The organism is Tepidicaulis sp. (assembly GCF_965222285.1).
Taxonomy (GTDB): Bacteria; Pseudomonadota; Alphaproteobacteria; order Parvibaculales; family Parvibaculaceae; genus Tepidicaulis.
Genome location: NZ_OZ244942.1, coordinates 343,132 through 563,643 on the forward strand (window position 1 = coordinate 343,132; position 220,512 = coordinate 563,643).

The following is a 220,512-nucleotide window of genomic DNA, read 5'->3' on the forward strand; positions in this document are numbered from 1 at the left end:
AATATCTGGAGCTTAGGCGACCGTCGTGGTCGAGGCGCTGGGCTCGGTCAGAAGCGCATAGAGCGCTTCGTTGCTTTCCGTCGCCCGCAGCTTTTCCACCATCTTCTGATTGCGCAGCAGACGCGAAATGCGCGCCAGAGCTTTGAGATGGTCGGCGCCCGCGCTTTCCGGCGCCAGCAGCAGGAAGATCAGATCGACCGGCTTTTCATCCACGGAATCGAAATCGATGGGATGATCGAGCCGGGCGAAAAGACCGTGCAGCTTGTCGAGCGAGGCGAGCTTGCCATGGGGAATGGCAATGCCCTGGCCGACGCCGGTAGAGCCCAGCCGTTCGCGCTCGAGCAACGTCTCGAAAATTTTCCGCTCATCCAGTTCGGTAACCTGCGCAGCCTTGGCGGCAAGTTCCTGAAGAGCCTGCTTTTTGCTGGTGACTTTCAGATGGGCGATAACGCCTTCCGGTACCACCAGGTCCTGCAGATCCATGATCCGATTCCTGTTCTGTCCTTGTGTCCGGCGTTGATGATGCCGGGCGGTTACAAGCTGTTCGGCGGCGCCGCGGGAAACCGCATGCCTTGCCGGGAGAAGAGACATCTTCAGCTTAGTCCTCGTTCGGTTTCCGGCTGGCATCTATCCAACCGACATGACCATCGTCGCGCCGGTAAACAAGGTTGATGCCGCCATCCCCATTCCGGAAAATCACGAAAGGAGATTCGGAAATATCCATTTGCATGACCGCGTCGCTGACCGAGAGCACCGGCACTTTCGTGGTGCCTTCGGCAATGACGATCGGGTCCGTCTGATCCGAATGGTTTTCTTGTTCTTCTTCTTCGCGCTCCGCAGCCAGAACGAAAGTCGGCGCGTCATAAGCGGGAAGAGGTGATTTCTGTGTGTTGTGGTGGTCTTTCAGCCGGCGCTTGTAGCGGCGCAGCCGTTTATCGAGCCGTTCCACGGCGCCGTCGAAGGCGGCATAAACTTCCGAGGCATCGTTCTGCGTATTCAAAGTCATGCCCGAGCTCAAATGCACGGTGCATTCGGCGCGGAAACCATGGCCTTCGCGCTGGAAGGTCACATGCGCATCGACGGGCCGGTCGAAATACTTGCCGACACTTGCTTCCATGCGTTCGGAAACATGAACGCGCAGCGCATCGCCCACATCGATATGGATGCCGGTTACTTGAAGCTGCATGGTGACCTTTCCGGGCAAATTTCGTTCATCCGGCCCAACACTTGTTTACGTTTCGAAGGGCTTGCGCCCCCTGCGTCAGAACCGGATTTTGACCCCGCCCCGTGTGGAGCGGAAGGGACACTAGTGAGAGGTCTGCCGGGTGTCAACAAAAGTACCTCCCAAGGTTAATTTCCTTTTTGGTACAATAGCTTACGTATCTTTGGCGCCTATGCGAAGGCCTTCTTTTCCCGCCTGCGCTGGACTGAGGATGGAATGCGTAGCGCCTCGCGGTATTTGGCCACCGTGCGCCGGGCAATGTCCATCCCCTCGCTTTTCAGAATATCCACGATCGCATCGTCGGAAAGCACGGCATTCGGTGCTTCCGCATCGATGAGTTCCTTGATGCGGTGGCGTACCGCCTCGGCCGAGTGCGCCTCGCCGCCGGAGCTTGAGGCGATGGACGAGGTGAAGAAATATTTCAGCTCGAAAATGCCGCGCGGGGTCGCCGCATATTTGTTCGAGGTGACGCGGCTGACCGTCGATTCGTGCATGGAAATCGCATCGGCCACGGTTTTCAGATTGAGCGGCTTGAGATGGCTGACGCCATACATCAAAAAGCCGTCCTGCTGCCGGACGATCTCGCTCGCCACTTTCAAAATCGTGCGGGCCCGCTGGTCGAGGCTTTTGACGAGCCAATTGGCATCGTTGAAGCATTCGCTGAGATAGGTTTTCGATTTCTCATCCGCCGACGCGGCCTTTGAGACTTCATTGTAATATTGCGTGTTCACGAGCACGCGCGGCAGCGTTTCGGCATTGAGCTCGATTGCCCAGCCGCCATCGCTCTTCTGGCGGATAAAGACATCCGGAATGACGGGCGAAGACGGCGTGTCGCCGAAAGCATGGCCCGGCTTCGGGTCGCAGCTTTTGATGTCATCGATGAGACACTGAATGTCGTCTTTGTCGATGCCGCAAACCTTCATCAACTGGGCGAAATCGCGTTTGGCGAAGAGCTCGAGATTTTCGAGGAAGCTCTGCATGATCGGATCGAGCCGGTCTTTTTCCGCAAGCTGCAGCGACAGACATTCGGCGAGATTACGGGCGAAAACACCGGTCGGCTCGAACGTCTGCAAAACCTTGAGAACGGTTTCGGCTTCTTCCATGTCGATGCCGAGCCGCTCCGCCGTATCTTCCAGGCTTTCCTGCAGATAACCCGCTTCGTTTACCTGATCGATCAGATAGGCGCCGATGAAACGCTCGCGCGCATTGAGCGCGCTCATGTTGAGCTGTTCGCTCAAATATTCTTGCAGGCTTTGCTCGCGCGTCAGGCGGCTTTCGAAATCGTCTTCGCCGTCGAAACCGCCGCCGGCGCTTTTGACCTGATGCCAATCGGAGCTTTGCTGGCCTTCCGCCGAGGCGGTTTTGTCGGCCACGGCTTCATCCGCATAGACATTGTCATAATCGGTATCGAGGTCGGAATTATTCGTCGGCAGCGCATTGTCTTCGCTGAGCGTCAGGGAGGCGGGATCGGGCGTGTCCCAATCATTGTCGGGGGTAATCTCGTCGGGCTCGTAATCGTCCGAGGCCCGTTCCGGTTCGCCTTCCTCGCGCGCTTCTTCCAGAAGCGGATTGCGCTCCAGCTCCTGTTCCACATATTCGGTAAGTTCGAGATTGGACAGTTGCAGCAGCTTGATGGCCTGCTGCAGTTGCGGCGTCATTACAAGCCCTTGGGCTTGCCGCATTTCGAGCCGTGGTTTCAGTGCCATGGTGCCCCGTCCCTACGCCCGCTCACCGCTACAAACTGAACCTGTCCCCGAGATAAAGCCGGCGCACATCTTCGTTCCCGACGATCTCGGAGGGTTTACCTTCCATGAGCACCATACCGTCGTGAATGATGATGGCGCGGTCGATGAGTTCCAATGTCTCGCGCACATTGTGATCCGTGATCAGTACGCCGATCCCTCTGTCTTTCAGATGCGCAACGAGTTCGCGGATATCGCCGATGGCGATGGGGTCGATCCCCGCGAAAGGTTCGTCGAGCAGCATGAAGGAGGGATGGGTTGCCAGCGCCCGGGCAATTTCCACACGCCGCCGCTCGCCGCCCGAAAGGGCGATGGAGGGCGTGCGCCGCAGATGCGTGATCGAAAATTCGGCGAGCAGGTCGTCGAGCATCTGCTCGCGCCTGTCGCGGTCCTTTTCCACTACCTCGAGCACGGCGCGGATATTCTCCTCCACCGTCAGGCCCCGGAAAATGGAGGCCTCCTGCGGCAGGTAGCCGATCCCCAGCCGGGCACGGCGATACATCGGCAGGGCGGTAACGTTCTGCCCGTCGAGTTCGATCATGCCGTAATCGGGGGAGATCAGCCCCGTGATCATGTAGAAGACGGTGGTTTTGCCAGCGCCGTTCGGACCAAGAAGACCGACCGCTTCACCCCGGTTCACGCCAAAGCTGACCCCCCGCACGACCGGGCGGCGTTTGAAGCTTTTGCCGATTTTACCGACCACAAGGCCGGAAGTGCTGGCGACGAGACGCGGCCCGGTCTCTTTTTCGAGGCCTGGCCGGGCGCCGCCAGAGGCGGGTGATATGTCGGTTCTTGAACTCATCCGCCCCCATCAAACGGCAGTTGGCATTAAAATTGTATGAAATATAAAATTAACCAAGAGAAAATCACGGATTGGAGGGCTGAAACAACCCCTTAACCCGTCCGGAGCCGCCTTCTTCGCCGCTTGCAGCGCCCGCATCGACCCGCGCTTGACCGGTGTTGAGGTCGATAAAGAGTTTTTTGCCACGGATGACATTAGGCCCCTGCCGCAGCACCACATCGTCGCCCATATTGATGACGCGCTTGGCGGTATAGTAAATCGCCCAGTTCCCGTCGGCCGATTGGTCGTTTTCGGAGAGAATATGGACATTGCCGCGGGCATTGATCTGCGTGATCTCGTTGCCGCCGCCGGCCTTGTCCGCATAAGTCACGATCAGCCGGTCGGAGGTGAGCTGCATCGTGTCCTGAACCGCATGAACCGAGCCGATAAAGGTTGCGGTTTTCTGATTCTGCTCCACTTCCAGCGAATCGGCCTCGATTTCGATGGGGGCGTCCGGATTGTTGGAAAATCCGCCGAGAAGTCCGCCGCTTTCCTGCGCCTCGCCCTCTTGGGCTGCGCCTTCTTGCGCCAGTGCATCAGGGACGGGCAGGGCGAGCGCCAAGGAAAGTGCCAGGCTGAGGGCAGCCGTGCCCATCGTGAAAGCGGGAATGAGCCGGTTTTCCGCAGCTTTGCCGGTCTGGGCGCTGCCTTGCGCTTTTTTCATGCTGTCCTGCCCCATAAGTGTCATTCCCCGCCGCTGAAGATGACCATTTTTACCCCGCCCGTAAAGCGGATGGTCTTGCCGTTATTTTCCGCTTCCATGCCGTTCGACTGCAAAGTGCCGAGGGGGCCCTGGCCATAGACCGGCGTGTCGCTCTTCAAGGTGCCGTGTTTGAGATCGATGGTGGCCGTTGCCGCGCGCACCCGGTAGCCGAGATCGGAAAAGACCCGGATATTTTCCCAAAGCTCGATCTCTTCCATATCCGTGTTGAGAAGCCCGTAGCGGGAAGAAAGAGACAGCCATTCGCCGTCTTCATTCAGAAGGAGATCGGCCTCGACTTTTTCGAGGGTGATGCGGTTCGGGTTGTCGGGCGCCTGGGTCGCCGTCTCCGCGATCACCGTATAGGGCCGGCCTTTATTGTCGACGCCGGTCATGCGCGGGCTGACCATGCGCCTGTCATCGTCCACCGTCTCGATTTCCTTGAAGGTGATGGCGAGCTTGTCGCGGCTGTCGAAAGTGCCGGAGGCGACGAAGACCGAAATCACGATCAGCACCGCGCCGATAGGCAAGAGCCATTTCATCAGCGAGACGAAGCGGCTGTAGCGGCTGCGGGGCAGATGGTAGGAAGAGGTGGTCATATTGCTCATCGAAAAAGCCCGTTCCGCATCCCAATAGGCGCCGGTAAAGCTGAACGGAAGCTGAGAGCGCCTTTATTAATGAGCAAAAATATCCTCATCCGGCCAGCCCGCCAAATCCAGCGATGCGCGCACGGGCAGAAAAGCAAAGCAGGCCTTCGCATATTCCATGCGTCCCTCGCGCTGCAGCATCATATCGAGCTTTTCCTTCAGCGCATGCAGGTGCAAAACGTCGGAGGCGGCATAGGCAAGCTGCGCCTCGCTCAGCTCGTCCGCGCCCCAGTCGGAGCTTTGCTGCTGTTTGGAAATCTCAACGCCTGTGAGCTCGCGCGTCAGGTCTTTCAGCCCATGCCGGTCCGTATAGGTGCGCACCAGTTTCGAGGCGATTTTCGTGCAATAGATCGGCGCCGTCACGACCCCGAGATAGCGCTGCATCACCGCCACGTCGAAACGGGCGAAATGGAAAATCTTTAAGACCGAGGGATCGTTCAGCAGCCGGCGCAGATTAGGGCAGTCATAGCGCTCCCGGTCCATCTGCACCACATGGGCGGTGCCGTCACCGGCGGAAAGTTGCACGACGCAGAGCGGATCGCGGTGAGGATTGAGGCCGAGCGTTTCGGTATCGATGGCGACCGAGCCCTGAAACGTGACGCTGTCCGGAAGGTCGCCTTTGTGGAGTGTAATGCTCATAAAGTCCCAGATGCTGGAAATGTGCGCGTTGGCGCGAATTCTATAGGGGCAGGATGCAACCTGCCGGAAAGCCCGAACTTAATACGCTTCGCGGCCCGATGCCATAAGCAAGCCGGGATTAATGCCGCCGGAAATGTCTGAAGACCGGTATTCGGGGAGGCCGGTTCATGACCGGCCGGATGGTGCCCAGGAGAAGACTCGAACTTCCACGCCCTTACGGGCACTAGCACCTGAAGCTAGCGCGTCTACCAATTCCGCCACCTGGGCTTAACCGGGGCACTGTTAGAGCCAGTTTCAGGTCTTGTCAATGGAGTGATTGGGCAAAGCGGCGAATTTGCGGGTGAAGGGGGAGCGGCGCCTGCCTGCGGCTTTTCAGGCAAATGACGCGGCGCGCACGCGGCCTCTGTACCGCGCCCGCCCCTTGCGCTATCAAGGGCAAGAATAGCTGCCCGGAAGGGCCGAATGCGCGTAGCAAGCAAACACGTATCCAGCAAAGAAGAGACAAGGCATGCGACAGGTTGAGCCCAATAAATTGATCACCGTATTCGGCGGGTCGGGTTTTATCGGCCGCTATGTGGTGCAGCTTCTGGCGCAAAAGGGATACCGGGTCCGCGTTGCCGTGCGCCGCCCCAATCTGGCGCTTTATCTGAAGCCGCTGGGCGATGTCGGCCAGATCCAGCTTTTCCAGGCTAATATCCGCGATGCCGTCTCTTGCCGCGCGGCGCTTGAAGGGGCCGACGGCGTGGTCAATCTCGTCGGCATCTTGCAGGAAGGCGGCGCGCAGCGTTTTGCCAGCGTCCAGGCCGCCGGCGCCGGCCTCATCGCCAAGCTGGCGGGCGAGGCGGGCATCACGCGCTTTGCCCATGTCTCGGCCATCGGTGCGGATGAGGAAAGCGCCTCGGAATATGCCCGCACCAAGGCGCTGGGTGAGGAAGCGGTGCTGAAAGCGGTGCCGACGGCAACGATCCTGCGCCCTTCCATTGTCTTCGGCCCGGAAGATGATTTCTTCAACCGCTTTGCTGCCATGGCGCGCCTCAGCCCGGCGCTGCCTTTGATCGGTGGCGGCGAAACGCGCTTCCAGCCCGTCTATGTAAAAGACGTGGCGGCGGCGATCCTGGCGGCGCTGGAAAATGACGGCGCCCGCGGCAAGATTTATGAACTGGGCGGCCCGGAAGTTTTCAGCTTCAAGGAGCTGATGGAGCGCATGCTGGAGGAAATTCGCCGCAAGCGCGTGCTCGTGAGCCTGCCGTTCGCACTCGCCAAGCTGATGGGCCATGTGGCTGGCATTCTGCCCAATGCGCCGCTGACCGCCGATCAGGTGGAGCTGTTGAAGACCGACAATGTCGTCTCTGACGAAGCGCGCGAAGAAGAGCGCACGCTGGCGGCGCTCGGCGTGCCCGCAACCGGTCTTGATTCGGTGCTCAGCACCTATCTCTACCGTTTCCGCCGTACCGGCCAGTTCGAGCGCCGGGAAGCCTGACGGGCTTAATAATAGATCCAGCCAAGCAGGACCGCGCCGAGCAGCAGCCGGTAAATGACGAAGGGTGTCAGCGTCATATGCTCGAGCAGGCGCATGAAGGCGGCGATCGTGGCGAAGGCGGCGATCGCGGCAAGCCCCGCGGCAATGCCCATGTCATAGCCGAGCGCCACATCGCCGAGCTGCACCACTTCATAAATGCTGGCAGCAGCCGCGCCGATAATGGTGGGAATGGACAGCAGCATGGAAAACCGCGCCGCATCTTTGCGCTCATAGCCCAAAAACCGCGCCATGGACATGGTGACGCCCGCCCGGCTGGCGCCCGGAATGAGCGAGAAAACCTGCGCGATGCCGATGGCGAGCGCGCCGCCCGTTTCCATATGTTCCAGGCGCTTGACGGTCATCCCGATCTTGTCCGTCGCATAAAGGATGACGGCAAAGAAAAGATTGGCCCAGGCGACGATCTCCGCCCCGCGCAGCGAGCCGACAATGCCCGAGCGCAGCACGAAAAAACCGGCAATGACGGCGGGCAGCGTGGCAATGATCAGAAAAAGTGCAAGGCGGCCGTCCGGCGTCACGCGCCCGCGCAGCAACAAAAGAAAGCCTACAATCATCTGCCAGACTTCCCGCCGGAAATAGGCGATGACCGCCAGAAGCGTGCCCATATGAACGGCAATGTCGATGAGAATACCCTGGTCGGACCAGGAGGTCAGCTCGCCGATCAGATTGAGATGGCCGGAAGAGCTGATCGGCAAAAACTCCGTAATGCCCTGCACAAGGGCAAGAACGATAAGCTGCTCAATGGACATGAAAAAGGGTGTTCCGGAGGTGGACAGATGCGCCAGCATATACCAACTGCCTCGTGCTTGGCCATGCAGGAAAACCCAAGGGCGGGCTAAGATTAATGACGGCCATGGCCGAGAGGACGCAGGGCGCGCTATATATTCTCCTGTCGCATAGCCGTTATGAATGCGAAGGCGGAGGCATCGGCCCCCGCGCATAGATCGAAGGGTGAGGGGTCATGAATATCGGTAAGGTTGCAGAGCTCTCGGGCGTTCCGGCCAAGACCATCCGCTATTATGAAAGCATCGGCCTGACGCTGCCGCCCGCCCGCTCTGAAAGCGGCTACCGTACGTATGCAGAAGAAGACGTGCATATGCTCAAATTCGTGGCGCGGGCCCGCTCGCTCGGTTTTTCTATCGACGATTGCCGGGGGCTTCTGGCGCTCTACCGGGACAGGGGCCGGGCGAGTGCCGACGTGAAGCGTATTGCCGAGGAGCATATCGGCGAAATCGAGCGAAAAATTGCCGAACTGCAATCGATGCGCACGGTCTTGCGCCGGCTTGCCGAAAAATGCCATGGCGATGACCGGCCCGATTGCCCCATTCTGGACGAGCTTTCCGGCTGACAGGCGCCTGAAACGCGCCCGAAATGCTCTTGGCTTCCGGCCTGCGCGGGGGCGGTGTACAAGGGCGCGCCCACAAGGTATGCCGGAACGGTAGCGATGCGGTTTTGAGGTGAGTTTTTATGGATCAGCTTTTTCATCTTCCCATTTCCCCGGCCTGCCGGAAGGTGCGCCTGGCGCTTGGTGAAAAGGGCCATGAAGTGGAACTGGTGGAAGAGCGCGACTGGGAAGGCCGGCGCGAGTTTCTGGCGCTCAATCCGGCAGGCGAGGTGCCGGTGCTGCTGGAGGAAGGTGGCCGGGCGATCTGCGGGGCAACGCCGATCGTGGAATTTCTCGAAGACAGCGTGCCCGACCGCCCGCTTTTGCCGGGCGATGCTTATGCCCGCGCCGAAGCGCGCCGGCTTGCCGAGTGGTTCGACAAAAAATTCGCCGAAGAAGTGAGCCTGCCGCTCATCCATGAAAAAGTGACGAAGCGTTTCATGAGCGCGGTGGAAGGCGGCGGCTCACCCGACATGGCGGTGGTGCGCGCCACGCTTTATAATGTGCGCTATCACCTCGATTATATTTCTTATTTGATGGAGGACCGGCGCTGGCTGGCGGGCGAGGCGATGAGCCTTGCCGATATTACCGCCGCTGCGCATCTGTCCTGCCTCGATTATATCGGCGATGTGCCCTGGTCGCAGTTTCCCCAAGCCAAGGAATGGTATGTGCGGCTGAAATCGCGCCCCTCTTTCCGCGCGCTGCTGGCCGACCATGTACCCGGCATGCCGCCGCCGCGCGTTTATGCCAATCTCGATTTTTGACGAATGCCATGACGACGCCCGTCCGCCCCGAAACGACCGCAGAAATGACCGGCGAAAAGAGCGCCGAACTTGTCCGGCGGATCGGGGAAGCGGCGCGCGAGGCAGGTTTCGATGCGGTGCGCCTGGTGCGCGCGGCCGACGTGCCCGACCGGACGGCCTTTTTGCGGGGCTGGGTCGGCGCGGGCCGGCATGGGGAAATGGGCTGGATGGAAGAAACGGCGATCCGCCGCGGCCATCCTTCATCGCTCTGGCCGGATGTCAAAAGCATCATCGTGCTCGGCCAGAATTACGGGCCAGAAGAAAACCCGCTCCCCGATCTTGAGAAGAAAGAGCAGGGGACGGTCTCCGTCTATGCCCGCCATAAAGATTATCACGATCTCATCAAGAAGCGGTTGAAGCGCATCGCCCGCTGGCTTGTCGCGGAGACGGGCTGCGAGCTGAAAGTCTTCGTGGATACCGCCCCAGTGATGGAAAAGCCCTTGGCGGAAGCGGCAGGGCTCGGCTGGCAGGGCAAGCACACCAATCTCGTCTCGCGGGAATTCGGCTCCTGGCTCTTTTTAGGCTCGATCTTCACGACGCTGGACCTGCCCGCCGATGTCCCGGAAAAAGATCATTGCGGTTCCTGCCGCGCCTGTCTCGACATTTGCCCGACAAAGGCGTTTCCCGCCCCTTACGAGCTCGATGCGCGCCGCTGTATTTCCTATCTGACGATCGAGCATAAGGGGTCTATTCCGCTCGAATTCCGCAAAGCCATGGGCAACAGGATCTATGGCTGCGATGATTGCCTTGCTGTCTGTCCCTGGAACAAGTTTGCCGCGCAGACCGGCGAGGCCGCGTTTCATCCGCGTGAAGCGCTCAAAGCGCCGCTCCTTAGCGAGCTGATGGAACTGGACGATACTTCTTTTCGGGAAATGTTTTCCGGCTCGCCCATCAAGCGCATCGGGCGGAACCGTTTCTTGCGCAATGTGCTGATCGCGGCGGGCAATTCAGGTGCGCCGTCTTTGCTCGCCCCTGTCCGCGCGCGGCTTGAAGATGACGCAAGCGAGGTGCGCGCCATGGCGGTCTGGGCGCTGGGGGAGCTCGCTCCGGCAGAAGAAATAAAGGCGCTGAAAACGCGCTACTTGCCGCGCGAAAAAGAAGAGACGGTGCGCGCGGAATGGGCGCTGCTTGATTGATCAGTTCGCGCCGGTCGCGGCGCTTTCTTGTGTCACATCCATCTGTGCGAGATAGGCGCGGGCAGCTTCTGCCTCCGCGCTGTCTTCTTGCGCATTGGCTTGCACATAAAGCCAGTCTTCCCGCGCGCCGTCCTTGTCGCCCATTTCCTCGGCAATCAGCCCGCGTTCGAGCCTGAGGAGCAGGGGGGCGGCACCTGCGCTTTCGGCAGCGGCAATATCGCGCCGGGCCGCTTCAAGCGCGCCTGTCTGACGTCCGGCTCTTGCCCGCAGGAGATAAATTTCCCCTTCTTCCGGGGCAAGCTCGGCGGCGCGGCTAAGATCGGTAATGGCAAGCTCCGCCTCGCCGCCCAGAAGATAGGCCCGCCCGCGTGCGGTCAGAAGGGCCGCATTTTGAGGATCAAGATCGATACCGGCGCTATAAGCGGCAATGGCGCGTTTGACGTCGCCATGTTTCAGCCAGCTCGCGCCCGCCTGCTGCAGAATGAGCGCGCGCTCTTGCGCCCCGCCCGCATCCGAGCGCGCGGCAAGCTGTTCGAGCCGCGTGGCCGCCGCGTCGTAAAGTTCGAGCTTGGTAAGCGCCAGAATGCCGCAATGAAGCGCTGCCGCCCCGCCACCTTCGTCGCCCCAGCGCAGGGCGTGGTCATAGGCCGTATCGGCATCGCGCGCCACAAGCTCGACGCAAGCCTCATAAGGCCCGGCGTGAGCGGCGCTGACGGTAAAAAGCAGGAACATGGCTGGAAGAAAAGGCAAAGAACGCATAGGTCTGGTATCGTTGTTCGAGCAAAGCCCGGATGGGCAAGGAGAGTGGATGCCGCAAAAACGGCTTTTCTGTGTTGGCTTCGGTTTCAGCGCCGCGCATCTGGCGGGTCTCTTATTGGAAGAAGGCTGGAGTGTAGCAGGCACCTGCCGGTCGCAGGAAAAGAAAGCGCGTCTTGAGAAAGACGGCATCGAGGCTTTTGTCTTTTCCCCCGATGAGCCGCTCAAGGCAGGCGCACTGGAAGGCGCGACGCATCTTCTGGCCTCCGCCCCGCCGGAAGAGGCGGGCGATCCTTTTTTGCGCCGCCATGAAGAGATGGCGCTTGAGGCCGCGCAGAGCCTTGAATGGGCAGGCTATCTTTCCACCACCGGCGTTTACGGCGACCGGCAGGGAGGCTGGGTGGATGAGGAAAGCGCGCTCATGCCCGATACCGCGCGGGGCAAGAAGCGCCTTGCGGCGGAGAAAGACTGGCTGGCTTTCGGGGAAAAGAGCGGCATGCCGGTGCAGCTCTTCCGCCTTGCCGGTATTTACGGGCCCGGCCGCAATCAGCTGACCTCGCTGAAAGAGGGAAAGGCCCGGCGCATCGTCAAACCCGGCCAGGTCTTCTCGCGCATTCATGTGGAAGACATTGCGCGTATCCTCAAAGCCTCCATCGCCGCGCCGCACGCGGGCGCCGCTTATAATGTCTGCGATGATGAAGCCGCCCCGCCGCAGGATGTCATTGCTTATGCCGCAGAGCTTCTGGGCCGGGCGCCGCCGCCCGAAATTCCTTTCGAGGAAGCCGCCCTCTCGCCCATGGCGCGCAGTTTTTATGAAGACAGCAAACGCGTCTCCAACCGGCGCATCAAGGAAGCGCTGGGCGTCACGCTGCGCTATCCCACCTACCGGGAAGGGTTGAAGGCGCTTCTGGATGCCGGGGCCTACTAGCCCGCCTTCTCCAAGGTGCCGAGAATGTCATCGAGGGTGCGTTCCAGCCGGGCAAGGTCAGCAGGTTCGGAAAGCCGGTGATCGCCGCTTTTCGACAGCGTCAGCACCACGTCCTCGCTTTCCAGCCTGTCCATGAGCTGCAGTACATGCGCATAAGGTACATCCGGGTCCGCCATGCCTTGCAGGATGCGGATAGGGAAGGTGAGCGGAATGGGCTTGTCCAGCAGAAGATGATTGCGGCCTTCCTCGATCAGCTTCAGCGTGATTTCGTTGGGCTCATCCGCATAAGGGGTGGGCTCGAGATAGATGCCTTCCTCCAGCAGCGTCTTTTGCACCTCGGCCGGAAAGCCTTTCCACATCAGCTCTTCGGTGAAGTCGGGCGCGGGCGCGATCAGCACCAGGCCCTTGACCTTTTCCGGGCGGGCCAGCGCGGCGAGAAGCGCGATCCAACCGCCCATGCTCGAGCCGATCAGCACTTGCGGACCTTCCGACAGCGCATCGATGGCGGCCAGCGCATCTTCCTTCCAGCGCCCGATCGTGCCCTCGCGGAAGACGCCGCTTGAGGCGCCATGGGCGAAATAATCGAACCGGAGATAATGCCGCCCGCGTGCCCTGGCATAAGCGGCAATCGCTTCGGCCTTGGTGCCCGTCATGTCCGATTTGAAACCGCCGAGCCAGGTGAGCCCGATGCGCCTCGGCGCAGGCGTTTTCGGCGCCTCGATGAGATAAGCGATTTCCTCGCCATCAGGCCGGGCAAGCTTGCGGGGCTGGGGAAGTTCGGTCATGGTGCACTCGTTTTGGAGGATTGTTGCGGGCCGCCTCTTTGATCCTGAGGCTCTTCACTTAAATGAGAATAGAGGCGGGGATCAAGCCGCGCGCGCCCGCGTGAAGGAAAACCCCGTGAAGGGAAACGCTGTGTCATCTGTCTTTGAGGGGATCAAGCCGCCAACCGTCTTGCAAGTCGTGCCCGCGCTGGAAACGGGCGGCGCCGAGCGCACGGCGGTGGATATTGCCCGCGCGCTCGTCGAGGCCGGGGCAAAGGCGCTGGTCGCCAGCCGCGGCGGGCGCATGGTGGCGGAGCTCGAAGCGGCGGGCGCTACTCATATCGAGCTTGCCGTCCATTCCAAGAACCCTGTCGTCATGGCGCTGAATGTGGAGCGGCTGACCCGTCTTGCCGCCAAGCATGGCGCGGACATTATTCACGCCCGCTCGCGCGCGCCCGCCTGGAGCGCCCTTGCCGCGGCGCGCCGTCTCCATCTTCCTTTCGTCACCACCTATCACAACAAGGTGCATGAAAGCCCGCGCCTCAAGGTCTTCTATAATTCCGTCATGACGCGCGGCGCGGTGGTGATCGCCAATTCCCATTTCACCGCCGAGCGCATCCGCAAGGTGCATGGCGAGGATCGCGCCCGCATCGTCACGGTGCCGCGCGGCATCGATATGGCCCGCTTCAATCCAGACCGGATCGACCAAGAAAGGATCAAGGCTATGCGTCTTTCCTGGCGCGTGGCGGAAGATGACACGGTCTTTCTGCTGCCCGCACGCCTTACGCGTTGGAAGGGGCAGACAGTGGCGCTGGAAGCGCTGGAAAAACTGAAGAACATGTCCGATGCCCCCTTCCGTCTCGTTCTTGTGGGCGATGCGCAGGGGCGCGATGCCTATGAGGCGGAGCTGAGCGCCATGATCTCGCGGCTCGGGCTGCAGGATCATGCCCGCCTGGCCGGCCACTGCGAGGCGATGGAAGAGGCTTATGCGGCGGCCGATTTCGTCATCGCCCCCTCGCTTGAGGCCGAGCCTTTCGGGCGCACCCCTGTTGAGGCGCAGGCTATGGGCCGCCCGCCCATCGTGGCCGATCATGGCGGGGCGCGCGAAACGGTCATCACGGCGGATGAAGATGCGCCGACGGGCTGGCGCGTGCCGCCCGGCGATGATGTGGCGCTGGCCGGTGCCATGCTGGAAGCGCTCTCGCTCGATGCCAAAAGCCGGGCGGAAATGGCGGCGCGCGGCAAGGCGCATGTGGCTGCTCATTTCTCCCTCACCGCCATGGCGGCGGCGACGCTGAAAATCTATGCCGACCTGATGCGGCGGCAAAAGCCTGAATGAGAGCGCCTGTCCTTTTGATCCGTCTTCGCCCCTGGGAGGAGGCGCAGTGGGAGGCGGTGCGCCAAAAGCTGGAGGCGGCCCATCCTGGCGTGTCCATCTGGCTTCTCAGTGCCGGGCAGCCGCTTCCCCCTTGGGCCGGGTCTTTCTTCCATGAAATCTGGCAGGATGGGCGCCCGCGCGGTCCCGGCCGCTGGCTCTCTTTGATGCGGCGGCTTTCCTGGGGAAGCTTTGCCGTGATCTATGACGGGGAGGGCGAGGGCGGCGCCGCGCAAATAAAACTCTGGCGCATTCTCGTGCGCCCGGCGCCCGAATGGCGGCGTTTCACGCTTCAAAACGGCGCAGATTAGGTCTTTTCGGGCACAGAGCGGCGGAAATCGGCGGCGCGCCTGCCGTTAACCTCTTGATATCTTGACTTGCACTGACGAGCTCTTAATCCTAAAGACGGTCAACGACGGGCTCTCGGGGCACGCCGGGGTTTGGCGTTTTTCAAATGCGCCGCCCATTCCGGCCATCTGCCCCTCAAAGGTAAGACCCGCAAAACGAAGGAGGTTTTCATAGCTCGCAGACCCCTACCCGCGCAGCCGGCCCAGCAAGGTCCTCGTGTAAACGATGCGATCAAGGTTCCGGACGTAATGCTCATTGGCGCCGAGGGCGAAAAGCTCGGTGTCGTTCCCGTGGAAGAAGCGCTGAGACTGGCAGATGAAGCTGGCCTCGATCTCGTTGAGGTCGCGCCGACTTCGAAACCGCCTGTATGCAAGCTGCTGGACTACGGCAAGTTCAAGTTCCAGGCACAAAAGAAGGCTGCCGAAGCCCGCAAAAAACAGAAGACCGTCGAAGTCAAAGAAGTGAAGATGCGTCCGAACATCGACACCCATGACTATGAAGTGAAGATGCGCAACGTGAAGCGGTTCTTCGATGAAGGCGACAAGGTCAAGGTCACGCTGCGTTTCCGCGGCCGTGAAATGGCGCACCAGGATCTGGGCATGGCGCTGATGAACCGGGTGAAGGACGATGTGGAAGAGATCGCCAAGGTCGAGCTGCATCCCAAACTCGAAGGCCGCCAGATGATCATGGTGCTGGCGCCGCGCTAAGACGCGCCAAAGCGTAGTTAAGAACGGAAGGGCCCGGCATTGCCGGGCCTTTGTGTTTTTGGGGGTGGAAAGCCTTAAACGAGGCGGGCCAGCCGGTCGGGCCGGTCCGTCAATATGGCATCGACGCCGAGCGCCAGAAGCCGCTCCATCTCTTTTTCTTCGTCCACCGTCCAGCACGACACTTCAAGGCCGAGCGAGCGGGCAATGCCCATCGTCTCATCGGTTACATCGCCGTGCCAGGCAAACCAGCCATCGGCATTGCCGCGGGCAATGGCCTTGAGCAGCTTTTCCGCAAAACTTTTCCCCTCTTCTTGGCGCCAGTCGCAGGCACCGAAGAAATGCGCGCCTCTGGCCGAGGCTTCCCGGAACCAGCGGTCCTCCGGCGTGTCATTGGCGCGGGAGGGGTGTTCCGGGTCGATGCGGAAAAAGGGAATGGTGGTAAAGGCGGTGCGGGACGGGCTGATCTCCTGCGCCCGCAAGAGCCCCGGCCAGTCGAAGGAGACATAGGTCACCTGCGCCTCAAGTCCGTACTCTTTCACGAGCGCACAGGCCGCATCGGCAAGAACGCGCGGATCGGCGCCGTTATCCGGCTCTTCAAGCTCAGTCTTGAGCTCGATATAAAGCCGAAAGCCGGGCGCCGCTGCCGTTTTGACCAGCTCCAAAAGCTCCGCAAGGGCGGGAATTTTTTCACCGTCCAGAGCTTCCTGCTCAGGGTAGTGGGCGCCGTAGGTTGAGCCGGGGCGCAGCCGGCCGACATCGAAGGCCTGCAGCTCTTCAAAGCTCAAATCTTTCAGCCGCGGGGTAGGGCGCGTCAGCCAATTACCGTCCGCCCCCCGCGCTATCGCCGGTTTCAGCGCGCCGTCATGATGGATGACCAGAACATTGTCGCGGGTCAGATGCACATCAAGCTCGAAGCCGTCCACCCTATCAAGCGCACGGGTAAAAGCGCCCATCGTGTTTTCCGGCCATAGCCCGCTGCCTCCGCGATGCGCGATCTTGAGCATGTTCTCTCCTGCCTCGTCAGGTATTTGTCTAAAATCCGGGCAAGACTACTGCAGGTGCAAAGCTCTGTCTTGCGGGTTTCGTGAAGATGAGTTTCGCGCCTAAGCTGCTATACTTGTCGCTCAATAAAGAAAGGCGGAGCGGGATGTCGGATATGGGAATTCTTCTGCTGGTGCTTCTGGCGGGCGCGGGCCTCGCTTATCTCTGGTACACGAAAATCATTGGCCGGCGGAACACGGCGCTTGAGGCGCTCTCGTCCATCGATGTGCAATTGCGCAAACGCCACGATCTCATTCCCAATCTCGTCGCCATGGCCAAAAGGTTCATGACCCATGAGCGCGAACTTTTGGACCGGCTGACGGAGCAGCGCGCGAAAGCCGCCGAACCTTACTCGAGGCACGATCCGCGCGCCGTGGAGCAGCATCTGGCCGACGAGCAGGCGCTGCAATCCTCGCTCGTGCGGGTGCTGGCGGTGGCGGAAAACTATCCCGACCTCAAATCCGACCGCACCGTGATGGAAGTGCAGGAGGGGCTGGAAGAAGTGGAAGGCCATATCGCCGCCGCCCGCCGCTTCTACAACTCTGCCGTCACCGAGCTGAATAATTCCGTGCAGATTTTCCCCGGCAACATCATTGCCGGCTGGGCCAAGGTCGAACCCATGCCCTATTTCGAGCTTGAAGACAGCGCCATGCGCGCGCCGGTCGATGTCGGCGCCCTGATGGACAAGCCGTAAGAGATCGAGGCGCATGTCGGACGTCGCAGAACTTGCAGAACTCGATGCGTTTTACGAAGCGGAGCTGCGCCCCTGGCTGATGGGGTTCGAAAAAAAGCGCCGTCTTTTTCTCGCCATTGCCGTGGGCGGCATTTTGCTGGCCGCGCTCCCCATCGCCGGGCTCATCTGGCTTGGCTGGCAGGAATATGTGCTCTTTATTTCTTTCGTCACATTCGTTGCGGCCATCGCACCGCTCGTTTTTCTCGGCAAGAAAATCGAAAAGGAATTGCTTGCCCGGATTTGCGAGAAGCTGGACTTCGCCCTCGATCCCAAAGCCGGCGCCATGTCCATCCAGTCTTTCTCCTCGCTCTCGCTTGTCCCTTCTTACGATACGTGCAGTCTCGACAATGCGATCCAGGGGAAGATCGATGAGGTGCCCTTCGAGCTTTGCGAAAGCCATTTGCAGGAGCAAAGACGCAATTCCAAAGGCCGCACCTATTACGTCACCGTTTTTCAGGGTCTTGTGGGGAGCGCGCAATTTCCCAAACGCTTTCACGGCACGACGATCGTGCGCCGGGATGGCGGCTTTCTCGCCTCGCTCTTTTCCTCCGGCAAGGGCGACAGGGTGAAACTGGAAGATCCGGATTTCGAAAAACGCTTCGATGTTTTCTCCGACGATCAGGTCGAAGCGCGCTATCTGCTCACCCCCGGTTTCATGGAACGGGTAAAACGGCTCGATGATCTGTCGGACGGGGCGGCGCGTCTTGCCTTTCAAGGCGGCCGGCTTCTTTTTGCGATTGGCGGCGGCGACCGTTTCACCGTCTCGCTTTTCAAGAATATGGGTGAGATCACGCATTTCCGGCGGATGATGGCGGATTTCGCGCTGATTTTCGGCATTGTCCGCGAGCTCAATCTCGCCGCGAAAACCCGCCTTTAAGCCCGCTGCGCGCCAAGATGGTTGCGAAGCCGTACCCCTTTGCTAGGCTTCTTCTCATAAAAAAATAAAGAGGTCACAAAAATAACAAGGGAGGAGAGGCCGATGAGATTCGGTGTGTTTTACGAGCTGCAATTGCCCAAGCCCTGGAAAGAAGGCGATGAGCACCGTCTGTTCCATGAAGCGCTCGACCAGGTGGTGCTCGCGGACAAGCTGGGCTTCGATTATGCCTGGGAAGTCGAGCATCACTTTCTCGATGAATATTCCCATTCCAGTGCGCCAGAAGTTTTTCTCGCCTGCGCGGCGGCGAAGACGGAAAACATCCGCCTTGGTCACGGCATCCGTCAGGTGATCCCGAATTACAATCATCCCGCCCGCACCGCCGAAAGCGTGGCGACGCTCGATCTCATGTCGAGCGGGCGCGTGCAGCTCGGCATCGGCGAAGGGGCGACGCGGCTGGAGCTGGGCGGCTTCGGCATTCCGGCCAAGGAAAAGCGCGCCATGTCGCTGGAGGCGGCCGAGCAGATCGCCAATATGATGGTGCATGACCCCTATCCCGGTTTCGAGGGCAAGTATTTCTCCATGCCCTGCCGCAATGTGCTGCCGAAGCCTTATCAAAAACCGCACCCGCCCATGTGGATGGCCTGCACGAACCGCGACACGATCCGCGTGGCCGCCTCCCTCGGTCTCGGCGCGCTTGCCTTCTCCTTCGTCGATCCGGAAGAGGCGAAACATTGGGCCGACATTTATTACGGCATCATCAAGTCCGAAGAGTGCGTGCCGCTCGGCCATACGGTGAATGCCAATATCGCGCTTGTCTCCAATTTCTCGCTCCATCATGACCGCGCCGAAGCGATCCGCCGGGGCCATGAAGGGTTCGAATTTTTCGGCTACGCGCTTGCCGCCCTCGTGACGCAGGACTGCAAGCCTGGCCGCACCGATATGTGGGGCGATTATCTCAAGCAGCGCGGCAACCGCACCGAAGAGGTGATCGAGGCCGCTACGGGCAGTGTGGAGGCGAACGGCATCGGCACGCCGGAGGACATGCGCGCCCATTTGAAAGCGCTTCAGGAGGCCGGCGTCGATCAGGTGATCTTCATGCAGCAGGCCGGGCGCAACCAGCATGCCCATATCTGCGAATCGCTGGAGCTCTTCGCTGCCGAAGTGATGCCAGAGTTCCAGGCGGAGCGGGCGGCCCGCGAGCAGGCAAAGCAAGAAGAGCTTGCCCCTTACATCGAGGCGGCCCTGAAACGGAAAAACTGGATGAAGCCGCTCTCCGACGAGGAAATCCCCATCGTGCCCGCCGCCGTGCCGCGCCCGATGGTCAATCAGACCAAAGCGGCGGAATAACCCTCCGAGGTAAAGGGATAAAACCTCAAGGCTTTTCCGGCCTTGAGGGCCCTTTGCCGCCGGAGCCCGCTTGACCTTTGGGGCGGAATGCGTATAACGCATGTCTTTCTTGGGGCCGTCCGGCGTAAAGGGCATGCCGTGTCGGTCCAAAATGCCAAAAGAGCTGCATCTACAGGTGCTTAGGTGCCTTTTCTTCAGCGGATGCAGCCGGCCACACGACCAAGGAGAGCAAAATGCCCAAGTTGAAGACGAAGTCTGGCGCCAAAAAGCGCTTCAAGCTGACGGGTTCGGGCAAGGTTGTCCGCACCCAGGCCGGCAAACAGCACGGCATGATCAAGCGTTCCAACACTCAAATCCGCAACCAGCGTGGCACGGCGATCGCCGACGACACGAACTCGCGGATGATCAAAAAATTCTTGCCCTACGGCTAAGGTGAAGGAGCTCTGACATGTCACGTGTGAAAAGAGGCGTTACGGCGCATGCGCGCCACCGCAAAATCGTAAAAGCCGCGAAGGGCTATTATGGCCGCCGGAAGAATACCTTCCGCACTGCCAACCAGGCTGTCGAAAAAGCCGGGCAATACGCCTATCGCGACCGGCGCACCCGCAAGCGCAATTTCCGTGCGCTCTGGATCCAGCGCATCAACGCGGCCGTCCGCGAGCATGGCATGACCTATGGCCGATTTATCAACGGTCTCGGGAAAGCCGGTGTCGAGGTTGACCGCAAGGTTCTGTCCGACCTCGCCATCCGCGAGCCCGAGGCTTTCAAGGCACTGGTCGATCAGGCGGCAGCGGCGCTGAAGTAAGCGCACCAATTCGAACGACGCGAAACCCCGCGGCGTCTCCCGCCAGGCCTTCGGCCGGCGAAGATGCGTGCGGGGTTTTGTGTTTTGAGCGAGCGCGAAAGCAGAGTGTGACATGAGCGATCTGAAAAAGCTTGAAGATGAGATTCTGGCAAGCGTGGCGGCGGCTGAGAGCGAAAAGGCTCTCGAGGATGTGCGCGTCGCGGCCTTGGGCAAAAAGGGCACCATTTCCGAGCAGCTGAAAGGCCTCGGCAAGATGAGCCCGGAAGAGCGCAAGGAAATGGGCCCGGCGCTGAACGGGCTGAAAGACCGGGTGGGCGAGGCGATCGCCCAGCGCAAGGAAGCCCTTCATGAAGCAGCGCTCGAAGCGCGCCTTGCCTCCGAAGAGGTGGATGTCACGCTGCCGGTGCGCGAAAGCGCGCTCGGCGCCGGGCGTATTCATCCGATTTCCCAGGTCTTCGATGAGATCACCGCGATCTTCGGCGATATGGGCTTTTCCGTCGAAGAAGGCCCGGACATCGAAACCGACTATTACAATTTCGAGGCGCTGAATTTCCCCGAAGGGCACCCGGCGCGCGAAATGCACGACACGTTCTATTTTCATGAGAAGGAAGACGGCTCGCGCCCGCTTCTGCGCACGCATACAAGCCCCGTGCAGGTGCGCACGATGGAGAAGGGTAAGCCGCCTTTCCGCTTCATCGCGCCGGGCCGCACCTTCCGCTGTGACAGCGACCAGACCCATACGCCGCAATTCCACCAGGTCGAAGGGCTCGTCATCGACGAGGAAACCAATCTCGGTCATTTGAAATGGACGCTGGAAACATTCCTCGGCGCCTTTTTCGAAACCGACAAGGTGGAGCTGCGCTTCCGCCCGTCCTTCTTCCCGTTCACCGAGCCTTCCATGGAAGTCGATGTGCGCTGCGCGCGTTCCGGCGGGGAAATCCGCATCGGGGAAGGGGAGGATTGGCTGGAAATTCTCGGCTGCGGCATAGTTCACCCCAATGTGCTCAGCGCTTCCGGCATCGATCCGGAGCGCTATCAGGGCTTTGCTTTCGGCATGGGGATCGACCGCCTTGCCATGCTCAAATACGGCATTCCGGACCTGCGCGCCTTTTTCGAGGCCGATCTGCGCTGGCTGAAACATTACGGATTTGCCGCACTCGATGTGCCTACACTCGACGGGGGGGTCTCGTCATGAAGTTCACGCTTTCCTGGCTGAAAGATCATCTGGAAACGGAGGCGAGCCTCGAAGAGATCGTCGAAAAGCTCACCATGATCGGCCTTGAGGTCGAAGGGGTGGACGATCCGGCCGAGCGCCTTGCGCCTTTCTCCGTCGCGCGCATTCTGGAAGCGGGCCCGCATCCGGATGCCGATAAGCTGAAGCTCTGCAAAGTCGAAGCGCTGGTCGGCGGTAAGCGCGACGTCTTGCAGGTTGTTTGCGGCGCGCCTAATGCCAAGACCGGCCTTCTCGGTATTTTCGCTCCGCCCGGCGCCACTATTCCGGCGAACGGCATGGTGCTGAAGCCGACGAAAATCCGCGGCGTGGAATCGAACGGCATGATGTGTTCGGAGCGCGAGTTGGAACTCTCCGACGAGCATTCCGGCATTATCGAGCTTGAAGGCGAATTCGAGATCGGCACGCCGGCAGCGGATGTGCTCGGGCAGAACGATCCCGTAATCGAAATCGCGATCACGCCGAACCGTCCCGACTGCCTCGGCGTTTACGGCGTGGCGCGCGATCTTGCCGCCGCCGGTCTTGGCACGTTGAAGACGCCGGAAGCGCCCCGCATCGAAGGGGCTTTCGAAAGCCCGGTGAAGATCGAAATCGATGCGCCCGAAGCCTGCCCTCATTTCACGGGGCGCATGGTGCGCGGCGTGAAGAACGGTGCCTCGCCCGCGTGGATGCAAAAGCGCCTCGGCGCCATCGGTCTGCGCCCCATCAACGCGCTGGTCGATATCACCAATTATATTTCCTATGACCGGGGCCGCCCGCTCCATGTTTATGACGCGGCAAAACTCACCGGCAATATCCGCGCCCGGCTTGGTCAGGGGGAAACTTTCCTCGCGCTCGACGGCAAGGAATATGAAGCCGGCACGGCCATGTGCGTCATCGCCGATGACAAGGCGGTGCTCGGCTTCGGCGGCATCATGGGCGGCGAGCATTCCGGCTCGACGGAGGAAACAACCGACGTCTTCATCGAAAGCGCCTATTTCGATCCGATGCGCACCGCCTCGACGGGCCGCAAGACCGGCATCAATTCCGATGCCCGCTACCGTTTCGAGCGCGGCGTCGATCCGGCTTTCGTGGAAGAAGGCTGCGACCTGGCCGCAAAAATGATCGTGGAGATTTGCGGCGGCGAGGTCTCGAAGCTGGAAAGCGCAGGTGCGCCCGCAACCGAAGAAAAGACGATCACCTTCAACCCCGCGCGGGTGGAACGGCTTACGGGTTTGAAGCTCGAAGAAGCCGAGATCAAAACCATTCTGGAAAAACTCGGCTTCAAGGTGGCAGGTGCGGCGTCTACGCTTTCCGTTGCTGTGCCTTCCTGGCGGCCCGATATTTTCGGCGAAGCGGACCTTGTGGAAGAAGTGGTGCGTATCCATGGGCTGAATGAAGTGCGCTCGCAGGCTCTGCCGCGCCGCTTCGATGTGGCCCCTGCCGTGCTCACCATCGGCCAGAAGCGCACGCGCCAGGCGCGCCGGGCACTGGCGGCCCGCGGGCTCGTGGAAGCTGTCACCTGGTCTTTCATTCCCAAGGAACAGGCGCTGATTTTCGGCGGCGGGGCAAAGGCGCTCGAGCTTGCCAATCCCATCTCGAGCGAGATGAGCGACATGCGCCCGAGCCTCTTACCGGGCCTCATTGCCGCTGCTGGGCGCAATCTTGCCCGCGGGCTTGGCGCGGCGGCGCTTTTCGAAGTCGGCCAGCATTATGAAGGCGAAGCGCCGTCCGATCAGAAGCGTGTCGCCGCCGGTATCCGCCAGGGCACGATGAAGCCGGCAGGCGGCGGGCGGCACTGGCAGGGCGGTGCCGGCAAGGTCGATGTCTTCGACGCCAAGGCCGATGCGCTGGCGCTGCTTGAAGCCTTGGGCGCGCCTGCGGCCAATCTGCAGGTCTTTGCCGAAGCCCCGCTCTGGTATCACCCGGGCCGCTCCGGCGAGCTGCGTCTTGGGCCGAAAAACGTCATTGCCCGTTTCGGCGAGCTGCATCCGCGTGTCCTCGACAAGATGGATGTGGCCGGTCCCATCGTCGGCTTCGAGGTCTTTTTGGATGCGATCCCGCAGCCCAAGGCCAAGCCCACCAAGACGAAACCGGCTCTGGCGCTCTCCGACCTTCAGCCGCTCACCCGCGACTTTGCCTTTGTGGTGGACAGGGGCGTGAGCGCGGACAGCCTGATCAAGGCGGCGCGCGGCGCGGAAAAGGCGCTGATCACGGAGGTGACGCTGTTCGATGTGTTCGAAGGCGGCAATCTGGGCGAGGAGAAAAAATCACTCGCCATCGAAGTGACCTTGCAGCCGAAAGACAAGACGCTGACGGACGAGGAAATCGAGGCGGTGAGCGCCCGCATCATCGCCTCGGTGGAAAAGGCGACAGGCGGCGCTTTGCGCGGCTAAGTCTCAGGCGTTTGCGAAAACAAAACCCCGGCTCTCAAGGCCGGGGTTTTTCATCTTTTAGGGCCGTCTTAGTAAGGCGCTTTTTTGAGGCCGGGAACGGTCTCCCGTTCTTCCTCATCGCCCAGGCGCTCGAGCCCATATTCGTCTTCACGTTCTTTCGGGTCGTCGAAATCGAAACGGAAGGTCGGCTCGTCCGGGCGCTCGGCATATTTATCGTCGAGCTTGCCGGGCCGGATGGAGCGGTATTCCTCTTCCACCCAGCGCGGTTCCTTTTTGGGCTTCTCCGCACTGGGCTCGGCAAGCGCGGGCGCCGCCCAGAAAGCGGCGGTGAAGCAGAAGGCGGCGATTAGCGAAAGCTTTGCGGGTCTCATTCCGGCCTCCATTTAAAATGGGTAATTCCCGCGCAGCATAGGCGATTGGCGCCATTGCGCAATCGCTTGCGTTACTTTCAGCTGCGCGCCGCGTCTTGACGCCGCGCCCAATGCCTGCCCTTCTTGAGGAAAAGAAATCGCACGGCGCGGGGAGAGGCTTATGGAACTGAAAACCGTCAAATACGAGCTGAAGGACGGGATCGCGACCATCACGCTCTCCCGCCCGCACCGGCGCAATGCCTGGACCGGGCGCATGCATATGGAATACCGCCATGTGCTTGAAAAGGCGGACAAGGATGGTGGCGTGCGCGTCATCGTCGTGACCGGCGATCCGGAGGGCAAGGCCTTTTGCGCGGGCGCCGATACCGCTGCCCTCGAAGGCCATTCGGAAAAAGGCAAATATGATGCGGGCACCACCTCCGATATCGCCAAGCCGGGCTTCGGGGTGCGGGAAGAATTCGATGCCACTTTTGCCTATCATTTCGGCCTGACGAAGCCCGTCATCGCGGCCATCAACGGGGCGGCCGCCGGTATCGGCCTGGTGCTCGCGGCCTATGCGGATCTGCGCTTTGCCGCGCGGGGTGCAAAATTCACCGCCGCCCATGGCAGGTTCAATTTTCCCGCCGAATTCGGCCTTTCCTGGGTCCTGCCCCGCATCATGGGGCTCGGCCATGCCAATGACATTCTGCTCTCCAGCCGGGTCTTTACCGCCGAAGAAGCCAAGGAAATGGGGCTTCTCAACCGGCTCTGCGCGCCGGAGGAGCTGATGGACGCGGTTTATGACTATGCGCGTGCCCTCGCCGCTGGTGTGGCGCCGGGCTCGCTCCGGGAGACGAAATGGCAGATTTACGGCGATCAGCACCGCCCGGCGGCAGAGGCCGTGCGGGCTTCCGAAGCGCTGCTCGAGGCCATGGTCACCCATCCCGACTATAAAGAAGGCATCAAGGCCTGGATGGAAAAGCGTCCGGCGGCCTGGAAGAGCGGTAAGGGCTAGCGCCGGAAGGAAAAGGCAGCGGGAGCGGCAAAAGCACCAGTTGGCGGCAGCCCCGGCTGATGATAAAAGCGCCGCCATGACCGACCTTGCCCATATTCGCAATTTCTCCATCGTGGCGCATATCGACCACGGCAAATCCACGCTGGCCGACCGGCTCATCCAGCTATGCGGCGGGCTGACCCAGCGCGAGATGAAGGAGCAGGTGCTCGATAGCATGGATATCGAGCGCGAGCGCGGCATCACGATCAAGGCGCAGACCGTGCGCCTGTCCTATCAGGCGGCGGATGGGGAAACCTATCAGCTCAACCTGATCGACACGCCGGGCCATGTCGACTTTGCCTATGAGGTGAACCGCTCGCTCGCCGCCTGCGAAGGCTCGCTCCTTGTGGTGGATGCGAGCCAGGGCGTGGAAGCGCAGACGCTCGCCAATGTCTATCAGGCGATCGAGGTCAATCATGAGATCGTGCCCGTCCTGAACAAGATCGATCTGCCCGCCGCCGAACCTGAGCGCGTTAAAGAGCAGATCGAGGACGTGATTGGTCTCGATGCCTCGGACGCGGTGGAAATTTCCGCAAAATCCGGCCTCGGCATCGACAAGGTGCTGGAGGCGATCGTTCGCCGCCTGCCCCCGCCGCGGGGCGACCGGGAAGCGCCGCTCAAAGCCATGCTGGTCGATAGCTGGTACGACCCCTATCTCGGCGTTGTCGTGCTGGTGCGCGTCGTGGACGGCGTGATGAAGAAGGGCCAGAAGATCAAGATGATGCAGGCCGGGGCCTCTTACACGGTCGATCAGGTCGGGATCTTCAAGCCGAAGAAAGAGAACGTGAAAGAACTTGCCGCGGGCGAAATCGGTTTCTTCACCGCCTCCATCAAGGAAGTGGCCGATACCGCCGTCGGCGACACGGTGACGGACGAAAAGCGCCCTTGCGCAAAACCGCTGCCGGGCTTCAAGCCTGCGCAGCCCGTCGTTTTCTGCGGGCTCTTTCCCATCGACAGTTCCCAGTTCGAGGATCTGCGCGAGGCGATCGGCAAGCTGCGGCTCAACGATGCAAGCTTCCATTATGAAATGGAAACGAGCGCGGCGCTTGGCTTCGGTTTCCGCTGCGGCTTCCTCGGCCTTCTGCATCTGGAAATCGTGCGGGAGCGGATCGAACGCGAGTTCAATATCGAGCTCATCACCACGGCGCCGAGCGTGATCTATCACGTCTATCTGACGAATGGCGACATGGTGGAGATGCACAACCCCGCCGATATGCCGGACCCGGTAAAGATCGACCGCATCGAAGAGCCGTGGATCAAGGCCACGATCCTGGTGCCGGATGAATATCTCGGCGCGGTGCTGAAGCTGTGCGAAGACCGGCGCGGCATTCAGCAGGACCTGACCTATGCGGGTGCCCGGGCCATGGTCGTGTACCGCCTGCCGCTCAATGAAGTGGTGTTCGATTTCTATGACCGGCTGAAATCCATCACCCGCGGCTATGCCAGCTTCGATTATCAGATCGAGAATTACGAGGCGAACGACCTCGTGAAAATGTCGATCCTGGTGAACGAAGAGCCGGTGGATGCATTGGCGACGGTCGTGCACCGGGCGCGTGCGGAATCGCGTGGCCGGGCCATGTGCGAAAAACTGAAAGACCTCATTCCTCGGCATCTTTTCAAGATCCCGGTCCAGGCGGCCATTGGCGGGCGTGTTATCGCGCGTGAGACGATCGCGGCCATGCGCAAGGACGTGACCGCCAAATGTTATGGCGGCGACGTTTCGCGTAAGCGCAAGCTTTTGGAAAAGCAGAAAGAGGGGAAGAAAAAGATGCGCCAGTTCGGCCGCGTCGAAATCCCTCAGGAAGCTTTTATCGCCGCGCTCAAGATGGACGACAATTAAGGCGCTTCGCCTGAGCGTTTCTTCTAGCGCTTCATGGCGCTTATCAGCGCGAAAAAGGCGGCGGGCAGGGCAAAGACGGCAAGGGCCGGCTGCACAAGCAGCCAGGTCATGCCGGGGTCCCAAAGCGGCGGCCATAAATAGCGCTGCGTGACGGCCTGCAGAAGATTGAGGCTGCCCGGCGACAGCGCGAACCAAATCTCGCCCAGTCCGTGCAGGCGCGGGGCTTCTCCGTCAAGCGCGGGGCTAAGGTCGTAAAGCCCGGCGGCAAGCGCCAGAAGAATGAAAATCAAAGCGGCAAGGCGGCTGAGGCGCATGGCGGCGGTCTCCTTTTGCGTGTGCGTGCCCAAAGAAAAACCCCATGGACAGATCATGCCCATGGGGTTTTGCAGGAAGCAAGCAGTCAGCCCCCCAGCCCTGCTACTTCCGCTGAAACGCGTTAGTCGCGGCGGCGGAACAGCAGCGCGATGATGATGCCGATCACGCCGAAGGTCGCCCAGCTGGGTGCGCCCATAATCGTGGACAGGACGGGGTCCTGCGCAGCCGGCGGCAGGGTTTCTCCCGACCAGGCCATAAAGCTTTCCATGGAAGACGGATGCAGCAGCGTCCAGACTTCGGAAAGAGAGCGAATGCTGACTTCCCCGGATTCCAGTGTCTGGATCCCGTCCGCGCCCAAAAGCATCAATGCGATAGCGATAAAAATCAGCCCGATCAGCCGAAACACAATCATTACTTTGGCCCCCCAGCCATTTCTAAAACACCCCGTTATGCAGGATGAAAACCGTAACCTAATTTTAACCCGGATCACAAGACGTCTCAGTTCGGGACATCCGCTCAGAAGCAGTTGATTTGAGGGATTGAGTAGGTATAGTGCGCGCCATCTGAGCGCCTTATGGGCGCTTTTCCCGGAGGGATGGCCGAGTGGTCGAAGGCGCACGCCTGGAACGCGTGTAGGCGGGCAACCGTCTCGTGGGTTCGAATCCCACTCCCTCCGCCAGAATCTTCCTGACATAACAGTAGGTTGGCGCATGCCCCTTCGGGGCAGGCGGGATTTTGGCATGGACCCGGGACCGCCCGTTCCCTCCGCCGCGCCATTCATGCCGCAGTGCAGCGCAATGCGGGTGCGGCAGGAATGCTACACCTCATTCGGAAACGTGGTTAACGGCTTTGAGGCGGGGTGCGGCGCCCTTGAGAGGACGCTGGGCGAGAGAGGGGCGCTTAGCTGCGGGAGACCTGCAGCACGCGGCGCGGGCGCAGATAGAAGCGGTCTTGAAGCTCGATCCCGCCGGACAGGAACTGCGTGAAGGGGGAGGTGTAGGTGTAGCTCACTTCCGCCAGGATGACGCTGGAGCCGGGTTCCGTCAGCCCTTCGGGTAGGGTGATGTTGGAGCCGGTTCCGCGCGGCGAGGTATTCTTGGCATCCGACCAGGCAACGGTCGTGTTGTTGTCGCTATCGGCGACGACGGAGGAAACGACGAGGCGCAGCGGATTGGGGGAATAGGGCGCGACGATGGCGGCGCTTGCCGCCAGAATATCGTTCATTTCCGCATCCGTGATGCCATTGTCCTGGGCGACGAGGTCGGCAAGCGCGCTTGCCGTATGGGTGAGCTTGCGGTCGAGGGTCAGCGCATTCGAAAATTCGATGAGCCCGACATAGAGCGCGATCATCACCGGTGCGATCAGCGCGAACTCGATGGCCGCGACACCTTTCTGGTTGGTGCGGAAATGCCGCCCGAAGCGGCGCAGGGCAGATGCCATCATCATTGCGGGCTCCTTTGGCGTTTGCTTTCCATCAGAAAGGTTCATTGCGGAAAGCCGTGCTCGTCAAAAGCAGGCGGCTGCCATTTTCAAGGTTCTGCAGCCCGATGCCGACGGGGCTTGAGACCGGCCACTCGTAATAGGCGCGCATAAGAACGATGTCCCCGGCGCTGCCCGGCTGGAACTGAAAGTTACCGGCCAGATTTCCGTCCATGATCGGGTCCGGGAAACTCACATTGTTGAAACTGTCGAAGGTGCGCACGTCGATATGCAGATTGGCCATGCAATTGGGCAAAAAGTCGAGCCGGTCGCAAATATATTGTTCGATGCTTTGCTGGGTCAGCGAGCCGTTCTGTGCCTGGCCCGTGCGGATCAGCCGGGCGGCATCCGTCGTTGCGCCTTCGATGGAGGCGGCGGCAAAGAAGATCGCGCCGGTTTCCACCGTTGCATAAAGGATGAGGAAAAACGGCAGGCCGATCAGCGCGAATTCCACCGCCGCGCTGCCTTTCTTGTTCCGCCGGAAACGGGAAAGAAAGGGGCGGCGCTTTTTGTCCGCGCTCACGGCCGGCATATGCTGGATGTCATCGGGCATCGGTCAACTCTACTTGTGCCGCTTTGGCCGCGTGTTTCCTTGAAACGCGCATGCCTCTTACCTGCCCCAAGTGTGCCTTCCTATCCTTACCAATTCATGGAGAAGATCTTAAAAAATCGAACGAGCACGCCTTGTCCGGCGCAATGGCTGAGAGGACACCTTTTCCGTTTACGAAACATTATCCTTAATAAAGAGAAGCGCCTATTCTTTCGAATTCGGGCCGAACTCTTTAACAAGCATTAAGGCTGTTTCACGCACCATGGGGAACGTCTAACCACCAGGTGATGCCGTGAGCAGTTCTGCGTTCCCATATGCCCGGCCCGTTAAGCGGCTGCGGCGTTTTTGCGCCACCTTCCGCAAGGCGACGCGCGGCAACGTCGCGATTATTTTCGCGCTGGCGCTGGTGCCAGTTCTCGCGGGGATTGCAGGCGCAATCGACTTTTCCCGCGCTTATATTGTGCGCGAGCGGCTGACAAGCGCGCTCGATGCCGCCGGTCTTGCCATCGGCTCGCTCCCCGAAGGGCTTTCCCAGGAAGAGTTGCAACTGCGTGCCGGCAAATTTTTCGACGCCAATTATCCCGCTTACGAGCTTGGCGTGCCCGGCGAGTTGCAGGTCACCGAAAGCGATGGGCACATCTATCTGACGGCAAGCGCCAGCCTGCCGACGGCGCTACTGAATATTCTGGGGATCGACGAACTCGATATCGATGCGCAGGTGCGTATCGTGCGCGAGTCCTCCAAGATCGAGCTTGTGATGGTGCTGGACAATACCGGCTCCATGTCCGGCAGTAAGCTGAGAGCGCTGAAAACGTCTGCCGCCGAAATGATCAATATCCTTTTTGGCGACGAGGCGAATCCGGATCATGTGAAAGTGGGGCTCGTGCCTTTCGCCGCCGCGGTGAATGTGGGCTCGGACAAGATCAACTCGCCCTGGATCGACCGCAATGCGCAGTCCAGCATTCACGGTGAAAACTTCGTGCCCGGCACGAATATCTTCGATCTTTATGATGACATAAGGAACCGGAGCTGGAACGGCTGCCTGGAAACGCGCCCTGCGCCTTTGGATGAAACGGATGCAACGCCCGTGGCCGTAGACGGCGATACGCTCTTCGTGCCTTGGTTTGCCCCCGATGAGCCCGACCGGGACAGCTGGTGGGATCCGAACTATCCGAACAATTATCTCGACGACGAAAATAATGGCACGCCGGAACAGCGCCAGGCTTCTATAGGCAAATATAACAATGCCTGGGTGAGTTCTTCGTCGCGCGGTCCGCAGAACGGTTGCAATGTGCGCACCATCACGCCGCTCACCAATGACAAGAATCGGCTTCTGGCCGAAATCGATGACATGATTGCCGATGGCATGACCCATATCCCGCTCGGCCTTGCCTGGGGCTGGCGCGTCATCTCGCCGACCTCGCCCTATACGGAAGGGGCGGCCTATACCAACCGCGACTACAAGAAGGCGATCATCCTTCTGACCGACGGGGAGAACACGATCCCGGGCCAGGGCTGGGGCAATATCAACGGCTCGAGCTATACCGCCTATGGGTATCTGTCCAAACAGCGGCTGGGGACGTCGAGCTCTTCGCAGGCCGAGGCCGAGCTCGACGCGAAGACGCTGCGCATCTGTAACAATGTGAAGCAGGCCAATATCCGCCTCTACACGATTACCTTCCAGGTGAGCTCATCCAGCACGCGCAACATGATGCGGTCTTGCGCGACGAGCCCGGCCATGTATTACGACTCGCCCAGCATCTCGACCCTGCAGGAAGTCTTCCAGCAGATTGCAGGCGAGCTCAATGCGCTGCGGATCGCCGAATAAGACAAAGCTGAAATACGCATAAGAAAAAGGCCGCCCGGAAGAGCGGCCTTTTGTTTTTCGGATCTGCTTCCTTGAAAAGCGGAATGCTTAGTTGCCGCCGGCAGGCGGGGCGCCGCCATTGGCGACGGAATCGATATAGCCCGTATGCGCTGTGGTGTTCTTCATCTGCGCATCGAACTCTTCTTGCGCGTCATTGGGATCGAGCACCCGCTCGCAGCGCGGCGTGCAGTTGAAGCTGCGCTGGGCGCGCCCGGCATTCAGCGTTACGATACCGCCCGCATTCACCACATTGACGTCCATGTCGAGAATGATCTCGCCGGCCGGATCGACCGCGATCATGTTCGTGCGCCCGTAGGTGCGCCCGAGGATGAAGACCCGCTCGTGGCTGTCCACCGTCACATTGGCGACGGCCGGATTACCGACGATGATCGTCTCGGCGGCGCGGGGCAGTTTGAAGGGTTTCGTCTGGTTCACTTCCACATCGATCGACGCGGCCAGCGAAACGCCGGCCTGCATCAGGCTCAGGGAGAGTGCCAATGCGCCAGCCGCAGCTTTGGCGGTGGCGGAACGGGCCTGGCGGAGCGTCATGAAAGCTTCCTTCCGATCAAAATGATCCATCGATTGCAGAAAGAATAAAGGGGAAACCATAAACGCCCTCCTAATGCACAGGCGGTGGCGGGGGCTTTCGCGGCGTTTTTTGCATTTTTCGGGACAGGCCTCGATGTCTTCGCATTAACCGGATTTGTTCTATGCTGTATCGAAGTATTAACCAGTCTTCTTTATCAGTATTTTAAATAGCCGCAATTCAATGGAATTTTAATCACAAAAACTTGCAAGTAATAGATCTGCAAAAAAGAGCTTAGTGAAGAATAGAACAAGTTTTTTAACGGGGTAGTAAGCAGGCTCTGGCTAGATTGGGGCGAGTTCACGGGGGGTGTAGTGACAAGTACCCGTGAGCTGGTGCTGTCCAGTTAAGAGTAAGGAGGCTTGTAATGAGCCAGTTCGTGACGAAGTTTTTCAAAGATGAGTCGGGTGCAACCGCCATCGAGTACAGCTTGCTTGCAGCCGGCATGGCCGTGGCCGTGATTGCTGCCGTGGGCGCTTTCGGTGACTCGCTCGCAACGTTCTTCGGCCAGATCGCCGGTAAGCTTCAGCTTGCTGAATAAGATCGGTCGCAGTGCGACAATGAAGACCGGCCGCCTTTGCGCGGCCGGTTTTTTTATGTCTCGCGAAGGGGCCGGGCGCGCCAGGCGGTGTTTACCCGGTCTTTACGCCGTTTCGTCATGCTTGGGGCCTGCTCTTCTTGGGCGAACCCATTGATTTAGCGTGTCCTTTTCGGAAATTCGTGATGGAACACCTGCTTTTGCTGATCTTTCCCGCCGCCATGGTGCTGGCCGCCGTGCTCGATATCGGCACGCTGACCATCCCCAACCGGCTGACCGGTGCGCTGGCGCTGGCTTTTGTGCCTGCCGCGCTTTTCATGGGTATGGGCTGGGGCGAGCTCGGGCTGCATCTGGCGGTCGGCGCGGGCGTGCTCTTGATCGGCATGGCGCTTTTTGCAGGTGGCTATATGGGCGGGGGGGACGCCAAGCTCATGGCCGCCGCGGCCCTTTGGATCGAATGGCAGAGCCTTGCCGCCTTCGCGCTGACGGCGGCGCTCGCAGGCGCGGTGCTCGGCGTTTCGCTCTGGCTCTTCCGGTCTTTCCCGCTGCCGGTCTTCCTCGCGCAGCAGGGCTGGGTGATGCGGCTGCATGACAAGGATGAGGGGATCCCTTACGCCGTGGCGCTCTGTGCCGGGGCGCTTCTGGTCTTCCCCGAAACCCGGTGGATTGCGCTGGCTGTTTAGGAAAATCCGGTCCCAAGGGCGGGCGAAAGCTGCAAATTGGGACAGAAGGGCCGAATTTGCAGGCGGAAATTAACGTTAAATTGATTGAAAACCGCTTGGATAGGGTGAGATCGCAAAGGGCCTCCCTTGAGGCCGGATGAAGGATGGGGCAAGTGAACGCGGTACGGATAGGCATTTTGGCAGTAGCGTTGGTCGCGGCAATCGCCGCCGCCTTCCTGGTGCGCGCCCTGATTTCCTCGGAACCCTCCCAGAAAAATGCGGAGCTGAAAGTCGTCGAAGCGCCGAGCACGGAAGTTCTCGTGGCAGGCGATGATATCGAGCTCGGCCACCGGATGGGCCGCTCGGATCTGCGCTGGCAGAAATGGCCGCTGGATGCGGTGGCGGGCGCTTATGTGACGCGCGATGCGGAGCCGAACGCGCTCGACACTTATGCCGGCACCATCGCCCGCGCGCCGCTTCTTGAAGGCGAGCCCGTGACGTCCGGCAAGCTCGTAAGCTTTGAAAATGCCGGCTTCATGTCGGCGCTGATTTCGCCGGGCCTGCGCGCTGTCTCTCTGCCCATTTCGCCGGAAACGAGCGCGGGCGGCTTTATTCTGCCTAACGACCGGGTGGATGTGATCATGACCGCCCAGCGCCGCAACGAGCGCACGGGCGAGGCGCAATATTCCAGCGAAACGCTGCTCAACAATATCCGCGTTCTGGCCATCGACCAGACCTTCCGCGAGCTTGAGGGCGAGCAGGTGGTGGTTGGTAAGACGGCGACCTTGGAAATGACTCCGGCCGACGCGGAAACCTTCGCCCTTGCTCAGCAGCGCGGCCAGGTTTCCCTGTCCTTGCGCAGCCTCGCCGATTCCAACCCGCAGCTCATCGGCGCGCAAAACGATCTGCGCGGCAACAAGAAGCCGCGGGCAGCCTCAGGCGCCGTCAATGTTATCCGCTATGGCCGGGCAACCTCTGTACAGCCCAATTCCTCGGGGGCGCGGTAAATGATGTCTCTTAAGTTCATGCATATGGCGCTGCGCTCTCTGGCGGTTCTGGCAACCGCATTGGTGCTGTCCGCTTCCCAGGATGTGGGCCGCGCGATTGCCGCGCCCGACGCGCAATTGGTAAAAATCGATGCCGGCGGTCTCGGCCCTCAGGCCCGCCGCCTTGTGCTGCCGCTTCATAAAGCTGCCATCGTCGAATTGCCGGTCGGCGCACGCGATGTGCTCGTCTCCAACCCCGCCGTGGTCGATGCCGTCGTGCGCACGCCGAAGCGGACCTATCTCATCGGCATGGAAACGGGGCAGACCAACGCCTTCTTCTTCGATGGTAAGGGCGACCAGATCCTCAATCTTGAAATCGTCGTCGAACGGGATGTGAAGAACCTTTCGAATGCGCTGGAAAAATACCTGCCGAGCGCCCGTATCAAGGTCGAGGCGATCAATAATCACATTGTGCTTTCGGGTTCCGTGCCGAACGCTTCTCAATCGTCCCAGGCGCGCGAAATCGCCGCCCGTTTCGTCGGCGATGAAAAGAACGTGCTGAACATGCTCGCCATCGAATCGAAAGAGCAGGTCATGCTCAAGGTGACGGTGGCGGAGATGCAGCGCACGCTTATCAAGCAGCTCGGCATCGATGTGACCTCGCAGGTCGAGCTCGGCGATCTTCTTTTGAGCTGGGCGACGCAGAACAACTTCTCCCTGCAGGGCCAGTCGCTTGGCGGCCTGACCTCGACGCCGCCCGGCCTTTCGCCGACCGGCGCCTCCGACGGCGGGGCGACATTCGACAGCTATCTCGTGCAGCTTGGCTTGCAGGCGCTGGAACGCGCCGGTCTCCTGCGCACATTGGCTGAACCGACCCTGACGGCGATTTCCGGTGAAAGCGCGAAGTTTCTTGCGGGCGGTGAGTTTCCGGTGCCCACCTCGCGCGACCGCGACGGCAATATTACGCTCGAGTTTAAGCCCTTCGGTGTCGGCCTCGGTTTCACGCCGGTGGTTCTGAGCGAAGGCCGGATCAGCATGAAGATTTCCACCGAAGTCAGCGAGCTGACCTCGGAAGGCGCCTTCGTCTCGCAAGGCGGCACGGTGACGGATGAAGACGGCAACGTCATTCAGGTGCAGGGCGTTACCATTCCAGCGCTGCGTGTGCGCCGCGCGGAAACGACGATGGAACTGCCGAGCGGCGGCTCGCTCGTCATGGCCGGCCTGATTTCCGAAAGCACCCGCCAGAACCTCGACGGCGTGCCAGGCGTTAAGGACGTGCCGGTGCTCGGCACGCTTTTCCGCAGCCGCGACTATCTGAACAACGAAACCGAGCTTGTGGTGATCGTGACGCCCTATCTCGTCGATGCAACGAGCCGCGACAAGCTCGCCCTGCCGACGGACGGGTTCACGCCTGCCTCCGACGCCGACACGATCCTGATGGGCCGCCTCAATGCGACCTACGGTGTGGAAGGGGCGGAAGGCGTGAGCGAAGGCAAGCTTGAGGGGCCGGTCGGCTTCGTGCTGGATTAGGAATGATCGCGATGATGAAACAGCTTACCGGTGCGCTTCTTCTGCCGCTTCTTCTGGCGGCCTGCGGCGGCTTTAACGGTGTCGAGCAGGCGCAATATGATGCCGCGCGGCGCCATCCCATTGCCGTCGATCCGCAGATCATGACTTTCGAAATTCCCGCGGCTCCCGACAAGATCGCGCTGACACTGGATGACAAGGCGGCACTGCGCGCGCTTGCCCGCGCCTATAAGGAGCGCGGCCATGGCTCGCTGAATATCGCAGCGCCTTCAGGCTCGCCCAATACCGGCGTGGCGCTCAATCTTTCCTCCGAGATCGACAAGGTGCTGCATGAAGAAGGTCTGGCTCATAGCGATATCAGCCATGGCACCTACCGCGCCTCTGCTGCGAACAGCGCCGCGCCGCTGATCCTTTCCTACCGGCGTTATGTGGCAACGCCCAGCCCCTGCGGGAACTGGAGCGATTATGCCTATAACCCCAAAAACGTGACCTCGGCCAATCTGGGCTGCGCGACGCAGAGCAATATGGCAGCCATTCTGGCAGACCCGGCGGACCTCAAAGGCCCGCGCGGCACGAGCCCGGCTTATGCGCCGCGCCGCGACGAGGTGCTGGAGAAATACCGCAAGGGCGAAAGCACGGCGACCGAGCGCGTGGAAGAAGAATCCGGCGCCGTCAGCGAAGTTTCGAAATAAGGGCGAAGAGAGATGACTGAAGCCATGCCCGTTTATGATGACTTTGAGGATGAGGGACCCTCGCTGGTGCTCAAGCCGGTGCCCCGCATCACCATCGAAGCTTTTTGCGAGATGCCGGAAACCGGCAGCATGATTCAGCGCGGCGCCGAAGACCGGCGCCTGGCGAAAGCGCATCTGACAGTTCATATGGGCGGCGTGCCCGCCGCCATTGCCTATTTCCGCGACACGGCAACACCCAATCTCATTCTGGTTGAAACCCACCAGTCGGGTGAAGAGCTCTTTGGCGAGCTGATGCAGCTTGCCGAGGTGTGCGATGCCGGTACGAAAGTCATCATCATCGGCCATGTCAACGATGTGGCGCTCTACCGGGAAATGATCCGCCAGGGCGTGAACGATTATCTTGTGGCGCCGTTCTCGCCGCTGCAGCTCATCGAATCCGTTTCGCGGCTCTATATCGATCCCGATGCGCCGCCCATCGGCCGCTCGGTTGCCTTTATCGGCGCGCGCGGCGGGGCGGGCTCTTCGACGCTTGCCCATAATGTCGGCTGGTGCATTGCCGAGGCGATGCGCGAGGATACGACCATTATCGATTTCGACTTGCCGTTCGGCACCGCCGGGCTCGATTTCAATCAGGACCCGGTGCAGGGCATTGCCGATGCGCTGGTGCAGCCCGACCGCCTTGACGATGTCATGCTCGACCGGCTGATGGTGAAATACACGAACCGGCTTTCGCTTTTCACCGCGCCGGGCACGCTCGACCGGGACGGCGATCTCGACCCGGATGCCTGTGAATCGATCATCGAGATCGTCCGCCAGACCTGCCCGGTTGTCGTGGTGGATCTGCCCCATATCTGGGCGCCCTGGACGAAGCGCGTGCTGCTCGGTGCAGACGATGTGGTGATTTCCACCACACCCGACCTTGCCGGCCTGCGCAATACGAAGAACATCGTCGATCTTTTGAAGCAGACCCGCACGAACGACACGCTGCCCCATGTCGTGCTCAATCAGGTCGGTGTGTCCAAGCGCCCGGAAATTCCGGTGAAGGATTTCGCCGAGGCGATCGAAGTGGAACCGACTTTGGTGCTCCCCTTCAATCCGCAGCTTTTCGGCACCGCGGCCAATAACGGTCAAATGCTGGATGAAGTAGACCCGAAGAGCAAAACCGTGCTTGGCCTGAAGCACCTTGCCAGCGTCGTGATCGGGCGTAAGGAAGTGCAGCAGCGCTCCAAATCCATTCTCCCCTTCCTTAGCCGCCTGACGGGCAAGAAGGAGGGCTAATCCTTGTTCGGTAAGAGGCAAGACGGCATCACGCAGAAGCGGCCGGCGGCGCCAGCGTCCAAGCCGCCGCAAGAACCTGCGCGCGCACCTGCCGCAGGCGAAGCACCGCCGCCGCCGCCCCTGCCGGGCGATGCGCCGGCGGCCCCTGCTGCTGCCGCGCCGCCGCCCGCCGCGCCCAAACCTGCGCCCGCCGCACCGCCCGTAAAACCGGCGGCTCCGGTAAAGGCCAAACCTGCCGTGCCGGTGGCAAAGGCCGAGCCCTTCCAGCGCGAAAAATCGGCGGACTATTATCAGATCAAGACATCGATCTTTAATGCGCTGATCGACACGATCGATCTGACGCAGCTTGCCCAGCTCGACCGGGAAAGCGCGCGCGATGAAATCCGCGATATCGTCAACGAAATCATCGCGATCAAAAGTGTCGTCATGTCCATCGCCGAGCAGGAAGAACTGCTCGAGGATATTTGTAACGACGTTCTGGGCTATGGGCCGCTCGAGCCGCTTCTGGCGCGTGACGATATTGCCGACATCATGGTCAACGGGGCGGGCCGCACTTTCATCGAAGTGAACGGCAAGGTGCAGCTGACCAATGTGCGCTTCCGCGACAATGCGCAGCTTCTCAACATCTGCCAGCGCATCGTGAGCCAGGTGGGCCGCCGCGTCGACGAATCGAGCCCGATCTGTGACGCGCGCCTTTCCGATGGCTCCCGTGTCAACGTCATCGCGCCGCCGCTTTCCATCGACGGCGCCGCCCTTACCATCCGTAAGTTCCGCCGCGACCGGCTGCGTCTGGAGGATCTCGTTAAATTCGGCTCGATCTCGCCGGAAGGGGCGACGATCCTGGAAGTGATCGGCCGGGTGCGCTGTAACATTCTGATTTCCGGCGGTACGGGCTCGGGTAAGACGACGCTGCTCAACTGTATGACCGCCTTTATCGATCAGGATGAGCGCGTCATCACCTGCGAAGACGCGGCCGAATTGCAGCTGCAGCAGCCGCACGTGGTGCGTCTTGAAACGCGCCCGCCGAACCTAGAAGGCACCGGCGAGATCACCATGCGCGATCTCGTGAAGAACTGCCTGCGTATGCGCCCTGAACGTATCATCGTGGGCGAGGTGCGTGGCCCGGAAGCTTTCGACCTTCTTCAGGCCATGAATACCGGCCATGACGGCTCCATGGGCACCTTGCACGCGAACTCCCCGCGTGAAGCGCTGAGCCGTCTTGAAAGCATGATCACGATGGGCGGTTTTGCGCTGCCCTCGAAAACCATCCGCGAGATGATTTGCGGTTCCATCGACATCGTCATTCAGGCCGCGCGCCTGCGTGACGGCTCGCGCCGTATCACCCATATTACGGAAGTCCTGGGACAGGAAGGCGATGTCATCATCACGCAGGACCTGATGACCTATGACATCGAAGGGGAAGATGCGAACGGGCGTCTTCTCGGCAAGCACAAGTCCACCGGTATCGCGCGCCCGGCTTTCTGGGATAAGGCGAAATATTACAACGAACATAACCGCCTGGCCGCCGCCCTCGATGCGTCCCAGGATTAGGGGCGCGGATGGATCAGGCAACTCTCATCACACTCGCCGTCGCGCTTCTCTCCGCTCTTTGCATCGGAGGGGTGGGCTTCGTTCTGTTCGGCTCGGGCGAGAACGCCGCCGCCAAGCGCGTTGCCCGCGTCACGTCGGCCAATGAACGCGCCAAAAACGCTTCGAAGAAAATGAGCCGCGAGGACGGCCAGCGGCGCAAGCAGATCCAGGATTCGCTGAAAGATCTGGAAGAAAAACAAAAAGAACAGAAAAAGAGCCTGACGATCAAATTGCGGATCGAGCGGGCCGGGCTCGAAATCAGTCTGCGCACTTTTTATCTGGCTAGTGTCGGGGCGGGATTTGTGGTGATGCTGACGATCCTCATCACCGGCATGTCGCCTATCGCCGCGCTGCTCGCCGGCTTTGCCGCCGGTTTCGGCGTGCCGCGCTGGTTCCTGGGTTTCCTCATCAAGCGCCGTCAGTCTGCTTTCTCCGAAGAGTTCGCCAACGCTATCGATGTGATCGTGCGCGGCGTAAAAGCGGGCCTGCCCGTCAATGACTGTCTGCGCATCGTCGCCCAGGAAAGCGCACCGGTTGTCGCCGCCGAGTTCCGCGAGGTTGTGGAAGGCCAGAAAGTCGGCGTCTCGCTGGAAGAGGGTTTGAAGAAAGTTTACGAGCGCATGCCGCTGCAGGAAGTGAACTTCTTCATGATCACCCTCGCCATTCAGGCAAAATCGGGCGGTAACCTCTCCGAAGCCTTGGGCAATCTCTCGCGTGTGCTGCGCGACCGCAAGAAGATGCGCGGCAAGATCACCGCCATGTCGCAGGAAGCAAAGTCCTCCGCCGCGATCATCGGCGCCTTGCCGCCCGGTGTTGCCGTCATTCTTTATCTCGTCTCGCCCGATTATATCGGGCTGCTTTTCACCACCACGCTCGGGCAATTGATCATTGCGGCCGGTGTGACCTGGATGCTGATCGGCATTCTCGTCATGCGCAAAATGATCAATTTCGATTTTTAAGGAGGCGGATATGGATTTTCTCTTGAGCCTCGCTAAGCCTGAAAACGCCATCATGCTGCTGGCCGGCCTTGCCGCCTTCGCCACCATCGTGACGCTTGCTATGCCGCTGCTCGTCTCCGACAAGCTGGGCCAGCGGATGAAATATGTCGCCACCGAGCGCGAGGCGCTGCGCCGCCAGTTCCGCGAGGATATGGCCCGCCAACGCACGGACCGCCTGCGCCATGACCCGCGCGGTTTCGTGAAGAAAGTGGTGGACCGGCTCAATCTGCATGAGCTCCTGGAAGGCGAGGAGATCAAAGGCAAACTGAAGCAGGCGGGCCTGCGCGGTCAGGCGCCGCTTTATACGTTCCTGTTCTTCCGCTTCGTCGCGCCCATCATTCTAGGACTTCTGACGCTGCTTTATCTCTTTCTCATCGACGATTTCGATATGCGCGGCACGGCCCGCATTGCCGTTGCCTTCGGTGCGACGATCATCGGCTTCTATCTGCCCAATATCGTGCTGCAGAACATGGTGCAGCGCCGCCAGGAGTCTATCCAGCGCGCTTTCCCTGACGCGCTCGACCTGCTGCTCATCTGCGTTGAGTCCGGTATGTCCATCGAGGCAGCCTTTGCCAAGGTTTCCGCGGAAGTCGGTAACAGCTCCATCGAGCTGATGGAAGAAATGACATTGACGACCGCCGAGCTTTCCTATTTGCAGGACCGGCGCGTTGCTTATGAAAACCTCGCCTCCCGGACCGGTCTTCCCGGCGTTAAAGGCCTTTGCATGAGCCTTATTCAGGCGGAGCGTTACGGCACGCCGCTCGGCCAAGCGCTGCGCGTCATGGCGCAGGAGAACCGCGATATCCGCATGGCGGCGGCGGAAAAGAAGGCAGCCGCTCTGCCGCCGAAGCTCACCGTGCCGATGATCGCCTTCTTTCTGCCCGCACTCTTTGCGGTCATTCTGGGCCCGGCCGCCATTCAGTTCATGAACTAGGCGGGGCCCTCCGCTTACAGGTAAAAAGAAAAGCCGCGCTGGCAAAGCGCGGCTTTTTCCGTTTTGGGATAAGTTCGGGCTTACTGGATCTGCGTGTCGATCGGCGCGTCGAGTTGTTCCATCTGCTTCCAAAGCGCCGGCTGCACCAGCATGGAGCGGATGTAATCGATATTGTTGTTGACGACGGCAGGCGGCAGATCGGCCTTGGCAAGGCGTGCCGCTTCGTCGAATTCGCCTTTAAGACCGAGCACGAGAGCAAGGTTCTGGCGCGCTTTTGCCCCGGCGGAAGGATTGGACACGGCGCCGCGCAAAGTCTGCTCGGCTTCGACAAGCTCGCCCGCCAGCGCTTCGGAAAGACCGAGATTGGTCAGAATGCTGGGATGGTCCGGGGCGAGCTTCAGCGCGCTGCGGTATTTCATCTGCGCTTCGGCATGCTGGCCCTGCTGGTCATAAGCAACGCCCTGCGCGGTCAGCACGCGCCAGTCGCTCGGGTTGAGCGTGGCGGCTTTCACGAGCACGGGAATGGCTTTCTCGCTCTGACCGGCGGCCACCAGCACTTTGCCGTATTCGGCCATGATGCCGGCATGATCCGGATGCTGGCGCGCGGCGACGGAGAGCACCGTCATCGCCTGCTCGAAGGATTTAAGCTGGCGCAGGGCCTCGCCATATTTGGCGGCGGTTTCCGCATCGCCCGGATTCTGTTCGTATTGGCCGCCCCAATAGGCCGCATCGGCAATGGGGTTGCCGCTTTCACCGGCGCTGACGCCGAGGCTTGCCGGATTGACGGTGGATTGCGGGCCCTCGCTCGTCGCACAGGCGCCGAGCAGAAGGGCTGAGGCCAGCACTGGCATCAGTCTGGCACGTCCTTTAAACTTGGGTTGCGCCGGTTTCCCCATGATCCGATCCTTGAAAGCATACGTGACCGGGCCGCAAAACGGCCTTTCTGTCCCTTATTCTGCGCCAGAGGTCTCAAGAAAGGCTTAAACATAAAGCCCTCTTGCGCTGCCCATCGCTGCCAAGGCTTTTGAAACCGGCAATTATGAAGTAAACGGAACGTAAACACCCCGTCCAAGGCCCCGCGCCGGAGAAACAATAAGAATATGTCCGATCCAAGCGAGAACGATACGCCCAAAACCGGTTTCTCTCTTTCGCGGGTTCTGCGCCAGGGCTGGGAGCGCATGTCGAGCTGGGACAAGGAGCGGGTGGCTTATGTGCTGCTGGGCGCCGTCGTCTTCGGTGTGCTGGCTTTGGGCGTTGTGCGCTCGGGAGCTTGGACGTCGGATGAAGCGGGCAAGGTCACTTTCTTCCGCATTGCCACGGGCGCGACGGGCGGGACCTATTTCCGCATGGGCGAGGTGCTGGCCGGGGTGATCAGCCGCCCGCCCGGCGGCGACCCGTGCGAACTTGGCGGGCGCTGCGGTGTCGACGGGCTGATTGCGGTGGTCAAAAGCTCGCCGGGCTCCGTCGCCAATGTGCGCAATGTCGCGACCGGCATTTTCGAAAGCGGGCTTGTGCAGGCAAATGTCCTCGATGCCGCCTTCAAGGGCGAGGGGATTTTCAAGGGCGAGGCGCCGCGCGAGAACCTGCGCGTCATCGCCAATCTTTATCCCGAAGCGCTGCATCTCGTTGCCGCAATGGAAAGTGAGATCGAGACCGTTGCCGATCTGAAAGGCAAGCGCGTCGCCATCGGCTCCAAGGGCTCGGGCACCTGGGTCGATGCCCATGCGATCATGGACGCGTTCGGCATCCGCAAACGCAGCCTGACGCTGGTCGAGGAAGATGCGAACCGCGCCGCCGATCTGCTGCTGTCAGGCGAGATCGATGCCTTCTTCATGATCACCGGCGCGCCCGCCCCATTGATCCGCACCCTCATCCTGCGTGATGCAGGCCGGCTCGTGCCCATCGAAGGGGCGCCTGCCGAAGGGTTGCGCATCAAGAACGCGCATTACGAGGGCTATACGATAGAGGAAGGGGTCTATCCCGGCACCGGCGCCATAGATACGATTGCGGTTGGCGCCATGTGGGTGACGCGGGCCGACATGCCCGAAGAACTGGTGCATGATATTACCCGCGCGCTTTTCGATGATCGCAACAAGGAAACGCTCGCCCTTTCCCATCCCGAAGGTGCGCAAATCGCGCCGGACACGGCGGTGCGCGGCGTGCCGATTTTTTTGCATCCGGGCGCCGAGCGCTATTATTTCGAAAAAGGCATCCTTGCCCGCTGAGCGCGCGCCTTTATGCGATATCGCCCGGGTCTTTGATCACGGCCTGAGCCGCGATCACGCGTTCGCCATTGAAAGTGAGGCTGGGCGAGCCATAAAGCCGGTAGCCGTTTTCCAGCGCCTCGCTCACCTTTTCGCAAAAGGCTCTGTCGTCGGGACCGGTCAAAAGCCTGTAGCGCAGTTCGGACATGTGGTTTACTCCCGCTTCATCGCCCTCATTGCGCAAAAACCGGCCTCTCTATAAGGTCTGGCGGCAATGACGGCTTCCATCTGTGTGAGACGATTGTGCGCGATTTACTGATCAGCGAAAGCGAAAACAAGGCCATTCCGGTCTGGGCTCTGAAAAAAGACGGGCTCGATGCCTGGAAGGGCGAGCATGCGGGTGCGCGGGCTCATTGGGCCGAAACCCAGCGCTTTGAAGCCGAGGCCGGGCGCGTGCTTATGCTGCCTGCCGATGATGGCGGCATTGCCGGTGTGCTTTTGGGGCTCGGCAATGGCGAGGACGCTTATGCTTTCGGCGCGTTGACGCAGGCGCTGCCGCTCGGCGATTACCGGATTTGCGAGTTCTCAGGCGCCGATCCTTATCATGCCGCGCTGTCCTGGGTGCTGGGTGCTTACCGGTTCACCCGCTATGCCGGCAAGGCAAAGGAACTGCCGCGCCTCGTGCTGCCCGACGGGGTGGAAAAGGCGGGTGTTTTGCGCGATGCGGGCGCGGTCTTCCTCGTGCGCGATCTCGTCAATACGCCGGCGGGCGATTTGGGGCCCGCCGAGCTTGAAGAAGCGGCCCGCCAGCTTGCCAAGGCGCATGGCGCTGAGATCGAGGTTATCACCGGCGATGCGCTGCTCGGCGCGAATTACCCCATGGTCCATGCCGTGGGCCGGGCGGCAGGCGCGGGCGCCGAGCCCCGCCTCATCGACATCCGCTGGGGCAACCCGGAAGGGCGCAAGGTGACGCTGGTCGGCAAAGGTGTCTGCTTCGACACGGGCGGGCTCAACCTCAAACCCGGCAATTCCATGGGGCTGATGAAGAAAGACATGGGCGGCGCGGCCCATGTGCTCGCTCTCGGGCAGATGATCATGGAGCGGGGGCTTGATATTTGCCTGCGCATTCTTGTGCCCGCCGTTGAAAACGCGGTGGCGGGCAATGCCTTCCGGCCCGGCGATGTGCTGCAAAGCCGCAAGGGTCTGACCGTGGAAATCGGCAATACCGATGCCGAAGGCCGGCTTATTCTGGCCGATGCTTTGGCCGAAGCCGATGGTGAGGCGCCGGAACTTCTGATCGACATGGCGACGCTGACGGGCGCGGCCCGCGTGGCGCTCGGCCCGGACCTGCCGCCTTACTATACGAAGGACGATGCCTTTGCCGGGGAGCTGCAGGCGCTTGCCGAAGCCCATGCCGATCCCATGTGGCGCTTGCCGCTTTGGGGGCCATACGACAAATGGCTCGACTCGCAGATCGCGGATGTGAACCACATTACCGAAAACGGGTTTGCAGGCTCGGTAACGGCGGCGCTTTTCCTCGCCCGTTTCGTGGAAAAGGCGAAGACCCACGTCCATTTCGACATTTACGCCTGGAACCCGGCGGCAAAGCCGGGCCGGCCTCAGGGCGGGGCGGCGCAGACGATCCTTGCCCTCGACCGCTATATCGCCCGCCATTTCGGCTGATATGGGTCGGCGGGGCGTATTTTCCGCACTTTCGGGAAGGGCTGACCAAGGCGCTTTATTTTAACCCTCGGCCCCGTTAGGATGAAACGCATCCGAAACGGATAAGGCAGCCGGGGGGATTTGCCGATGACACTGGAGCTCAAGCCGCTGCATGCGCTCAAGCTCTGGCATGATGTAATGGTCGATATGGTGCGGGATGAGGGCCCGGATCTGTCGGCCCGCCAGATATCCATTTTGCTGACGGTCTATCTCGAGCCGCCGCCGCATACGGTGCGCGGCCTTGCCGCCAAGCTGGGCGTCTCCAAACCGGCCATTACCCGCGCGCTCGACACGATGGGCCGGCTGGATCTTTTAAGGCGCAAGCGCGACGAGCAGGACAAACGCAACGTGCTCGTCCAGCGCACGGTGAAAGGCTCCGTGTTTCTGACCGATTTCGCCGATTCCATTATCGAGAAGGCAAAGGTCATTCAGCCGTGACGCAGTCCAATGAGAGTAAAAGCCCCGACCGGCGTCTCAATCCTTACCGGTCGGACCTTGCGGCGGCGCATTTGCGCGGCGAGGTGGAGGCGGCGCGCTTCGAAGAAGGCGAGGATCATTCGGTGATCATCGGGGCGGCGGCTTTGCGCCGCAAGCCCGCGCCCGATGGGGCCATGGACACGCAAATCTTGTTCGGCGAAACCTTCCGCGTTTACGAGGAAAAGAACGGCTGGGCCTGGGGCCAGTCTGCTTTCGATGATTATGTGGGCTATGTGGATGCGACCCATCTTCTGCCCAAGCGCGCCGAGCCCGAACACCGGGTGGTGGCGCTGCGCACCTTCATCTATCCGCGCCCGGATATGAAAACCCAGCCCGTCGTCCCGCTTCCGATGAATGCCAAGGTCAAGGTGACGGGCGCGGCCGGCCGTTTTAGCGAGATTGAAGGGGGCGGCTTTGTTTTCTCCGCTCATCTCGCGCCCATCGGCGCCTATGTCGATGATTATGTTGCCATTGCCGAAAGTTTTCTCGGTACGCCTTATCTATGGGGCGGGCGGGGCAGCATGGGAGTGGATTGCTCGGGCCTTGTGCAAATGGCGCTGGAGCGGGCGGGCATTCATTCCCTGCGCGATACGGATATGCAGGAGGCTGCGCTCGGCGAGCGGCTGGACGAACCTTACGATCTGACGGGTTTGAGGCGCGGCGATCTTGTGTTCTGGCGCGGCCATGTCGGCATCATGTGCGATGAAAAAACGATGCTCCACGCCAATGCCACTTTCATGGCGGTAACGCGTGAGCCGTTGGAAGATGCGGCAGGGCGCATTGCCCGTACGGACGGGCCCATCACTTCGATCAAGCGCCTCACAAATGGTATCTGACGGGCGGTATTTAAAACCGTCTATTGGCGCACCGCCTTGTTGCCCGCCGCTTCCAGATCGAAGGCTGCGGCCATCAGCGCTTTTGTATAATCGGTTTTCGGCGCATCGAAGATCGTGTCGGCGGAACCGGCTTCCACCACCTTGCCGTCTTTCATCACCAGCACATTATGGGCAAGCGCGCGTACCACCTTCAAGTCATGGCTGATGAAGAGATAAGCGAGCTTGCGCCGCTCCTGAAGATCGCGCAGCAATTCCACGATCTGCGCCTGCACCGACATATCGAGCGCCGAGGTCGGTTCATCCAGCATCAGGAAGCGCGGGGAGAGAACGAGCGCGCGGGCGATGGCGACGCGCTGGCGCTGCCCGCCGGAAAATTCATGCGGGTAGCGGTCCTGCACTTGCGGGTCGAGCCCGACTTCGCGCAAAACCTCTGAGACGATCTCGCGCCGCTCATCATAGGAAAGCCCGCGCTGCTGCACGAGAAGCCCTTCCTCGATGACCTGGCTGATGGAAAGGCGCGGCGAGAGCGAGCCGTAAGGGTCCTGAAAGACCACCTGCATGTTCCGCCGCAAGGGCCGCATCTCCTTGGCGCTGAGCCCTTGAATGTTGCGCGTGTCGAAATGAATGTCGCCTTCCGACGATAAAAGCCGCATCAGCGCAAGACCGAGCGTCGTTTTGCCGGAACCCGATTCGCCCACAATGCCGAGCGTCTCTCCTTCCCGGAGCGTGAGCGACACGCCGTCCACGGCTTTGATGTGGCCGACGGTTTTGCGCAGGAAGCCTTTCTTGATCGGAAACCAGACTTTGAGGTTTTCCGTTTCCATGATCTGCGGCGCGCTTTCCGGGTAAGGCCCGGGCCTCCCCTTGGGTTCGGAGGCAAGAAGGTGGCGCGTATAGGCATGGGCGGGCGCGGAGAAAATCTCTGCCGTCTTGCCGCTTTCCACCACCTCGCCTTTGGTCATCACGTAAACGCGGCCGGCCATTTTCCGCACGATGCCGAGATCATGGGTGATGAGCAAAAGCGCCATGCCCATTTCCCGCTGCAGCTTCTGCAGGAGTTCCAGGATTTGTGCCTGCACCGTTACGTCGAGCGCGGTGGTCGGCTCGTCGGCAATCAGAAGATCGGGTTCATTGGCAAGCGCCATGGCGATCATCACGCGCTGGCGCTGGCCGCCGGAAAGCTGGTGGGGGTAGGCGCTGAGCCGCTGGGCGGCATTTTGAATGCCGACTTTTTCCAGAAGCTCGAGCACCCGCGCGCGCGCCGCCTCCGGCTTCATGTTCTTGTGACGGATTAGCATTTCCCCGACCTGCCGCTCGATCGTATGGAGCGGGTTGAGCGAGGTCATGGGCTCCTGAAAGATCATGGAAATGCGGTTGCCGCGCACTTCCTGCAGGTCCGCCTCGCCCGCCTGCATCAGGTCTTCCCCTGAAAAGAGGATCTTGCCGCCCGGATGAAAGGCTTGCGGGTAGGGGAGCAGTTTGAGGATCGAGAGCGCGGTGACGGATTTGCCCGAGCCGGATTCACCCACCAGCGCGACGGTCTCGCCCTTCTCGATATGCAGCGAAACGCCTTTCACCGCCTCCGTCACGGTTTCCCCGGAACGGAAGGAGACGCGCAGGTCCTGAATGTCGATCAGCGAAGTCATGCGGTCTTCTTTCTCATGTCAGCGTCTTGCGGGGATCGAAGGCATCGCGCACCGCCTCACCGATAAAGATGAGGAGCGAGAGCATGATGGCGATGGAGAAGAACCCGGCAAAGCCGAGCCACGGCGCCTGCAGATTGGCTTTACCCTGCGCCAGAAGTTCGCCGAGGGAGGGCGAGCCCGGCGGCAGGCCGAAGCCTAAAAAGTCGAGCGAGGTAAGCGTCGTGATAGACGAGTTCAAAATGAAGGGCAGGAAGGTCAGCGTCGCGACCATCGCATTGGGCAGCAGATGCTTGAACATGATCACGATATTGGAAACGCCGAGCGCGCGCGCCGCCTTCACATATTCGAAATTGCGCGCGCGAAGAAATTCCGCCCGCACGACGCCGACCAGCGCCACCCAGCTGAAGAGCAACAGGATGCCGAGCAATATCCAGAAATTGGGCTCGATGATCGCGGCGATGATAATGAGAAGATAAAGCGCGGGAATAGCGTTCCAGATTTCGATGAAGCGCTGGAAGATAAGGTCCGTCCAGCCGCCGAAATAACCCTGCACCGCGCCGGCCGCCACTCCGATGATGGAGGAAAGCAGCGTCAGCACGAGGCCGAAAATCACCGAAAGGCGGAAGCCGTAGATGAGCCTTGCCACCACGTCGCGGCCCTGGTCGTCCGTGCCGAGCCAGTTTTCCGCGCTGGGCGGGGCGGGGGCGGGCACCGGCAGATCGCGGTTGATCGTTTGATAGGAATAGGGAATGAGCGGCCAGATGATCGTGCCATCCCCTTCTTTCTCGATCAGCTCCTGCACGTAAGGGTCGCGGTAATCGGCGGCGGTGGCGAAAAAGCCGCCGAATTCCGTTTCCGGGTAATCGACGAACACCGGGAAATAGAGTTCGTCGTTATAGGTAACGAGGAGCGGGCGATCGTTCGCGATAAATTCGGCGAACATCGAAAAAACGAAAAGCACCGCAAAGAGCCAGAGGCTCCAATAACCCCGGCGGTTGTTTTTGAAATTGACCCAGCGGCGCTGATTGAGCGGGCTGACGCGGATCGGGCGGCGCAGAAGGGTTTCAAGAACGCGCATGCTCACACCTCCCGCGTTTCGAAATCGATCCGGGGATCGATCCAGGTGTACGTCAGATCGGAAATCAGCGTCACCACCATGCCGATCAGCGAAAAGATATAAAGCGTCGCAAAGACCACCGGGTAATCCCGGTTGACAATGGACTCGAAGGAAAGGAGCCCCAGCCCGTCGAGCGAGAAAATCGTCTCGATGAGGATGGAGCCGGCAAAGAACGCCCCGACGAAGGCGCCGGGGAAGCCCGCCACCACGATCAGCATGGCATTGCGGAAGACATGGCCGTAAAGCACCTGGCGTTCTTTCAGCCCCTTGGCGCGGGCGGTGACGACATAATGCTTTTTGATTTCATCGAGAAAGGAGTTCTTCGTCAAAAGCGTGGTCGTCGCAAAAGCCCCAATCACCATGGAAAGAACGGGCAGGGCGATATGCCAGAAGTAATCGAGAATCTGCGCATACCAGGGAAGCTGCGACCAGTTTTCCGAGGTGAGCCCCCGGAGCGGGAATATCTGGAAATAATTCCCCCCGGCAAAAACGACGATGAGGAAAACGGCGAAGAGGAAGCCGGGCACCGCATAGCCCACGATGATCGCCCCGCTCGTCCAGACATCGAAGCGGCTGCCGTCCCGCACGGCCTTGGCGATGCCGAGCGGAATGGAGATGAGATAAGTGATGAGCGTCGTCCAGAGCCCGAGGGAAATGGAGACCGGCATCTTTTCCAGTACCAGATCGACCACGGCGACATCGCGGAAATAACTCTCGCCGAAATCGAAACGCATATAGTTCCAGATCATCAGGCCGAAGCGCTCATGCACCGGCTTGTCGAAGCCGAACTGCTTTTCCAGTTCCTTGATGAATTCCGGATCGAGCCCCTGCGCGCCGCGGTATTTGCTCGTCACGTCCCCGCCCGAGCCGCCGGATGTGCCCTGATTGGCGCCGAAATCGCCGCTGCCGCCGCCGACGCGGGCGGTGGCCGAGACCTCCGTGCCGGTAAGCTGCGCGATGACGCGCTCCACCGGCCCGCCGGGAGCAAATTGCACCACGATGAAACTGACAAGCATGATCCCGAAAAGCGTCGGGATCATGAGCAATAAGCGCCGCAGAATATAGGCTGCCATGGACGGTCCGTTTTTCCCTGCTGTTAGCCCCAGCCTATAGGAGGCCGCGCCCTTCCCCAAGGGCCTCAAGCTTATACGTCTATTCGTCTTTTATGCCGGTGGACCACCAGGTGTCGATGGCGCCGAGCCGGTAAGCCGGCTTCGACGCCGGCCGGCCGAAACGGTCCCAGAACGCCAGATGGTGGCTTGCCTTATACCATTGCGGCACCCAGTAATGCCCGGCGCGCAAAACCCGGTCGAGGGCGCGGGCCGCCGTCTCCTGCTCTTCCCGGCTCGCCGCTTCGATCACCTTGTCGATAAGCATATCGATCACCGGATCGGAAATGCCCGAGAGATTGCGGCTGCCGGGCTGCGCGGCAAAGGAAGAGCCCCAATAGGAGCGCATCTCGATGCCCGGCGTCAGCGCCATGGAATAACGCATGGTGGTCAGATCGAAATCATAGGTGTCGAGCCGGCGCTGATATTGCGCGGAATCGACGACGCGGAGTTTCGCGTCGATGCCGAGAAATTGCAGATTGCGGATATAGGGCGCGTTGATCCGCTCCCAGGTCGGCTCGTTCGTCAGAAACTCGATGGAAAGCACCTGGCCTTCCGCGTTGACGCGCTTGCCGTCCTCGATGCGCCAGCCGGCTTCCTCCAGAAGCTCGGCGGCTTTGCGCAGGAGCTTGCGGTCCCGGCCAGACCCGTCGGAGACGGGCGGGCGCACCGGCTTACCGAAAACCTCTTCCGGCAGCCTGTTGCGGTAAGGCTCGAGCAGCGCAAGCTCGCCTTCGCTGGGCATTCCTTCCGCTTTCATCGGCGAGTTTTCGAAGAAACTCTCCGTGCGCTTATAGAGCCCGTAAAACTGATTGCGGTTCGTCCATTCGAAATCGAACGCATAAGAAAGCGCCTCGCGCAGGCGCGGATCGGCGAATTTCTCCCGCCGCGTATTGATGAACCAGCCTTGCGCGCCGGACGGGCTTTCATCGGGCAGCACGAGCTGTTTGACACGGCCTTCTTTAAGCGCCGGGAAATTATATTCCGTCGCCCAGACCTTGGAGGTGAACTCCTCGCGGAAAAGGTATTGCCCCGCCTTAAAGGCTTCGAACTGCGCCGTGCGGTCGCGGAAATACTCGAAACGGATTTCGCCGAAATTCCACCGGCCTTTATTTACATTCAGATCGCGCGCCCAATAATCTTTCACCCGCTCATAGGTGATGGCGCGGCCGGGCTCCGCCTTCTTGACCTTGTAAGGCCCGGAGCCGAGTGGCGGCTCCAGCGTCGTGCGGTCGAATTCATGTTCCGTGTAATAGGCTTTGGAAAAGACCGGGAGCTGCGCCAGAAAGAGCGGCAGGTCCCGTGTCTGCTTGCCGGTAAATTCGATCACCAGCGTGGCCGCATCCGGCGCGGAAACGGAGGCAATCTCGCGCATGTTCTGCGCGATCAGGGGATGGCCTTTTTCCTTGAGAAGCTCGAGAGTGAAAGCCGCATCTTCAGCCGTCAGCGGCGAGCCGTCATGAAAATAGGCTCCGCCGCGCAAATGAAAGGTGAGGCGGTTGCCGTCTTCCGACAGCGCAGCGCTCTCGGCTACGAGCCCGTAAAGCGCATCCGGCTCGTTGAAATTTCGCACCATGAGCGTGTCGAACGTCATCTCCATGCCTTGCGCCGCCGTGCCGCGCAGGATGAAGCTGTTGAGCGAATCGAAGCTCATGAAGCCTTGATTATAAAGAACCGTCGGGCCGATCAGCGAAAGCGTACCGCCCTTGGGCGCCTCGGGATTGGCATAGGAGAAATGCGAAAAGCCTTTCTCATACTCGAAGTCACCGAAAATCGAGAGCCCGTGCTGCGCTTCGCCTGCATAGGCACCCGAAACCCCGGCGCTCAAAGAAAGGGAAAGACCGAGCGCGGCGGCGGTGCGGAAAAAGGTTCTGCTCATTCGCTCGGTCATTCACTGGCCGCCCGCGCGTCCCACCAGATATTCGGAAAACCGATCGCATATTCAGGTGTCGGTTCGGGATGTTTGATATAGGCCCAGCGCGCCACGCGCGTCACCGGCGAATGCCATTGCGGAATGATGTAATGGTTCCAGAGCAGCACCCGGTCGAGCGCTTTCGTGGCGGCGACAAGTTCGGCGCGGTCCTTGGCGAAGATGACCTTGTCGATCAGCGCTTCGACGACAGGGTTGCAAATCCCCATCAGGTTGCGCCCGCCCGGCGCCTTGCCTGCCTCGCAGCCCCAGAAATCGCGCTGCTCGTTGCCGGGCGAAAGCGATTGCGGGAAACTGCCCACCACCACATCGAAATTATAATTGTCGGTGCGGTTTTGGTATTGCGCGGTATCGACGAGGCGGATGCTGCTTTGGATGCCGAGCCGCTCCAGGGAGCGCGCGAAAGGCTGCACCACCCGCTCGAAGGTCGGGCTGACGAGCAGAAATTCGATTTCGAGCGGCTTGCCGGTTTCCTTGTTCACAAGCTGGTTGTCTTTGACCGTCCAGCCCGCTTCTTCCAACAGCATCACCGCTTTGCGCAAGTTGTCCCGGTTGTTGCCGGACCCGTCCGTAACCGGGTTCTCGTAAGGCTCGGTGAAAACTTCTTCCGGCAGGCTCTCGCGGTGTTCTTCCAGAAGTTCCTTTTCCCTTCCTTCCGGCAGCCCGGTGGCGGCGAGTTCGGAATTTTCGAAATAACTGTCCGTGCGCGTGTACTGGCCGTAAAAGATGTTCTTATTCATCCATTCGAAATCGAAGGCATAGTTCAGCGCCTCGCGCACGCGCGGGTCCTGGAACTTTTCCCGGCGCAGGTTGAAGACGAAGGCCTGCATGCCCTCGCCCTGGCCGGTTTCAAGCTCGTCACGCACGATGCGCCCGTCTTTCACCGCCGGCACGTCATAGCCGGTCGCCCAGTTCTTGGCGCTGTTTTCAAGACGCACATCCACATTGCCGGCCTTGAAGGCTTCGAGCGCAATGGTCGGATCGCCGAAATAGATGAATTCCATTTCTCCGAAATTATTCGCGCCGACATTCACGTTGAGATCTTGCGCCCAATAATCCTCCACCCGCTCATAGGTGATGGACTGGCCGGGCTTGACTTCCTTGACGCGGTAAGGGCCGGACCCCAGCGGCGGCTCCAGCGTCGTCGCGTTGAACTCGCGCTCCGCCCAATAATGTTTTGGCAGCACGGGAAGCTGGCTGACGATTTGCGGCAGTTCCCGGTTGCCGGAGACGGCGAAGGTGAACTTCACCTCGAGCGGCGAGAGCTTTTCCGCCTTCACCACATCGGCGTAATAGGCGTTATAGAAGGGGTGGTTGGCTTTCAGCGTTTCGAAGGTCCAGACCACATCTTCCGGCTTGATGCGCGTGCCGTCCTGAAAGGTCGCCCGCGCATTCAAGGTGAAGGTGACGGAAGAGAAGTCTTCGGGATAGGTCACGCTTTCCGCGATCAGTCCGTATTCGCTGGACGGCTCATCCAGCGAGAGCGTCATCAGCGTATCGTAGATGAGCTGAATGCCGGCGGCCGGGCGGCCTTTGACGATGTAAGGATTGAGCGTGTCGAAACTGCCGATCGCCCCGTAGCGCAGCTTGCCGCCTTTGGGCGCCTCCGGGTTCACATAATCGAACCGCTCGAAGTCTTTTTCGTATTTGACCGAGCCGAAAAGCGAAAGACCATGGGCGGTGACGGGCTCGGCCGCTGCAGGCGCCGCCGAAACGAGAGCGCCGGCCAGGAGAGCTTGGATGAAAAGAGCGGCGCTGCGCCGCTTGGTCAGGCCTCTGGTCACTGTCACGCCGTCCTCTCCCTTGTCCCTTTGTCCCTTTGTCCCTTGGCTTTGTGATGCGCCCCATCGGGCCATACAATTAAGGCCATTCTGGGCCATTATTTGCGTCTTGCAACCGTGCCCGCCTCATTAGACCGGTAAGCGGGGGCCGGTAAGCGGGCGGCAGTAGCGGGTGATGCAGCCGCAAAGAAAAACGCGCCCGGTTTCCCGGACGCGTCATTCAAACCGATCCTGGCGGCGATTCCGCCTGAATTTTTCGTAAGGTCTTATTCGGCTGCCGGCTCGCCTGCTGCCTCTTCGGCTTCAGGCGCAGCAGCTTCCGGTGCAGCTTCCGGTTCCGGCAGCGGCTGGTTGCTGCCCAGCGAGTTCAGATAGACCAGAAGGTCCGCCCGGTCGCTTTCCTTGCGGATGCCGGCAAAGGCCATGGCGGTGCCGGAGGCAAAGCCGCTCGGCTTTTCGATGAAATGGTCGAGCTTGGCGAAGGTCCAGCCGCCGTCGAGGCCCTGCAGCGCGTCGGAATAACCGAAGCCGGCATGACTTGCGATATCGCGGCCGACAACACCGTAAAGGTTCGGGCCGATCTTGTTCGCGCCGCCTTCCTCGAAGGTGTGGCAGGCTGCGCATTTCTTCGCCACTTTTTCGCCGTCGCTGACAGAGGCGTTCGCCAGAAGTTCGGCAAGCGAGGGGCCCTGCTCCTCGGCTTCCGCGTCGCCGCCTGTAGCAGCGCCTTCATTCTCGGCCACCGCAATCTCGAAAGCCTTCGGATCGGCTTCTTCGGTGTGATAGAGCACACCGGCGAAATTGGCGACGCCCAGCACGACCAGTACCGAGAAAAGCACCGCGCCGGCGATTTTGTTGAGTTCGAAACTATCCATTGACCCCGAGCCTCCGCCCGTTTCTGCTTGGGGCGCGGCGGGTCCGCCTGCATCCCCTCGTGAAACGTAAATTGTGCGCGAGCGGCGGCCCCTTGGAGGGCCCCGCCCAGTTGGCGCGGAGATTAGCCGCTTCCCCCCGCGCGCCGCAAGCCGTATAAGTCCCGCCAGGCAAGGAAAAACAACGGGATAGGGGCCTGAGTGCGCCGGATTCGGCATTTGCGGCGATCCGTCGCAGGTTTTCTCCCGCAAGAGACGCAGTTCAGGGCCGTTCCGCCCTAAAGCACGACCAGGACCGAACCAGACATGGCCGAGGCAGCTACAAACCCCATCATCATCATTCCGGCGCGCCTCGCATCGACGCGCCTGCCGGGCAAGCCGCTGGCCGATATCGCGGGCGCGCCCATGATCGTGCAGGTCTGGGCCCGCGCGCAGGAAGCGGGCATCGGTCGCGTCGTCGTTGCGGCAGCGGAAAAAGAGATCGCCGAGGCGGTGGAGGCGGCAGGCGGCGAGGCAGTTTTGACCGATCCCGCCCTTCCTTCAGGCTCCGACCGCGTCTGGCAGGCGCTGGAGCGGGTGGACCCGGAAGGCGCTCACGACATCATTTTGAATGTGCAGGGCGATCTGCCGACGCTCGATCCGGCGCTTATCCGCATTGCCGGCGACCTTCTGACAGAAAGCGAAGCGGATATGTCGACGCTGATCGCCGCGATTACCCTGGAAGAAGAAAAAACGAGCCCGGATGTGGTCAAAGCCGTGGTCTCGCTCGCCCCCGGCACGCGCACGGGCCGCGCGCTTTATTTCACCCGCGCCACGGCGCCTTCGGGCGAAGGGCCGCTTTATCACCATATCGGGCTTTACGGCTTCCGCCGCGCCGCTCTCAAGCGCTTCGTGACGCTGCCGCCCTCTCCGCTCGAGCAGCGCGAGCGGCTCGAGCAATTGCGCGCGCTGGAAAACGGCATGCGCATCGATGCGGCGCTGGTCGACACCGTGCCGCTCGGCGTCGATACGCAGGAGCACCTTGAAAAGGCCCGTGCTATATTAAGCGCAAAGGGATAAGAGGGGCACATGGCCGCAGAAGATACATCGCAGGATAGGGCGCCGGAGAACACCATTGCCTTCCAGGGCGAACTGGGGGCGAATTCGCACATTGCCTGCCGCGAAGTCTATCCCGATATGACACCGCTGCCCTGCGACACGTTCGAGGACACGTTCGCCGCGCTCGCCGAGGGGCGCGCCGGCCTCGCCATGATTCCGATCGAAAATTCCGTCGCCGGCCGCGTGGCAGATATCCACCACCTGCTACCCGATTCGCGCTGCTATATCGTGGGCGAATATTTTCTGCGCATCCGTCATCAGCTTCTGGGCGTGAAAGGCGCGGCGCTCTCCGGCCTCAAATCCGTGCAAAGCCATGTCATGGCGCTCGGCCAGTGCCGCAACGTCATTCGCGAGCTCGGCCTGAAAGCGGTGATCGGGGCGGATACGGCAGGCTCGGCCCGCCAGATCGCGGAATTGAACGATCCATCGCGCGGCGCCATTGCCTCATCGCTGGCGGCGGACGTTTACGGCCTTGATGTTCTCAAAGCCGATATCGAGGATGCCGAGCACAATACGACGCGCTTCCTCATCATGGCGATGGAGCCGGACGATGCCGAGCCCGAAGACGAGCCGGTCATCACGAGTTTCATCTTCCGCGTGCGCAACGTGCCCGCCGCGCTTTACAAGGCCATGGGCGGCTTTGCGACGAACGGCGTCAACATGACGAAGCTTGAAAGCTATCAGCTCGGCGGCGCTTTCACGGCAACGCAGTTCTATGCCGATATCGAAGGCCACCCCGCCTCGCGCCATGTGCGCCTGGCGCTGGAAGAGCTGGAATTCTTCTGCTCGGAGCTGAAAATTCTCGGCGTCTACAAAGCCTCACCTTTCCGCGCGACGCTGGAAACGCATATCGCGGATTAGGAGCCCTCTTCTCTACGCGTCACCCTCGGGCTTGACCCGAGGGGCCATTGGGCCGCGCCGCTTGTCCCGCGAACTTACCAGCCTTCGACGAACGCTTTCACTAGATGGTGCGCAATGGCGAAGGGCGGGGGCACGAAGAAGCCTTTGCCCTCTCCGCGCAGCGCGGCGGCGAGCTCGTCGCGGGTGAACCATTTGCCGCCGGAAAGTTCCACCCCGTCGATCTCGAAGTCTTCCGATTCGGCCTCGGCGATACAGCCAATCATCAGCGATGAGGGAAACGGCCAGGGCTGGGTGGAATGATAGCGCACGGATTTAACGGCGATCTTGGCTTCTTCGTCGAGCTCGCGGGCCACCGCTTCCTCGATCGATTCGCCCGGCTCCATGAAGCCTGCCAGCGCCGAATACATGCCTTTCGGGAAGATTTTCTGGCGCCCCAGAAAGGCCTTGTCGCCATAGGTCGCCATCATGATGACGACGGGGTCGGTGCGCGGAAAATGCTCTGCATTGCAAGAAGGGCAGGTGCGCTTGTAGCCTGCCTCGGCCAGCTCCGTCTTCGCCCCGCAGGCCGAGCAGAAGCCGTGGCGCAAATGCCAGTCGATCATGGCTTTAGCCTGGGCAAGGATCGCAAGCTCGCTCGCCGTGATCTCGCCTTTCATGGCAAGGCCGCGAATTTCCTCAAAAGCGCCGAAGCCTTTCAAGGGGCCCTCGGCCTCCGGATTGGGCGCGGCGGAAATGTCTATGGCAAAGAGTGCCTTGCCGCGCCGGTTGATGCCGAGAAAAACCTCGATGGCGCCGGGGCCTGCCAGCGGCTCGACGGCGGCGGCGGGCACCCAGCCCACATCCTTGCCTTGAGAGGGCACTTCTTCGGGCAGCACCAGCGGGTTGAGGTTCCAGAGCGGCACAAAGAGCGAGGAAGGGTCTTTGCGCTTTTCCGCCAGCCATTCGGGATTGCCGCGCAAATGGCCTGCCCGGTCGATGGGGTTATTGGCGAAAATATTGGGATTGGGAGAAAGTGCCATGCCTGCCTCGCTGCGCTTGAAGCGCCTATTTTTCTTCTGAAAAGTTGGGCGGAGGGTGGCACAAGCCTTTCCGACGCGCAACGGCCCGGCATCATGCCCCCGCGCCCGCGGGAAGCGCCGCCGCCTTTCGCGGAAAAGGCGGGAAACTGCCGATTCGCGGGCTATGAGGCGGCCGCTGCCGGGCCGCCGCCGCTTTTCTCCCGCGCCCCCTTGCTTTTCGCCCCTGAGGGCGTGATATAAGCCCCTCGGGAGGCTGGCGGTGGACGAGTTCCTCGCCAACCCGGTCAGATCCGGAAGGAAGCAGCCGTAACGAGTTTCGCTCGGGTCGCTGTCCAGTCTCCCACCTTTGCCCTTTGGCGCGGGTTTGAAGCGCCCCCGCCGGGCTTTTGCCGGACTGTTCACAGAGAACCGGACTATCCCCGGACTATCCACAAAGAAAAAACGACGCCGGGGATGCAGGCGCCAGCCCCAGGCTCTACACTGTGCTGAACCCGCAAAGGCAGGCGAGCAGGAAGGTCATGGACGAGTCCGTCAACGAGACAGAAGAACGCTGGGACGCGGCGCCGGAAGAAAGCGCGCCGGCGGACCCCGCGTCCGAGCCCGGCCTGGGTCTTCTGGGCGGGGAGGGGCAGGCTCCTTCTTCGCCTAAAGCCTCCGACTACCGGGTGCTGGCGCGCAAATACCGCCCGGCCACGTTCGAGGACATGATCGGCCAGGAAGCCATGGTGCGCACCCTCTCGAATGCGTTCGAGAAAGGCCGGATCGCCCATGCTTTCATGCTGACCGGCGTGCGCGGTGTGGGCAAGACGACGACCGCGCGCATTCTCGCCCGCGCCCTCAATTATATGAGCGAAGACGGCAAGGGCGGGCCGACCATTCATCTGGAAGAGCCGGGCGTGCATTGCCAGTCGATCATGGAATCGCGTCATCCCGACATTCTGGAAATGGACGCCGCCTCGCGCACCGGCATCGACGATATCCGCGAGATTATCGAAAGCGTGCGCTACTTGCCCGTGTCCGCCCGCTACAAAGTCTACATCATCGACGAAGTGCACATGCTCTCCAAGGCCGCCTTCAACGGCCTCTTGAAGACGCTGGAAGAGCCGCCGGAACATGTGAAATTCATTTTCGCCACGACCGAAATCCGCAAAGTGCCGGTGACGGTGCTTTCCCGCTGTCAGCGCTTCGATTTGCGCCGCCTGACCTCGGAAGAACTGGTGCGCCTTCTCTCCCGGGTCTGCGAAAAAGAAGAGGTGAAGATCGAAGCACCTGCTTTGACGCTGCTTGCCCGCGCCGCCGAAGGCTCGGCCCGCGATGCGCTTTCCATTCTCGACCAGGCGATCTCCCACGGGGTGGGCGATACGGGGGACGGAGAAATCAAGGAAGCCGATATCCGCGATATGCTCGGCCTTGCCGACCGCGGGCGGATTTTCGATCTTTATGACCTCATCATGAAAGGCGATGCGGCGGCGGCCTTGGGCGAACTGCGCGCGCAATATGATGCAGGCGCCGACCCGGCGGTGGTGCTCTCCGATCTTGCCGAGCTCACTCACTGGCTCACCCGCCTCAAGCTAGTGGAAAGCGCGAGCGATGATATCGCCGCCACCGAAGCCGAGCGCGAGCGCGGCAAGGAAATGTCCGGCCAATTGCCGATCCGCGTGCTCTCGCGCGTCTGGCAGATGCTGTTGAAAGGCATCGGCGAAGTGGCGCAGGCGGCAAAGCCCATCGTGGCGGCGGAAATGGTCGTGGTCCGGCTCTGTCATGCCGCCGACCTGCCCGCGCCGGAAGACCTCATCGCGCAGCTTAAAAATTCCGGCGCCGGGGCGCCCGCGCGCGGGCCCGCTCCCAATGGAAACGGTGGCGGCGGGAATGGCGGCGCCCAGGCCGTCAGCCGCTCCGCGCAAGGCGGCGGCATGTCATCGCCCGCCGGCGCGCCGCAGATGCAGCAAAACGCGCAAGCCGCCATCATGCTGCACTCCTTTGAGGATGTGGTGGCGCTTGCCGAAGAAAAACGCGACATCCAGCTTCAGCATGTGCTCAAAACCGGCGTACGTCTTGTCAGCTTTCAGCCCGGCCAGATCGAGATCGGCGCCTCGGAAGATGCCAAACAGACCATGCAGGTGCTGTCCGAGCGTCTGCGCCACTGGACCGGCACGCGCTGGCTGATTTCCGTTTCCAATGAAGCCAAGGCCGCGCCCACCTTGCGCGAGCAGGAGCAAAGCGAGACGGAAGCGTTGAAAGAGGAAGTATCCACCCATCCGCTCGTCAAAGCGGCGATGGAAGCTTTTCCCGGCGCGAAGATTGTCGACATCCGCGACCCTTTGAAAGAAGCGGCGCAGGAAATTCAGGAGATGAGCGAAGCCGAAGGCGGCGATCATCTCGATGCCTTTTTCGATGACGAGGATATGTACGAGTGAAAAACCTCACGGATATGATGAAGCAGGCCCGCCAGTTGCAGTCGAAACTGGCCGAGGCGCAGGAAGAACTTGAAAAGCTGGAAGTGGAAGGCGTGTCGGGCGGCGGCATGGTGCGCGTTACGCTGACGGGCAAGGGCACGATGGCCGGCATCAAGATCGACCCGTCGCTCTTGAAAGCCGAAGAAGGCGAGATCCTCGAAGACCTGATCGTGGCCGCGCATAATGATGCGAAGGTCAAAGCGGAATCTGCGACGGCGGAGAAAATGAAAGCGCTGACCGGCGGGTTGCCGCTGCCGCCCGGCTTCAATCTCGGCTGAACCCGCAGCCCCTCACGCAACCGGAATAGACCATGGCATCGCCCCTTACGGGACCGGAAATCGAGCGGCTGATCGATCTGCTCGCCAAGCTGCCCGGGCTCGGGCCCCGCTCGGCGCGCCGCGCGGTGCTGCATCTCATCAAGAAAAAAGAAGCGCTCCTCGTTCCCCTTGCCCGCGCCGTTTCCGAGGCGGCGGAAAAGGCGATGATCTGCTCGACCTGCGGCAATGTCGATACGCGCGATCCCTGCACCGTCTGCTGCGATCAGCGCCGCGATCCGTCCTCCATCTGCGTCATCGAGGATGTGGGCGACCTTTGGGCGCTGGAACGGGCGGGCGCCCATAAGGGCTATTATCATGTGCTGGGCGGCACGCTCTCCGCGCTCGACGGCATCGGCCCGGACGATCTTTCCATCGGCAAGCTTGTCGAGCGCTGCCATGCGCCTGAAGTAAAAGAAGTCATCCTTGCGATGAACGCGACGGTGGATGGCCAGGCAACCGCCCATTACATCACCGATCAGCTGGAAAGCGCGGGCGTTGCCGTTTACCGCCTCGCCCACGGCGTGCCGGTGGGCGGCGAGCTCGATTATCTCGATGACGGCACGCTTTCCGCTGCCATGCGGGCGAAGCGGCCGGTTTGAGTTTGTCGCAGCTGTCACCCCGGGTTTATCCCGGGGTCCATAAAGCACCTGCAACAAGGGCATGGACCCTCGGGTCAAGCCCGAGGGTGACGAGGAGGGGGGGAACCCCCTCCCTACTTCTTCGCGCGCCAATAGTCCCGTGTCAGGCGGAAAACCATCGGCCCCAGAATGAGCAGCCCGATCAGGTTCGGAATGGCCATCATGGCGTTCAGCGTATCGGCAAGGAGCCAGATGAATTCCAGCTTGATGACGGCCCCGACCGGGATCGCCAGCACCCAGAGTACCCGGTAAACCGGAATGGCCTTTTCCCCGAAAAGATATTCGACGCTCCGCTCACCGTAATATGACCAGCCGATAATGGTGGTGAAGGCGAAGACGGAAAGCGCGACCGCCACGATCTTGTCGCCATGCGGCAGGACGGATGCAAAGCCCGCGCTTGTCAGCTCCGCGCCGGTCAGCCCGCTCGTCCAAAGCCCGCTCGTAATAATGACGAGGCCGGTCATGGTGCAGACGATGATCGTGTCGAGGAACGTGCCGAGCATGGCGATATTACCTTGCTGCACCGGATCGTTGGTCTTGGCCGCCGCATGGGCGATGGCCGCCGAGCCGAGGCCCGCCTCGTTGGAAAAAATGCCGCGTGCCACACCGAACTGAATGGCCGCTGCAACGCCTGCCCCGGCAAAGCCGCCTGCCGCTGCCGCAGGTTCGAAGGCGTGGTGGAAGATCAGCGCAAAAGCATCCGGAATGACCGCTGCGTTGACGGTGAGGATGGCAACGCAGGAGCCCACATAAAGCACGATCATGGCGGGCACGAGCGCGCCTGCCACATCGCCGATGCGCTTGATGCCGCCGATAATGACGAAGCCGACGATCGCGGCGATGACGATGCCGGTGGCGAGCGGCGGCACGCCGAAGCTCGTCTCCATCGCAGCAGCGACGGAATTCGACTGCGTGCCGTTGCCGATGCCGAACCCGGCGGCGGCGGCGAAGAACGCAAAGAGCGGGGCCAGCAGTGCGCCGAGCCAGGGAATTTTCTTACCGACGCCGTTTTTCAAATAATACATCGGCCCGCCGACATGCCGCCCGCTTTCATCCGTTTCGCGGAACTGGATGGCGAGCACGGCTTCGGAATATTTCGTCGCCATGCCGACAAGCGCGATCATCCACATATAAAAAAGCGCGCCCGGCCCGCCGAGAAAGATTGCCGTGGCGACCCCTGCGATATTACCGGTGCCGACCGTGGCCGACAGCGCCGTCATCAGCGCCTTGAAAGGCACGATGTCGCCTTCGCCCTCGTGCTTTTTGAAAAGCAGTGAAAAGCCGTAGGGAATTTTCCGGATCGGAAAGAGCCGGAGCCCCACCGTCAGATAAAGCCCTGTGGCTGCCAGCAGCACCAGCATGGGCGGGCCCCAGACGATGCCATTGATATAGGAAACCCAGCTATTGATCAGTTCCATCAAGCCCCCCTCGCATGATGCGGATTATTCCCCGGCCAGAAGATCCCTCTGGCTGCGTGCCTCGCGCGGGCGCGCTTCTTCCAGCGCGTCGCGTTTGGCGTCTTCCAACTCGACCTCGGCAATCTGCTCGCCCTTGCGCACGATCTTCGCCGTCGAGGTCTCGATATCCTTGATGTCTTTCTCCGCCTGGCCGAAATGCTTTTTCAGATTGTCGACGCGGCTGTCCAGCCGCTCGACGTCTTTGAGCATCTTGGCGACCTCGTGCTGGATGATATGGGCATGCTCGCGCATCTCCGCGTCTTTCAGCACGGCGCGCACGGTGTTGAGCGTCGCCATCAGCGTGGTGGGTGAGACGATCCAGACTTTCTGTTTGAAACTCTGGTCCACCACATCGGCAAAGCTGGCGTGAAGCTCGGCATAAACGGCTTCGGAGGGCATGAACATCAGCGCGGAATCCGCCGTCTCGCCCGGCACGATATATTTCTCGGCAATGTCTTTGACGTGTTTGAGCACATCGCGCTTGAACTGGGCGGCGGCCTGTTTCTGCGTATGGGCATCGCTCGCATTGCGGATCGCGCGGTAACCGTCGAGCGGGAATTTCGCATCGATGACGATGGAGCCCGGCGGATTCGGCAAATGCAGGAGACAGTCCGCCCGCACGCCCGAGCGCAGCGTCGTTTGAAAGGCATAGGCATTGGGGGGCAGTGCATTGACGATAATATCGTTGAGCTGAATTTCCCCGAAAGCCCCGCGCGCCTGTTTGTTCGCCAGAATGTCCTGAAGGCCCACGACCTGGGTCGAGAGCTCGTTGAGGTTTTTCTGCGCCTGGTCGATCAGCGCCAGGCGCTCTTGAAGCTGGCCGAGGCTTTCCTGCGTCTTCTGGCTGGAATCGGTCAGGCTCTGGCCCATGCGCTGGCTGACCTGATCGAGCCGCTCGTTCAGCGTGCGGGTCAGGCTCTCCTGCGTGGCGTGCTGGCCCTCGGCCAGGCTTTGCAAGCGGCCGGTCAGCTCGGACTGAGCCTGGGCAAGGCGGGTCAGCTCGGCTTCCATCAATGCTTTAAGCGCTGCGCCTTCTTCCCTGCCGCCTTTGCCGAAAAAGCGCGCGGCAAAGAACCCGGCCAACACGGCAATGAGCACGGCGATCAGCGCAATCAAGATGTCAGGGCTGGAAAAATCCATGGATACCTCGAATTTCCGCCGACTATACATGATTCCGCCCGGCCCGCGCCTCTGCTGATATGCCGGGGCCCTTCCCATCAAAAAGCCGTGCGAAATGGCAAAACCCCAAGGAATAAAGGCAGTTAACCCTTAACGGGCCGGGCCCGCGCTTGACGGGGCGGGGCGGGGCGATTATTTCACCCTTATGGCCATCAGAGAAATCATCACCGCGCCCGACCCCCGCCTGAAGCAGGTCTCCAAGCCTGTCGAAAAGGTGGATGACGCCTTGCGCGCGCTGATGGACGACATGCTGGAGACCATGTATGCCGCGCCCGGCATCGGTCTTGCCGCCATTCAGGTGGGCGAGCCTTTGCGCGTCATCGTCATGGACCTTGCCCGCGAGGATGAAGAGCCGCAGCCGCGCTATTTCGTCAATCCAGAGATCACCTGGCGCTCGGAAGACAAAGCCGTTTACGAAGAAGGCTGCCTTTCCGTGCCCGAATATTACGAGGAAGTGGAGCGGCCCGCCGAGGCGACCGTGAAATTCCTCGATTATGACGGCAAGGAACAGGTGCTGGAATGCGACGGGCTGCTTGCCACCTGCATCCAGCATGAGATGGACCATCTGGAAGGGGTGCTGTTCATCGACTATCTCTCCCGCCTCAAGCGCGACCGGGCCATCAAAAAGGTCCAGAAACTGAAGCGCCACAAGGAACTGGCCTAAAGCCGCCTGGCCTTTGGGGGCCGCAGGCTTGCGGAGAGGCCCCGCCCGCGCTACTCACCTTTCATGAGCGCACTTCGTATCGCCTTTATGGGCACACCCGATTTTTCCGTCCCGGTGCTGGGCGAGCTTCTGGCCGCCGGTCATGAGGTCGTGGCCGTCTATTCCCAGCCGCCGCGCAAGGCCGGCCGGGGCATGGAAGAAAAGAAATCCCCCGTCCACCTCTTTGCCGAGGAAAACGGCATTGAGGTGCGCACGCCCCGTTCCCTGAAAGAGGCGGCCGAGCAGGAGGCGTTTGCCGCGCTTAATCTCGATGTGGCGGTGGTCGTCGCCTATGGGCTCATTCTGCCGCAAAAGGTGCTGGAGGCCCCGCGCCTCGGCTGTCTCAATCTCCATGCCTCGCTTTTGCCGCGCTGGCGGGGCGCCGCGCCCATTCAGCGCGCCATCATGGCGGGGGACGCGGAGACCGGCGTTATGGTCATGCAGATGGAAGCGGGCCTCGACACCGGCCCTGTGCTGCTGGCCGAGCATGTGCCCATCGGGCCGGAAGAGACGGCTGGCAGCCTTCATGACGAGCTTTCCCGCCGGGGCGCCGATTTGATGGTGCGCGCCCTTGCCGCCCTTTCAAGGGGTACGCTGGAAGCCACACCCCAGGCAGAAGAAGGCGTGACCTATGCCCATAAGATCGAAAAAGCCGAGGCGCGCATCGACTGGCAGCGCCCGGCCCGCGAACTCGATGCGCATATCAGGGGCCTGACGCCTTTCCCCGGCGCCTTTTTCGAGATGGCCCGCAAGGGCAAGAGCGAGCGGGTGAAAGTTTTGAGAGCCCGGCCCCTGGAAGACCTAAGTAGCGGCAAGGGCGAGCCCGGCACGGTGCTGGAGGGGCTCACCATTGCCTGCGGCGAGGGCGCATTGCGGCTCCTTGAAGTCCAGCGGGCGGGCAAGGGCGCGGTGAGCGCGGAAGAGTTTCTGCGCGGCTTTCCCTTGCAAAAAGGCGAAAGGCTCGCCTGATGCCCCGCTATAAGCTCACCGTTGAATATGACGGCACGCATTTTAACGGCTGGCAGTCCCAGGCGGACCGGCGCGCGGTGCAGGATGCGCTGAGCGCGGCCATCGAAGGCTTTTGCGGCGAAAAGGTTACGGTCTTCGGGGCGGGGCGCACGGATTCAGGTGTCCATGCCCTGGGCCAGGTCGCCCATATCGATCTTGAAAAAGAGGCGCCCCCGGACAAGCTGCGCGATGCGGTGAACTTTCATTTAAAGCCCCATGCGGTGGCGGTGCTTGCTGCGGAACAAGTCGGCGAGGATTTCGATGCCCGCTTTTCCGCAAGGCGGCGGCATTACAGCTACCGCATCATCAACCGCCGCGCACCCTTGACCGTGGATAAAGACCGCGCCTGGCTCGTCCATGCGCCGCTCGATGCAGGCGCCATGCATGAGGCGGGGCAGGTGCTCATCGGCAAACATGACTTTACGACCTTCCGCTCCGCCCATTGCCAGGCGAAATCGCCGGTCAAGACGATGGACGAGGTGTCGGTCTCCCGCTATGGCGAAGAAATCGAGATCGTCTGCCGGGCGCGCTCGTTCCTGCACAATCAGGTCCGCTCGATTGTGGGCTCACTGAAACAGGTCGGCGAGGGGCGCTGGAGCGCGGCGGATATGCGCCGGGCATTGGAGGCAGCCGACCGGGCCGCCTGCGGGCCCGTCGCCCCGCCCCAAGGGCTTTATCTTTTTCAGGTCGATTACGAAGATTGAGGCGGCTTAGGCGGGCGCCGGTTTCAGATCCACCAGCTCGACATTTTCCGGCTCGATCGCCTCTCCGAAAAAGACGCTGCCCACCCGGGCGAAACGTTCGGGCGAATCCGTCGCCATGAAGCGCACAATGCTTTTCTCGTCCGCTGGCGCATGGGCAAGGCCCTTGTCCTCAAGCGTGGCGGCAACGGCGCGCGCGGTGGTGGCGGCGGAATCGACCAGCGTAACTTTATCGCCCAGCACCTGGCCGATGGCCGGCGCCAGAACGGGAAAATGCGTGCAGCCGAGCACCAGCGTGTCCGGCACTTCACCGCCGTCAGGGAAAAGCGGCAGGAGATAGCGCTTCACCGCGCCTTCGGTAACCTCGCCGTCCGTCCAGCCTTCCTCGGCCAGCGCCACGAAAAGCGGGCAGGCAAGCTGCGTGACTTCCGCATCCTTGTTCAGTGCGTGGATGGCGCGCTCATATGCCCCGCCTTTGACGGTGCTTTCCGTGGCGATAACGGCGATATGCCCGTTCTTCGTTGCCGCGCAGCCGGCCTCGGCGCCCGGTTCCACCACGCCGATAACGGGGAGGGGGCGGAGCGCGCCTGAAAGGGGTTCGAGCGCGACGGAGGAGGCGGTATTGCAGGCGATCACCACGAGCTTCACATCGTGGCTCATGAGGAGCTGCACGGCTTGCAGCGCATAAGCGCGCACGGTCTCCGCGCTCTTGGTGCCATAGGGAAGGCGGGCCGTGTCGCCGAGATAAACGAGGTCTTCACCCGGCAGCGCCGCGCGCAAGGCTTTAAGGACGGTGAGCCCGCCCATGCCGGAATCGAAAACGCCGATCGGCCTGTTATCACTCATGAAGCCCGTCCCCCGGAATGCTTTAGAAGGAAGCCTTAAAAGAATGCCGCGCCTATGGCGAACTCGACCATGATTTCGGTCCCGATATCAAGCAGGACGATGCCTGCCGCAAGCCCCGCGCCCCGGCCAAGAGCGGTCAGCGCAATTTTCCAGCGGTACCAGAGAACGCCGAGCAAGAGGAAGAGATGAATGAAGGTCACCCCTTCCTTCGGCAGCATGCCGACGCTGAAAAGAAGGAAGGGAAAGGAAATCGCGGCCAGCACCGGCAGGCTCGCCCAATTATAGGCGATGATGTATTGGGCGTAGCTGCGCGTGATGGCGAAGGGCCGCGCTAGAATGCCAAGCACCACCGGAAAGACGATCCAGGAAAGCGCCGCGCTTAAAAATTGGGAGATGAGAAAGCCGTTTTTATCGAGCGCCAGCGTCACTTCCGGCGTTTCGGAAATGATGCGCCATTCCGCCGTCGTGATCAGCAGGTAGAAGGGCAGGGCGGGAATGAACGCGAAGAAGGAGCGGAAAAAAGCCTCGGTGCTCACCTCGAAATGGCGCATGGCGTTTTCATCGCCAAGGGCAATGCCGATGGCACCGCGCAGCGCTTGAAGCATTTCATCGAGGCTTGGCATGGGTCATGTTCCGAAATAGCCGCGCAGCACCGCTTCGTAAATATCGGTCAGCTGCTCGATATCTTTGACCGCAATGTGCTCGTCCACCTTGTGCATGCTCTGGCTGACAAGGCCGAATTCGATGACCCGCGCATGGTTCTTGATAAACCGCGCATCCGACGTTCCGCCGGAGGTGGAAAGCTCAGGCGCCCGGCCTGTGACTTTTTCGACGGCGCCGGCAACGATATCGGACAGCCTGCCCGGCGCGGTGAGGAACGCATCGCCGCTTTTCTTGAAGACGAGATCGTAGCTGCCGCCCATCTCCTGACACACTTTGTCGAGGACGCCGCGCACCAGCACTTCAAGCCCTTCGGCGGTTTGCAGATCGTTGAAGCGGATATTGAAATGGGCGCGCACTTCCGCCGGAATGACGTTGGTCGCGCTGTTGCCGACATCGACCGTGGTGATTTCCAGATTGGAGGGCTGGAAATGCTCGGTGCCTTCATCGAGCTTGAGGCCGGCCAAAGCCGAGAGCATCGCCGCCATGCGCGGCACGGGATTGTCGGCAAGGTGCGGGTAAGCGACATGGCCCTGCGCGCCGTAAGCGGTGAGCCAGCCATTGACCGAGCCGCGCCGGCCGATCTTGATCATATCGCCAAGGGCGCGCGGGTTTGTCGGCTCACCGACCAGACAGTCGTCGATCACCTCGCCATGGGCCGCACACCAGTCCAGCATCTTCTGCGTGCCGTTGACGGCCGGGCCTTCCTCATCGCCGGTGATGAGAAAGGAAATCGAGCCTTTGGGCGCGCCCTCTTTCAAAACACGCTCGGCGGCGGCGGCAAAAGCGGCAATCGCGCTTTTCATATCCGTGGCCCCGCGCCCGAAAAGCACGCCGTCCCGGATTTCCCCGCCGAAGGGATCGGCGCTCCAGGCCGCTTCATCGCCGACCGGCACCACATCCGTGTGTCCGGCAAAACAGAAATTCGGGCCTTCCGTGCCGATGCGGGCATAAAGATTGTCTACATCCGGCGTCCCCTCGTCGGAAAAGGGCAGGCGCGTACAGATAAAGCCCAGCGCCTCAAGGCGCGCCTGCAATAAATCGAGCGCGCCGCCTTCTTCAGGGGTGACGGAGGGGCAGCGGATCAGTTCGGCGGCAAAAGCGACCGGATCGAGGGGCTGCGAAGGGGAAGATGCCTGTGCCATGCCCTCGGATGTAGCCGGTGGCAGGCGGGGCGTCAATTCAGGCGTTGGGGTGGCAGCTGCAAATGAATGGTGTCACCCCGGGCTTGTCCCGGGGTCCATAAGGCCTTTCAGCGCCCACAGGCTTTTGTGGATCCCGGCACGGGGGCCGGGATGACAGCCGGATGTGATGCGGCTTTGCGCCGGATGGGAACGGCGGTTCCCCCCTAAGTTCCTAGTGCCTCAGTCGCGCAGAAGCTCGTTCGGGGAGGTTTTGGCGCGGGTTTTCTCGTCCACTGTCTTCACGATGACGGCGCAGTAAAGGCTGGGGCCCGGCGTGCCGTCGGGAAGCGGTTTGCCCGGCAGCGAGCCCGGCACCACGACGGAGAAGGGCGGCACTTCGCCCATATGCACTTCGCCCGTCTCGCGGTTGATGATCTTCGTCGAGGCGGTGATGAAAACGCCCATGGAAAGCACCGAGCCTTCGCGCACCACCACGCCTTCGGCGACTTCCGAGCGCGCGCCGATGAAGCAATTGTCCTCGATGATCACGGGGCCAGCCTGCAGCGGCTCCAGGACGCCGCCAATGCCCGCGCCGCCGGAAATATGCACATGCTTGCCGATCTGCGCGCAGGAGCCGACCGTCGCCCAGGTGTCGACCATCGTGCCTTCATCCACATAGGCGCCGAGATTGACGAAGGAGGGCATCAAAACGACGCCGGGCGCGATATAGGCCGAGCGGCGCACGACGCAGTTCGGCACGGCGCGGAAACCGGCGGCCGTGAACTGATTGGCGCCCCAGCCTTCGAATTTGGAGGGGACTTTGTCCCACCAGGTTGTGTTCTCGCCGGGCCCGCCCTTGATGGGCTCCATCGCGTTGAGGCGGAAGGAGAGCAGCACGGCCTTTTTCAGCCACTGATTGACGGTCCAGTCCTTGCCGGATTTTTCCGCAACGCGCGCCTCGCCTTTGTCGAGCAGATTGAGCGCTTCTTCTACCGCCTCGCGCACCTCGCCTTGCGTGGAGGTCGAAATCGTGTCGCGGGCTTCGAAAGCCTCTTCGATGACGGATTTAAGGTCGGCGCTCATGAAGATGTCCTTTGCTCGGCATGGGGATCGGCGGGCAAGATAGCGGCCTGCCCCGATCTGTCAACAAAGGAGGAAAAGGGTGGGCGCGCCGCGGGAGAGCGGGCCTCAAAGCGTTTCTCACAGCGTTTCGAGGAAATCTTCCAGCGCGTCGGTGACGTGATGGACATGGGGGCCGTCCGCCCCTTCGTGGGCGAGCTTTTCATGGCGGGCGGCTTCCGGGTGAAGCGGCGGGCGCACCCAGACCGTCGTCATGCCGAGCGTGTGGGGCACTTCGAGATTGCGGGCGATATCCTCGAACATCGCCGCGCGCAGGGGCTCGGTGCCGCTCAGTTCTAAAAACCGGTCATAGGCGGCGGCATGGGGTTTGGGCGCATAGCCGAGCGCCTCGATCCCGTAAAACTCGTCGAAATGGTCCGTGAGCCCGAGCTGGCCCGTCACATTCAGCGCATGGCCGCGGCTGCCATTGGTCAGGACGAGCTTGCGTCCCTTCAGCCGGTCGATGGCTTTGGAAAGGCGCTTATTGGCCTCCAGCATCGAAACGTCGATATCATGCACATAATCGAGAAAAGCTTCCGGCTTCATGCCGTGCTCTTTCATCAGCCCGTTCAGGGTCGTGCCGTGCTCGACGTAATAAAGCTTCTGGATGCGGCGCGCTTCCACGCGGTCGACCTGCAGATAATCGGCAATGAAGGCGCTCATGCGCTGATCGACCTGCGCGAAAAGATTGCAGCGCGAGGGATAAAGCGTGTTGTCGAGATCGAAAATCCAGGTATCGACATGGGAAAAGTCCGGGCTCGCTTGCCGGTTTTCCAGAACGCTTTCAGGCTCGTTCAACATGTCGCTCACTTAAATCTCCAGACGGGAGGCTTAAAAGAAAAATGGGGCGTGGGCGGGGCGTTGCAAGCCCCGCGCTTTCAAGGCACAGGTTTTAAGGCGCAGGGGCCGTCAGCGTTTCCTGCCAGATCAGCTTTTCGCCCGTATCGATCCGTTTGAAACCCGTCGTGTCGAGCCCGCGCTCCACGCAGCGCTCGCGGCCCTGGATTTGAAAGCGGGTCGGTTTGGTGCAGAAGGGCGCATCGCCGCCCCAGATCAGCTCGCGCCCGCCGATAACGGGAATGAGCCCGTTTTCATCCACCGCTTCCGCATAAGTGAAATAGTCGCGTTTCTTGAGCTGGCCTTTGATCGCTTTCTCGCAGGCGCCCGGCTCCACGCGGATCCAGCCGCTCGATTCCGGCCCCCGGTCGGTCTCGTAGCCGACCGCCGCCCAGACGAGATATTCGGTCTGATTGCAGAAGGAGAGTCCTGCTTTGCGCTGGTTCTGCTCGGCCCCGGCGATGAGCTGGTCGAAAAGCGCATCGGAAATATCGCCGTCCGGCTTCACATTGATCGAGCGCTGAAACGACATGATGGCGCGGGTCGTGTTGCGCCCGTCATAACCGTCCACCCGGTTCAGCTTGTACTCATTGTCGATGAGAAGGCGCTGAGTGCCTGCGATCTTCGCCTGTTTGATGGAATAATCGCGCGGCTCGGAGAAGGTCGTCGTCCAGTCCTTGCCCGGTTTCGTGTCCACCTTGGTGAAGTGATGGGCGTCATAGCCCCGCGCCACGCAGGTCTCCCGTCCCTCGATCAGAAAATCGCCGGGCACGGTGCAGAAGCGCTCATTGCCGCTGAAATATTTCGTGCCGCCTTTATGTGCCGCGATGGAGCGGGCAAAGACGTAATACATGTCCTCGGTAATGTCGCCGCGCAGCACCGGCGCGCAATTGCCGGGCAGGATCTGGTGCCAGCCCTGGCTTTTCCATTCCCCGTCCGACTGATAGGCGATGGCGCTTTTGAGCACATAGCTCGTCGCATTGCAGAATTTGTAATCGGCCTTGGCGGGTGCGGCGGCAAGAAAGAGAAAGGAAACGGCAAGCGCGAAGGCCGCAGCAATAGAGCCCGCCAAAGAAAGGCGGGGCCGTGCTGCGCTTTCATTCGGATATGCCGCCGATCTTCCCATGCCGTTTGCCACCCTTTACGCGGTTTATTCGATCAGCGTGCCGGCGCCATGCTCGGTCAGGAGCTCGAGCAACACCACATGAGGCACGCGCCCATCGACGATCACGACCGCTTCCACACCCTTTTCCACGGATTCGATGCAGGTTTCGAGTTTCGGAATCATGCCGCCGGAAATCGTGCCGTCTTTCATCAGGGCCTCGGCCTCGGCAACGGTCAGGCGCTGAATGAGCTTGCCGTCCTTGCCGAGCACGCCGCGCACATCCGTCAGCAGCAAGAGCCGCTTGGCGTTCATGGCGCCGGCAATGGCGCCCGCCGCCGTGTCGGCGTTGATGTTATAGGTGTCGCCTTCCTCGCTCACCCCGATGGGGGCGATGACGGGAATGATATCCGAGGCGATGATGGTCTGCAGGATTTCCGGATTGACCCGGTGCGGCTCGCCCACGAAACCGAGATCGAGAATCTTTTCGATATTCGATTCGGGATCGTGGATTTTGTGGTCGAGCTTGCGCGCGACGATCAGGTTGCCGTCCTTGCCGCAAAGCCCCACGGCCTTGCCGCCTGCCTGATTGAGCGCGCCGACGATCTGCTTGTTGATGGAGCCGGCCAGCACCATTTCCACGATCTCGACCGTGCTCTTGTCGGTGATCCTGAGGCCGCTCGCAAATTCGCTTTCGATATTGAGCCGCTTCAGCATGGAGCCGATCTGCGGTCCCCCGCCATGAACGACGATGGGGTTCACGCCGGCCTGCTTCAAAAGCACGATGTCGCGAGCGAATTTCGCGGCGAGACCGGCATCCCCCATGGCATGGCCGCCATATTTCACGACCACGGTGCGCTTGTCATAGCGCTGCATGTAGGGAAGCGCTTCGGAGAGAATGCGGGCCCGGTCGAGCCAGGCCTCGCTGAGAGCTTCCGTCGTGTCTTTGATCTTCTCGCCCATGCGCGCTCTGCCTTGTTCGTTCGAACTTGCCTACCCTTATAACCGAGCCGTCAGCGCTCTGCCAGCGCCGAGCCCATATCCAGATCCGGCACGAGCGCGGTGATATGCGCGCGCAGTTCCGCGATCCCGTCCTTGGTGACGGAGGAGGTGGCAATGACTTCCGGGTGGGCGGCCGGGTGCTTTTTCAGCTCGGCGGCCGTCGCCTCCACAACCTTTTTCAGCTCGGAGGGTTTCAGCTTGTCGGTCTTGGTCAGCACCGCAAGATAGGAAACGGCTGCTTTGTCGAGCAGGCTCATCACTTCCCGGTCGTTGGGTTTGACGCCGTGGCGGGAATCGATGAGCAGGATGACCCGGTGCAAATTCGCCCGGCCCTGAAGGTAGGACATGACAAGGTCGGTCCAGGCTTCCACGCGGGTTTTCGTTTCGCGCGCATAGCCATAGCCCGGCAGGTCGACGAGATAGAGCGCCGGGCCCTCGCCGCTTTCGGTATGGGGTCCGAGGCGGAAATAATTGAGCTCTTTCGTGCGCCCCGGCGTGTTGGAGGTGCGTGCCAGCGTCTTGCGCCCGGTCAGCGCATTTACAAGGCTCGACTTGCCGACATTGGAGCGCCCCGCAAAAGCGACTTCGGGCAAGTCCATGGGCGGCAATTGCTTCATGGACACAACGCCCAGAAGAAAGTCGCAGGCCTGGGCAAAGAGCCAGCGGCCCTGTTCCAGATAGGCGGCGTGTGCCGCCTTGTCTTCCGGGCCGCCTTCCCCTTCCATCGCTCTAGCTCTTCGTCTGATCGTCGGCTTCTTTCTTGCCGAGCAGTTTTTCGAGGCCGAGATTGTTGAACAGCTCGATCTTCACACCGTTGCGCCGCATGATCACACCCTGCTGCAGGACCGAGAGGAAGTTGTTCCAGGCCCAGTAGATGACGAGACCAGCCGGGAAACCCGCAAGCACGAAGGTAAAGATGATCGGCATCCAGGCGAAGATCTTCTGCTGCATGGGATCGGCAGGGGCCGGGTTCATCTTCATCTGAACGAACATGGTAATGCCCATCAGGATCGGCCAGACGCCGAGCATGAGGAAGCTGGGCGGGTCCCAAGGGATAAGGCCGAAGAGATTGAAGATCGTCGTCGGGTCCGGTGCGGACAGGTCCTGAATCCAGCCGAAGAAAGGCGCGTGCCGCATTTCGATCGTCACGAACAGCACTTTGTAGAGTGAGAAGAAGACCGGGATCTGAATGAGGATCGGCAGGCAGCCGGCCAGCGGATTGACCTTCTCTTTCTTGTAAAGCTCCATCAGCTCCTGCTGCTGCTTCATCTTGTCGTCTTTGTACTTCTCGCGCAGGTTTTCCATTTCCGGCTGAAGTTTCTTCATCTTGCTCATCGCTTCATAGGAGCGGTTGGCAAGCGGGAAGAAAACGAGCTTGATGAGCACGGTGATGATGAGAATGGAGATGCCGAAATTGCCCGTGAGGCCGGCAAAGAAATCGAGACCGATAAAGAGCGGCTTGGTGAGGAAGTAGAACCAGCCCCAGTCGATCAGAAGATCGAGCTTGAAGATGCCCGCTGCGTCATAAGCATCGACGATGCTCACCACCTTGGCGCCCGCGAAAATTTGCGAGCTGACCGAGGAAGAGCCGCCGGCGGGGATGGTCACGCCGTCCAGAAGATAATCGGCCTGGAAGGTTTCCGAACCCCCGGACTTGTTTTCGCTGAACCGGCCCTTGAAGGCGGCATCCTGCGGCGGCACGAGCACGGCGGCCCAATATTTGTCGGTAATGCCGAGCCAGCCGCCGGCTTTGGCTTCCTGCGAGACGTCGCCGTCTTCAATCAGGTCGTCATAATCGACTTCCGAAAGACCGTCCTGGCCGAAAACGCCGATCAGGCCTTCATGCAGAATGTAATAGCCTGAGGTTTCCGGCAGGCCGTAGCGGCGCACGAGGCCGTAAGGGTAAAGCGTGACCGGCTGGCTGCCCGCGTTGGCGACCGACTGCGTGACGGTAAAGAGGTAGTTCTCATCGACGCTGATGGTGCGGCGGAAGGTGAGGCCCTGGCCGTTTTTCCAGACAAGCGTGACCGGGCTTTCCGGGGTCAGCGTGCCGCCTTCTTCCAGCGACCAGACCGTGTCTTTGTTGGGGAGGGCAATGCCTGCGCCGCCCGCTGCCGTCCAGCCTTGCTCGGCGAAATAGGCGCCCGGCGTGCCCAGCGGGCTGAAGAGCACGATCTCGTCGGAAGAAGTGTCCACCGTCTCGTGGTAATTGCGCAAAAGCAAATCATCGAAGCGCGCGCCTTTCAGCAGGATCGAGCCGCCGAGCTTCGGCGTGTCGATGGCAACGCGCGGCCCGCTTGTTACGGCCGTGGCGCGGTCCACCTCGCCGGTAATGCCGCCGCTGCCCGGCAGGCCCGGCGTGCCCGTGCCTTGAACGGCGGGCAGGTTGCCGCTTTCGCTTGCCCCTTCCTGAGCCTGCAGCGCTTCCTGGCGGGCCTGCTCTTCGGCGACCCGCGGCTCGACAATGAAATATTGCCAGGCCAGCAAAACACCCATCGACAAGGCGATAGCAATGATGAGGTTGCGATTGTCGGACATGGAAACGCCTACTCTTTGGGTTGCGGCTTGGATGGTGTAGCGGCTTGGCTTTCGACAGCTTCGGCCTGAACGTGAACAGGGCGCGTCCCGCGCGGGGAGGCCCCCCGTTTTGCCCCGTGGACCCGGGCAAGCGCAAGGTGCAAATCGTTCAGCAGCGCGCTATAGGGCCGGGTAATCGTTCCCTTGCGCCCGATCAGCACATAATCGAAGCCGTTTTTCCCCGCTGTGGGCAAAACGTCGCGCGCCGCAGCCCGCAGCCGGCGCTTGGCCCGGTTCCGGATCACGGCATTGCCGACTTTTTTTGTAACGGTAAATCCGACGCGCATGTCTTCGCGCTTTTCGCCGCTTTCATCCAGCTCTTGGCGGGCCAGTTCATGGCGAGACCGCGCGCGTGCCTGCAGGACAAGGCCGGGAGCGGCCCATTTGTGCCCTTTGGCGGCGCTTAGAAAGTCGCGGCGTTTCCTGAGACGGTCCATGAGGCACCTCTCGGAGGCCGCGCCGGCCGATTAGGCTGACAGGCGCTTGCGGCCTTTGGCGCGGCGGGAGGCCAGGACCTTGCGGCCGTTCTTCGTGGCCATGCGGGCCCGGAAACCATGACGGCGCTTGCGGACAAGGCGGCTAGGTTGATACGTCCGTTTCACGGCTCTTCTCCGGCATGTTGGGGCCCGCCTTTACCGGCGGCTGCCCGGATACCGCCACCGGCTTTCCGGCGGGCATCCTGAATAGAAAAAACAAGCCGCAGACGGATGTCGCGGCAAGACTGGGGCGGTGTATAGGCAAATGTGCGGGGGAAGTCAACGGGAGGCCGGCACGCGCGCCAAAAATTCGGCGAAAAGCGGCATTGGGCGGAAAGGCCTCGCCCAAACCAACGTCAAAAGGTTAGGGGCCTTTCCCAAGGACGGCGGCGCTCTACCGTTCACTCCTGGTGAAATCAAGTCACGTATCCGTGAGACGGCGGTGGATTCTGTCCCCGGCGCTGTATGTATGCCTCAAGATGGCGTATTTGCCCCGAAAGCGTAAGCAGGTTCCCAATATGAGCAAAAACCGATATTTCCCTTATGGCCGCTTATCCGGCGCGCTTATGGGGTTCTTCGCGGCGGCGCTGCTGGTATCCGCGCCCGCCCGCGCAGAAGAGGCCTGGCAGGAATGGACGGCATTTGAGGAGGCAAGCCAGATGAGTGTCGACCATGGGGCTTGGGCGAAACTGCTCAAGAAATACGTCAAATCCCGCAAAAAAGGCCCGAATCTGGTCGATTATGCCGGGCTGAAGGCGAATGAGGCCGATAAAGCCGCGCTCGATGCCTATGTGGCGGGGCTGGAGGCCGTTACCGTCTCTGAGTTGAACCGGGATGAGCAATACGCCTATTGGGCGAATCTCTACAACGCGCTGACCGTCAAAGTTGTAACCGAGCATTATCCGGTGGAGAGCATCAAGGATATCGGGATCTCGCCCGGTTTCTTCTCGACCGGGCCCTGGAAGGCGAAGCTTCTGACCATCGAAGGGCGCAAAGTGTCGCTCGACGATATCGAGCACCGCATTTTGCGGCCGATCTGGAAGGACCCGCGCACTCACTACGTCCTGAACTGCGCCTCGATCGGCTGCCCGGACCTGCCTCTTACGCCGCTCGACCCGGCAAAGCTGGGCAAGCAGCTCGACGCGGCGGCCAAGGCCTATATCTCGGCGGAGCGCGGCGCGCGCTTTGAGGAGGGGCGGCTCATCCTTTCCAGCATCTATGACTGGTATGGCAGCGATTTCGGCGGCAAGCCCGCCGCCATCATCGCGCATCTGAAGGAATTCGCGCCGGCGGCGCTGAAAGCTAAGCTCGAAGCAACAAGCCGGATCTATGATTATGAATATGACTGGTCGCTCAATGAATGGCGCGGCGATGACAAAGAGGCAGATGAATGAGCGGCGCACCTGAAACCATCCCGGAAGAGCCTTCCGCCCCGCAGGTCAAGAAATCGGTTTTCAAAAGGCTCCTGCCTTTGCTCATTCTGGGCGCAGGGCTTGCGGCTTTCTTCGGCCTCGGGCTGAACGACTATGTCAGCCTCGATACGCTGCGCGATAACCGCGAGGCGCTGGGCGCCTGGGTCGCGGCCAATCTGGCACTGGCCGTTGGCATCTATGTGCTGGCTTACGCCCTCTCCACCGCCTTTTCGCTGCCCACGGGCGCGCTTCTGACGCTGACGGGCGGCTTCCTCTTCGGCACCTGGCTCGGCGGCTTTCTGACCGTGATCGGCGCAACGATCGGCGCGAGCGTGGTCTTCCTTGCCGCGAAAACCGCGCTTGGCGATGTGCTTCGAGCAAAAGCGGGCGGCGCGATCCGCAAGATGGAGGAAGGCTTCCGCGAGAACGCCTTCAATTATCTTCTTGTGCTGCGCCTTGTGCCGCTCTTTCCCTTCTTCGTGGTCAATCTCGCCCCGGCCTTTCTCGGCGTGCCGCTGCGCACTTATGTGGCCGCGACCTTTATCGGCATCATTCCGGGCACTTTCGTCTATGCCAGCGTCGGCAACGGGCTCGGCGCGATTTTCGCCGCGGGCCAGGAACCCGATCTCGGCATCATTTTCAAGCCGGAAGTGCTGGGCCCCATCGTGGCGCTGGCCGCGCTCTCGCTGGTGCCGGTCTTCTATAAAAAGATCAAGGCGCGCAGTGCGGGCAAGGCCGGAGCCTGAACGCCTGCCTTTGCTTTCTTCACGATATTCTCCGTAAACGAATAGTTCTGGAAAAGGTCTGGGAATGACGGAAACGATCAAGACGGATATTTGCGTGATCGGCGCGGGCTCGGGCGGCCTTTCGGTGGCCGCGGGCGCGGTGCAGATGGGCATGGGCGTGGTGCTGATCGAGCGCGGCAAAATGGGCGGTGATTGCCTGAACTATGGCTGCGTGCCCTCCAAGGCCCTGCTTGCCGCCGGCAAACAGGCGCATGCGATGGGCAAGGGCGAGGTTTTCGGCATCAAGCCGGTAGTGCCCGAGATCGACTTCGCCAAAGTGCATGATCATGTGCACGGCGTGATCGGCGCCATCGAGCCTAATGATTCCGTCGAACGGTTCGAAGGGCTGGGCGTCAATGTCATCCAGGGCGCGGCCCGTTTCATCGACGAAAAGACGGTGGAGGCGGATGGCAAGCGTGTGAGCGCGCGCCGTTTCGTGGTGGCGACGGGGTCTTCCGCTGCGGTGCCGCCGATCCCCGGCCTTGAAAGCGTGCCCTATCTGACGAACGAGACGATTTTCGAGCGCAAGGAAGCGCCGGAGCATCTGCTCATCATCGGCGGCGGGCCCATTGGCATGGAAATGGCGCAGGCCCACCGGCGTCTCGGCGCCGAGGTGACGGTGATCGAAGCCTTTAAGGTACTCGGCAAGGACGATCCGGAACTGGCCGCCATCGTCGTTGCGCAGCTGCGCAAGGAAGGTATTGCGATCCGCGAAGGCATCGGCATCGAGCGGGTGGAAAAAGACGGTGAGGGCATTGCCGTCCTCCTGAAAGGTGAAGAGGGCAAACCGGGCGAACGTCTCACCGGCTCGCATCTTCTGGTCGCCGCGGGCCGAAAGCCCAATGTGGACGAGCTCGATCTTGAAAATGCCGGTATCGAGTTCGACAAGCGCGGCATCAAGGTCGATGCGCGGCTGCGCACCTCCAACAAGAAGATCTTTGCGATTGGCGATGTGACGGGCGGTCTGCAATTTACCCATGTCGCGGGCTATCATGCAGGCATCGTCATCCGGAACGCGCTCTTTAAGATTCCGGCCAAGGCCGATCACTCCAATGTGCCCTGGGTGACTTATACGGACCCGGAACTTGCCCATATCGGGCTGACGGAAGAAGAGGCGCGCGGCAAATACGGCAAGGTTGAAGTGCTGCGCTGGCCGCTTGCCGAAAACGACCGGGCGCAAGCCGAGCGGCGCATCGAAGGCATGGCGAAACTCATCGCCGATTCCCATGGGCGCATTCTGGGCGCGAGCATTGTAGGGCCGAATGCGGGCGATCTGCTGCAGCCATTGGTGCTGGCCAAAGCGAACGGGCTGAAAATCTCGGCGCTCGCCAGCGTCATCGCGCCTTATCCGACCATGACCGAAGTGAGCAAGCGGGCGGCGGGCAGTTTCTACACCCCGACGCTTTACAGCACGAAGACGCGTCTTCTCGTCCGTTTCCTCAAGCTCTTCGGTTAAATTGTCCTGCCGGAAGACGCGTCAGTCTTTTGGCAAAAGGCGCGCAATCGCTGTATAAGAGGGGGCCGGGCATTGGGCGCCGGCAGGCAAGTGGGCGCGGCATGGGGACAGAGGACCCGGAAAAAAAGCCAGAAAAGACGACCGGCGGGAGCAAGAGCTTTGCCGGTCCGGGCGGCTTTGCGGCGCGTTATTCGCGGTCCCTCTCTTCCCAGCTTCTGCTTTTGACCGTCATTTTCGTGATGGCGGCGGAAGTGCTGATCTTTTTTCCCTCCATCGCCAATTTCCGGTTGAACTGGCTCGAGCAGCGCCTCGCCAATGCTCAGATCGCGACGCTGGCGCTGGAGGCGACGCCGGACAACATGGTCTCGAGCGCGCTGCAGCTTGAGCTTCTTAAAAATGCCGAAGCCTATGCCATCGTCCTGCACCGCGATGCCACGCGCCGTCTCATTCTGACAAAAGATAACCTGCCGGAAATCGATGCGGGCTATGACACACGCGAGCGCTTTGCCCCGGTGCTGATCTGGGATGCGCTGGAGGTGCTCTTTGCCGGAGACGGGCGTACGATCCGCGTCATCGGCGAGCCGCGTTTTATGGGCGGTGATGTGATCGATCTGGTGATCGATGAAACACCGCTGCGCCAAGCGATGATCGGCTACGGCATCAATATTTTCACGCTTTCGCTGGTGATTTCCGTCATCACGGCGGGGCTTCTCTTCTTTGCGCTCAACCGCTTTCTGGTGCGCCCGCTCCGGCGGATTTCGGAAAACATGGTGGCTTTCCGCGAAAAGCCCGAAGACATTCGCCGCGTCATCACCGCTTCGGGGCGGCGCGATGAGATCGGGGTGGCCGAAAGCGAGCTTGAAGCGATGCAGCGGCAGATCCGCTCCACGCTGAACCAGCAGGCGCGCCTTGCCGCGCTCGGCGGCGCGGTGAGCAAGATCAATCACGACCTGCGCAATATTTTGACCAATGCGCAGCTCATTTCCGACCGTATTGCCGGGGTGAGCGATCCGACGGTGCAAAAGCTCGGGCCCCGGCTTTTCGGCTCCATCGACCGGGCGATCGATCTTTGCGAAAAGACGCTGAAATTCGGCAAGGCCGAAGAAGACCCGCCGGAGCGGCGTTTCTTCCTGCTCGCCAATCTCATGGAAGAGCTCAGAAGCGCTTCCGGGCTCGATGATGAAGCGCGCATTGCCTTTGTCTGTGACGTGCCGAAGGATTTGCGCATCCATGCGGACCCCGATCAGCTTTTCCGTATCTTGCTCAATCTCGTGCGCAACGCTGCTCAGGCGCTGCAAGGCGGCGACGGCGAGATCAAGGTGCGGGCCTGGCTCGAGGAAGACGACAAAGTCGAGATCGAAGTCTGGGACAATGGGCCCGGCTTGCCGGAGCGGGCGCGCAAACATCTCTTCCAGGCCTTTGCGGGTTCGGCGCGCGCGGGCGGCACGGGGCTCGGTCTGGCCATTTGCGCCGAACTGGCCGAGGCGCATGGCGGCAAGCTGATGCTGATGGAAAGCGTGCCGGGCAAGACGGTGTTCCGCGTCTGCATTCCCCAGGACACCGCCGCAATCAAGCTGGCCGCCCAGTGATGGAGCGCGTGTGAGCGGCAAGGGCATATCCGGCGATCTTATTCTGGGAGATATTGGCGGCACCTATGCGCGGCTCCTGCGCGTGCCTGCGGACTTTCAGGATGAGGCGGGCGAGTTGCCCGCGCCTGCACTTTTCGAGCTTTCCAATTTCAAAGATGCCGAGGCATTGCTCGGCGCGTTTCTGGAAAGCGTGCCGAAGGAAGGACCGCTTGCCGCCATCGCGCTTTGCGCGGCAGGTCCGCTGGAAGGGGAAGGCTGGGCGGCCTCCATCCACATGACGAACACGCCCTGGTCGCTTTCGGCGGAAGCGATGGGCACGCGCTTCGGCGCGCCGGTGCTGCTGCTCAACGATTTCACGGCCTGCGTGCTCGGCCTGCCGGATCTGCGCCCCGGTGATCTGGAGCCGATTGGGGACGGGGTGCCAGAAAAAGGGCGCCCGCTGGCCGCCATGGGCCCCGGCACCGGGCTCGGCACGGCGGCGCTTTTGCCGCAAGGGGAAAACTGGGTGGCGCTGCCCGGCGAGGGCGGGCAAACCAGTCTGTGCGCGGTCAGCGAGGAAGAACGCGCGCTTCTCGATCATCTATCCCGCGAGGGGACGGGGCCGGGCGGGCATGTTGCCGCCGAACATATTCTCTCAGGTTCCGGCATCGTGCGGCTTTATAAAGCGCTTGCGGCATTGGCAGGTGCCGCCGCCCCGCTTGCCAGCGCGGCCGAGATTGCGGCATCGGCGGAAGAGGGTGATGCGCTGGCCGTGCACACGCTTTCCTGTTTTTCAGGCTGGCTTGGCGCCATGGCGGGCGATCTCGCGCTTACTTATTGGGCGGCAGGCGGTTTTTATTTGGCAGGCGGGGTCTTGCCGAAGCTTGGCCGCCATTTCGACCGGGCGCTCTTTCGCGCGCGCTTCGAGGCGAAGGGCGTCTTCACGCCGCATCTGGCGCGCATGCCCGTCTATCTCATCAAGGGGCAAAACCCTGCATTCTCCGGGCTCGCCCGCGCCGCCCGCATGGGGCTTGCCGCGCGCGCAGATTAAGGGCGCCCTTCAAGCACAATGCCCTCGCGCCGGGGATCGGCGGCGCCTTCCAGGCCTTGCGGCGTTTTGCGGATACCGTGTAGCCCGCTTGTCAGCTCGCGTACCAGCACCCGGTGCCCGAGATTTTGAAGGTCTGCCTCGATCCCCTCGAGCGGCGTTCCTTCTTCCAGTTCCGTCGCCCCGTTGCGGTTCACATGGCGGGGCAGCGCGATGGCCGCTTGCATGTCCATCTCCCAATCGAGCAGCGCGATCAGCGACTGCGTCACATAGGTGATGATGCGGCTGCCGCCGGGCGAGCCGATGGCGGCATAGAACGCGCCCTCCCGGTCGAAAACCATGGAAGGGGACATGGATGAGCGCGGGCGCTTGCCGGGCGCTACGGCATTGGCGACGGGCACCCCGTCGATTTCCGGCAGGAAGGAAAAGTCGGTGAGCTCGTTATTGAGAAAGAAACCGCCCGCCATCAGATGGCTGCCGAAGGGCCCTTCGATGGAAGCGGTCATGGAGACGACATTGCCCCAGCGGTCCGTCAGGCTGAAATGGGTGGTGGAAGGCCGGGAGACGGACTGGTTGGGCGCGAGGGAGGCGCTCGCCTGCGGCGGTGTGCCCGCTACCGCCTTGCCCATGGAAGCGGACATGTCGATAAGTTTTGCCCGCTCGGCGAGATAGTTTTTATCGAGCATGCCGGTGACGGGCACATCGACGAAGGCCGGATCGCCGATATAGGTGTCGCGGTCGGCATAAGCAAGGCGCGAGGCTTCGGAGATGAGGTGCACGGCTTCCACGCTGCCGGGCTCTAGCGCGGCCACATCGAAATTTTCAAGAATACCGAGAATCTGAAGGCTGGTGAGCCCGCCCGAGGTGCTGGGCCCCATGCCGCAAACTTTATAGATGCGGTAGGCAAGGCAGACCGGATCGCGCTTGATGGGTTTATAGGCGCGCAGATCGCTCATCGAAAGCGTGCCGGCGCGGGTGGGCGCGCCGCGCACGGCAAGCACGATCTCCTGCGCGACATCGCCGCTGTAAAAAGTTTGCGGGTCCTTTTGCACAAGGCGCAGGGTTTTCGCATAGGCCGGGTTTTTGAGAAGCGTTCCTGCGGGATGCGGCACCAGCTCTCCGGCGCCGTTTTGCGTAAAGAAATAATCCCGCGCGGCGGGAATGTTCGGCAAGGCAGGCGACCAGTCGATCAGCGCGGCAAGGCGCGGGGAGACGATGAAACCTTCTTCGGCAAGTTTGAGCGCCGGTTCGAAAAGCCGCGCCCAGGGCAGGCGTCCGTGATCCTTGTGCGCCATATGCAGCATGGCAACGACGCCCGGCACACCGACCGATTCCCCGCTCACCACCGCTTCGATGAAGGGGCGCGGATTGCCGCCCGCATCGACAAAGACATCCGGCGTGATGCCGGCAGGCGCGGTTTCGCGTCCGTCATAGGTTTCGAGCCTTTCGGCGCGCGCGTCCCAATGAAGCAGATAGGCCCCGCCGCCGAGCCCGGAGGATTGCGGCTCGACCAAGGTGAGCACGGCTTCGACGGCGATGGCCGCATCGATGGCGCTGCCGCCTTCTTCCAGAATCTCGATGGCCGCTTTTGTCGCGTAAGGATTGGCGGTGCTTGCCATGAAGGGCTGTTCTTCGGCCCGCAGCAAAAACCAGCCGGCAACAGCCAGAACAAGGGCGGCAAGAATGGCCGCGGCGGGAATGATTTTTTGTTGCTGCATGAATGTGCCCCTGCTTGCCCTTTTCGGGTGTGCCGTGCGCCGTGCGGGAAAACTATACGCCATATAAGAAGTGCCGTCGAAACCGCCAGACTAATGTGCCGATCAATTCTGCAAACCTGGCCGAAAGTTCGGTAATAAGGCGCCTCTTCTTGTAATTGACCTCTTGGAAGGCGCTCTTTAGCGTGCCCTTTCACCTGAAGGAGGCGATATGCCGGACGGAAACGAGGCGGAAAAGAGCCGGCAGGTCATCAAGCCGGGACCGCGCAATCTGATTACCGATATCAAGGGCCTTGCTGTCGGCCAGGCGGAAGATGCGCGCGTGCGTACCGGCGTTACCGTGATCTTGCCAGACAGGCGCGTGACGGCCGGCGTCAGCGTGATGGGCGGCGGGCCGGGCACGCGGGAGACCGATGCGCTCGATCCCGACCGGCTGGTGGAGGAAGTGGACGGGGTTGTCCTTTCCGGCGGCTCTTCTTACGGGCTTGATGCGGCGGGCGGCGCGGCGAACTGGCTGGGCGCGCGCGGGCGCGGCTTTCAGATGGGCGCCTCGCCGAAAGTTTCTCCCGTTGTGCCTGCCGCGATCCTGTTCGATCTGACGAATGGCGGCGACAAGGAGTGGGGCGAGGAGCCGCCCTATCATGCGCTGGGGCGGGCGGCCTGCCAGAACGCTGAAGAGAATGCGGCAAAAGGGCAGAGCCAGACCTTTACGCTGGGCGCGGCGGGGCGGGGGCGGGGCTCGGCGCGCTTGCCGGTTCCGCGCGCGGCGGCATCGGCTCCGTATCCGCGGTAACCCCTGATGGGCTGCAGGTCGGCGCGCTGATCGCGGTCAATGCTTTCGGCTCTGCTTTCATTCCCGGCACGCAGCAGTTCTGGGCTGCGCCCTATGAGCTTGGCGGCGAGTTCGGCGGGCGGGGCTGGCCCCGCAACATGGCGCCCCTCTCGGCGCTGCATCCTTTCGAGGCGACAAAGGCGGCGGGCGCGGTGCCGCCCGCGCCTGGAACCAACACGACCATTGGCGTGATCGCCACGAATGCGCGCCTGACCCAGGCCGAATGCAAACGGGTTGCCTTGATGGGCCAGGACGGCATGGCGCGCGCGCTGCGCCCCATTCATACACCTGTCGACGGCGACACGCTTTTCGTGCTGGCGACGGGCGAGCATGAATTGCCGGAGGAGATGCGCCCGCTGGCGCTTGCCGCGCTCGGCTCCATTGCCGCCGACTGCGTGGCCCGCGCCATTGCCCGCGGGGTTTATGAGGCAAATAAATAAGCGGCAATAAAAAAGGCCGGTGCGGGCACCGGCCTTTCTTCAACTCATGTCTTTCGCCTTAGCGCACGAAGATGCGCACTTCGTTGGTGCTGACATCGGCGCTGGTGGTCGAGGAAATCTGCACCCGGTCGGCGGGCAGGCCCATATCGCTCATGGACTGGAAAACTTTCTCTGCGTTCTTGCGGCTTTGCGACTGGGCAAGCTGCGTATTCGCCGCCGTGCCGCCGCCGGCCGCCACGGCAAGCACCGTGAACTCGGAAGCCGGGCGCCGTTCGAGCGCCTGAGAAAGCGCGGTATATAGCGCGCGCTCATATTCCACATCCGGGCGGTCGAAACGGATCACCACAAGCGGCGGTGTGCCGGAGGGAATGGCGTTGCTGCGACCGGCGGAAACCGGCTGGGCCGTGACATTGCTGACGCCGGAGGCGAGCGGGCGGCCGAAGAGCTGGCCGCGCTTGATGGCGTTGGAGAGTGTCGTCAGGTTCGAGCGCTCATTCGCCAGATAGGTCGTCTGGCGGGCGATATCCTGGCGCAGCTCGCTCAGCAATTTGTTGATGAGCACGACGGTCTGGTTCGTGTCCACCTGCAGCCGTTCCAGCTGGCGGTGGTCCTGATCGACGGCGCCGGAAAGGCCGAATGTCGCCTGCGTCGTGTCGAGCAGATAATTGGAGGTCGCGGCATCGCCGGCAATCTCGTTCGACAGTGAAGTCATGTTGTTGACGTCACGGGCGATCTGGTCGAGCTGCGACTGGGAAAGGTTCCAGGCCTGCACGAGCTGCGGGTTGCCGGGCGTGGTGCCGACCTGCAGTTTGGCTTCGATGCCGGCTTTGGTGGTGTGATAGGCCTCGGCATGGGCGCGGGTTTCGGCGCGCACCTGCTCGAGACGGGCGCTATGGGCCTCGATCTGCGATTGCAGAGAGGCAAGTTCGGAGCGGATCTGGCCGACTTTCTGGCCGACGGCGGTGTTGCTCGTCGCGCCGGTGCCGACGGATAGGCCGGAAATCTGGGTATCGCCGAGCGGCGGCGGGTTTTGCGTCTGCGTCTGGCTGGTTTCCACGTCATCGCCGGAAACGGCCGGCCAGAGCACTTCATCGGCAAAGGAACAGCCGCCAAGCGCGAGGAAAGAACTCGCTGCCAGAACCTTTAGGCTTGTCATGACCCGGTGGCCGAAAGAAGGGCCGTAAGAGGAGGGGCCGTGGGGGGAGGTCTGCCTCGACATATTTTTTAAACCCGCATCTTGAGTGACTGCCTTGCTCCACAAGCGGCCCGGCCCGTCTTCAAAGCAGCATCTCCTGCAAGGAGCGCTGCCTTTAAACCGGCCCGGAACGCGCGCATGGGCGCATCGGTGGCGCATCGGTTCGGCGCATCTGTTTTAGCCTTTACGGGGAAAACGCTTCCAAGGAAAACCGGATAAATGCCCCTCACCCGATCTCACCCTCGAATCGTGGCCCCCGCGCATGCCAAGTGACTTTACCTAAAGGGGTTTTGCGCCACAAGCTCTTATAAGACAAAGAAAAAGTGTCATCGAGGCTAGGTTGCGGGCCCTTTCCGATCTCTTAATGAGGCCCACATAAAGGCGCATGCCGGGGCGGGCGCGTGCTAGCCGTCCATGCCGCAAACAGGCCGAAAGGAAGACAGATGCAGAAAATAGGACGGAAAATGACGCTCTTGGCGGCGGTTACGCTGGGACTGTGCGGGGTGCAGGCCGGGTTTTGGATGCCGGGCGCGCTCGCCGATGAGGCGGGCAAGGCGGGTGCCGATGCGCTTTTTGAGACATATACACGCGAGGAAACGAAAGCGCTGGGTCTGCCTTTTTCCGAGGCGGTGCGTGCGGGCAACATTCTTTATCTTTCCGGCCAGATCGGCGTGAAACCCGGCACGATGGAGCTCGTGCCCGGCGGCATGGAAGCCGAGGCGCGCCAGACGATGGAAAATATCGGTGAGGTGCTCGCCCATTACGGCGCGGATTTTTCCAATATCGCCAAATGCACGGTGATGCTGGCCGATATGGGCGAATGGGCCGATTTCAACAAAGTCTATGTGACCTATTTCGGTGACGGCCCGTTCCCGGCCCGTTCCGCCTTCGGGGCCTCGGGCCTGGCGCTGGGCGGTAAACTGGAAGTGGAATGTATGGCAGTGCTGCCGGAGAAGAGTTGAGGGCAGAGCCTGAAGCGGTTGTGAACGATGCGGCCTGAAAAGCCTGTGAAAAGACATGTGAAAAAAGGCTGGGATAAAGCCCGCAGGGCTCTTGCCATCCGCTTTTCTAGGCATTAAGAGTACGCACCTCTTGAGGCGGGGCCGCTTGTCAAGCCGCCCGCCGCCTCACCTTGCGCCGGTAGCTCAGCTGGATAGAGCACCAGACTACGAATCTGGGGGTCGGGAGTTCGAATCTTCCCCGGCGCGCCACTTCCCTCCGAAATCCTGATAAATGATACCGCCTTAGCGGCGGGTGTTTGGCTGCCTCTCGGGCGCCGCGGTTAGGGGCGCCAGAATTCGGGATCGAGAAGCAGGAGAAGGGTGAAAATCTCCAGCCGGCCGAAAAGCATGGCGAGCGAGAGAAGCCATTTGGCGCCATCGGGCAGCGGGGCGAAGTTGCCGGCCGGGCCGATGATCTCGCCGAGCCCGGGGCCGACATTGGTGATGGCCGTGGCGCTGGCGGTGAGCGCTGTAATGAGGTCGAGCCCCATCAGGGAGAGGGCGAAGGTAAAGACGGCGACCGTTCCTAAAAACGCAGTGAGGAAAGCAAGCACGGCTTCCGGCACGTCGCTCGGAATGCTGCGCGAGCCATAGCGCATGGAAACGATGCGGTGCGGGCTCATAAGCTGCCGCAATTTGGCGCGCAAGACGATCCAGAGAACTTGAAAGCGGTAGATCTTGATGCCGCCGGAGGTCGAGCCCGCGCAGCCGCCGACAAAGGTCAAAAACAGAAAACCGCCCAGCGCCGCCGGGCCCCAGAGCGAATAATCGGTGCTGGCAAAGCCCGTGGTGGTAACGACGGAGGTGACGTTGAAGGCCGCTTCTGTCAGCGCCGTGAAAGGCTCCGCATCGGCCGAGGCTACGCGCCAGACCGTGAGGATCAAAATGATGCTCGTTAAAAACCGTATCAGCCCGCGGATTTGCACGTCGTCCCAGATCTTGCGCTCGTCGCCCCGCAGCATGCGGATGTAGGCCACGAAGGGCACGGCGCCGGAAATCATGAAAAGCGTGGCGATCCATTGCATCAGGCGGCTGTCGAAAAAGCCGAACGAGGCATCGTGATTTGAATAGCCGCCAGTCGAAAGCGTCGTCATGGCATGGCAGATGGCATCGAACCCGCTCATGCCGGCAATCGCGAAACTGAGCGCGCAAAGCGCGGTGAGCGAGGTATAGGCGGCGGCGATATAGGCGACGAAGTGAAAGGCTTTCGGAATGATCTTTTCGGATTGCTCCGAACTTTCCGTGCGGAAAAGCTGCATGCCGCCGACCCGCAGGAACGGCAGCAGCACGATCGCCATGACGATGATTCCGATGCCGCCGATCCATTGCAAAAGCGCGCGCCAGAACAAGATGCCGTATGGCAGCGTGTCGAGCCCCGTCATCACTGTGGAGCCGGTTGTCGTCAATCCCGAGACGGCTTCGAAAAAAGCATCCGTATAGGAAACACCAACGCCGATCAGCGGCAGCGCGGCAAAGGCGGGCAGCACGACCCAGCTGCTTGCGGTGAGCAGGAAAGACTGGCGCAGATCGAGCTCTACCGGCTCGGGACTGTAAGTGATGATGGCGAGAAGGGCGCCGACACCGCCCGTCACACCGGCCGAAATGACGAAGCTTTTCCAATCCGGATGAGCGACAAGCGCATCGAGCCCGGCAGGCAGCAGCATGACCGCCGCAAGACCGCAGAGCAGAAGGCCGAGAATATAAAGGACGGGCGGGGTGTGCATGAAACCTGCTCTAAAGGCCGCGTGGCGGGCTGGCGGTACCCTTTTCTCACGTCCGGTCTTTTAGACCTTGGCGGTGAAAGACGAAAGTGCAAAGGGCGCGCGCCGCTAAGTTCAAGCCATGGTTGCGGAAATTAAACAGGAGCGCGGTCTTTCGCCCCGCAAGGTCTCATCATCCAGGTGAAAATAGGATAGAGTATCATGCCCGTTCCGCCCCCGCTTTGTTGTGCGGGCGCGCAGGTTACAAGATGCCGGCCATAAGGAGCACCTGATGCGCAAAAGAATAAACAGCCGCTCGCATGTGACCCTGAAAAAACAGCGGCGCTTTTCCGTAAAGACGGGGATGGGGATTATCTTTGCCGGGCTCATAGCGCTTGGCCTTGCAGCTTGCGAGGAGGGCGGCAATCAAGGCCCGCCGCCGCCCACCGTGACGGTGGTGCATCCCACGCTGAAGGAAATCGTGGAGTGGGAAATCTATACGGGCCGCTTTGTGCCCGTTTCCCAAGTAGATATCCGCGCGCGGGTGTCGGGCTATCTTGATTCGGTGCTTTTTGAAGACGGGCAGATCGTCGAGAAAGGCGATCTGCTTTTCGTCATCGATCAGCGTCCTTTCAAAGTGGCATTGGAAGAAGCCGAGGCGCGCGTGGCGAGTGCCGAGGCGAGCCTCAATCTTGCCGAGCGTGAGCTTGCCCGCGCGTCCAAACTGCTTAAAAGCTCCAATGTCTCCCGCTCGACATACGATCAGCGGCTTTTGGAGCGCAAAGTGGCCGATGCATCGCTTGCGGGAGCGAAAGCCGAGCGCGATCAGGCGCAGCTCGAGTTCGATTTTACCGAAATCCGCGCGCCCATTCGCGGGCGCATTTCCGACAGCAAGGTGGATGTCGGCAATCTCGTCACTCAAGGCAGCGATGTGCTCACCCGCATCGTCTCGCTGGACCCGGTGCTTTTCGAATTCGATGTGTCGGAAGCCGATTATCTGAAATATCAGCGCCTGAACGATGAGGGCCGGCTGAATGCCCGCTCCAGTTCGGTTGCCGTGTCCGTAAAGCTGCTGGATGAAAAAGAATTCAGCCATGGCGGCAGCATGGTCTTTGTCGATAACGCGCTCGACACCGCTTCGGGCACGATCCGAGGCCAGGCGCAATTCGGCAATGCGGACGGGTTTTTGACGCCCGGCCTGTTCGGTCAGGTGCGGGTGCCGGGCTCGGAAGAATATGAAGCCATTCTGGTGCCCGAAGTCGCCATCAATTCCGACCAGTCGCGCAAATTCGTTTATGTGCTGGGCGAGGAAGGCAAAGCCGCCGCGCGCTATCTGGAGCTTGGCCCTGTTATCGAGGATATGCGCGTGGTGCGCGCCGGGCTCGCGCCGGATGACTGGGTGATCATCGACGGGCTGACGAAAATCCGCAACGGCGCGCCGGTTAATGCGGACAAGCAGGGCGAGGGTGCCCCTGAACAAAACGCACCCGAGGCGGATGAAGCCGGAGGGAAGACGGAATGAAGTTTTCCCATTTCTTCGTCGACCGGCCGATCTTCGCGGCCGTTATCGCCATCCTGATCACGCTGATCGGCGGCATGTCGTATGTCGGTCTGCCCATCCAGCAATATCCGGAGGTTGCTCCGCCCACCATTCAGGTGTCCGCCTCCTATCCCGGCGCGTCTGCGGAAGTCGTGGCCGATACCGTGGCAACGCCGCTCGAGCAGGAAATCAACGGCGTCGAGAACATGCTTTACATGTCCTCGCAATCGACCGGGGACGGGCGTGTGTCCATCACCGTTACGTTCGCGCTCGGCACCGATCTCGATGCCGCGCAGGTGCTGGTGCAGAACCGCGTGGCGGTGGCCGAAAGCCGCCTGCCCGAAGAAGTGCGCCGCCTCGGCGTGACGACCGTCAAGCGGTCGCCCGACATGCTGATGGTCGTCAACATGAACTCGCCGGACGAATCCGTCGATCAGCTTTATCTCTCGAACTACACCAAGCTCAACATCACCGATGTGCTCTCGCGCCTTGGCGGGGTGGGCAATGTGATCGTGTTCGGCAGCGCCGATTATTCCATGCGCATCTGGCTCGACCCGCCGCGTCTGGAAGCGCGCCGTATGACGGTCTCGGACGTTCTGGCGGCGCTGCGCGCGCAAAACGTTCAGGTTTCTTCCGGGGTGCTCAATACCTCGCCCATGCCCGACCAGGGCGCCTTTGAAGTAGCGGTGCAGACCCTTGGCCGGTTGATCGAACCCGAGCAATTCGGCGATGTGGTGGTGAAGACGGATGAGGAAGGGCGCGTCACGCGCCTTGCCGATGTGGCGCGCATCGAGCTTGGCGCGCAGAACTATGTCTCCAATTCCTATCTCGACGGCAAGAAGGGCGTCGCGCTCGGTATTTTCCAGCGCCCGGGCTCGAACGCGCTCGCCACGGCAGAAGAAGTGAAGGCGACGCTGGAGCGGCTTTCGAAAGATTTCCCGCCCGGCATCGCCTATGCCATTCCCTATAACCCGACGCAATTCGTCGAAGAATCGGTCTCCGAGCTGACGCGTACGATTTTCGAGGCGGTGGCGCTCGTCATCGTCGTGATTATCCTCTTCCTGCAAAGCTGGCGTGCGGCGATCATTCCCATCGTCGCTATTCCGGTTTCGCTGATCGGCACGTTCGGCGTCATGGCCGCGCTCGGCTTTTCGCTCAATACGCTTTCGCTTTTCGGGCTTGTGCTGGCCATCGGCATTGTGGTGGATGACGCGATTGTCGTTGTTGAGAATGTCGAGCGGCATTTGCGCGAAGGGCTCTCGCCTTACGATGCCGCGCATAAGACGATGGATGAGGTGGGCTCGGCGCTTGTCTCCATCGTGCTTGTGCTCAGCGCCGTTTTCATCCCGACCGCTTTCATTCCCGGCATCTCGGGCGCTTTTTACCAGCAATTCGCCGTGACGATCGCAACAGCGGTGGCGATCTCAGGGCTGATTTCGCTCACGTTAAGCCCGGCACTCGCCCGGCTGCTCCTGCGCAAGGAGGAAGCGGAAGAGGGCGGCGGACCGCTGCGCAGTGCGGCGAACCGGTTTTTCACGCGCTTCAACAGTTCTTTTGAAGCGCTGTCGGGCTGGTATAGCGATGTCGTGGCGCGGGCCGTGCGCGTCAGCGCCATGATGCTCCTTATCTATGGCGGCCTTATCGGCCTGACCGTTCTGGAATTTGCCAAGACGCCGACCGGCTTCATTCCCGAACAGGACCAGGGCTATTTCATCGGCGTCGTGCAATTGCCGCCGGGCTCGGCGCTGTCGCGCACCGACGATGTGGTGCGCCGCGCCTCGCGCATGGCGGTGGAGACGCCCGGCGTCAACCGCGTGACGGGTTATGCCGGTTTCGACGGGGCGACATTTACCAATGCGCCCAACACCGGCGCGATGTTCATTTCGCTGCGCTCTTTCGACGAGCGCGCCGACATCGGTGTCGGCTGGCAGGATGTTCTGCAAGACCTGCAGCGCCGCTTTTCTTCCATCCGCGAGGCGACGATCTTCGTCGTCGTGCCGCCGCCGGTGCGCGGCGTGGGCACGGGCGGCGGTTTCAAGATGATGGTGGAGGACCGCCAGGGCCGCGGGCTGCCGGCGCTGGAAGCCGCCGCGCAGAATCTTGCCATGGCTGCGAACGGCTTGCCCGAGGCAACGCGGGTCTTCACGCTCTTCAATACGAAGACGCCGCAGATCTATGCCGATATCGACCGGGTAAAGGCGGAAAAGCTGGGCGTGCCCGTCTCGCGCGTCTTTGAAACGCTCGGTGTTTATATCGGCTCGTCTTACGTCAATGATTTCAATTTCCTGGGCCGGACCTTCCAGGTGCGCGCGCAGGCCGACGGCCCGCACCGGCGCGATGTGGACGATGTGGCCGCTCTGCGCACCCGCTCTCAATCGGGCGCCATGGTGCCGCTCGGCTCCATCGCCACATTCCGTGACATTACGGGACCTTACCGCGTGGCCCGCTACAATCTTTACCCGGCAGCCGCCGTACAGGGGAACACCAATCCCGGCTTTTCCACCGGCCAGACTTTGAGCGCCATGGAAGGGCTCGCCGATCAGGTGCTGCCCGACGGTTTTGCTTATGAATGGACGGAGCTTTCCTTTCAGGAAAAGCAGGTGGGCAACACGGCGATCTATATTTTCATGGCCGCCGTCGTCTTCGTCTTTCTGGTGCTTGCCGCGCAATATGAAAGCTGGCTCCTGCCGCTCGCCATCATTCTTATCGTGCCCATGTGTTTGCTGGCGGCGATGAGCGGGGTGCTTTTGCGCGGGCTCGACAACAACATTCTCGTCCAGATCGGCCTTGTGGTGCTGATCGGCCTTGCGGCGAAGAACGCAATCCTGATCGTGGAATTTGCCCGCCAGGGCGAGGCCGAAGGGCTCAGCCGTTTCGATGCGGCGGCGCAGGCGGCGCGCACGCGTTTGCGCCCCATTCTCATGACCTCCTTTGCCTTCATTCTGGGAGTCGTGCCGCTCGTCATTGCGGCGGGCGCGGGCGCCGAACAGCGCCAGGCGCTCGGCACGGCGGTTTTTTCCGGCATGATCGGGGTGACGCTTTTCGGGTTGCTATTCACGCCGGTCTTTTATGTGGCAACGCGGGCGCTCGCACGCCGCCGCGAAGGGGAGTGATCCTTCAGGCAGGCGGGCGCTGGCGAAAGCCCGGCAGCGTCAAATCAAAGGTAAGGGCCGCCGCCCGCAAGGCGAAGGCTGCTGCGATGGCGATAAGCGTTCGGGCCGTTTCACTTAAAAAGTCGAGCGGGCCGAGCGCCGCATAAAGCGCGGCGCCGGTAAAGGCGGCAGTGATGTAGATCTCCTTGCGCAGGATGGGCGAATCCTCCCGGCAAATGACATCGCGGATGATGCCGCCGAATGTGGCCGTGATGACGCCGAGAAGCACGGCGGCGCTTGGATCGATCCCGGCGCCGAGCGCGCGTTTCGCTCCTTCCACGGCAAAAAGCGACAGGCCGATGGCGTCCGCCCAGAGCACCGCGCGGTAGCGCGAATTCACCATATGATGGAAGAAGAAGACGAAGACCGCGCCTGCGATGCAGAGATATAGATAGAAAGACTTATCGAGCCAGAAAACCTCGATGGTGCCGGCCTTGACCGTGCCGAGCAGCAAATCGCGGATCGTGCCGCCGCCGAGCCCCGTGACGATGCCGATGAGGCAGAAGCCGACAATATCGAGCTGCTTGCGCGCGGCGACAAGCGCGCCGGACATGGCGAAGACGAGAACGCCTGCAATATCGATGAAAAATAAAAGGCTCGCGTAATTCAGGCTCATCTCATCCCTCAGGCCGCAGCATTCCTCTCTCCGTGTGAGGCTAAAGCGGGCAAAGCTTAAAACCCAGCTTAAACATCCCCGCCTAGCGTTTAGCTCATGGAAATGGCCCGCCGCCCGCATCCCGCTGGGCGGCCTGCGGGCCCAAGGAGGCTTGAAAAGATGCAGCAAGTGAGCGCGTATCTTGAAACGAAACAGCAGATTGTCGACCCGCGCCAATCCGAAAGCCTGATTTTCAGGCGCGTGACCGATCAACTGAAAGATGTGGTGGAAGCGGAGCGGCGCGATGAGATGTATCACCGCGCGGTGCTGGACAATCGCCGGCTCTGGACGGCGCTTGCCGCCGACGTGTCCGACCCCAGCAACATGCTGCCCGATGAGCTGAAATCCAATCTTCTCTCGCTTGCCATCTGGGTGGAGCGGGAATCGGGCGCCGCCCATTCCGGCGGGGCGGATATCCGCTCCATGATCGAAATCAACGAGGCGATTATCGCCGGGCTGAACGCGCGCCAGTAAAGCGCCGCGGCCTCGCTCGAGAAGGAGCAGACAATGGGTTTGAACATCCGCCTTTTGCATGGCGATAAATGCGTGATCAACGGCGCGGTGATTACCTGTAAATCCCAGCGCACGACCTTGAGTGTGGAAAACTTCGCGCAGGTGATCCGCGCACCGGAAATTCTTGATGAAAAAGATGTCAGCACGCCGACCGAGCGGGTCTATTTCGCCGTTCAGCTGATGCTGCTGGAGCCGGCGCGGCATGACCATCACCGTATTTTCTTCAATACCGTGATGGCGCAGCTTCTCTATGCCTTCGAGAACGGGGAAGTTTTGCAGCTTCTGCATGAGGCCATTGCCTTTGTGGAAGAAGAAGATTTCTACCAGGCGCTGAAACGGCTCAAACGCGTGCTCGATTACGAAAAAGATCTCTTGGGTCAAATGCCGGCGCTGGAAGTGGCGGGCTAAGCCCCGCCCTCCGCTGCCCGGGCCACGGCTGAAAGGAAGGACACCATGTCCACGCTCACCGAATATGCCCAGGTCGGGCGCACTTATAGCCAGCAGCTTGGTGCGATTGCCAAGGAAGGTTTCGTGCAGCGGGAAGTGGAATATTTCCGCGCCAATATTTCCAAAATTTCGACCGGTGACGGGCTGATCGACGATTACCGGCTCTATACTTTTGCCATGAAAGCCTTCGGCCTTGAAAGCCAGACCTATGCGAAAGGTCTGATGCGCAAGGTGTTCGATGAAGGGGTGGTAAACGATAGGGCGATCGCTAACCGCCTGCAGGACGGCGCTTTCCGGGAAATTGCCGAAGCCTTCGGCTTTGCCGAGACGGGCAATCTCAACATGCTGATCCACAAGAATGTGGACGCGGTGGTCGAAAAATACCTCAAACTCGAGCTTGAAGAGCGCATCGGCGAGAGCAATCAGGGGGTGCGGCTCGCCATCTATTTCGAGCGCAAGATTGCCGAAGTCGATAATTGGTATGAGATCATCGGCGATGCCGCGCTTTATGAAACCGTACGCACGATGATGGGCCTGCCGCAGGAATTCGTGAGCACCAATATCGACCGGCAGGTGGAATATTTCGAAAACCGCATTCCGCTTGAAGATCTGAAAGACCCTAAGAAGCTCGACAAATGGATGCAGCGTTTCACCGCCATGTGGGATGTGGTGCAAGGTCCGCAATCGGGCATCGATCTGGCGGCGAACGGTATTGCGCCGATCCAGCCTTTGGGCAGCGCGCCCGCGATCGTTTCCATCGATCCTTCTTTGCTCGCGGATCTCAGCAAGTACCGGCTTTAAAACACGGCTTTCGAGAAGATGAAGGCGCCCGCCCCGAAAGGAGCGGGTGTTTTCTTTTAGAGCGTATCGGCGAGATGGATGAGCTTGCCCGTCTCATCGAGAAGGCGGCGCACTTTCTCAGGCGCCGTCAACTCCTCCGGCAGGGGCGTGCCCGGTATCGCGGCCATGGCGGCAAGCGGCGGGCGGGCCTCGTTTTTCTTGTCCTTGCCCAGGAGCCGGGCAGCTTCCGCCTCATGGCCGGAAAGCAGCGCGGCAGCGGCAAAGAGATCGTAATAGTTGCCGGGAAGTGCCGCCTCGCGGGCGCCCTCGCCAGCCTCCGCTATCGGGGCTTTGAGGAGATGGAATGCCTGCTCCCAATCGGCGCTCTTGCCATAGGCTTGGGCAAGCTGCAGCGCCTGCGCAGGGGTGAGCGCCGCGCCAAGCTCCACATTCGCCTCATCGAGACGGCCAAGGGCGATAAGCGCGGCGAGTTTTGCGCCCGTTACCTCGTGGGCAAGGCCGGTATCGACCGCGTCCGGCAGCGCGGCAAGGGCGGCGAGCGCGGCTTCAGCATCATCTGCGGCAAGATCGGTCTCGGCTTTCTTGACGATCAGTGCCTGATGGCGCGGGGTGCCGGGCGCTTCTTTTTCTATCTCGCGGATAAGCCCAGCGAGAATAGCGCCCGCTTTGTCATGCGCGCCGGCGGCCAGGAGCGCCCCGGCGTAAGATTCCGCTTCCTGACGGCGGATCGCATCATCTTTAAGAAAGCCAAGATAGGCGAGGCGGTCGCGCCGCCAATGATGAAGGTTCGTTTCCTGTCCCTCTGCAAGACCGCCGAAGAGCCTCGCGGCCAGACGCGCGGCCGATTGGGAAAGACCGGGATCGTCAAGGCTCGCGGGAAAGCGGTCGGCCAGGAGGCGCAGCCAGTGGAGCGCCGCGCGCGGGTCTTCTTCTTCCCGGTCGATCAGGGCAAGCGCCCGGAGTGCGCCTTCCTCGATCGTGTCGCCCTTCCAGGCTTCCTGCAGCGCCATCATATCGGCGCGCACCGTTTTGTGCGCTTTAGTGCCCGCCATCAGATCGAGCAGAGCAAGGCGGAGCCTGCCATGGGCGGCGCAGCGGTCGGCGGTTAAGGAGAGGCGCGCATAGCGGGCGCGGGCGGCTTGCGGAAAGCCTTCATATTCGGCAAGGCGCGCGGAAATCCATTGCTGGCAGGTGGTGGGCAAAAGCGCAGGCGCTCTTCGGGCAAAGAGCGTTGCAAAATGCCGGAGAAATTCCCCGTCGCTTCCCGATGCTGCCGCTTCCGCCAGAAGCGGGGCGAGCTCTTCCTGCGCTGTGGTGGGGAAAGCAAAAAATCCTTCAAGGCTTGCCAGCGCTTTTCGGGAAGAAAGTCCTTCGGGCGGCACGGTTTCGCCTTTCAGCGCGGCGGTGATAAGCCGCTCGAGCGGAGAGGGGGCGGGGGCTGTCTCCTCATATGCCCATGCACCCCGGCTGCGCCCATGGCTGGCGATCAGGGAGATGAGTGTCAGTTTTTCCTGTAAGGCGCTGTCTGCAAGCGCGCTGTCGCCCGGCTTTAAGGCACGGCCAAGCTCGAGGGCTGCTTCGGGGTAAAGCCCGCGCTCGATGTAAAAATCGGCTGTCATATGTGCGGCTGCGATGCGCGCCTTTCCTGTCGCGGCATCGAGCATGCCGTGTAGCGCCGCACGTTGGGTAAGGTAAGAGGCGGCGCGCAGCGGCAGCACGGTTTCTGCCGCGCTGGCTGTTTCGCTCTCGCTTTCCGCGAATGCCGGAAAGGCACTTGCGCTAACGAGCGCGCTCGTGCTCATGCAAAAAGCCAGTGTTCTAGCCGCAAATCCGCTGAACTTACGCGTCTTCCGCATTGCCATATCGCGTCAAATCCCCTGCTCAGATGCCGCTCTCGAAGCGGAGCAAAACCGAAACTCGCGTTTAACCTCCCCGTTCCAGGTTAAACCTGCGTTCAAAACGGCGCGCTTTGCACTTCGTCAGGAAATGAAACGATGCAGACGCAGATTTATGTAGGTCTTTCCGGGCAATTGGCGCTGCGCCGCCAGCTCGATGTTGTGGCGAACAATATCGCCAATATGAACACCGCCGGTTTCCGCGCCGAAAAAGTGCTTTTCGATGCGCATATGGAAAAGGCGCAGGAAGGCCGCTCGGTGTCTTTCGTTGTGGACCGCAACAGCTATACCGATATGCGTGCAGGCAAGATGGAGCGCACCGGCAACCCGCTCGATGTGGCGATCAATGGCGATGCCTGGCTGCAGGTGGGAACGCCCGAGGGCCTGCGCTATACGCGCGACGGGCGCCTCAATCTCGATGCAGATGGCCGCCTTGTGACGATGGACGGCAATCCGGTGCTGGATAATGGCGGCGGAGAGATCACTATCCCGCAGGATGCCGCCCGCGTTGAAATTCTCAAAGACGGCACGATCGGTGACGGCGAGCGGGTTTTTGGCCAGATCGGCCGGGTGCGCCCCGCCGACAATCAGACCATGACGCGTGAGGCAAACGGTCTTTACAGCGCGCCGGGCCGGCCGGAAGCAGCCGAAGATGCCGAGTTTCAGCAAGGCATGATCGAAGGTTCGAATGTGCAGCCAGTACTCGCCATGACCGAGCTCGTGGCGATCTCGCGCGCTTATGAGCAGACGAAAACCATGGTGGAAGGCGGCGATGAAACATTGCGCGGCGCCATTCGCACCATTGGCAGGATCGACTAGACCCCGGCCCGCTGAAACGGGCGAAAGACATGAAAGTGTTTGATGTAAGGAGAGCAGCATGAGAGCGCTCGGTATCGCCGCCACCGGCATGATGGCCCAGCAGACGAATGTCGAGGTCATCTCGAACAATATCGCAAACATGAACACGACCGCCTTTCAGCGCGCGCGGGCCGAGTTCACCGATCTTTTCTATATGAACCAGCGCCGCCAGGGTGTGCAGTCGACTGATGAGGGCAATATCGTGCCCGCCGGTATCCAGGTCGGTCTCGGCGTGAAAACCGCTGCCGTGCGCCGCGTGTCGCTGCAGGGCAATCTCGCCAATACCGGCAACACCTATGACCTGGCGCTTCAAGGGCGCGGCTATTTCATGGTCGATCTGCCGGGCGGGGAGACGGGCTATACGCGCGACGGCGCCTTCCAGAAATCCCCGGACGGCCAGCTTGTGACCGCCGATGGTTATGTGCTGCAGCCCGGCCTTGCCATCCCCGACAATGCGGTGGATGTGACGGTTAATCAGAGCGGTGAAGTGCTTGCCTATGTGGACGGGGAAGCCGAGCCGCTCAATCTCGGTCAGATCGAGCTTGCGGTCTTTCCGAATGAAGCGGGCCTGAGCAGCGTCGGTGACAATATGCTCAAAGAAACGCTTGCCTCGGGCCCGGCCATCGTCGGCGTGCCGGGGGAAGTGGGCTTCGGCTCCATCCGCCAGAAGTTTCTGGAAAGCTCCAACGTCAATCCGGTGCAGGAAATCACCGATCTCATTTCCGCCCAGCGGGCCTATGAAATGAACTCGAAGGTGATCGAGACGGCGGATCAGATGTTCAGCACCGTCACGCGGATGAGGTAAGCCCATGCGTACGCTTCTTCTCGCTTTGAGCTTTCTGTTCGTCCTGCCGGCTGGGCCGCTTTTTGCCGACGAAGAAGCGGAAACGCCCGTGCCCGCGCGGCGGATCGAGCGCGGCGAGGTCATTCGCGAGGCGGATTTGCGCCTTGCCGCGGTGGAAACGCGCCAGCTGCGCCCCGACAGTCTTTTGGATGAAGGCGCGATTGTCGGCATGGAAGCGCGCCGCACCTTGCTGCCCGGCCGCGTCATTTCCTCCCTCGCATTGCGCGCGCCGCTCATGGTGGAAAAGAACTCGCAAGTCTCCGCCCTTTACCGGGACGGCACGCTGGAGCTCAACCTTCTGGCGCTTGCCCAGGATGACGGCATGAAAGGCGACACGGTGCGCCTCACCAATCCTTCCACCGGCAACACGGTCTATGCCGTGGTCACCGGCCCCTCCCGGGCCCGGATCACCCATTAAGGGAGCCTGCCCATGCGCCGCCTCTTCATTATTTGCTGTGCTCTTCTTCTTGCTGCCGGCTGTTCGCGGCTGGAGCGCGTGGGTCAGGCACCGGACTTTTCTCCCATGGTGGTGGGTGAGCACGGAGAAGGCGCGCCGCGCCAGATTTCCTTTCCCATGCCCGGCGATATGACGAAGAAGCGCAATTACGCCTCGCTCTGGCAAACGGGCGAGCGGGAATTTTTCGCCGATGTGCGCGCCAAGAAGATCGGCGATATCGTGACCGTGCTCATCGATATCGATGACAAAGCGCAGCTGCGCAATTCCTCCGAGCGCTCGCGGGAAAATTCCGAAAACGCCTCGCTCGATGCAGGTCTCGGCCTGCAGCAGGTGGTGGAAGATAAAATCCGCGAACTCGATTTCGACCAGGGCGTCGATCTCGGCAGTTCCAGTCTGTCGCGCGGGCGCGGTGACATCAACCGCAACGAACAGATCAATCTGCGCATTGCCGCCGTGGTGACGGATGTGCTGCCCAACGGCAATCTGGCCATTGCCGGGCGGCAGGAAGTGCTGGTGAATTACGAAATGCGCGATCTGCGCATCACCGGTGTCATCCGGCCCATCGATATCGATGCGGAAAACCAGATCGAATACAAGGACGTGGCCGAGGCGCGCGTTGCCTATGGCGGGCGCGGCATGCTCTCGGACGTGCAGCAGCCGCGCTATGGCCAGCAGGTCTACGACATTCTGATGCCCTGGTAAGGCCCCACAGTCGAAAGAAAAAGAGGCCGCAATGGCGCGTATGGCAGAAACCCCGCAGGAAGTCGTGATCGTCCGTGTGAAGCGGCACGACCATGAGCTGGAAGGCGCCCATGGCGGCGTCTGGAAACTGGCTTATGCCGATTTCGTCACCGCGATGATGGCGTTCTTTTTGCTGATGTGGCTCGTCAACGCGACGACGGAAGAACAGCGCGACGGGATTTCCGCTTATTTCAACCCCATGGCCGTTGCGACCGGCGCGTCCGGCACGGACGGGTTGATGGCGGGGCGCACCGCCGATACCGAAGGCTCGATGACCGCGCCGAACGGGGAAGGCGAGCGCCCGCACCCGGTTTCCGCACCGCCCTCCGTTTCCACCATCGGCACGGAAAAACGACGTCCTCAAGGGGCGGAAGAAGGCCGCGGGGTGAGCGCGTTCAAAGATTCCGCTGCTCAGCACGAGCCGCCGCTCACCGCGCAGCTTCCCTCCGAGCCCATGAAAATCGGCGAGACGGCGCCCGTTGCCGTTGCCGCCTTCAACGACCCCTTTGCCGAGCCGAGCGAAAAGATGGCGCAGCTTTATCAGGATGCGCGCGCGCCCGCCGAGCTCGATGCCGCGGCCTTCGAAGAGCATGAAGGCGAAAAGTCAGCTCAGAAAATCGAACCTTTCGATGGACCGGAAGCGGGCGCGCCCGGCAAGGCCGCGCTCAGCGAAAGCGAACTTCTGGCGCATCTGGAACAGGGCGAGCAGCTGGAAGGGCTGAAGCAGAAGCTCCTGGAGAACCTGCGCGAGTTGATGGAGAAAAAGGGCCTCAATGAGAATATCCGCCTCAATATCGAGGAGGAGGGCCTGCGCATCCAGATCATGGATGACAATAAATTTTCCATGTTCGCGGTCGGTTCCTCGGATGTGACGGCGGAAACGGCTGCGATCATGCAGGCCGTGGCCGAAGTGCTGGAAGACGTGCCGAACGGGCTGATGATCACCGGTCACACGGACGCATTGCCTTACAAGGGTACGCGGAACTATTCCAACTGGGAACTTTCTGCGGATCGGGCGAATGCCGCCCGCCGCCAGCTTCTTCTCAACGGGCTGGCGCCCGAGCGTGTCCTGCGTGTCGAAGGGCATGGCGACCGGCGCCCGCTCATCGAGGAAGATACGTTCGATCCGCGTAACCGCCGGATTTCCATTCTGGTTCTGGCGAAATGAATGCGAAGGGCGCGATTTTTTATTCCCAGCTTAAACATCGCGCTCTAGCGTCAATCTGCGCCGGTTAGACGGCGCGGCATCCCAAGAAGGGCTCTGCGTCCCCAAGAAAAGGCGGGGCATGCTTGCGAGAGTAACAGGAGCTTGCAATGAGCCTTTTGGGTGCCATGCGCGCCGGCGTTGCCGGGTTGAAAGCGCAGTCGATCAAATTCGGCGCGATCGCCGACAATATTTCCAATTCCAGTACCGAAGGGTACAAGCGCGCCAGCGTCGAGTTTACGACCATGGTCACGCAGTCGCCGAGCCGCACGAATTATACCGCAGGCGGTGTGCTGCCGTCCGTGCGCACCGAAATCGGTAAATCCGGCAGCCTCATCACCTCGACGAGTGCCACGGATATGGCGATCGGCGGGCGCGGTTTCTTCACGGTCTCCAAAAATCCGGGCGATCCGAACCGCACTTTCTCGCTGACCCGCGCAGGCTCCTTCATTCCCGACAAGAACGGCAATCTCGTCAACCGGGCGGGCTATTATCTGGAAGGCTTTGCACTGAACCCGGACGGCACTTCCGTCATTCCCTCTCCCTCGCGCGATACGTTCGGCGATATGGAGACCGTGAATATCGCCAATCTCGGTTTTGCCGGCCAGGCGACGGCGAATATCGACTTTGCCGCGAACCTGCCCCAGCAATTGACGGGCACGGGCACGCCCACGGCGCCGGTCGAAACCTCCATGACTTATTTCGATCCCCTCGGCGCGTCCCGCCGCCTGACGCTCGAATGGCAGCCGGATATCGCAACGCCCAACCAGTGGACGCTGAACGTCATCGACTATGACGGCACGAATATCGGCTCCGTCGACTACACGTTCCACAATGCCGGCGCGCTGGCCGGGGCACCGCAGACCATCACGACGGCGCTGCCGTTTGCGAACGGCACGGCGACGCTTACCACCGTGGACGGGCAGAATATCGACCTCAAACTCGGCGCCGTGGACAGTTTCAACGGCGTGGTGCAGTTCGTCGGCGATTATGCGCCGAACCGCATCAACGCGGACGGCTCGCAGATCGGCCAGCTCCAGAAAGTGGAGATCGACAAGGACGGTACGATGTTCGCGATCTTCAATAACGGTCAGCGCACACCGGTCTACCAGATCCCGCTCGCCGATGTACCCAATACGGACGGGCTCGTCTCCGAAGACGGCAACGTTTTCCAGCTTTCCCAGGCCTCGGGTGCCGTGCGTCTCTGGGATGCCTTGAGCGGGCCGACGGGCGAGGTGATCGCCAATGCGCTGGAAGCTTCCAACGTCGATATCGCCGAAGAGCTGACCGAACTCATTCAAACCCAGCGCGCCTATTCCTCGAACGCCAAAATCTTCCAGGCGGGCGATGAAATGCTGACGGAGCTGAGCAGGCTCAAACGCTAGGCGTATTTTGAGGAAGCTGCCTGAGTAAAAAAACTCAGGCGGGGAAACGGAAAGACGATGAGTATTTCACAGGCCATTCAATCCGCCTTGAGCGGGCTGAACGCAACCCAGACCCAGGCGGCGATTGTCAGCCGCAACATCTCAAACGCGCAGACCGAAGGCTATGTGCGCAAGGATGTAGAGCTGGGCAGTCTCGTCGTCGGCGGCTCCGGGGCGGGCGTTTCGGTGCTCTCCATCTCACGGACGGTGGACGAATTCCTCATCCGCGATGTGCGCACCGCCGCCTCCCGTGTCGGCTATCAGGAAACCTTGAGCGCCGCGCTTTCCCTTTATACCGATCTCGTCGGCCAGCCGCAGGACGAGCGCTCGCTCGCCTCGGCGCTGGGCGAGTTTCAGCGCGAGCTGGCGCTTCTGGGTGAGAATCCGGAAGACGTGGCACTGCAGCAGGCCGTTGCCGCCAAGGCGCGGGATCTGACGGGTGTTTTCAAGAACACCGACAGCGCCATCCGCCAGCTGCGTGAAGACGCCGATGCACAGATTTCCGGTACGGTGATCAATATCAACCGGGACCTGAGTGAAATTCACCGGCTGAATCTCGAAATTCAAGGCCGGGGGCGTGACGGCGATATTGGTGATCTGCTCGATCAGCGCGACAGGTTGATCGATAAGCTGTCGCAGGAAATCCCGATCAATGTGCTGCCTTCCAATAATGGCGTGACAATCCTGACACGGGGCGGGGTGACGCTGCTCGATAGCGAAGTGCATCCTCTTTCTTTCGCCGCCTCGCCGGTTATCCCGCCGAATGCCGCCTATACACCGCCTCCCGGCCCCTCCGCTTTGAGCGGGCTGACCGTGGACGGGGTGGATATTGCACCGGGCAGCAATTATCCAGGCGCGCTCGATGGCGGCAAACTCGCCGCGCATTTTGAAATCCGCGACCGGCTGATGCCGCGCTTTCAGCGCCAGGTTGATGAACTGGCAAGTCAGCTCACCGCCGCCTTTCAGAATGCGGATGCGACGGTAACGGGTGTGGCGCCGAACGATACCGGCCTCTTTACCGATGCGGGCGCGGCGCACGACCCGCTGGCCTATGCGCCGGGTCTTGCCGGGCGCATAGGACTCAATGCTCTGGTTGACCCGCTGGCGGGCGGCGATCCTTCACGTATCCGCGATGGGGTGCACGCGGCCGTACCAGGCGCGGCGGGCGATCCGACACAGATCCAGGCCTTCAGCTCGGTCTTCACGCAAACCTTCGGTTTCGATCCGGCGGCAGGCATTCAAACCTCCGCGACGCTGCTCAATTACGCCTCAAATGCTTCCTCGGACGCGCACACATTGCGCAGCACGGCGCAGAATAATGCGAAGTCGGAAACCATTGCCTTTGACAGCCTGTCCAATTCGCGCCTCAGCAAGGACGGGGTCAATATCGACGATGAAATGCAGAAAATGCTGAGCATCGAACGCAGCTATGCCGCCAGCGCGCAGGTCATCTCTGCCGCCAACCGCATGCTCGATCAGCTGCTGGCCTCGTTCTAAGCGGGAGAGAAAAGATGAATATCGGCTCCGTATCCACGCTCGCCATGTCCCTGCAGGCCCGCAAAAGCGTTGCCGACACGCAGCGCGAGCTTTTGCATCTGCAAGGTGAGCAGGCGACCGGCAAGAAGCGTGATGTGGCAGGCGATCTCGGCGCCTTGACCTCCCGCGACATTCTGCTGCGCGAGGCCTTCAGCGAGGCCGAAGGCTTCATCACCTCCAACAAGACGCTGGCCTCACGCCTTGAAATTACCCAGGCGAGCCTGACGGGTGCGCGGGACAATGCCAATTCGTTCATTTCCAATATCGTGGCGGCATTGCACGGCGAGGTCGCCATCGAGCTTATTCCGGACGCTGCGCTCGATCTCATCGGCAATCTGGAAGGCGCGCTCAATACATCCTTCGGCGGGCGCTCGATTTTCGCGGGCACCGCGGTCGACCAGCAGGCATTGCAGCTCAACGATCAGGTGAATGGCGGGACGGGCTTTGCGCCCATGCAAGTCATTCAGGACGTAATTGCGGCCAAGCCGCCGGTCACGGACGCGGCCACGCTGAACGACCTTCTGACCGGACCCGATGGTATTTCGACCGTTTTCGACAGCACGCATACCAATGCTGCCTACCGTTTCAACACCACCTTCTATAATGGCAACACCCAGGGCGTGACCGCGCGGATCGATGCGGAAACGACGGTGAATGCCGGTGCGCGGGCGGATGATCCGGGCGCCCGGCTGATCATGGAAGCCGCCTATGCGCTGGCCGCCATCGATCCTGCCTCCATGCCGAGTGTGGAATACCGCACGGTGCTGGAAAGCGCGCTCGACAAGGTGCAGCGCGGCATCGGCCTTCTGGAGCAGACCCAGGCCATCTTGGGTCTTTCCGAACAGGCCATCGAGCGGGCACAGACGCGCCACGATCTCACCTTGAATGTCGCCACCCGCCAGATCAACGAGCTGGAAGGCGCAGACCCGTATGAAACGGCGGTGCGTCTTTCCAATGCGACGACGCAGATCGAGGCGACGTTCTCCATCACCGCGCGTCTCAGCCGCCTGTCGCTGATGAATTATCTTTAAGGGCGTAAAACCGAAACCCGGGTTTAAAGCCGCGCCTCTAGGCTGAACTTAGTCAAAAGGAGACGGACGGATGGAACCTTTCGGTATCTCGCTTTTCGGTCTTGCCAGCGACCGCATGTCGTATCTTGCGATGCGCCATCAGCTGGTGGCGGAAAATGTCGCCAATGCGAACACGCCGGGCTATGCGGCGCGCGACCTCAAGCCCTTCGATCAGGAATTGAGCGCGGCGGAAGTGCGCCTTGCTCAGACCCGGAAGGGGCATTTGGAACTTGCGAGCACGGCAAGCGGCAATCTGAAAGTCGATGCGAAAACCAAGACCTGGGAAATCGTGCCCTCCGGCAACAGCGTCTCGCTGGAACAGGAAATGCTGAAAGCCTCGGAAGTCGTCACCTCTCATGCGCTGGTCTCCAACGTCTATAAAAGCAGCTTCAACATGCTGAGCACGGCGCTCGCAGGGCCGCGGTAAGGGAAGGGAATAATCTCATGTTCGATCCTTTAAGCGCGGCCATGTCGATCGCGAGCTCTGGCCTGAAAGCTCAAAGCCAGCGCCTGCGCGTTGTGTCGGAAAACGTCGCCAACGCCAATTCCACGGCGCAGGTGCCGGGCGGCGATCCTTACCGGCGCAAGACCATCACCTTCGATGCCGAACTCGACCGGGCGCTCGGCGCGTCCAAAGTACAGGTGAAGTCCATCGGCGTCGATAAATCCGATTTCAAACTCATCCACGACCCAAGCCACCCGGCGGCGGCTGAGGATGGATATGTGAAACTACCCAATGTCTCCGCGCTGGTCGAAATGGCCGATATGCGCGAGGCGACGCGGTCTTATGAAGCCAATCTCAACATCATCGATCAGGCCCGCAAAATGGTGATGCGGACCACCGATCTGATGCGCCGGGGTTAAGGAGAACGATCATGGCGGCTGTCGGTTTCGTCGGTCAGGCGGCAAAACTCTACGAAGAGGCAAAAACCTTCGGCACAGGCGTAACCAATGGCCCGGCCAAGGTGAAAGAGCCGAGCAAGGCGGATGCGGCCGAGTTTTCTAATTTTGTGGAAAACATGGTTTCCCAGTCCGTGGGCACGCTGCGCCAGGCGGAAAGCGTGTCGGCAGCCGGCATCAGCGGCAAGGCAAGCGCCCAGCAGGTGGCCGAAGGCGTGATGGCGGCGGAACTAACGCTGCAATCGGCTGTCGCCATCCGCGACAAGCTCGTCTCCGCCTATCAGGAAATCATGCGCATGCCGGTTTGACGGCGGATAAGTTTGGGGCAGTCATGAACGAAGCAGATGCCATTGACCTGATCCGCGATGCGGTGTGGACGGCTTTTCTCGTCACCTCGCCCATGCTGGTGGTGGGCATGCTGGTAGGCATCGTCATCGCGCTCTTGCAGGCGCTGACCCAGGTGCAGGAAATGACGCTCACCTTCGTGCCCAAGATCGGCGCCATTCTGGCCGTCGGCGTGATTTCCGCGCCCTTCATCTATCAGGGGCTTTCCCGTTTTGCGTTCGACCTTTTCGAGCGCGTCGCCACAGGATTTTAGGAGAGCTCATGCCCGCGCCCATGTATCACGCAACGCTTGCGAGCCCCGGCCCGATGAAGGCGGACCGGGCGGGCGCCGTGCAAAAGGGCGGCGGCGATCTCGATTTCGGCGATTTTCTCGATGCCATCAACCCGCTGCAGCATTTGCCGGGCATTTCCACGCTTTATCGGGAAGTGACGGGAGACACGATCAAAGCACCGATGAAAATTCTGGGCTCGGCCATTATGGGCGGCCCGCTCGGCGTGATCGGCGCGATTGTCGACACTGTAATCGAGGAAGTGACGGGCAAGGATATGGGCGCCCATGTCATGGCTTTTTTGACGGGTGAGGATGAAGGCCCGCAATCCCCGGTAACTGTTGCCGGGGCGCAGGCGCCGGAAGAAAGAGCTCGCGTCACCATCGATATTGCAAGCGCCCGGCCTGTGCCCGGCGCCGAGGAGGCCCGGCTCGATCTCGCTGCGGCACCCCCGCCGCCGGCTCCGGCTGCAAGCGTGAGGGAGCCGGAAGCTATGCCGGCACCCGGCAAGGTCGCGCCGCTTCAGCTCGCCTCCGTGACCGAGAGCAGCGCCTATGAAGGCACGCAAATCCCCCGCGAGCTGATGGAAGCGCTTTACCGCATGCACCAGCAGCAATACCAGGACGCCCATTATGAGCGCCCCGGCATGGACACCCGGTTTTAGGTGTCCCTTTTCAGGCCGCAGAACTTATACCCCCGTTTAAACGCCGCTCTTTAGCGTTGCCTAAGGCCGGAAACGGCTCTCTTTTTGGCAATGGCAGGTATCATGCGGCGGCTCGAACAATTTCAGACAGTGCTGGAGCAGCTTCCCGGGCCCGTTTACCGCGGCACGGTGACGGCCTGCAGCGGCCAGACGATGCGGGTGCGCGGGCTGGAGCGTAAGCTCTCGGCGGGCGACCGCTGCGATATCCTGGCGCAGGACGGGCGGCGCATCGCCTCCGAGGTGATCGGTTTTGATGGGGAAAGCAGCCTTCTCATGCCGTTCGAGGCAGCAGAAGGCATTGCCCTTGGCGCCCGGGTGGAAACCCAAGGCACGGGCGCAAGCGTCAAGCCGCATCCGGGCTGGATCGGCCGGGTGGTGAACGGGCTCGGCGAGCCGGTGGACGGTAAAGGCCCGCTGCCGCAGGGCGAGATTGCCCGGCGCCTGCGCGGCGTGCCGCCCTCGCCTTATGGCCGCCGGCGGCTCGGGCCGAAGCTTGAAACGGGTGTGCGTGCGCTCAATGTCTTCGCGCCGCTGTGCCGGGGTCAGCGCATCGGCGTTTTCTCCGGTTCCGGTGTCGGCAAATCCACCCTGCTTTCCATGCTGGCCCGGGGCGGCGGCGCGGACGTCGCCGTTATCGGCCTCATTGGCGAGCGCGGGCGCGAGGTGCAGGAATTCCTGCAGGAAACATTGGGCGCCGAGGGGCTGAAGCGCGCGGTCATGGTGGTCTCCACCTCCGATGAAAGCCCGCAAATGCGCCGCCAGGCGACTTACCTGACGCTGACCGTCGCAGAAACCTTCCGCGACCAGGGCATGCAGGTCGTCTGCCTGGTCGATTCCATTACCCGCTTTGCCATGGCCCAGCGCGAGATCGGCCTGACGGCGGGCGAGCCTCCGGCCTCCAAAGGCTATCCGCCCAGCGTCTTCAGTGAAATGGCACGGCTTCTGGAACGGGCCGGCCCCGGCATGGAAGGCCAGGGCGACATTACCGGCATTTTCACGGTGCTTGCGGAAGGGGACGATCACAACGATCCCATCGCCGATGCCGCCCGCTCGATCCTTGACGGGCATATCGTGCTGGAGCGGGCGATTGCCGAGCGCGGCCGCTTTCCCGCCATCGACATTCTCAAAAGCGTTTCGCGCGCGCTGCCTGCCTGCCATGCGCCCGAAGAAGAAGCGATCTGCCGCGAAGCGCGCCGCTATCTCGCTGCCTTTGAAGAAATGCGCGAGCTCATTCAGCTCGGTGCCTATAAGGCCGGCGCCGACCCGCTGGTGGACCGGGCGATCGAACTTGAGCCGGCGCTCGAAGCCTTTCTGGCGCAAAAGGCCGATTGCCGCGCTTCGCTGGAAGAAAGTTTTGCCGAACTTGCCGAGTTACTCGGCCATGCCGGCGCGGGCGAGTTGCCGGAAGAAGAGGCGGCGGAGCTTACCCCGGTGCCGGAACCGGCATTTGAGCATGAGCTGCCGCCCGAACTTCTCGCCGATCTGAGAGCTATGGAAGAAGACGGCGGCATCGTCATTGAAGAACCGATCATGAAAGAGGCGCGCTCGTGAGCGAAACATTCGTCCAGAAATTCCCCGCCCTCGATCAGTTCACGCGCGGCGGATTGCAGCACCGGGATATCTGGTTTGCGGCGGGCATCATCTTCATGCTCACCATCCTCTTTTTGCCGGTCCCTTCCTGGGGGCTCGATATCGGTCTTGCAATCTCCGTTGCCTTTTCCGTGCTGGTCTTGATGGTGGCGCTCTGGATCCATAAGCCGCTCGATTTTTCTTCCTTTCCGACGATCTTGCTGGTCGCAACCATGTTGCGCCTTTCCCTCAACATCGCCTCGACGCGGCTCATTCTTTCCGAAGGGCATGAGGGACCGACGGCGGCAGGGCATGTGATTTCCGGCTTCTCGCATTTCGTCATCGGCGGGAATTTCGTCATCGGGATGATCGTCTTCGCCATTCTCGTGACGGTGAACTTCCTCGTGATCACGAAGGGCGCGACCCGTGTTGCCGAGGTTGCGGCCCGCTTTACCCTTGATGCCATTCCCGGCAAGCAGATGGCCATCGATGCCGATCTTTCCGCCGGGCTCATTGACGACAAGCAGGCCCAGCAGCGCCGCTCGGAGCTGGAACAGGAAAGTTCGTTCTTCGGGTCTATGGACGGGGCCTCGAAATTCGTGCGCGGCGATGCCATTGCCGGTCTCATCATCACCTTCATCAATCTCGTCGGCGGCATTCTGATCGGCGTTGCGCAAAAAGACCTCAGCTTCTCCGAAGCAGCCCACGTCTATTCGATCCTTTCCGTGGGGGACGGGCTTGTCTCGCAGATCCCGGCGCTCATCGTCTCGCTCGCCGCCGGTCTTCTTGTTACCAAAGGCGGCAACCAAGGCTCGGCCGATCAGGCTTTACTCCGCCAGCTCGGTGCTTACCCGAAAGCTTTGCTGCTTGCCGCGATCCTGATGGGGCTGCTCGCCATCACGCCGGGCATGCCGTTCTTCCCCTTCCTGCTGCTCGGCGGCTTCTTCGGCGGCATCGCCTGGTGGTTGCCCCGGCTTTTCGAAGAGAAGGAACGCGAGCGCCAGCGCGAGGAACTTGCCGCGGCGCAGCCCAAAGTTTCCGAGGAAACGCCCATCGAAGAGCTTTTGCGCATCGAGGATATTCAGCTTGAAGTCGGCAGCCAGCTCGTCCCGCTGATTGTCGGCGAGAATACGGGGCTGACCGCCAAGGTCTCGCTCCTGCGCCGGCGCTTTGCCAAGCAGTATGGGTTCTACCTGCCAAAGATCCGCGTGAAAGATAGCGGCTTTCTGGAGCCTAAAGCCTATGAGATTTCTGTGCAGGGCGTGATTGTCGGCAAGGGCGAGGTCTGGCCGAAATATATGCTCGCCATCGACCCGAGCGGTTCCGCCGAGCCCATCGAAGGCCAGGAAACGCGAGAGCCAACATTCGGCCTGCCGGCCCGCTGGATTTCCCGCTCCATGGCCGAGCGGGCGGAAAGCAAGGGTTATACGGTGGTGGATGAGGAAAGTGTTGTCATCACGCACCTGACCGAAGTCATCAAAGATAATCTGAGCTCGCTTCTGACTTATGCAGCGCTGCAGAAGCTCCTGGATGGGCTCGATGGGGACTATCAAAAACTCATCGCCGATCTCGTGCCGGCGCAGGTCACCATGGCGGCGCTGCAAAACGTGCTGCAAAGCCTGCTGGCCGAACAGGTCTCGATCCGCAATCTGCCGCTTATTCTGGAAGCGGTGGCGGAAGCGGCACCCCATTCGCGCAATGTCGGGCTCATCGTCGAGCATGTGCGCGCCCGCCTTGCTCAGCAGATTTGCCAGACGCTTGCCGGGAACGACGGCTTCCTGCGCGCCGTCACGCTGCAGCCGAAATGGGAGCAGGCTTTCATGGACCATATCGAGCAGCAGGGCGAGGACCGCGTCTTCACCATGCCGCCTTCCATGGTGCATGACTTCGTGCTGGCCGCCCGGCCCGCCATTCAGCAGCAGATCGGCGCGGGCGATCCTTTCGCCATTCTCGTCGGCCAGGAAATCCGCACCTTTGTCCGGTCCCTGCTTGAGCGGGTGAGCGCGGCGACGCCGGTGATCAGCCATGCCGAACTGCACCGCAAGGCGCCGGTCAAAGTAGTGGCGCAGATATGAGCGGGGGCGGCATGAAGGAGAAACCGGAAAACGATGCACTGAGCCTTGCCGATGAAATCGTTGCGCTGGCGCGGGAAAGCGGGCGGCAGGTTTCCGCCGATACCGACCTTGCGCTGCTGCTGGAGGATATGGCCGGCGACATGCAGATCAATGTGCCGGTGCTGCTTGCCCTCTCCGAAATCGCCACGCCGCTTTTCCGTTACGAGATGACGGAAAACCTTCCAGCGCCCCGCCCGGATGATGGGCACGGCGACTGAATTTTGACGTAGAACTGATCAACCCGACGGGAAAGACCCATGGAAAAGCAAATTCGCCTGAGAGAAGACGTCACCAGCCTGACGGGACCGGAACGGGCCGCCGTCATTCTCTTCGCGCTGGGCAAGGACCGCGGCGCCAAGCTGATGGAACAGCTCGATGAAGACGAGATCCGCATGGTCTCGCGCTCCATGGCGCAGCTCGGCAGCATTACCTCGACGGTCTGCGAGCATCTCTTGCGGGACTTCACGGACTATTTCGTCAATAGCGCCAGTGTCGTGGGTACCTATGACAGCACCGAGCGCATGCTCTCCCAGTTCCTGCCCGAAGAGCGGGTGATGGAGATCATGGGCGACATTCGCGGTGCGGCAGGGCGCAGCATGTGGGAAAAACTGTCCACGGTGAACGAGCAGATCCTTGCAAGCTATTTGCAGAGCGAGCATCCGCAAACCGCAGCCGTGATCCTTTCCAAAATCCGCTCTGCGCACGCCGCCCGCGTGGTGGCGGCGCTGCCCAGCGAGTTCCGTGCCGATGTCATGCGCCGGATGATCGAGATGGATTATGTGCAAAAAGATGTGCTCAAAGACATCGAAGAGACGCTCCATTCCGAATTCATGGTCAATTATGCCCGCATGCTCGGCAATGACAGTCATATGCGCATCGCCGACATTCTTAACCAGGTGGACCGTGCGCGCCTGCCGGAGATCATGGGCGAAATCGAGCAGGAAGTGCCGGACTCCGCCGATGCGATCAAGGCGCTGATGTTCACCTTCGACGATCTTTTGAAACTCGATGGCCGCTCCATCCAGGTGATCGTCCAGGCGGTGGAGATCGACACGCTTATTCTGGCGCTGAAGGGCCTGAAGGACGAAGCGCGCGAGATCGTCTTCCAGAATATGTCCGAGCGTGCCCGCGCCATCGTCAAGGGCGAGCTGGAATTGATGGGCGCGATCCGCGCGAGCGATGTGGACGAAGCCCAGAGCCGGGTGCTGCGTCTTGCCAAGGAGCTGGAAGCGCGCGGCGAGATCATTCTCAACCAGCAGGGCAAATCCTCTCCCCGCCGCATGATCGCCTAAGCGGCCGGGTCATTTCTCAAAAGAAAGGCGGCGCTTTCGGGCGCCGCCTTTTCTGTGGGATGGGTGGAACGGCTCAGTTCTTTCGGCGGGCCGGCGTCTTCTGGCCGAGGACATAGGAGATGATTTCGGCAACCGCCTTGTAGAACTCGCTCGAGATCGGATGGCCGACCTCCATGGAAGCGTGGAGCGCGCGGGCAAGCGGGGGCTCTTCCACCACGGGCACGCCGTGTTTTTCCGCTGTCTCGCGGATTTTAAGCGCAACGAGATCGAGCCCCTTGGCAACACAGACCGGCACCGCATCGACGCCGCGCTCATAGCGCAAGGCGACAGCATAGTGGGTCGGGTTCATCACCACCACAGACGCGTTCGGCACCGCCTCCAGCATCCGCCGGCGCGCCCGGCTCTGGCGGATTTCGCGCAGGCGGCGCTTGACCATGGGATCGCCTTCCACCTGCTTCATCTCGTCTTTGATTTCCTTATGCGACATGCGCAGGTTGCGCCGCCAGTCGAAGCGGCGCCAAAGAATGTCCACGGCGGCGATCAGCGTCATGGAGGAAGCGACGGCCACGAGAAGCCGCATGGTGAATTCCCGTATCATGGAAGGCAGGGAGGTCACATCCTTGAAGACGAAGGATTCCGCCTGCGCGATGGCAGGCCAGAGCACGAACGTGGTGATGGAGCCGATCAGGGTCAGTTTGATGAGCCCGAAGGAGAATTCCACCAGCGCCGCCCGGCCGAAAATGCGCTCCGCCCCTTTTTTGGGGGAGATGCGTTCCAGTTTCGGCTGAATGCGGTCCGGGGCAAGGCGGGCATTGCCCTGCACCAGCATGGCGAGAATGCCGGCCATCATGAAAAGCAGAAAGACGGGCAGAAGCGTCAGCGCCGTTTCGGCAATGAAATTCCCGATCATCTGCGACAGATCGCCAACGGTGGGCCCGGCAATGAGCTCGTCCGGCCGGTCGATCAGCGGAACCATGGCATGGCCAAGCTCGGCCATGGCCCAGGAGCCTGCGCCCGCCACCAGCGTGAAAGCCGCCAGAAACGTCAGCAGTGTGCCCACCTCGCGCGAATTGGGTGTATTGCCCTTTTGCTTGGCATCGGACTGCTTTTTCTCTGTCGGTTCCTCGGTTTGCGAGGACTTGTCTTGCGTTTGATCGGACATGTCAGGTGGCAAAGCTGTTGAGCCAGGCGCTCATGCTGTCTGCGAAGGAAAGCATGATGGCCGAAGCGGTTGCGAAAAGAACGAGAAAGCCCGTCGCGAGCAAAAACGGCATGCCGACGAAGAAGACGGGCAAAGACTGCATCAGCCGGTTGGTAAGCCCGAGGCCGAGATTGAAAAGAAAGGCGATGATGAGAAAGGGGCTTGCGAATTTCACCGCAAGAACGAACGCTTCGCTCATCACATGGATGAAATCTTCCGAGAGCCGCGCAAGATCAGGCAGGCGCGCGGGCGCAAAAAGCCCGTATGAAGCGGCAATCGCATCGATCATGAGAACATGCAGATCGGCAACGAAAATCAGCGTCATGCCGCACATGACGAGCAGGTTCGTGGTAGCCGTCGAGCCGCCGAAACCGGCGGCAGCTTCCGGCACCAGTGCGGAAAGCCCCATGGACTGGCCGATCAGTTGGCCGCCCATGTGAAGAGCGGAGAAAATGAGCCGTGTCGAGGCGCCGATAAAGGCCCCGATCAGGAATTCCGTGCCGATGGCACCGAACAGCGCACCTGCATCTTGCGGCATGGCGATATGGGAGACGGGGGCAAGCGGCAGAATGATGAAGCTGATGGCAAGAGCCAAGACGAGGCGGACCTGCGGCGGGATAATGCGCTCGCCGAAACCGGGCAGCAGCAGCACCGCCGTGCCGGCACGGGCGAAAACCAGCATGAAAAGGAAGACCTGATGCTGGGCGAAAAGCTGCAGTCCCTCCATCGCCGCCCCTATAGGAATGATCTGACGAGGCTGGAGGTCAGCAGGTACCAGCCATCGATCAGGACGAAAAAGAGCACTTTGAATGGCAGCGAGATCACCACCGGCGGCAGCATCATCATGCCCATGGCCATCAGAACCGTGGCGACCACAAGGTCGATGACGAGGAAAGGCAGGAAGATCAGAAAGCCGATTTCGAAGGCCCGGCGCAGCTCCGAGACGAGAAAGGCGGGAACGAGTACGCGCAGGTCCACCCGGGCTTCCCCTTCTTCCGCCTCTTCATTGGCGGAAGGGGCGGGAAGCACGCTTGCCCGGTCTTCCTCTGTGCCCGCGGGGCGGGACTTTTCATAGATTACCGCCGAGAGCCCATCAAAAAGGGCAAGATCTTTCTCGCGCACATTGCGCTGCATGAACTGGCGGAAGGGCTCGACGATCCGCCCGAACGCCTGTTCTTCGGTTACCTGGTCGTTGAGAAGCGGATTGAGCCCATCGCGCCAGGCCTGGTCGAAGGTCGGCGCCATCACATAAGCGGTGATGAAAAGTGCCAGGCTGACGATCACCATATTGGGCGGCGATTGCTGCAGCCCGAGGCCGCTGCGCAGGAAGGAAAGCACGATCACGATGCGCGTGAAGCAAGTCACCATGATAAGGAGACCGGGCGCGATGGAAAGAACCGTAAGAATGCCTAAAAATTGAATGATCCGCGCCGTAAGCGGCCCGCTGCGCTCGCCGCCGGCAAGCGAGGCAATGTCGAAATCGGCGGCGCTGGCAGGCCCGGTTGCCGCCAGAACGAAAGCGCCCAAAACGCCGATTGTGAGGAAAAAAGCCCGCCTGCTCATTGCAGCACCAGATGGTGAATGGCGAGACGTGAAATTTTTCCCTGTTCATCGACCAGCGCGACACGGCGCTCGATCTGATTTTTAAAACGGGCGGCGGCGTGGCTGCCCTCGAGGTCGCGCCCATCAAGCCCTCTCAAAAAGAGAATGAGCGCTTCTTCGATATCACCCTTCATTTGTTTGACGTCGGCAAGATGGCTGCGGCGCGTCTCCAGGCTGATGCCGATCTGGATGAACCGGGCTTTCGCCGTCTCGCGCAAATTCGTGGTGATGGGGCCGATTTCGAAAATCTGCGCGGGGTCCATTTCCTCCGGCGTGGCGGGTTTGCCATGCGCCAGAATTTCCCAATAGGAAACGGCAAATTCGCTGACAGTTTTATCGGTTTCGACGGCCGAGGACACCATGACCGTGAAAGCCAGTGCCAGCCCGAAAAGAATGAAGAGCGGGGGCACTGAATATTTGAGCACCAGATCGAGAATTTTCTTTCCCGCGCTCTGCGTTCCACTTTCGACTTCTTCGTTCATCCCGCCGCTTCCTGCTGCCTGCAAACTTAAATCACGCTGAAAACATTGCCCGATAGCTTGGGCCTCAACGCAATCACGGTAGCTCTCGCCGTATTCGGAATCTTTAAAGAATGGGGATGCAGTGAAGTCGCTTCTCGAAAACCTTCAGGCACTGGGTACACGCCGCTTGATAATGCTGGGCGGTGTGGGCGCATTGATCGTGGTGGGCATCGTTGCCGCTTCGATCATGATGTCGCAGTCCTCCATGACCGTTCTTTATTCCAAGCTCTCGCCGGCGGAAGCAGCGCGGGTGGGACAGGCGTTGAAAGAAATCGGTATCGATTTCGACATGCAGGAAGATGCAGGCGCCGTCCTCGTCTCCCCGAAAGAGGCGCGTAAAGCGCGCATGGCACTTGCCGAGCGGGGGCTTCCCGCTAACAGCTCCGCGGGCTGGGAGCTTTTCGATGATGCAGGCGCGCTGGGTCTTACCTCCTTCATGCAGCAGGTGACGAAAACCCGCGCACTGGAAGGTGAGCTTGCGCGCACCATTCAGACCATGGACGGGGTGCTCGCCGCGCGTGTGCATCTTGTTCTCCCCGAGCGCGATGCGTTCAGCAGGGCGGCGGCAACGCCGAGCGCGTCCGTCTTCGTGCGCATGGGCGATGCGGCCCATATGGCGCGGGAAAAGGCGCTTGCCATTCAGCGCCTCGTCAGCGCGGCGGTGCCGGCGCTCGCGCTTAAAAACGTGACGGTCCTCGACAGTTCCGGCGAAGTGCTGGTCGCCGAAGGCGAAGGCAGCGCGAATGCCGCCCGAGGTACGGAATACCGCGCGGAGCTGGAAGAGGGGATGAGCGAATCCATCCGCCGGCTCCTTACGCCTTATCTCGGCCAGGGGAATTTTCGCGTCGCGGTGACGGCGGATATCGATCTCGACCGGGAGGTTATTGCAGAGGAGACCTTCGATCCAGATAGCCGGGTGGAGCGCTCGCGCCGCAATTTCTCCGAAAACGAAAACGCGACCGATACCAGCACCGAGCCGCCCGTCTCTGTCGCGCAGAACCTACCCGAAGAAGAAATCAGCAATGGCGCAGGGTCCTCTTCTTCCTCGACGACGGAGCGTGTGGAAGAAACGATCAACTACGAGATTTCCTCCGTGCGCCGCGAGCGGGTGAGCGAGGCGGGTAAAGTCGAGCGGCTCAATGTCGCCATTCTGGTGGATGGGGTGCGCGGTGTGGATGCCTCCGGCGCGGAAACTTATGAACCGCGCTCTGAAGAAGATCTTGCAAAAATCGCCACCATTGTGCGCACGGCGGCAGGTTTCGATGCGTCTCGCGGCGATGTCGTCACCGTGGAGAATGTAAAATTCATCGAGCGGGTGCAGGATCTCGAGCCGGTGGGCACGCCCACCTTGACCGAGGTCGTCATGCATAACCTGGGCACGGTCATTCAGTCGCTCGTGCTGCTTCTCATTGTCGGCCTGCTCACAGTCTTCGGTCTCAAGCCCGTCGTCTCCCGTCTCATGGAGACGAACCGCGAGCGCAGAAAAACGGCGCTGGAAGCGCTGGAAGAGGAAGAAGCGGGTGAGGGTGAAGCCGCCGCAGCGCTTGCCTTTGAAGGCGGCGCTGAAAATGTTGCCGGCGCGCTCGAAGACCGCAGAGCCCAGGCCGAGGCCCAGCTTTCCGGCGGCACCGGTACGGACAAGTTCATGGAAAACATGATCCAGCTGCGCTCGGTGGAAGGGAAAGTGCGCGAAAGCTCCATCGCCAAGCTTGGTGAGATCGTCGACGAATATCCCGAAGAGGCCGTCAATATCCTGCGCGCCTGGGTCTATGAAGAAAGGAGCGCGTGATGGGCATGGCTGCAACGCGTCCTTATGCTTTCGAGCCGCTGGATAAGCCCGCCCGCCTCGCTGTCGTCGAGGCGGAGGAAACGGCCGAGGAACTCGAAGCCCGGCTGCGGGAGGAATTTACCCGCACGCTTGACGCAGCCCGCGCCGATGCCTTCGAAGAAGGCAAGGTCCAAGGCACGCGGGAAGGCCGGCTCTTGGCCGAGCGGGACAGCTCGCTCCAGGCGCGTCAGGTCACGCTCAATCTTCTCAGCGAGATCACCCGCGGCGTCGGCATGCTCGATGAAGAAACTTGCCGCCTTGAAAAAGAAGCGCTCGGCGCCGTGAAAGCGTTTTTGGGCCAGCTTGCCCCCCGCTTCATGGAAGAAACCTTGGCCGCGCGCTGCGAGGCTTTGCTGCAGGAAGCTTTTTTGCAGCTCGGTGACAGCCGGCAATTGTTGATCGGTGTCCATGCGGGCGCGGCATCCTCCATCGAGGCATTGCTTACCTCCGTTGAAGTGCCGCCTGGCGTGGAAGTTCTGGTGCAGGCCGAAGAGGCACTGCCTGCGGGCGGCATCGATATCCGCTGGACCCATGGCGGCGTCCGCTTCGATCCCGAAGCGGTTTTGGCGCTGCTTACCCCCGAAGAGGGTCCGGCTTCCCAAGAGACATATCAGACAATGGAAATGCGTGAAGAAGGAGACGCGTGATGAGCGACAAGGATACCCCCATCATTTCCGGCACCGGTGCGGAAATCGAGGAAGGCGCCGAAGCGGCCTCTCCGGCGGCGGCGCAAAAGCCCCAGCCGTCCCAGATGCGCCAGACGCGTGAGGCGGAGTTCGATGCCAGCGCCGCCGTTTTCCCGCGCGGCGAACTCGATGAGCCGGAAACCGCCTCCCGTCGTACGGTGGAACAGAACCTTGCCGTCGTTATGGGCGTGCCGGTGAAAATGCAGGTCGTACTCGGCGCTGCCACCATGCCCGTCGCCAGCCTTCTGAAGCTCGGGCGCGGCGCCATTGTCGAGCTTGATCACAAGGTGGGCGAGCCTGTTGCCATCATGATCAATGACCGGGTCATTGCCCGGGGCGAAGTGGTGGTGGTCGATGAAGACCGTTTCGGCGTGACGCTGACGGATATTGTCGCCGACCCTTTCAGCGGCGCTTCGGCGAAGCATTAAGCAAGTAAGAGGTTGCCGATGGACGAGACCACTTCCCCTCACAGCCCGAATGAAGCGGCCTGGGCGGGCCGCGCCGAAGAGGGCGATCTGGCCGGTGCCGTTATGGGCGGGCGCCGTCAGGCGGCCTCCGAAGCGCTGAGCAAATTGACGGATTCGGCGGGCCTGCATGAGCGCCTGCCGATGATGGATGTGATCGTCGACCGGCTGGTGCGCCTTCTGACGACGGGCCTCAGGCAATTCACTTCCCACGGGGCGCGCATCAATGTCGCCGATTATTCCATTCACCGGTTCGGCGATGTGCTGCAGTCGCTGCCCGAGCGCTCGCTCATCAATGTCGCGGTGGCCGAGCCCTGGGACAACAAGCTGCTCATCACTGCCGATTCCGACATGGTCTATGCGTTTGTGGATGTGCTGCTCGGTAGTCCGAAATCGGCGCGCATGTTCGATCCGAGCCGTTCCTATACCTCCATCGAGCGGCGTCTTGCGGGGCGGGTGCTTGATCTCGTGGCCGATAATCTGGCAAGCGCGTTCGAGCCCATCTCGAAAGTCAGCTTCAAAAGCGAGCGGCTGGAGGTCAATCAGGAATTCGTCGTCATCTGCCGGGAAAGCAATCCCACGGTCATGATCGATCTGCAGGTGGATTTTGAATGCGGCGGCGGCAAGGTGCGCATCGCGCTGCCTTATGTGACGCTGGAGCCGGTACGCAAAAAACTGGTGCAAATGTTTACCAGCGAGAAATTCGGCCGGGACCCCGCCTGGGAGCGCCATTTCCATAGCGAGGTGCAGCGCACGGAGCTTGCCATTACCGGTGTCCTGCATGAGCGCATCGTGACGCTCGGCGAAGTGGCGGGCTGGAAGCCCGGCATGACGATTTCCCTGCCCATTTCCGTCCGCAAGCCCGCGGCCCGTCTCATGTGCAATGGCGTGCCGCTTTATGAGGGGGAAATGGGGCAATCCGGCGGCTCGCTCGCCATCAAAGTCGAAGAAGCAACCAATCTGGAGCAGGAGTTCATCGATGCTCTCTTATCTGATTAATATCGCGCTTCTTTGCGCATTGCTGGCCTGCACGACCTATATGTATTTCGTCAATCAGCGCCTGCGCCTGTTGCGCAGCGGGCAGGACAATATCGGCCCGATGATCGAGAAATTCGCCAAGATCACCGGCGATATGACCGAAAGCTTGAGCACGCTGAAATCGGACGCTGTGGCGACCGCCCGCCAGCTCGAAGAAATTGTCTCGCATGCCCATGCGCTGAACGGCAAGATCGAGACGACGCTGAAAGAAGCAAAGGCCATCGAGCTGCGCCTTACCGCGGCCAATGCGCTGCACCCGGCCGCGCAAAGAAGCCCGGCGCAGGATGAAAGCATCGAAGGTTTGACCGATCTTCTTAAAGCTTTTGAAGAAGAAGTCGCCCGCCGCCCTGAGAATAAAGCAAAGGACGCGCCTGTGCGCGCCGATCAGGTGCAAGAGGCGCCCCCCCGCCCGCTCCATGCGGTGGAACCGCGCCCGGCCCTGGGCTTTCGCGCCCGCCAGCATGATGAAGAGGGGGAAAAGGGTGTGCGGCGCTGGAAGCCCGCTTTCGCCAGCAAGAAGAGCCTGATGAATGAGGCGCTCGATCTCTTTTACAAAGCTCCGGGGGATGCCTGATGCGTATTTTGCCCATCGCGCTGACGGCGGCGTTTCTGGCGCTGCCCATGCAAATGGAAATCGTGGTGCATGAAAGCGCGGCACTTGCCAAAGGGGTGGCCGGAGACGGCTTTGGTGATCACCCGCGCCCTTGGGCTAACGATCTTTTGAATAATGGGCAGAAACAACCCGCTGAAAGCACGCAACATGCTGAAGAAAGCCTTAAGCGCGAGGCAGTAGAGGCCTCGGCAGAGAAGGCGCAAGCGGGGGCGATGAGTGCTGCCGCAGACCTTTCGCCCGAAAACTGCGCTGCAACCAGCGCCGATATCGAATCCCGTCTCTCCCGGCTCCAAGCGGCCGAGCGGCGCCTGCAAAAGCAGCTTGCCGGTCTCACCGCATTGCAAGGGGCAATTGAAACCCTGCTCGTGCAGCAAACGGAGGCGGAGAAGCAGGACCTTCAACAGCTTGTTAATCTGTACCGGAATATGAAACCTGTAGAGGCTGCCGGTATTTTGGGTGACATGGAGCTACCCATCGTGGTGTCCGTGGTGCTGGCCATGAAGGAGCGTGAAGCCGCGCCCATCCTGGCGCAGATGCCTAAAGCGGCAGCTCAGGACGTGACGCGGGAAATTGCGCGGCGCCGCAGTCTTGAGCGGCTGGATATCAGCCAGCTTTAAGGGGGCCGCAGAGTAATGAGGGATTTCATGCGATTTGGCCGGAACAGACCCACCTTGACCCTGATCACGGATGGGGAGCGGCGCGTCTATCCCGACGAGGCTCAGCATTCGGCAAATGACGTTCTGATGTCGCGCCTTCTCAGCGCGGTCATGGAAGAGGCGATGCAGGATATCTTTTCCGTGGACCTGGCTCATTTCGTCGGTGAGCTGCGCAACGGTTACAAGGATATCCTGATGGACATCGTTAAGGATTGCCTCTCCTCCTCGCCCTATGGCGCTTATGTGAATTTCTCCGGCAAGGGCACGTTCGAGCTCGACTGGAACACGGTGCCGGCGGTGCGGCTCGAATTTGTCTGGGCGGGGCCCTTCTACGAGGTTTTCTTCGAGGTGGAACGGCGCGGCAATGAAATGCAGTGCTATTTCGGCGAAGTGCGCCCGCAGGGCGGCCAGTCGCCGGCAAAGGCGACGAAGCATTTCATCGAGGAGCTGCAGCGCGGCCTCAATGAGGGCGCGCTCTGAACTCTTAAGAGCCCGGCTAAACACAGAGAAAGGCGCTGCTGAGAAGCAGCGCCTTTTCTTTTTGACCTTGAAGGGAGATCAGAAATTCGCGGCAACCGCTTCGGTTTGAGAGGGCGCGGGGCGGACCAGCGCGATCTCCTCAGGCGCCTCGAGCTTATAGCCGCGCCCATAGACCGTCTCGATATAAGAAGCGCCATCCGTATAGCTTGCAAGCTTCTTGCGCAGCTTGCAGATATAGACATCCACCACCTTGTCGAAGGGCTGCGTGTCCCGCATCCCGTAAACGGCGTCGTAAATCGTTTCTTTGGCCACTACGCGGCCGACGCGCAGAGCAAGCTGGGTGAAGATCGTGTGTTCGCGGTGGCTGAGCTTGACCCGTTCGCCCCGGATTTCCGGATCCCGCCCGTCGAGATAGGCGGTGATTTCCCCGATCTCGATCGAAGTGGTGGGGTGGCCGTGGGCCCGGCGGATGACGGCATGGATACGCTCGATCACCTCGCCTGCGTTCACCGGCTTGACCATCACATCGTCCGCCCCGGCGTTCAAAAGCGCGATGGAAAGCGCGCTGTTCTTATTGTCGATTAGCGCTACAACCGGCACATCGCAGCCCAGTTTGCGCAGCAGCCGGATTTTCTCTTCCATTTCTTCGCTCTCGCCGATCAGTGCGCCCTGGAAATTGTTCAGGTCCGCGGCGAAGGCGTCGGTAATGTCATCGACCCCATATTCTTCCACGATGGAAAGCTCGGCCCGCTCTTTGGCGAAAACACGCTGCAGCGCGGCTGCAACGCCGGCATTCTTTTCTAGAAGTGCCAGGTTCGTCTTCTTACGCTTGTTGCCCATTGTGCCCTCGATAGTGATGCGAAATCCTTGTTGCCTTTTCCCGTTTCTGGGATCCCTGCCTAAGGAAAACTCCGCAGTGTTGACTCACTGTTTCGTGACTAATAAGGGGCACCGCCTGTAAAGGGCTGCTTAATTCATTCGTTGCATTTCGTCTTAGATTTCAAAACTTCATATGTTTTTCACGTTCCGCATGATTTCGACAGACTTTGTTCGAAAACTTCTTTCAACTCTTATGAAAATTCTTTTTTGAAATCTTGCAAGAACGCAGCGCTATAGCGCAAAGAGACCCGTCTTTTTAAGCCAGTTTAAACAGCGCCGCCTAGCGTGAGGCTCAACGACACTTTTGCGGTTGTGAGCAATGAAAAAGAAATCCCCTCTCGCCCGTCTCGCGCTTCTGGCCTTTTTGGGCATGGCGCTGACAGGCGCCGGCCTGGGCGAGGCGGTTGCCAGCCGGATCAAGGATATTGTGCGCGTTGAAGGCGTGCGCAAGAACATGCTGGTCGGCTACGGCTTGGTGGTCGGGCTCAACGGGTCGGGGGACAGGCTGCGCAACATTCCCTTCACCGAGCAAAGCCTGACAAGCATGCTGAAGCGCATGGGCGTCAATGTGCGCGATGAGGAACTGAAGACGAAGAATGTGGCCGCCGTCATGGTGACGGCCGAGCTGCCGCCTTTCTCCCGCCAGGGCGCTTTGATCGACGTGTCGGTCTCCACCCTGGGCGATGCGACAAGCCTTGCGGGCGGCGCGCTGCTCGTTACCCCGCTCATGGGCGCGGACGGTAATGTTTACGCGGTGGCTCAGGGCCCCGTCGCCATTTCAGGCTATAGCGCGGACGGCGATGCGCAATCCGTCACGAAAGGCATTCCCACGCGCGCGCGCATTACGAATGGTGCGATCGTCGAGCGGGAACTGCCCGAGCAGCTCGATCAGCTTGAGATCGTCCGCCTTAACCTGCGCAATCCCGACTTTACGACGGCGATCCGCATTGCCGATACGGTGAACCGCCGTTTCGGCGCACCGCTTGCCGATCCGCTCGATCTCAACAATGTGGAAATCCGTGTGCCGGCTAACTATCGCGGCCAGGTTGCCCGGTTCATTTACGATATCGAAGGGCTTGATGTGCGCCCGGATGCGGTCGCCAAGGTCGTGATCGACGAAAAATCCGGCACGATCGTGATCGGCGCCGATGTGCATATCAGTAAAGTCGCGATCACCCATGGCAATCTGACCGTGCGCGTCACCGAAACGCCCCAGGTCTCCCAGCCCTCGCCGTTCGCCGAAGTAGGCGAGACGGCGGTCGTGCCGCGCACCGATATCGAGATCGAGGAAGGCAAGAAGGGGTTCGAAGTTGTCGGCGGCACGACGACGCTGGAGTCGCTTGTATCCGGCCTCAACCGGCTCGGCATGTCGCCGGGCGATGTGATCTCGATCCTGCAGGCGATCAAGGCGAGCGGCGCGCTGCAGGCGGAAATCGAGGTGATCTGATGAGTATCCTGCCTCCCACAGGGCCGGTCCCGCCCGGCGGTTTTGCCGAGCTTCTGGAGCGCCCCTTTTTGGAGCGGCGCGCGGAAAAAGCTTTGCCCCCGCCGCTGGAGACGTTCGCCGGATCGCAGCGCTACAGAAAAAGCGCACCGTCGCCTTCGCTGACGGCCTCCCTCACGAGCGAGGCGCCCCGCGCGCGGGTGCTGACCGGTACGGGGCACGACCCGGCCGACCCTGTCTGGAAAGCGGCGAAGGAATTCGAAGCGCTCATGCTCTCTGAAATGTTCACCCACATGTTCTCCGGCATCAAAAGCGACGGGCTTTTCGGCGGCGGCCATGCGGAAGAAACCTACCGCACCTTCCTCATGCAGTCTTACGGGGAAAGCGTGGCGGAAAATGGCGGCATCGGGCTTGCCGAAGCCGTTTACCGGGATATTGCCCGCACCTATGGCGGGAGCGGGTAAGGAGAGGATCAAACATCATGACGGACGGCGCCGATCTGAAACAGCATATCCAGGATTTCGAGCTTCCGCCTGCGCCCGCTGAGGCGCCGGCAGAAGAAGCGCAGGAGGCAGAAGATCCTTCCGCCGCCTACCGCCAGGAGCTTCTGGCGCGCGCCCATGCGCATCTGCGCGAGCTCGGCGATGTCCTGAAAGCCGAGAACGAGGCGGTGCTGAAACTCGACACGCCCGCTCTCGAGCGTTTCGCCGATATCAAGGAAAGCCTTTTCATTCGCCTTTCCGCCTTGGAAGAGGCGGCCCATGCGCAGCAGGTGGCTTTGATGGGAAGCGGGAGCGCGCTTGAAGAGGAAATCAGGGCGCTCACCGCCGATGTACAAAAAAGCGCGGAAGAAAATCTCCGCCTTCTCAAGGATCTAGGATCGGCGGTGCAGAAAGTCGCCGCGCTCCATGCCAGGGCCGTGGAAAATGTGAACAGCGAAGGGCTTTACAGCGCCGCCGGCCGCAACCTGCGCGCCGCCGAGCTCTCTCCCGCCGGCATGAAGCTCGAGCTTTAAGCGCCCTCTGTCATTCAATTGCAGGCAATGAAAAAGGCGCCCGGTTTCCAGGGCGCCTTTTCTATGTTGGAGAGGTGGGAGACTTAGAAGATGCGCATATCCGCCGTTACGTCGAGTTCCTGGCCCGTTTCCAGCACCAGGCGCGTTGCGCCGCCTTCCTGCACGACTTCGGTAATGGCGTGGTTCATGAAAGTCTGACCGGGGATAAGATCGCCGTCCCCGTTGCGTGCCTCGATCTCGACCGTATAAAGCCCGTCATCCTGATCGATGCCATTATCGTCCCTACCGTCCCAGGTAATGGTCTGGCCTTCGCCTTCATAAACGAAACTTTGCTCGCGGATAACGTCGCCGCCCGCATTCTTGACCCGGTAGACCGCCTCGCTCGGCGTTTCATCGAGGCGCAGGCGGAACTCCGCGCCGCCATCTTCCAGCTTCATGCGGTAATTCTCCGTCTCGACAGACCGGCCGATCATGCTGGCGCCGGCCTGCGAGGAGAGGGAGGAGAGCATGGTGGAAAGATTGTCCAGCCGCTCGTTCATTTGCACCGACTGTTCCACTTGCGAGAATTGCGCAAGCTGGGTGACGAACTGCGTCGCATCCAAGGGAGCGAGCGGGTCCTGGTTCTTCATCTGCGCCGTCATCAGCTTCAAGAAAGACTGATAATCGGTCGTCGTCTGGGGTACCTGGGTCATGTCCTGTCCTGCCGGTTGATCCTGGGGGAATTAAAGGCGCAAATCGATCCCGCCATTGAGGGAAAGCAGCTGAGGGCTCTCCTCATTTGCAGCATCGCCAAACGCGCTATTGAGGGAAAAGGCCTGGCGGGATGTGCCGGGCTCTCTTTCACCGCCCTCCGCGCCGCGCTCGGAAAAGGAAAGATCGGCGCTGCCGTGTTCAAAGCCCGCATCGGCAAGCGCCCGTTCCAGATCACGCTGGTTCTGCTGCAATTGCTGCAGGGTTTCCGGCCGCTCGGCGGCAACGACGATTTTGAGGCGCCCATTCTGCATTTCGAGCGTCACATCGATGGAGCCGAGCTCCTCAGGGAAAAGCTGCAGCGTCAGCTTATCCTGCCCGTGGCGCACCGCCTGAATAAGCCCGTCGGCAAGTTGTTGCGCGGGGCGGGACGCATGGGCAGCGCCTGCTTGCGCGGGGGAAAGCTGGGCAAGGCGTTGTGCCGCCTCGCCTGCCGTGCTTGCGGTGGGAGAGGGCGATGGCGCGCTCTCGCCTGTGCCGCTTCTGCTGGTGTCGGAGAAAAGGGAAGCTGCGGCGGATTGGGTTTGCGGCGCGCTTGCGGGCTGAGGCCCGCTCGGTGTTTTGCCTGTACCGGAAAGTTCTTTTGCTGCTTCCTGCGCAGCTTCCTTGACGCCGGCTTGGCCTGTGGCAGAAGCAATTTCGCCTTTTGCGGTGTGTGTGTTGCCGCTGCCTTCTTTCTTGTCGTTGGCGCGGGCACTTGCTTCCTTGCCGCCATGAAGCGGGGCGGCGGCGGGGCTCGCCTCGCGCGTGGAGGTTTGCGGGCCCTCCGCTTTGCCTTCGGCGGTGCCTGCGAAAGAAGATGTCCAGGCATCCGCCGCCCGGGCGGTGTTGGCGGAACCTTGCAGGCTGCCTGCCGGGGCAGGGTCCGAGGTTTTTGCCTGCGCAGCTCCCGCGCCGGGGGCGGCGGGAAGGGGGGCTGTCTCAGGGACGGCTTGCCCTTTCCCGGCAGAAGTGGGGGACGTGTTTTTTTGCACAGCCTCGCCCAGCGCCGCTTGAGCGGTGTTGGCCGCGTTTGCGGTTTGCGCGGCGGCTTTCTCCGGCTTTGCCCCCTCGGCAGGGGGGTCGCTCTGACTTTTGTTCTGGGCCGCATCCGGCTTTTGTGCGCGCTCGTCCGCTGCGCGTTTTTCCGCGTGCCCCGCAGGCGGCGTTTCTTTAGCGCGCGCCGGGGCTTCGCTTGTCTGCTCGGGTTTCGGTGCGGCACGCTCCTGCGTTTCCGCCGCGCGCCGGTCGAGATAAGCAGAAAAGCTCTCGCCCGGATTTTCCTCGCTTTTGTCCTTTGCAGCAGGCGCGCTGCGGGGCGCGCGCGTTTCAGGCGCGTAAGAGGAGGGAGCGGGGAATGTAAGCCGGCTGTCAGCGGACATGATCAAAGCCTTTCCTTGATGGGCTAAGGCTAGAAGCCAATCTCTAAACTGGGGTTTCGGTTTTGCCACCCTGCCTGCGCGCCGCTGGGTTGTGTTTCAGACGGCTCGATCGAGACTCAAATTTTTGACAAATGGAATCCAAAGCCCGCTGTCATAGGAAAAACCGATCTCACCGCTCATGTGATGATGGGCGATAATGGCGGGCACATTGCGCCGCAATGTTTCTTCAAGGCCGGAGGGCAGCGGGCGCGGCGTCAGGCAAAGAATGTCGATCGTTTGGCCGATCACATGGCCTGAAAACTGGACGGGTCCCAGACGTTCGAAAGGCAATTGCAGCGCAAAGCGATGGACGGGCAGGCGGCTTCTGTGGCCGGTGATGGATTCCTGTACCGCCCAGACGAATTGCGACATCTCCTTCAGCATGAAGGGGGCAATTGCCACAGCCCATTTGCCGTAACCTGGGATGTCATGCATGCGCGGGAAAACCTGCTGGTCGAGATAGTCCAGCATTTCTTCCATTTCATGCAGCTCGAACTCCCGTTCCGCGTCCCGCCCGAGCCAGCGCCGGATGCCGCCATGGCGCAGGCACAAAAAGAAAAACATCAAGCCGATGCCGAAACTGGAATTGGCTTTCGGTATCTTTGCGGTGAGCGCCGAAACGATGGCCGGATTTAGCAGAAGCAGCGCTTCCATCATCGTGTGATAGGGCTGCGAGAGGCTGCGGAAACTGCTCACGATCTGCTGAGCGGGGTCGGTATGGCGCAGCTGACTTGCATCCTGAAAGGCTTTCAACATGGAAGGATCGCGGAACCCCGTCTCATCGCGCCCCGCCGCAAGGCTGCTTTGATACCAAAGCTCGCTGCTTTTGATGGAGCCGACCACGGAGCCTTCGAATTGGGAAATGGGCCGCGCGCCGACCGGCGGTGGGTCGCTTGGCCCGCGGGCGGGCGCCGGGTTCTGCATGGAAAGTGCCGGCGCCATGCTGTTCTGGACGATGCGTGCTGCCGCCGTCTGAGCAAGGGCGATGGCCGGGCGCACGGCTTCACTCGTCAGAACTGCCTGGCCTTTGAGCGTTTGCACCTCCGTGCCCACAGGGGCGGTGCTGGTTTTGGGCGCGGCAAGCTCTGCGCGCACGCTGGTGCCGGAGGGGGAGACCGTCAGCAGCAGCGTCTCGCCAGCGCCCGGCACGCGCGCGCCATTTGCGGGGATCGCCTGCGTGCCGCCGGAATAACGGATGGTGAAGGCACCGAGATCGGTCTGCACCTGAATGAGGTTGTTCTGCAGCTGGCGCGTTACCGTGCCTTCAAGCGAGAAGGCTTCGGAGCCGGGGACGAAAAGCGGCGGCCGGCTCAGAACGACGGCGTTCGCCCGGATTTGCGTGGCCTCGCGGTAAATGCCCGGGGTGAGCGACGGCCCGTCAGCCTCTGCCGTTGCAGGCACAATCGCTTCTGCCATGGGCCTTACCTCCGCACATTTTCCTGCAGCAGCAGCCGGTCGAAGAGAACCTGTGTGACGGCTGCCGTACCCAGTTCCCGGTTGAGCGCGCGCTTGAGACTGTTTTTGAGCGTTGCAGGGTCCGCTTTATTCGGCAGGACGCGGCCTTCTTCCGCCGCCTCGAAAAAGTGCCGCAGCATGATATCCCGCAAGATGGATGTGTCGGCGCGGTGACGGGCGGCGGTTTCCTTGTCCGCAAGCTCAAGCGTAATTTCGGCGAGCAGAAAGGCTTCGGTGCGCCCCTCTTCCAGGAGCGGCACCACGAATTGTCCTGCTTCCACATGGGTGGAGGATGGCGTTGCCTCATTCGCTTTTTCTTCCGCCGGGGCTTCGGCAGCGCGCAGCCTTGCCGCCGCATCGAAGGCCATGGCCGTGCCGATGCCGCCGCCGATCAAAAGGCACACGAAAACGAAGCGGAAGACTTTCAAATCCGGCATGGGAGCTCCTTAAGCAGCATCGCGGGCTTTGGCGTGCCGGATGACGTCGTTTTCAAGCACGGTCGACTTTTCGACCGCATCGAAGCTCGGTTGCGCATCGATATGCAGCACCTTGCGGCCGTATTCGATGGCGACCTGCGCGGCCGCGCCGTTCAGATGGGCAAGCAGGGTGGATTTGATTGCCAGGAAATAACTGATCTGCGCATCTTTATTGGTGCGCACGAGCCCGGCCAGCGGGCTGACGACGCCGTAGGAAAGAAAAACACCGATAAATGTGCCGAACAGCGCCCCGCCGATCAGATGGCCCAGCACTTCGGGCGGCTGGTTGATCGCGCCCATCGCTTTGATGACGCCAAGCACGGCGGCCACGATGCCGAGCGCGGGCAGGGCATCGGCCATGACCTGCAAGGCATGGGTCGGCCGGTGCAGGTCTTTTGAAAGGATGCGGATTTCCTCATCCATAAGAGATTCGATTTCATGGGGCTTGGCGGTGCCGAGCGAGAGAAGACGCAGATAATCGCAGAGAAAGTTGACGGCGCGCGGATTGGCGAGGACACGCGGATATTGCTGGAAAAGCTCGCTCTCATGCGGGCGCTCGATCATGCTTTCAAGCTGCAGCATGCCCTGGCCCTTCACGGAGCGTAAAATCGCATAAAGCAGGCTCAGAAGTTCGAGGTAGTCTTCTTCCTTCACCTTCTTGCCGTTGAAAAGATCGCTGACCGAACGCACCGTATCTTTCACGACCGCGAGCGGATTGCCGATGATCAGCGTGGAAACGGCAGCGCCCGCCACGATCAGCATTTCGAAGGGTTGCCAGAGAACGGAAATTTCCCCGCCCATGCCCATATAGCCGCCGATCACGGCGATGATGAGAAGCGGGATACCGATAAGAGGACCCATGACGCTGTTCCCTGTCTTTGGCGGGGCCGTGAGAGGCCCGCGCATTTCACACGCAATGCAACGAGTGCAACGCACCTCGTGCAGCATCGGGACACGCTAGGAAGGGGCGGTTAAATCAGGTTTTAAGAAAAGCGCTCCGCGCGCCGGACGTGGAGCGCGCGCAAACTTAAACCCGCGTTTAACCGGGGGCAGGAAAGCTCAAGCTGTCATCTCAGGTCCGGCCAGTCAGAAGCACGGCGGATCTTTGCAGGTCGTCAGAAGGCGGGACACCTCTTTAAACCTAGAAAGAAGGAAACAGAGCTATGACGGCTTCTATTCTCACCAATGTCGGCGCAATGACCGCGCTGCAGACTCTCACCAGCACGAACCAGCAGCTGGAAATGACCCAGGACCGTATTTCGACGGGCATGCGCGTCGCAAAAGCCAAGGATAACGCGGCTTATTGGGCGATTGCCACGACGATGCGGACCGACCTCGTGGGCTATCAGGCGATTTCGGATGCTATCGGCCTCGGTCAGGCGACCGCGGACGTGGCTTCCACCGCCAACGAATCCATCGTGAACCTGCTCAAGGATATGAAGCAGCGTCTCGTGGCGGCCCAGGATGCCGGTGTGGACAAGGAGAAGATCAACGACGATATCCAGCAGTTGAAGGGGCAGATCCTTTCTGTGGTGAACTCCGCCAACTTTAACGGCAACAACTGGCTGGACGGGTCGATCAACGATACGAACAACAACGGTAACCCCGTGAACATTCTCGCCTCGCTTGTGCGTACGGGTGCCACGGTTACGCCGCAGAATATCGTGTTCGATCCGGGCCAGACGGCCTATGTCGGCGCAGCAGTGGGTGATGGCCACTTCACCACGCAGCTTAGCGGTGGTGCAGCCGGCTTGATCGCCAACGGTATCCTTGATGCCGCTTTCGCGATCGACAACACCACCACGGCTGCCGATCTTGCCGACGCGCTGGGTGAAGTCGAAGCAGCTGTTGCCAAGGCGACTGAAGTCGGCTCCACGCTGGGGTCGATCGAAAAGCGTCTGGGCATTCAGCACGACTTCGTGCAGAAGCTCGCCGACGCCGCAGAACGCGGTATCGGTGTGCTGGTCGATGCCGACATGAACCGCGAAAGCGCTCGTCTGAAGGCCCTGCAGGTTCAGCAGCAGCTGGGCATCCAGGCTCTGACGATCGCCAATGGCGCGCCGCAGAACATTCTGGCGCTCTTCCGTGGCTAACGGACGCGGCTAACAGAAGCACTCAAGATGGGGCCTGCCCTCCGGGGCGGGCCCTTTTTCGTTTGGGGTTTATTTCTGAAAGGAAACGGAAACGTCAGGCCGCACGCCGTACCAGCGCTCGGCGGCGGCAAGTACGCGGTCGAGGTATTTGCGCGCATGAGAGGGCGTGCGCGAATGGTACCAGCCCATGCCTTGCCAGATATTGCCGCCCGCCTCGTCGATATTGACCCGCAGGATCCAGGTACCAACGGCGATGTTGAAACAGGCATCGTTCTGGAGCTGGCGGCGCAGGAGAGCGCGCGGGCGCTCATAATGCTCTTCGATCAAGGGCAGCCAGAACGTGTTGATCTGCATAGGCCCAAGATCGTCCGTGCCGTTGCTGTTGCCTGAGACGGTGCCGGCCTCACCCCCTTCCACATCGAGGATGAGCCAGATCAGCGGCTCGGGCACCTCGTAATGGGCGGCGGCCTTGGTGATGCAGGTTTTAAGCTCCGGCGTGCTGGCTGCCGCCTTTACCGCATGGGCGGGCGAAGCGCCAATGCCGGAAAGGGCGAGGCAAGCGGTGAGTGCGGCAATGCCGGTGGAGCGGGGCATGGCTCTTCCATTTTCAATGAGAAGAAGAGTGTCGCTACCCGGCTTTAAAACCGGATTTCGGTTTTGCTTTCTTGTGAGGAGGGATTCACCCATAATAGACCGGCTGTTCTAAAAGGTGAGTGATGAAAAAGCCGCAGAAAACGAAGCCGGACGGGCAAAGCGAGACCTCTGAAAAGCCGGCAAACAAGCCCGCGAACAAGAAGATCAGCAAGGGCCAGAAAACCCGCCAGCAATTGATCGAAGTCGCGGCCTCGCTTTTCCAGAAGCAGGGGTTCCACGCGACCGGCATTTTCGACATTGCCGAGGCTGGGAACCTGCCGAAAGGCTCGATCTATTATCATTTTCCAGGCGGCAAGGAAGAGATCGGCGCGGCCGCCGTCGCCTTTGCCGGCGCCCAGATCGCCGAGGCGCTGGAAGAGCTGGCCGGTAAGGCGAAAGATCCGGCGGACTTCGTGACCAAAGCCGCCTCCCTGTTGGGGGACGTGCTGGTCGAGAGCGATTTTCAGGGCGGCTGCCCCGTCTGTCTTGTCGCGCTGGAAGTCGCGGGCAAAGTTGAGCCCATCCGGCAAAGCGCGCTCGAAGCCTATGCGCGCTGGCAGATGATCATCGAAAAACGGCTTTGTCTTTTTGGGGTGGAAAAGAAAAAAGCCGCCGCGCAGGCAGAGCTTGCCATTGCCGCCATCGAAGGCGCGCTCATCCTCTCCCAGGTTCAGCGCTCCCCGGCGCCGCTGAGGCGCCTCGCCCGTCAGCTCACCCTCTTCCTCGCTTAAGAACCCGCACACCTTGCACCGGTAAGACCGCTCTGCCTCCTGTGAAGTGGCGGAAATCCGCGCCATTTCGCGCCCAGCGGTATTTGTCTTGACAAAAATAGACCGGACAACATAAAAAATAATCCGAAACACAGGAGAGATATCATGAGCCAGTCCCGCAGCCTTCCCTTTACCCCGCGTACCCTGCTTTTGGCGGGCCTGGCTTTGCTCGCCGGTCTCGTTCTGGTGATCGCGGGGTTCACCGCCTATCAGCTTTGGCCGCGCGTGATCGATACCTCCGCACTTGCCGGGGAGGGGGACTATCGCCTGCCTGCGCCGGCGCCCGGTGCGCCGCAGGTGGAGCTCGGCTATTTCGTGACCGGGAAAAATGTCTCGCCCCAGGCGTTCATTTTCAGCGGCGGCAGCCTCTTGAAAGAGCACACGTCCATTTTCTCCGGCGTGGTGGTGCGCCATCCCGAAGCCACCTTCCTGTTCGAAGGCGGGATCGGCTCGCGCATTGCTGGTGAATTCGAGCGGAATTTTTCCGGTCTCAATGCCAAGCTTTTTGCCTATGAAGGAAAGACCCCGGCGCTTGAGCAATTAAGCGCGGCGGGGCTTACGCAAGCCGATGTCGAGTTCGTCCTGCTCACGCATTTGCACTGGGACCATGCAGGCATCATCAAGGATTTCCCGCAAACGCCCATCCGTATTCTGGAAGCCGAATATGAGGGCGCGGTCACGGCGGGGAAGATCGGTAATCCCGGCTTCTTTCCCGAGCAATATATGGACCCGGCCATCAATTGGGACTTTGTCACGCTCGATCCCGTCCCCTTCGGTCCTTTCGAACGCTCCAAAGATATTTTCGGGGACGGCACCGCCGTGCTGGTCGAGCTTGGCGGTCACACCACGGGCTCGCTCGGCCTCGTGCTGAGCCGCAGCCCGCAAGAGCGCTATTTCTTCATCGGCGATGTTTCCTGGTCGGCCGAAGCGGTTTCCATTCCGGCCGAAAAAACACCCTTTGCCCGCTCGCTCGTCGACCGGAACGCGGAGGAGACGGCGCGCACCGTGGCGCTTCTTCACGAAATCGCGAAGGCCAATCCGGGACTTGCCATTGTGCCTTCTCATGATGAGGCGGCTTTTGCGGCACTGCCGCGTCTTTAAAGCCGCGCGTCCTTAAAACCCTTCGCTTTGATCTGCCGCAATAAAGCAGGTGGAGGCAACATGCCGCCTTTGCCGCTCTGGCCCGAGCCTTTATGGTGAGCGCGGGTGGCTCGGCGAGTGAATGCAGTAGCGCATTCGCGGGCGAAGGGACGGTAATGAAAATACTGATTGCAGGCGGCGGCATTGGCGGCCTCACTGCGGCACTGGCACTGCTTGCCAAAGGGCATGAGGTTGCGCTTTTCGAGCAAAGCGCGGACATGGGAGAAGTCGGTGCCGGGCTGCAGCTCGGGCCGAATGCGCTGCGGGTTCTTTTCTCCCTCGGCCTCGAGGAAGAGCTGGCGAAAGTTTCTTTCGAGCCGCAAGGTATCGAGCTGCGCGATCATGTCTCGGGCCGGCTTTTGACACAGATCCCGCTGGGCGAGCGGGCGCGGGCGCGCTACGGGCTTCCCTATTTTCATATTCACCGGGCGGACCTCCACCGGCTTTTGCATGAAGCGGTGGCAGCGCGCAGTCCCGGCACGATCCGCACCGAGGCGAAAGTGAACGGCCTTTATCAGAATGCCCGCTCGGCAACGCTCATCTTTGAAGACGGTGCGGTGGAAAGCGGCGATCTTATTGTCGGCGCAGACGGTATTCATTCGGCGGTGCGTACGGCCCTTTTCGGCGCGCGCAAACCTACCTTCAAAAAGATGATGGCCTGGCGCGGTCTTGTGCCCGCCGAGCGGCTCAAAGATGTGGGTCTGCGCCCCGTCGTCACAAGCTGGCTCGCCCCCCATGCCCATGCCATTACCTATTATGTGCGCGGCGGCGAGCTGGTGAATTTCGTCGGGGTGGTCGAGCGGGACACCTGGGTCTCCGAAGCCTGGATGGAACCGGGCAGCCGCGAGGAACTGCGCCGGGATTTCGGGTCCTGGCATCCAACGCTCAGCGCCGTGGCCGAAGCGGTGGAAAATCCCTTCCGCTGGGCGCTCCATGCGCGCGCGCCGCTTGCCTCCTGGAGTTCAGGCCGCGTCACGCTGCTCGGCGATGCCTGCCATCCGATGCTCCCGTTTCTCGCGCAAGGCGCGGCTATGGCGATCGAAGATGCTTGCGTCCTGGCGGCCTCTCTTGAAACGGCACCCGTGCCGGATGCGCTTGCCCGTTATGAGGCGGTGCGCAAACCGCGCGCCTCCAAGGTGCAGGCGCAGTCCGAGGCGAATGCGGGGCTCTTTCATCTTGCCCACCCGCTCTTGCGCGGCGGTGTTCACTTTGCCATGGCGGCGGGTTCAAAGCTTCTGCCGGGCTTTACTGCGTCCCGCTATGACTGGCTGATGAAATATGACGCGACAGCGGCGTTATGAGCCCTGCTTTGCCTTGCGCACCGTCTCTTCCAGTGCGCTGAGAAAACGGGAGCGGTCTTTCTGCGTGAAGGCGGGATTGTAACTTTTGAAATCGCTCGTCTCGCGCAAGGTGCTCGTCAGATCGCGCATCGCGAGTGACATGCCGATATTTTCCGGCGAGAAAGGTTTACCGCTCGGCCCGAGCGCAAGGGCCTGTTTTTCAAGGCAGCGCGCGGCAAGGGGAATATCGGCAGTAATCACAATGTCGCCCGCGCCGATATGATCCGCAATCCAGTCATCGGCGGCGTCCGGGCCCTCCGGCACGATCATTTGCCGCACAAGCGGGCTGCGCGGCACGCGCATGCCGCTATTGGAAACGATATAGGTCAAAAGCCCGTGCCGCTCGGCAACGCGCAGCGTTTCCTCTTTCACCGGGCAGGCATCGGCATCGACATAGATCGTGGTCATGTGCCCTCCAGTTCCTCGCGCAGCATTTCAAGGGCAAGCCAGTCTTCTTCTTTCTGGGCCAGCTCAGCCTCTGCCGCTTCCAGCGCCTTGGCGGATTTGGCAAAGCCTTCCGGGTCTTTGGAATAAAAATCGGGTGCGGCGAGTTTTTCTTTCAGCTGCGCGATTTTACCGCCAAGCTTTTCCATCTCGCCGGGCAGGGTTTCAAGCGCATGTTTTTCCTTGAAGGAGAGCTTGCGCTTTTCCTGTCTCTTGGCGGGCGCGGCGACGGCTTTGTCGCCGCCGGATTTTTGCTTGGCGGGCGCGGCTGCTTTTTCTTCCTTTTTGCGTGCGCCGCGCTGGCGCTCCATATCGCTATAGCCGCCGGGATAGACCTGCCATTCGCCATCTCCTTCCGAGGCAATCGTATATGTCACGATCCGGTCGAGAAAATCGCGGTCGTGACTGACAAGCAAGAGCGTTCCCTCATAATCGGCGAGCATTTCCTGCAAAAGATCGAGCGTTTCGATATCGAGATCGTTGGTCGGCTCGTCGAGGATCAGAAGGTTGGAGGGCCGGGCAAGCGCGCGTGCCAGCATCAGCCGTCCGCGTTCACCGCCCGAGAGCGCATGAACAGGCGTGCGCGCCTGTTCCGGGGCAAAGAGGAAATCCTTCATATAGCCGATGACATGTTTGCTGGCGTTGCCGACTTCCACCATGTCGCCGCGTCCGCCGGTCAGCACGTCGCGCAAGGTCTCGTTCGGATCGAGACTTTCCCGGTTCTGTTCCAGCGTCACCATCTGCCGGTTTGTGCCGAGCTTGATGCGGCCTTCGTCGGGCTCGAGATCGCCTGTGATGAGTTTGAGAAGCGTGGTCTTGCCCGCGCCGTTCGGCCCCACGATGCCCACCCTGTCGCCGCGCAGAATTTTGACGCTCAAGGATTTGACGATGGGCGCACCGTCATAGGATTTGCTCACCTCTTCAAGATCGGCAACGAGTTTGCCGGAGGTTTCTCCTTCGGTTGCCGCCATCGTGACCGTGGCGGTGGCGCGGCGCAGCGCTTCGCCTTGGCTGACACGTGCGGCGCGCAGTGAGTGGAGATCGCGCAGCCGCTTCTGATTGCGCTTGCGCCGGGCGGTGACGCCGTAGCGCAGCCAGTCTTCTTCCTGCTCGATTTTACGTTCGAGTTTGTGCTGGGCCTGCGCTTCTTCCTCGATCAGCCGGTCGCGGGTTTCCTCAAAGGCGGCAAAGCCGACATTGAAGGCACGTGTGCGTCCGCGGTCGAGCCAGACGGTATTGCGCGAAAGATTGGACAAAAAGCGCCGGTCGTGGCTGATGAGAACGAGGGCGGATTTCAGTCCGCGCAATTCGCTTTCCAGCCATTCGATGGCGGGCAGGTCGAGATGGTTCGTCGGCTCGTCGAGGAGCAGAATATCGGGCGAGGGGGCAAGCGTGCGGGCGAGAGCGGCGCGGCGTGCCTGGCCGCCGGAAAGATGGGCGGGATTTTCATCTCCTGAAAGTCCCAGCCGCTCCAGAAGATAGCGCGCCCGGTAAGGGTCGTCCCCGGGGCCAAGCCCGGCCTCGGCAAAGGCAAGAGCGGTCTCGAAGCCGCTGAAATCCGGCTCCTGCGGCAAATAGCGGATCGTGGCGCCGGGCTGCAGGAAAATTTCGCCGCTATCGGGCGTGGCCAGCCCGGCGGCGACTTTCAAAAGGGTCGATTTTCCCGATCCGTTCCGCCCGACAAGGCAAAGCCGGTCACCGGGCGAGACGGCAAGCTCCGCCCCGTTCAGAAGCGGTGTGCCCCCGAAGGTCAGGTGAATGTTTTTCAGATGTAAAAGCGGCGGCGCCATGGCCTTGGGCTTAATGGCCCCGCCTGTGCCTGACAAGAGGCTTTCTTGACCCTGAAGGGAGTTTCGGGAGGCGCTTAGCGCAGGCGGCCGTCTTCAGCGGCATCTTCCTCGAAGCGTTCCAGCTCTTTCTCGCTCAAAGCCTCGTCCCGGTCTTTGTCGTAATAGGCGTGAAAGCCTCTGGAAAATTCACGCTCATCCACGATGCCGTCCTTGTCGAGGTCCCATTTCTGGTAAATGCCCTGCGCGGCGAATTGCTGCTCGAAGGCACCGGCATTGATCCCGGCAGGCCCCGCCGCCCAGGCGGAGGTGGCGAGAATATAGGTCATGGCGGCCAGAAGAGCGGCCAGCCATTCGTTGTTGACGATAAAGGCAATGATCGGCTTGCGGCCCATGGCAGCCTCCCATTTCTGTATCCCAAAGTGGCACAGGCCGCCGGCACAGGGCCGCACGTCACCTGTTTCATTTTAAACGCGCGGGCAGGGGTGTTGGTTCCCGATTGTGACGCGGCGAAACGGGCAAAGAAAAACCGGCGGGGAGGCCCCGCCGGTTCATCCGTTTCCGCTAAGGTGCGGTGCTTAGAGACGTTCGATGATCGTCACATTGGCCAGGCCGCCGCCTTCGCACATGGTCTGCAGGCCGTAGCGCTTGTTCTGGTTTTTCAGCGCATGAACCAGCGTCGTCATAAGCTTGGCGCCGGAGCCGCCGAGCGGGTGGCCGAGCGCGATGGCGCCGCCATTGACGTTGAGCTTTTCCGGATCCGCGCCGGTTTCCTTCAGCCAGGCAAGCGGCACGGAAGCGAAGGCTTCGTTCACTTCATAAAGATCGATATCGTCGATCTTCATGCCGGCTTTCTGCAATGCCTTCTGCGTGCCCGGAAGCGGGGCTTCCAGCATGATGATGGGATCGCCGCCCACAACGGTCATGTGGTGGATGCGGGCCATCGGCGTCAGGCCGAGTTCCTTCAGCGTCTTTTCATTGACGATCATGACACCGGCCGAGCCGTCGCAGATCTGGCTGGAGGTCGCCGCCGTCAGCCGGCCGCCTTCGGCGAGCAGCTTCACGCCTTTGATGCCGTCGAGGCTGGCATCGAAGCGGATGCCTTCATCCACTTTGTGCATTTCCTTGCCGTTTTCCGTTTCCACTTCCACGGCAAGAATTTCATCGTCGAACGCGCCGGCCTGTGTGGCGGCAATCGCGCGCTGGTGGCTCTGATAACCGAACTCATCCAGCTGATCGCGGGAGATGTCGTATTTCTTCGCCATCATTTCAGCGCCCATGAACTGGGAGAACTGAATGTCGGGATAGCGCTTCTGCATTTCCGGGCTCATGTAGACGCCGAAGCCGTTTTTGGCAGGCAGCGACGCGGGCAGGCCCATCGGCACGCGCGTCATGCTTTCAACGCCGGCGGCGATCACGCAGTCCATGAAGCCGGACATCACGGCCTGAGCGGCGAAGTGGATCGACTGCTGGGAAGAGCCGCACTGACGGTCGACGCTGGTCGCCGGAATGCTTTCCGGCAGACCGGCGGCGAGCACGGCGTTACGGCCGATATTGACGGCCTGCTCGCCTGCCTGGCCGACGCAGCCCATGATCACATCGTCGATGCGGGCCGGGTCGATATCGGTTTTCTTGACGAGGTCTTTGAGCACCGCGCCGGCGAGGTCCGCCGGATGCCAGCCTTTGAGTTTGCCGTCGCGGCGGCCGCCTGCCGTGCGCGAGGCAGCAACGATATATGCTTCTGCCATGAGTGAATTCCTTCCTGTTAACGCAATCCGTTATGGGTCAGGGCTTTTGCCCTTTATGCGGATAAAAGCTGCCCTTCCTTTACACCCTTTGAAACGCGCGCTCTAGCTCTCTCGCCGCAGATTTGATCACTTCGCGCCCCTGACGTAGGGGAACATTGGAGAGAGGATGATGCGGAAGGATGTGAGCTGCGCGGCGCCGTTAAGTGCGTTTCACGCCGCCTCGAGCAATTTTAAAATCGCTGCGACCGTGCAGGCCTTCGCATCTTCGATGCTGAGCTTTTGCTCATTGCGCAATTGGTCCCAGGCGGCAAAAGAAGCGGCCATTTCCACCCCCGCGCGCGCCGCCGCAGGGGCGCTGGCGCATTCGGGCAGGCAGGTCCAAAGCCAGAGGCGCATTTCCATACTGCCTGAGGCGCGGCGGCGCTCGATTTCCGGCGTATTCCAATGGCGGGAGCGATCCGAGCGGATGAAAGGGCCGGCGCGTTCGTAGAACTCGCCCCTGATATCCATCATGGCGCGGGTGCGCGCTTCCAGATCGCCGGTGATTTTTTCCTGTGCCGATTGAATGAGCGGGCGCAGAGAGGCGTCAAGCCGGTCCTGAATAGCGGCATAGAGCGTGTCGATATCATCGAAATGCCGGTAGACGGAGCGAAGGCCGACTTGTGCCTTTTCGGCGACCTGCTCGCCGGTCGGCGCGGGCTGGCCGCTTTGGATCAGCTCGAACAGCGCGTCGATGATTTTCTGTTTCGTTTGCGCACCCCGTGCGGCGCGGCCATCGGTTTTTTTGACGAAACTGACTTTTATGGGTCTTCGACACCCTCTTGCCTCTCCCCTTGCGCGAGTGGGCTGTTTGCCGAGGTTAAGGCCTTGGGCGTTGAGGGGCGAGCGTTTAGCGTTGCGGTTTGGCTTTGTAATTTATCGGCACATCAAATGCCTATTGTTAAGAGAAAGATCTGTTCATGATAATTTGTCACGATTCTTGCCGGACTCATCGGGAGGAGAGATTCAGCCGGTATAGCGATATTTCGTATGAAGAAAGTCTTTAGAAATCAGCTAGTTCGTTGATTTAACTAATAAATTAGCCGATTCTCGTATATGCCGATTTGTCACAGTTATATATAAACTGAGTCATTAAAGCCTGAAGTTATTGACAAGAAGCGTGTCTATTAATCTTCTAGGGTGTGCTTGAGTGCCGAGGGGCTCGCAAAGCACCAATCGAAGTAATCGAGGTATGCGGGGCGCGAATCGCTTCGCGTGAGGAGGGAATAGATGATCGGAAAGATCAGCGGACGCGGCGCGCTAGGCGCGGCGTCGCTGCTGGCGATGACATGCCTATCGGGCATGCCGGCCAGCGCATTGGAATATCAATTCGGCGGTGTGCAGATCTACTTCGACACGACGGTTTCGGCCGGTGTGTCGGCGCGCGTCTCCGAACGTAATGACCTGTTTTTGCCGGGTGGCAACGGCGGTCCGATTGAAGACCGGGGGGATGTGGAAACAACCACTGGTTTGACCACTACGGCGTCTGCTGCTGCCGGTAACTTCGGTACCCAGGTAGTGACGCTCGACCGCGAGACGGGCCCGAACGCTTTTGCCGGGTCGATCAACACCGATGACGGCCGTTTGAACTTCGACAAATGGGACCTGACATCGGGCGTCGTCAAAATGACGAACGACATTCAGGCGAACTGGCAGAACTACACGCTCTTTGCCCGTGTGAACTCGTTCTACGACGCGGTTCTGGATAATGACAGCTCTTACGAGCGTTTTGCCCTGAACGAAGGCGGCAAGGTGGATGCCGCCCGCGACATCGACCTGCTCGACCTTTATGTGTCGGCGGATTACAACGTGGGCGATTTGCCGCTCAACCTGCGTATCGGCCGCCAGGTGATCAACTGGGGCGAAGGCACGTTCATTCTCAACGGTGTGAACTCCGTTTCCCCGCTCGATGTGAACGCCTTCCGCCGTCCGGGTGCCGAAGTCAAGGAAGGCCTGCTTCCCGTTTGGGCGGCTTATGGCTCCATCGGCCTTCCCTACAATCTCGCGCTGGAAGGTTTCTATCAGCTCGAATGGGAAGAAACCCAGCTCGACCGTCCGGGCACGCCCTTCTCCGGCTCTGACGTGACCGCGCAGGGCGGTGTTGCGAATGCACAGTCTTTCGTGACAGGCGGCCGAAACATTTCAGGCTTCTTCAACCGTAACTGTTCGACGCCTGACGCCTTCTCTATCGCATTCGATGGTGCCCTCGCTGCCGACCCGCGTTATGTTTGCGGTGGTACGAATGCTTTCGTGGACTATGCGACGCCTTATCCGGTTGGTAACAACGAAGCGCTGCGTTTGGCTCTGAAAGACGGTACGGGTGACATCGCCCGCGATCATGACCGGGAAGCAAGCGACAGCGGCCAGTATGGTCTCGCACTGCGCTGGTATTCGGAAGAGCTCAACTCCACCGAGTTTGGCTTCTACTTCATGAACTACCATAGCCGTGTGCCGATCGCGAGCCAGCGTCTTATCGGCCGGAACGCAAATACCTCGCTGCAAGTCTATACTGCAGTGGAACAGGATTCTGGCCAGACGTCCCGGCAGGCATTGCTTGGTGGGTGTACTGCTGGTCCTGAGCCGGGCCTTGCCGCATTGACCACTAACCCTGCTAAGGTTGCCTACCTTAACTCGGTTCTCGCCAACGACCCCAATAACCTACTTGGTGCAGCCAAAGGGGTTCTCGGCGGCTTGGCGCAACCGAACTCGGGTGCGACCATTTCTCCGACATTGAATGCTGCTTTGGCAGCTCAAGGCGGTATTCAGACGGGCAGCCTGCTTGAAACGATGCTGGTGAACTGTCAGATCATCAACAACAAGCTTCAGGTTGTGAATGTCGATGGGGCGCCGACCCCTGTTCTGGTTGATGGCACGGAAATTCTTGCCAATACCACGACAGCAGGTGCGGCTAGCAATGTTGGCCTCTTCCTGGAATATCCGGAAGACATCAAGCTCTTCGGCTTTTCCTTCAACACCACGATCGGCGATTGGGGCGTGCAGGGCGAAACCTCGTTCCGTCCAAACCAGCCGCTGCAGCTTGATACGGACCAGCTGACGCTTGCCACTCTTGGCGGGTCTTGCTTGTTCGACTTTATCCTTGGTGTCGACCTGATGTCGGCCCAGCTTGATGGGAGCCAGACCTTCTCTTCAGGGGCCACTTGCGGTCAGACGCCTGAAGGTAGCGTCACGGAATACACGGGCTTTGTCCGTGAAGAAGTTCTGACGGCTCAGATCGGCACGACGGCGACCTACACCCAGTCCAACCCGCTGATCGGCGCGCTTGGCGCTGACCTCGGTATCCTGGTAACGGAAGCCGGGGCGATGTGGGTGCCGGATGTTCCGGATGAAGCCGACTTCTCCCGCAAGCAGCTTGCCAATGTGTGTACGTCCGGTACGGACCTGCCGCTCGGCGCCTTCCTTGCGCTCAACAACCGTCAGGGTTGCCGTCCGACCAGCCTGTCCTGGGGCTATGTGCTCCTCGGCCAGCTGCAGTACAACAACGCGTTCGGCACGCCGATCACGCTGAACCCGACCATCGCATGGCAGCATGACGTGGCCGGTAACGCGCCGGCACCGCTTGCCAACTACCGTGAAGGGCGCAAGCGCGTCAGCCTGTCTCTGAACGGCTCGTATCAGAGCTCCTGGCGTGGCGGGATTTCCTACACGAACTTCTTCGGTAACGAGAAATACTCGAAAGACGGCGACCGCGACTTCGTCTCCGTCAACGTGTCCTACTCGTTCTAAGACATGAGGAGGGCGGCTGCGGCCGCCCTCTTCCAAGACCTCTTCGTTGTGCCTCGATGTCAGCATCCCTCAAATGCGCATCCGCGCAGCGATTTGAGAGCGGAGATGGAGCGATCCATCTCCGCTCTTTTCTTTTGCGCCCCGGCTGGACAGGTCTTCATCCCGAACTTAATGTAATGCATTATATTGGGGTGGAGGATGATCATGGCAATTGGGAAGAAAACCGGCGGCCTTTTGGCGGCAACTGTCCTGGTGGGCGCAGCGCTTTGGTATCTTGCGGCACAGTATTGGATTTATGTGCCGGGTATTCTTGCAGAATGGCGCGATCCTATTGGCCCGAACCGGCCTGTCGCCTGGGAGAAGGGGCCGGAAGAGGCAGCGCAGCCAGCAGGCGAACGCGCGCCCAATGTGATCCTCATTCTGGCCGACGATCTGGGCTTCAACGATCTGACCTTTGCAGGCGGTGGGCTTGCCGGCGGCAGCGTGCCGACGCCCAACATCGATTCCATTGCGAGGAGCGGCGTTACCTTTGCCAATGGCTATGCTGGCAATGCCACCTGCGCGCCCTCCCGCGCGGCGATCATGACCGGGCGCTATGCGACCCGTTTCGGCTACGAGTTCACGCCAGCCCCCGTCCCCTTTCACCGGCTGATCGCGAGCTTCAATGAGGATCGCGATCCGCCGGCCTTCTACCATGCCGAGCGTGAGGCGGAGACGCCGCCGGTCGATGATATGGGCATCCCCCATTCTGAAGTAACGGTCGCCGAGCTTCTTCAGGAGCGCGGCTATCACACGCTCATGCTCGGCAAGTGGCATCTGGGCGGCGCGCCGGGCATGCGCCCGGATGCCCATGGTTTCGATGAATATCTCGGCTTCATGCCGGGGGCGGCCATGTTCTTGCCCAAGGACCATCCGGATGCGGTGAACTCCATTCAGGACTTCGACCCGATCGACACCTTCCTCTGGGCGAACCTTCCCTACGCTATCCGCTTCAACGGCTCGGGCCGCTTCGAGCCGGATGGTTATATGACCGACTATTTGAGCGCCGAGGCGGTCAACGCCATCGAGGCGAACAAGAACCGTCCCTTCTTTATGTATCTTGCCTACAACGCCCCGCACACACCGCTTCAGGCAACCCGTGCCGATTACGACGCGCTCTCTCATATCGAGGATCATACCGAGCGCGTTTACGCCGCGATGATCCGCGCCCTCGACCGGGGGGTGGGCGAGGTACTTGGCGCGCTGAAAGAAAACGGCCTTGAAGACAACACGCTGGTGATTTTTACGAGCGATAATGGCGGCGCCCATTATGTGGGTCTGCCCGATCTCAACCGGCCTTACCGGGGCTGGAAAGCGACCTTCTTCGAAGGCGGCATTCATGTGCCTTACTTCCTTAAATGGCCCAAAGTGCTGCCCGCCGGTACGCAGCTAGCCGCACCTGCCGCGCATATCGACATTTTCTCCACCGTGGCCGCCGCCGCTGGCGCCGCCCCGCCCGAAGACCGTCAGATCGACGGTATCGACCTTGCCGCCCTGATAAAGGGAGAGCCTGCGCCGTCCCGCCCGCTCTTCTGGCGCTCGGGCGATTATATGGTCCTGATGGACGAGGGCTGGAAACTGCAGCGCTCCGGCACACAAGACAAAGTCTGGCTCTTCAATCTGAATGATGACCCGACCGAGCAGCAGGACCTTTCCGCCAGCGAGCCGGAAAAGCTGGCCGAGATGACGGCAAAACTCGATGCGATCAATGCCCGGCAAGGCAAGCCGCTCTGGCCGTCTCTTATCGAAGCGCCCATTGCCATCGACCGCCCGCTGAATACGCCGCAGGTAGAAGGAGAGACGTTCATCTACTGGTCGAACTAAGAAGAAGAGCGCGGCGTAACGCTTGAAAAGAGCGGAGTGGGAGAATATGTTACAACATAACATTTCCCCTTTCGGAGGAAGCCTATGCCGGCCAAGACACGACCGCGTCTCTTTTTCTCCGTTGCATCGCGCAGTGCTTATGCGGCGCTCACCCTTTGCGCTTTGTCTTTTTCGGCGGGCGCGGAGGAGAGACGCCAGGCAGACGCTCATGTGCACGGACAGGCTGAGCTTTCTATGGCGCTCGACGGCGAGGCGCTGCAGGTCGAGCTGCATAGCCCGCTCGCCAATCTGACGGGGTTCGAACACAGCCCGGAAACGGACGAGGAGCGTGCCAAGCTGGCCGCGGCCAAGGAGACGCTGAAAGACGGGGATGCTCTTTTCATTTTCGAAGGCGGGAACTGCGCGTTTGAAGAAGCAGCGCTCTCCGATCTCAGCTTTGAGAAGCTGGGTGGCATGGAAGAAGAGCACGATGCCCATCATGAAGAGCATGAACATGACAAAGACCATGATCATGATGCCCATGATCACGGCGAGCATGATCACGATGCGCACCACGATGCCGGTGAGGCTCATGCGGAGATACGCGCCGTTTATACACTCTCCTGCGCTGCGCCGGCGGATATTGCCGGTTTCGAAACACGCCTCTTTTCTCTTTTCTCCGGGTTTGAGAAGATCGAAGCCGTGTTCTTGAGCGCGGACCGGCAGGCGGCAGAAGTTCTGACCCCCGCCCGTCCCGGATGGGAGTTTGAATGAGGCTGAATTTTCAGCGCCGCATTGCAGAGGCGATATGAGCCGGACGCTTGCGCAAGCGCCTCAAGCTGAGGCGGCCATTGCCTTGCAGGATCTCCGTTTTGCCTGGCCGGGCGGCGCGCCGGTGCTCGATATCCCTGCCCTTCATATCGCAAGGAACGAAAAAGTCTTCGTCGAAGGGCCCTCGGGCAGCGGCAAGAGCACGCTGCTGGGCCTCATCGGCGGGGTGCTGACACCGGCGCGCGGCAAAGTCCTGCTGCTCGGGCAGGATCTCGGCGCGCTCAGCGCGGCGGGCCGTGACAGGTTCCGCGCGGAGCATCTTGGCATCGTCTTTCAGATGTTCAATCTGCTCCCCTATCTCTCGCTGATCGACAACGTCATTCTTCCCTGCCGCTTTTCGCTGCGCCGCAGGGAGGTCGCCCTTGCCGCAACGGGCACGCTCACCGGCGAGGCGCGCCGTCTTCTGGCCCATCTCGGGCTGCGCGATGAGGCGCTGCTGCAGCGTCCGGTGACGCAGCTTTCCGTCGGTCAGCAGCAGCGTGTCGCCGCCGCCCGCGCGCTGATCGGCGGGCCGGAAATCCTGATCGCCGATGAACCCACCTCCGCTCTCGATGCGCGCGCCCAAGGCCGGTTTCTGGAACTTCTGATCGAGGAATGCGAGCGGGCGCAAAGCGCGCTGGTTTTTGTCAGTCACGACACTTCACTCAGCCGGTTCTTCTCCCGCTCCATTGCGCTGCCCGAGGTGAACCGCGCGGCAGCGGCGCCGGAGGAGGGAGCATGAACCGTTTCTTCTTTCTGCCCCTGGCCGCCCGCTCGCTGATGAACCGGCGCGTCACGGCGCTCCTCACGCTTTTTGCTATCGCGCTTTCCGTCATGCTGTTTTTAGGTGTCGAGAAGATCCGCCTCGGCGCGAAGGAAAGTTTCGACAACACGATCTCGGGCACGGACCTTATCGTCGGCGCGCGCTCGGGTTCGGTCAACTTGCTGCTCTATTCCGTCTTCCGCATCGGTGATGCGACGAACAACATTACCTGGGAAAGCTACCGCGAATTCACCGAGCATCCCGACACGGCCTGGACGGTGCCGATTTCGCTCGGCGATTCCCATCGCGGTTTCCGCGTCATGGGCACGACGGGAGCCTATTTCGAGCATTATCAATACGGCCAGCGCCGCCCGCTCGTATTCAGCGAAGGCGCGCCCTTCGAAGATGTTTTCGATGCGGTGCTCGGCGCTGAAGTCGCAAGCCGCCTTGGGTATGAGCTCGGGGATGCCATCACGCTCTCCCATGGCATCGGTGAGACGAGTTTCGCCAATCATGAGAACAAGCCCTTCCGCGTGGCCGGCATTCTAAAGCGCACCGGCACACCGGTGGACAGCACCGTGCATGTGCCCCTGGAAGGGATCGAGGCCATTCATCTGGGCTGGGAAAGCGGCGCCCGCAGCCCGCTTGCCGCGCTTTATACGCCCGAGCGCGTGCGCCAGATGGAATTGCAGCCTGCCGAGATCACCGCCTTCTTCATGGGCCTGAAATCGCGTATCGCCGCGCTCAAGGTTCAGCGCGAGATCAATCAATATAAGAGCGAACCCTTGCAGGCCGTCATTCCGGGCGTTGCCCTTTCCCAGCTTTGGCGGGTGGTTTCGGTGGCCGAAACGGCGCTCACCTCCATTGCCGCTTTTGTCGTCTTTACCGGGCTTTTGGGCATGCTCACCGCGATCATGACGAGTCTGAACGAACGGCGGCGGGAAATGGCGATCCTGCGCTCGGTAGGCGCCCGGCCCTGGATGATTTTCGCACTTTTGATGAGCGAGGCAGCGCTTTTGGCGCTAGCCGGCGCGCTCTCAGGCATTGCGGCCATCTATATAGCGCTTACCGCGGCCCGCTCCTTTATCGAGGCGCAGCTTGGAATTTTCCTCGGCGCCCTTCAACCCGGCCTCTATGATCTTTATCTTATCCTGGCCGTCGTCGGCGCGGCGCTGCTTCTCGGGCTCTTTCCAGCCCTGCGCGCTTACCGCAATTCGCTTGCCGACGGTCTGACGGTCAGAGTTTAAAGGTGGTGATGATGTTTTCGCTCCGGCACTTCCTGTTCCTTGCGGCATTTGTTCTTTCGTTGGGCGCGGTGCTGCCGCTCAGCGCGGCGGAAGATGAGGGCGAGCAGGTCACCTTGTCCTGGGAGGACCTTATGCCGCCCGGCGAGGAAGAGCGGCTCATGGAGCTTTACGAGCAGCAGATGAGCACCATGCCGGATATGAGCCTCATCCCGGAAGGCAGCGCTGCCGACAAGCCCATACAGTTCGGCACCTATAATGTGGTGGAAGACCTGAACGGTAAAAACATCCGCATCCCCGGCTTCATGGTGCCGTTCGAGCTGAATGCGGGTGAGGTGACGGAATTTCTGCTCGTGCCTTATTTCGGCGCCTGCATTCACGTGCCCCCGCCGCCACCCAATCAGATTATCTATGTGACGGCGAAGGAAGACGTGCTCTTTACCTGGGACGCAGTCTGGATCGAAGGCGTCTTGAAGACCGACAAGCATCTCAACGATCTCGGCAATGCCGCTTATACGCTGGAGCTGACCAAGGTCGAGGCTTACGAGAGCTAGGCGCGCCTCCTAACTCTCTTTTTCCGAAGCGCTCTTGCCTTCGATGACATCGGCGATCGGCGCATATTGATCCTGGCGGATGCGCTCGATGATCGTGTTGACCGCCTCCATGGGTGTGCCCAGCGCATGGAGCACCTGGCCGGACAGCTGCAGGCTCGCTTCCAGCGTTTCGGGCACCACATGGCGGGCACCGAGCTTCATATAGCGGTCGGCTTCCTCGGCATTCGCCGCGCGCACAAAGACCGGCACATCCGGCCACATATCCCGCACGATCTCGAAAGCTTTGTGGGCGGCCTGCGGCGCATCGAGCGTGATGACGATGGCGGCGGCGCGGGAAGCGCCGAAGCGTTCCAGCACATCCGGGCGTATGGCATCGCCGTAAAAAACCGGCTCGCTGCGCGCCCGGCAGGCTTTGATGAGCGAGGGGTCGAGATCGAGCGCCACATAAGGCACGGTCTGCAGGCGCATGAGATCGGCCACCGTCTGCCCGACCCGGCCATACCCGCAAATCACCACATGGTCGCGCAGCGTGTCGTCATGGGCCGGGCGCTCGCGCGCGGCCTGCGCGCCTTCATAGCGTTTGACGAGCCATGCACTGAACGGCACGAGAAGCGGCGTGAGCGCCATGGAAAGCCCGGCCAGTACCGCCATGAACTGGCCCGTCTCCGGCGGAATGAGCTTGAAGGTGAGCGCCGAAGCCAGAATGACGAAAGCGAACTCGCCGGCTTCTGCAAGTGAAAGGCCGGTGCGCACCGCTTCCGGCCGCGTCAGCCCGAAGGCGAGGGCGAGACCCGTGGTAATCGCCGTCTTCAGCGCCAGGAGCCCGGCAAGCGAGAAAAGCAGCCAGCCTAAACTGTCGAGTAGCACGGAAAGATCGAGCGCCATGCCGACGGAGATGAAAAAGAGCCCGAGCAAGAGCCCTTTGAAGGGCATGATGTCGGCTTCCACCTGATGGCGGAATTCCGTTTCCGCCAGGATGAGCCCGGCAAGAAACGCCCCGAGCGCCATGGAAAGCCCTGCCATTTCCGTCGCCGCCGCGATTCCGAGAATGATGAAAAGGGCGGTCGCCGCGTTCAGTTCCGTGCTGCCCACATTGGCGACGATGCTAAGAAGCCCGCGTAAGACGATCCGCCCGAGAAAGAGCAGAATGACGACGGCGAGCGCCGCTTTGCCGAGCGTCCAGAGCCCATCGGCGAAAAGATTGCTGCCTTCCGCCGAACTGCCGAAGGCGGTGACGAGAATGAGAATGGGGGCGACGGCAAGATCTTGAAAAAGTAGAACGGAAAAGCTCACCCGGCCGAAGCGCGAGGCGATCTCGCCGCGCTCGCTCAAGGTCTGCATGACCATGGCGGTGGAGGACAGGGCAAGGCCCGCGCCGATAAGAAGGGCGGCGGCGGGCGCATTGCCCCAGGCATAGGCAACGGCGGCAATGGCAATGGCGGTGATGAAAACCTGCGCCGCGCCGAGCCCGAACACATAGCGGCGCATGGCGCGCAGCCGCTCGACCGAAAGTTCGAGCCCGATGGTGAAAAGCAGAAAGACGACGCCGAATTCGGCGATCGTGCGCACCCCCTCGATATCCGCGATCACCGCAAAGCCGGAGGGGCCGATAATCGCCCCGGTGATGAGGAAGCCCAATATGGGGCTCGCCTTCAGCTTCTGAAAGAGCGGCACCAGAATGATAGAGGCAAGCAGGAAGGTGAGGATTTCACGCAAGGCTGGAATGCCGTGACCGATTTCCCCAAAACCCATTTCTTCCAGCATCAAAACCCCCGGCTTTTGTCTTTAGTGAGCTAAGCCTGTCTGACCCCTCAAGGCAAGGCGATGAGACAAAAGCGGGGGCAGAAAATAAAGAAAAAGGAGCGGGCTCGAGGCGCGCTCCTTTTCGTTTCCGTAGAGGCTGCGACCGAAGGCGGCAGACTTAATGCTTGGCCTCTTCGGCCTCCCTCGAAATGGCGTCACCGGCTTGTTCCATATCCTGGCCGAACCCTTCCACCGTGTTGCAGGCGCCGAGGGTCAGGGAAGAGGCAATGAGCCCGAAAGCCAGAAACGCTTTCACCGTTTTTTCAAGCATAGACATGACAAATTCCTTTCATGGAAGGCAAACGGTCTAGTCATCAGAGGGGCGCGGCTACCTTTACGGATTGTTGCCGTCGTCCAGGTCTTCGGTCGCCTCATCCATGGCATCGCCCATTTCTTCCGCCGTTTCGTCGATGCTTTCCCCGGCCCGTTCGGCGGGACCTTCTTCTTCACAGGCGGCAAGCAGCCCGCCGCTCAAAAGAAGAGCGGCAAGCGTAGCAGAGAGTTTGGCATTCGGTTTCATAGCGCTGCTCCGTTTTGCGTCGTTGTAACTGTCAGCACGATTAACGGAGGAGGGGGCGTGAGGTTCCCGTGTTTTAGGCCGCGGAACCTCTCACGGCCCCATGCGTTGTTAAAGCCAAGAAGCACAAGGAGATTTTCATGCTTGGATGGGCTTTGACATTTTTTATCATCGCGATCATCGCCGGTGTCTTCGGCTTCGGCGGTGTCGCATCCGCCGCCACGGGCATTGCGCAGATTCTGTTCTTTATCTTCCTGGCACTGCTCGTGATCTCGCTGATCGCGCACGCCGTGCGCGGCAGACCGCCGCCGGTCTAAGCCGGAGGCGCTGAAAAGGTGAAAGGCCGGTCCGTTATTTAAAGGCGGGCCGGCTTTTCCGTTTCAGTGAGGTTGATGCTTTTCGGTGCGGTCGAGCGCGCCGACGGAGAGCACGGGCGAGGCATCGAGCTCCCCGGCATCCAGCATGCTTGCCACCCGCTGAAGCGCGGCGAGGATGAAGGATTGTTCCCAATCTTCCAGCTGGTCGAACTGCACGATGAACCGTTCCTGCAGGATGGTGGGCGCCGCTTCGATCATGGCGCTGCCTTCCTCGGTCAGGTAAAGCTCGACGCGCCGCCGGTCTAGATCGGAGCGTTTGCGCTGCACGAGGGTGCGGCTTTCCAGTTTATCGATGAGCGCCGTCACCGTTGCCTGGCGCAGCGACACGCGTTCGGCCAGCTTGGTGATGGTCAGCCCCGGCGAGCGCTTGAGCAGCTGCATGACGACGAGCTGGGAGGTGGTCAGGCCCGTCTGCTTGGCCAGCTGACGCCCGTCCATATCCGTCGCCCGGATGATCTGACGAAGGGCGACAAGGGCGTCGGCCGCCAATTTCGATTCCATAGACATCTCCACAAGTTCGCGCAGCGTGCGGGCGCGCGCATCGGAATCCTGCCATTTCCGTTCATTTGAGGTGAGTGTCAAGGACCTTGTTCCCTTCCTTCACGTTTGTTCAACCAATCAAACAGATATATAGATTGAAAATATAGATCAATGGTGTATTTAAAAGGGCGTCGGGAGACAAATGGCGGAAAAAAGCCATTTTTTCCGATTAAAAGTTTAGATAATTGATTGAAAAGCAACGAGATTCGACGGTGGCACAAGCAAAACCCATAGATTCCCCGAAGGAATCGCCCGCAGATGACGGCCTTGTTCTAAGGGCTCCGGCTGCAGAAGATGGGTACCGTGTTCACGATTTGATCGCAAATTGCAAGCCGCTGGACGAAAACTCGCTTTATTGCAATCTGCTGCAGTGCTCCGATTTTCAGGACACCTGCGCGATTGCCGAAAAAGACGGGGAAGTGATCGGTTTTCTCTCCGGTTACTGCCCGCCGAAAAAGCCGGACACGTTTTTCGTCTGGCAGGTGGCGGTTTCGGAAAAGGCACGCGGCCTCGGCCTGGCGCGCCGGATGATGCTGGACATCGTTGCCCGCCACAAAGATGTGAAATTTATCGAAGCAACGATCACCGAGGACAATGAAGCGTCCTGGGCGTTGTTCAGAGGGACTGCCAAGAAGCTCGACACCGAGTTTCAGTCCTTCCCGCGGTTCGACCGCGAGCGTCATTTCAACGGACGGCACGATAGCGAGTTTGCCATCAAGATTGGCCCCTTCGCCGTCCAATAAAAATAAAGTCTTTCAGGGGCACAAACGAGAGAGGACTTAGTCCATGAATCCCTTAGCTGCTGTTTCGGATGTCGACGATAGTGACACTTCCATCTTCGCCCGGAAGGAATCGAACGTGCAGACCTATGCGCGTTCCTTCCCGGTGGTGTTCGGAAAGGCGCAAGGCGCGCATCTTTATGACGTGGACGGCAAGGAATATATCGATTTTCTGGCCGGCGCGGGCACGCTCAACTACGGGCACAACAACCCGGAACTGAAGAAGAAGCTGCTCGAATATATCGAGGCGGACGGTATCGCCCACGGCCTCGATATGCACACGGACGCCAAGGAACAGTTCCTCGAAGCGCTTGAAGAGTTGATTCTCAAGCCGCGCGGCCTCGACTATATGGTCCAGTTCACCGGCCCGACGGGCGCCAATGCCGTGGAAGCGGCGATGAAGCTTGCCCGTAAGGTGACGGGCCGCCACAACATCATCTCCTTCACCAACGGCTTTCATGGCGTAACCATGGGCGCGCTCTCGGCGACGGGGAACGGCCATCACCGCGGCGGCGCGGGCCTGCCGCTTGCCGGCGTCACGCGCATGCCCTTCGCCAATTACCTCGGCGAAGATGTGGACACGATCGACGTCTTGGAAAAAATGGTGACAGACCCCTCAAGCGGCGTCGATATGCCGGCCGCCGTCATTTTCGAGGCGGTGCAGGGTGAAGGCGGTCTCAATGCCGCCAGCATGGACTGGATCAAGAAGCTGGCCGCTTTCTGTAAGCGCCACGACATTCTGCTGATCTCCGACGACATTCAGGCAGGCTGCGGGCGCACCGGCACCTTCTTCAGCTGGGAACCGGCCGGCATCACGCCGGATATCGTCACGCTGTCGAAATCGCTGAGCGGCTACGGTCTGCCCTTCGCCATCGTGCTGATCAGCTCCGAGCTCGATATCTGGAAGCCGGGCGAGCATAACGGCACCTTCCGCGGCAACAACCACGCCTTCGTCACCGCGACGGCGGCGCTTAAGACTTATTGGAAGGATGACAGCTTCGCCAAAAGCGTGCGTGAGAAAGGCGACTATATTACCAAGCGCCTCAACGCCATCATCGATAAGGCGGGCGGCATCGATCTGAAGCTGAAAGGCCGCGGCATGATGCAGGGCATCGAATGCCCGACCGGCGAGTTCGCCAGCGAAGTGACCTCGCGCTGCTTCAAGGAAGGCCTGATCATCGAGACGGCGGGCCCGAACGATGAAGTCGTGAAGTGCCTCATTCCGCTCATCATCGATCAGGCGACACTTGAAAAGGGTCTCGATATTCTCGAGAAAGCCTTTGCCGAGGTCGTGCAGGTCGCCGGCCGGAAAAAGCATCTCGTCTCTGTAGCTTAAGGAAGAAGAATGATCGTCAGAACGCTTGAAGAAGCCGAAAAAACCGACCGTAAGGTTCAAAGTAAGACCTGGGACAGCGTCCGTCTTCTTTTGAAAGACGACAATATGGGCTTCTCGTTCCATATCACGACCCTTTATGCAGGCACGGTTACCCGCATGCATTACAAGAACCATCTGGAATCCGTGTACTGCATGGAAGGCGAGGCGGAGATCGAAACGCTTGCCGACGGCAAGAAATATCAGATCAAGCCGGGCACGATTTACATTCTGGACCAGCACGATGAGCACATCCTGCGCGTCCATAAGGAAGTGAAAATGGCCTGTGTTTTCAATCCGCCTGTTACAGGACAGGAAGTGCACGATGAATCCGGGGCTTACCCGCTTGTTGTGGATTGATCATAAACGCTTCGAGAAAGCCTCCCGCCCCGAAAAATGGCGGGGGGCTTTTTCACTTTGCGGGAAGGGGGCACCGTGATTGTTATCAGCTTCGTCGTTTGTCTGGGCCTGATCTTGATGATCGGGCTTTCGTCCGTTTTTCTCTCACGCGGCACGAAAAGCGATTATTACCTTGCGAGCCGTGACGTTTCGCCCATGTTCGTCGGCCTGTCGGCGGTGGCGACGAATAATTCTGGCTACATGTTCATCGGTGTGATGGGCTTTACCTACACGGTCGGCCTCAGCGCCATCTGGTTGATGGTGGGCTGGATCGTCGGGGACTTCGTCGCCTCGCTTTTCATTCACCGTCACCTGCGCCGCCGCTCGGAGGCGGAAAACGAAGTGACCTTCGCCGGAGCGATTTCTTCCTGGCATGGTACGAATTTCCGCCTGCTGCGCGTCTTGATTGCGCTGATCACGCTCGCCTTCCTCGGGGCTTACGCCGCTGCGCAAATGAGCGCGGGCGGCAAGGCGCTCCAGGCGCTGCTCGGCTGGCCGCCGGCAACGGGCGCCGTCATTTCAGCGGTCATGGTGGCCGGCTATTGCATGGCGGGCGGCATCCGTGCCTCGATCTGGACCGACGTTTTGCAGTCGGCCATCATGATCGTCGCCATGGTGCTGCTCGGCTATATCGCCATCAATGCCGCAGGCGGTATTGACGCCTCTTATGACAAGCTTGCCGCCGTACCGGGATTCCTCGACTGGTTCCCCTCGGATCTGCCGTTCGGGGATTTCTGGGGACCGGCGCTCTTTGCCCTGGGCTGGCTCTTTGCCGGTTTCTCAGTCGCCGGGCAGCCGCACATCATGGTGCGCTTCATGACGCTCGACAATGATGACCGGCTTGCCCATACGCGCGCCTGGTATTACGGCTTCTTCACGCTCTTTTACGGGCTGGCAACCGTCGTCGGTCTGATGACGAAGATCCATCTGCCCGATATCGGCGGCATGGACCCCGAGCTTGTGCTGCCCACCATGGCGATCGAACTGATGCCGCCGCTGCTTGTCGGGCTGATGCTGGCAGGGATTTTCGCGGCCACCATGTCGACGGCGGACTCGCTTGTCCTTAGCTGTTCATCCGCATTAACGCACGACCTGATGCCGCAGCGGATGGAAAAGCCGTTCCACCTCAAGCTCGTCACCATCATGATCACCGCCTTTGCGCTTGCCATTGCGCTCTCGGGCACGCAAAGCGTTTTCTCGCTGGTGATCCTCGCCTGGTCGCTTCTGGGCGCAAGCTTCGCGCCGCTTCTGGTGCTGCTCGCCCGCGATGTGAAGCTGAGCGAGCCGCACGCCATCATCATGGTGCTGGCGGGGGCCATGACGGTCATTCTCTGGCGCGAGCTTGGCTGGCAGTCCTACATCTTCGAAGGGATGCCGGGCATCATTGCTGGCTTTGCCGCCTTCGGCATCTACCGGCTTTTCGCCGGGGAGTATGAACCGGCGGAAAAAGCCCAGCAGGATACCGCTTAAAGCAGGATACCGCTTATAAAGAACCGCTCACGCCCGCAGGGGAAGCTCCGCGCTTTTCTCTGCGGGCGGCGCGCTCAGCGCCGGCAGGCCGGGCTGTCCGGCTTCTTCCGGGTGCGCGCGTACATAGTCTTCCTTCAGCGCTTCCGAACTCAGCCGGCTGCCGTCATGGCTCCAGCCGGGCGGGGCGAAGAGATAAAGCAGCCGGTCCCTCATGCTCCGGCCTCTTGCAAAGACGTCTTTGCCGATCCCCACATATTCATGAAAGCCGATCCGCAGCGGGTTGAACGTGCCGAGCGATTTGACAATGCCGTAGCGCACCTCTTCGCGCTCGGTCTCAGGCACGAATGTACCGAAGAGCCGGTCCCAGATGATCAGCGTGCCCGCATAATTCGCATCGAGATAGCGCGCGTTCCGTCCGTGATGCACCCGGTGATGGGACGGCGTGTTGAACAGCCATTCGATGGGCCGGGGCAGTTTCCCCACGGCTTCGGTATGGATGAAGAACTGATAGACGAGATTGAAGGAATAGACGAAGGCGATCGCCGCCGGATGAAAGCCGATCAGGACGAGCGGCATGCGCAGCAACACCAGGCCGGAAATCGGCCCCGTCCAGGACTGGCGCAGCGCCGTTGAAAGATTGAAGTGCTGGCTTGAATGGTGCACCACATGCGCCGCCCAAAACCAGCGCGAGCGGTGCATCAGCCGGTGCGCCCAGTAATAGCGCATGTCGTCGATGATGAAGCAAAGAACGAGCGCCCCCGCCGAAAAGCCGATCGTCATGACGCGGTAATCGTAAAGCACGAGCAGAAGATAATAGCCCGCCCCGCCGAGCGCCGCGCCGAAGAAGACGCTGCCCACGCCCATGATGAGGCTCGCCGCCGTATCGCGCGTCTCATAAACGCCTTTGACGCGCCCGAACAGGATCAGCGTCATCTCCAGCAGAATGGCGCCGATGAAAATGGGTGCTGCCAAAGTGGACGCATCGGGAAAGGAAGGAACTTCGGTCATATCGCGGCCTTTGGGGATGTTTGAGGAGAGACGCGGCTGGGCGCGCCGAGCAGCCTGCTCAGTTTTTCTTCCCAGCGGGCGGCAAGCTCATCCCCAAGCTGCAGCGTGATGGCCGGGTCGGTGAAGTCGTCGAGTGTGATCTGAAGCGTGTCCGGTGCGGGCCGGGTAACGGCCTCGATATCGCCGGCGCCGAGCGCACGTGCCGCCCAGAAGGCGCCCATGTTCTGCAGCACGCCGATATGCCCTGCCTCCGAGAGCTCCAGCACGGCATCGCTTCCTGCCGTGCTCAAATTCACGGCCTTGATGTCGGCATCCGGATAATCGGTCAGGAAAAGCTGGCGCGCCTTTTCCTCGGTCAATGCCGCCCGCTTGGAAAGGCCAAGCAGGTGGAGAAGAAGAACGGTGCCGCCGATCAGGGCAGCGCTGAGGCCGAAGAAAAGCGGCAGGCTCATAAGGCGTCCAGGCGTTAGGCGTTTCCGGGTTTTTGAGTGTTTCATTTTCATTACACTCATTTATGTTGATTTATTATTGAGTTTTGAGAATGAATTGGTGCACGGTCCATGGATCTAAGGCAAATCCGCCATTTCGAGGCGCTTTACCGGCTGGGTTCTTTCCGCCTTGCCGCGGAAGAGCAGGGGCTGACCCATTCGGCGCTGACCCGTTCCATTCAGAAACTGGAAGAGGATCTGGGCGTGCGGCTCTTCGACCGCACGACCCGCGCCGTCCATCCGACCGCAGGCGCCGAGCGGCTCATGCCCCGTGCCCGCGCACTCCTGCAGGATGCCCGCGAGCTGACCCGGGAGGCGGGGCTCTTGAAAGGCGGGGAGGCGGGGCGCGTCTCGCTCGGCGCCGCGCCTTTGCCCACCGAGGCGCTGGTGCCGCCCGCCCTGGAGCGGCTCGTGAAGGCGGGGGACTGGCACGCGGAAATTTCCGTCGTCACCGATCATCAGGATGCGCTGATGCGCCGGCTCATGGACCGCGAGCTCGACATGGTGCTGCTCGGCGGGGTGAGCTTTCAGCCTATCGCCCATCAGGATGCGCTCACCATTCAGTTCCTCTCCAGCGAGCCTGCCGTCATTCTGGCGCGGCCCGATCATCCGCTCGTTCTTGCCGATGCGCCGTCGGAAGATTATCTCGACCATCTCTGGGCGGCGCCCCGGCTCTTTGCGGATGACTATGCGCGCTTTCCCGATTTCTTCCGCCAGGCGATGGAAGAGCGCGGCATTCCCCAGCTCCGGCTTGAAAACCTTTCCGCCTGCATCCGCCTTGCGCTCGATGCTCAGGTGCTGACCGGCGCGCCGCTTTCCGTTGCCCGGCGCATCGGGGAGACCGAGCGCGTGCATATGGCCGCGTTTCCCTTTCCCGTTACCTGTTCTTATGCGGTGCTGCGGGTGAAGGAACGCTCGCTCAGCCCGGCGGCGGAGCGCCTGCGTGAGGCCATCGTCGCGGCCGCGCGTGCTCTTGCAGCAGATTAGAAATAAAGAAGGGCCGCATGATACGCATGCAGCCCTTCGTGCCGTAGAGGAGGGGTTCTTCTAGTCGGCAGCTTGTAGATTGGGGGTCTTGCGGCGGCGTTTCACCGCTTGCACGAAATGCGCAAGATCGGCGCGGCGCATCTGCCACCAATATTTCATGGTGAAGCTCGACCAGTTATTGGTGATCTTGCCGCTTTCGGTCTTGTACCAACTCGTGCAGCCGCTCGCCCAAACGGACTTCTTGATGTCTTCCTGAAGCTGCGTGTTGAACGCGCTCATTGCATCGGGTTTGACATCCACATAGGCCAGATCCTTGCCGATCAGCGCCTGCACGCATTGCATGATGTAATTCACCTGGCATTCGATCATGAAGATAATCGAATTATGCCCGAGATTGGTGTTGGGCCCGTACATCATGAAGAAGTTCGGGAAGCCGGAAACGGCAACGCCGCGGTAAGCTTCCGCGCCCTCCCGCCAGGCTTCGTTCAGCGAGCGCCCGCCAAGGCCTTTGATTTCCATCGGGCAGAGAAAGTCCGTCGCCTTAAAGCCCGTGCCGTAGATGATGACGTCGGCCGCATGCGCTCTGCCATCTTTGCCAATGAGCGCGCCATCTTCCACGTGGTCGATGCCGGCGGTCTCGACGCTCACATTGGGCCGCGCCATGGCGGGGAACCAGTCGTTCGAAAGCAGGATGCGCTTGCAGCCCGCCGGAAAGTCCGGCGTCAGTTTTTCGCGCAGCTCCGGGTCCTCGATATGGGTTTCGATTTCCTTGCGCGCGGCTTTTTCAAACAGCTTGCCGAAGAAACTGTCTTTCAGGAAGGCGAGGAAATTCCGCTCCAGCGTCAGATAGATCATATAGCGGTGGAGCTTGGCGAGCGCCGGAAAGCGCTTGAAGAGCGCCTTTTCAAGGCGCGTATAAGGCCGGTCCGCTTTCGGCACCACCCAGTTGGGTGTGCGCTGGAAAAGCGTGAGGTGCTCCACCTTCGGCGCGATTTCAGGCACAAACTGAATGGCGCTTGCGCCCGAGCCGACAACGGCGACCTTCTTGCCTGTCAGGTCGATGCCGTGATTCCAGCGGGCGGAGTGGAAGGCTGCGCCTTTGAAGTTTTCGATGCCCTCAAGATGCGGCGTGAATGGCTGGTTGAGCTGCCCGGCGCCGGAGATGAAAAGCGCGGCGCTTACCTCTTCCCCGTCCGTCATGCGGATGCGCCAGAGCGCTTCTTCTTCATCGAAGGCGGCTTCGGCGATTTCGGTGTTGAAACGGATATGGGGCAGGAGGCCGTATTTTTCCGCGCAGTGCTGGAAATAAGCCTCGATCTCCGGCTGGCGCGCGAACTTGCGGCTCCAGTCGTGCTTCGGCTCGAAAGAGAAGGAATAAAGATGCGAGGGTACGTCGCAGCCGGACCCGGGATAAGTATTGTCCCGCCAGGTGCCGGCGACGCTGCCTGCCTTCTCATAGATCGTGAAACTGTTGATACCGGCTTTTTTGAGCTGAATGGCCATGCAAAGGCCCGCCGCACCTGCGCCCAGAATGGCGATTTGCGGGGTGGCGGTGCCGGCTCTGGCTAAAGATGCGCTGTGTGTTGTGGGGGCAGCGTTCACCACATTCCTCCAAATGTCGGTTGCGGCGCGGCCGGGCGGTTTCAACGCTCATCCGGCCCGCGCTTGAGGCTTTATACAAACGCGGGCCTGCCCTCACAAGAATTTTTGGGGTATCACCCTAGAATTATTCCAATATTATACCCAGCCGTAAATCGGTACGACGGCGCCCGAGACCGAGGCGGCATCCGGATCGCAGAGCCCCAGCATCAGTTCGGCAATCGCGCCGGGCGTTACCCAGGTGGAAAAATCGGCCCCGGACATGGCCTCCCGGTTGGCGGGTGTGTCGATGATGGACGGCGCGACGGCATTGACCGCGATGCGCTCGTCTTTCAGCTCTTCGGCAAGTGCCGTCGTCAGCGCGGCGATCCCGGCTTTTGCCATCGTGTAGGCGGTGATATTCGCGCCCACGCGCGGCTCCAGCGCCGGGCGGGCGGAGACATTGACGAGCCGCCCGCCGGCCTTGCCCGCTTTCATATTGGCCGCAGCTTCCTTGCAGCAAAGATAGGCGCTGACCGCATTCATCTCGAACTGCTGGCGCAGGGTCGCTGCATCCGTCTCGCTAATGGGCGCAAAGGCAAAGCCGCCGGCAATATGGATGGAGGCCCAGAGCGGGGGGAGTTTCGCGTAGAAGTCTTTGACCGTCGCCTCATCCGAAAGGTCGATGCCGGTGGTGACGGAGACGGCTTCACCGAGCCCCAGCGCGGCTTTGTCCACCTCGCCTTCGATGGCGGGAATATGCATCGTGGCCCCTTCTTCCGTTAGCCGCTTGGCGACGACGCGGCCAAGAGCGCCGGTGCCGCCGGTCAGAGCGATGTTACGGCCAATTAAACGTCCCATGATTTTTCCTTTGCGCTTTAAGGCGGGTTTCCTCCGCGATAGCGAATGTTATGGCGAAGGGCAATGCCGCTGCGTCATTTTTTGCTATGCTGGGGCAAATCAGAAAGCCGGACCCAGGGAAACGGGAAAAACCGGGCCGGCCGGGAGGACCTTTATGCCGCTTGCATCCGCCGCCTCGAAAAAGGTGGGGCTCTTTGCCACCTGCCTTGTGAACACCATGCGCCCGCGCGTCGGCTTTGCCGCGCTCAAACTGCTGGAAGAGGCAGGCTTTGAAGTGGCGGTGCCGAAAGAACAGACCTGCTGCGGCCAGCCCAATTACAATAGCGGCGACAGGAACGGCGCCCGCGCCATGGCCGAGCATTTCCTGAAAACCTATGAAGGCTTCGACTATGTGGTCGTGCCCTCGGGCTCCTGCGGGGCGATGGTGCGCGTGCATTACCCGAAACTTTTTGAGGAAGGTGATCCGCTGAAGCCCCGCATGGAGGCGCTTGCCGGACGCACTTATGAACTGGTGAGCTTCCTGAGCGATGTGGTTGGCATCGAGCTTGCGCCTGCTGCAGCACCTCTTTCCGTTACCTATCACGACGCCTGCTCGGGTCTGCGCGAGCTTGGCATCAAGGCCCAGCCTCGCGCGCTGATCGGCCAGAAGAAGTGCGAGGTGAAGGAAATGGAAGATGCGGAAGTCTGCTGCGGCTTCGGCGGGCTTTTCTGCGTCAAATATCCGGAAGTCTCGGGCGAGATGGTGCGGCGGAAATCCGAAGCCGCTCTTGCTTCCGGTGCGGACGCGCTGGTGACGGGAGATGTCGGCTGCCTCTTGAACATGGAAGGCGCGCTTCTGCGCGAGGGCAAGGAGATAAAGGCGCTGCACATTGCCGAGCTTCTTGCGGATATGACGGAGTAAGCCCCATGCATGTCACAACGGAGAAATTCCACGGCCGCGCGAAAGAAGCCATCGCCAATAAGAACTTGCAGGGCGGGCTTTTCATCATCGGCAAGATTTTCACCGCCATGCGCGATCATGCCATGGCGCAAATGCCCGAATTCGACGCGCTGCGCGATCAGGCCCGCGACATCAAGCGACACACGCTGGAAAATCTCGACGCTTATCTGCAGCAGTTCGAACAGCGTGTGATCGAAAATGGCGGGCGCGTGCATTGGGCCCGCGACGGGGAGGAAGCGAACCGCATCATCGCGCAGCTTTGTAAGGAAGTGGACGCGCAAACCGTCATCAAATCGAAATCCATGGTGACCGAAGAACTGGAGCTTAACCCGGCCCTGGAGGCTGAAGGGCTGACCGTCACCGAAACCGATCTTGGCGAATACATCATTCAATTGCGCGGGGAAAAACCCTTTCACATCGTCGCCCCCGCCTGGCACCTGACGGCGGGCGAGGTGGCCGACACGTTCTATGAAGCGCACAAGGCCCATGGCCGCACCGAGCGCGTGGAAGACAAGGTCAAGCTTGTGGAAGAAGCGCGCATCGTGCTGCGCGAGCGCTTCAAGAAGGCGGATGTCGGCATTACCGGCGCAAACTTCCTCATCGCTGAGACCGGCTCCATCGCGCTGGTGACGAATGAAGGCAATGCCGATCTCTGCGCCACCTTGCCGCGCAAGCATATTGCCGTGACGGGGATCGAGAAGATCATCCCAACACTCGATGATTTGGCGCTCTTCTGGCGCGTGCTGCCGCGCTCGGCGACGGGCCAGGACACGGCGAATTATCTCTCGCTTTATTCCGGCCCCCGGCGGGAAGGCGATGCGGATGGGCCGGAAAGTTTCGACATCGTGCTCGTGGATAATGGCCGCTCGGACATGCTGGGCACGGCGGTGGAGGACATGCTGCGCTGCATCCGCTGCGGGGCTTGCCTTAATGCTTGCCCGGTTTTTACCAGCGTCGGCGGGCAGACCTATGGCTCGGTCTATTCAGGGCCCATGGGCTCGGTTCTCACCCCGGCGCTGACCAGCGTTTCGCAGGCCGCCATGCTGCCCAATGCCTCCACCTTCTGCGGCAAGTGCGAGGAGGTGTGCCCCGTGCGCATTCCGCTTCCTTCCATGATGCGGCATTGGCGCGAGGAAGAGTTTTCCAAACATTATTCCCCTGCCGCCCAGCGCTGGGGGCTTGGGCTTTGGGCCTATGCCGCCCGCACGCCCTGGGCCTACAGGCTGGCGACCACATGGGGCCGCAAAGTTCTGGCGCTGATGGGCGGCAAGGAACGCGTTGCCCATGCCTTGCCTTTTATCGGCAAGGGATGGAGCGAAAAGCGCGATTTGAATGTGGGCGAAGGCGCGACCTTCCTGGAGCAATATGAGCGGCGCAAGAGCAGCGGCGGGGCGAAAGGAGAGCGGGTATGAGCGCGCGTGAAGATATTCTCGGCAAGATCGCCCGCTCGCGCGGCACAAGTGCCGGCACGGCAAAGCCTGCGCCGCTCCGCCCGGCGCTTGGCGCGAAAGAAGGCGGGGCGCGGCTTGCGCAGTTCTGCCATCTCGCCCTCTCGCTCGGCTGCACCATTGTGCCGGTGCGCGAAATGCGCGCCGTGCCCGCCTCGCTCGCCCATGCGCTTAGCGAGCAGAACCTGAAAGGCGATGTCTGGCTGAATGACGAGCCCGATCTGACGGCGCTTAGCTGGCAGGAAGCCGGGCTCTCGCTGCATAGCGAGCGCGGCAAAGACGATCTTGATGGGGTGATCTCCGTCACCGGCGCGCTTGCGGGCCTTGCCGAAACAGGCGCCGTCATCATGCAGTCAAGCGCCGTGCATCCGTTCGCCATGGGGCTTTTGCCGGATGTGCATGTCGCCGTGCTCCGGACCGATCAGATCGTGGCAGGCATGGAAGATATCTGGCCGCTCGCGCGCAAGGCGGGCGGCAACAGATTGCCGCGCGCGCTCTCGCTTGTCGGCGGGCCCTCGCGCACGGGCGATATCGAGGCAACCCTTGTGATGGGCGCGCACGGGCCCCGCTCCTTGCAGATCCTGCTTGTCGGCGAAGAGGCGGAAGCGGCGCTCGAGCCTAATTGAGCCAGAAGCGCAGCCCCGCCCGCACCACAAAACTATCGGGGTCTTCACCGGCGCGTTCGGCAATGTCGCGCGTACCTGAAAAAGTGCTGCGGTAATTGAAATCGAGATAAGGCGCGAATTTGCGCGTGATCTCGTAGCGCAGCTGCAGGCCCGTATCGATATCGGCAAGGCCGGAGGCCTTTTCCTGCGCGTCCACATCCTGGAAATAGAAATTGGCTTCGCCGTAAGGTTCCGCGATCAGGCGCTGGGTGATCAGAAGATCGTAAGAGACTTCCGCCCTGAAACTGCTGTCTCCTTCGTCGCTTAAAAAGAACGCCGCTTCCGTTTCGAAGAAGTAAGGCGCAAGCCCCTGCACGCCGAGAACCGCATAATGGGTGGGGTGCGGTTTGAAATCGTGCCGCACGCCGACCTGCACATCCCAGAAATCGGCCACGGGCTTGCTGTAAAGCAGTTGCACTTCCGCCTCATGCCAGGACCCGTCTTCCCATTCGCCTTCCGTTTTCAGCCAGGCGCGGTGACTGTCGTTGCCGAGCCAGCCTTCCCCTTCGAGGGTGACCTCGCGCTCCGCTTCTCCCCAATCGGCATAGTCGGTTTCAAGAGAGAAGTAATGGAAGAGCTGATCATCCTCCATGGCAAGCGCGGGCGCGCTCATCAGGGAAAGCCCGAGGATAGCGGCTATAAGCGTCTTCATGTTCATGGATCACGCTCCTTCCGGCAGTTCGGCCACCACGACCTTGCGCATCATGCCGGAGGCCATGTGATAGAGGAGGTGACAGTGGAAGGCCCATTCGCCGGGTTCGTCCGCCGTGATCTCTACCGAATAGCTGCGCCCAGGTCCCACATTGACGATGTGCTTGCGCGGCTGTTTCTCACGCGGCTGGCCGTTTTCCAGCTCGACGAACATGCCGTGCAAATGCATCGGGTGGTTCATCATGCTTTCGTTGATGAACGTGAGGCGGGCGCGTTCGCCGTAATTCAGTTTGATGGGCTCGGCGTCGGAGAATTTCTTGCCGTTGATGGTCCACAAATAGCGTTCCATCGTCCCGCCGAGCCGCACTTCGATTTCGCGCATGGGTGCGCGTAGATCGTCGTTGTCTTCAAGCGCCCGCAAATCGGCATAGGAAAGCACGCGCGCCCCTTCCGGCGCGCCCACGCTCGGCACCAGTTCATGATCGCGCGACAGGGCGGAAGGCGGCACGCTGTCATTCTTCATGGGCATGGCGCCATGGTCCATGTTCCCGTGATCCATGGTCTCGTGACCCATCGCCTCATGGTCCATCTCGCCATGGTCCATCTCGCCATGGTTCATCGAGCCATGATCCATTGTGTGGCTCATTTCTTCCTGAGGCATCTGGCTATGGTCCATGCTGCCGTGATCCATATCGCCATGATCCATGCCGGCATGGTGCATGCCCATATCGCTCATCGCGAGCTCGCCGCGCGGCCGCTGCTCTGGCCGGGGCAGGTTTGCGGGCGCGCCGTCCGTGCTCAGCGTACCGAGCGCAAAGCCGCTGCGGTCCATGGCCTCGGCGATAAGCTGCAAGGGCGCGGCGGAATGGGGCGTGACGATCACGTCATAGGTTTCGGCAACGGCGATGCGCAGCTCGTCCACGCTGACGGGCTCGACATTCTGCCCGTCCGCCTGCACGACCTGCAGCTTGTGACCGGGAATGCGGAAATCAAAATAGGTCATGGCCGAGCCGTTGATGAGGCGCAGGCGCACCCGCTCATGCGGTTTGAACGTGCCGGCCCAGGGCGTGCGCTCCGGTTGGCCGTTCATCAGGAACGTGTAGCCCGAGACATCGGCAATATCGCTCGGCATCATGCGCATCTCGCCCCAGGCGGCGCGTTCGGCAAGCGTTTCGCTGAAGCCTTCTTCGCTTGCCTCGCGGAAGAAGCCGAGCAGCGTGTTCTGTGCGTAATTGTAATAGTCGGGCATCGCTTTCAGGTTGGCATGCACCTGCGCCCCCCGTTCATCCGTCCAGTCGGAAAGAAAGATGACGTGCTCGCGGTCGGCTTTCACCGGATCTTCGCCCTTGGGGTCGATGACGAGCGGCCCATAGACCCCTTCTTGTTCCTGATAGGCGGAATGGGCGTGATACCAATAGGTGCCCGCCTGACGGATGGGAAACCGGTAGGTGAAGGTCTCGCCGGGCGCGATGCCCGGAAAGCCGTTAAAGCCGGGCACGCCGTCCATATCGCCGGGAAGCAGCAGCCCGTGCCAGTGAACGGAAGTCGGCACATCCAGCGTGTTCGTCACATGAATGGTGACCTCTTCGCCTTCCTCAAAGCGCAAAAGCGGCCCCGGCACCTTTCCGTTCACCGCAAAAGCCTCGGCTTTGCCGCCCGAGAAGGAGACCTCGGTTTCCCCGATCGTCAGCTCATAGGTACCCGCGGCTGTCGCAGTGGAAAGGCCGGCCGCCATGGCGATGCCGAGCCCCAACCCTTTCAGCCATCCGGCGTATTTTATCCGCATCTGCCTCTTCTCCGTCGAAAGTACGTGGTTGGGCGTAAGGTGAGGCTTCCCCTTACTGGAAGGTCAAGCGGCAAGCGGGTTTTGGCAAGGGCTTGACCTTCCAGTGGCTGGAAAGACTACATCTGAACCGTCACCATTAGGTTTCGAGGTAGTCCCATGTCCTGCTGCGCCCATCACGACCATTCCGCCGCCCCTCACGCGGGCACGGTGAAGGACCCCGTCTGCGGCATGGATGTGGATCCGGAAAAGACCGCGCATCGGGCGAAGGCGGAAGGGGAGAGGTATTATTTCTGCTCCGCCCGCTGCCTGGAAAAATTCGAGGCGGACCCCGCCCGCTATCTCCATCCGGAAGAGGCCGCGCCCGAGGACCCGGATGCTATTTATACCTGCCCCATGCATCCCGAGATCGAGCAGGTCGGTCCCGGCTCCTGCCCGATTTGCGGCATGGCGCTCGAGCCCAAAGAAGTAAGCCGCGATGCCGGGCCCAACCCGGAGCTTGTGGATTTTACCCGCCGCTTCTGGATCGGCCTTGTCTTGACTCTGCCGGTTTTCGTTCTGGAAATGGGTGCGCATCTTTTTCCGGGGCTTCATATTCTCCCCCCTGCGATGTCGAACTGGGTGCAATTCGCGCTGGCGACACCGGTGGTGCTTTATTCCGGCGCGCCGTTTTTCGAGCGCGGCTGGGCCTCGCTGCGCGGCATGAATTTCAACATGTTCACGCTCATCGCCATCGGCACGGGCGCGGCCTATCTCGCCTCCGTTACGGCGGTGCTCGCGCCCGGTCTTTATCCCGAAGCGTTTTTAGGAGAAGGCGGCACGCCGCCCGTCTATTTCGAAGCGGCCTCCGTCATCATCGTGCTCGTCCTGCTCGGCCAGGTGATGGAGCTGCGCGCCCGCGAGGCGACGGGCAATGCCCTGCGCTCTTTGTTGGACCTGACGCCTGAAACCGCGCTGCGCATCGAAGGCGGCAAGGAAGAAGAGATTGCGGCAAGCGAGGTGCGCGAAGGCGACAGGCTGCGCGTCAAACCGGGCGCCAAAGTGCCGGTGGACGGGCATGTCGTGGAAGGGCGCAGCACGATCGACGAATCCATGGTGACGGGCGAGCCGGTGCCTGCCGAAAAACAGGAAGGCGACAAGGTTATCGGCGGCACGGTCAATGGCCGCGGCGGCTTTGTGATGCAGGCCGATCATGTGGGCCGCGACACGCTCCTCTCGCGCATCGTGCAGCGCGTCTCCGATGCTCAGCGCTCGCGCGCGCCCATTCAGGGCCTCGCGGATAAAGTGGCCGGCTTTTTCGTGCCCGGCGTCATCGCCATTGCCGTCATCGCCGCCTTGATCTGGGGGCTATACGGGCCCGCGCCGTCGCTTTCCTATGCGCTTATCGTGGCGGTCTCCGTGCTCATCATCGCCTGTCCTTGCGCGCTTGGTCTTGCAACGCCCATGTCCATCATGGTCGGCATGGGCGAGGGGGCGAAAGCGGGCATTCTCATCCGCGATGCCGAAGCGCTGGAACAGTTCGAGAAGATCGAAACGCTGGTGGTGGATAAGACCGGCACTTTGACGGAAGGCCGTCCGAAACTCGTTCACATCGAAACGGTAGAAGGCGGGAACCGCGCCGAGCTTTTGCGCCTTGCTGCCAGCACCGAGCGGGCAAGCGAGCACCCTCTGGCGGACGCCGTACTGGCCGCCGCCGAAGAAGAAGGCCTCGAGCTTGAAGACGTGAGCGCCTTTGAAGCGGAAACGGGGCAGGGCGTGCGCGCTTCTCTTTCGGGCAAAAACGTGCTCATCGGCAATGCCCGCTTCATGAAGGCGAACAGCATCGATACGGACGCGCTGAAAGAGGCTGCCGTCCGGAAGGCGGAAGAGGGCGCGACGGTGATCTTTACGGCTCTGGAAGGCCGCGCCCTCGGCTTCCTGGCGATCAAAGACCCGGTAAAGGAAACGGCCCGCGAAGCGGTGGACGCGCTTCATGCGAGGGGCCTCAAGGTCGTTATGATGACCGGCGACGGCGAGGGCCCGGCCAAGGCCGTGGCGCGCGAGCTTGGCATCGATGAGGTGCATGCCGAGCTTCTGCCCGAAGACAAGCACCGCCTTGTCAGCGAAAGAACGGCGAAAGGCGAGCGGGTCGCCATGGCGGGCGACGGCATTAACGATGCGCCCGCGCTTGCTGCCGCGCATGTCGGTATCGCTATGGGCGACGGCTCGGATGTGGCGATGGAGACGGCAGCGGTCACGCTTTTGAACGGCGAATTGCTGGCGCTCGTCAAAGCCCATACGCTCTCGCGGAATGTCATGGCGAATATCCGCCAGAACCTCTTTTTCGCCTTTGTCTATAATGGCGCAGGCGTGCCGGTCGCCGCCGGTATTCTCTATCCGTTTTTCGGTATCCTGCTCAGCCCCATGATCGCGGCAGCGGCTATGTCGCTCAGCTCCGTTTCCGTGGTCGGCAATGCATTGCGCTTGAGGCGCCGCCCGCTTTAGTCTGGTCCTTGGCTCGCCATTGCGAGTCTCTGGGGCAGTCGCATGGGGCGATTGACGTGTTTAATGTTAGTCATTAATTTACTCTCATGGAAAATGTAAAACAGGACCTGCCGACACGGGTAAAGCTTATCCTGGCGGCTGAACGGCTGCTGGGCGAGCGCGGCTTTCAGCATGTGTCGGTGAAGGAAATTCTGGCGGCGGCGGGCCAGCGCAATGAAAGCGCGCTGCAATATCATTTCGGCTCCCGCGCCGGGCTCATCTCGGCGGTTTTCGCCTATAGGGTGGATCAGATCGAGGCGCGCCGCATCGAGCTTTTGAACGCACTGGAAGCGGAAGGACGCAGCGGCGATCTGCGCGCGGTCCTCGGCGCGGCGCTCGGCCCGCTTGTCGAGGTAATGGACAGCGAAGATAAATATTATCTTCTCTTTGCCGTGCAGGCGCTGTTCGATCCGAAATTCGATCTGCCGTCTTTCATCGAAGCACCCTCCATGGACGGGCTCGGCCGCGCCGTTTCCTGGATACGCGCGTCGGTGCCGGATCTGCCCGATCACGTTTTCGGGATGCGCCTGCGGCTTGCCATTGAAATGTCGATCGGTGCAATGGCACGTTGGATCAGGGCGGAAACGGTACCGGAGAGCCATGCGCAAGAACTGTTCGTCTCGAACTTGCTCGATACGGCGGAGGCCGTGCTGCGCGCGCCGCTTTCCGAGGAAACCGCCCGCATAATAAAACAAACCGCGTCTTAAAAAGGCGCGGGGTAAAAACAGGGAGGGCCCCATGGCTATCGCACCGACGGAAGACCAGCTCAACCGCTTCATGAAAGCCGATCAGGACGCCCCGCTCGTCATGATCAATCTTCTGAAATTTAAAGAGAAGGCGGACTATCCGGCGGGCACACCCGATAGCGACATTTCCGGCGCCGAAGCTTACGGGCGCTACGGCGCGGTGGCGCAGAAAAAGATCGAGGAAGTGGGCGGGCGCATCGTCTGGTCCGCGCCGCAGCACATGGTCATGATCGGCGACGACGCGGACGACCAATATGACGCCGCCGCTCTCGTCTTCTATCCCTCCCGCGCCGCCTTCCTGCGCATGGTCGCCATGCCCGATTATCAGGAAGCGGCGAAACACCGCGAGGCCGGCCTTGCTTTCCAGAAACTTCTGCAATGCGACGGCTCGGCGCTGGTGAACAGCTAAGCGTCAGTCTTTCAGGAAGTCTTCTGCCAGGCCCAGAAACTCTTCCAACCGGTCATGGTGCACCCAGTGACCGGCACCTTCCACATTCACCACCTTGGCGTTCTGGAAATGGGCGGCGCGGCCGTCCTTTTCCGGATCGCTCGCCCAGCTTTCCGTGCCGCGCACAAGAAGCGTCGGGCAGGTAATGCGCCCCCAAAGCTGCTCTGCTTCCTTCGGGCTGAAGCCGTTGGGCGAGAAGGCGCGCACGTAATTGTCGAATTTCCAGCTATAGGTGCCGTCCTCGTTCTGGCTGACGCCATGGACGGTGAGATGGCGCGCGCGCTCCGGGCTTAGATGCGGGTTCTCGCCCTGCATGCGCTTGAAGGCTTCCTCGATCGAGGCATAACGGCGCGGCAGGCGGCTGGAAAGACCGCGAATTTCTTCCACCCATTTGCGCAGGCGTTCATCGCGCGGCGTTTGCGAGCGCTCGGCAAGCATTTTTGGCGAGGGGCCGAGCCCTTCAATGGCGATCAGCTTCGAAACATTTTCAGGGTAAAGCCCCGCATAGCGCAGGCAGAGATTACCGCCGAAGGAATGGGCGATGATGCGCAGCGGCGCGAGTCCCTTTTGATGAATGAGCTGGGCGATGTCATAGACGAAATCCATCGGATCGTAGGTGCCGCCCACCATCCATTGACTGTCGCCATGGCCGCGCAAATCTGGCGCGATGATGTGATAATCCTTGCGCAGCGCTTCGGCGACCCAGTCCCAGTTGCGGCAATGGTCCCGCCCGCCATGGACAAGCAGCAGCGGCGGCGCGCCTTCATTGCCCCAATCGACATAATGCAGCCGAAGCCGCTGAGAGAAATAAGTATGGGACGTGGGTCCGTGCTCGATGAAAGATGTCATGGCGGCCTCTAAAATTTCGATGCGCGCACTTTACCGGAAGGCGGCGGCGCGCCCAACCGGCTTGACGGGGGTTTTGCCTTGCAAATGTGAAGGTGCGCCGGGCCTTACCCGGCAGGCGGCAGCGTAATGGTGACGGCAAGTCCGCCTTCCGGGCGGTTGGCAAGCGCAATCTCACCGCCATGGCGCAGGATGACGGTGCGGGCGATGGCAAGGCCGAGCCCGGTGCCGCCCGTCTCCCGGTTGCGCGAGCCTTCCACCCGGTAAAAGGGGCGGAAGACGTTCTCAAGCTGGGCATCCGGAATGCCGGGGCCTTCGTCTTCGATGCGAATCTCGATACCGCTCCCGTCTTTACGCAGGGTGACATGGGCGCGTTTGCCATAGCCAAGCGCATTGACGAGGAGATTGCGGAACGTGCGCCGCAGCTCCGTCGGCCCGCAGGGATAAGAAAGCCGGTCCGGCCCCTCATATGTCAGGCGCGGGGTTTCTTCGCTGCTGCCCTCGGCAGGAGCGCCGAGATCGCTGGCCAGTTCCTTCAGCATCAGCGCAATGTCGCAAGGCTCGCGCGTTTCCGTTTCCGCCTCGCCGCGTGCAAAGGAAATGGAGACATCGATCATGCTTTGCATTTCCTCGATGTCGCGGGCGGCTTTCTCGCGCTGCTCTTCCTCTTCGATGAATTCGGTGCGCAGCCGCAGCCGTGTCAGCACCGTGCGCAGATCGTGCGCAATGGCGGCGAGCATCAGATTGCGGTCGTCCACCATGCGCTGAATGCGTTTCTGCATGCCGTTGAAGGCGCGGCTTGCCCGGCGCAGCTCCCGTGAGCCCGTTTCGGGCAGGGGCGGGGCGTTCAAATCCTTGCCGAGCCTTTCCGCCGCGTCGGCAAAACGGCGCACGGGCCGGGCGAGCCGTTTGCCCGCCCAGAAGACCAGCATGAGAATGAGCAGCCAGAAAAGCGTGCGCGTGAACCAGCCGTCTTCATATTCATCGACGAAAAACGCTTCCACCGGCACCCGGAAGACCGCCCAATTGCCGTCTTCAAGCGCGATGGAGATAACGCCATGCCAGCGCCCGAGCGGTTCTTCCGCCATGCCGAAAATATAGCCCTCCCTGCCGAATTCGCGGTTGAGAAGGGCGAGCGCCTTCACATCCTCTTCGTCTTCGCCGATCTCGGCATCGAAACGTTCTTTCGGCTGAACCGGCTCCGGCGCAACCGAAACGATGAGCGCGACGCCGGTCAGCGCCTCCGCCAGGGCAGGGCGTTCGGCGGGCGGCGTCTTATCGATGACGCCCGTTGCCGCGATGACTTGCCGCGCGATGCGCATTTCCGGGCTTTGATCCACAGGCGGATCATCGGAAAGCATCCAATCGAAAATCTGGACGATGAAAAGCAGCAGCAGAATGGAAACGATGATGCGCCCGGCAAGCCCAAGTGCCATGTGTTTGCGCATGGCGCGGCTGCGTGCTTTCCAGTGTCCACGGCGGGGGCCATGGCGGCGCCCTTCACGGTTTGCCTTGCGCCGGACGCGGCGGTGCTCTTTGACGGAGCGGCGGGTCAATGGCGCACCACTTCGGCGGTCAGCATATAGCCGCCGCCCCGGATGGTTTTGATGAAGGCGGGGTTCTTGTGATCGGGCTCGATCTTTTTACGCAGCCGGCTGAGCTGCACATCGATGGAGCGGTCGAAAGGCGAGGCCATGCGTCCGCGCGTGATGTCGAGCAATTGGTCGCGGTTGAGGACGCGGCGCGGGCGTTCGAGAAAGGCGGCGAGAAGATCGAACTCCCCGGCGGTCAGCTCCACCAGCGCGCCTTCAGGGTCGGTAAGCGTGCGCCGCCCGGTATCGAGCCGCCAGCCCTCGAAGCCGAATATGAGCGCGGCGTTCGGCGCTTCTGCCGGGATACTCCGGCGCAGCACCGCCTTGATGCGGGCCAAAAGTTCGCGCGGGTTGAAGGGCTTGGCGATGTAATCATCCGCGCCCATCTCAAGCCCGACGATGCGGTCCATATCCTCGCCCATGGCGGTGAGCATGATGATGGGCAGCGCGCGCCCTTCCGTATTCAGCCTGCGGCAAATCGAAAGCCCGTCTTCGCCCGGCAGCATGAGATCGAGAATGGCAAGATCGAAAAGGCCGCTCTCGAGCGCCTTATCCATTTGCTTGGCATCGGCCGCCGCTGTGACCCTGTAGCCGTGCTTTTGCAAAAAGCCCGTCACCAGTTCGCGGATTTCCTTGTCGTCATCGACCAGCAGAAGATGTGCGCTTTGTTCCATGCCGCAAGCATAGCCTCCTTCCCCAAACAGAGTCTTGCCGCCATGTAACGAAGTGTAACGGGTCGCGGGGTGTGCGCCATCCTTCTCTTTCCCTTGCGTTACATTTCGTAAAACACGCGACATGCCTCGGAAACGCCGCCCCTTGATAGTGCCTCCCATCGGCGCTTGCCGGACATATGCGCACCGGCGCGAAACCTAAGGAGAGAGGGTATGGCTAGAATTGGGAGAACCTATGTTCTGGTGATTGCGAGCGCGTTATTGCTCGGCACGGTTTTCATTGTACTTAGTCAGAGTGAGCGGGCCTGGTCGGACGCGGGCCCGCCGCTTGTTGCCGCTTCCATCTTCGGGGCATCGCATGGCGGCTGGCGCCACCGGGGCGCGGGCCGGTTTTGCGAGGGCGGGGCCGAGCGGCATTTGGGCAAGCTGGAAGAATATGTAGATGCCTTTGGCGGCTTCACCGCGCCGCAGCGCGCCGCCTGGGATGAGCTTGTCGGCTCGCTGCGCGCCTCCGTTCTGCTTTTCAACGATGTCTGCGCCGAGCTGGAAACGGCGGAGCGTGAGAGCACGGCTCCCGGCCGTCTGGCACTTGCCGAAGAGGCCATTCAGGCGGCAGCGGCGGCGATGCAGAAAGTGCGCCCGAGCTTCGAGGCATTCTATGCCACGCTCGATGAGGATCAGCGCGCCTTGCTCGACCGCGCCTTCGCGCATGGCGAGCATTGAGCTGCGTCTGAGCGTCCTTACCACCAGGGAGAGCGCCGGTAGCGCGGCTCTCCCTGCGGCATGTGCGGCTCTCCCTGCGGCATGTAGAGGGGATTTGTCTTAAGACAGTCTCACATTGCAAATGCCGCTTGAATGCCGGCGGCTCTTAAGGCCGCAAATCCCTTTTCAATCCCGCCTGCGGAATGTATTCACATTAGGCGGGAGGATGAGATGGGGAATCGCAAACGCATCGTCGAGATGTGTCTGAATCTGATGAACGAAGAAGGTTCGCGGGCGGTCGGCACTTCGCGCATTGCGGACGAGCTCGGGATCAGCCCGGGCAATCTCTATTATCATTTCAAGAACCGCGAAGAGATCGTCATGGTCATCTATGAAGATCTCGATGCCGATTTCCGCGCCGCGCTGGTGGAAGATGTGCATGCGCCCATTTCACCGGAGCGCTTTGCCGGGTTCTTTCTGCGCACGCTTCAGGTTGCCTGGGAGTACCGCTTCTTTTTCGGCGGCATGCTGCATCTTTTACGCCGGGATGAAGAACTGGCGGCGCGCTATGCCGCGCTTCAGGCCTGGGCGATCGATGCGATCGAGACTATTCTCAGGCAACTGATCAAGGATCGCAGTCTAACCCGTCCCAAGGCGAAGACGGGCCTGCGCTCCATGGCGATCAATCTGTGGATCGTCTGGAGCAACTGGATCCGCTTCGTGCAGGTCTCCGATCCGAAAGGAGATGTCCGGCGCGACCATCTCATTCAAGGGGTCGGGCAGCTTCTCGATATTCTCGAGCCTTATCTCGACCCAAGCTTTGAAAAAGCAGGACGGCGCGTGCTCACCCGCGAGCTGAAAAAATTCGCCGAGGAAGCCGCCGACCCTGCCTCTTGAAGAAGAGGCTTCAGAGCTTCTTGAAGCCTTCGGTCTCCGCTTTCTTTACATCCGCGCCCAGCACCTTGAGCTTGGAAAGACCTTCGTTGAATTTGGTCATATGCGGCTGTTTGAAATGGGTCTGCAGCGCCGCTTCGTCTTCCCATTCTTCGTAGATGCGGAAGCGGGCCGGATTTTCGATATCCTGATAGAAGGCGTATGAAAGGCAGCCTTTTTCCGCGCGCGTTGCTTTGGCCATGGCGCCGGCAAGTTCTTTGGCCGGTGCGATGCTGCCTTCATCGAGATCGATGGTGCCCGTTACGATAATCATGGCTGCCTCCCTAAAAGCTGCCCGGTCAATCGCCGGGACCGAGCAGGCCTTTCTTGAAAATGAAACCGTAGCCTGCCGGGAAGAGGCGCTGAAGCAAATCAATTAGCCGTGCATCCATGCCGATGAGAATGCGCCGCCGGTCTTTCTGGATGCCCCGCACGATAATTTCCGCCGCCTTGGCGGGGGAGGTGCGGGCGATCTTGTCGAAATTGCTCGCCGCTTCCTGCCGCTCGCTGGAGCTTGTGCTTTGCAGAAAGCGGGCATTGCGCACGATATTGGTTTTGATGCCGCCGGGATGAACGGAGGAAACGCGGATCGCCGTCTCCCGCATTTCATGGGCGAGCGCTTCGGTAAAACCGCGAATGGCGAATTTCGCCGAGTTATAGGCGGCCTGGCGGGGCGCGGCGATGATGCCGAAAAGGCTCGACACATTGACGATGTGACCTGCGCCTTTTTGTTGAAGCTGCGGCAGGAAAGCCTTGGTGCCATAGACCATGCCCCAGAAGTCGATATTCATCACCCATTCGAAATCGTCGTAAGTGAGCTCATCGACACCCGCGACCTGGGCGACGCCGGCATTGTTGATAACGATATCCGCGCCGCCGAATTCCCGCGCCACCGTCTCGGCAAAATCGTAAACCCCGTCCTTATCCGACACGTCGAGAAGAAAGGTTTCCGCCGTGCCGCCCGCCTTGCGCACCTGATCGGCGGTTTCTTCGAGCCCCTCCCTGTTCACATCGGTCAGGATGACGCGCGCCGCCCCTTCCCGCGTGAGGCACAGCGCCAGGGCGCGGCCGATACCGCTGCCGGCGCCGGTGATCAATGCGGTCTTGCGGGTGATATCGGTCATGGCGGGCTCCCCTCTCTTATCCGTCTTTATATGACAAATTGTCATTTGCATTCTTATAGCGTCGGAGGGCCGGTTTGTCGCGGAAAATTAGACCTTTCCCGGCCCCGCCCTTAGGCTGACGCCAGCTAATAAATTTTGGGAGGAGGATGTCATGCAGGTGCAGCCCATTGCGGATCTGGACGATGAGGTGAACGAAATCCGTCTGCGCACGGCCAAGATCGTGACGGAGGAGGTTATTCCCGCCGAGCCCGCGCTTTATGCAGGCGGCGATGAGGCGAAAGAAGCACGAGCGCATATTTCCGCCAAGGTGAAGGAAGAAGGCCTCTGGGCGCCGCATCTGCCGGAAGAATATGGCGGCATGGGCATCGGCTTTCTGAAGCACGCTTACATGAACGAGATCTTGGCCTGGAGCCCGTTTTCAGCGCGGCTCTTCGGCGTGGTGGCGCCCAATGCGGGCAATCAGAAGATCCTGGTGAAATACGGTACGGCGGAGCAGAAGAAGAAATGGCTTGAGCCATTGATCGCGGGCGAGCTTGAAAGCTGCTTTTCCATGACCGAGCCGGATCAGCCGGGCTCCAACCCTTATGCCATTCAGACCCGCGCCGTGCTCGACGGCGATGAATGGGTGATCAACGGACATAAATGGTTCACGTCGAACGGCAAGCGCGCGGATTTTGCCATCGTCATGTGCCGCACCGAACAGGATGACGGGGCAGGGGGCACGAAAGACAAGATGACGCAAATCATCGTGCCCATGGATGCGCCCGGCGTGAAATATGTGCGCTCCGTGCCGGTTTGGGGTCACACCCACGGCGATCATGCCGAGATCATTTATGAGAATGTCCGCGTGCCGAAGGAAAACCAGCTCGGGCGCACCGGCTCCGGCCATCAGGCGGCTCAAGACCGGCTGGGCGCGGGACGCGTCTTTCATTGCATGAATGCGATCGGCTCCATGTGGCGGGCCTTCGATCTGCACTGCAAGCGGGCCATCTCCCGGGACGTGCATGGCGGCAAGCTGGAAACGAAACAGTTCACACAAGGCGACATCGCCGATTCTTATATGGATATTCAGGCGGCCCGCTTGATGACCATACATTGCGCGAACCGTATCGAGGCGGGCGTCGATGCGCGGGCCGATATTTCCGCCATCAAGATTTTTGTGCCCGCCGCGTTTTCGCGCGTGGTGGACCGGGCGATCCAGGCGCATGGGGCGATGGGTGTTTCCGGCGATCTGCCGCTTGCGGGCATGTATACCGGCGCGCGCACGCTACGCATCGCCGACGGGCCGGACGAGGTGCACCGCATCCTCATCGCCCGCACGGTGCTGAAAGCTTATCATGCAGGTGAAAGCTGGGATTTCGGCGTTTGAGACGAAGGCTTATCCCCGCTTTCACGGAAGTGACATAGAATGGCGGTTAAAAGGAAGCTTCAGTGACTCCGTCCCGATTCGTGCGGGGCGGCGGTTTTAAACGGCGGCAGGACAAATGGCCGATCTTCAAAGCAGTCAGGGAACATATGACGGCACGCGCCGGCGCGGGAGCCGGCGAGATGAGTTCGTCCGGCGCTTGAAAGAGCAGCGCTACCGCCTCATGGGCGCGGCCCTGCTTTTTGCCGCCCTTGCCGTGGCCGGTGCCATGAGCCCGCCCATCGCGTTTTTTGCCTTTCTCGGCCTTGCCGCGCTGTTGATGGGTGAGGAAGCGCAAGAGGTGAAAACGGCGGCAGGCCCTGCCGAGCCCCGCCTGCGCGATGCACTGCCGCCCAATGGCCGTCTTGGCGCGCTGGTGGTGGAGCATCTGCCCGATCCCGTCGTGCTGCTGGATAAGTCGAGCCGCATTCTTTACGCCAACCGCGCCGCCCATGATCTGATGGGGCATATTCCGGCGGGCCGCCCCGTCGCCTCCGCCTTGCGCGCGCCGGCGGTCCTTTCCGCCATCCAGAAAGTGCAGGAGGAAGGCGGGACGCTCTCCATCGATTATGAGCTGCCGGTGCCGGTCGAGCGGCATTTCCGCGCCATGATTTCCGAGATCGGCCCGGAAACGGGCGGCGAGCTTGCCAGGGAAATGAACGGTGTGCCCGAGGCCTCGCTCCTCATCATGCTGCATGATCTCACCGACATGCGCCGGGTGGAGCAGATGCGGGTGGATTTCGTGGCAAATGCCAGCCATGAGCTGAAAACGCCGCTCGCCTCGCTTTCGGGCTTCATCGAAACCATTCAGGGTCATGCGAAGGACGATCCGGAAGCGCAGGCGCGCTTCCTCGGCATCATGTCCGAGCAGGCCGCGCGGATGCAGCGGCTGATCGAGGATCTTCTTTCTTTAAGCCGGATCGAAATGCGCGAACATGTGCCCCCCTCCGGCGAGGTGGATTTGGCCGCGCTCACTGGCGATGTGACAGACGGGCTGGGGCCGCTCGCCGCGACCCATGGCGTCGAGATTAATGTCGATGTGAAAGAAGGCGTCGAGCCGGTACGCGGGGAATGGGACGAGCTTCACCAAGTGGTGCAGAACCTCACCGAAAACGCGCTGAAATATGGCCGCGCCGGCAAGCGCATCGACATTACCATCGCCCCTGCGCTCAATCAGGCCGGGCGCAAGATGACCGAGCTTGCGATTCGTGATTATGGGCCTGGCATCCCGCGCGAGCATATTCCCCGGCTTACCGAACGCTTCTACCGCGTCGATGTCGCCAAGAGCCGGGAGCGGGGCGGCACGGGGCTCGGCCTTGCCATCGTCAAGCACATCGTCAACCGCCATTCCGGCACACTGACCATCGACAGTCAGGTAGGCGAGGGCAGCACCTTCAAGGTTCGCCTGCCGGTGCGCGCGTAAGGGCGCGCCTGAGTCTCCGCCCCTAGCTCTTCGCTCTCCTTCCAGGCCGGTCCCGTGTTTGTGACCGTGCCTGTGATGCCGCTCGCGGGCCGGAACGGCCGTTAACAGAAAAACAATAACTATTTCAATGGTTTGACGGTGTCATGGAACTGTCACACAACTGTCGTAAACCTTTTGTGAGCCGCTCCTACGGTCATCGCGCTCAAGGGCACGATGAGACCGGCTAGCTGGCAGCCTCAACCCCGGTTGCAAGTTTGGGGGGCAAAGCAGCGGTCTGATCGACAGGGATATCCGATCCAATTGACTGGAGAGAAATCGTGAAACTCAACAAACTGGCGATGGCGGCGACTTTTGCTGTCACGACCGCTGCTACGGCGGGTGTTGCGCAGGCGCGCGACCAAATCCAAATCGTAGGTTCCTCGACCGTGTTTCCTTACACGCAGGCGGTCGCGGAAGAATTTGCCAACAAGACCGGCATGCAGGCTCCCGTGGTGGAATCCACCGGTACGGGCGGCGGCATGAAGATTTTCTGCCAGGGCCTGGGCGAAGCCAACCCGGACATCACGGGTGCCTCGCGCGCAATGAAGCAGTCCGAGTATGAGCTTTGCCAGCAGAACGGCGTGACCGATATCACCGAAGCGCTGATCGGCTATGACGGCCTGTCCATCGCCGTTTCCAAAAAAGGCGACAAGCTCGACGTTTCCAAGAAAGACCTTTTCCTGGCGCTGGCCGCCGAAGTGCCGGTTGACGGCAAACTGGCCGCCAACCCGAACCAGACCTGGAAAGACGTGAACGCGTCGCTTCCGGACACCAAGATCCAGGTTTTCGGCCCGCCCCCCACCTCCGGCACGCGTGACGCTTTCGTCGAGCTGGTGATGCGCGAAGGCTGCAAAGAGATGGATTTCTACAAAGATCAGGACAAGAAATTCATCAAGGCGAACTGCTCGCGTATGCGTCAGGACGGTCCGTTCATCGAAGCCGGTGAAAACGACAACCTGATCGTGCAGCGCCTGGAAGCCGATGCCACGGCTTACGGCATCTTCGGCTACTCCTTCCTTTATGAAAACCAGGACAAGCTCCAGGGTATCAATGTGGAAGGCGTGGCGCCGTCCTTCGAGACGATCGCCGACGGTTCCTACTCCGTCTCCCGCCCGCTCTTCTTCTACGTGAAGAACGCGCATCGCGGCGTGATCGCAGGTCTTGAAGAATTCCTGACCGAATATGTCAGCGAAGAAGCCATGGGCCCCGGCGGCTACCTCAACGAGCGCGGTCTCGTTGCCCTGGCCGACGACAAGCGGGCCGAAGTGCAGGATGCTGTGAAAAACGGCAAGCACATGACCCGCTACGAAACGACGAACTAAAAACATGGAGAAGGGTGGGCGGCGTGCCGCTCACCCTCCTTCTTTGCCCTGAGGCCGCAAATTCCGGCCGGGCAAACCCCGCAAGACCCACGGAGCAGGCGTATCCATGCTGACCACCCTTTTCATCTGCCTTGTTGCCGTTGCCGCTGCCGGATATTTCTTCGGCCAGAAAAAAGCGCGGGGCCTTGCCATCAGCCAGGGCACGCGGCTTCATTCGCTTCCCGGGTATCACGGTGCCTATGTCGCTTTCTGGGTGGGTCTGCCGAGCCTCGTTCTCGTGCTCTTCTGGCTGCTCTTCCAGGATGCCGTGGTCGAGGGGCTGGTGATCTCCGCCATTCCCGATGAAATCACCCGGACGATGGACGGGACCCGCATCGATCTTCTGATTTCCGAAATCAAGAGCGTTGCCGCCGGCCGCATCTTTGTCGAGCCGCAGCCTTATGTGCTGGAAGCCGCCGCGCATTACAACATTCTGAACAATACCGCCGAAAAGGCGATGCTGGTTGTCGTGCTGGCGCTGGCCGTGCTCGGGCTCGGTTATGCGCGCCGCAACCTTTCCGCCGATTTCCGCGCCCGCCAGAAAGTGGGCATGACGATGGACGGCCTGATGATCCTCTGCTCGGTCATCGCCATCGTCACGACGCTCGGCATCATCGCCTCGCTGCTTTTCGAGGCGATCCGCTTCTTCGAAAAAGTGCCGGTGGGCGAGTTTTTCTTCGGCCTTTCCTGGGAACCGCAAATCGCCATCCGCGCCGATCAGGTGGCGGGCACGGGCGCCTTCGGCGCGGTGCCGGTCTTCACGGGCACGCTGCTGATCGCGGCTATCGCCATGGCGGTCGCCATTCCCATCGGGCTCTTCTCGGCAATCTATCTGACCGAATATGCCGGTGACCGTTTCCGCTCCATCGTCAAGCCGGTGCTGGAAATGCTGGCCGGTGTGCCGACCGTGGTTTACGGCTTCTTTGCGGTGCTGACGGTCGCGCCCGCCTTGCGGGAAGCAGGCGCCGCCATCGGCCTCGATGTGGCGCCGAACAGCGCCCTTGCCGCGGGCGCCGTGATGGGGATCATGATCATTCCCTTCATCTCCTCGCTTTCGGACGATGCGATCACCGCCGTGCCGCGCGCCATGCGCGACGGCTCCTACGCCATGGGCGCGACGAAAGCCGAAACCATCATGCGCGTGCTTCTGCCCGCCGCGCTGCCGGGCATTGTGGGCGGCATTCTGCTGGCCGTCTCCCGCGCCATCGGCGAGACCATGATCGTGGTGATGGCGGCAGGCCTCATCGCCAAACTGACCGCCAACCCCTTCGATGCCGTGACCACCGTGACGGTGCAGATCGTCACACTGCTTATCGGCGATACCGAATTCGACAATCCCAAGACGCTTGCCGCCTTTGCGCTGGGCCTGGTGCTCTTCGCCGCCACGCTTCTGCTCAATGTCGTCGCGCTGCGCGTCGTTCAGAAATATAGGGAACGTTATGAGTGAGGCCGCAATGACGACGGGCACAGCCCCGGCCAGTTTTGTTTCCGATGCCGCTCTGAAGCGTTTGCAAAAGCGCAAAGCGGCGGACCGGCGGCTGAAATATTACGGCCTCGGCGCCATCGGCATCGCGCTTTTGCTGCTGGCAACGCTGGTGACGTCGCTTATCATCACGGGTCATACCGCCTTCCTGCAGACGCATGTCACTTATCCGGTTTATCTCGATCCGGCGAAGATCGATGCGCAGGAGCCGAGCAAAGGCAATTACCGCTCGATCGTGCGCGACAGTTTTACCGCGCTCTTTCCGGAGGTAACGGCGGTGCGCGAGAAGCGTGCGCTTACCGATATTCTGACCTCGGCCGCTCCTTACATTCTGCGCGATGAGGTGGTGGACGATCCGGAGCTGATCGGCCAGACCATCGATTTCACGGTGCCTGTCTCCGACCCCTTCGATCAGTTCATGAAGGGCAATATCAAGCGCGAGACGCCGGAAGAAGATCGCCGCGTCACGAACCAGGAAATCGTCTGGGTGGACCAGCTTGTGGCCGAGGGGCGTCTCTCCAAACCGCTCAATATCGGTCTTCTGACGAATGCCGATAGCCGTTTCCCGGAAATGGCGGGTCTTGCCGGCGCAATCACGGGCTCTTTCTTCGCGCTGCTCGTCTGTTTCCTGATTTCCTTCCCGACCGGCATTGCCGCGGCGGTCTATCTGGAAGAATTCGCGCCGAAGAACAAGTTCACCGATCTCATCGAGGTGAATATCAACAACCTCGCCGCCGTGCCCTCCGTGGTCTTCGGTCTTCTCGGCCTTGCGGTTTTCCTCGGCACGTTCGGCCTGCCGCGCTCCGCCCCGCTTGTCGGCGGTATGACGCTGGCGCTGATGACGCTGCCCACCATCATCATCACGACGCGCGCCTCGCTGAAAGCCGTGCCGCCTTCCATCCGCGAGGCCGCGCTCGGCATCGGCGCCTCCAAGCACCAGGTGATGATGCATCATGTGGTGCCGCTTGCCATGCCCGGCATTTTGACCGGCACGATCATCGGCCTTGCGCAGGCGCTCGGCGAAACCGCGCCGCTGCTGCTGATCGGCATGAATGCCTTTATCACCTCGCCGCCCGGCGGCATTCTCGATCCTTCGACCGCGCTGCCCACGCAGATTTTCATCTGGGCGGACAGCCCGGAGCGCGGGTTCGTTTCGCGCACCTCGGCGGCCATTCTCGTGCTGCTCGGGTTCCTGGTCGCGATGAACGCCATTGCCATTTATCTGCGCCGCCGCTTCGAGCGCCGTTGGTAGGAACGGAGAAACCGGAATGAAAACCGCCCAGAATACCGCCCAAAATACCGCGCAGCATACCGCTCAGGCTGAAAGCCAGACCGCAACGAACGGGGCAACCATGACGCCAGCCGAAACCGCATCGCCGCAAGTAGCGGAATTGCATCCCATCAAAATGACCGCCCGCGACGTCAGTGTCTTTTACGGAGCAAAGCAGGCGCTTTTCGGCGTCGATCTGACGATCCGGGACAATGCCGTCACCGCGCTGATCGGCCCTTCGGGCTGCGGCAAGTCGACGTTCCTGCGCTGTCTCAACCGCATGAACGACGTGATCGACAATTGCCGGGTTGAAGGGGAAATCAGGCTCGGCGATACGAATATTTACGGCGCCAATATCGACCCTGTGCTGCTGCGCGCGCGCGTCGGCATGGTCTTCCAGAAACCCAATCCCTTCCCGAAATCCATTTACGAGAATATCGCCTATGGTCCGCGCATTCACGGCATGGCCGAGCGGCGCGCGGAGATGGATGAAATCGTCGAGACGAGCCTGCGCAAGGCCGCGCTCTGGGACGAGGTGAAGGACCGCTTGCAGGAGCCGGGCACCGGCCTTTCCGGCGGCCAGCAGCAGCGCCTTTGCATCGCCCGGGCGATTGCGGTGAACCCGGAAGTCATTCTGATGGACGAGCCTTGCTCGGCGCTCGACCCGATCGCCACGGCGCGCGTGGAAGAGCTGATCGACGAGCTGAGAGAAAACTATACCATCGTCATCGTCACGCACTCCATGCAGCAGGCAGCCCGCGTCTCCCAGCGCACGGCGTTCTTTCACCTCGGCAATCTGGTGGAAGAAGACGAGACGGATCAGATCTTCACCAATCCGCGCGACAAGCGCACCCAGGATTACATCACCGGCCGGTTCGGCTAAGCAAACGTTCAAGCGGCCCGGCGCAAGGAGGCAGGTGTGAGAGAGCAGGAACATATCGTCAAATCCTTCGAGGAAGAGCTCGAAGCGATTTCAACGCTGATCGCGCAAATGGGCGGCATGGCCGAAGCGCAACTCGCTGCGGCGATCGACTGCGTGACGCGCCGCGATATCGCGCTGGCCGAGCGCACGGTGCTCGAAGACCGGCGCATCGACGAGATGGAACACGATATCGAAGATCAGACCGTGCGCCTTATCGCGCGGCGCCAGCCCATGGCGCTCGATCTGCGCGAGGCGATTTCGGCGATCAAGATTTCCGCCGATCTGGAGCGGATCGGGGATCTGGCCAAAAACATCGCCAAGCGCTCGATTATCGTGATCGGCGATTATGAAACGCCGGCCCGCCTGATGCAGGGCCTGGCGCGGATGGGCAAGCTCGCGCAAGGCCAGCTCAAGGCAGTGCTTGATGCCTATGCCGGGCGCAATGCGGAAGAAGCGCTGCATGTCTGGCGCTCGGATGCGGAAATCGACGAGATGTACAATTCCATCTTCCGCGAGCTGCTCACCTATATGATGGAAGACCCGCGCACCATCGGTGCCTGCACCCATCTTCTCTTCATTGCCAAGAACATCGAACGGATCGGCGATCACGCGACCAATGTCGCCGAGACGGTCTCTTATCTCGTTACCGGGGAAATGCTGGTGGATGAGCGCCCGAAAAGCGACCAGACCACCACAACCGCTATTTCCGCTTTGAGGGACACGCAGTAACCTCGGGAAGGACGCATGTCATGCAACTTGAAACGAACTGGACGCACGCCGCCCCCCGCACGGTCGATATTCATGCAGCCAGTGATTCACGGCCGAAACGCACGCCCATGAAACCAACAGTGTTGATTGTCGAAGACGAAGAAGCGCTCTCCACTCTCCTGCGCTACAACCTTGAAAAAGAAGGTTATGACGTGGCCGTGGCCATGGACGGCGAGGAAGCGGAAATCCAGGTACGCGAGCATCTGCCTGATCTCGTGCTCTTGGACTGGATGCTGCCGGGTGTTTCCGGCATCGAGCTGTGCCGGCGCTTGCGCGGGCGGCCCGAAAGCCGGAACCTGCCCATCGTCATGATTACGGCGCGCGGCGAGGAAGCGGACCGGATCCGCGGTCTCGATACCGGCGCGGACGATTACATCACCAAGCCTTTCTCGACGAGCGAGCTTTTGGCGCGCATCCGCGCCGTCATGCGCCGTATCCGCCCGGCGCTGGCAGAAGATATCGTCACTTTCGGAGATATCGTGATCGACCGCGCCGCGCACCGGGTGCGCCGCGCCGACCGCGAGGTGCATCTGGGGCCGACGGAATACCGCCTTCTCGAGCATCTCATGCAGCATCCGGGCCGCGTCTTCTCCCGCGCCCAGCTTCTCGACACGGTCTGGGGCTCGGACGTTTATGTGGAAGCGCGCACGGTGGATGTGCATATCGGCCGGCTGCGCAAGGCGCTGAATGCCAAGGGCGAGCACGATCCGATCCGCACCGTGCGGGCGGCAGGCTATGCGCTCGACGAGCAGGTGCCTGGCGCTTCGGGCGAGTGACCTGTCCCCGGAATTTCAGGAAAACGAACCCCTAAAATAAAAGCCGGCCCACCTCCCCCTCGAGGTATCGGGCCGGCTTTTTCCCCTGCGCGCCTCTTGCCTTTGCAGATTACGCCTGAACAAAGGCAGGTGGGCGCACCGCCAAGAAACGGGGCTTAGACGGCGAAGTCGCGCCGCCGGTCGTTGCGTTTGCGGGCCTGTACGGGCTGGTAGGCCAGCCGCGCGTGCTCGGCGCAATAGGGCATGCCGGGTGCCGAACGGTCGCCGCAGAAATGGAAGCTTTCCTCGCCCGGATCGCCGATCGGCCATTTGCAGGTGTGCTCGGTCAAGGAGAGGACGGTCGCCCCGTCGCCGATGGCCACATCCGTCAGGCGGCGCTGCGGGGCGGGCGCGGGCAGCGGCTTTTCCTTGGCAAGCGCGGCGCTTTCCCGGGCCTCGCTCGCCTGGGCGGGCTGCGGCCGGGCTGTCGCGGGCGCTGCGGCAGCGGCGGGCTGCTGGCGGGCCCGGCTCGGCCGGTTGGAAGTGGCGCGGCCGGAAAGGCCCAGCCGGTGGACCTTGCCGATCACCGCATTACGCGTGACGCCGCCCAGCTGCTTGGCAATCTGGCTGGCGCTCAGGCCTTCGGCCCACAATTTCTTGAGAGTTTCGACCCTGTCTTCCGTCCACATGCCTATTATCCCTCGTCTGCGGGCGCGCGCCTGCGTGCCCCAGGTTTCCCCGAGATTCCCGGCGTCATGCCCGGTACGCGCTGCTGACGCCGCCACTACATATCGTGTTGCGATTGGGTTAACACTACAAGATAGGGGCAGGTTCCCGCAAGGCGCGCATGCCTGCAAAGCCGCCTTATCCACAAAAAATCGCGCTTAGCGAACGCAAAACCACAAAATATGGGCTTGAGTGCCCGATTTATCCCCAGTTTGACGCGAGTGTGCATTGCCAAATCGCCTGCGAGTGACTATTTGGGGTCGCAACGGGAAGGCAGGGCAGATGAGTTTTCAGGAATATCCCCCGCAGGGAACGCGCCGCTTCGGGGCCATCAACTGGCTCGGCATGTGGACGCTTTACGTGAAAGAAGTGCGCCGCTTCATCAAGGTCATTACCCAGACCGTGGCCGCGCCCGTTATCACGACCCTGCTGTTTCTGGCGATTTTCTCGCTGGCGCTCGGCCGGCTGCGCCCGGACGTGCAGGGCGTGCCCTTTGCCGAGTTCATTGCGCCCGGTCTCATCATGATGACCATGCTGCAAAACGCCTTCGCTAATACCTCTTCCTCGCTGCTGATCTCCAAGGTACAGGGCAATATCGTCGATATTCTGATGCCGCCCCTTTCCGCGGGCGAGCTGAATGTCGGCATCGCCATGGCCGGCGTCACGCGCGGTGTCATGGTCGGCATCGTGACCGCGCTCGGCATGATCGCTTTTGTCGATATTTCCATCGCCCATCTTTGGGCGGTGGTCTATTTCGCCATTGCCGCCTCGCTCATGCTCTCGCTGCTCGGCATGCTGGGCGGCATCTGGTCGGAAAAGTTCGACCATTTGCAGGCGGTGACGAACTTCATCATCACGCCGCTCGCCTTCCTGTCGGGCACGTTCTACTCGATCCGCCAATTGCCGGATTTCGCCCAGGAAGCGGTGATGTACAACCCCTTCTTCTATCTGATCGACGGTTTCCGCTACGGCATGACGGGCCATGCGGACGGCTCGGTGGCGGTGGGCGTCGCTTTCACGCTGGGGCTGAATGTCGTTCTCTGGATCGTCACGGACTATGTGCTGCGACGAGGATACCGTCTCAAAGCCTGAGCAAGGCTCGGGTTTTTGAGGCGGGGACCTCTCAAGGCACGAGTAAGTGGTTGAGATGAAAGAGAAAATACCTGCTCACCCGATCCAAGAACGATTGACAGAACAGGACTTCTCCAACATACTCTAGCGCTTCTCGGACGCCGCCAGGAAAGGCGGCTTTTTCTATTCTGTTCGGGAGCATCGGGAAATGATTACGCCAGTCCTGCCAACTTATGCGCGGGTAAATATCGAGTTCGAGAAGGGCGAAGGGCCCTATCTCTTTACGCCTGAAGGGGAAAGATATCTGGACTTCGGTTCGGGCATCGCCGTGAACCTTCTGGGCCACGCGCATCCGCGCCTTGTCGCCGCGCTTGGCGAGCAGGCGGGCAAGCTCTGGCATACTTCCAACCTTTACCGCGTGCCGGGCCAGGAAAAACTGGCGGAGCGGCTTGTGGCGGCAACTTTCGCCGACAGCGTCTTCTTCACCAATTCCGGCGCCGAGGCGATGGAATGCGCGATCAAAATGGCGCGTAAATACCATTCGGCGAGCGGTCATCCCGAGCGCTATGAGGTCATCACCTTCGAAGGCGCCTTTCATGGCCGCACGCTCGCGACCATCGCGGCAGGCGGGCAGAAAAAGCATCTGGAAGGCTTCGGACCCAAGGTCGAAGGCTTTCCGCAAGTACCGCATGGCGACATGGACGCGCTAAAAGCGGCGATCGGTGAGAAGACAGCCGGTGTGCTGCTGGAGCCCGTGCAAGGGGAAGGCGGTATCCGTCCCTTCACGAATGAGCAGCTGCGCGCCATCCGCAAGATTTGCGATGAGGCGGGCATCCTTTTGATTTTCGACGAGGTGCAGACCGGCATGGGCCGCACGGGCTGGCTTTTTGCCCATGAGCCTTCCGGCGTTACGCCCGACATTATGGGTGTGGCGAAAGGCATTGGCGGCGGCTTTCCGCTCGGCGCGTGCCTTGCCACGGAAGAAGCGGCCAAGGGCATGATCGCGGGCAGCCACGGCTCGACCTATGGCGGCAATCCGCTTGCCATGGCCGTCGGCAATGCCGTGCTCGATGTGGTGCTGGAGGAGGGCTTTCTGGAAAAAGTCCGCCAGACCGGCATCAAGCTGAAACAGAAACTTGCCATGCTGGCCGACGAGCATCCCGCCATCATCGAAGGGGTGCGCGGAGAAGGACTGCTGCTCGGCCTGAAATGCAAAGTGCCGAACGGCGATCTCATCGGCGCGCTTTACGGCGAACATCTTTTGACGGTCGGCGCGGGCGACAATGTCGTGCGCGTCATTCCCCCCCTCATCGTCACCGATGCCGAGATCGACGAAGCGATCGGCGCCATCGACCGGGCCTGCGCCAAACTGGAGGCGGCAGGCGCAGGTGACACAGACAAAAAGGAGGGCGTGGCATGAGCAGTGCGCCCGTTATCGACATGCCGGTAAAAGACACGGCGAGACATTTTCTCGATCTGGATGCCATCGACAAGAAAACCCTGCGCCGGATACTGGACGCCGCCCATGCGCGCAAACGCAAGCGCAAGGGCCTCTCGCACGGCGCGCGCGATGCGGATGCGCCGCTCGATGGTAAGATGCTGGCGATGATTTTCGAAAAACCGTCGACACGTACCCGCGTCTCCTTCGATGTGGCCATGCGCCAGCTCGGCGGGGAAAGCATGCTGCTCAACGGCAATGACATGCAGCTCGGCCGGGGCGAGACGATTGCCGATACCGCCCGCGTGCTCTCGCGCTATGTGGATGCGATCATGATCCGCACCCATGCCCATGAGATGCTGGAAGAGCTGGCCGAATGCGCGAGCGTGCCGGTGATCAACGGGCTGACCGATCATTCCCACCCCTGCCAGCTTATGGCCGATGTCATGACCTTCGAGGAGCATAAAGGCCCCATCGCCGGGCATGTTGTGGCCTGGTCCGGGGACGGCAACAATGTCGCAACGACCTGGGTGCAGGCGGCGGTGCAGTTCGATTTCGAATTGCGCGTGGCCTGCCCGCCCGAGCTCGACATTCCCGAACATGTGATCGACTGGGCGCGCAAGGCCGGCGGCAAGGTGAGCGTGACGCGCGATCCTTTCGCGGCGGCGGACGGCGCGGACTGCGTCGTCACCGATACCTGGGTTTCCATGGGCGACGATGAAGCGACCGCCGAGCGCCGCCACAATTTGCTGGCCCCTTATCAGGTCAATGAAAGACTGATGGCGGCTGCGGCCAAAGATGCGCTTTTCATGCATTGCCTGCCCGCGCACCGCGGCGAGGAGGCTAGCGAAGGGGTGATCGACGGGCCGCAATCGGTGGTGTTCGATGTGGCCGAGAACCGGCTTCATGCGCAAAAGGGCGTGCTTGCCTGGTGCCTCGCTTAAATCTCAACTAAGGACGAGAGTTTACGTGTCCTATATCGGTGACGATCTTATCACGCCCTTCCAGATCGAAGGCATGAGCGTGCGCGGGCGTGTCGCGCGCCTCGGCCCGCTCGTCAATGAAGTGCTGACCCGCCATAACTACAAAGAGCCGGTGTCTGTGCTTCTTGGCGAGGCACTGACGCTCGCTGCACTTCTCGGCAGCGCGCTGAAATTCAACGGACGTTTGACCTTGCAGACGAAGGGGGACGGGCCTGTCTCCATGCTGGTTGCCGATTATGAAGCGCCGGGCAAGCTGCGCGGCTATGCCCATACGGATGAAGAGGCGCTCGAGACGGCGATTGCGGAGGGGCGCCTGACAAGCGCGGATCTGGTGGGCAGCGGCTATCTTGCCATGACCATCGACCAGGGTCCGGACATGGAGCGGTATCAGGGCATTGTCGAGCTCGACCCGCGCGGGCTTGCCGAATGCGCGCATGCCTATTTCGCCCAGTCCGAACAGATCGCCACCTCGATCCGCCTTGCCGTGGCCCCGCTTTTCGACAGGGATGCGGAAGGCCATGGCCAGACCGAATGGCGGGCCGGGGCCATCATGATCCAGCATCTGGCCCGCGACGGCGGCCTGACCGGCCATAAGGAAGACGAGGAAACCGAGCAGCCGCTGACCCAGGAAGAAAAAGACTGGGAACACGCCGCCGTGCTGCTCGACACGGTCGAAGATCACGAATTGCTGGACCCGCAAGTCACTCCCGACCGGTTGCTCTTCCGGCTTTATCACGAAGATGGGGTCAGGGTTTATCCGCCCCATGAAGTGGCCTTCGGGTGCCGCTGCTCGGCCGAGCGCATGGAAGAGGTGCTCAAGCGCTTCGACGATGCCGATATCGACGAAATGACCGTGGATGGGGCGATCGAAACGCGTTGCGAGTTCTGCGCGCAGGTTTATCATTTCGATCCGGAAGCGCTGAAAAAAGCGGGGAAGGAAAAAGCGGAATGACTTTCTGCCGGAAAGCTGCAATCGGGATCTTCATGGGCGCGGGCATCGCCCTTGCCGGCTGCACCAGCGCGCCGCCACCGGCGAGCCCCGTGGACATAACCTATCAGCACCGCACACCCATTACCTTGAACGTCGCTGCCATCGATGTGGTGGACCGTTCAGGTTCGGGCTCCGGCGCAAACCGGCTCGAACAATTGCACCGGCAAAACCCGGCAAGCCTTGCGCGGCGCTGGGCCGAGGAACGCCTGCGCGCCGGCGGTACGGGCGGCCAGGCGACGCTGATCATCGATGAGGCTTCCGTGCGCGAGGAGCATCTGGAAGTGACGGCGGGCTTTACCGATCTTTTCAAGGATGAAGTGGACACGCGTCTTCATGCGGTGCTTGCCGCGCGGCTTGAATATCAATTGCCGGGGCAGGGTTCCGGCGCGGTGGATGTGAAGGTCGACGCGCGCCGGGAAGTGCTGGAAAGCGCCTCGCTCAATGAGCGCGATATGGCCTATTTCCAGCTCATGGAGCGCGTGGCAAGCGAGCTCGACAACAGGCTGACGCCGGATGTCGAGCAAACCTTCGCGCCCATTATCCTGCGTTAGGCTTTGCCTCAGCTTGCCAGATGCGCTGCGAGCCGCGTGAAGAAGCGCTCGCAGGCGGCGACTTGCGCAAGCTCGATGAATTCATCCGTCTTATGTGCCTGCTGAATGCTGCCCGGCCCGCAAATGACGGTGGGAATATCCGCCATCTGGAAGAGCCCAGCTTCCGTGCCGTAGGAGACCGCCTCGGTCTCGTTGCGTTCGGCAAGCTGCAGCACCAGCGCCTCGCCCGGTGCGCCTTCTTGCGGTTTGAGCGGCGGCACGAAATTGCGCGCCTTCGTTTCGATGGAGGCGCCGGGAAAGACGGCGCGCATGCGCGGCAGGAGTTTTTCTTCGGCAAACGCTGCAAGGCGGGCCGGAATTTCCTCCGGATCCTGATCAGGTAGCGCGCGGAACTCCCAGCGGAAATCGCAGTGACGCGGAATGATATTGACCGCCGTGCCGCCATTGACCGTGCCGATCTGCATGCTCGTATAAGGCGGATCGAAGCGGCCCGAAGCATCGCCCTTGGCCTGCATTTCTTCCCCGATCCGGGCAAGAAAGCCGATCAGCTCGGCGGCATAGACGATGGCGTTGACGCCTTTGTCCATGGCGCTTGAATGCGCCTCGAGGCCCGTCACCACCGTGTGGAAGGCATGGATGCTTTTATGCGCGTTCACGACTTTCATGTCCGAGGGCTCGCCGACGATCACGATATCGGGCCGGGGCAGGGAGCGGATGATTTCATCGATCATGGAGCGCACGCCGAGGCAGCCCACTTCCTCATCATAGGACAGCGCGAAATAAAGCGGCACTGTGAGTTCGTGTTTCAGGAATTCTGGCACGAAGGCAAGGGCGATGGCGATGAAGGACTTCATGTCGCTCGTGCCGCGCCCGTAAAGACGCCCGTCTTTTTCGGTGACGGTGAAAGGATCGCTCGACCAGTCCTGCCCGTCGACCGGCACGACATCCGTGTGGCCGGAAAGCACGATGCCGCCTTCTTTTTCCGCAGGTCCCAGAACGGCAAAGAGATTGGCCTTGGTGCCGTCTTCGTTCATGACCCGGCGCGAGGCAACGCCCCAGCCTGCAAGATAATCCTCGACGAATTCGATCAGTTTCAGATTGGAATGACGGCTGACCGTATCGAAGGAAATCAGCTTGTCGATCATCTGGCGCGGGGTGAAACGTTGCGGCATGGGGAGCTCCTTTGCGCGCATCCTAGCGGGCGCGCAGGCGGGCGCAAGAACCAGTTTACCCCCAGCTCAGCCGCGCCAGAAAGAGGGCATGAAAATCACCAGAACGGTAAAGACTTCCAGCCGCCCCATGAGCATGGAAAGGGAAAGCAGCCATTTGGCCGCATCGGGCAGGCTGGCGAAATTACCCGCCGGGCCGATAATGTCACCAAGGCCGGGGCCGACATTCGCCATGGTCGTGGCCGCCGCCGAAATCGAGGTAAGCACGTCGAGGCCCATAAGATTGAGCAGGACGGCGATCACGGAAAAGGCGAGCATGAAGAGAAACATGAAGCTCATCACCGAAGCGATGACGCCGTCGCCGATGGGATTGCCATTATAGCGCGGCACGAAAACCCCGTTCGGATGCACCATGCGGCGCATTTCGGTAAAGAGCGAGGCGAAGACGATTTGGAAGCGGAAAATCTTCATGCCGCAAGAGGTCGAGCCCGAACAGCCGCCGATAAACATGATGACGAAGAAGATCGCAATGGCGAGCGGTCCCCATTCGGAAAAATTATGGGTGGCGTAGCCCGTACCGGTCAGGATCGAGATCGAATTGAAAAGCGCGTAGCGGAACTGGTCGGGCAGCGGCCCATTGATGCCCTGGAAGACCTGATAGGCGGTGAGAACGGTGGCAAGCGTCGCGACGATGTAAAAGAAGACATGGACCTGCGAATCCCGCAAGAGTGGGCGGGCATCGCCGCGCAGCGCCCGGAGATAAAGCGCGAAGGGCAGGGAGCCGACGATCATCGCGGCCACAACGGTATAATCGATCGCCGCGCTTTCGAAATGGCCTACGGAAGCATCTTTCGTCGAAAAGCCGCCTGTTGCGATGGAGGTCATGGAATGATTGACCGCATCGAAAGCGTTGAGCCCGGCAAGCCAGAGAAAGAAAGCAAAGACGGCGGTGGCCGCGAGATAGAAGCTCGTGAGAGAGCCGGCAAGCTGGGCGGCGCTGGGCAGCACTTTTTCCGCCGTGTCGAAAGCCTCGACCTTGAACATCTGCATGCCGCCGATCTGCAGGATCGGCAAAAGCGCGATTGCCATGACGACGATGCCGAGACCGCCCAGCCATTGCAGCAGCGAGCGCCAGAGCAAAAAGCCGGGCGGGGCTGTATCGAGGCCCACCACAACGGTTGCCCCAGTCGTCGTCAGGCCCGACATCGCCTCGAAAAAGGCATCCGTATAGCTCAGCGAAAACTCGGAAAAAGCAAAAGGCAGCGCGCCGAAACCGGGCAGGAAAACCCAAATGAAGGTCACGAGCAGAAAGGCTTCTTTTAAGGTCAGATCGCTCGCATGGCCCCAGGTCATCAGCGTCATGCTGACGCCGGTGAAAAGCGTGAGCGCGGCGGCAAGGCCGAAAACCTGCCAGTCGGGATTGCCGGCCGCCGCATCGATGGCGGCCGGGATCAGCATGGCGCTGCCCAGCGTGGTCAGCAAAATGCCCGTGACGAGAATGATGGGTCTGAAGTCGATCATAACGCCTTAGGGTCTGACCTCTTGAGCTAGCTGGGGGCCAACCGCTGAGAGAAGGCTTTGAGACCTTCTCCGAAAAAGGTGCAGACCTTGGCGCGCGTGGCGCTTCCGCTCAGTTCACGAGCCGGACTGCGTGAGGACAGTCGAGCGAGAAGGCGGGAATGTCAACCTCGAAGCTGTCGCCCCCGTCCAGCGCCATTTCGTAATTGCCGACCATGATGCCGGACGGCGTGGTGAGCGGGGTGCCGCTGGTGTACTGGAAAGATTCGCCGGGCGGAATGACGGGCTGCTCGCCCACCACGCCTTCGCCGTGCACTTCATGGGTATAGCCGCGCTGATCGGTGATCTGCCAGTGGCGGCTTTTCAACTGCACGGGTTCGGCGCCTTCATTGCGGATCACGACCGTATAGGCCCAGACATAGTAATCCTCATCCGGGTCCGACTGATCGTCCAGATAATGCGGTTCAACCTCGACCCTGATGGCGCGGGTGGTGGCAGAGAACATGGCCCAATCCCATTGGCAGCTATGGGGCCCTGGCGTATCCGCCAAGGCCGATACGCGCAGTTTACGAAAATGCCCCTAATTCCAGGTTACCGGGCAGCTAGGAAAGCTGTCCGCCCTTTGCCCCGATTCGCAGTACCAATCTAGCGGGCAGGGCGGGCGGAAATGTGGCTTTCCCGCGCTTAAACGGCGGCGAGCGCCCGGTCCAGATCTTCTATCAGGTCCTGGGAATCCTCCAAGCCGACAGAAAGCCGCAGCAGGCCCGCGCTGATCCCCAGTTCCGCCCGCGCCTCTTCGGAAAGGCGCTGGTGGGTGGTGGTCGCCGGATGGGTGATGAGGCTCTTGGCATCGCCCAGATTGTTGGAAATCAGGATGATTTGCAGCGCATTGGCGAGGCGGAAGGCCGCCTCCTTGCCGCCCTTTACCTCGAACGCGACGATATTGCCGCCGGCTGCCATCTGCCGGCGCGCAAGAGCGGCCTGCGGGTGGCTGTCGAGGGTGGGATAGAGCGCCTTTTGCACCTTGGGATGGGCGTCGAGGAAGCGGGCGACCGCCTCCCCGTTTGCCGCATGGGCGTTGACGCGCAGGTCCAGCGTTTCCAGGCTTTTCAGCATCACCCAGGCATTGAAGGGGCTGAGCGCCGGGCCCGTCTGGCGCAGGAAATTCCCCAAGTGGTCGGCAATGAAGTCCTCATCGGCGAGCACGACGCCGCCGAGGCAGCGCCCCTGCCCATCGATATGTTTGGTGGCCGAATAGACGGTGGTATCGGCGCCGAATTCGAACGGCCGCTGCAGCACGGGGGTAGCGAAGACATTATCCACCACGAGCCGCGCGCCCGCCTCATGGGCGATATCGGCGACGGCCTGAAGGTCGATAATCTCCAGCGTCGGGTTGGACGGCGTTTCGAGGAAAAAGACTTTCGTATTGGGCTGCACCGCCGCTTTCCACTGCGCCAGATCCGTGCCCTCGATCAGCGTCGAGGTGATGCCGAAGCGCGGCAGAAGATCTTCCACGATATAGCGGCAGGAGCCGAAAAGCGCCTTGGCCGCCACCACATGATCGCCCGCCGAAAGCTGGCAGAGCATGGCAGCCGTCACCGCCGCCATGCCCGTTGCCGTGGCGCGCGCATCGATGGTCCGTCCGTCGGGCGCGCCTTCCAGCGCAATCATCCGTTCTTCGAACATGCGCACGGTCGGGTTGGCAAAGCGCGAATAAATGAAACCCGGCTCTTCGCCCTTGAAACGGGCTTCGGCGGCTTCAGCGCTGTCATAGACATAGCCGGAGGTCAGGAACATTGCCTCGCTCGTCTCCCCGAAGGGGCTGCGGGCGGTGCCGCCATGCACCGCTTTGGTGCGGGGGCGCCAGTTGGCGGAAGGTGTTTTGGGAGTGTCGCTGCCTTGTTTCGCGCTCATCGGACGATGCCTCAAATAAAAAACCCCGACCTTTGGCCGGGGATGCATCCTCCGACCTTTTTAGCGGTTTCTTTAACGTGGCCGCAAGCCGGTCGGCTCAAATCACCACGGGAATGGCAAGGGTGATACGCTTTTTGGCCCCCCGCGTCAAGAAAAGAGGCCGTGAGGGGGGTGCCGTTTCTGGCGGTTTTGCTTGGAGCCGCCCTCTTGCCCTTTTATAAGGGGGGCATGACGAAATCAGCCAGCGACCTTTTCCCCGATCATGACGGTGCGTCTCCTAAGGAAGTGCGCGGCGATGCGACCCATGCGACGGGCATTCTGCCTGCCCATGCCATCCGCGCGCTGATCCGCGAAAAGGAAATCTGGGCGGGCAAGGAAATCGAGGAGGCGCAGGTGCAGCCGGCAAGCCTCGATCTGCGTCTCGGCCCCGTCGCCTACCGCTTGCGGGCGAGCTTCCTGCCCGGCGAGGGGAGCGCGGTGATGGACAAGGTGGAGGAATTCGCGCTCCACAAGATCGACCTTTCCGAAGGTGCGGTGCTGGAGACGGGCTGCGTCTATCTCGTTCCGCTTCTCGAAGCGCTTGCCCTTTCCGAGCGCACGGGCGCTGCCGCCAATCCGAAAAGCTCGACCGGCCGGCTCGATATCTTCACCCGTGTCATTACGGATTTCGGCACCGAGTTCGATCAGGTCGAAGCGGGCTATAAAGGCCATCTTTATCTCGAAGTCAGCCCGCGCACCTTTCCCATTCTCGTGCGCCAGGGCTCGCGGCTTTCGCAAATCCGTTTCCGCCGGGGCGAGGCGCGCCATTCCGACACGGAGCTGCGCCATCTGCATGAGCAGCACAAGCTCGTGGATGGGGGCGAACCGAATATCGATGGCGGGCTCGGCCTGACCGTCGATCTCTCGGGTGATGCGGAAACAGGCCTTGTCGGTTACCGCGCCAAGCGCCACTCCGCCGTGATCGATGTGGACCGGCCCGGCGCTTACGAGGTGCTGGATTTCTGGGACCCTGTTTATGTGCGCGGGGCAAAGCGGATTATTCTCGATCCGGATGAATTTTATATCCTGGCGTCCCGTGAAGCCGTTCATGTGCCCGCCACCCATGCCGCCGAGATGGTGCCTTACAATCCGCTCGTCGGGGAGTTCCGCGTTCATTATGCAGGTTTCTTCGATCCCGGTTTCGGCGCGGGTGAGGCGGGCGGCACGGGCTCGCGCGCGGTGCTGGAAGTACGCAGCCATGAAGTGCCGTTCATCCTCGAAGACGGGCAGATCATCGGCCGGCTCGTCTATGAGCGGCTGACGGGCAAGCCCACGGCGCTTTACGGCACGGGCATCGGCTCGAATTATCAGCGCCAGGGCCTCAAGCTCTCCAAACATTTCAAGTCCTGATCCCGTGGGCGGCGATCCTCTCAGTTTCTTGCCGCGCGCGGTGGCTTTTGCCGGCCTCTGCCTCTGCCTTGTGGCAGGCAGCCAGCTTGCCGCCTGGGCGGGCATCGGCGTGCCCGGCGCGGTGATGGGGCTCCTGCTGCTGTTGGGCGCGCTTTTCCTTGCCCGTCACGTTCCCCAATCGCTGGAAGATGTTTCGGCCTTTCTGTTGCGCCATCTCAATCTCTTTTTCGTGCCCGCCGGTGTCGGGCTCATGGCTTATGCGGGGCTCGTGGCGCGCGATCTTTGGCCCATTCTCGCCGCGCTCTTTTTGAGCACGCTTTTGGGCCTCGCCGTCACGGCGGTGGTTTTCTCTTGGGCTCTCAAAAGGCGGGGGGAGAGCGAATGAGGATCGAAAGCTGGCTCATGGGCTATCAGCTTTTCTTCTGGCTCGGCATCACGCTCGTGCTTTACTGGGGCGCATTGCGTTTGCAGCAGAAGCTCGGCGGCTCGCCCCTTGCCAATCCGGTGCTGGTCGCCTCTGCGCCCATTATTGCGTATCTGGCGCTCAGCGAGACGCCCTTCACCTCTTATGATCTTGGCGGGCAAGTGCTGCTTTTCTTTCTCGGCCCGGCAACGGTGGCCCTTGCCGTTCCCTTCTTCCGCAACATTCAGCGGGTGCGCCATGTCATGGGGCCGCTCTTGATCGCGCTCTCTGCCGGCTCGCTCACCGCGATTATAAGCGGCGCCGGTATTGCCTTTCTGCTCGGGGCGGATAAGGCGACGGTTCTTTCCATGTCGGCAAAATCCATCACGACGCCGATTGCCATGGGCGTGTCGGAAGAAATCGGCGCCTTGCCGGTGCTGACTGCAGGCTTCGTGATCGCGGCGGGGATTATCGGCGCGGCGCTTGGCGGGCCTTTACTTACGGCTTTGGGTGTCAGGGACGAACGGGCGCGCGGTCTTGGCCTTGGCGTTGCCGCGCACGGCATCGGCACGGCGCGTGCCTTTCAGGTGAGCCCGCTCATGGGCACGTTTTCCGGTGTCGCCATGACGCTGAACGGCATTTTGACGGCGCTTTTATTGCCACTTGTCTGGAAATTTTTCTTCTAAGCTGAAGCAGAAAAGCGAAAAGGCCCGCTGGTGCGAGCCTTCGCCACTCAACAATTTGCAGCGTGCCGGGTTTAGAGATTTTCCGGGTTGCCGTCATAGATTTTGAAGTTCGTGTTGCCGACACCCGGCTCGTTCAACCGCCGCAGCGTGCCTTCGGAATCGGCTTCATAATCGAAGCATCCGTCCTCACGGTCGGACAGGCCGAGCTGAACGCAGAACTTGCCGTCTTTCACCGACCAGCTGCCGGTATATTTCGACCAGTTGCCGGCCTGGTTGCAGGCGCGTTCCTTGCCCTGAATTTTGCCGTCGGGCGCATAGAACTCCATGAAGTCCTTACGGGCTGCGCCACATTCCCGGTACTGACCTTCGATCGTGTTGCCGACAACGATATTGGCAACTTCGTGACCGGGCAGATAAACCTCGGCGAAAGCCGGGGCGGAAAAGGCCATGCTGGCGCCGAGGGCCAATGCGTAAATCTTTCTCATAATTTCCTCCATGCAGGTTGAGCGGCAAACTGAGGCCAAGGCTTCAGCGCCATTGATGCGTGCACAGAGAACCTAGAAGGAAGGAGGGCGGGTGTATTTGATACGGATCAAGATGTATCAATAATTTGTTAACCCGAGCAGGAACCGCCGCCTAAGACGCAGAAACGCGCGCAGTGCGGGTGGTTGAGCGGCACGCTCGAGGAGGCTTCTTTCAGCGTCGTGCCAAGCTCGAAGCGCTCATCATAGGCAAGCAGCGTGCAGGCAAGAACGGCCGGCTTTTCCGCGCCTTTGCGTTTTACCACCATACGCGAGGAGGCGCACATCATGTCGGCAGGATCGACATTGAGGATGCCCCAGCAGGCGGTGGTGATTTCCGGCACATCGGCCTCTTCATCCATTTCCGGAAAAAGCACGAGGCCCGCCGGATCATGGGCATCGATGGCGATAGTCTCGCGGGCAAAGAGCGCGGCGAAGCCGTCCCTCACGTCTTTTTCTTCTTCATGCCAGAGCGTGCGGCCCGCCACATTGATGATGAAGCCGTTCTCCGAAAGCCAGGAAAGCCCTTCGATGCCTTTTGCAAAAGCGCCGGGGCCGCGCTCCTCATCGTGAAGTTTTTCCGAATAATGATCGAGGCTGACGCGCATGGTCAGCTTCCCGCCATAGGCCTTTTGGATGGCCAGCAGCTTTTCGCGGATCTTCGGGCGCATCATGGGCTGCATGGCATTGGTCAGCACCAGCACCTCGAAGCCGCGGGCAAGCGCCGTTTCCAGCATGGCCGGCATGTCCGGGTTCATGAAAGGCTCACCGCCGGTAAAACCGATTTCCCGCGTGCCGAGCCCGTCGCGCTCGATCTCATCGAGATAAGCGCACATCTCTTCATGGGTGAGATAGACGAGCCGGTCATTGCTGGGGCTCGATTCAATGTAGCAATGTTCGCAAGCGACGTTGCAGAGCGTGCCCGTGTTGAACCAGAGCGTATCGAGCTTGCGCAAGGCGACCTGCGCCCGCCGCTCACCCTTGGCGGTGATACCGGGATGCGCGAATTTCTTCTCGCTGGCAGGCGGGGCGGGCATCATGTTCATGCAACGACCTATAACATTCGAAAGCAGCTCTTTGCTTCACATCTTTGCGACCCTGGCTATGCTGGCGCAAGAAAAACAAGATGACTAACTTTTAGGCAAAGGGGACGGGATGCAGCACGAAATGGGGGAAGGCCCGCTTTTGGATACAAAGGGCGGGCTCTGCGAGGCAGGTTTCGCGCGGCGCGAGGTGAAACGCTATGACCGCGCCGCCATCAAGGCGCCCTGGCACCGCATCAAGGAATGGGATTATTACTGCATCACCACGGACACCCACGCCCTGGCGCTGACGCTCGCGGATAATGCCTATATGGGGCTTTTATCCGCCTCCTGGCTCGATTTCGAGAAAAAGCGGGACTGGACCCATTCGCTCACCCCGTTTCTGACGCGGGGCCGCCTCGCCCTGCCCGAAAGCGCGGACCGGGGCGATGTGGCGGCGAGCTTCAAAGGCTTTTCCCTCGCTTTTACCCATGACCCGAAAGGCCGCCGCCTGCTTGTCGATTTTCCGGAATTTGCCGGAGGCAAGGGCCTCAAAGGCGAGGTGCTGCTGCGCGATGTGCCCGAAGAGCGCATGGTGATCGCAACGCCCTTCCCGGAAAACAAGAGAGCCTTCTATTACAATCAGAAGATCAATTGCATGGCCGCCGAAGGCGAGATCGTGGTGGGCGGCGAGCGCCACAGTTTCGATCCCTCCCGTCATTTCGGTCTTCTCGACTGGGGGCGCGGGGTCTGGACCTATGATAACACTTGGTATTGGGGCTCGGCCTCGGGCCTCGTTTCGGGGGCGCCGTTCGGGTTCAATATCGGCTACGGCTTCGGCGATACATCGGCGGCGAGCGAGAACATGCTGTTCTGGAAGGGCCGCGCCCATAAGCTCTCCCGCGTCGATTGGCACATGCCCAAAGGCACTTATGACGGCGCGCCCTGGCGTTTTTCCAGCGATGACGGGCGCTTCGAGATGGATTTCGAGCCGCTGATGGACCGCGCGGCCCATGTGGACCTGAAAATCCTGCGCTCCGTGCAGCATCAGGTTTTCGGGCGCTTCACTGGCAAGGCGGTGCTGGACGGCGGCGAAGTACTGGAGGTCAAAGGCCTGACGGGCTTTGCCGAAGAAGTGCAGAACCGGTGGTAATTTGCTTGAGCCGCAGGGGCTTTGGGCTGTAAAAGAGGCCCATCTTGCGGGTGTAGCTCAATGGTAGAGCAGAAGCTTCCCAAGCTTAAGACGAGGGTTCGATTCCCTTCACCCGCTCCATTTCTCCCGCATTTCTTTTCCGCCTCTTTCTCTTACGGCTTTTCCTTCGGGCGCAGCCGCGAGAGACCGTGTTCGGTCTTTTCCCAATAATCGGGCTGGCGGGCGAGCTGCCAGAGCGCGCGGTAGGCGGCGGCTGAAATCATCAGCCAGTAAAGCGGACTGAGAAGGATGTGGCACGCCACGGCCAGCCCGAAGCGCTGGCGTGCGGCAATGGCGCTCGCCGCGAGCGTGACGCCGTAGCCCGTGGCAAAGACCGAGAAATTGAACGGCGCGAAAGGGTCGGCTGCCAGCATGCTGCCCGTGCCGGAGAGCAGCCAGTGGAGCGCCATCAGATAGATGAACGGGTGAAGAAGCGCGGCCAGGACAAAGCCGCCCAGCACCACGTAGGAAAAAACGAAAGCGGCGGGACGCAGGTTCCGCGCAGTGCGCCAGGGCGCGCGCAGACGCACGAGCAAGGTCTGCATCCAGCCTTTCAGCCAGCGGGTACGCTGGCGCATCCAAGCGGTGGGCGTCAGCGTCGCCTCTTCCTGGGTGAGGGAAGGGATGACGGCGGTGCGGTAGCCAAGCTCATGCAGGCGCAGGCCGAGATCGGCATCTTCCGTCACATTGAAAGGGTCCCAGGCCCCGGCCCGGCGCAGCAGCGCGGTGCGGAAATGCGTCGAGGTGCCGCCTAGAGGAAAGGGCAGGCCGAAACGGGCAAGGGCGGGCAGAAGCAGCTCGAAAAGCGCGGCATATTCGATGGCCGATTGGCGCGTCAGCCAATTTTCACGCGCGTTGTAGAACATCAGCTGGCCCTGCACGCATGCCATGCGCGGGCCTCCTTCATCGAAGGCGCCGAGGGCCATGCGCAATTGGCGCGGGTCGGGCACGTCTTCGGCATCATAAACGACGAGAAATTCTCCGCGCGCAAAGGCCAGCGCATAGTTGCAGGCCTTGGGTTTCGTCAGCGGTTTCGATTTCGGCACGATGACGAATTCGACATGGGAGGGCAGCCGCGCGGCCTTCGCCGCCTCAAGCGTTTCGCCGTCGCCTTCTTCCAGCACGAATTTGATGTCGAGCTTGTCCGGCGGATAATCGAGCGCGCGTAAAGCTTTCGCGAGGCCGGGAATGATGGCGGCCTCGCGGAACAGCGGCACAAGAATGGTGTAAACCGGCAGCGCCTCCTCCCGCCGCGCTTCACGCGGCGCTTTCATCGGCACGATGCCGTAAAAAAGCGAAAAGGCGCGCAAGGCGGAAAGCGCAAGAAACGTGCTGCCCGCAATGACGTTCAAAATGCCGAGCATCGCCGGGCCGAAAAAGAACAGCGCGGCAAGGCAGAAAGCGGCAAGGCAGAACGTGCCGCCTTTAAGGGTCGGCGTGATGAGCCTGCGGGCGGAAAGATGGGCCGCTTCCCTGGCAAGCGCGAAACGGGCGCGGTGCGTCAGGTGATGGCGGAAGCGCTTTTGCAGGCTCCAGAGAATGTCGAGCGGCGAGGTGAGAAAGACAAGTGCGGGGCGCTGCGCGTCATCAAGCGCGCGGCGGGCCGCTGCCGGGTCGCTTGCAACGAAAATTTCCTGCCCATCCAAAATGCGCCAGGGCAGGCAGCGATGGGTGAGATAGAAATCGAGCTCTTCTGCTTTCAAGAGCGCAGGCTCCGGCGGTTCATCCAGAAGATTGACGAAAGGCAGGCCGAGCTGACGGCCGAGCGCGCGGTAAAGATCGAGCGCGCGCATGGCGCCGCTTGCGATCAGCACCTCCCCGAGCCGGGCGCCGCTTTTCTTTTGCGCAAGAAGCGCGGCCTCAAGCTGGCTCTCGTTGATATGCCCGGCTTTGACGAGCGATTGGCCGAAAAGGGGCCGCGTCCGGTTTGAAAAAGGCTGAGCGGTTTCGGCTAGGCCATGCCCGGCAGTTTCCCGGTGACGGGGCGTTTTGCCGGGCGGAAGGGGATAGGCGCCGCCTGGCCGCCGCTCTGCACTGTGCGGCTGGCGCCGCTCGCCCGGCTGGTAAGCGTCACGCGGCGCGCAGGTGCTTGGCCCGTTGTTGGCGCCCCGCTCGTTGTTTCTCCCTGGCACCCCTTTGGGCGCTCCCCCCTTTGCCTCCAACCGCCACCCTCCTCATAGAGAACTTTCCGTTCTTCTGTAAAATAATGGTTGTAGTTAATTGAGGGCGCGGCAATACAAGAGTTAGGACGGGAGGCGGGCGCGCGCAGCTTGAGGTTGAAGCGCGTCGGTAACAGCGGGCCCAAAAGGGGACGCGCGGTCACGCAGAAGGCTGGACGCTAAGCACCGGGACCGGCATTCTCCCGCGATGCGTGTTCTCTTGACCATCAACGTCCTTGCCCTTGTGGTGCTGGCTGCGGCCGCCGCCATTGTGAGCGAAGGCACACCGCTCGAAGACATTACGGGCTGGAGCCTTGTGCGTGCCGACAGGCTGGCGGAACTCGAAGCGCTGGAGGCCGCGCATCGCGCAGGCCAAGGCGGTGAGAGAGATGTCGCGCTTCCCGCGCCCCGCCCGCATGAGGCAGGAGATGAGGGGGCAGGGAACACGCTGCCGCAAAAACTCATCATCGCAACGGAAGGCGCTTTTCCGCCTTTCAATTTTACCGGCGAGGACGGCGCGCCGAAGGGTATGGAAATTGAGCTTGTCCGGACGCTTTGCGGCCGGCTTGCGCTGGATTGCACTTTCGTGACCGCGCCCTGGGGCGAATTGCTGCCCGGCCTGAGAGACGGCAAATACGATCTTATTGCTGCCTCGCTGCGCATTCCTCATGAGGCGGAAGAGGGGGTGGTTTATTCCGCGCCTTATTATGCAACGCCCGGCCGTTTTGCCGCCCGTAGCAGCGCCTTGCCCGAAGCCGAGCGGGAAACCGGTACATTGCCGCCCTTGCGGGATAAAAAAGTGCTGGTGGAAGAAGGCTCGCTTCATGAAGCCTTCCTCAAGGCCCGCTTCCCGCTTGCGAAGGCGGAGGGAGCGCCGAGCTTTGCTGAGGCCTGGGCAGCGCTCACGCGCGGGAAGGCGGATTACATTTTTGCCGATGCGCGCGCGCTCGAAAGCCGGCTTTCAGAATCTGCCTGCTGTGAACCCATGGGTCCGCTTTACAGCAACCCGGATTATTTCGGCGCCGGCATCGGCTTTGCGATGCCCGCCCGGCACCGCGCCCTTGCCGCAAAGATCGATGAAAGCCTTCAGAAGATGCGCGCCAGCGGCGCGCTCGAAGCGCTCGCCCGCGCCCATAATGCGCCGGTCTTCTTCTAAATCAGTTTAAGCGGGAAAATCAGTCTTCGGTTTCATCCGCCATCAGCTCGCGCGGCTTGCCGTAGAAAACAAGCTCGCCCGTGCCCGGTGTGATGGCGCGCCAGCTATCGATGTCGAAATCGAAAACGACGAAGGCGCCGGTCGGGAAATGCTCGAACTTGCTTGCATCGTCCGGATGTCCGGCCAGCAAGGCGGCGAGAAGTTCAAGGCCCGGATTATGCGCGATGAGGAGAAGCGTGTCCGTGTCATCGCCTGCATGCTGAATGGCGCCGATCAGCTCTTCCGGCATCGCCATATAAAGATCGTCGTGATAGCTCACGCAGGGGCCGAGCTTGGCGGCGATCGGTTCGCAGGTCGCCTTTGCGCGCTTGGCCGTGGAGCACATGACCTGATCCGGCTTGAAGCCGCGTTTGACGATGAAATCGGCCATGAAATCGGCAGCCTTTTTGCCGCGCTTGTTCAAGGGGCGCGCCGCATCGTCCAGAGCCGTGTCGCTCCAGTCGGATTTGGCATGTCTTAAAAGGCACAGGCGTTTCATCGCGTCTTCCAGAATTTCGGCCGGAAGGGCAGGGCAAGGCTCCAGAGGATCCGGGCAGGTTCCGGCCCGCGGTGCTCTGCGAGGCCGATTTCCATCCCCTGATGCCCTTTTTCCGGCTCGGCACGATAAGTACCGAAAAGACGGTCCCAAAGCGAGAGGTTAAAGCCAAAATTACTGTCGGTTTCCCGCCTGATGACGGAATGATGCACCCGGTGCATGTCCGGGGTGACGATAAGGGCCCGTAAAACCCGGTCGGCAGTGCGGGGAAGGGCGATATTGGCATGGTTGAACATGGCCGTGGCGTTGAGGATCACCTCGAAAGCGATGACCGCAATGGGGCCGATGCCGAGGAGAAAGACCAGGGCGATCTTGAAGCCCATGCTCAGCAGAATTTCGAGGGGGTGGAAGCGGATGCCGGTCGTCGTGTCGATATCCCGGTCCACATGATGCATGGCATGCAGCCGCCAGAGCGCCGGTACGAAGTGGAAAACCACATGCTGGGCGTAGATCGCAAGATCGAGCAGCAGAAGCGAGAGCGCAAAGACGAGAGGCCCCGGTATGAGGTTTCCGGCTTCCGGCAGATTGAAAAGCCCCCAGCCTTTTTCCTCCGCCAGAAGCGCGGCATCGACGGCAAGCAGCGGCAAGAGGAACCGCAGCGCCAGCGAGTTGATAAGCGAGATGGAAAGGTTGCTCGCGTCCCGCCGCCATTTCGGCAGGCTGGACGGGCGTTTCGGGATCAGCCATTCGAGCAGCAGCATGGCGCTAAGGACGCCGAGGAAAACCCCCTGCCTTATGAGAATTTCGTCCGTCAGCCAGCTTGCCATTACGTATCTTCCGCCCCTTGGCGCACTCTTTACCGGTGCATTGCCTTATCTTAAGGATATATATAGCGCAGATGAGGCGGCCGGGGCGGGCTGACATGAACGTGATCCCGCCGGCCCTTTTTATGGCGGATGAGGCGATGGGGATGAACGCGGTTTGGTTCGGCGCGCGCGGCGCGCGGGCATTTTTGCTGGCGGGGGCGTTTTTTCTGGCCGGAACTTTTTCTCCGGTAGGCGTTGGCGGCTTGCGGGCCGAAGAGGCGGACCCCGGCGCCGAAGAAGGCGAATTCGACGTCGAGTATATCTGCCGGACGCTGGATGAGACCCCGCCCGGTGAGCCGCTGCTTTGCACCGCTTCCATCGGGCCCGGTGCGCCCGATGTCGAGGTCGCTCTTTTCTGGCAGCGCGAGGATTATTCGCTCCTCATTGACCGGATCGAGATTGCCCGTGAGGGAGAGGCGGAGCCGTTTCAGAGCATAGATCCCGTCGCCTCCCGCGCCTTGCCGGATATGGAGACGAACGGCTTTGAAATGCTCGATATGAATTTCGATGGCTATCTCGATATGCGCATCATCGAATTTCTGCCTGCCGGTCCCAATATTCCCTATCTCCATTGGCTCTGGTCGCCGGAAAGCGGCAGGTTCGTTTCCGCCGGTTTTCTGAACGAGCTCGGCTACACGGAATTCGATGAGGAAGAGCGCACGGTCTTTGCGCCCTGGCGCTCCAGCGCTGCGGAAATGGGCGAGGACACCTATGTCTATGAGGCGGGTAAGCTGAAACAGACGGGCCGCACCATGCGCCGCTACACCGATGACGGCGCGTGCACGCAGACCTCTTATGAGGCGGTGGCCGGCCAGCTCATCAAGAGTGCAAGCGGTGCCTGCCCGGAAGAGTAAACCGGGCAGGCGCTTTTGCGCACCAGCTTAAATCGTGGTGTGACGGGCGCGGGCGCCGCGCTCGATGGCGGCGGCGGAGAGCTTTTCGATGCCCAGCGTGTCGCGCAGCAATTGCAGAAGGCGAAGCTCTTCCTGCTGCACGGTCAGATCGGCGGCGGCAACTTCCACGGCAAGCGCATAGGCGGTTTCGTGCAGATGCTCGGGCAGCGCGTCGCGCACCAGGCCGAACACCGCTTCCAGCCCGCCTTCTTCCTGCAGGATCTCGCCGCAATCTTCCGCAATTTGCACAAGAAGGTCGGAGGAAAAGTTTTCGAAAACCGGTAGCGTCGTCACGATCGTGCCGATCTTGCGCAGTTCCTTGTCGCTCATCGCGCTGTCGACGGCGGACATCGTGACCATCACATAGATGAGCGCGGTATGGGGGTTGATCGTTTGCGGCATGAAACTGAACCTCGTTACCTTGTGTTGTCCCGCCTGAAGGCAAGCCCGGCGGAAGGGCGACCGACATTAGGATTGCTGGGCGTCAATCGCAAGGCCGGATAAGGGCCTGAAATTCAAAGAAAATCGCGCACTTTTTCAAGCGTTTCGGCCAGTCCCAGCCGCTCGATGGGCACTTCGGGCGGAAAAGCGGTGGTCAGCCGCGTTGGTAAGCCCGGATCGAGCATAACAAAGACCCCCCTGTCGCCCGCCGAGCGGATCAGCCGCCCGAAAGCCTGTTTAAGGCGCAGGCGCACGATCATCTCGTCATATTTGCGCCCGCCAAAGGCCTCCCGCCGGGCGCGGTGCAGAATATCGGGCCGGGGCCAGGGCGTGCGGTCGAAAACGATCATGCGCAAGGAGCGGCCGGGCACATCCACCCCGTCGCGCACTGCATCGGTACCGAGAAGACAGGCTTTTTCCTCGGCGCGGAAAATGTCTACCAAAGTGCCGGTATCCATTGCATCGATATGCTGGGCATAAAGCGGCAGGCCCGCTTCTTCCAAAGGCTCGCTGAGGCGCTGATATACGCCTTGCAGGCGGCTGATCGCAGTAAAAAGGCCGAGCGCGCCGCCGTTCGAGGCGAGGAAAAGTTCGCGGTAGGCAGCGGCCACCTGATCGGCGTTTTTCTTGTCCACGTCGCGCACGATGAAAATGCGCGCCTGCTCGGCATAATCGAAAGGCGAGGCGAAATAAGCGCGCGCCGAGGCGGAGGGTAAGTGCGCCGCGCCCGTGCGGATTTCCGCTTGCGCCCAGCTCGGGGCGAAGCCGCCCTCGGCTTCTTCTTCGTCCTCTTCGCGTTCATCGCGCAGCGTGGCGGAGGTGATGAGCACGCCCGGCGCGGGCGCGAGCACGGTTTCGGCCAAAGGCTCGGTCGGATCGATCCAGTGCCGGTGCATGCCGACATCGACATCGTTGCCGCCTTGCCGCTCGATGGCGAACCAGTCTGTAAAGCGCGGCGCTTCGGGGTTGGGATCACCTGCCGCCTCGTCGATATCGAGACCGGCCAGCGCCTTGAGCATGTGCCGCCATCCGGCAATGGTCGTGCCCGCGCGCCGGTCGAGGCCGCGAATGGCGGCATCGAAACGGATGCGTGTCGCGGTCTCAAGGCTGGAGGCTTCTTCATCGAGCGTGCGGCGCAGAATATCGGCAAGCGCCCGCATCGCCCGCTCAAGCCGGGAAAGGGCGGCATCGAGTTTCGGCGCTTCTTCCGAAACGCCTTCCGAGACGGGCAGCACGTCGCATTCGACGGAATAAAACCCGCCTTCATCCCGCCCCCGCGCGCGTACCTGCGCATGAACGGTCGCAAGAAACTTTTCCGCAGGTCCATGCGGCTGGCCCTGGTTGAGGCGGCTCTGCCAGCCGGGCCCCGGCAGCGCCTGGGCGGCATCGAGCACCGCTTGCAGCGCTTCTTCGCCTTCCGGCGTGCCGGCCACCAAATCGCCGATCCGTCCGCTCAGGCCCCGCGCGCGGCCCCGGCGGCCCGCCTCCGGCCCGCGCAGCCAGCGGCGCAGATCGGAGCCCTCGAAGCCCGACAGATGACCGGAAAAGGCCGCGTCCGCCGCATCGAAAAGATGATGGCCCTCATCGAAGATCAGCCGGGGCGGCAGCAGCTTGTGATCTGGCAGCTCGTCTTCCGCGCCTGCAGCATGTTCGGCAGGGGCGGCGTCATCGCCGTTTTGATGAAAGGCGAAGTCGAGCGCTGCCCGGTGCAGTACGAGCGCATGATTGGCGATCACGATCTCTGCATGACGCGCCTTGCGCAGCGCCTTTTCGATGAAGCATTTCTTGTAATGCGGGCAGGAGGAATAAACGCATTCCCCGCGCCGGTCCGTCATTTCCGCAGCAAGGCGCGGGCGGCCGAGCGCTGCGGGAAGCCAGGCGGGAAAATCCCCGCCGACCATATCCCCGTCGCGGCTGTAAAGCGCCCAGCGGGCAATGAGCGCGGTGGCGATGAAGTCCGATCCGGCGGGCACCCGGTTCGTCGCTTCCTCCAGATTGAGCAGGCACAGATAGTTTTCCCGGCCCTTGCGGATAACGACTTTTTCCTGCCGCTCGGCTGGGTCCGGGAAAAGCCGTCTTGTTTCCTGGTCGATCTGGCGCTGCAGGTTTTTCGTGAAAGTGGAGATCCAAACCGGGCCTTTGTTGGCCTGTGCCCAAAGGCTTGCCGGGGCAAGATAGCCGAGCGTCTTACCGATGCCGGTGCCTGCCTCCGCGAGCAATAGCGCGGGCATGCCGGGCGCAGGTTTAGGGGCAAAGGCATGGGTCGCGCGGGCGGCATAATCGGATTGGGAAAGGCGGGCCTCGGCGCCTGGGCCTGCAAGTGCTGCCAGCCTCTCACGCGCCGCTTCCGGCGTCACGGGCTCCTGAGAAGGCGGCGGCGGCGGCGCGCGTTCTTCCCAGTCTTCCAGTTTGCGCCAGATGCGCAGGCCGTTTTCCCCGCTGAGCGCCCGCCGTCCCTGGGGCGGAGCGCCCAGCGCGGCCAGCACCGCCTCGCCCCAGCTCCAGCCGGCTTTGGCAAGGGCATTGGCGAGCGCAATCGCTTCTTCCTTGTCGGGATAGGCAGGGCTTGTCAGCTCGCCCAGCAGCGCTTCCGCCGCCTCGAAAAGAAAAAGCGCCTCGGCTTCCGCTTCGCCCGGCACCGGCAGGCCGAGCGCCCGGGCAAGGCCTTGCGGGGTGGGCAAGGTAAAGCGGGCAGGGCGCACGAAGGCGAAAAGGTCGAGAATGTCGAAAGTGCCTGGATGCGGCTGCGCGCGCGAGCGCGGGCCGGTCAGGCGGCGCAGTGTAAAGCCCCGGTGGCAGAGAAGCAGCGGCTCGCGCCCCAGCCGTTCAGCCGCCTCGCGCGGGGAGATTTCATCCACTTCCCCGTCCTGGCTTACCAGCACCGCGCCGCGCGCCTTCAGTCCCAGCGCCTTGATGTCGGGCAGCAGGATGGAGGCATCGCTTTGCGGCGAATCGGGCGGGGGAAGAGCGGACATGGCCGTCAGTATAGGCGGCGGCGGGGCTTAAGAAAGCCGTTCCCTTAAGGCGAAGAATTGAGGCGGCAGGCTTTTAGGCGCTGAGGCGCGGATAGATGCGCTTCAAGGTCGCCTCGGCGCTTTTCAAGCGGTTTTCAAGGCCGGGAATATGCGCCGCTGCCCCTTCCGTGCCGGGCGGGGAGAGGCTGAGCTGGCGCGCCGCTTCGCTTAAGTAAGTAAAGCCGAGCACGTTGGACGTGTCGGCAAGGCGCCGCGCCGCCGCCGTTAGCGAGGCGCGGTCGTTCTCGCTGGCCGCGCCCGACAGAGCGTCCCAATGGCTGCGCAAATCTTCCAGCGCACGCTGAAGATGGGCGACGAATGCATCCGAGCCCATCCGGTCTTCGAGCATGTAAAGACGGGCAAGATCGACGAGATTGGCGCCGGTATCTTCCGGCCCGCTTTCGTCCTGCAGCGTGAGGCCGGGATGTTTGGGAACGGCGAACCAGATCGTCGCGCCGAAGCCCGGCGCGGCATCGACGCCGATGCGCCCGCCCATGAGCCCGATCAGCCGCTTGGCGATGTTAAGGCCGAGCACTTCTTCGCTGTAAAGGGAGTGGGCGAGGGGCAGCGGAATTTCGTCCGTAAAGACATCCGATGATTGCGCGCTGCCTTCGAACGATGTGGAGGTGACGGAAAAACGTACCGCCTCGCAGGAATAGGCGTTGGAGGACGCAGCTTGCAAGACGATCCCGCCCCGCTCCGTGCCGGTGAGAAGATAGGCGGCGATATTGGTCAGGATCTGCTGCAGGCGGGCCGGATCGCCCACCATTTCATGGGGCACTTCGTTGCCCCAGTCCACTTCGAGCGAAAGGCCGGGGCGCAGTTTTGTATGGCGAAGGAGGCGGGCGACCTGCTCGATCTGGGCTTTGGGGGCAAAGACTTGGGTATCGAGCTTCAGCGTCCGGCTTTCCATTGCGGTAAGATCGGCGGCATCGGCCAGCATCCGGCCGATGAGATGCGAGGTTTCCTGAATGGTGCGCACCTGCTCATCAGCCGGGTTTGCTTTTTCAAGTTTGGCCGCGGCATCGCTCATGCCGGCAAGCGGCGCGCGGATACCTTGTGAAATCATCGCGAGCAGGTCGCGGCGGGTGCGCTCGGAAGCGCGCAGCAATTCATGCGCTTTTTCCGCATCGGCGCGTTTTTGCTCGGCCACTTTATGCGCCCGCTCCAAGCGCTCCACGAGGCCGGTATTTTCAAACCGCAGGCGAATGCTTTCGCTATTCGAGCGGTGAAGCTGTTTGATCCAGCCGGTCAGCGCGGCGGCAGTCAGAAAGGCGAGCCCAACGAGCAGAAGACCCTGCGGGCCGCCGAACAGGGCAAGGCAGGCCAGCGTCGGCAAACCGATCGTTGCCATATAGATGTACATGGCCGTGGGGTAAGAGAGGCGCATGATCACGCTGGAAAGGCACAGCATGGCGGCGATCAGTGTGAAAAGCGCCTGATATTCGAAGGGCACCAGAGGCAGCCAGCAGACCGCGCCGATGGCCCAGGTGGCGCCCGACCAGATGCAGTTCAGCGCATAGGCCCGCGCCCATTTATCGGCCCGTTCCGCGCGCTTCGGGTCGGCATAAAAGCCGCGGCGCAAATGGTTGAACATGGTCTGCGCGCCGGCCTGGTTGGCCAGCATGAGGGCGATCGGCCAGGCAGGGGCGACGGTGGCGAAAATCGCGCCGACGGCCAGGATACCGATGAACATGGTAGCGGAACCGGGGCGGCCCAGATCGAAAAGCAGGCGGATTTGTTCGGCCAGCACGCGCTGGTCGATCTGCCGCTTCGAAATGGCCTCGGCTTCTTCTACGTTAAGCATGCTGTAACGCCCCAAATTTCCGCCCGTGCGCGCTTCCTGCCCGCATCGTGATTGACGGAATACGTGGGAAATCATAGGGTCCGGCGCTTTCGAAACCTTTAAGAAAACACCGCCGTTTTCCTAAAAGGCGAAACGATCCACAGGAGATCACCATGACGAGTGAGGCGTTGCGCGAGATTGCGCAGGACAGCAAGGCTTGGCCCTTTGAGGAAGCCCGTAAGCTATTGAAGCGCCTCGAGAAATCGAAAGTGTCGAAGGATGAAGTGCTGTTCGAGACGGGCTACGGCCCCTCCGGTCTGCCGCATATCGGCACTTTCGGGGAAGTCGCCCGCACGACCATGGTGCGCCACGCTTTCGAAACGCTGGCGCCGGGCGTGAAAACGCGTCTTCTGTGCTTCTCCGACGACATGGACGGCATGCGCAAGATCCCGGACACGGTGCCGGATCCGGCCCGGCTGATGCCGCATCTGCAAAAGCCGCTCACTTCGGTGCCGAACCCCTTCGGCGGCGACTTCGACAGTTTCGCCGCCCATAACAATGCCATGCTCTGCCGGTTCCTCGATGCTTATGGCTTCGAGTATGAATTCGCCAGCGCCACGGAATATTACAAGGCAGGCCGTTTCGACGAGAAGCTGCGCGAGGCGGTGGAACGCTATGACGACATCATGAAAGTGATGCTGCCGACGCTGGGCGCTGAGCGTCAGGCGACCTATTCGCCTTTCCTGCCCATATCACCGAAGACGGGCCGGGTGCTTTATGTGCCCATGAAGCATGTCGATCCGAAAGAAGGCACCATCACCTTCGACGATGAAGACGGTGAGGAGATCACGCTGCCGGTAACGGGCGGTCGTGTGAAGCTGCAATGGAAGCCCGATTTCGGCATGCGCTGGGCAGCCCTCGGTGTCGATTTTGAAATGTTCGGCAAAGACCACCAGTCCAATGCGCCGATCTATGACAATATCTGCCGCATTCTGGGCGCGCCTGCGCCCGAGCACTATGTCTACGAGCTTTTTCTCGACGACAAGGGTCAGAAAATCTCGAAGTCGAAGGGCAATGGCATTTCCATCGACGATTGGCTGGCTTATGCGACGACGGAAAGTCTTGCGCTTTTCATGTATCAAAAGCCCCGCGTCGCCAAGCGGCTCTATTTCGATGTCATTCCGAAAAATGTCGATGAATATGTCAGCTTCTTGAGCGCCTATCCGGATCAGGACGACAAGCAGAAGCTCAACAATCCCGTCTGGCATATTCACTCCGGCAATCCGCCGAAGGTCGACGTGCCGGTCAGCTTTGCGCTGCTGCTCAATCTTGTCAGCGCCAGCCATTCCGAAGACCCGGCGGCGCTTTGGGGTTTCATCCGCAATTATGCGCCGGGCGCCAGCCCGCAGACCCATCCCGATCTCGACCGGCTGGTCGGCTATGCGATCAATTATTTCCATGATTTCGTCAAGCCGAACAAAAAATACCGCGCGCCGGATGAGACCGAAAAGCAGGCCCTGGCCGATCTGGCCGCCCGGCTGAAAGAGATCGATCCGAAGCTGCCGGCCGAGGAAATCCAGAACACCGTCTATGCGGTGGGCAAGGAACATGGGTTCGAGAACCTGCGCGACTGGTTCAAGGCGCTTTATGAAGTGCTGCTCGGCGAAAGCCAGGGCCCGCGTTTCGGTTCCTTCGTTGCCCTTTACGGGGTAGAGGCAACGGTGAAACTCATCGAACGCGCGCTTGCCGGAGAGGACCTCTCGGCGGACTGATACCGCGCGGCAGAATGACATGAAAGGCGGGGCGGGAACGTCCCGCCTTTTTTGATGTGTTTCCCCGCGTTGCCGGTTTCGCTTGCGGCCCGTTTCCGTCATGCTCGGCCGGTGAGAGAAACGCGCAAACATATCGCATTGCTGGCGGGGCTGCTGCTCCCCGCACTGGCGCTTGGCGGCTGCGTGCAAAACTTTCCCGTGCCGCTTGAAACGGGCAGCGCGGATGTCGCGGCCTGCCGCGCTTTTTTCACAGCCTATGACGATGCGGTGGAAGAGGCGGGCGTGCGCGACCATGAGGCGGTTCCCGTTCCCGGCTTTGCCTATCTGCGCAAGACGCGGCTTCTTGCGTCCTTCCGTCACGAGGCGATGAATGAAGCGCAGTTCGAGGCGTGGGTAGAGGTGCTTCAAAGCGAAGCGGCGTTGGCACGCAAGATCGAGCTTGCCAATTTACCGGCGCCCGCCCGGTCGTCTCTCGGCGAAGAGATGGCGCCGCACCTTAATGCGTGCGCTGAACGCCTTGCCGCGCATGATTTGGAGAGGGAAGAAGGCCGCGCGCTTTTGAAAGAGCGAATGGTCCCGCCGCGCCATTATGATGATTGGGCGCGTGCCGCCGGGATTTACCCCTTAAGCAGTCTCGGTGTGGCGGCCGGTTTCGAGCGCTGGAAGGCGGCCAATCTGCCGAGTTTCGATCTGCCGCCCGAAGAAGGTATCTCTTATGGTCCCTCCGCGGAAGCAAAGGGGGATGCGGCAACGCTCCTTTCTGGCATCGAAAGGGATGCGCTCGGCCTCTGGCATCCGGCAGTGAAAGACGTCGAAGCACTGGCGCCGCTCTTTGCGCCGCAGATCATCGTGACGGAAGAAAGCGAGGCAGATATTGTCGGCACGCCTTATCTCGATAAGGCAGGAAGCGCGCAGGTGAATACGGCCCGCCATGCCGTGTTCGTGCGTTTCGCGCAGACACGCTGGAACGGCAAGATCCTGCCGCAACTCGTTTACACATTCTGGTTCAAGGCGCGCCCGAAAGAAGGAGCGTTCGATATTCTGGGCGGCCCGCTCGATGCGCTTATGTGGCGCGTTACGCTTGATGAGAAGGGGCGTCCGCTCATCTATGACACGGCCCATGCCTGTGGCTGTTATCATCTTTTCTTCCCCGTGCCGCCCGCCGCCCGCCGCCCGGTGCCTGCCGATGAAGATTTGCGCGAGGCCCCGCTTGTGCCCCGCGCGGCGCCCACGCTGGAGCCGGGAGAACGGCTGGCGCTGCACCTTGCCGCCGGCAGCCATTATCTCCGGCAAATTTCCGTCACAAAAAAGCCCTCTCAGAAGCGCTATGATATGGTGATGGCGGGGCAAGCGCCGGAATACGGACTGCGATCCCTGCCTGTGCCGGGCAGCGCGGCGCGCCGGTCTTTTTACGGCGAGAACGGTGTCATCGCGCGCAGCGCGCGGGCCGAGCGGTTTTTGCTCTGGCCCATGGGCATTCAAAGCGCCGGCGCGATGCGCCAATGGGGAACGCATGCTACCGCCTTTGTGGGCGAGCGGCATTTCGACGATGCCTTTCTCTTTGAGGAGGCATTTGACTGGGAGGAGAAAGCCGAATGAACCGGATTGATGCTGAAAGAGCGCCGCGCCGCTTCGGCCCTGTGCTGGCCGGGCTTTTCGGCTGCGCGCTTCTTTTCTGGCAGAGCCCGGCATCGGCGGAACCTTCCGAACAGGCCTTGGCGCTTTACCGTGAAGGCGATTTCCTGAATGCCGCGAATAAGGCCGAGGCGAGCGAAACCGCCGCAGCTCTTGCCTTTGCAGCCCGTGCACTTTTGACGGAAGCGGAACTGCGCACCCCTTACGGCGAGCGCGGCCCGCTTTTCGACCGCGCGATGGAACTTGCCCGCCAGTCGCTGCGGCTCGATGCTTCGATGATCGAGGCGCACCTGCAGCTTGTGGCCGCGCTGGGTTTCAAATCCCGCGCCATGGAGGGGCTGGAAGCGCATTTCTCCGGCTATCCGGAAGAAGCGCGCGAGCATCTGGACTATGTGCTGGATAAGGATCCGGGCAATGCGCTCGCCCATGCGATGCTCGGGAGCTGGAACCTGATCATCGTGCGCAAAGGCGGCACGCTTGGCGCCGCCGTTTATGGCGCGGATGTGGAAACGGGCATTCGCCATTATGAAACGGCGCTGACGCTTGCCCCGGACAATGCACTCATTGCTTATCAATATGCGCTGCAATGCGCCGCGCTCGGCACGCAGGAGAAGCTGCGCCGGTCGGAAAAGATTTTGGAAGGGCTGCTCGCGCGGAAAGCCGAAAGTGCCGTCGAAGAGATCGTGAAGAACCGTGCCGGCATGCTGAAAGCGGCGATCGAAAGCGGCTCCCGGCGTGTGCTCGAACCTATCCTGGCCGCCCATCTTGGCAAAGCGGCCATGCCGCCCAAAGATGTTGTCCCTGCCGCAGGCAGAGCGCCGGCAGAGCGGGTACGGAAAAATTTTTCCAAGGATGCTATTGGCGCGCCCAGATAACCCGCGCGATCCAGAGGATGTCTTCCTCGCGCAGCACGCGGTTCACGAAAGCCGGATTGAGTGAAATAAGCTCTGCCTCGCCGCCGGCGCGCCGCCCCAGTTCCTTTACCAGCACCTCCCCTTCACGGGTCTTCGCCACCACCCGGTCCCCGCGCCGCACGGAGGCGGCGGGCGAGACGACGATGATGTCTCCCTGCCGGTAAACGGGCAGCATGCTTTCCCCGCTGATTTCCAGCGCATAGGCGTGTTCATCGGCAACGGCGGGCGCGCCGATCTCTTCCCAGCCGCCGCCGACGGGAAAGCCGCCATCGTCGAAAAAGCCGCCGCTGCCGGCCTGCGCAAAACCGATCAGCGGAATGGTGCGCCGGCCGGCGGGGGGCACCCCCGCCTCTGTGCGGGAGACGAGCTGAACGAATTCATCGAGGCTCGAGCCCGTAGCGGCCAGCACCTTGGCAAGGCTTTCCGTGCTTGGCCAGCGCGGGCGGCCGTTGGAGGTAACGCGTTTGGATTTGTTGAAGGCGGTGGGATCGAGCCCCGCCGTGCGCGCCAGACCCGATGGCGTCAACCCGTGCTGAACGGCCAGCGCATCCAGCGCCAGCCAGATCTGGCTATGGGAAAAGCCATGCGTCATCACGTTGCCGTTATGCTTTCATCGCTGCCGGGCGCATGCATGCCCGGATTTTCTGCGGAGGCCTTTATGAGAACCCATCGGAGGGGAATCTACAAGTCCGAGAACGGAGATAGTCAGGTTGCGGGCATGGGAGGCGGGGGATAAAGTGCGCGCGAACCGGCCCTGCAAGCTGGGTCAGAATGGCCCGTCATCCTTCTGCATTAACTCTGCCTCATGATCATCTACAAAATAGTCAGCACAAGCGAATGGCGCATTGCCGAAGAAAAAGGCGCCTTTGACGGCGCGCCGGTCGACCTGGCCGATGGGTTTATTCACTTTTCCGCCGCCGATCAGGTCAAGGAAACCGCCGCCAAGCATTTCGCCGGGAAAGGCGATTTGCTGCTGATCGGCATCGATGAAAAAAAACTCGGGCCCGCCCTGAAATGGGAGCCTTCGCGCGGCGGCGCGCTTTTTCCGCATCTTTATGATGTGCTTGACCTTTCGGCGGTGGTCAGCCGCGACCCGCTGCCGCTTGGGCCGGACGGTGCTCATATTTTTCCTGATCTGGAGGCGGGCGCATGAAGGCGCTTTATGCTCTTTCAAGCCATATGCTGCGCCGGCTTGACCCCGAGCGCGCCCATGGGCTGACGATCGAGGCGCTGCAATGGGGGCTCGGGCCCCATGCGCCGGAAAGCCGCGACCCGCGCCTGGCCGTGAAACTTTTCGGGCTCGATTTTCCCAATCCCATCGGCCTTGCCGCCGGGTTCGACAAGAACGGGGAAGTGCCGGATGCCATGCTGAAGGCCGGGTTCGGCTTTGTGGAAGTCGGCACCACGACGCCGCGCCCGCAGGAAGGCAACCCGCGCCCGCGCATCTTTCGCCTCTCCGCCCATGAAGCGGTGATCAACCGGCTCGGCTTCAACAATAAAGGCCATGACGCCATGCTGGCCCGCTTGAAACGGCGGCAGGGAAGAGGCGGTATTGTGGGCGTCAATCTCGGCACTAATAAAGACAGCGAAGACCGCGCCGCCGATTACGTCAAAGGCATCGAAACCTTTGAAGGGCTGGCGAGCTATTTCACCGTAAATATTTCATCGCCCAACACGCCGGGCTTGCGCGCTTTGCAAAGCCGCGCAGCGCTGGAAGATTTGATCACCCGTGTGCTGGGTGCGCGTAAGAGTGCCGTGCCGGTGCTTTTAAAAATCGCCCCGGACCTGATCGAAGAAGAGCTTGCCGATATTGCAGGCGTCTGCCTTCAAAGCGGTATTGACGGGATCATCGTTTCCAACACCACCATCGCCCGCGACGGGCTGGTGAGCGGGGCGCATGCAGGTGAGACGGGCGGTCTTTCCGGCAAACCGCTTTTTGCCCCCTCCACAGCGGTGCTGCGGCGGATGCGCGAGCTGACGGACGGCAAGCTGCCGCTTGTCGGTGTCGGCGGTGTGTCGAGCGGGCGCGATGCCTATACGAAAATCCGCGCAGGCGCCTCGCTCGTGCAGCTTTATACCGCGATGACGTTTCAGGGGCCGGGCCTTGTGCCCGAGATGGCCCGCGATCTTAGCGCGCTTTTGAAAGCGGACGGCTTTGCCTCGGTGGCGGACGCCGTTGGCGCCGACGTGCCGCTGCGCTGACCTTTTTGAAGCCGAAGACAAGGAGCCTTTCATGACGGCGACGATCTATCACAATCCCCGCTGCTCGAAATCCCGCCAGACGCTGGCGCTGCTCGAAGAAAAAGGCGAGAGCCCTCAGATCATCGAATATCTGAAAACCCCGCCGAGCGAAGCCGAGCTCAAAGACATTCTCTCAAAACTCGGCCTGTCCGCCCGGGACATTATCCGCAAGGGCGAAGACGCCTATAAAGAGCTCGGCCTTGCCGATGACAGCCTTTCCGAAGACCAGCTCATTGCAGCGATGGTGAAGAACCCGATCCTGATCGAACGCCCCATTGTGGTGAAAGGCGGCAAGGCAGCGCTTGGCCGCCCGCCCGAAGGCGTAATCAAAATTCTCTGATCTCAAGCCGCAGCGCCCGCGCTTTGCGCTGCAAGGCGCGGGTAATAGACCGCAAGGCTGAGTGCGCGCATCAGGGCAAAGAGCGTGAAGGCAGCCCAGAGCCCGTGATTGCCGAGCGGCTGAAAAAGCCACCAGCAGGCAAGAAAGACGGTGAGAGAGAAGATCGCCGCATTGCGCATTTCGCCCGTGCGCGTGGCGCCGATGAAAATCCCGTCGAGTTGATAACACCAGACCGAGGCAATGGGCAGCACCGCCGCCCAGACAAGATAAGTGCCGGCCAGCGCGCGCACGGGCTCCGCCGTTGTCAGAAGGGCGATGAAAAACGGCCCGCCCAGCGCAAAACCGGCTGAAAGTAGAAGAGATATACCTGCGGCCCAAAGCGTTGAAAGTTTGACGGCCCGCGCAAAAGCCTCACGCCGCTTCGCGCCCAACGCCTCGCCCACAAGCGCCTCGGCGGCAAAGGCAAAGCCGTCGAGAAAATAAGCGGCAAAAGAGACGAACTGCATCAGGATCGTATTGGCCGCGAGCACTTCGTTTCCGTGCCCCGCGCTTTGCGCCGTGAAGAACGCAAAGGCGAAGAGCAAGAGCAGCGTGCGGATCATGATGTCGCGGTTGACGGCGATGGTGCGCGCGAGTGCCGCTTTGTCTTTGAGCGCGGCAAGGTCCCAGCCGCCGGGCATGGATTTAAGAACGCGGGCGGCAAGAAAGAGCCCGGCAAGAGCGGCGGAAACCTCCGCGATCAGCGTGCCATAGGCAATGCCGGCAACGCCCATCTCAAAGACGAAGACGAAAAGCCCGTCGAGCCCTGCATTCATACCGTTGAGAAAAAGCTGCAGGGCAAGGGCCGTGCGCATGCGCTGCAAGCCGATGAACCAGCCGAGCAGCGCGAAATTGGCCAGCGCAAAGGGCGCGCTCCAGATGCGGATATCGAAATAGGTGCGCGCTAGCGCTTCGGCATCCGCTTCGGCTCCGACAAGCGTGAAGGCGGCAAATTCGAGCGGCACCTGCAGGAGAATGAGCCCGCTGCCCGCCGCAAGCGCGATAAGGAGCGCCCGGCCGAGACAGGCGCGGATCTCCACCCCGTTTTCAGCGCCAAAAGCCTGCGCGGTCAGGCCCGTCGTGCCCATGCGCAGAAAGCCGAAGGCCCAGTAAAGGAAGGTGAAGATGAGCGCGCCAAGCGCCACAGCGCCGATATATTTCGCATCCCCAAGCTGGCCGACCGCTGCCGTGTCGATAAGCCCGATCAGCGGTGTGGAAAGCCCGGAAAGGACAACGGGAATGGCAACCCGCAAAACCTGGGCATTGTCCGGGAGCGGTTTGGGAGACACAGAAGGTGCGGCAGGCGCGGTACTCATTGCCTCAACCGGCGGCGTCTTGCGTACTCTCCGGAGGCGGCGCAAGCAGGAAGTGGCCATGGGCCGCGGCAATCGGCTTCATGCGGTCTTCCTGCCAGGCTTCCACCTGCACATTGGCAACACGCCGCCCGTGTTTCGTCACCCGTGCGCGGGCAT

The 220,512-nt window shown here is 61.1% G+C and carries 220 protein-coding genes, 4 tRNA genes, 1 other RNA gene and 1 riboswitch (1 of these 226 only partly in view); of the genes, 133 read left to right on the forward strand and 92 right to left on the reverse strand.

Features of this window, described 5'->3' with window-relative positions:
- Positions 1-12: 12 nt before the first annotated feature.
- From ptsN to ACOQOT_RS01530, 8 genes are all read right to left on the reverse strand, one after another.
- Positions 13-483 carry a PTS IIA-like nitrogen regulatory protein PtsN gene (gene ptsN, locus ACOQOT_RS01495; RefSeq protein ID WP_420560625.1) on the reverse strand — a complete coding sequence of 157 codons (471 nt, stop codon included), beginning with the start codon at positions 481-483 and terminating at the stop codon, positions 13-15.
- Positions 484-598: 115 nt separating this feature from the next.
- The gene (gene hpf / locus ACOQOT_RS01500; RefSeq protein ID WP_420560626.1) at positions 599-1,186 is read right to left on the reverse strand and encodes a ribosome hibernation-promoting factor, HPF/YfiA family; all 588 of its coding nucleotides are present in this window, start codon (positions 1,184-1,186) and stop codon (positions 599-601) included.
- A gap of 206 nt (positions 1,187-1,392) precedes the next feature.
- Positions 1,393-2,928: an RNA polymerase factor sigma-54 gene (gene rpoN / locus ACOQOT_RS01505; protein WP_420560627.1), complete on the reverse strand. Its 1,536-nt coding sequence runs from the start codon at positions 2,926-2,928 to the stop codon at positions 1,393-1,395.
- Between the two features lie 28 nt (positions 2,929-2,956).
- Positions 2,957-3,766: an LPS export ABC transporter ATP-binding protein gene (gene lptB, locus ACOQOT_RS01510; protein ID WP_420560628.1), complete on the reverse strand. Its 810-nt coding sequence runs from the start codon at positions 3,764-3,766 to the stop codon at positions 2,957-2,959.
- A 64-nt stretch (positions 3,767-3,830) separates the two neighbouring features.
- A complete protein-coding gene (gene lptA / locus ACOQOT_RS01515) occupies positions 3,831-4,469 on the reverse strand; it encodes a lipopolysaccharide transport periplasmic protein LptA (protein WP_420560629.1) in 639 nt (212 codons plus the stop codon).
- 20 nt (positions 4,470-4,489) lie between these two features.
- Entirely contained in the window at positions 4,490-5,113 is a 624-nt protein-coding gene (gene lptC, locus ACOQOT_RS01520; protein WP_420560630.1) for an LPS export ABC transporter periplasmic protein LptC, read from the reverse strand.
- A 66-nt stretch (positions 5,114-5,179) separates the two neighbouring features.
- Positions 5,180-5,791: a ribonuclease D gene (locus ACOQOT_RS01525; RefSeq protein WP_420560631.1), complete on the reverse strand. Its 612-nt coding sequence runs from the start codon at positions 5,789-5,791 to the stop codon at positions 5,180-5,182.
- Positions 5,792-5,971: 180 nt separating this feature from the next.
- Positions 5,972-6,058 (reverse strand) — tRNA-Leu (locus tag ACOQOT_RS01530).
- 241 nt (positions 6,059-6,299) lie between these two features.
- Here ACOQOT_RS01530 and ACOQOT_RS01535 point away from each other — a divergent pair.
- On the forward strand, positions 6,300-7,271 hold the full coding sequence (locus tag ACOQOT_RS01535; protein WP_420560632.1) for a complex I NDUFA9 subunit family protein: 972 nt from the start codon (positions 6,300-6,302) through the stop codon (positions 7,269-7,271).
- Positions 7,272-7,276: 5 nt separating this feature from the next.
- Here ACOQOT_RS01535 and ACOQOT_RS01540 read toward each other — a convergent pair whose 3' ends face one another.
- Positions 7,277-8,077 (reverse strand): undecaprenyl-diphosphate phosphatase, encoded by an 801-nt coding sequence (locus ACOQOT_RS01540; protein ID WP_420560633.1) that lies wholly within the window; start codon positions 8,075-8,077, stop codon positions 7,277-7,279.
- A 212-nt stretch (positions 8,078-8,289) separates the two neighbouring features.
- Between ACOQOT_RS01540 and cueR the strand changes: the two genes are divergently transcribed.
- The 3 genes from cueR (at position 8,290) to queG (ending at position 10,651) form a co-directional block, all read left to right on the forward strand.
- On the forward strand, positions 8,290-8,676 hold the full coding sequence (cueR, locus tag ACOQOT_RS01545; protein ID WP_420560634.1) for a Cu(I)-responsive transcriptional regulator: 387 nt from the start codon (positions 8,290-8,292) through the stop codon (positions 8,674-8,676).
- A gap of 119 nt (positions 8,677-8,795) precedes the next feature.
- Positions 8,796-9,476: a glutathione S-transferase family protein gene (locus ACOQOT_RS01550; protein ID WP_420560635.1), complete on the forward strand. Its 681-nt coding sequence runs from the start codon at positions 8,796-8,798 to the stop codon at positions 9,474-9,476.
- Positions 9,477-9,484: 8 nt separating this feature from the next.
- Positions 9,485-10,651 (forward strand): tRNA epoxyqueuosine(34) reductase QueG, encoded by a 1,167-nt coding sequence (gene queG, locus ACOQOT_RS01555; RefSeq protein WP_420560636.1) that lies wholly within the window; start codon positions 9,485-9,487, stop codon positions 10,649-10,651.
- Here queG and ACOQOT_RS01560 read toward each other — a convergent pair whose 3' ends face one another.
- Positions 10,652-11,410 carry a tetratricopeptide repeat protein gene (locus tag ACOQOT_RS01560; RefSeq protein WP_420560637.1) on the reverse strand — a complete coding sequence of 253 codons (759 nt, stop codon included), beginning with the start codon at positions 11,408-11,410 and terminating at the stop codon, positions 10,652-10,654. It lies immediately after the preceding gene.
- A gap of 49 nt (positions 11,411-11,459) precedes the next feature.
- Here ACOQOT_RS01560 and ACOQOT_RS01565 point away from each other — a divergent pair, with 49 nt between their 5' ends.
- Positions 11,460-12,335, forward strand: a complete 876-nt coding sequence (locus ACOQOT_RS01565; RefSeq protein WP_420560638.1) for an SDR family oxidoreductase — start codon at positions 11,460-11,462, stop codon at positions 12,333-12,335.
- Here the strand turns inward: ACOQOT_RS01565 and ACOQOT_RS01570 are convergent.
- The gene (locus ACOQOT_RS01570) at positions 12,332-13,120 is read right to left on the reverse strand and encodes an alpha/beta hydrolase (protein ID WP_420560639.1); all 789 of its coding nucleotides are present in this window, start codon (positions 13,118-13,120) and stop codon (positions 12,332-12,334) included. The genes ACOQOT_RS01565 and ACOQOT_RS01570 overlap by 4 nt on opposite strands.
- A 130-nt stretch (positions 13,121-13,250) precedes the next feature.
- Between ACOQOT_RS01570 and ACOQOT_RS01575 the strand changes: the two genes are divergently transcribed.
- The 3 genes from ACOQOT_RS01575 to infC all read left to right on the forward strand — a co-directional run bounded on the left by ACOQOT_RS01575 (position 13,251) and on the right by infC (position 15,529).
- Positions 13,251-14,438, forward strand: a complete 1,188-nt coding sequence (locus tag ACOQOT_RS01575; protein ID WP_420560640.1) for a glycosyltransferase family 4 protein — start codon at positions 13,251-13,253, stop codon at positions 14,436-14,438.
- Complete coding sequence (locus tag ACOQOT_RS01580) at positions 14,435-14,785, forward strand: hypothetical protein (RefSeq protein WP_420560641.1); 351 nt, start codon at positions 14,435-14,437, stop codon at positions 14,783-14,785. Before ACOQOT_RS01575 ends, ACOQOT_RS01580 begins: the two co-directional genes overlap by 4 nt.
- A 285-nt stretch (positions 14,786-15,070) precedes the next feature.
- The gene (infC, locus tag ACOQOT_RS01585; protein ID WP_045446185.1) at positions 15,071-15,529 is read left to right on the forward strand and encodes a translation initiation factor IF-3; all 459 of its coding nucleotides are present in this window, start codon (positions 15,071-15,073) and stop codon (positions 15,527-15,529) included.
- Between the two features lie 74 nt (positions 15,530-15,603).
- Here infC and ACOQOT_RS01590 read toward each other — a convergent pair whose 3' ends face one another.
- Positions 15,604-16,533 (reverse strand): glycerophosphodiester phosphodiesterase family protein, encoded by a 930-nt coding sequence (locus tag ACOQOT_RS01590; RefSeq protein ID WP_420560642.1) that lies wholly within the window; start codon positions 16,531-16,533, stop codon positions 15,604-15,606.
- Positions 16,534-16,685: 152 nt separating this feature from the next.
- Here ACOQOT_RS01590 and ACOQOT_RS01595 point away from each other — a divergent pair, with 152 nt between their 5' ends.
- From ACOQOT_RS01595 to pheT, 7 genes are all read left to right on the forward strand, one after another.
- Complete coding sequence (locus ACOQOT_RS01595; RefSeq protein ID WP_420560643.1) at positions 16,686-17,264, forward strand: LemA family protein; 579 nt, start codon at positions 16,686-16,688, stop codon at positions 17,262-17,264.
- Positions 17,265-17,277: 13 nt separating this feature from the next.
- Complete coding sequence (locus ACOQOT_RS01600) at positions 17,278-18,180, forward strand: DUF3137 domain-containing protein (RefSeq protein WP_420560644.1); 903 nt, start codon at positions 17,278-17,280, stop codon at positions 18,178-18,180.
- 102 nt (positions 18,181-18,282) lie between these two features.
- Positions 18,283-19,527, forward strand: a complete 1,245-nt coding sequence (locus ACOQOT_RS01605) for an LLM class flavin-dependent oxidoreductase (RefSeq protein ID WP_420560645.1) — start codon at positions 18,283-18,285, stop codon at positions 19,525-19,527.
- 233 nt (positions 19,528-19,760) lie between these two features.
- Positions 19,761-19,958, forward strand: coding sequence for a 50S ribosomal protein L35 (gene rpmI / locus ACOQOT_RS01610; RefSeq protein WP_045446175.1), 198 nt, complete (start codon positions 19,761-19,763; stop codon positions 19,956-19,958).
- A 17-nt stretch (positions 19,959-19,975) separates the two neighbouring features.
- Positions 19,976-20,332, forward strand: coding sequence for a 50S ribosomal protein L20 (gene rplT, locus ACOQOT_RS01615; RefSeq protein WP_420560646.1), 357 nt, complete (start codon positions 19,976-19,978; stop codon positions 20,330-20,332).
- 112 nt (positions 20,333-20,444) lie between these two features.
- The gene (pheS, locus tag ACOQOT_RS01620) at positions 20,445-21,527 is read left to right on the forward strand and encodes a phenylalanine--tRNA ligase subunit alpha (RefSeq protein WP_420560647.1); all 1,083 of its coding nucleotides are present in this window, start codon (positions 20,445-20,447) and stop codon (positions 21,525-21,527) included.
- The gene (pheT, locus tag ACOQOT_RS01625) at positions 21,524-23,938 is read left to right on the forward strand and encodes a phenylalanine--tRNA ligase subunit beta (protein WP_420560648.1); all 2,415 of its coding nucleotides are present in this window, start codon (positions 21,524-21,526) and stop codon (positions 23,936-23,938) included. Before pheS ends, pheT begins: the two co-directional genes overlap by 4 nt.
- A gap of 68 nt (positions 23,939-24,006) precedes the next feature.
- On the opposite strand, the gene ACOQOT_RS01630 is transcribed toward pheT, so the two are convergent.
- On the reverse strand, positions 24,007-24,309 hold the full coding sequence (locus ACOQOT_RS01630) for a hypothetical protein (RefSeq protein ID WP_420560649.1): 303 nt from the start codon (positions 24,307-24,309) through the stop codon (positions 24,007-24,009).
- 160 nt (positions 24,310-24,469) lie between these two features.
- On the opposite strand from ACOQOT_RS01630, the gene ACOQOT_RS01635 reads away from it, so the two are divergent.
- Both ACOQOT_RS01635 and lepA read left to right on the forward strand, forming a co-directional pair.
- Positions 24,470-25,303, forward strand: a complete 834-nt coding sequence (locus ACOQOT_RS01635; RefSeq protein WP_420560650.1) for an enoyl-CoA hydratase-related protein — start codon at positions 24,470-24,472, stop codon at positions 25,301-25,303.
- A gap of 76 nt (positions 25,304-25,379) precedes the next feature.
- Entirely contained in the window at positions 25,380-27,182 is a 1,803-nt protein-coding gene (lepA, locus tag ACOQOT_RS01640; RefSeq protein WP_420560651.1) for a translation elongation factor 4, read from the forward strand.
- Between the two features lie 23 nt (positions 27,183-27,205).
- On the opposite strand, the gene ACOQOT_RS01645 is transcribed toward lepA, so the two are convergent.
- Positions 27,206-27,496 carry a hypothetical protein gene (locus ACOQOT_RS01645; RefSeq protein WP_420560652.1) on the reverse strand — a complete coding sequence of 97 codons (291 nt, stop codon included), beginning with the start codon at positions 27,494-27,496 and terminating at the stop codon, positions 27,206-27,208.
- Between the two features lie 122 nt (positions 27,497-27,618).
- Positions 27,619-27,909 (reverse strand): hypothetical protein, encoded by a 291-nt coding sequence (locus ACOQOT_RS01650; protein ID WP_420560653.1) that lies wholly within the window; start codon positions 27,907-27,909, stop codon positions 27,619-27,621.
- Between the two features lie 177 nt (positions 27,910-28,086).
- Between ACOQOT_RS01650 and ACOQOT_RS01655 the strand changes: the two genes are divergently transcribed.
- Positions 28,087-28,176: transfer RNA gene (locus ACOQOT_RS01655), tRNA-Ser, on the forward strand.
- A gap of 221 nt (positions 28,177-28,397) precedes the next feature.
- On the opposite strand, the gene ACOQOT_RS01660 is transcribed toward ACOQOT_RS01655, so the two are convergent.
- Together ACOQOT_RS01660 and ACOQOT_RS01665 are read right to left on the reverse strand one after the other, a co-directional pair.
- Positions 28,398-28,943 (reverse strand): TadE/TadG family type IV pilus assembly protein, encoded by a 546-nt coding sequence (locus ACOQOT_RS01660; RefSeq protein ID WP_420560654.1) that lies wholly within the window; start codon positions 28,941-28,943, stop codon positions 28,398-28,400.
- A gap of 28 nt (positions 28,944-28,971) precedes the next feature.
- A complete protein-coding gene (locus ACOQOT_RS01665; RefSeq protein ID WP_420560655.1) occupies positions 28,972-29,529 on the reverse strand; it encodes a TadE/TadG family type IV pilus assembly protein in 558 nt (185 codons plus the stop codon).
- 289 nt (positions 29,530-29,818) lie between these two features.
- Between ACOQOT_RS01665 and ACOQOT_RS01670 the strand changes: the two genes are divergently transcribed.
- Positions 29,819-31,354, forward strand: a complete 1,536-nt coding sequence (locus tag ACOQOT_RS01670) for a pilus assembly protein TadG-related protein (protein WP_420560656.1) — start codon at positions 29,819-29,821, stop codon at positions 31,352-31,354.
- Between the two features lie 87 nt (positions 31,355-31,441).
- On the opposite strand, the gene ACOQOT_RS01675 is transcribed toward ACOQOT_RS01670, so the two are convergent.
- Positions 31,442-31,942 (reverse strand): pilus assembly protein N-terminal domain-containing protein, encoded by a 501-nt coding sequence (locus tag ACOQOT_RS01675; protein ID WP_420560657.1) that lies wholly within the window; start codon positions 31,940-31,942, stop codon positions 31,442-31,444.
- 404 nt (positions 31,943-32,346) lie between these two features.
- Between ACOQOT_RS01675 and ACOQOT_RS01680 the strand changes: the two genes are divergently transcribed.
- The 9 genes from ACOQOT_RS01680 (at position 32,347) to ACOQOT_RS01720 (ending at position 41,184) form a co-directional block, all read left to right on the forward strand.
- Positions 32,347-32,520, forward strand: a complete 174-nt coding sequence (locus ACOQOT_RS01680; RefSeq protein WP_081875520.1) for a Flp family type IVb pilin — start codon at positions 32,347-32,349, stop codon at positions 32,518-32,520.
- Between the two features lie 182 nt (positions 32,521-32,702).
- The gene (locus ACOQOT_RS01685; protein WP_420560658.1) at positions 32,703-33,200 is read left to right on the forward strand and encodes an A24 family peptidase; all 498 of its coding nucleotides are present in this window, start codon (positions 32,703-32,705) and stop codon (positions 33,198-33,200) included.
- 176 nt (positions 33,201-33,376) lie between these two features.
- Positions 33,377-34,186: a Flp pilus assembly protein CpaB gene (gene cpaB / locus ACOQOT_RS01690; protein ID WP_420560659.1), complete on the forward strand. Its 810-nt coding sequence runs from the start codon at positions 33,377-33,379 to the stop codon at positions 34,184-34,186.
- Positions 34,187-35,695 carry a type II and III secretion system protein family protein gene (locus tag ACOQOT_RS01695; RefSeq protein WP_420560660.1) on the forward strand — a complete coding sequence of 503 codons (1,509 nt, stop codon included), beginning with the start codon at positions 34,187-34,189 and terminating at the stop codon, positions 35,693-35,695.
- Positions 35,696-35,706: 11 nt separating this feature from the next.
- Positions 35,707-36,384: a CpaD family pilus assembly protein gene (locus ACOQOT_RS01700; protein ID WP_420560661.1), complete on the forward strand. Its 678-nt coding sequence runs from the start codon at positions 35,707-35,709 to the stop codon at positions 36,382-36,384.
- Positions 36,385-36,396: 12 nt separating this feature from the next.
- A complete protein-coding gene (locus ACOQOT_RS01705) occupies positions 36,397-37,662 on the forward strand; it encodes a CtpF protein (protein WP_420560662.1) in 1,266 nt (421 codons plus the stop codon).
- A 120-nt stretch (positions 37,663-37,782) separates the two neighbouring features.
- Positions 37,783-39,213: a CpaF family protein gene (locus ACOQOT_RS01710; protein WP_420561973.1), complete on the forward strand. Its 1,431-nt coding sequence runs from the start codon at positions 37,783-37,785 to the stop codon at positions 39,211-39,213.
- Between the two features lie 8 nt (positions 39,214-39,221).
- Entirely contained in the window at positions 39,222-40,211 is a 990-nt protein-coding gene (locus ACOQOT_RS01715) for a type II secretion system F family protein (RefSeq protein ID WP_420560663.1), read from the forward strand.
- Positions 40,212-40,221: 10 nt separating this feature from the next.
- Positions 40,222-41,184 (forward strand): type II secretion system F family protein, encoded by a 963-nt coding sequence (locus ACOQOT_RS01720; RefSeq protein ID WP_420560664.1) that lies wholly within the window; start codon positions 40,222-40,224, stop codon positions 41,182-41,184.
- A gap of 80 nt (positions 41,185-41,264) precedes the next feature.
- On the opposite strand, the gene ACOQOT_RS01725 is transcribed toward ACOQOT_RS01720, so the two are convergent.
- Entirely contained in the window at positions 41,265-42,035 is a 771-nt protein-coding gene (locus tag ACOQOT_RS01725; protein ID WP_420560665.1) for a tetratricopeptide repeat protein, read from the reverse strand.
- Between the two features lie 249 nt (positions 42,036-42,284).
- On the opposite strand from ACOQOT_RS01725, the gene ACOQOT_RS01730 reads away from it, so the two are divergent.
- A complete protein-coding gene (locus ACOQOT_RS01730; protein WP_420560666.1) occupies positions 42,285-43,409 on the forward strand; it encodes a TAXI family TRAP transporter solute-binding subunit in 1,125 nt (374 codons plus the stop codon).
- Between the two features lie 10 nt (positions 43,410-43,419).
- Here ACOQOT_RS01730 and ACOQOT_RS01735 read toward each other — a convergent pair whose 3' ends face one another.
- A complete protein-coding gene (locus ACOQOT_RS01735) occupies positions 43,420-43,596 on the reverse strand; it encodes a DUF1737 domain-containing protein (protein WP_420560667.1) in 177 nt (58 codons plus the stop codon).
- A gap of 95 nt (positions 43,597-43,691) precedes the next feature.
- Here ACOQOT_RS01735 and ACOQOT_RS01740 point away from each other — a divergent pair, with 95 nt between their 5' ends.
- The 3 genes from ACOQOT_RS01740 to ACOQOT_RS01750 all read left to right on the forward strand — a co-directional run bounded on the left by ACOQOT_RS01740 (position 43,692) and on the right by ACOQOT_RS01750 (position 46,423).
- Positions 43,692-45,071, forward strand: coding sequence for a leucyl aminopeptidase family protein (locus ACOQOT_RS01740; RefSeq protein ID WP_420560668.1), 1,380 nt, complete (start codon positions 43,692-43,694; stop codon positions 45,069-45,071).
- Positions 45,072-45,197: 126 nt separating this feature from the next.
- Positions 45,198-45,548 carry a MarR family transcriptional regulator gene (locus ACOQOT_RS01745; protein ID WP_420560669.1) on the forward strand — a complete coding sequence of 117 codons (351 nt, stop codon included), beginning with the start codon at positions 45,198-45,200 and terminating at the stop codon, positions 45,546-45,548.
- Positions 45,545-46,423 (forward strand): C40 family peptidase, encoded by an 879-nt coding sequence (locus ACOQOT_RS01750; protein WP_420560670.1) that lies wholly within the window; start codon positions 45,545-45,547, stop codon positions 46,421-46,423. Before ACOQOT_RS01745 ends, ACOQOT_RS01750 begins: the two co-directional genes overlap by 4 nt.
- Before the next feature lie 20 nt (positions 46,424-46,443).
- On the opposite strand, the gene ACOQOT_RS01755 is transcribed toward ACOQOT_RS01750, so the two are convergent.
- The 6 genes from ACOQOT_RS01755 to ACOQOT_RS01780 form a co-directional block, all read right to left on the reverse strand.
- Positions 46,444-48,069 (reverse strand): ABC transporter ATP-binding protein, encoded by a 1,626-nt coding sequence (locus ACOQOT_RS01755; RefSeq protein ID WP_420560671.1) that lies wholly within the window; start codon positions 48,067-48,069, stop codon positions 46,444-46,446.
- A 13-nt stretch (positions 48,070-48,082) separates the two neighbouring features.
- The gene (locus tag ACOQOT_RS01760; RefSeq protein ID WP_420560672.1) at positions 48,083-49,147 is read right to left on the reverse strand and encodes an ABC transporter permease; all 1,065 of its coding nucleotides are present in this window, start codon (positions 49,145-49,147) and stop codon (positions 48,083-48,085) included.
- A 2-nt stretch (positions 49,148-49,149) separates the two neighbouring features.
- Positions 49,150-50,259 carry a microcin C ABC transporter permease YejB gene (locus ACOQOT_RS01765; protein WP_420560673.1) on the reverse strand — a complete coding sequence of 370 codons (1,110 nt, stop codon included), beginning with the start codon at positions 50,257-50,259 and terminating at the stop codon, positions 49,150-49,152.
- Positions 50,260-50,338: 79 nt separating this feature from the next.
- On the reverse strand, positions 50,339-52,174 hold the full coding sequence (locus ACOQOT_RS01770) for an extracellular solute-binding protein (protein WP_420560674.1): 1,836 nt from the start codon (positions 52,172-52,174) through the stop codon (positions 50,339-50,341).
- Positions 52,175-52,182: 8 nt separating this feature from the next.
- Positions 52,183-54,015, reverse strand: coding sequence for an extracellular solute-binding protein (locus ACOQOT_RS01775; protein WP_420560675.1), 1,833 nt, complete (start codon positions 54,013-54,015; stop codon positions 52,183-52,185).
- Between the two features lie 257 nt (positions 54,016-54,272).
- Positions 54,273-54,881: a c-type cytochrome gene (locus ACOQOT_RS01780; RefSeq protein ID WP_420560676.1), complete on the reverse strand. Its 609-nt coding sequence runs from the start codon at positions 54,879-54,881 to the stop codon at positions 54,273-54,275.
- A 303-nt stretch (positions 54,882-55,184) separates the two neighbouring features.
- Between ACOQOT_RS01780 and ACOQOT_RS01785 the strand changes: the two genes are divergently transcribed.
- Both ACOQOT_RS01785 and ACOQOT_RS01790 read left to right on the forward strand, forming a co-directional pair.
- On the forward strand, positions 55,185-55,937 hold the full coding sequence (locus ACOQOT_RS01785; protein WP_420560677.1) for a 3-deoxy-manno-octulosonate cytidylyltransferase: 753 nt from the start codon (positions 55,185-55,187) through the stop codon (positions 55,935-55,937).
- A gap of 9 nt (positions 55,938-55,946) precedes the next feature.
- Positions 55,947-56,837: a prephenate dehydratase gene (locus ACOQOT_RS01790; RefSeq protein WP_420560678.1), complete on the forward strand. Its 891-nt coding sequence runs from the start codon at positions 55,947-55,949 to the stop codon at positions 56,835-56,837.
- Between the two features lie 74 nt (positions 56,838-56,911).
- Here ACOQOT_RS01790 and nudC read toward each other — a convergent pair whose 3' ends face one another.
- Positions 56,912-57,856, reverse strand: a complete 945-nt coding sequence (nudC, locus tag ACOQOT_RS01795; protein WP_420560679.1) for an NAD(+) diphosphatase — start codon at positions 57,854-57,856, stop codon at positions 56,912-56,914.
- A gap of 248 nt (positions 57,857-58,104) precedes the next feature.
- Here nudC and ffs point away from each other — a divergent pair.
- The 4 genes from ffs (at position 58,105) to recR (ending at position 61,228) form a co-directional block, all read left to right on the forward strand.
- An RNA gene (ffs, locus tag ACOQOT_RS01800) (signal recognition particle sRNA small type) lies at positions 58,105-58,200 on the forward strand.
- Between the two features lie 174 nt (positions 58,201-58,374).
- Positions 58,375-60,273 (forward strand): DNA polymerase III subunit gamma/tau, encoded by a 1,899-nt coding sequence (locus ACOQOT_RS01805; RefSeq protein WP_420560680.1) that lies wholly within the window; start codon positions 58,375-58,377, stop codon positions 60,271-60,273.
- Positions 60,270-60,590: a YbaB/EbfC family nucleoid-associated protein gene (locus ACOQOT_RS01810; protein ID WP_420560681.1), complete on the forward strand. Its 321-nt coding sequence runs from the start codon at positions 60,270-60,272 to the stop codon at positions 60,588-60,590. Before ACOQOT_RS01805 ends, ACOQOT_RS01810 begins: the two co-directional genes overlap by 4 nt.
- Positions 60,591-60,622: 32 nt before the next feature.
- Positions 60,623-61,228: a recombination mediator RecR gene (recR, locus tag ACOQOT_RS01815; RefSeq protein WP_420560682.1), complete on the forward strand. Its 606-nt coding sequence runs from the start codon at positions 60,623-60,625 to the stop codon at positions 61,226-61,228.
- Between the two features lie 113 nt (positions 61,229-61,341).
- On the opposite strand, the gene ACOQOT_RS01820 is transcribed toward recR, so the two are convergent.
- Complete coding sequence (locus ACOQOT_RS01820; protein ID WP_420560683.1) at positions 61,342-62,685, reverse strand: alanine/glycine:cation symporter family protein; 1,344 nt, start codon at positions 62,683-62,685, stop codon at positions 61,342-61,344.
- A 24-nt stretch (positions 62,686-62,709) separates the two neighbouring features.
- A complete protein-coding gene (locus ACOQOT_RS01825) occupies positions 62,710-63,864 on the reverse strand; it encodes a DNA recombination protein RmuC (protein ID WP_420560684.1) in 1,155 nt (384 codons plus the stop codon).
- Between the two features lie 184 nt (positions 63,865-64,048).
- Between ACOQOT_RS01825 and def the strand changes: the two genes are divergently transcribed.
- The 3 genes from def (at position 64,049) to truA (ending at position 66,318) form a co-directional block, all read left to right on the forward strand.
- Positions 64,049-64,567 carry a peptide deformylase gene (gene def, locus ACOQOT_RS01830; RefSeq protein ID WP_420560685.1) on the forward strand — a complete coding sequence of 173 codons (519 nt, stop codon included), beginning with the start codon at positions 64,049-64,051 and terminating at the stop codon, positions 64,565-64,567.
- Between the two features lie 63 nt (positions 64,568-64,630).
- Entirely contained in the window at positions 64,631-65,575 is a 945-nt protein-coding gene (gene fmt, locus ACOQOT_RS01835) for a methionyl-tRNA formyltransferase (RefSeq protein ID WP_420560686.1), read from the forward strand.
- Positions 65,575-66,318, forward strand: coding sequence for a tRNA pseudouridine(38-40) synthase TruA (truA, locus tag ACOQOT_RS01840; protein ID WP_420560687.1), 744 nt, complete (start codon positions 65,575-65,577; stop codon positions 66,316-66,318). The genes fmt and truA overlap by 1 nt, the downstream gene beginning before the upstream one ends.
- A 6-nt stretch (positions 66,319-66,324) precedes the next feature.
- Here truA and murI read toward each other — a convergent pair whose 3' ends face one another.
- From murI to rpmH, 11 genes are all read right to left on the reverse strand, one after another.
- Positions 66,325-67,161, reverse strand: coding sequence for a glutamate racemase (gene murI, locus ACOQOT_RS01845; protein WP_420560688.1), 837 nt, complete (start codon positions 67,159-67,161; stop codon positions 66,325-66,327).
- Positions 67,162-67,196: 35 nt separating this feature from the next.
- Positions 67,197-67,784 (reverse strand): hypothetical protein, encoded by a 588-nt coding sequence (locus tag ACOQOT_RS01850; protein WP_420560689.1) that lies wholly within the window; start codon positions 67,782-67,784, stop codon positions 67,197-67,199.
- Between the two features lie 3 nt (positions 67,785-67,787).
- Positions 67,788-68,966 carry a succinyl-diaminopimelate desuccinylase gene (gene dapE, locus ACOQOT_RS01855; protein ID WP_420560690.1) on the reverse strand — a complete coding sequence of 393 codons (1,179 nt, stop codon included), beginning with the start codon at positions 68,964-68,966 and terminating at the stop codon, positions 67,788-67,790.
- Positions 68,967-69,185: 219 nt separating this feature from the next.
- On the reverse strand, positions 69,186-70,028 hold the full coding sequence (dapD, locus tag ACOQOT_RS01860) for a 2,3,4,5-tetrahydropyridine-2,6-dicarboxylate N-succinyltransferase (protein WP_045446075.1): 843 nt from the start codon (positions 70,026-70,028) through the stop codon (positions 69,186-69,188).
- Positions 70,029-70,145: 117 nt separating this feature from the next.
- Positions 70,146-70,865: a pyrimidine 5'-nucleotidase gene (locus ACOQOT_RS01865; protein ID WP_420561891.1), complete on the reverse strand. Its 720-nt coding sequence runs from the start codon at positions 70,863-70,865 to the stop codon at positions 70,146-70,148.
- 91 nt (positions 70,866-70,956) lie between these two features.
- Positions 70,957-72,027 carry a DUF1036 domain-containing protein gene (locus tag ACOQOT_RS01870; RefSeq protein WP_420560691.1) on the reverse strand — a complete coding sequence of 357 codons (1,071 nt, stop codon included), beginning with the start codon at positions 72,025-72,027 and terminating at the stop codon, positions 70,957-70,959.
- A gap of 24 nt (positions 72,028-72,051) precedes the next feature.
- Positions 72,052-72,966, reverse strand: coding sequence for an acetylglutamate kinase (gene argB / locus ACOQOT_RS01875; RefSeq protein ID WP_420560692.1), 915 nt, complete (start codon positions 72,964-72,966; stop codon positions 72,052-72,054).
- A 50-nt stretch (positions 72,967-73,016) separates the two neighbouring features.
- Positions 73,017-73,730, reverse strand: coding sequence for a ribosome biogenesis GTP-binding protein YihA/YsxC (yihA, locus tag ACOQOT_RS01880; protein WP_420560693.1), 714 nt, complete (start codon positions 73,728-73,730; stop codon positions 73,017-73,019).
- Between the two features lie 4 nt (positions 73,731-73,734).
- Positions 73,735-75,543: a membrane protein insertase YidC gene (gene yidC, locus ACOQOT_RS01885; protein ID WP_420560694.1), complete on the reverse strand. Its 1,809-nt coding sequence runs from the start codon at positions 75,541-75,543 to the stop codon at positions 73,735-73,737.
- Between the two features lie 8 nt (positions 75,544-75,551).
- The gene (gene rnpA, locus ACOQOT_RS01890; protein WP_420560695.1) at positions 75,552-76,019 is read right to left on the reverse strand and encodes a ribonuclease P protein component; all 468 of its coding nucleotides are present in this window, start codon (positions 76,017-76,019) and stop codon (positions 75,552-75,554) included.
- 30 nt (positions 76,020-76,049) lie between these two features.
- Positions 76,050-76,184 carry a 50S ribosomal protein L34 gene (gene rpmH, locus ACOQOT_RS01895; RefSeq protein WP_045446061.1) on the reverse strand — a complete coding sequence of 45 codons (135 nt, stop codon included), beginning with the start codon at positions 76,182-76,184 and terminating at the stop codon, positions 76,050-76,052.
- A 392-nt stretch (positions 76,185-76,576) separates the two neighbouring features.
- Here rpmH and ACOQOT_RS01900 point away from each other — a divergent pair, with 392 nt between their 5' ends.
- The 5 genes from ACOQOT_RS01900 (at position 76,577) to ACOQOT_RS01920 (ending at position 82,330) form a co-directional block, all read left to right on the forward strand.
- Entirely contained in the window at positions 76,577-77,452 is an 876-nt protein-coding gene (locus tag ACOQOT_RS01900; protein WP_420560696.1) for a DUF547 domain-containing protein, read from the forward strand.
- Positions 77,449-78,216, forward strand: a complete 768-nt coding sequence (locus ACOQOT_RS01905; protein ID WP_420560697.1) for a TVP38/TMEM64 family protein — start codon at positions 77,449-77,451, stop codon at positions 78,214-78,216. Before ACOQOT_RS01900 ends, ACOQOT_RS01905 begins: the two co-directional genes overlap by 4 nt.
- Positions 78,217-78,280: 64 nt before the next feature.
- Positions 78,281-79,711: a dihydrolipoyl dehydrogenase family protein gene (locus tag ACOQOT_RS01910; RefSeq protein WP_420560698.1), complete on the forward strand. Its 1,431-nt coding sequence runs from the start codon at positions 78,281-78,283 to the stop codon at positions 79,709-79,711.
- A gap of 101 nt (positions 79,712-79,812) precedes the next feature.
- Entirely contained in the window at positions 79,813-81,300 is a 1,488-nt protein-coding gene (locus ACOQOT_RS01915; RefSeq protein ID WP_420560699.1) for a sensor histidine kinase, read from the forward strand.
- A gap of 10 nt (positions 81,301-81,310) precedes the next feature.
- The gene (locus tag ACOQOT_RS01920; RefSeq protein WP_420560700.1) at positions 81,311-82,330 is read left to right on the forward strand and encodes a glucokinase; all 1,020 of its coding nucleotides are present in this window, start codon (positions 81,311-81,313) and stop codon (positions 82,328-82,330) included.
- On the opposite strand, the gene ggt is transcribed toward ACOQOT_RS01920, so the two are convergent.
- A complete protein-coding gene (gene ggt, locus ACOQOT_RS01925; RefSeq protein WP_420560701.1) occupies positions 82,327-84,045 on the reverse strand; it encodes a gamma-glutamyltransferase in 1,719 nt (572 codons plus the stop codon). The two genes, ACOQOT_RS01920 and ggt, sit on opposite strands and share 4 nt — an antisense overlap.
- A gap of 208 nt (positions 84,046-84,253) precedes the next feature.
- Between ggt and ACOQOT_RS01930 the strand changes: the two genes are divergently transcribed.
- Together ACOQOT_RS01930 and ACOQOT_RS01935 are read left to right on the forward strand one after the other, a co-directional pair.
- A complete protein-coding gene (locus ACOQOT_RS01930; protein ID WP_420560702.1) occupies positions 84,254-84,835 on the forward strand; it encodes a P1 family peptidase in 582 nt (193 codons plus the stop codon).
- Complete coding sequence (locus ACOQOT_RS01935) at positions 84,814-85,314, forward strand: P1 family peptidase (RefSeq protein WP_420561892.1); 501 nt, start codon at positions 84,814-84,816, stop codon at positions 85,312-85,314. Before ACOQOT_RS01930 ends, ACOQOT_RS01935 begins: the two co-directional genes overlap by 22 nt.
- 58 nt (positions 85,315-85,372) lie before the next feature.
- Here the strand turns inward: ACOQOT_RS01935 and ACOQOT_RS01940 are convergent, their stop codons facing one another.
- Complete coding sequence (locus ACOQOT_RS01940) at positions 85,373-86,470, reverse strand: hypothetical protein (RefSeq protein ID WP_420560703.1); 1,098 nt, start codon at positions 86,468-86,470, stop codon at positions 85,373-85,375.
- 503 nt (positions 86,471-86,973) lie between these two features.
- Between ACOQOT_RS01940 and ACOQOT_RS01945 the strand changes: the two genes are divergently transcribed.
- Entirely contained in the window at positions 86,974-87,471 is a 498-nt protein-coding gene (locus ACOQOT_RS01945; RefSeq protein WP_420560704.1) for a Rid family detoxifying hydrolase, read from the forward strand.
- A 172-nt stretch (positions 87,472-87,643) separates the two neighbouring features.
- Positions 87,644-87,720, forward strand: a tRNA-Arg gene (locus ACOQOT_RS01950).
- A gap of 71 nt (positions 87,721-87,791) precedes the next feature.
- Here the strand turns inward: ACOQOT_RS01950 and ACOQOT_RS01955 are convergent.
- Complete coding sequence (locus tag ACOQOT_RS01955; RefSeq protein ID WP_420560705.1) at positions 87,792-89,234, reverse strand: TrkH family potassium uptake protein; 1,443 nt, start codon at positions 89,232-89,234, stop codon at positions 87,792-87,794.
- A 268-nt stretch (positions 89,235-89,502) separates the two neighbouring features.
- Between ACOQOT_RS01955 and ACOQOT_RS01960 the strand changes: the two genes are divergently transcribed.
- Positions 89,503-90,732 (forward strand): efflux RND transporter periplasmic adaptor subunit, encoded by a 1,230-nt coding sequence (locus tag ACOQOT_RS01960; RefSeq protein ID WP_420560706.1) that lies wholly within the window; start codon positions 89,503-89,505, stop codon positions 90,730-90,732.
- A complete protein-coding gene (locus ACOQOT_RS01965) occupies positions 90,729-93,863 on the forward strand; it encodes an efflux RND transporter permease subunit (protein WP_420560707.1) in 3,135 nt (1,044 codons plus the stop codon). Before ACOQOT_RS01960 ends, ACOQOT_RS01965 begins: the two co-directional genes overlap by 4 nt.
- Before the next feature lie 4 nt (positions 93,864-93,867).
- Here the strand turns inward: ACOQOT_RS01965 and ACOQOT_RS01970 are convergent, their stop codons facing one another.
- Positions 93,868-94,518: a trimeric intracellular cation channel family protein gene (locus ACOQOT_RS01970; RefSeq protein WP_420560708.1), complete on the reverse strand. Its 651-nt coding sequence runs from the start codon at positions 94,516-94,518 to the stop codon at positions 93,868-93,870.
- Positions 94,519-94,677: 159 nt separating this feature from the next.
- Here ACOQOT_RS01970 and flaF point away from each other — a divergent pair, with 159 nt between their 5' ends.
- Genes flaF through ACOQOT_RS01985 form a run of 3 tightly spaced genes read left to right on the forward strand, consistent with a single transcriptional unit; the run spans position 94,678 to position 96,318 of the window.
- Positions 94,678-95,031 (forward strand): flagellar biosynthesis regulator FlaF, encoded by a 354-nt coding sequence (gene flaF / locus ACOQOT_RS01975; protein WP_045446037.1) that lies wholly within the window; start codon positions 94,678-94,680, stop codon positions 95,029-95,031.
- Between the two features lie 33 nt (positions 95,032-95,064).
- Complete coding sequence (locus ACOQOT_RS01980) at positions 95,065-95,478, forward strand: flagellar biosynthesis repressor FlbT (RefSeq protein WP_420560709.1); 414 nt, start codon at positions 95,065-95,067, stop codon at positions 95,476-95,478.
- 45 nt (positions 95,479-95,523) lie between these two features.
- Entirely contained in the window at positions 95,524-96,318 is a 795-nt protein-coding gene (locus tag ACOQOT_RS01985; protein WP_420560710.1) for a DUF1217 domain-containing protein, read from the forward strand.
- Positions 96,319-96,374: 56 nt separating this feature from the next.
- On the opposite strand, the gene ACOQOT_RS01990 is transcribed toward ACOQOT_RS01985, so the two are convergent.
- Positions 96,375-98,120, reverse strand: coding sequence for a hypothetical protein (locus tag ACOQOT_RS01990; RefSeq protein WP_420560711.1), 1,746 nt, complete (start codon positions 98,118-98,120; stop codon positions 96,375-96,377).
- A 192-nt stretch (positions 98,121-98,312) separates the two neighbouring features.
- On the opposite strand from ACOQOT_RS01990, the gene flgF reads away from it, so the two are divergent.
- From flgF to fliG, 17 genes are all read left to right on the forward strand, one after another.
- Entirely contained in the window at positions 98,313-99,032 is a 720-nt protein-coding gene (gene flgF / locus ACOQOT_RS01995; protein ID WP_420560712.1) for a flagellar basal-body rod protein FlgF, read from the forward strand.
- Positions 99,033-99,090: 58 nt separating this feature from the next.
- Entirely contained in the window at positions 99,091-99,876 is a 786-nt protein-coding gene (flgG, locus tag ACOQOT_RS02000) for a flagellar basal-body rod protein FlgG (protein ID WP_420560713.1), read from the forward strand.
- Between the two features lie 4 nt (positions 99,877-99,880).
- On the forward strand, positions 99,881-100,333 hold the full coding sequence (gene flgA / locus ACOQOT_RS02005) for a flagellar basal body P-ring formation chaperone FlgA (RefSeq protein ID WP_420560714.1): 453 nt from the start codon (positions 99,881-99,883) through the stop codon (positions 100,331-100,333).
- Positions 100,334-100,345: 12 nt separating this feature from the next.
- Positions 100,346-101,074, forward strand: coding sequence for a flagellar basal body L-ring protein FlgH (gene flgH, locus ACOQOT_RS02010; RefSeq protein WP_420560715.1), 729 nt, complete (start codon positions 100,346-100,348; stop codon positions 101,072-101,074).
- 31 nt (positions 101,075-101,105) lie between these two features.
- On the forward strand, positions 101,106-102,281 hold the full coding sequence (locus ACOQOT_RS02015; protein ID WP_420560716.1) for a flagellar motor protein MotB: 1,176 nt from the start codon (positions 101,106-101,108) through the stop codon (positions 102,279-102,281).
- 146 nt (positions 102,282-102,427) lie between these two features.
- The gene (locus ACOQOT_RS02020; protein WP_420560717.1) at positions 102,428-103,702 is read left to right on the forward strand and encodes a flagellar hook protein FlgE; all 1,275 of its coding nucleotides are present in this window, start codon (positions 102,428-102,430) and stop codon (positions 103,700-103,702) included.
- Between the two features lie 57 nt (positions 103,703-103,759).
- Positions 103,760-105,238: a flagellar hook-associated protein FlgK gene (gene flgK, locus ACOQOT_RS02025; protein ID WP_420560718.1), complete on the forward strand. Its 1,479-nt coding sequence runs from the start codon at positions 103,760-103,762 to the stop codon at positions 105,236-105,238.
- Between the two features lie 14 nt (positions 105,239-105,252).
- Positions 105,253-106,308, forward strand: a complete 1,056-nt coding sequence (locus ACOQOT_RS02030) for a flagellin (protein WP_420560719.1) — start codon at positions 105,253-105,255, stop codon at positions 106,306-106,308.
- Positions 106,309-106,378: 70 nt separating this feature from the next.
- The gene (gene flgB / locus ACOQOT_RS02035; protein ID WP_420560720.1) at positions 106,379-106,774 is read left to right on the forward strand and encodes a flagellar basal body rod protein FlgB; all 396 of its coding nucleotides are present in this window, start codon (positions 106,379-106,381) and stop codon (positions 106,772-106,774) included.
- 17 nt (positions 106,775-106,791) lie between these two features.
- A complete protein-coding gene (flgC, locus tag ACOQOT_RS02040; protein ID WP_045446007.1) occupies positions 106,792-107,211 on the forward strand; it encodes a flagellar basal body rod protein FlgC in 420 nt (139 codons plus the stop codon).
- A gap of 11 nt (positions 107,212-107,222) precedes the next feature.
- Positions 107,223-107,555, forward strand: coding sequence for a flagellar hook-basal body complex protein FliE (locus tag ACOQOT_RS02045; protein WP_420560721.1), 333 nt, complete (start codon positions 107,223-107,225; stop codon positions 107,553-107,555).
- A gap of 23 nt (positions 107,556-107,578) precedes the next feature.
- Positions 107,579-107,845 carry a flagellar biosynthesis protein FliQ gene (gene fliQ / locus ACOQOT_RS02050; protein WP_045446005.1) on the forward strand — a complete coding sequence of 89 codons (267 nt, stop codon included), beginning with the start codon at positions 107,579-107,581 and terminating at the stop codon, positions 107,843-107,845.
- An 8-nt stretch (positions 107,846-107,853) separates the two neighbouring features.
- Positions 107,854-108,525, forward strand: coding sequence for a hypothetical protein (locus ACOQOT_RS02055; RefSeq protein WP_420560722.1), 672 nt, complete (start codon positions 107,854-107,856; stop codon positions 108,523-108,525).
- A gap of 102 nt (positions 108,526-108,627) precedes the next feature.
- Positions 108,628-110,115 carry a flagellar protein export ATPase FliI gene (gene fliI, locus ACOQOT_RS02060; protein ID WP_420560723.1) on the forward strand — a complete coding sequence of 496 codons (1,488 nt, stop codon included), beginning with the start codon at positions 108,628-108,630 and terminating at the stop codon, positions 110,113-110,115.
- A complete protein-coding gene (flhA, locus tag ACOQOT_RS02065; protein WP_420560724.1) occupies positions 110,112-112,208 on the forward strand; it encodes a flagellar biosynthesis protein FlhA in 2,097 nt (698 codons plus the stop codon). The genes fliI and flhA overlap by 4 nt, the downstream gene beginning before the upstream one ends.
- 11 nt (positions 112,209-112,219) lie before the next feature.
- Positions 112,220-112,465, forward strand: a complete 246-nt coding sequence (locus tag ACOQOT_RS02070; RefSeq protein WP_420560725.1) for a hypothetical protein — start codon at positions 112,220-112,222, stop codon at positions 112,463-112,465.
- A gap of 39 nt (positions 112,466-112,504) precedes the next feature.
- A complete protein-coding gene (gene fliG / locus ACOQOT_RS02075) occupies positions 112,505-113,539 on the forward strand; it encodes a flagellar motor switch protein FliG (RefSeq protein ID WP_420560726.1) in 1,035 nt (344 codons plus the stop codon).
- A gap of 73 nt (positions 113,540-113,612) precedes the next feature.
- On the opposite strand, the gene flhB is transcribed toward fliG, so the two are convergent.
- Genes flhB through ACOQOT_RS02095 form a run of 4 tightly spaced genes read right to left on the reverse strand, consistent with a single transcriptional unit; the run spans position 113,613 to position 116,824 of the window.
- A complete protein-coding gene (gene flhB, locus ACOQOT_RS02080) occupies positions 113,613-114,701 on the reverse strand; it encodes a flagellar biosynthesis protein FlhB (RefSeq protein WP_420560727.1) in 1,089 nt (362 codons plus the stop codon).
- 1 nt (position 114,702) lies between these two features.
- Positions 114,703-115,467: a flagellar biosynthetic protein FliR gene (locus ACOQOT_RS02085; protein ID WP_420560728.1), complete on the reverse strand. Its 765-nt coding sequence runs from the start codon at positions 115,465-115,467 to the stop codon at positions 114,703-114,705.
- A gap of 8 nt (positions 115,468-115,475) precedes the next feature.
- A complete protein-coding gene (locus ACOQOT_RS02090) occupies positions 115,476-116,303 on the reverse strand; it encodes a flagellar type III secretion system pore protein FliP (protein WP_420560729.1) in 828 nt (275 codons plus the stop codon).
- Positions 116,300-116,824, reverse strand: coding sequence for a flagellar basal body-associated FliL family protein (locus ACOQOT_RS02095; RefSeq protein ID WP_420560730.1), 525 nt, complete (start codon positions 116,822-116,824; stop codon positions 116,300-116,302). The genes ACOQOT_RS02090 and ACOQOT_RS02095 overlap by 4 nt, the downstream gene beginning before the upstream one ends.
- Before the next feature lie 121 nt (positions 116,825-116,945).
- On the opposite strand from ACOQOT_RS02095, the gene fliF reads away from it, so the two are divergent.
- The 7 genes from fliF to ACOQOT_RS02130 all read left to right on the forward strand — a co-directional run bounded on the left by fliF (position 116,946) and on the right by ACOQOT_RS02130 (position 122,628).
- Entirely contained in the window at positions 116,946-118,652 is a 1,707-nt protein-coding gene (fliF, locus tag ACOQOT_RS02100) for a flagellar basal-body MS-ring/collar protein FliF (RefSeq protein ID WP_420560731.1), read from the forward strand.
- A gap of 5 nt (positions 118,653-118,657) precedes the next feature.
- Entirely contained in the window at positions 118,658-119,338 is a 681-nt protein-coding gene (locus tag ACOQOT_RS02105) for a hypothetical protein (RefSeq protein ID WP_420560732.1), read from the forward strand.
- A 104-nt stretch (positions 119,339-119,442) separates the two neighbouring features.
- Positions 119,443-119,805 (forward strand): flagellar motor switch protein FliN, encoded by a 363-nt coding sequence (gene fliN / locus ACOQOT_RS02110; protein ID WP_420561893.1) that lies wholly within the window; start codon positions 119,443-119,445, stop codon positions 119,803-119,805.
- An 18-nt stretch (positions 119,806-119,823) separates the two neighbouring features.
- Positions 119,824-120,840, forward strand: a complete 1,017-nt coding sequence (locus ACOQOT_RS02115) for a FliM/FliN family flagellar motor switch protein (protein ID WP_420560733.1) — start codon at positions 119,824-119,826, stop codon at positions 120,838-120,840.
- Positions 120,821-121,453 carry a hypothetical protein gene (locus tag ACOQOT_RS02120; RefSeq protein ID WP_420560734.1) on the forward strand — a complete coding sequence of 211 codons (633 nt, stop codon included), beginning with the start codon at positions 120,821-120,823 and terminating at the stop codon, positions 121,451-121,453. The genes ACOQOT_RS02115 and ACOQOT_RS02120 overlap by 20 nt, the downstream gene beginning before the upstream one ends.
- Positions 121,453-122,109 (forward strand): MotE family protein, encoded by a 657-nt coding sequence (locus ACOQOT_RS02125; RefSeq protein ID WP_420560735.1) that lies wholly within the window; start codon positions 121,453-121,455, stop codon positions 122,107-122,109. Before ACOQOT_RS02120 ends, ACOQOT_RS02125 begins: the two co-directional genes overlap by 1 nt.
- Positions 122,110-122,163: 54 nt before the next feature.
- Entirely contained in the window at positions 122,164-122,628 is a 465-nt protein-coding gene (locus ACOQOT_RS02130) for a hypothetical protein (RefSeq protein WP_420560736.1), read from the forward strand.
- A 78-nt stretch (positions 122,629-122,706) separates the two neighbouring features.
- Here the strand turns inward: ACOQOT_RS02130 and ACOQOT_RS02135 are convergent, their stop codons facing one another.
- A complete protein-coding gene (locus ACOQOT_RS02135; RefSeq protein ID WP_420560737.1) occupies positions 122,707-123,468 on the reverse strand; it encodes a winged helix-turn-helix domain-containing protein in 762 nt (253 codons plus the stop codon).
- A 358-nt stretch (positions 123,469-123,826) separates the two neighbouring features.
- Here ACOQOT_RS02135 and ACOQOT_RS02140 point away from each other — a divergent pair, with 358 nt between their 5' ends.
- The 3 genes from ACOQOT_RS02140 to ACOQOT_RS02150 are packed head-to-tail and all read left to right on the forward strand — an operon-like array spanning position 123,827 to position 125,966.
- Positions 123,827-124,954 (forward strand): flagellar basal body P-ring protein FlgI, encoded by a 1,128-nt coding sequence (locus tag ACOQOT_RS02140; protein WP_420560738.1) that lies wholly within the window; start codon positions 123,827-123,829, stop codon positions 124,952-124,954.
- Complete coding sequence (locus ACOQOT_RS02145; protein ID WP_420560739.1) at positions 124,954-125,415, forward strand: rod-binding protein; 462 nt, start codon at positions 124,954-124,956, stop codon at positions 125,413-125,415. Before ACOQOT_RS02140 ends, ACOQOT_RS02145 begins: the two co-directional genes overlap by 1 nt.
- 17 nt (positions 125,416-125,432) lie before the next feature.
- Positions 125,433-125,966, forward strand: coding sequence for a hypothetical protein (locus ACOQOT_RS02150; protein ID WP_420560740.1), 534 nt, complete (start codon positions 125,433-125,435; stop codon positions 125,964-125,966).
- An 83-nt stretch (positions 125,967-126,049) separates the two neighbouring features.
- Here ACOQOT_RS02150 and ACOQOT_RS02155 read toward each other — a convergent pair whose 3' ends face one another.
- From ACOQOT_RS02155 to motA, 5 genes are all read right to left on the reverse strand, one after another.
- On the reverse strand, positions 126,050-126,658 hold the full coding sequence (locus ACOQOT_RS02155) for a flagellar hook assembly protein FlgD (protein ID WP_420560741.1): 609 nt from the start codon (positions 126,656-126,658) through the stop codon (positions 126,050-126,052).
- Between the two features lie 30 nt (positions 126,659-126,688).
- On the reverse strand, positions 126,689-128,077 hold the full coding sequence (locus tag ACOQOT_RS02160; protein ID WP_420560742.1) for a flagellar hook-length control protein FliK: 1,389 nt from the start codon (positions 128,075-128,077) through the stop codon (positions 126,689-126,691).
- 96 nt (positions 128,078-128,173) lie between these two features.
- A complete protein-coding gene (locus ACOQOT_RS02165) occupies positions 128,174-129,532 on the reverse strand; it encodes a hypothetical protein (protein ID WP_420560743.1) in 1,359 nt (452 codons plus the stop codon).
- A 5-nt stretch (positions 129,533-129,537) separates the two neighbouring features.
- Positions 129,538-130,008, reverse strand: a complete 471-nt coding sequence (locus ACOQOT_RS02170; protein ID WP_420560744.1) for a flagellar basal body-associated FliL family protein — start codon at positions 130,006-130,008, stop codon at positions 129,538-129,540.
- A gap of 9 nt (positions 130,009-130,017) precedes the next feature.
- Complete coding sequence (gene motA, locus ACOQOT_RS02175) at positions 130,018-130,908, reverse strand: flagellar motor stator protein MotA (RefSeq protein WP_420560745.1); 891 nt, start codon at positions 130,906-130,908, stop codon at positions 130,018-130,020.
- 302 nt (positions 130,909-131,210) lie between these two features.
- Here motA and ACOQOT_RS02180 point away from each other — a divergent pair, with 302 nt between their 5' ends.
- A complete protein-coding gene (locus ACOQOT_RS02180) occupies positions 131,211-132,140 on the forward strand; it encodes a flagellin (protein WP_045445959.1) in 930 nt (309 codons plus the stop codon).
- Positions 132,141-132,209: 69 nt separating this feature from the next.
- On the opposite strand, the gene ACOQOT_RS02185 is transcribed toward ACOQOT_RS02180, so the two are convergent.
- Positions 132,210-132,734, reverse strand: coding sequence for a lytic transglycosylase domain-containing protein (locus ACOQOT_RS02185; RefSeq protein ID WP_420560746.1), 525 nt, complete (start codon positions 132,732-132,734; stop codon positions 132,210-132,212).
- A gap of 122 nt (positions 132,735-132,856) precedes the next feature.
- Here ACOQOT_RS02185 and ACOQOT_RS02190 point away from each other — a divergent pair, with 122 nt between their 5' ends.
- The 3 genes from ACOQOT_RS02190 (at position 132,857) to ACOQOT_RS02200 (ending at position 135,984) form a co-directional block, all read left to right on the forward strand.
- Positions 132,857-133,504, forward strand: a complete 648-nt coding sequence (locus ACOQOT_RS02190; protein WP_420560747.1) for a TetR/AcrR family transcriptional regulator — start codon at positions 132,857-132,859, stop codon at positions 133,502-133,504.
- 144 nt (positions 133,505-133,648) lie between these two features.
- Positions 133,649-134,644, forward strand: coding sequence for an MBL fold metallo-hydrolase (locus ACOQOT_RS02195; RefSeq protein WP_420560748.1), 996 nt, complete (start codon positions 133,649-133,651; stop codon positions 134,642-134,644).
- Between the two features lie 155 nt (positions 134,645-134,799).
- Complete coding sequence (locus tag ACOQOT_RS02200; protein WP_420560749.1) at positions 134,800-135,984, forward strand: FAD-dependent monooxygenase; 1,185 nt, start codon at positions 134,800-134,802, stop codon at positions 135,982-135,984.
- Here ACOQOT_RS02200 and ACOQOT_RS02205 read toward each other — a convergent pair.
- The 5 genes from ACOQOT_RS02205 to ACOQOT_RS02225 form a co-directional block, all read right to left on the reverse strand.
- On the reverse strand, positions 135,979-136,431 hold the full coding sequence (locus ACOQOT_RS02205; RefSeq protein ID WP_420560750.1) for a YaiI/YqxD family protein: 453 nt from the start codon (positions 136,429-136,431) through the stop codon (positions 135,979-135,981). The two genes, ACOQOT_RS02200 and ACOQOT_RS02205, sit on opposite strands and share 6 nt — an antisense overlap.
- Positions 136,428-138,257 (reverse strand): ABC-F family ATP-binding cassette domain-containing protein, encoded by a 1,830-nt coding sequence (locus ACOQOT_RS02210; protein WP_420561894.1) that lies wholly within the window; start codon positions 138,255-138,257, stop codon positions 136,428-136,430. The genes ACOQOT_RS02205 and ACOQOT_RS02210 overlap by 4 nt, the downstream gene beginning before the upstream one ends.
- 74 nt (positions 138,258-138,331) lie before the next feature.
- Positions 138,332-138,649, reverse strand: a complete 318-nt coding sequence (locus ACOQOT_RS02215) for a hypothetical protein (protein ID WP_420560751.1) — start codon at positions 138,647-138,649, stop codon at positions 138,332-138,334.
- Positions 138,650-138,832: 183 nt separating this feature from the next.
- Positions 138,833-140,002, reverse strand: a complete 1,170-nt coding sequence (locus ACOQOT_RS02220; protein ID WP_420560752.1) for an acetyl-CoA C-acetyltransferase — start codon at positions 140,000-140,002, stop codon at positions 138,833-138,835.
- Positions 140,003-140,212: 210 nt separating this feature from the next.
- The gene (locus tag ACOQOT_RS02225) at positions 140,213-140,398 is read right to left on the reverse strand and encodes a hypothetical protein (protein WP_420560753.1); all 186 of its coding nucleotides are present in this window, start codon (positions 140,396-140,398) and stop codon (positions 140,213-140,215) included.
- A 48-nt stretch (positions 140,399-140,446) separates the two neighbouring features.
- Here ACOQOT_RS02225 and ACOQOT_RS02230 point away from each other — a divergent pair, with 48 nt between their 5' ends.
- From ACOQOT_RS02230 to ACOQOT_RS02260, 7 genes are all read left to right on the forward strand, one after another.
- A complete protein-coding gene (locus tag ACOQOT_RS02230) occupies positions 140,447-140,965 on the forward strand; it encodes a hypothetical protein (RefSeq protein ID WP_420560754.1) in 519 nt (172 codons plus the stop codon).
- 378 nt (positions 140,966-141,343) lie between these two features.
- Positions 141,344-143,785 (forward strand): DUF1302 family protein, encoded by a 2,442-nt coding sequence (locus ACOQOT_RS02235; protein ID WP_420561895.1) that lies wholly within the window; start codon positions 141,344-141,346, stop codon positions 143,783-143,785.
- Positions 143,786-143,989: 204 nt separating this feature from the next.
- Positions 143,990-145,648, forward strand: a complete 1,659-nt coding sequence (locus ACOQOT_RS02240) for a sulfatase-like hydrolase/transferase (protein WP_420560755.1) — start codon at positions 143,990-143,992, stop codon at positions 145,646-145,648.
- An 84-nt stretch (positions 145,649-145,732) separates the two neighbouring features.
- Entirely contained in the window at positions 145,733-146,401 is a 669-nt protein-coding gene (locus ACOQOT_RS02245) for a ZrgA family zinc uptake protein (RefSeq protein WP_420560756.1), read from the forward strand.
- A 34-nt stretch (positions 146,402-146,435) separates the two neighbouring features.
- Positions 146,436-147,179 carry an ABC transporter ATP-binding protein gene (locus ACOQOT_RS02250; protein WP_420560757.1) on the forward strand — a complete coding sequence of 248 codons (744 nt, stop codon included), beginning with the start codon at positions 146,436-146,438 and terminating at the stop codon, positions 147,177-147,179.
- Positions 147,176-148,447 (forward strand): ABC transporter permease, encoded by a 1,272-nt coding sequence (locus tag ACOQOT_RS02255; RefSeq protein WP_420560758.1) that lies wholly within the window; start codon positions 147,176-147,178, stop codon positions 148,445-148,447. Before ACOQOT_RS02250 ends, ACOQOT_RS02255 begins: the two co-directional genes overlap by 4 nt.
- Positions 148,448-148,455: 8 nt before the next feature.
- On the forward strand, positions 148,456-148,998 hold the full coding sequence (locus ACOQOT_RS02260; protein ID WP_420560759.1) for a DUF3299 domain-containing protein: 543 nt from the start codon (positions 148,456-148,458) through the stop codon (positions 148,996-148,998).
- A 9-nt stretch (positions 148,999-149,007) separates the two neighbouring features.
- Here the strand turns inward: ACOQOT_RS02260 and ACOQOT_RS02265 are convergent, their stop codons facing one another.
- The 3 genes from ACOQOT_RS02265 to ACOQOT_RS02275 all read right to left on the reverse strand — a co-directional run bounded on the left by ACOQOT_RS02265 (position 149,008) and on the right by ACOQOT_RS02275 (position 151,321).
- Complete coding sequence (locus ACOQOT_RS02265) at positions 149,008-150,762, reverse strand: monovalent cation:proton antiporter-2 (CPA2) family protein (protein WP_420560760.1); 1,755 nt, start codon at positions 150,760-150,762, stop codon at positions 149,008-149,010.
- A gap of 157 nt (positions 150,763-150,919) precedes the next feature.
- Positions 150,920-151,078, reverse strand: a complete 159-nt coding sequence (locus ACOQOT_RS02270) for an entericidin A/B family lipoprotein (protein WP_420560761.1) — start codon at positions 151,076-151,078, stop codon at positions 150,920-150,922.
- Positions 151,079-151,135: 57 nt separating this feature from the next.
- Positions 151,136-151,321, reverse strand: a complete 186-nt coding sequence (locus tag ACOQOT_RS02275; RefSeq protein WP_420560762.1) for a hypothetical protein — start codon at positions 151,319-151,321, stop codon at positions 151,136-151,138.
- Between the two features lie 137 nt (positions 151,322-151,458).
- On the opposite strand from ACOQOT_RS02275, the gene ACOQOT_RS02280 reads away from it, so the two are divergent.
- Entirely contained in the window at positions 151,459-151,635 is a 177-nt protein-coding gene (locus ACOQOT_RS02280; protein ID WP_420560763.1) for a DUF1328 domain-containing protein, read from the forward strand.
- A gap of 63 nt (positions 151,636-151,698) precedes the next feature.
- Here the strand turns inward: ACOQOT_RS02280 and ACOQOT_RS02285 are convergent, their stop codons facing one another.
- Positions 151,699-152,277 (reverse strand): MarR family winged helix-turn-helix transcriptional regulator, encoded by a 579-nt coding sequence (locus ACOQOT_RS02285; RefSeq protein WP_420560764.1) that lies wholly within the window; start codon positions 152,275-152,277, stop codon positions 151,699-151,701.
- Between the two features lie 143 nt (positions 152,278-152,420).
- On the opposite strand from ACOQOT_RS02285, the gene ectA reads away from it, so the two are divergent.
- From ectA to ACOQOT_RS02305, 4 genes are all read left to right on the forward strand, one after another.
- Entirely contained in the window at positions 152,421-152,978 is a 558-nt protein-coding gene (gene ectA / locus ACOQOT_RS02290) for a diaminobutyrate acetyltransferase (protein WP_420560765.1), read from the forward strand.
- A 43-nt stretch (positions 152,979-153,021) separates the two neighbouring features.
- The gene (ectB, locus tag ACOQOT_RS02295) at positions 153,022-154,350 is read left to right on the forward strand and encodes a diaminobutyrate--2-oxoglutarate transaminase (RefSeq protein ID WP_420560766.1); all 1,329 of its coding nucleotides are present in this window, start codon (positions 153,022-153,024) and stop codon (positions 154,348-154,350) included.
- A 9-nt stretch (positions 154,351-154,359) separates the two neighbouring features.
- Positions 154,360-154,746 carry an ectoine synthase gene (locus ACOQOT_RS02300; RefSeq protein WP_420560767.1) on the forward strand — a complete coding sequence of 129 codons (387 nt, stop codon included), beginning with the start codon at positions 154,360-154,362 and terminating at the stop codon, positions 154,744-154,746.
- 75 nt (positions 154,747-154,821) lie between these two features.
- Positions 154,822-156,255 (forward strand): sodium/proline symporter, encoded by a 1,434-nt coding sequence (locus ACOQOT_RS02305; protein WP_420560768.1) that lies wholly within the window; start codon positions 154,822-154,824, stop codon positions 156,253-156,255.
- Positions 156,256-156,282: 27 nt separating this feature from the next.
- Here ACOQOT_RS02305 and ACOQOT_RS02310 read toward each other — a convergent pair whose 3' ends face one another.
- Both ACOQOT_RS02310 and ACOQOT_RS02315 read right to left on the reverse strand, forming a co-directional pair.
- Complete coding sequence (locus ACOQOT_RS02310; RefSeq protein ID WP_420560769.1) at positions 156,283-157,263, reverse strand: sterol desaturase family protein; 981 nt, start codon at positions 157,261-157,263, stop codon at positions 156,283-156,285.
- A complete protein-coding gene (locus ACOQOT_RS02315) occupies positions 157,260-157,715 on the reverse strand; it encodes a hypothetical protein (protein ID WP_420560770.1) in 456 nt (151 codons plus the stop codon). The genes ACOQOT_RS02310 and ACOQOT_RS02315 overlap by 4 nt, the downstream gene beginning before the upstream one ends.
- Before the next feature lie 108 nt (positions 157,716-157,823).
- On the opposite strand from ACOQOT_RS02315, the gene ACOQOT_RS02320 reads away from it, so the two are divergent.
- Positions 157,824-158,738 carry a LysR family transcriptional regulator gene (locus ACOQOT_RS02320; protein WP_420560771.1) on the forward strand — a complete coding sequence of 305 codons (915 nt, stop codon included), beginning with the start codon at positions 157,824-157,826 and terminating at the stop codon, positions 158,736-158,738.
- A 60-nt stretch (positions 158,739-158,798) separates the two neighbouring features.
- Here the strand turns inward: ACOQOT_RS02320 and ACOQOT_RS02325 are convergent, their stop codons facing one another.
- Both ACOQOT_RS02325 and ACOQOT_RS02330 read right to left on the reverse strand, forming a co-directional pair.
- On the reverse strand, positions 158,799-160,340 hold the full coding sequence (locus ACOQOT_RS02325) for a flavin-containing monooxygenase (protein ID WP_420560772.1): 1,542 nt from the start codon (positions 160,338-160,340) through the stop codon (positions 158,799-158,801).
- Positions 160,341-160,475: 135 nt separating this feature from the next.
- Complete coding sequence (locus ACOQOT_RS02330; RefSeq protein ID WP_420560773.1) at positions 160,476-161,177, reverse strand: SDR family NAD(P)-dependent oxidoreductase; 702 nt, start codon at positions 161,175-161,177, stop codon at positions 160,476-160,478.
- 154 nt (positions 161,178-161,331) lie between these two features.
- On the opposite strand from ACOQOT_RS02330, the gene ACOQOT_RS02335 reads away from it, so the two are divergent.
- From ACOQOT_RS02335 to ACOQOT_RS02345, 3 genes are read left to right on the forward strand one after another with little or no spacing between them, the layout of a single operon-like run.
- Complete coding sequence (locus ACOQOT_RS02335) at positions 161,332-162,078, forward strand: (Fe-S)-binding protein (RefSeq protein ID WP_420560774.1); 747 nt, start codon at positions 161,332-161,334, stop codon at positions 162,076-162,078.
- Positions 162,079-162,083: 5 nt separating this feature from the next.
- On the forward strand, positions 162,084-163,529 hold the full coding sequence (locus ACOQOT_RS02340; protein ID WP_420560775.1) for a LutB/LldF family L-lactate oxidation iron-sulfur protein: 1,446 nt from the start codon (positions 162,084-162,086) through the stop codon (positions 163,527-163,529).
- A complete protein-coding gene (locus ACOQOT_RS02345) occupies positions 163,526-164,191 on the forward strand; it encodes a LutC/YkgG family protein (RefSeq protein ID WP_420560776.1) in 666 nt (221 codons plus the stop codon). Before ACOQOT_RS02340 ends, ACOQOT_RS02345 begins: the two co-directional genes overlap by 4 nt.
- Here ACOQOT_RS02345 and ACOQOT_RS02350 read toward each other — a convergent pair.
- Together ACOQOT_RS02350 and ACOQOT_RS02355 are read right to left on the reverse strand one after the other, a co-directional pair.
- Complete coding sequence (locus tag ACOQOT_RS02350) at positions 164,184-164,888, reverse strand: copper resistance protein B (protein WP_420560777.1); 705 nt, start codon at positions 164,886-164,888, stop codon at positions 164,184-164,186. The genes ACOQOT_RS02345 and ACOQOT_RS02350 overlap by 8 nt on opposite strands.
- A 3-nt stretch (positions 164,889-164,891) precedes the next feature.
- Positions 164,892-166,667: a copper resistance system multicopper oxidase gene (locus tag ACOQOT_RS02355; RefSeq protein WP_420560778.1), complete on the reverse strand. Its 1,776-nt coding sequence runs from the start codon at positions 166,665-166,667 to the stop codon at positions 164,892-164,894.
- A 156-nt stretch (positions 166,668-166,823) separates the two neighbouring features.
- Here ACOQOT_RS02355 and ACOQOT_RS02360 point away from each other — a divergent pair, with 156 nt between their 5' ends.
- From ACOQOT_RS02360 to ACOQOT_RS02370, 3 genes are all read left to right on the forward strand, one after another.
- Positions 166,824-169,148: a heavy metal translocating P-type ATPase gene (locus tag ACOQOT_RS02360; RefSeq protein WP_420560779.1), complete on the forward strand. Its 2,325-nt coding sequence runs from the start codon at positions 166,824-166,826 to the stop codon at positions 169,146-169,148.
- An 86-nt stretch (positions 169,149-169,234) separates the two neighbouring features.
- Complete coding sequence (locus tag ACOQOT_RS02365; RefSeq protein WP_420560780.1) at positions 169,235-169,894, forward strand: TetR/AcrR family transcriptional regulator; 660 nt, start codon at positions 169,235-169,237, stop codon at positions 169,892-169,894.
- A gap of 31 nt (positions 169,895-169,925) precedes the next feature.
- A complete protein-coding gene (locus tag ACOQOT_RS02370; protein ID WP_420560781.1) occupies positions 169,926-170,342 on the forward strand; it encodes a DUF1330 domain-containing protein in 417 nt (138 codons plus the stop codon).
- Positions 170,343-170,345: 3 nt separating this feature from the next.
- Here the strand turns inward: ACOQOT_RS02370 and ACOQOT_RS02375 are convergent, their stop codons facing one another.
- From ACOQOT_RS02375 to ACOQOT_RS02385, 3 genes are all read right to left on the reverse strand, one after another.
- The gene (locus ACOQOT_RS02375) at positions 170,346-171,230 is read right to left on the reverse strand and encodes an alpha/beta fold hydrolase (protein ID WP_420560782.1); all 885 of its coding nucleotides are present in this window, start codon (positions 171,228-171,230) and stop codon (positions 170,346-170,348) included.
- Positions 171,231-171,334: 104 nt separating this feature from the next.
- Positions 171,335-172,675 (reverse strand): ATP-binding protein, encoded by a 1,341-nt coding sequence (locus ACOQOT_RS02380; RefSeq protein WP_420560783.1) that lies wholly within the window; start codon positions 172,673-172,675, stop codon positions 171,335-171,337.
- Positions 172,676-172,779: 104 nt separating this feature from the next.
- Positions 172,780-173,493: a response regulator gene (locus ACOQOT_RS02385; protein ID WP_420560784.1), complete on the reverse strand. Its 714-nt coding sequence runs from the start codon at positions 173,491-173,493 to the stop codon at positions 172,780-172,782.
- A gap of 210 nt (positions 173,494-173,703) precedes the next feature.
- Here ACOQOT_RS02385 and ACOQOT_RS02390 point away from each other — a divergent pair, with 210 nt between their 5' ends.
- Complete coding sequence (locus tag ACOQOT_RS02390) at positions 173,704-174,213, forward strand: Spy/CpxP family protein refolding chaperone (protein ID WP_420560785.1); 510 nt, start codon at positions 173,704-173,706, stop codon at positions 174,211-174,213.
- Positions 174,214-174,423: 210 nt separating this feature from the next.
- Positions 174,424-175,089 (forward strand): TetR/AcrR family transcriptional regulator, encoded by a 666-nt coding sequence (locus ACOQOT_RS02395; RefSeq protein WP_420560786.1) that lies wholly within the window; start codon positions 174,424-174,426, stop codon positions 175,087-175,089.
- A 10-nt stretch (positions 175,090-175,099) separates the two neighbouring features.
- On the opposite strand, the gene ACOQOT_RS02400 is transcribed toward ACOQOT_RS02395, so the two are convergent.
- Positions 175,100-175,399, reverse strand: coding sequence for a putative quinol monooxygenase (locus tag ACOQOT_RS02400; protein WP_420560787.1), 300 nt, complete (start codon positions 175,397-175,399; stop codon positions 175,100-175,102).
- A 25-nt stretch (positions 175,400-175,424) separates the two neighbouring features.
- A complete protein-coding gene (locus tag ACOQOT_RS02405) occupies positions 175,425-176,249 on the reverse strand; it encodes an SDR family NAD(P)-dependent oxidoreductase (RefSeq protein WP_420560788.1) in 825 nt (274 codons plus the stop codon).
- 151 nt (positions 176,250-176,400) lie between these two features.
- Here ACOQOT_RS02405 and ACOQOT_RS02410 point away from each other — a divergent pair, with 151 nt between their 5' ends.
- From ACOQOT_RS02410 to phoB, 8 genes are all read left to right on the forward strand, one after another.
- Positions 176,401-177,618: an acyl-CoA dehydrogenase family protein gene (locus ACOQOT_RS02410; protein ID WP_420560789.1), complete on the forward strand. Its 1,218-nt coding sequence runs from the start codon at positions 176,401-176,403 to the stop codon at positions 177,616-177,618.
- A 115-nt stretch (positions 177,619-177,733) separates the two neighbouring features.
- Positions 177,734-179,077: an ATP-binding protein gene (locus ACOQOT_RS02415; protein ID WP_420560790.1), complete on the forward strand. Its 1,344-nt coding sequence runs from the start codon at positions 177,734-177,736 to the stop codon at positions 179,075-179,077.
- Between the two features lie 317 nt (positions 179,078-179,394).
- Entirely contained in the window at positions 179,395-180,438 is a 1,044-nt protein-coding gene (locus ACOQOT_RS02420; RefSeq protein ID WP_420560791.1) for a PstS family phosphate ABC transporter substrate-binding protein, read from the forward strand.
- Between the two features lie 106 nt (positions 180,439-180,544).
- Positions 180,545-181,924 (forward strand): phosphate ABC transporter permease subunit PstC, encoded by a 1,380-nt coding sequence (gene pstC / locus ACOQOT_RS02425; RefSeq protein ID WP_420560792.1) that lies wholly within the window; start codon positions 180,545-180,547, stop codon positions 181,922-181,924.
- The gene (gene pstA, locus ACOQOT_RS02430; protein WP_420560793.1) at positions 181,917-183,212 is read left to right on the forward strand and encodes a phosphate ABC transporter permease PstA; all 1,296 of its coding nucleotides are present in this window, start codon (positions 181,917-181,919) and stop codon (positions 183,210-183,212) included. Before pstC ends, pstA begins: the two co-directional genes overlap by 8 nt.
- A 100-nt stretch (positions 183,213-183,312) precedes the next feature.
- A complete protein-coding gene (gene pstB / locus ACOQOT_RS02435) occupies positions 183,313-184,113 on the forward strand; it encodes a phosphate ABC transporter ATP-binding protein PstB (protein ID WP_420561896.1) in 801 nt (266 codons plus the stop codon).
- Between the two features lie 36 nt (positions 184,114-184,149).
- Complete coding sequence (gene phoU / locus ACOQOT_RS02440; RefSeq protein ID WP_420560794.1) at positions 184,150-184,881, forward strand: phosphate signaling complex protein PhoU; 732 nt, start codon at positions 184,150-184,152, stop codon at positions 184,879-184,881.
- 107 nt (positions 184,882-184,988) lie between these two features.
- On the forward strand, positions 184,989-185,696 hold the full coding sequence (gene phoB, locus ACOQOT_RS02445; protein WP_420561897.1) for a phosphate regulon transcriptional regulator PhoB: 708 nt from the start codon (positions 184,989-184,991) through the stop codon (positions 185,694-185,696).
- A gap of 155 nt (positions 185,697-185,851) precedes the next feature.
- Here phoB and ACOQOT_RS02450 read toward each other — a convergent pair whose 3' ends face one another.
- Positions 185,852-186,364: a GcrA family cell cycle regulator gene (locus ACOQOT_RS02450; RefSeq protein WP_420560795.1), complete on the reverse strand. Its 513-nt coding sequence runs from the start codon at positions 186,362-186,364 to the stop codon at positions 185,852-185,854.
- 319 nt (positions 186,365-186,683) lie between these two features.
- Here ACOQOT_RS02450 and ACOQOT_RS02455 point away from each other — a divergent pair, with 319 nt between their 5' ends.
- From ACOQOT_RS02455 to ACOQOT_RS02475, 5 genes are all read left to right on the forward strand, one after another.
- Complete coding sequence (locus ACOQOT_RS02455; RefSeq protein WP_420560796.1) at positions 186,684-187,493, forward strand: ABC transporter permease; 810 nt, start codon at positions 186,684-186,686, stop codon at positions 187,491-187,493.
- Positions 187,494-187,680: 187 nt separating this feature from the next.
- Entirely contained in the window at positions 187,681-188,892 is a 1,212-nt protein-coding gene (locus ACOQOT_RS02460) for an aspartate aminotransferase family protein (protein WP_420560797.1), read from the forward strand.
- A complete protein-coding gene (gene argF, locus ACOQOT_RS02465) occupies positions 188,889-189,854 on the forward strand; it encodes an ornithine carbamoyltransferase (RefSeq protein WP_420560798.1) in 966 nt (321 codons plus the stop codon). Before ACOQOT_RS02460 ends, argF begins: the two co-directional genes overlap by 4 nt.
- Before the next feature lie 25 nt (positions 189,855-189,879).
- Positions 189,880-190,845, forward strand: a complete 966-nt coding sequence (locus tag ACOQOT_RS02470) for an Hsp33 family molecular chaperone (RefSeq protein WP_420560799.1) — start codon at positions 189,880-189,882, stop codon at positions 190,843-190,845.
- Positions 190,842-191,435 carry a hypothetical protein gene (locus ACOQOT_RS02475; protein ID WP_420560800.1) on the forward strand — a complete coding sequence of 198 codons (594 nt, stop codon included), beginning with the start codon at positions 190,842-190,844 and terminating at the stop codon, positions 191,433-191,435. The genes ACOQOT_RS02470 and ACOQOT_RS02475 overlap by 4 nt, the downstream gene beginning before the upstream one ends.
- Positions 191,436-191,443: 8 nt before the next feature.
- On the opposite strand, the gene argE is transcribed toward ACOQOT_RS02475, so the two are convergent.
- The 4 genes from argE to metZ form a co-directional block, all read right to left on the reverse strand.
- Entirely contained in the window at positions 191,444-192,607 is a 1,164-nt protein-coding gene (argE, locus tag ACOQOT_RS02480) for an acetylornithine deacetylase (protein WP_420560801.1), read from the reverse strand.
- Positions 192,608-192,673: 66 nt separating this feature from the next.
- Positions 192,674-194,125: a TrkH family potassium uptake protein gene (locus ACOQOT_RS02485; protein ID WP_420560802.1), complete on the reverse strand. Its 1,452-nt coding sequence runs from the start codon at positions 194,123-194,125 to the stop codon at positions 192,674-192,676.
- Between the two features lie 109 nt (positions 194,126-194,234).
- Entirely contained in the window at positions 194,235-194,627 is a 393-nt protein-coding gene (gene apaG, locus ACOQOT_RS02490; RefSeq protein WP_420560803.1) for a Co2+/Mg2+ efflux protein ApaG, read from the reverse strand.
- A 179-nt stretch (positions 194,628-194,806) separates the two neighbouring features.
- Positions 194,807-196,036: an O-succinylhomoserine sulfhydrylase gene (metZ, locus tag ACOQOT_RS02495; RefSeq protein ID WP_420560804.1), complete on the reverse strand. Its 1,230-nt coding sequence runs from the start codon at positions 196,034-196,036 to the stop codon at positions 194,807-194,809.
- Between the two features lie 39 nt (positions 196,037-196,075).
- Positions 196,076-196,155: riboswitch (SAM riboswitch) on the reverse strand.
- A 109-nt stretch (positions 196,156-196,264) separates the two neighbouring features.
- Here metZ and ACOQOT_RS02500 point away from each other — a divergent pair.
- Genes ACOQOT_RS02500 through ACOQOT_RS02510 form a run of 3 tightly spaced genes read left to right on the forward strand, consistent with a single transcriptional unit; the run spans position 196,265 to position 198,514 of the window.
- Positions 196,265-197,425 (forward strand): 2'-deoxycytidine 5'-triphosphate deaminase, encoded by a 1,161-nt coding sequence (locus tag ACOQOT_RS02500; protein ID WP_420560805.1) that lies wholly within the window; start codon positions 196,265-196,267, stop codon positions 197,423-197,425.
- A gap of 4 nt (positions 197,426-197,429) precedes the next feature.
- Complete coding sequence (locus tag ACOQOT_RS02505; RefSeq protein ID WP_420560806.1) at positions 197,430-197,810, forward strand: CidA/LrgA family protein; 381 nt, start codon at positions 197,430-197,432, stop codon at positions 197,808-197,810.
- Entirely contained in the window at positions 197,807-198,514 is a 708-nt protein-coding gene (locus ACOQOT_RS02510) for an LrgB family protein (protein WP_420560807.1), read from the forward strand. The genes ACOQOT_RS02505 and ACOQOT_RS02510 overlap by 4 nt, the downstream gene beginning before the upstream one ends.
- Before the next feature lie 71 nt (positions 198,515-198,585).
- On the opposite strand, the gene ACOQOT_RS02515 is transcribed toward ACOQOT_RS02510, so the two are convergent.
- Positions 198,586-198,999 carry a hypothetical protein gene (locus ACOQOT_RS02515; RefSeq protein WP_420560808.1) on the reverse strand — a complete coding sequence of 138 codons (414 nt, stop codon included), beginning with the start codon at positions 198,997-198,999 and terminating at the stop codon, positions 198,586-198,588.
- A gap of 128 nt (positions 199,000-199,127) precedes the next feature.
- Complete coding sequence (locus ACOQOT_RS02520) at positions 199,128-200,081, reverse strand: radical SAM protein (protein WP_420560809.1); 954 nt, start codon at positions 200,079-200,081, stop codon at positions 199,128-199,130.
- 109 nt (positions 200,082-200,190) lie between these two features.
- On the opposite strand from ACOQOT_RS02520, the gene ACOQOT_RS02525 reads away from it, so the two are divergent.
- Positions 200,191-201,210 (forward strand): DUF2804 domain-containing protein, encoded by a 1,020-nt coding sequence (locus ACOQOT_RS02525; RefSeq protein WP_420560810.1) that lies wholly within the window; start codon positions 200,191-200,193, stop codon positions 201,208-201,210.
- Between the two features lie 46 nt (positions 201,211-201,256).
- Positions 201,257-201,330: transfer RNA gene (locus ACOQOT_RS02530), tRNA-Gly, on the forward strand.
- Positions 201,331-201,362: 32 nt separating this feature from the next.
- Here ACOQOT_RS02530 and ACOQOT_RS02535 read toward each other — a convergent pair.
- Positions 201,363-203,381, reverse strand: a complete 2,019-nt coding sequence (locus ACOQOT_RS02535; protein ID WP_420560811.1) for a glycosyltransferase family 2 protein — start codon at positions 203,379-203,381, stop codon at positions 201,363-201,365.
- A gap of 235 nt (positions 203,382-203,616) precedes the next feature.
- Between ACOQOT_RS02535 and ACOQOT_RS02540 the strand changes: the two genes are divergently transcribed.
- Positions 203,617-204,564, forward strand: a complete 948-nt coding sequence (locus ACOQOT_RS02540) for a transporter substrate-binding domain-containing protein (protein WP_420560812.1) — start codon at positions 203,617-203,619, stop codon at positions 204,562-204,564.
- A 19-nt stretch (positions 204,565-204,583) separates the two neighbouring features.
- On the opposite strand, the gene ACOQOT_RS02545 is transcribed toward ACOQOT_RS02540, so the two are convergent.
- Entirely contained in the window at positions 204,584-205,102 is a 519-nt protein-coding gene (locus ACOQOT_RS02545) for a SixA phosphatase family protein (RefSeq protein ID WP_420560813.1), read from the reverse strand.
- Entirely contained in the window at positions 205,099-205,926 is an 828-nt protein-coding gene (locus ACOQOT_RS02550; RefSeq protein WP_420560814.1) for a sterol desaturase family protein, read from the reverse strand. The genes ACOQOT_RS02545 and ACOQOT_RS02550 overlap by 4 nt, the downstream gene beginning before the upstream one ends.
- A 95-nt stretch (positions 205,927-206,021) precedes the next feature.
- Between ACOQOT_RS02550 and ACOQOT_RS02555 the strand changes: the two genes are divergently transcribed.
- Complete coding sequence (locus ACOQOT_RS02555) at positions 206,022-206,819, forward strand: XAC2610-related protein (RefSeq protein WP_420560815.1); 798 nt, start codon at positions 206,022-206,024, stop codon at positions 206,817-206,819.
- Positions 206,820-206,846: 27 nt separating this feature from the next.
- On the opposite strand, the gene ACOQOT_RS02560 is transcribed toward ACOQOT_RS02555, so the two are convergent.
- The 3 genes from ACOQOT_RS02560 to ACOQOT_RS02570 form a co-directional block, all read right to left on the reverse strand.
- Positions 206,847-207,260: a tellurite resistance TerB family protein gene (locus tag ACOQOT_RS02560; RefSeq protein ID WP_420560816.1), complete on the reverse strand. Its 414-nt coding sequence runs from the start codon at positions 207,258-207,260 to the stop codon at positions 206,847-206,849.
- 113 nt (positions 207,261-207,373) lie between these two features.
- Positions 207,374-210,274 (reverse strand): ATP-dependent DNA helicase, encoded by a 2,901-nt coding sequence (locus ACOQOT_RS02565; RefSeq protein WP_420560817.1) that lies wholly within the window; start codon positions 210,272-210,274, stop codon positions 207,374-207,376.
- 73 nt (positions 210,275-210,347) lie between these two features.
- Complete coding sequence (locus ACOQOT_RS02570; protein ID WP_420560818.1) at positions 210,348-212,120, reverse strand: sensor histidine kinase; 1,773 nt, start codon at positions 212,118-212,120, stop codon at positions 210,348-210,350.
- 152 nt (positions 212,121-212,272) lie between these two features.
- Here ACOQOT_RS02570 and ACOQOT_RS02575 point away from each other — a divergent pair, with 152 nt between their 5' ends.
- The 3 genes from ACOQOT_RS02575 (at position 212,273) to ACOQOT_RS02585 (ending at position 216,381) form a co-directional block, all read left to right on the forward strand.
- A complete protein-coding gene (locus tag ACOQOT_RS02575; protein ID WP_420560819.1) occupies positions 212,273-213,871 on the forward strand; it encodes a lysine--tRNA ligase in 1,599 nt (532 codons plus the stop codon).
- A 111-nt stretch (positions 213,872-213,982) separates the two neighbouring features.
- Positions 213,983-215,470: a hypothetical protein gene (locus ACOQOT_RS02580; RefSeq protein WP_420560820.1), complete on the forward strand. Its 1,488-nt coding sequence runs from the start codon at positions 213,983-213,985 to the stop codon at positions 215,468-215,470.
- Positions 215,467-216,381 (forward strand): hypothetical protein, encoded by a 915-nt coding sequence (locus ACOQOT_RS02585; protein WP_420560821.1) that lies wholly within the window; start codon positions 215,467-215,469, stop codon positions 216,379-216,381. The genes ACOQOT_RS02580 and ACOQOT_RS02585 overlap by 4 nt, the downstream gene beginning before the upstream one ends.
- Here the strand turns inward: ACOQOT_RS02585 and ACOQOT_RS02590 are convergent.
- The gene (locus ACOQOT_RS02590) at positions 216,362-217,012 is read right to left on the reverse strand and encodes a S24 family peptidase (protein WP_420560822.1); all 651 of its coding nucleotides are present in this window, start codon (positions 217,010-217,012) and stop codon (positions 216,362-216,364) included. The two genes, ACOQOT_RS02585 and ACOQOT_RS02590, sit on opposite strands and share 20 nt — an antisense overlap.
- 213 nt (positions 217,013-217,225) lie before the next feature.
- Between ACOQOT_RS02590 and ACOQOT_RS02595 the strand changes: the two genes are divergently transcribed.
- Genes ACOQOT_RS02595 through arsC form a run of 3 tightly spaced genes read left to right on the forward strand, consistent with a single transcriptional unit; the run spans position 217,226 to position 219,001 of the window.
- A complete protein-coding gene (locus ACOQOT_RS02595) occupies positions 217,226-217,573 on the forward strand; it encodes a DUF952 domain-containing protein (protein ID WP_420560823.1) in 348 nt (115 codons plus the stop codon).
- Positions 217,570-218,622, forward strand: a complete 1,053-nt coding sequence (locus ACOQOT_RS02600; RefSeq protein WP_420560824.1) for a quinone-dependent dihydroorotate dehydrogenase — start codon at positions 217,570-217,572, stop codon at positions 218,620-218,622. The genes ACOQOT_RS02595 and ACOQOT_RS02600 overlap by 4 nt, the downstream gene beginning before the upstream one ends.
- A gap of 31 nt (positions 218,623-218,653) precedes the next feature.
- Positions 218,654-219,001 (forward strand): arsenate reductase (glutaredoxin), encoded by a 348-nt coding sequence (gene arsC, locus ACOQOT_RS02605; RefSeq protein WP_420560825.1) that lies wholly within the window; start codon positions 218,654-218,656, stop codon positions 218,999-219,001.
- Between the two features lie 2 nt (positions 219,002-219,003).
- Here the strand turns inward: arsC and ACOQOT_RS02610 are convergent, their stop codons facing one another.
- The gene (locus ACOQOT_RS02610; protein WP_420560826.1) at positions 219,004-220,356 is read right to left on the reverse strand and encodes an MATE family efflux transporter; all 1,353 of its coding nucleotides are present in this window, start codon (positions 220,354-220,356) and stop codon (positions 219,004-219,006) included.
- 4 nt (positions 220,357-220,360) lie between these two features.
- Positions 220,361-220,512, reverse strand: the final stretch of a protein-coding gene (locus tag ACOQOT_RS02615; protein ID WP_420560827.1) for a PaaI family thioesterase. The gene runs 313 nt beyond the window's last position; the window shows 152 of its 465 coding nt (coding positions 314-465); its start codon lies beyond the right edge, outside the window; it ends in the stop codon at positions 220,361-220,363.

Excerpts from the sequence above, each read along its gene's own strand:
- ptsN (WP_420560625.1), bottom strand. The coding sequence starts at position 483 with ATGGATCTGCAGGACCTGGTGGTACCGGAAGGCGTTATCGCCCATCTG.
- hpf (WP_420560626.1), bottom strand. The coding sequence starts at position 1,186 with ATGCAGCTTCAAGTAACCGGCATCCATATCGATGTGGGCGATGCGCTG.
- rpoN (WP_420560627.1), bottom strand. The coding sequence starts at position 2,928 with ATGGCACTGAAACCACGGCTCGAAATGCGGCAAGCCCAAGGGCTTGTA.
- lptB (WP_420560628.1), bottom strand. The coding sequence starts at position 3,766 with ATGAGTTCAAGAACCGACATATCACCCGCCTCTGGCGGCGCCCGGCCA.
- lptA (WP_420560629.1), bottom strand. The coding sequence starts at position 4,469 with ATGAAAAAAGCGCAAGGCAGCGCCCAGACCGGCAAAGCTGCGGAAAAC.
- lptC (WP_420560630.1), bottom strand. The coding sequence starts at position 5,113 with ATGAGCAATATGACCACCTCTTCCTACCATCTGCCCCGCAGCCGCTAC.
- ACOQOT_RS01525 (WP_420560631.1), bottom strand. The coding sequence starts at position 5,791 with ATGAGCATTACACTCCACAAAGGCGACCTTCCGGACAGCGTCACGTTT.
- ACOQOT_RS01535 (WP_420560632.1), top strand. The coding sequence starts at position 6,300 with ATGCGACAGGTTGAGCCCAATAAATTGATCACCGTATTCGGCGGGTCG.
- ACOQOT_RS01540 (WP_420560633.1), bottom strand. The coding sequence starts at position 8,077 with ATGTCCATTGAGCAGCTTATCGTTCTTGCCCTTGTGCAGGGCATTACG.
- cueR (WP_420560634.1), top strand. The coding sequence starts at position 8,290 with ATGAATATCGGTAAGGTTGCAGAGCTCTCGGGCGTTCCGGCCAAGACC.
- ACOQOT_RS01550 (WP_420560635.1), top strand. The coding sequence starts at position 8,796 with ATGGATCAGCTTTTTCATCTTCCCATTTCCCCGGCCTGCCGGAAGGTG.
- queG (WP_420560636.1), top strand. The coding sequence starts at position 9,485 with ATGACGACGCCCGTCCGCCCCGAAACGACCGCAGAAATGACCGGCGAA.
- ACOQOT_RS01560 (WP_420560637.1), bottom strand. The coding sequence starts at position 11,410 with ATGCGTTCTTTGCCTTTTCTTCCAGCCATGTTCCTGCTTTTTACCGTC.
- ACOQOT_RS01565 (WP_420560638.1), top strand. The coding sequence starts at position 11,460 with ATGCCGCAAAAACGGCTTTTCTGTGTTGGCTTCGGTTTCAGCGCCGCG.
- ACOQOT_RS01570 (WP_420560639.1), bottom strand. The coding sequence starts at position 13,120 with ATGACCGAACTTCCCCAGCCCCGCAAGCTTGCCCGGCCTGATGGCGAG.
- ACOQOT_RS01580 (WP_420560641.1), top strand. The coding sequence starts at position 14,435 with ATGAGAGCGCCTGTCCTTTTGATCCGTCTTCGCCCCTGGGAGGAGGCG.
- infC (WP_045446185.1), top strand. The coding sequence starts at position 15,071 with ATGCTCATTGGCGCCGAGGGCGAAAAGCTCGGTGTCGTTCCCGTGGAA.
- ACOQOT_RS01590 (WP_420560642.1), bottom strand. The coding sequence starts at position 16,533 with ATGCTCAAGATCGCGCATCGCGGAGGCAGCGGGCTATGGCCGGAAAAC.
- ACOQOT_RS01595 (WP_420560643.1), top strand. The coding sequence starts at position 16,686 with ATGGGAATTCTTCTGCTGGTGCTTCTGGCGGGCGCGGGCCTCGCTTAT.
- ACOQOT_RS01600 (WP_420560644.1), top strand. The coding sequence starts at position 17,278 with ATGTCGGACGTCGCAGAACTTGCAGAACTCGATGCGTTTTACGAAGCG.
- ACOQOT_RS01605 (WP_420560645.1), top strand. The coding sequence starts at position 18,283 with ATGAGATTCGGTGTGTTTTACGAGCTGCAATTGCCCAAGCCCTGGAAA.
- rpmI (WP_045446175.1), top strand. The coding sequence starts at position 19,761 with ATGCCCAAGTTGAAGACGAAGTCTGGCGCCAAAAAGCGCTTCAAGCTG.
- rplT (WP_420560646.1), top strand. The coding sequence starts at position 19,976 with ATGTCACGTGTGAAAAGAGGCGTTACGGCGCATGCGCGCCACCGCAAA.
- pheS (WP_420560647.1), top strand. The coding sequence starts at position 20,445 with ATGAGCGATCTGAAAAAGCTTGAAGATGAGATTCTGGCAAGCGTGGCG.
- pheT (WP_420560648.1), top strand. The coding sequence starts at position 21,524 with ATGAAGTTCACGCTTTCCTGGCTGAAAGATCATCTGGAAACGGAGGCG.
- ACOQOT_RS01630 (WP_420560649.1), bottom strand. The coding sequence starts at position 24,309 with ATGAGACCCGCAAAGCTTTCGCTAATCGCCGCCTTCTGCTTCACCGCC.
- ACOQOT_RS01635 (WP_420560650.1), top strand. The coding sequence starts at position 24,470 with ATGGAACTGAAAACCGTCAAATACGAGCTGAAGGACGGGATCGCGACC.
- lepA (WP_420560651.1), top strand. The coding sequence starts at position 25,380 with ATGACCGACCTTGCCCATATTCGCAATTTCTCCATCGTGGCGCATATC.
- ACOQOT_RS01645 (WP_420560652.1), bottom strand. The coding sequence starts at position 27,496 with ATGCGCCTCAGCCGCCTTGCCGCTTTGATTTTCATTCTTCTGGCGCTT.
- ACOQOT_RS01650 (WP_420560653.1), bottom strand. The coding sequence starts at position 27,909 with ATGATTGTGTTTCGGCTGATCGGGCTGATTTTTATCGCTATCGCATTG.
- ACOQOT_RS01660 (WP_420560654.1), bottom strand. The coding sequence starts at position 28,943 with ATGATGATGGCATCTGCCCTGCGCCGCTTCGGGCGGCATTTCCGCACC.
- ACOQOT_RS01665 (WP_420560655.1), bottom strand. The coding sequence starts at position 29,529 with ATGCCCGATGACATCCAGCATATGCCGGCCGTGAGCGCGGACAAAAAG.
- ACOQOT_RS01675 (WP_420560657.1), bottom strand. The coding sequence starts at position 31,942 with ATGACGCTCCGCCAGGCCCGTTCCGCCACCGCCAAAGCTGCGGCTGGC.
- ACOQOT_RS01680 (WP_081875520.1), top strand. The coding sequence starts at position 32,347 with ATGAGCCAGTTCGTGACGAAGTTTTTCAAAGATGAGTCGGGTGCAACC.
- ACOQOT_RS01685 (WP_420560658.1), top strand. The coding sequence starts at position 32,703 with ATGGAACACCTGCTTTTGCTGATCTTTCCCGCCGCCATGGTGCTGGCC.
- ACOQOT_RS01695 (WP_420560660.1), top strand. The coding sequence starts at position 34,187 with ATGATGTCTCTTAAGTTCATGCATATGGCGCTGCGCTCTCTGGCGGTT.
- ACOQOT_RS01700 (WP_420560661.1), top strand. The coding sequence starts at position 35,707 with ATGATGAAACAGCTTACCGGTGCGCTTCTTCTGCCGCTTCTTCTGGCG.
- ACOQOT_RS01705 (WP_420560662.1), top strand. The coding sequence starts at position 36,397 with ATGACTGAAGCCATGCCCGTTTATGATGACTTTGAGGATGAGGGACCC.
- ACOQOT_RS01715 (WP_420560663.1), top strand. The coding sequence starts at position 39,222 with ATGGATCAGGCAACTCTCATCACACTCGCCGTCGCGCTTCTCTCCGCT.
- ACOQOT_RS01720 (WP_420560664.1), top strand. The coding sequence starts at position 40,222 with ATGGATTTTCTCTTGAGCCTCGCTAAGCCTGAAAACGCCATCATGCTG.
- ACOQOT_RS01725 (WP_420560665.1), bottom strand. The coding sequence starts at position 42,035 with ATGCCAGTGCTGGCCTCAGCCCTTCTGCTCGGCGCCTGTGCGACGAGC.
- ACOQOT_RS01730 (WP_420560666.1), top strand. The coding sequence starts at position 42,285 with ATGTCCGATCCAAGCGAGAACGATACGCCCAAAACCGGTTTCTCTCTT.
- ACOQOT_RS01735 (WP_420560667.1), bottom strand. The coding sequence starts at position 43,596 with ATGTCCGAACTGCGCTACAGGCTTTTGACCGGTCCCGACGACAGAGCC.
- ACOQOT_RS01745 (WP_420560669.1), top strand. The coding sequence starts at position 45,198 with ATGACACTGGAGCTCAAGCCGCTGCATGCGCTCAAGCTCTGGCATGAT.
- ACOQOT_RS01755 (WP_420560671.1), bottom strand. The coding sequence starts at position 48,069 with ATGACTTCGCTGATCGACATTCAGGACCTGCGCGTCTCCTTCCGTTCC.
- ACOQOT_RS01760 (WP_420560672.1), bottom strand. The coding sequence starts at position 49,147 with ATGCGCGTTCTTGAAACCCTTCTGCGCCGCCCGATCCGCGTCAGCCCG.
- ACOQOT_RS01765 (WP_420560673.1), bottom strand. The coding sequence starts at position 50,259 with ATGGCAGCCTATATTCTGCGGCGCTTATTGCTCATGATCCCGACGCTT.
- ACOQOT_RS01770 (WP_420560674.1), bottom strand. The coding sequence starts at position 52,174 with ATGAGCAGAACCTTTTTCCGCACCGCCGCCGCGCTCGGTCTTTCCCTT.
- ACOQOT_RS01780 (WP_420560676.1), bottom strand. The coding sequence starts at position 54,881 with ATGGATAGTTTCGAACTCAACAAAATCGCCGGCGCGGTGCTTTTCTCG.
- ACOQOT_RS01785 (WP_420560677.1), top strand. The coding sequence starts at position 55,185 with ATGGCCGAGGCAGCTACAAACCCCATCATCATCATTCCGGCGCGCCTC.
- ACOQOT_RS01790 (WP_420560678.1), top strand. The coding sequence starts at position 55,947 with ATGGCCGCAGAAGATACATCGCAGGATAGGGCGCCGGAGAACACCATT.
- nudC (WP_420560679.1), bottom strand. The coding sequence starts at position 57,856 with ATGGCACTTTCTCCCAATCCCAATATTTTCGCCAATAACCCCATCGAC.
- ACOQOT_RS01805 (WP_420560680.1), top strand. The coding sequence starts at position 58,375 with ATGGACGAGTCCGTCAACGAGACAGAAGAACGCTGGGACGCGGCGCCG.
- recR (WP_420560682.1), top strand. The coding sequence starts at position 60,623 with ATGGCATCGCCCCTTACGGGACCGGAAATCGAGCGGCTGATCGATCTG.
- ACOQOT_RS01820 (WP_420560683.1), bottom strand. The coding sequence starts at position 62,685 with ATGGAACTGATCAATAGCTGGGTTTCCTATATCAATGGCATCGTCTGG.
- ACOQOT_RS01825 (WP_420560684.1), bottom strand. The coding sequence starts at position 63,864 with ATGGATTTTTCCAGCCCTGACATCTTGATTGCGCTGATCGCCGTGCTC.
- def (WP_420560685.1), top strand. The coding sequence starts at position 64,049 with ATGGCCATCAGAGAAATCATCACCGCGCCCGACCCCCGCCTGAAGCAG.
- fmt (WP_420560686.1), top strand. The coding sequence starts at position 64,631 with ATGAGCGCACTTCGTATCGCCTTTATGGGCACACCCGATTTTTCCGTC.
- truA (WP_420560687.1), top strand. The coding sequence starts at position 65,575 with ATGCCCCGCTATAAGCTCACCGTTGAATATGACGGCACGCATTTTAAC.
- murI (WP_420560688.1), bottom strand. The coding sequence starts at position 67,161 with ATGAGTGATAACAGGCCGATCGGCGTTTTCGATTCCGGCATGGGCGGG.
- ACOQOT_RS01850 (WP_420560689.1), bottom strand. The coding sequence starts at position 67,784 with ATGCCAAGCCTCGATGAAATGCTTCAAGCGCTGCGCGGTGCCATCGGC.
- dapE (WP_420560690.1), bottom strand. The coding sequence starts at position 68,966 with ATGGCACAGGCATCTTCCCCTTCGCAGCCCCTCGATCCGGTCGCTTTT.
- dapD (WP_045446075.1), bottom strand. The coding sequence starts at position 70,028 with ATGAGCGCCGACCTTAAATCCGTCATCGAAGAGGCTTTCGAAGCCCGC.
- ACOQOT_RS01865 (WP_420561891.1), bottom strand. The coding sequence starts at position 70,865 with ATGTTGAACGAGCCTGAAAGCGTTCTGGAAAACCGGCAAGCGAGCCCG.
- ACOQOT_RS01870 (WP_420560691.1), bottom strand. The coding sequence starts at position 72,027 with ATGGGAAGATCGGCGGCATATCCGAATGAAAGCGCAGCACGGCCCCGC.
- argB (WP_420560692.1), bottom strand. The coding sequence starts at position 72,966 with ATGGGCGAGAAGATCAAAGACACGACGGAAGCTCTCAGCGAGGCCTGG.
- yihA (WP_420560693.1), bottom strand. The coding sequence starts at position 73,730 with ATGGAAGGGGAAGGCGGCCCGGAAGACAAGGCGGCACACGCCGCCTAT.
- yidC (WP_420560694.1), bottom strand. The coding sequence starts at position 75,543 with ATGTCCGACAATCGCAACCTCATCATTGCTATCGCCTTGTCGATGGGT.
- rnpA (WP_420560695.1), bottom strand. The coding sequence starts at position 76,019 with ATGGACCGTCTCAGGAAACGCCGCGACTTTCTAAGCGCCGCCAAAGGG.
- ACOQOT_RS01900 (WP_420560696.1), top strand. The coding sequence starts at position 76,577 with ATGAGCAAAAACCGATATTTCCCTTATGGCCGCTTATCCGGCGCGCTT.
- ACOQOT_RS01905 (WP_420560697.1), top strand. The coding sequence starts at position 77,449 with ATGAGCGGCGCACCTGAAACCATCCCGGAAGAGCCTTCCGCCCCGCAG.
- ACOQOT_RS01910 (WP_420560698.1), top strand. The coding sequence starts at position 78,281 with ATGACGGAAACGATCAAGACGGATATTTGCGTGATCGGCGCGGGCTCG.
- ACOQOT_RS01915 (WP_420560699.1), top strand. The coding sequence starts at position 79,813 with ATGGGGACAGAGGACCCGGAAAAAAAGCCAGAAAAGACGACCGGCGGG.
- ggt (WP_420560701.1), bottom strand. The coding sequence starts at position 84,045 with ATGCAGCAACAAAAAATCATTCCCGCCGCGGCCATTCTTGCCGCCCTT.
- ACOQOT_RS01930 (WP_420560702.1), top strand. The coding sequence starts at position 84,254 with ATGCCGGACGGAAACGAGGCGGAAAAGAGCCGGCAGGTCATCAAGCCG.
- ACOQOT_RS01940 (WP_420560703.1), bottom strand. The coding sequence starts at position 86,470 with ATGACAAGCCTAAAGGTTCTGGCAGCGAGTTCTTTCCTCGCGCTTGGC.
- ACOQOT_RS01945 (WP_420560704.1), top strand. The coding sequence starts at position 86,974 with ATGACGCTCTTGGCGGCGGTTACGCTGGGACTGTGCGGGGTGCAGGCC.
- ACOQOT_RS01955 (WP_420560705.1), bottom strand. The coding sequence starts at position 89,234 with ATGCACACCCCGCCCGTCCTTTATATTCTCGGCCTTCTGCTCTGCGGT.
- ACOQOT_RS01960 (WP_420560706.1), top strand. The coding sequence starts at position 89,503 with ATGCGCAAAAGAATAAACAGCCGCTCGCATGTGACCCTGAAAAAACAG.
- ACOQOT_RS01965 (WP_420560707.1), top strand. The coding sequence starts at position 90,729 with ATGAAGTTTTCCCATTTCTTCGTCGACCGGCCGATCTTCGCGGCCGTT.
- ACOQOT_RS01970 (WP_420560708.1), bottom strand. The coding sequence starts at position 94,518 with ATGAGCCTGAATTACGCGAGCCTTTTATTTTTCATCGATATTGCAGGC.
- flaF (WP_045446037.1), top strand. The coding sequence starts at position 94,678 with ATGCAGCAAGTGAGCGCGTATCTTGAAACGAAACAGCAGATTGTCGAC.
- ACOQOT_RS01980 (WP_420560709.1), top strand. The coding sequence starts at position 95,065 with ATGGGTTTGAACATCCGCCTTTTGCATGGCGATAAATGCGTGATCAAC.
- ACOQOT_RS01985 (WP_420560710.1), top strand. The coding sequence starts at position 95,524 with ATGTCCACGCTCACCGAATATGCCCAGGTCGGGCGCACTTATAGCCAG.
- ACOQOT_RS01990 (WP_420560711.1), bottom strand. The coding sequence starts at position 98,120 with ATGAGCACGAGCGCGCTCGTTAGCGCAAGTGCCTTTCCGGCATTCGCG.
- flgF (WP_420560712.1), top strand. The coding sequence starts at position 98,313 with ATGCAGACGCAGATTTATGTAGGTCTTTCCGGGCAATTGGCGCTGCGC.
- flgG (WP_420560713.1), top strand. The coding sequence starts at position 99,091 with ATGAGAGCGCTCGGTATCGCCGCCACCGGCATGATGGCCCAGCAGACG.
- flgA (WP_420560714.1), top strand. The coding sequence starts at position 99,881 with ATGCGTACGCTTCTTCTCGCTTTGAGCTTTCTGTTCGTCCTGCCGGCT.
- flgH (WP_420560715.1), top strand. The coding sequence starts at position 100,346 with ATGCGCCGCCTCTTCATTATTTGCTGTGCTCTTCTTCTTGCTGCCGGC.
- ACOQOT_RS02015 (WP_420560716.1), top strand. The coding sequence starts at position 101,106 with ATGGCGCGTATGGCAGAAACCCCGCAGGAAGTCGTGATCGTCCGTGTG.
- ACOQOT_RS02020 (WP_420560717.1), top strand. The coding sequence starts at position 102,428 with ATGAGCCTTTTGGGTGCCATGCGCGCCGGCGTTGCCGGGTTGAAAGCG.
- flgK (WP_420560718.1), top strand. The coding sequence starts at position 103,760 with ATGAGTATTTCACAGGCCATTCAATCCGCCTTGAGCGGGCTGAACGCA.
- ACOQOT_RS02030 (WP_420560719.1), top strand. The coding sequence starts at position 105,253 with ATGAATATCGGCTCCGTATCCACGCTCGCCATGTCCCTGCAGGCCCGC.
- flgB (WP_420560720.1), top strand. The coding sequence starts at position 106,379 with ATGGAACCTTTCGGTATCTCGCTTTTCGGTCTTGCCAGCGACCGCATG.
- flgC (WP_045446007.1), top strand. The coding sequence starts at position 106,792 with ATGTTCGATCCTTTAAGCGCGGCCATGTCGATCGCGAGCTCTGGCCTG.
- ACOQOT_RS02045 (WP_420560721.1), top strand. The coding sequence starts at position 107,223 with ATGGCGGCTGTCGGTTTCGTCGGTCAGGCGGCAAAACTCTACGAAGAG.
- fliQ (WP_045446005.1), top strand. The coding sequence starts at position 107,579 with ATGAACGAAGCAGATGCCATTGACCTGATCCGCGATGCGGTGTGGACG.
- ACOQOT_RS02055 (WP_420560722.1), top strand. The coding sequence starts at position 107,854 with ATGCCCGCGCCCATGTATCACGCAACGCTTGCGAGCCCCGGCCCGATG.
- fliI (WP_420560723.1), top strand. The coding sequence starts at position 108,628 with ATGCGGCGGCTCGAACAATTTCAGACAGTGCTGGAGCAGCTTCCCGGG.
- ACOQOT_RS02070 (WP_420560725.1), top strand. The coding sequence starts at position 112,220 with ATGAAGGAGAAACCGGAAAACGATGCACTGAGCCTTGCCGATGAAATC.
- fliG (WP_420560726.1), top strand. The coding sequence starts at position 112,505 with ATGGAAAAGCAAATTCGCCTGAGAGAAGACGTCACCAGCCTGACGGGA.
- flhB (WP_420560727.1), bottom strand. The coding sequence starts at position 114,701 with ATGTCCGATCAAACGCAAGACAAGTCCTCGCAAACCGAGGAACCGACA.
- ACOQOT_RS02085 (WP_420560728.1), bottom strand. The coding sequence starts at position 115,467 with ATGGAGGGACTGCAGCTTTTCGCCCAGCATCAGGTCTTCCTTTTCATG.
- ACOQOT_RS02090 (WP_420560729.1), bottom strand. The coding sequence starts at position 116,303 with ATGAGCAGGCGGGCTTTTTTCCTCACAATCGGCGTTTTGGGCGCTTTC.
- ACOQOT_RS02095 (WP_420560730.1), bottom strand. The coding sequence starts at position 116,824 with ATGAACGAAGAAGTCGAAAGTGGAACGCAGAGCGCGGGAAAGAAAATT.
- ACOQOT_RS02105 (WP_420560732.1), top strand. The coding sequence starts at position 118,658 with ATGGCTGCAACGCGTCCTTATGCTTTCGAGCCGCTGGATAAGCCCGCC.
- fliN (WP_420561893.1), top strand. The coding sequence starts at position 119,443 with ATGCGCCAGACGCGTGAGGCGGAGTTCGATGCCAGCGCCGCCGTTTTC.
- ACOQOT_RS02115 (WP_420560733.1), top strand. The coding sequence starts at position 119,824 with ATGGACGAGACCACTTCCCCTCACAGCCCGAATGAAGCGGCCTGGGCG.
- ACOQOT_RS02120 (WP_420560734.1), top strand. The coding sequence starts at position 120,821 with ATGCTCTCTTATCTGATTAATATCGCGCTTCTTTGCGCATTGCTGGCC.
- ACOQOT_RS02125 (WP_420560735.1), top strand. The coding sequence starts at position 121,453 with ATGCGTATTTTGCCCATCGCGCTGACGGCGGCGTTTCTGGCGCTGCCC.
- ACOQOT_RS02135 (WP_420560737.1), bottom strand. The coding sequence starts at position 123,468 with ATGGGCAACAAGCGTAAGAAGACGAACCTGGCACTTCTAGAAAAGAAT.
- ACOQOT_RS02140 (WP_420560738.1), top strand. The coding sequence starts at position 123,827 with ATGAAAAAGAAATCCCCTCTCGCCCGTCTCGCGCTTCTGGCCTTTTTG.
- ACOQOT_RS02145 (WP_420560739.1), top strand. The coding sequence starts at position 124,954 with ATGAGTATCCTGCCTCCCACAGGGCCGGTCCCGCCCGGCGGTTTTGCC.
- ACOQOT_RS02150 (WP_420560740.1), top strand. The coding sequence starts at position 125,433 with ATGACGGACGGCGCCGATCTGAAACAGCATATCCAGGATTTCGAGCTT.
- ACOQOT_RS02155 (WP_420560741.1), bottom strand. The coding sequence starts at position 126,658 with ATGACCCAGGTACCCCAGACGACGACCGATTATCAGTCTTTCTTGAAG.
- ACOQOT_RS02160 (WP_420560742.1), bottom strand. The coding sequence starts at position 128,077 with ATGTCCGCTGACAGCCGGCTTACATTCCCCGCTCCCTCCTCTTACGCG.
- ACOQOT_RS02165 (WP_420560743.1), bottom strand. The coding sequence starts at position 129,532 with ATGGCAGAAGCGATTGTGCCTGCAACGGCAGAGGCTGACGGGCCGTCG.
- ACOQOT_RS02170 (WP_420560744.1), bottom strand. The coding sequence starts at position 130,008 with ATGCCGGATTTGAAAGTCTTCCGCTTCGTTTTCGTGTGCCTTTTGATC.
- motA (WP_420560745.1), bottom strand. The coding sequence starts at position 130,908 with ATGGGTCCTCTTATCGGTATCCCGCTTCTCATCATCGCCGTGATCGGC.
- ACOQOT_RS02180 (WP_045445959.1), top strand. The coding sequence starts at position 131,211 with ATGACGGCTTCTATTCTCACCAATGTCGGCGCAATGACCGCGCTGCAG.
- ACOQOT_RS02185 (WP_420560746.1), bottom strand. The coding sequence starts at position 132,734 with ATGCCCCGCTCCACCGGCATTGCCGCACTCACCGCTTGCCTCGCCCTT.
- ACOQOT_RS02190 (WP_420560747.1), top strand. The coding sequence starts at position 132,857 with ATGAAAAAGCCGCAGAAAACGAAGCCGGACGGGCAAAGCGAGACCTCT.
- ACOQOT_RS02195 (WP_420560748.1), top strand. The coding sequence starts at position 133,649 with ATGAGCCAGTCCCGCAGCCTTCCCTTTACCCCGCGTACCCTGCTTTTG.
- ACOQOT_RS02200 (WP_420560749.1), top strand. The coding sequence starts at position 134,800 with ATGAAAATACTGATTGCAGGCGGCGGCATTGGCGGCCTCACTGCGGCA.
- ACOQOT_RS02205 (WP_420560750.1), bottom strand. The coding sequence starts at position 136,431 with ATGACCACGATCTATGTCGATGCCGATGCCTGCCCGGTGAAAGAGGAA.
- ACOQOT_RS02210 (WP_420561894.1), bottom strand. The coding sequence starts at position 138,257 with ATGGCGCCGCCGCTTTTACATCTGAAAAACATTCACCTGACCTTCGGG.
- ACOQOT_RS02215 (WP_420560751.1), bottom strand. The coding sequence starts at position 138,649 with ATGGGCCGCAAGCCGATCATTGCCTTTATCGTCAACAACGAATGGCTG.
- ACOQOT_RS02220 (WP_420560752.1), bottom strand. The coding sequence starts at position 140,002 with ATGGCAGAAGCATATATCGTTGCTGCCTCGCGCACGGCAGGCGGCCGC.
- ACOQOT_RS02225 (WP_420560753.1), bottom strand. The coding sequence starts at position 140,398 with ATGCGCCTCTGGCTTTGGACCTGCCTGCCCGAATGCGCCAGCGCCCCT.
- ACOQOT_RS02230 (WP_420560754.1), top strand. The coding sequence starts at position 140,447 with ATGGCGGGAGCGATCCGAGCGGATGAAAGGGCCGGCGCGTTCGTAGAA.
- ACOQOT_RS02235 (WP_420561895.1), top strand. The coding sequence starts at position 141,344 with ATGCCGGCCAGCGCATTGGAATATCAATTCGGCGGTGTGCAGATCTAC.
- ACOQOT_RS02240 (WP_420560755.1), top strand. The coding sequence starts at position 143,990 with ATGGCAATTGGGAAGAAAACCGGCGGCCTTTTGGCGGCAACTGTCCTG.
- ACOQOT_RS02245 (WP_420560756.1), top strand. The coding sequence starts at position 145,733 with ATGCCGGCCAAGACACGACCGCGTCTCTTTTTCTCCGTTGCATCGCGC.
- ACOQOT_RS02250 (WP_420560757.1), top strand. The coding sequence starts at position 146,436 with ATGAGCCGGACGCTTGCGCAAGCGCCTCAAGCTGAGGCGGCCATTGCC.
- ACOQOT_RS02255 (WP_420560758.1), top strand. The coding sequence starts at position 147,176 with ATGAACCGTTTCTTCTTTCTGCCCCTGGCCGCCCGCTCGCTGATGAAC.
- ACOQOT_RS02260 (WP_420560759.1), top strand. The coding sequence starts at position 148,456 with ATGATGTTTTCGCTCCGGCACTTCCTGTTCCTTGCGGCATTTGTTCTT.
- ACOQOT_RS02265 (WP_420560760.1), bottom strand. The coding sequence starts at position 150,762 with ATGCTGGAAGAAATGGGTTTTGGGGAAATCGGTCACGGCATTCCAGCC.
- ACOQOT_RS02270 (WP_420560761.1), bottom strand. The coding sequence starts at position 151,078 with ATGTCTATGCTTGAAAAAACGGTGAAAGCGTTTCTGGCTTTCGGGCTC.
- ACOQOT_RS02275 (WP_420560762.1), bottom strand. The coding sequence starts at position 151,321 with ATGAAACCGAATGCCAAACTCTCTGCTACGCTTGCCGCTCTTCTTTTG.
- ACOQOT_RS02280 (WP_420560763.1), top strand. The coding sequence starts at position 151,459 with ATGCTTGGATGGGCTTTGACATTTTTTATCATCGCGATCATCGCCGGT.
- ectB (WP_420560766.1), top strand. The coding sequence starts at position 153,022 with ATGAATCCCTTAGCTGCTGTTTCGGATGTCGACGATAGTGACACTTCC.
- ACOQOT_RS02300 (WP_420560767.1), top strand. The coding sequence starts at position 154,360 with ATGATCGTCAGAACGCTTGAAGAAGCCGAAAAAACCGACCGTAAGGTT.
- ACOQOT_RS02310 (WP_420560769.1), bottom strand. The coding sequence starts at position 157,263 with ATGACCGAAGTTCCTTCCTTTCCCGATGCGTCCACTTTGGCAGCACCC.
- ACOQOT_RS02315 (WP_420560770.1), bottom strand. The coding sequence starts at position 157,715 with ATGAGCCTGCCGCTTTTCTTCGGCCTCAGCGCTGCCCTGATCGGCGGC.
- ACOQOT_RS02320 (WP_420560771.1), top strand. The coding sequence starts at position 157,824 with ATGGATCTAAGGCAAATCCGCCATTTCGAGGCGCTTTACCGGCTGGGT.
- ACOQOT_RS02330 (WP_420560773.1), bottom strand. The coding sequence starts at position 161,177 with ATGGGACGTTTAATTGGCCGTAACATCGCTCTGACCGGCGGCACCGGC.
- ACOQOT_RS02335 (WP_420560774.1), top strand. The coding sequence starts at position 161,332 with ATGCCGCTTGCATCCGCCGCCTCGAAAAAGGTGGGGCTCTTTGCCACC.
- ACOQOT_RS02340 (WP_420560775.1), top strand. The coding sequence starts at position 162,084 with ATGCATGTCACAACGGAGAAATTCCACGGCCGCGCGAAAGAAGCCATC.
- ACOQOT_RS02345 (WP_420560776.1), top strand. The coding sequence starts at position 163,526 with ATGAGCGCGCGTGAAGATATTCTCGGCAAGATCGCCCGCTCGCGCGGC.
- ACOQOT_RS02350 (WP_420560777.1), bottom strand. The coding sequence starts at position 164,888 with ATGAACATGAAGACGCTTATAGCCGCTATCCTCGGGCTTTCCCTGATG.
- ACOQOT_RS02355 (WP_420560778.1), bottom strand. The coding sequence starts at position 166,667 with ATGCGGATAAAATACGCCGGATGGCTGAAAGGGTTGGGGCTCGGCATC.
- ACOQOT_RS02360 (WP_420560779.1), top strand. The coding sequence starts at position 166,824 with ATGTCCTGCTGCGCCCATCACGACCATTCCGCCGCCCCTCACGCGGGC.
- ACOQOT_RS02365 (WP_420560780.1), top strand. The coding sequence starts at position 169,235 with ATGGAAAATGTAAAACAGGACCTGCCGACACGGGTAAAGCTTATCCTG.
- ACOQOT_RS02370 (WP_420560781.1), top strand. The coding sequence starts at position 169,926 with ATGGCTATCGCACCGACGGAAGACCAGCTCAACCGCTTCATGAAAGCC.
- ACOQOT_RS02375 (WP_420560782.1), bottom strand. The coding sequence starts at position 171,230 with ATGACATCTTTCATCGAGCACGGACCCACGTCCCATACTTATTTCTCT.
- ACOQOT_RS02380 (WP_420560783.1), bottom strand. The coding sequence starts at position 172,675 with ATGCGCAAACACATGGCACTTGGGCTTGCCGGGCGCATCATCGTTTCC.
- ACOQOT_RS02385 (WP_420560784.1), bottom strand. The coding sequence starts at position 173,493 with ATGGAACAAAGCGCACATCTTCTGCTGGTCGATGACGACAAGGAAATC.
- ACOQOT_RS02390 (WP_420560785.1), top strand. The coding sequence starts at position 173,704 with ATGGCTAGAATTGGGAGAACCTATGTTCTGGTGATTGCGAGCGCGTTA.
- ACOQOT_RS02395 (WP_420560786.1), top strand. The coding sequence starts at position 174,424 with ATGGGGAATCGCAAACGCATCGTCGAGATGTGTCTGAATCTGATGAAC.
- ACOQOT_RS02400 (WP_420560787.1), bottom strand. The coding sequence starts at position 175,399 with ATGATTATCGTAACGGGCACCATCGATCTCGATGAAGGCAGCATCGCA.
- ACOQOT_RS02405 (WP_420560788.1), bottom strand. The coding sequence starts at position 176,249 with ATGACCGATATCACCCGCAAGACCGCATTGATCACCGGCGCCGGCAGC.
- ACOQOT_RS02410 (WP_420560789.1), top strand. The coding sequence starts at position 176,401 with ATGCAGGTGCAGCCCATTGCGGATCTGGACGATGAGGTGAACGAAATC.
- ACOQOT_RS02415 (WP_420560790.1), top strand. The coding sequence starts at position 177,734 with ATGGCCGATCTTCAAAGCAGTCAGGGAACATATGACGGCACGCGCCGG.
- pstC (WP_420560792.1), top strand. The coding sequence starts at position 180,545 with ATGCTGACCACCCTTTTCATCTGCCTTGTTGCCGTTGCCGCTGCCGGA.
- pstA (WP_420560793.1), top strand. The coding sequence starts at position 181,917 with ATGAGTGAGGCCGCAATGACGACGGGCACAGCCCCGGCCAGTTTTGTT.
- pstB (WP_420561896.1), top strand. The coding sequence starts at position 183,313 with ATGACGCCAGCCGAAACCGCATCGCCGCAAGTAGCGGAATTGCATCCC.
- phoB (WP_420561897.1), top strand. The coding sequence starts at position 184,989 with ATGAAACCAACAGTGTTGATTGTCGAAGACGAAGAAGCGCTCTCCACT.
- ACOQOT_RS02450 (WP_420560795.1), bottom strand. The coding sequence starts at position 186,364 with ATGTGGACGGAAGACAGGGTCGAAACTCTCAAGAAATTGTGGGCCGAA.
- ACOQOT_RS02455 (WP_420560796.1), top strand. The coding sequence starts at position 186,684 with ATGAGTTTTCAGGAATATCCCCCGCAGGGAACGCGCCGCTTCGGGGCC.
- ACOQOT_RS02460 (WP_420560797.1), top strand. The coding sequence starts at position 187,681 with ATGATTACGCCAGTCCTGCCAACTTATGCGCGGGTAAATATCGAGTTC.
- argF (WP_420560798.1), top strand. The coding sequence starts at position 188,889 with ATGAGCAGTGCGCCCGTTATCGACATGCCGGTAAAAGACACGGCGAGA.
- ACOQOT_RS02475 (WP_420560800.1), top strand. The coding sequence starts at position 190,842 with ATGACTTTCTGCCGGAAAGCTGCAATCGGGATCTTCATGGGCGCGGGC.
- argE (WP_420560801.1), bottom strand. The coding sequence starts at position 192,607 with ATGCCGCAACGTTTCACCCCGCGCCAGATGATCGACAAGCTGATTTCC.
- ACOQOT_RS02485 (WP_420560802.1), bottom strand. The coding sequence starts at position 194,125 with ATGATCGACTTCAGACCCATCATTCTCGTCACGGGCATTTTGCTGACC.
- apaG (WP_420560803.1), bottom strand. The coding sequence starts at position 194,627 with ATGTTCTCTGCCACCACCCGCGCCATCAGGGTCGAGGTTGAACCGCAT.
- metZ (WP_420560804.1), bottom strand. The coding sequence starts at position 196,036 with ATGAGCGCGAAACAAGGCAGCGACACTCCCAAAACACCTTCCGCCAAC.
- ACOQOT_RS02500 (WP_420560805.1), top strand. The coding sequence starts at position 196,265 with ATGACGAAATCAGCCAGCGACCTTTTCCCCGATCATGACGGTGCGTCT.
- ACOQOT_RS02510 (WP_420560807.1), top strand. The coding sequence starts at position 197,807 with ATGAGGATCGAAAGCTGGCTCATGGGCTATCAGCTTTTCTTCTGGCTC.
- ACOQOT_RS02515 (WP_420560808.1), bottom strand. The coding sequence starts at position 198,999 with ATGAGAAAGATTTACGCATTGGCCCTCGGCGCCAGCATGGCCTTTTCC.
- ACOQOT_RS02520 (WP_420560809.1), bottom strand. The coding sequence starts at position 200,081 with ATGAACATGATGCCCGCCCCGCCTGCCAGCGAGAAGAAATTCGCGCAT.
- ACOQOT_RS02525 (WP_420560810.1), top strand. The coding sequence starts at position 200,191 with ATGCAGCACGAAATGGGGGAAGGCCCGCTTTTGGATACAAAGGGCGGG.
- ACOQOT_RS02540 (WP_420560812.1), top strand. The coding sequence starts at position 203,617 with ATGCGTGTTCTCTTGACCATCAACGTCCTTGCCCTTGTGGTGCTGGCT.
- ACOQOT_RS02545 (WP_420560813.1), bottom strand. The coding sequence starts at position 205,102 with ATGAAACGCCTGTGCCTTTTAAGACATGCCAAATCCGACTGGAGCGAC.
- ACOQOT_RS02550 (WP_420560814.1), bottom strand. The coding sequence starts at position 205,926 with ATGGCAAGCTGGCTGACGGACGAAATTCTCATAAGGCAGGGGGTTTTC.
- ACOQOT_RS02555 (WP_420560815.1), top strand. The coding sequence starts at position 206,022 with ATGAACGTGATCCCGCCGGCCCTTTTTATGGCGGATGAGGCGATGGGG.
- ACOQOT_RS02560 (WP_420560816.1), bottom strand. The coding sequence starts at position 207,260 with ATGCCGCAAACGATCAACCCCCATACCGCGCTCATCTATGTGATGGTC.
- ACOQOT_RS02565 (WP_420560817.1), bottom strand. The coding sequence starts at position 210,274 with ATGTCCGCTCTTCCCCCGCCCGATTCGCCGCAAAGCGATGCCTCCATC.
- ACOQOT_RS02570 (WP_420560818.1), bottom strand. The coding sequence starts at position 212,120 with ATGCTTAACGTAGAAGAAGCCGAGGCCATTTCGAAGCGGCAGATCGAC.
- ACOQOT_RS02575 (WP_420560819.1), top strand. The coding sequence starts at position 212,273 with ATGACGAGTGAGGCGTTGCGCGAGATTGCGCAGGACAGCAAGGCTTGG.
- ACOQOT_RS02585 (WP_420560821.1), top strand. The coding sequence starts at position 215,467 with ATGAACCGGATTGATGCTGAAAGAGCGCCGCGCCGCTTCGGCCCTGTG.
- ACOQOT_RS02590 (WP_420560822.1), bottom strand. The coding sequence starts at position 217,012 with ATGACGCATGGCTTTTCCCATAGCCAGATCTGGCTGGCGCTGGATGCG.
- ACOQOT_RS02595 (WP_420560823.1), top strand. The coding sequence starts at position 217,226 with ATGATCATCTACAAAATAGTCAGCACAAGCGAATGGCGCATTGCCGAA.
- ACOQOT_RS02600 (WP_420560824.1), top strand. The coding sequence starts at position 217,570 with ATGAAGGCGCTTTATGCTCTTTCAAGCCATATGCTGCGCCGGCTTGAC.
- arsC (WP_420560825.1), top strand. The coding sequence starts at position 218,654 with ATGACGGCGACGATCTATCACAATCCCCGCTGCTCGAAATCCCGCCAG.
- ACOQOT_RS02610 (WP_420560826.1), bottom strand. The coding sequence starts at position 220,356 with ATGAGTACCGCGCCTGCCGCACCTTCTGTGTCTCCCAAACCGCTCCCG.